Annotated in this window: 205 protein-coding genes, 4 tRNA genes, 1 other RNA gene and 1 pseudogene (2 of these 211 running past the window's edge); 129 read left to right on the top strand and 82 right to left on the bottom strand. The window is 60.3% G+C overall.

The window, feature by feature from the left end; genetic code table 11:
* A protein-coding gene (gene acnB / locus EGY12_RS03800; protein WP_033635927.1) for a bifunctional aconitate hydratase 2/2-methylisocitrate dehydratase crosses the window boundary here: on the top strand, nucleotides 1-2086 show its 3' portion. The gene continues 512 nt to the left of window position 1, outside the view; the window shows 2086 of its 2598 coding nt (coding positions 513-2598); its start codon lies beyond the left edge, outside the window; its stop codon occupies nucleotides 2084-2086.
* A gap of 257 nt (nucleotides 2087-2343) precedes the next feature.
* On the top strand, nucleotides 2344-2706 hold the full coding sequence (gene yacL, locus EGY12_RS03795; RefSeq protein ID WP_123892621.1) for a protein YacL: 363 nt from the start codon (nucleotides 2344-2346) through the stop codon (nucleotides 2704-2706).
* A 32-nt stretch (nucleotides 2707-2738) separates the two neighbouring features.
* Here the strand turns inward: yacL and speD are convergent, their stop codons facing one another.
* The 3 genes from speD to EGY12_RS03780 all read right to left on the bottom strand — a co-directional run bounded on the left by speD (nucleotide 2739) and on the right by EGY12_RS03780 (nucleotide 4896).
* Nucleotides 2739-3533: an adenosylmethionine decarboxylase gene (gene speD / locus EGY12_RS03790; protein ID WP_004937510.1), complete on the bottom strand. Its 795-nt coding sequence runs from the start codon at nucleotides 3531-3533 to the stop codon at nucleotides 2739-2741.
* Between the two features lie 27 nt (nucleotides 3534-3560).
* Nucleotides 3561-4424: a polyamine aminopropyltransferase gene (gene speE / locus EGY12_RS03785; protein WP_123892620.1), complete on the bottom strand. Its 864-nt coding sequence runs from the start codon at nucleotides 4422-4424 to the stop codon at nucleotides 3561-3563.
* Between the two features lie 124 nt (nucleotides 4425-4548).
* Nucleotides 4549-4896 carry a YacC family pilotin-like protein gene (locus EGY12_RS03780; RefSeq protein WP_004937515.1) on the bottom strand — a complete coding sequence of 116 codons (348 nt, stop codon included), beginning with the start codon at nucleotides 4894-4896 and terminating at the stop codon, nucleotides 4549-4551.
* 205 nt (nucleotides 4897-5101) lie between these two features.
* On the opposite strand from EGY12_RS03780, the gene cueO reads away from it, so the two are divergent.
* The 4 genes from cueO (at nucleotide 5102) to hpt (ending at nucleotide 7959) form a co-directional block, all read left to right on the top strand.
* Nucleotides 5102-6754, top strand: a complete 1653-nt coding sequence (cueO, locus tag EGY12_RS03775) for a multicopper oxidase CueO (RefSeq protein ID WP_123892619.1) — start codon at nucleotides 5102-5104, stop codon at nucleotides 6752-6754.
* Between the two features lie 105 nt (nucleotides 6755-6859).
* The gene (locus EGY12_RS03770) at nucleotides 6860-7051 is read left to right on the top strand and encodes a stability determinant (protein ID WP_123892618.1); all 192 of its coding nucleotides are present in this window, start codon (nucleotides 6860-6862) and stop codon (nucleotides 7049-7051) included.
* A gap of 5 nt (nucleotides 7052-7056) precedes the next feature.
* Nucleotides 7057-7332 (top strand): type II toxin-antitoxin system RelE/ParE family toxin, encoded by a 276-nt coding sequence (locus tag EGY12_RS03765; protein WP_049208401.1) that lies wholly within the window; start codon nucleotides 7057-7059, stop codon nucleotides 7330-7332.
* 90 nt (nucleotides 7333-7422) lie between these two features.
* Nucleotides 7423-7959, top strand: a complete 537-nt coding sequence (gene hpt, locus EGY12_RS03760) for a hypoxanthine phosphoribosyltransferase (RefSeq protein ID WP_048234659.1) — start codon at nucleotides 7423-7425, stop codon at nucleotides 7957-7959.
* Nucleotides 7960-7996: 37 nt separating this feature from the next.
* On the opposite strand, the gene can is transcribed toward hpt, so the two are convergent.
* Nucleotides 7997-8653, bottom strand: coding sequence for a carbonate dehydratase (gene can, locus EGY12_RS03755; protein ID WP_123892617.1), 657 nt, complete (start codon nucleotides 8651-8653; stop codon nucleotides 7997-7999).
* Between the two features lie 210 nt (nucleotides 8654-8863).
* Between can and EGY12_RS03750 the strand changes: the two genes are divergently transcribed.
* The 3 genes from EGY12_RS03750 to EGY12_RS03740 all read left to right on the top strand — a co-directional run bounded on the left by EGY12_RS03750 (nucleotide 8864) and on the right by EGY12_RS03740 (nucleotide 12011).
* Nucleotides 8864-9787 carry an ABC transporter ATP-binding protein gene (locus EGY12_RS03750; RefSeq protein WP_015379030.1) on the top strand — a complete coding sequence of 308 codons (924 nt, stop codon included), beginning with the start codon at nucleotides 8864-8866 and terminating at the stop codon, nucleotides 9785-9787.
* Nucleotides 9784-10554: an ABC transporter permease gene (locus EGY12_RS03745; RefSeq protein ID WP_004937535.1), complete on the top strand. Its 771-nt coding sequence runs from the start codon at nucleotides 9784-9786 to the stop codon at nucleotides 10552-10554. Before EGY12_RS03750 ends, EGY12_RS03745 begins: the two co-directional genes overlap by 4 nt.
* A gap of 176 nt (nucleotides 10555-10730) precedes the next feature.
* Nucleotides 10731-12011, top strand: coding sequence for a polysaccharide deacetylase family protein (locus tag EGY12_RS03740; protein ID WP_049272501.1), 1281 nt, complete (start codon nucleotides 10731-10733; stop codon nucleotides 12009-12011).
* Between the two features lie 34 nt (nucleotides 12012-12045).
* On the opposite strand, the gene panD is transcribed toward EGY12_RS03740, so the two are convergent.
* The 3 genes from panD to panB all read right to left on the bottom strand — a co-directional run bounded on the left by panD (nucleotide 12046) and on the right by panB (nucleotide 14243).
* Nucleotides 12046-12426 carry an aspartate 1-decarboxylase gene (gene panD, locus EGY12_RS03735; RefSeq protein ID WP_004937544.1) on the bottom strand — a complete coding sequence of 127 codons (381 nt, stop codon included), beginning with the start codon at nucleotides 12424-12426 and terminating at the stop codon, nucleotides 12046-12048.
* Nucleotides 12427-12570: 144 nt separating this feature from the next.
* Nucleotides 12571-13425, bottom strand: coding sequence for a pantoate--beta-alanine ligase (panC, locus tag EGY12_RS03730; protein WP_123892616.1), 855 nt, complete (start codon nucleotides 13423-13425; stop codon nucleotides 12571-12573).
* Nucleotides 13426-13448: 23 nt separating this feature from the next.
* Nucleotides 13449-14243, bottom strand: coding sequence for a 3-methyl-2-oxobutanoate hydroxymethyltransferase (gene panB, locus EGY12_RS03725; RefSeq protein WP_004937548.1), 795 nt, complete (start codon nucleotides 14241-14243; stop codon nucleotides 13449-13451).
* 167 nt (nucleotides 14244-14410) lie between these two features.
* Between panB and qseB the strand changes: the two genes are divergently transcribed.
* From qseB to EGY12_RS03705, 4 genes are all read left to right on the top strand, one after another.
* Nucleotides 14411-15073 (top strand): quorum sensing response regulator transcription factor QseB, encoded by a 663-nt coding sequence (qseB, locus tag EGY12_RS03720; protein ID WP_123892615.1) that lies wholly within the window; start codon nucleotides 14411-14413, stop codon nucleotides 15071-15073.
* Complete coding sequence (gene qseC / locus EGY12_RS03715) at nucleotides 15070-16428, top strand: quorum sensing histidine kinase QseC (protein ID WP_123892614.1); 1359 nt, start codon at nucleotides 15070-15072, stop codon at nucleotides 16426-16428. Before qseB ends, qseC begins: the two co-directional genes overlap by 4 nt.
* Before the next feature lie 101 nt (nucleotides 16429-16529).
* Nucleotides 16530-16907: a YidH family protein gene (locus EGY12_RS03710; protein ID WP_123892613.1), complete on the top strand. Its 378-nt coding sequence runs from the start codon at nucleotides 16530-16532 to the stop codon at nucleotides 16905-16907.
* 11 nt (nucleotides 16908-16918) lie between these two features.
* Nucleotides 16919-17236, top strand: a complete 318-nt coding sequence (locus tag EGY12_RS03705; RefSeq protein ID WP_123892612.1) for a DUF202 domain-containing protein — start codon at nucleotides 16919-16921, stop codon at nucleotides 17234-17236.
* A 9-nt stretch (nucleotides 17237-17245) separates the two neighbouring features.
* Here EGY12_RS03705 and folK read toward each other — a convergent pair whose 3' ends face one another.
* The 6 genes from folK to thpR all read right to left on the bottom strand — a co-directional run bounded on the left by folK (nucleotide 17246) and on the right by thpR (nucleotide 22341).
* Nucleotides 17246-17740 carry a 2-amino-4-hydroxy-6-hydroxymethyldihydropteridine diphosphokinase gene (folK, locus tag EGY12_RS03700; RefSeq protein ID WP_123892611.1) on the bottom strand — a complete coding sequence of 165 codons (495 nt, stop codon included), beginning with the start codon at nucleotides 17738-17740 and terminating at the stop codon, nucleotides 17246-17248.
* Entirely contained in the window at nucleotides 17740-19287 is a 1548-nt protein-coding gene (pcnB, locus tag EGY12_RS03695) for a polynucleotide adenylyltransferase PcnB (protein WP_123892610.1), read from the bottom strand. The genes folK and pcnB overlap by 1 nt, the downstream gene beginning before the upstream one ends.
* A gap of 61 nt (nucleotides 19288-19348) precedes the next feature.
* Nucleotides 19349-20260, bottom strand: a complete 912-nt coding sequence (gene gluQRS / locus EGY12_RS03690; RefSeq protein ID WP_047729869.1) for a tRNA glutamyl-Q(34) synthetase GluQRS — start codon at nucleotides 20258-20260, stop codon at nucleotides 19349-19351.
* A 195-nt stretch (nucleotides 20261-20455) separates the two neighbouring features.
* Nucleotides 20456-20911 carry an RNA polymerase-binding protein DksA gene (dksA, locus tag EGY12_RS03685; protein WP_004937569.1) on the bottom strand — a complete coding sequence of 152 codons (456 nt, stop codon included), beginning with the start codon at nucleotides 20909-20911 and terminating at the stop codon, nucleotides 20456-20458.
* Nucleotides 20912-21094: 183 nt separating this feature from the next.
* Nucleotides 21095-21802, bottom strand: a complete 708-nt coding sequence (gene sfsA, locus EGY12_RS03675) for a DNA/RNA nuclease SfsA (protein ID WP_123892609.1) — start codon at nucleotides 21800-21802, stop codon at nucleotides 21095-21097.
* Complete coding sequence (gene thpR, locus EGY12_RS03670; RefSeq protein WP_049200089.1) at nucleotides 21799-22341, bottom strand: RNA 2',3'-cyclic phosphodiesterase; 543 nt, start codon at nucleotides 22339-22341, stop codon at nucleotides 21799-21801. The genes sfsA and thpR overlap by 4 nt, the downstream gene beginning before the upstream one ends.
* Nucleotides 22342-22531: 190 nt before the next feature.
* Here thpR and hrpB point away from each other — a divergent pair, with 190 nt between their 5' ends.
* The 7 genes from hrpB (at nucleotide 22532) to EGY12_RS03635 (ending at nucleotide 34216) form a co-directional block, all read left to right on the top strand.
* Nucleotides 22532-24970, top strand: coding sequence for an ATP-dependent helicase HrpB (hrpB, locus tag EGY12_RS03665; RefSeq protein ID WP_172962900.1), 2439 nt, complete (start codon nucleotides 22532-22534; stop codon nucleotides 24968-24970).
* A 119-nt stretch (nucleotides 24971-25089) separates the two neighbouring features.
* Complete coding sequence (gene mrcB, locus EGY12_RS03660) at nucleotides 25090-27582, top strand: bifunctional glycosyl transferase/transpeptidase (RefSeq protein ID WP_038872402.1); 2493 nt, start codon at nucleotides 25090-25092, stop codon at nucleotides 27580-27582.
* A gap of 251 nt (nucleotides 27583-27833) precedes the next feature.
* The gene (gene fhuA, locus EGY12_RS03655; protein ID WP_123892608.1) at nucleotides 27834-30026 is read left to right on the top strand and encodes a ferrichrome porin FhuA; all 2193 of its coding nucleotides are present in this window, start codon (nucleotides 27834-27836) and stop codon (nucleotides 30024-30026) included.
* A gap of 47 nt (nucleotides 30027-30073) precedes the next feature.
* Nucleotides 30074-30871: a Fe3+-hydroxamate ABC transporter ATP-binding protein FhuC gene (fhuC, locus tag EGY12_RS03650; protein ID WP_123892607.1), complete on the top strand. Its 798-nt coding sequence runs from the start codon at nucleotides 30074-30076 to the stop codon at nucleotides 30869-30871.
* The gene (gene fhuD, locus EGY12_RS03645) at nucleotides 30871-31767 is read left to right on the top strand and encodes a Fe(3+)-hydroxamate ABC transporter substrate-binding protein FhuD (protein ID WP_123892606.1); all 897 of its coding nucleotides are present in this window, start codon (nucleotides 30871-30873) and stop codon (nucleotides 31765-31767) included. The genes fhuC and fhuD overlap by 1 nt, the downstream gene beginning before the upstream one ends.
* Nucleotides 31764-33752, top strand: a complete 1989-nt coding sequence (gene fhuB / locus EGY12_RS03640; RefSeq protein ID WP_123892605.1) for a Fe(3+)-hydroxamate ABC transporter permease FhuB — start codon at nucleotides 31764-31766, stop codon at nucleotides 33750-33752. The genes fhuD and fhuB overlap by 4 nt, the downstream gene beginning before the upstream one ends.
* A gap of 311 nt (nucleotides 33753-34063) precedes the next feature.
* Nucleotides 34064-34216 (top strand): Hok/Gef family protein, encoded by a 153-nt coding sequence (locus EGY12_RS03635; RefSeq protein ID WP_033638576.1) that lies wholly within the window; start codon nucleotides 34064-34066, stop codon nucleotides 34214-34216.
* Between the two features lie 124 nt (nucleotides 34217-34340).
* Here EGY12_RS03635 and metK read toward each other — a convergent pair whose 3' ends face one another.
* Nucleotides 34341-35495 carry a methionine adenosyltransferase gene (gene metK, locus EGY12_RS03630; RefSeq protein WP_033654692.1) on the bottom strand — a complete coding sequence of 385 codons (1155 nt, stop codon included), beginning with the start codon at nucleotides 35493-35495 and terminating at the stop codon, nucleotides 34341-34343.
* Between the two features lie 907 nt (nucleotides 35496-36402).
* Here metK and speA point away from each other — a divergent pair.
* The 3 genes from speA to EGY12_RS03605 all read left to right on the top strand — a co-directional run bounded on the left by speA (nucleotide 36403) and on the right by EGY12_RS03605 (nucleotide 39982).
* Nucleotides 36403-38379 (top strand): biosynthetic arginine decarboxylase, encoded by a 1977-nt coding sequence (gene speA / locus EGY12_RS03615; protein WP_123892603.1) that lies wholly within the window; start codon nucleotides 36403-36405, stop codon nucleotides 38377-38379.
* Between the two features lie 194 nt (nucleotides 38380-38573).
* Nucleotides 38574-39494: an agmatinase gene (gene speB / locus EGY12_RS03610; protein WP_004937606.1), complete on the top strand. Its 921-nt coding sequence runs from the start codon at nucleotides 38574-38576 to the stop codon at nucleotides 39492-39494.
* Nucleotides 39495-39829: 335 nt separating this feature from the next.
* Nucleotides 39830-39982 carry a Hok/Gef family protein gene (locus EGY12_RS03605; RefSeq protein ID WP_033638576.1) on the top strand — a complete coding sequence of 51 codons (153 nt, stop codon included), beginning with the start codon at nucleotides 39830-39832 and terminating at the stop codon, nucleotides 39980-39982.
* 109 nt (nucleotides 39983-40091) lie between these two features.
* Here EGY12_RS03605 and EGY12_RS03600 read toward each other — a convergent pair whose 3' ends face one another.
* A complete protein-coding gene (locus tag EGY12_RS03600; RefSeq protein WP_123892602.1) occupies nucleotides 40092-41333 on the bottom strand; it encodes an MFS transporter in 1242 nt (413 codons plus the stop codon).
* A gap of 398 nt (nucleotides 41334-41731) precedes the next feature.
* Here EGY12_RS03600 and EGY12_RS03595 point away from each other — a divergent pair, with 398 nt between their 5' ends.
* The 14 genes from EGY12_RS03595 to EGY12_RS03530 all read left to right on the top strand — a co-directional run bounded on the left by EGY12_RS03595 (nucleotide 41732) and on the right by EGY12_RS03530 (nucleotide 54837).
* Nucleotides 41732-42049 (top strand): non-heme iron oxygenase ferredoxin subunit, encoded by a 318-nt coding sequence (locus EGY12_RS03595; RefSeq protein ID WP_004937614.1) that lies wholly within the window; start codon nucleotides 41732-41734, stop codon nucleotides 42047-42049.
* A gap of 2 nt (nucleotides 42050-42051) precedes the next feature.
* Complete coding sequence (locus EGY12_RS03590) at nucleotides 42052-42360, top strand: recombinase-like helix-turn-helix domain-containing protein (protein ID WP_123892601.1); 309 nt, start codon at nucleotides 42052-42054, stop codon at nucleotides 42358-42360.
* A 20-nt stretch (nucleotides 42361-42380) separates the two neighbouring features.
* A complete protein-coding gene (locus tag EGY12_RS03585; protein WP_123892600.1) occupies nucleotides 42381-43424 on the top strand; it encodes an aromatic ring-hydroxylating dioxygenase subunit alpha in 1044 nt (347 codons plus the stop codon).
* Complete coding sequence (locus EGY12_RS03580) at nucleotides 43421-44176, top strand: SDR family oxidoreductase (RefSeq protein WP_123892599.1); 756 nt, start codon at nucleotides 43421-43423, stop codon at nucleotides 44174-44176. The genes EGY12_RS03585 and EGY12_RS03580 overlap by 4 nt, the downstream gene beginning before the upstream one ends.
* 36 nt (nucleotides 44177-44212) lie before the next feature.
* A complete protein-coding gene (locus EGY12_RS03575; RefSeq protein ID WP_123892598.1) occupies nucleotides 44213-45007 on the top strand; it encodes an IclR family transcriptional regulator in 795 nt (264 codons plus the stop codon).
* Between the two features lie 109 nt (nucleotides 45008-45116).
* Nucleotides 45117-46058 carry a VOC family protein gene (locus tag EGY12_RS03570; protein ID WP_049274197.1) on the top strand — a complete coding sequence of 314 codons (942 nt, stop codon included), beginning with the start codon at nucleotides 45117-45119 and terminating at the stop codon, nucleotides 46056-46058.
* Nucleotides 46055-47266 carry an NAD(P)/FAD-dependent oxidoreductase gene (locus EGY12_RS03565; protein WP_123892597.1) on the top strand — a complete coding sequence of 404 codons (1212 nt, stop codon included), beginning with the start codon at nucleotides 46055-46057 and terminating at the stop codon, nucleotides 47264-47266. The genes EGY12_RS03570 and EGY12_RS03565 overlap by 4 nt, the downstream gene beginning before the upstream one ends.
* A 23-nt stretch (nucleotides 47267-47289) precedes the next feature.
* Entirely contained in the window at nucleotides 47290-48546 is a 1257-nt protein-coding gene (locus EGY12_RS03560; RefSeq protein ID WP_063988744.1) for an MFS transporter, read from the top strand.
* Nucleotides 48547-48714: 168 nt separating this feature from the next.
* On the top strand, nucleotides 48715-49239 hold the full coding sequence (locus tag EGY12_RS03555) for a cupin domain-containing protein (protein ID WP_123892596.1): 525 nt from the start codon (nucleotides 48715-48717) through the stop codon (nucleotides 49237-49239).
* A complete protein-coding gene (locus EGY12_RS03550; RefSeq protein ID WP_123892595.1) occupies nucleotides 49239-50057 on the top strand; it encodes an alpha/beta fold hydrolase in 819 nt (272 codons plus the stop codon). Before EGY12_RS03555 ends, EGY12_RS03550 begins: the two co-directional genes overlap by 1 nt.
* On the top strand, nucleotides 50054-50848 hold the full coding sequence (locus EGY12_RS03545; RefSeq protein ID WP_123892594.1) for an SDR family oxidoreductase: 795 nt from the start codon (nucleotides 50054-50056) through the stop codon (nucleotides 50846-50848). The genes EGY12_RS03550 and EGY12_RS03545 overlap by 4 nt, the downstream gene beginning before the upstream one ends.
* Nucleotides 50849-50863: 15 nt before the next feature.
* Nucleotides 50864-51658: an aspartate dehydrogenase gene (locus tag EGY12_RS03540; RefSeq protein WP_123892593.1), complete on the top strand. Its 795-nt coding sequence runs from the start codon at nucleotides 50864-50866 to the stop codon at nucleotides 51656-51658.
* Nucleotides 51659-51674: 16 nt separating this feature from the next.
* Complete coding sequence (locus tag EGY12_RS03535; protein ID WP_123892592.1) at nucleotides 51675-53144, top strand: aldehyde dehydrogenase; 1470 nt, start codon at nucleotides 51675-51677, stop codon at nucleotides 53142-53144.
* Nucleotides 53145-53196: 52 nt separating this feature from the next.
* Nucleotides 53197-54837: a thiamine pyrophosphate-binding protein gene (locus tag EGY12_RS03530; RefSeq protein WP_123892591.1), complete on the top strand. Its 1641-nt coding sequence runs from the start codon at nucleotides 53197-53199 to the stop codon at nucleotides 54835-54837.
* 41 nt (nucleotides 54838-54878) lie between these two features.
* On the opposite strand, the gene EGY12_RS03525 is transcribed toward EGY12_RS03530, so the two are convergent.
* Nucleotides 54879-55631: a M48 family metallopeptidase gene (locus EGY12_RS03525; protein WP_019456034.1), complete on the bottom strand. Its 753-nt coding sequence runs from the start codon at nucleotides 55629-55631 to the stop codon at nucleotides 54879-54881.
* Between the two features lie 238 nt (nucleotides 55632-55869).
* On the opposite strand from EGY12_RS03525, the gene tkt reads away from it, so the two are divergent.
* Entirely contained in the window at nucleotides 55870-57864 is a 1995-nt protein-coding gene (gene tkt / locus EGY12_RS03520; protein WP_123892590.1) for a transketolase, read from the top strand.
* Nucleotides 57865-57933: 69 nt separating this feature from the next.
* Here tkt and brnQ read toward each other — a convergent pair whose 3' ends face one another.
* From brnQ to EGY12_RS03505, 3 genes are all read right to left on the bottom strand, one after another.
* On the bottom strand, nucleotides 57934-59256 hold the full coding sequence (gene brnQ / locus EGY12_RS03515; protein ID WP_123892589.1) for a branched-chain amino acid transport system II carrier protein: 1323 nt from the start codon (nucleotides 59254-59256) through the stop codon (nucleotides 57934-57936).
* A gap of 212 nt (nucleotides 59257-59468) precedes the next feature.
* On the bottom strand, nucleotides 59469-60350 hold the full coding sequence (locus EGY12_RS03510) for a 2OG-Fe dioxygenase family protein (RefSeq protein WP_123892588.1): 882 nt from the start codon (nucleotides 60348-60350) through the stop codon (nucleotides 59469-59471).
* A gap of 30 nt (nucleotides 60351-60380) precedes the next feature.
* On the bottom strand, nucleotides 60381-60713 hold the full coding sequence (locus EGY12_RS03505) for a tRNA-binding protein (protein WP_004931561.1): 333 nt from the start codon (nucleotides 60711-60713) through the stop codon (nucleotides 60381-60383).
* Nucleotides 60714-61004: 291 nt separating this feature from the next.
* Between EGY12_RS03505 and EGY12_RS03500 the strand changes: the two genes are divergently transcribed.
* From EGY12_RS03500 to EGY12_RS03485, 4 genes are all read left to right on the top strand, one after another.
* Complete coding sequence (locus EGY12_RS03500; protein ID WP_123892587.1) at nucleotides 61005-61922, top strand: DMT family transporter; 918 nt, start codon at nucleotides 61005-61007, stop codon at nucleotides 61920-61922.
* Nucleotides 61923-62088: 166 nt separating this feature from the next.
* The gene (locus EGY12_RS03495; protein WP_049199325.1) at nucleotides 62089-63177 is read left to right on the top strand and encodes an ABC transporter substrate-binding protein; all 1089 of its coding nucleotides are present in this window, start codon (nucleotides 62089-62091) and stop codon (nucleotides 63175-63177) included.
* 78 nt (nucleotides 63178-63255) lie between these two features.
* Entirely contained in the window at nucleotides 63256-65025 is a 1770-nt protein-coding gene (locus EGY12_RS03490) for an iron ABC transporter permease (protein ID WP_004931567.1), read from the top strand.
* Nucleotides 65018-66088 (top strand): ABC transporter ATP-binding protein, encoded by a 1071-nt coding sequence (locus EGY12_RS03485; RefSeq protein ID WP_123892586.1) that lies wholly within the window; start codon nucleotides 65018-65020, stop codon nucleotides 66086-66088. The genes EGY12_RS03490 and EGY12_RS03485 overlap by 8 nt, the downstream gene beginning before the upstream one ends.
* Before the next feature lie 30 nt (nucleotides 66089-66118).
* Here the strand turns inward: EGY12_RS03485 and EGY12_RS03480 are convergent, their stop codons facing one another.
* The 5 genes from EGY12_RS03480 to EGY12_RS03460 form a co-directional block, all read right to left on the bottom strand.
* Nucleotides 66119-67084 carry a PDR/VanB family oxidoreductase gene (locus EGY12_RS03480; protein WP_123892585.1) on the bottom strand — a complete coding sequence of 322 codons (966 nt, stop codon included), beginning with the start codon at nucleotides 67082-67084 and terminating at the stop codon, nucleotides 66119-66121.
* A gap of 41 nt (nucleotides 67085-67125) precedes the next feature.
* Nucleotides 67126-68574, bottom strand: a complete 1449-nt coding sequence (locus tag EGY12_RS03475) for an NAD-dependent succinate-semialdehyde dehydrogenase (RefSeq protein WP_123892584.1) — start codon at nucleotides 68572-68574, stop codon at nucleotides 67126-67128.
* A 46-nt stretch (nucleotides 68575-68620) separates the two neighbouring features.
* Nucleotides 68621-69745 (bottom strand): aromatic ring-hydroxylating dioxygenase subunit alpha, encoded by a 1125-nt coding sequence (locus tag EGY12_RS03470; protein ID WP_123892583.1) that lies wholly within the window; start codon nucleotides 69743-69745, stop codon nucleotides 68621-68623.
* Nucleotides 69746-69771: 26 nt separating this feature from the next.
* Entirely contained in the window at nucleotides 69772-71382 is a 1611-nt protein-coding gene (locus EGY12_RS03465; RefSeq protein ID WP_123892582.1) for a BCCT family transporter, read from the bottom strand.
* Between the two features lie 364 nt (nucleotides 71383-71746).
* The gene (locus EGY12_RS03460; RefSeq protein WP_004931578.1) at nucleotides 71747-72832 is read right to left on the bottom strand and encodes a tartrate dehydrogenase; all 1086 of its coding nucleotides are present in this window, start codon (nucleotides 72830-72832) and stop codon (nucleotides 71747-71749) included.
* 82 nt (nucleotides 72833-72914) lie between these two features.
* Here EGY12_RS03460 and EGY12_RS03455 point away from each other — a divergent pair, with 82 nt between their 5' ends.
* The 4 genes from EGY12_RS03455 (at nucleotide 72915) to fbaA (ending at nucleotide 77634) form a co-directional block, all read left to right on the top strand.
* On the top strand, nucleotides 72915-73874 hold the full coding sequence (locus EGY12_RS03455; protein WP_305792269.1) for a LysR substrate-binding domain-containing protein: 960 nt from the start codon (nucleotides 72915-72917) through the stop codon (nucleotides 73872-73874).
* Between the two features lie 313 nt (nucleotides 73875-74187).
* Nucleotides 74188-75204 (top strand): erythrose-4-phosphate dehydrogenase, encoded by a 1017-nt coding sequence (gene epd / locus EGY12_RS03450; protein WP_004931582.1) that lies wholly within the window; start codon nucleotides 74188-74190, stop codon nucleotides 75202-75204.
* A gap of 70 nt (nucleotides 75205-75274) precedes the next feature.
* Complete coding sequence (pgk, locus tag EGY12_RS03445; protein ID WP_025160206.1) at nucleotides 75275-76438, top strand: phosphoglycerate kinase; 1164 nt, start codon at nucleotides 75275-75277, stop codon at nucleotides 76436-76438.
* Between the two features lie 116 nt (nucleotides 76439-76554).
* Nucleotides 76555-77634 carry a class II fructose-bisphosphate aldolase gene (fbaA, locus tag EGY12_RS03440; RefSeq protein ID WP_025304179.1) on the top strand — a complete coding sequence of 360 codons (1080 nt, stop codon included), beginning with the start codon at nucleotides 76555-76557 and terminating at the stop codon, nucleotides 77632-77634.
* A 219-nt stretch (nucleotides 77635-77853) separates the two neighbouring features.
* On the opposite strand, the gene EGY12_RS03430 is transcribed toward fbaA, so the two are convergent.
* Nucleotides 77854-78522 (bottom strand): DUF1345 domain-containing protein, encoded by a 669-nt coding sequence (locus EGY12_RS03430; protein WP_123892579.1) that lies wholly within the window; start codon nucleotides 78520-78522, stop codon nucleotides 77854-77856.
* A 205-nt stretch (nucleotides 78523-78727) separates the two neighbouring features.
* Here EGY12_RS03430 and mscS point away from each other — a divergent pair, with 205 nt between their 5' ends.
* Nucleotides 78728-79594, top strand: coding sequence for a small-conductance mechanosensitive channel MscS (gene mscS, locus EGY12_RS03425; RefSeq protein ID WP_123892578.1), 867 nt, complete (start codon nucleotides 78728-78730; stop codon nucleotides 79592-79594).
* A gap of 82 nt (nucleotides 79595-79676) precedes the next feature.
* Here mscS and EGY12_RS03420 read toward each other — a convergent pair whose 3' ends face one another.
* The 3 genes from EGY12_RS03420 to EGY12_RS03410 form a co-directional block, all read right to left on the bottom strand.
* Entirely contained in the window at nucleotides 79677-81026 is a 1350-nt protein-coding gene (locus EGY12_RS03420) for an aromatic acid/H+ symport family MFS transporter (protein WP_123892577.1), read from the bottom strand.
* Between the two features lie 171 nt (nucleotides 81027-81197).
* Nucleotides 81198-82229, bottom strand: coding sequence for a methionine synthase (locus tag EGY12_RS03415; protein WP_123892576.1), 1032 nt, complete (start codon nucleotides 82227-82229; stop codon nucleotides 81198-81200).
* Between the two features lie 25 nt (nucleotides 82230-82254).
* Nucleotides 82255-83232, bottom strand: coding sequence for a DUF1852 domain-containing protein (locus EGY12_RS03410; RefSeq protein WP_123892575.1), 978 nt, complete (start codon nucleotides 83230-83232; stop codon nucleotides 82255-82257).
* A gap of 315 nt (nucleotides 83233-83547) precedes the next feature.
* Here EGY12_RS03410 and EGY12_RS03405 point away from each other — a divergent pair, with 315 nt between their 5' ends.
* The gene (locus EGY12_RS03405; protein WP_025160208.1) at nucleotides 83548-84087 is read left to right on the top strand and encodes a DUF2058 domain-containing protein; all 540 of its coding nucleotides are present in this window, start codon (nucleotides 83548-83550) and stop codon (nucleotides 84085-84087) included.
* Nucleotides 84088-84094: 7 nt separating this feature from the next.
* Here the strand turns inward: EGY12_RS03405 and EGY12_RS03400 are convergent, their stop codons facing one another.
* The 12 genes from EGY12_RS03400 to EGY12_RS03345 all read right to left on the bottom strand — a co-directional run bounded on the left by EGY12_RS03400 (nucleotide 84095) and on the right by EGY12_RS03345 (nucleotide 96399).
* Nucleotides 84095-84793: an RluA family pseudouridine synthase gene (locus EGY12_RS03400; RefSeq protein WP_123892574.1), complete on the bottom strand. Its 699-nt coding sequence runs from the start codon at nucleotides 84791-84793 to the stop codon at nucleotides 84095-84097.
* 143 nt (nucleotides 84794-84936) lie between these two features.
* Entirely contained in the window at nucleotides 84937-85632 is a 696-nt protein-coding gene (gene araD / locus EGY12_RS03395; protein WP_123892573.1) for an L-ribulose-5-phosphate 4-epimerase, read from the bottom strand.
* The gene (locus EGY12_RS03390; RefSeq protein ID WP_123892572.1) at nucleotides 85626-86486 is read right to left on the bottom strand and encodes an L-ribulose-5-phosphate 3-epimerase; all 861 of its coding nucleotides are present in this window, start codon (nucleotides 86484-86486) and stop codon (nucleotides 85626-85628) included. The genes araD and EGY12_RS03390 overlap by 7 nt, the downstream gene beginning before the upstream one ends.
* Nucleotide 86487: 1 nt before the next feature.
* The gene (gene ulaD, locus EGY12_RS03385; RefSeq protein ID WP_123892571.1) at nucleotides 86488-87144 is read right to left on the bottom strand and encodes a 3-keto-L-gulonate-6-phosphate decarboxylase UlaD; all 657 of its coding nucleotides are present in this window, start codon (nucleotides 87142-87144) and stop codon (nucleotides 86488-86490) included.
* The gene (locus EGY12_RS03380; RefSeq protein ID WP_123895552.1) at nucleotides 87141-88631 is read right to left on the bottom strand and encodes an FGGY-family carbohydrate kinase; all 1491 of its coding nucleotides are present in this window, start codon (nucleotides 88629-88631) and stop codon (nucleotides 87141-87143) included. The genes ulaD and EGY12_RS03380 overlap by 4 nt, the downstream gene beginning before the upstream one ends.
* Nucleotides 88631-89926: an MFS transporter gene (locus EGY12_RS03375; protein ID WP_123892570.1), complete on the bottom strand. Its 1296-nt coding sequence runs from the start codon at nucleotides 89924-89926 to the stop codon at nucleotides 88631-88633. The genes EGY12_RS03380 and EGY12_RS03375 overlap by 1 nt, the downstream gene beginning before the upstream one ends.
* Nucleotides 89927-90052: 126 nt before the next feature.
* Nucleotides 90053-90523, bottom strand: coding sequence for a YhcH/YjgK/YiaL family protein (locus EGY12_RS03370; RefSeq protein WP_123892569.1), 471 nt, complete (start codon nucleotides 90521-90523; stop codon nucleotides 90053-90055).
* Between the two features lie 14 nt (nucleotides 90524-90537).
* Nucleotides 90538-91536, bottom strand: coding sequence for a 3-dehydro-L-gulonate 2-dehydrogenase (gene yiaK / locus EGY12_RS03365; protein ID WP_123892568.1), 999 nt, complete (start codon nucleotides 91534-91536; stop codon nucleotides 90538-90540).
* 256 nt (nucleotides 91537-91792) lie between these two features.
* Nucleotides 91793-92659 (bottom strand): SMP-30/gluconolactonase/LRE family protein, encoded by an 867-nt coding sequence (locus EGY12_RS03360; protein WP_253722925.1) that lies wholly within the window; start codon nucleotides 92657-92659, stop codon nucleotides 91793-91795.
* Nucleotides 92656-93756 carry a substrate-binding domain-containing protein gene (locus EGY12_RS03355; RefSeq protein ID WP_123892567.1) on the bottom strand — a complete coding sequence of 367 codons (1101 nt, stop codon included), beginning with the start codon at nucleotides 93754-93756 and terminating at the stop codon, nucleotides 92656-92658. Before EGY12_RS03355 ends, EGY12_RS03360 begins: the two co-directional genes overlap by 4 nt.
* 14 nt (nucleotides 93757-93770) lie before the next feature.
* Nucleotides 93771-94853, bottom strand: coding sequence for an ABC transporter permease (locus tag EGY12_RS03350; protein ID WP_123892566.1), 1083 nt, complete (start codon nucleotides 94851-94853; stop codon nucleotides 93771-93773).
* Nucleotides 94846-96399 carry a sugar ABC transporter ATP-binding protein gene (locus EGY12_RS03345; protein WP_123892565.1) on the bottom strand — a complete coding sequence of 518 codons (1554 nt, stop codon included), beginning with the start codon at nucleotides 96397-96399 and terminating at the stop codon, nucleotides 94846-94848. Before EGY12_RS03345 ends, EGY12_RS03350 begins: the two co-directional genes overlap by 8 nt.
* A 374-nt stretch (nucleotides 96400-96773) precedes the next feature.
* Here EGY12_RS03345 and EGY12_RS03340 point away from each other — a divergent pair, with 374 nt between their 5' ends.
* The 3 genes from EGY12_RS03340 (at nucleotide 96774) to EGY12_RS03330 (ending at nucleotide 99187) form a co-directional block, all read left to right on the top strand.
* The gene (locus tag EGY12_RS03340) at nucleotides 96774-97592 is read left to right on the top strand and encodes an IclR family transcriptional regulator (protein WP_123892564.1); all 819 of its coding nucleotides are present in this window, start codon (nucleotides 96774-96776) and stop codon (nucleotides 97590-97592) included.
* Between the two features lie 124 nt (nucleotides 97593-97716).
* On the top strand, nucleotides 97717-98334 hold the full coding sequence (argO, locus tag EGY12_RS03335) for an arginine exporter ArgO (protein ID WP_004931603.1): 618 nt from the start codon (nucleotides 97717-97719) through the stop codon (nucleotides 98332-98334).
* A 121-nt stretch (nucleotides 98335-98455) separates the two neighbouring features.
* A complete protein-coding gene (locus tag EGY12_RS03330; protein ID WP_025160209.1) occupies nucleotides 98456-99187 on the top strand; it encodes an oxidative stress defense protein in 732 nt (243 codons plus the stop codon).
* 48 nt (nucleotides 99188-99235) lie between these two features.
* Here EGY12_RS03330 and EGY12_RS03325 read toward each other — a convergent pair whose 3' ends face one another.
* Complete coding sequence (locus EGY12_RS03325) at nucleotides 99236-100129, bottom strand: LysR family transcriptional regulator ArgP (RefSeq protein ID WP_038871151.1); 894 nt, start codon at nucleotides 100127-100129, stop codon at nucleotides 99236-99238.
* 203 nt (nucleotides 100130-100332) lie between these two features.
* Here EGY12_RS03325 and rpiA point away from each other — a divergent pair, with 203 nt between their 5' ends.
* Entirely contained in the window at nucleotides 100333-100989 is a 657-nt protein-coding gene (gene rpiA, locus EGY12_RS03320; protein ID WP_025304157.1) for a ribose-5-phosphate isomerase RpiA, read from the top strand.
* 292 nt (nucleotides 100990-101281) lie between these two features.
* On the top strand, nucleotides 101282-102520 hold the full coding sequence (gene serA / locus EGY12_RS03315) for a phosphoglycerate dehydrogenase (protein ID WP_025160210.1): 1239 nt from the start codon (nucleotides 101282-101284) through the stop codon (nucleotides 102518-102520).
* A 48-nt stretch (nucleotides 102521-102568) separates the two neighbouring features.
* Here serA and EGY12_RS03310 read toward each other — a convergent pair whose 3' ends face one another.
* The 3 genes from EGY12_RS03310 to zapA form a co-directional block, all read right to left on the bottom strand.
* Complete coding sequence (locus tag EGY12_RS03310; RefSeq protein WP_123892563.1) at nucleotides 102569-103177, bottom strand: 5-formyltetrahydrofolate cyclo-ligase; 609 nt, start codon at nucleotides 103175-103177, stop codon at nucleotides 102569-102571.
* Nucleotides 103178-103229: 52 nt separating this feature from the next.
* Nucleotides 103230-103412, bottom strand: a non-coding RNA gene (gene ssrS / locus EGY12_RS03305) — 6S RNA.
* 41 nt (nucleotides 103413-103453) lie between these two features.
* Nucleotides 103454-103783 carry a cell division protein ZapA gene (gene zapA, locus EGY12_RS03300; RefSeq protein WP_004931621.1) on the bottom strand — a complete coding sequence of 110 codons (330 nt, stop codon included), beginning with the start codon at nucleotides 103781-103783 and terminating at the stop codon, nucleotides 103454-103456.
* 319 nt (nucleotides 103784-104102) lie between these two features.
* On the opposite strand from zapA, the gene EGY12_RS03295 reads away from it, so the two are divergent.
* From EGY12_RS03295 to EGY12_RS03260, 8 genes are all read left to right on the top strand, one after another.
* A complete protein-coding gene (locus EGY12_RS03295) occupies nucleotides 104103-104681 on the top strand; it encodes a YecA family protein (protein WP_038871164.1) in 579 nt (192 codons plus the stop codon).
* Nucleotides 104682-104736: 55 nt separating this feature from the next.
* The gene (pepP, locus tag EGY12_RS03290; protein ID WP_123892562.1) at nucleotides 104737-106050 is read left to right on the top strand and encodes a Xaa-Pro aminopeptidase; all 1314 of its coding nucleotides are present in this window, start codon (nucleotides 104737-104739) and stop codon (nucleotides 106048-106050) included.
* 4 nt (nucleotides 106051-106054) lie between these two features.
* A complete protein-coding gene (ubiH, locus tag EGY12_RS03285) occupies nucleotides 106055-107233 on the top strand; it encodes a 2-octaprenyl-6-methoxyphenyl hydroxylase (protein WP_123892561.1) in 1179 nt (392 codons plus the stop codon).
* A gap of 80 nt (nucleotides 107234-107313) precedes the next feature.
* Nucleotides 107314-108516 carry an FAD-dependent 2-octaprenylphenol hydroxylase gene (ubiI, locus tag EGY12_RS03280; protein ID WP_123892560.1) on the top strand — a complete coding sequence of 401 codons (1203 nt, stop codon included), beginning with the start codon at nucleotides 107314-107316 and terminating at the stop codon, nucleotides 108514-108516.
* Nucleotides 108517-109022: 506 nt separating this feature from the next.
* Nucleotides 109023-110120, top strand: a complete 1098-nt coding sequence (gene gcvT / locus EGY12_RS03275) for a glycine cleavage system aminomethyltransferase GcvT (RefSeq protein WP_004931631.1) — start codon at nucleotides 109023-109025, stop codon at nucleotides 110118-110120.
* Nucleotides 110121-110283: 163 nt separating this feature from the next.
* Entirely contained in the window at nucleotides 110284-110670 is a 387-nt protein-coding gene (gene gcvH / locus EGY12_RS03270; protein WP_049199255.1) for a glycine cleavage system protein GcvH, read from the top strand.
* 92 nt (nucleotides 110671-110762) lie between these two features.
* Complete coding sequence (gene gcvP / locus EGY12_RS03265; RefSeq protein WP_123892559.1) at nucleotides 110763-113642, top strand: aminomethyl-transferring glycine dehydrogenase; 2880 nt, start codon at nucleotides 110763-110765, stop codon at nucleotides 113640-113642.
* 108 nt (nucleotides 113643-113750) lie between these two features.
* The gene (locus tag EGY12_RS03260) at nucleotides 113751-114716 is read left to right on the top strand and encodes a zinc-binding alcohol dehydrogenase family protein (protein WP_123892558.1); all 966 of its coding nucleotides are present in this window, start codon (nucleotides 113751-113753) and stop codon (nucleotides 114714-114716) included.
* 9 nt (nucleotides 114717-114725) lie between these two features.
* Here the strand turns inward: EGY12_RS03260 and EGY12_RS03255 are convergent, their stop codons facing one another.
* From EGY12_RS03255 to EGY12_RS03245, 3 genes are read right to left on the bottom strand one after another with little or no spacing between them, the layout of a single operon-like run.
* The gene (locus tag EGY12_RS03255) at nucleotides 114726-115256 is read right to left on the bottom strand and encodes a GNAT family N-acetyltransferase (RefSeq protein WP_123892557.1); all 531 of its coding nucleotides are present in this window, start codon (nucleotides 115254-115256) and stop codon (nucleotides 114726-114728) included.
* Nucleotides 115253-116671, bottom strand: coding sequence for an ATP-binding protein (locus EGY12_RS03250; protein WP_123892556.1), 1419 nt, complete (start codon nucleotides 116669-116671; stop codon nucleotides 115253-115255). Before EGY12_RS03250 ends, EGY12_RS03255 begins: the two co-directional genes overlap by 4 nt.
* A gap of 4 nt (nucleotides 116672-116675) precedes the next feature.
* Entirely contained in the window at nucleotides 116676-117335 is a 660-nt protein-coding gene (locus EGY12_RS03245; RefSeq protein WP_019455640.1) for a response regulator, read from the bottom strand.
* Nucleotides 117336-117523: 188 nt separating this feature from the next.
* Here EGY12_RS03245 and EGY12_RS03240 point away from each other — a divergent pair, with 188 nt between their 5' ends.
* From EGY12_RS03240 to rbsK, 12 genes and pseudogenes are all read left to right on the top strand, one after another.
* Entirely contained in the window at nucleotides 117524-117757 is a 234-nt protein-coding gene (locus EGY12_RS03240; RefSeq protein ID WP_049199247.1) for a hypothetical protein, read from the top strand.
* Between the two features lie 96 nt (nucleotides 117758-117853).
* Nucleotides 117854-118600, top strand: coding sequence for an SDR family oxidoreductase (locus tag EGY12_RS03235; RefSeq protein ID WP_123892555.1), 747 nt, complete (start codon nucleotides 117854-117856; stop codon nucleotides 118598-118600).
* Between the two features lie 76 nt (nucleotides 118601-118676).
* A pseudogene (locus EGY12_RS03230) lies at nucleotides 118677-118999 on the top strand (BrnT family toxin).
* Nucleotides 118962-119279, top strand: coding sequence for a BrnA antitoxin family protein (locus EGY12_RS03225; RefSeq protein ID WP_123892554.1), 318 nt, complete (start codon nucleotides 118962-118964; stop codon nucleotides 119277-119279). The pseudogene EGY12_RS03230 and the gene EGY12_RS03225 overlap by 38 nt, the downstream one beginning before the upstream one ends.
* A gap of 379 nt (nucleotides 119280-119658) precedes the next feature.
* Nucleotides 119659-120477 carry a DeoR/GlpR family DNA-binding transcription regulator gene (locus tag EGY12_RS03220; protein ID WP_004931653.1) on the top strand — a complete coding sequence of 273 codons (819 nt, stop codon included), beginning with the start codon at nucleotides 119659-119661 and terminating at the stop codon, nucleotides 120475-120477.
* A 48-nt stretch (nucleotides 120478-120525) separates the two neighbouring features.
* On the top strand, nucleotides 120526-121509 hold the full coding sequence (locus EGY12_RS03215) for a substrate-binding domain-containing protein (protein ID WP_123892553.1): 984 nt from the start codon (nucleotides 120526-120528) through the stop codon (nucleotides 121507-121509).
* 2 nt (nucleotides 121510-121511) lie between these two features.
* The gene (locus tag EGY12_RS03210; RefSeq protein ID WP_123892552.1) at nucleotides 121512-123029 is read left to right on the top strand and encodes a sugar ABC transporter ATP-binding protein; all 1518 of its coding nucleotides are present in this window, start codon (nucleotides 121512-121514) and stop codon (nucleotides 123027-123029) included.
* Nucleotides 123022-124008, top strand: a complete 987-nt coding sequence (locus EGY12_RS03205) for an ABC transporter permease (RefSeq protein ID WP_123892551.1) — start codon at nucleotides 123022-123024, stop codon at nucleotides 124006-124008. Before EGY12_RS03210 ends, EGY12_RS03205 begins: the two co-directional genes overlap by 8 nt.
* 10 nt (nucleotides 124009-124018) lie before the next feature.
* Nucleotides 124019-125053 carry an ABC transporter permease gene (locus EGY12_RS03200; RefSeq protein WP_123892550.1) on the top strand — a complete coding sequence of 345 codons (1035 nt, stop codon included), beginning with the start codon at nucleotides 124019-124021 and terminating at the stop codon, nucleotides 125051-125053.
* Between the two features lie 31 nt (nucleotides 125054-125084).
* Nucleotides 125085-125756: a D-allulose 6-phosphate 3-epimerase gene (gene alsE, locus EGY12_RS03195; protein ID WP_123892549.1), complete on the top strand. Its 672-nt coding sequence runs from the start codon at nucleotides 125085-125087 to the stop codon at nucleotides 125754-125756.
* Between the two features lie 10 nt (nucleotides 125757-125766).
* Nucleotides 125767-126675: an allose kinase gene (alsK, locus tag EGY12_RS03190; RefSeq protein WP_123892548.1), complete on the top strand. Its 909-nt coding sequence runs from the start codon at nucleotides 125767-125769 to the stop codon at nucleotides 126673-126675.
* Nucleotides 126672-127598: a ribokinase gene (gene rbsK / locus EGY12_RS03185; protein WP_123892547.1), complete on the top strand. Its 927-nt coding sequence runs from the start codon at nucleotides 126672-126674 to the stop codon at nucleotides 127596-127598. The genes alsK and rbsK overlap by 4 nt, the downstream gene beginning before the upstream one ends.
* Nucleotides 127599-127630: 32 nt before the next feature.
* Here the strand turns inward: rbsK and EGY12_RS03180 are convergent, their stop codons facing one another.
* Nucleotides 127631-128239, bottom strand: a complete 609-nt coding sequence (locus EGY12_RS03180) for an HD family hydrolase (protein WP_123892546.1) — start codon at nucleotides 128237-128239, stop codon at nucleotides 127631-127633.
* Between the two features lie 183 nt (nucleotides 128240-128422).
* On the opposite strand from EGY12_RS03180, the gene EGY12_RS03175 reads away from it, so the two are divergent.
* Entirely contained in the window at nucleotides 128423-129097 is a 675-nt protein-coding gene (locus EGY12_RS03175) for a hemolysin III family protein (protein WP_123892545.1), read from the top strand.
* A 150-nt stretch (nucleotides 129098-129247) separates the two neighbouring features.
* Nucleotides 129248-129745, top strand: a complete 498-nt coding sequence (locus tag EGY12_RS03170) for a DUF2165 family protein (protein WP_123892544.1) — start codon at nucleotides 129248-129250, stop codon at nucleotides 129743-129745.
* Between the two features lie 38 nt (nucleotides 129746-129783).
* On the opposite strand, the gene ygfZ is transcribed toward EGY12_RS03170, so the two are convergent.
* Nucleotides 129784-130776: a tRNA-modifying protein YgfZ gene (gene ygfZ / locus EGY12_RS03165; RefSeq protein ID WP_123892543.1), complete on the bottom strand. Its 993-nt coding sequence runs from the start codon at nucleotides 130774-130776 to the stop codon at nucleotides 129784-129786.
* Between the two features lie 320 nt (nucleotides 130777-131096).
* On the opposite strand from ygfZ, the gene sdhE reads away from it, so the two are divergent.
* Nucleotides 131097-131363 (top strand): FAD assembly factor SdhE, encoded by a 267-nt coding sequence (gene sdhE, locus EGY12_RS03160; protein ID WP_019455657.1) that lies wholly within the window; start codon nucleotides 131097-131099, stop codon nucleotides 131361-131363.
* Nucleotides 131344-131766, top strand: a complete 423-nt coding sequence (locus EGY12_RS03155) for a protein YgfX (RefSeq protein WP_049273462.1) — start codon at nucleotides 131344-131346, stop codon at nucleotides 131764-131766. The genes sdhE and EGY12_RS03155 overlap by 20 nt, the downstream gene beginning before the upstream one ends.
* Before the next feature lie 59 nt (nucleotides 131767-131825).
* Here the strand turns inward: EGY12_RS03155 and fldB are convergent, their stop codons facing one another.
* A complete protein-coding gene (fldB, locus tag EGY12_RS03150) occupies nucleotides 131826-132344 on the bottom strand; it encodes a flavodoxin FldB (protein WP_123892542.1) in 519 nt (172 codons plus the stop codon).
* A gap of 106 nt (nucleotides 132345-132450) precedes the next feature.
* On the opposite strand from fldB, the gene xerD reads away from it, so the two are divergent.
* The 6 genes from xerD to EGY12_RS03120 all read left to right on the top strand — a co-directional run bounded on the left by xerD (nucleotide 132451) and on the right by EGY12_RS03120 (nucleotide 138846).
* On the top strand, nucleotides 132451-133350 hold the full coding sequence (xerD, locus tag EGY12_RS03145; protein WP_123895550.1) for a site-specific tyrosine recombinase XerD: 900 nt from the start codon (nucleotides 132451-132453) through the stop codon (nucleotides 133348-133350).
* 26 nt (nucleotides 133351-133376) lie between these two features.
* Nucleotides 133377-134093, top strand: coding sequence for a bifunctional protein-disulfide isomerase/oxidoreductase DsbC (gene dsbC / locus EGY12_RS03140; RefSeq protein WP_123892541.1), 717 nt, complete (start codon nucleotides 133377-133379; stop codon nucleotides 134091-134093).
* Between the two features lie 6 nt (nucleotides 134094-134099).
* Nucleotides 134100-135833, top strand: coding sequence for a single-stranded-DNA-specific exonuclease RecJ (gene recJ, locus EGY12_RS03135; protein WP_123892540.1), 1734 nt, complete (start codon nucleotides 134100-134102; stop codon nucleotides 135831-135833).
* A gap of 166 nt (nucleotides 135834-135999) precedes the next feature.
* Nucleotides 136000-137098, top strand: a protein-coding gene (prfB, locus tag EGY12_RS03130) for a peptide chain release factor 2 (RefSeq protein WP_096242572.1) whose coding sequence is annotated in 2 segments (ribosomal slippage) — nucleotides 136000-136074 and nucleotides 136076-137098 — 1098 coding nt in all. Because the reading frame shifts where the segments join, the coding sequence is not laid out codon by codon here.
* 9 nt (nucleotides 137099-137107) lie between these two features.
* Nucleotides 137108-138625 (top strand): lysine--tRNA ligase, encoded by a 1518-nt coding sequence (lysS, locus tag EGY12_RS03125; RefSeq protein WP_123892539.1) that lies wholly within the window; start codon nucleotides 137108-137110, stop codon nucleotides 138623-138625.
* Nucleotides 138626-138772: 147 nt separating this feature from the next.
* Nucleotides 138773-138846: transfer RNA gene (locus tag EGY12_RS03120), tRNA-Gly, on the top strand.
* Nucleotides 138847-139024: 178 nt separating this feature from the next.
* Here EGY12_RS03120 and EGY12_RS03115 read toward each other — a convergent pair.
* Together EGY12_RS03115 and EGY12_RS03110 are read right to left on the bottom strand one after the other, a co-directional pair.
* A complete protein-coding gene (locus tag EGY12_RS03115) occupies nucleotides 139025-140335 on the bottom strand; it encodes an MFS transporter (RefSeq protein ID WP_123892538.1) in 1311 nt (436 codons plus the stop codon).
* 86 nt (nucleotides 140336-140421) lie between these two features.
* A complete protein-coding gene (locus tag EGY12_RS03110) occupies nucleotides 140422-141372 on the bottom strand; it encodes a 2-hydroxyacid dehydrogenase (RefSeq protein WP_123892537.1) in 951 nt (316 codons plus the stop codon).
* 597 nt (nucleotides 141373-141969) lie between these two features.
* Between EGY12_RS03110 and EGY12_RS03105 the strand changes: the two genes are divergently transcribed.
* From EGY12_RS03105 to EGY12_RS03090, 4 genes are all read left to right on the top strand, one after another.
* Nucleotides 141970-142440: a YhcH/YjgK/YiaL family protein gene (locus tag EGY12_RS03105; protein ID WP_123892536.1), complete on the top strand. Its 471-nt coding sequence runs from the start codon at nucleotides 141970-141972 to the stop codon at nucleotides 142438-142440.
* Between the two features lie 387 nt (nucleotides 142441-142827).
* Entirely contained in the window at nucleotides 142828-143415 is a 588-nt protein-coding gene (locus EGY12_RS03100) for a sugar dehydrogenase complex small subunit (RefSeq protein ID WP_123892535.1), read from the top strand.
* On the top strand, nucleotides 143412-145064 hold the full coding sequence (locus EGY12_RS03095) for a GMC family oxidoreductase (protein WP_123892534.1): 1653 nt from the start codon (nucleotides 143412-143414) through the stop codon (nucleotides 145062-145064). Before EGY12_RS03100 ends, EGY12_RS03095 begins: the two co-directional genes overlap by 4 nt.
* Nucleotides 145061-146458, top strand: a complete 1398-nt coding sequence (locus tag EGY12_RS03090; protein WP_123892533.1) for a cytochrome c — start codon at nucleotides 145061-145063, stop codon at nucleotides 146456-146458. Before EGY12_RS03095 ends, EGY12_RS03090 begins: the two co-directional genes overlap by 4 nt.
* Nucleotides 146459-146578: 120 nt before the next feature.
* Here EGY12_RS03090 and EGY12_RS03085 read toward each other — a convergent pair whose 3' ends face one another.
* The 4 genes from EGY12_RS03085 to EGY12_RS03070 form a co-directional block, all read right to left on the bottom strand.
* Entirely contained in the window at nucleotides 146579-147571 is a 993-nt protein-coding gene (locus tag EGY12_RS03085; protein ID WP_123895549.1) for a LacI family DNA-binding transcriptional regulator, read from the bottom strand.
* Between the two features lie 193 nt (nucleotides 147572-147764).
* Nucleotides 147765-148997: a cysteine desulfurase-like protein gene (locus tag EGY12_RS03080; protein WP_123892532.1), complete on the bottom strand. Its 1233-nt coding sequence runs from the start codon at nucleotides 148995-148997 to the stop codon at nucleotides 147765-147767.
* On the bottom strand, nucleotides 148994-149608 hold the full coding sequence (locus EGY12_RS03075) for a 2OG-Fe dioxygenase family protein (RefSeq protein WP_253722921.1): 615 nt from the start codon (nucleotides 149606-149608) through the stop codon (nucleotides 148994-148996). The genes EGY12_RS03080 and EGY12_RS03075 overlap by 4 nt, the downstream gene beginning before the upstream one ends.
* Before the next feature lie 546 nt (nucleotides 149609-150154).
* Nucleotides 150155-150724, bottom strand: coding sequence for an HdeD family acid-resistance protein (locus tag EGY12_RS03070; protein WP_033644791.1), 570 nt, complete (start codon nucleotides 150722-150724; stop codon nucleotides 150155-150157).
* Between the two features lie 149 nt (nucleotides 150725-150873).
* On the opposite strand from EGY12_RS03070, the gene actS reads away from it, so the two are divergent.
* Complete coding sequence (gene actS / locus EGY12_RS03065; RefSeq protein WP_123892531.1) at nucleotides 150874-151629, top strand: amidase activator ActS; 756 nt, start codon at nucleotides 150874-150876, stop codon at nucleotides 151627-151629.
* 34 nt (nucleotides 151630-151663) lie between these two features.
* Here actS and EGY12_RS03060 read toward each other — a convergent pair whose 3' ends face one another.
* Nucleotides 151664-152521 carry a GyrI-like domain-containing protein gene (locus EGY12_RS03060; RefSeq protein ID WP_123892530.1) on the bottom strand — a complete coding sequence of 286 codons (858 nt, stop codon included), beginning with the start codon at nucleotides 152519-152521 and terminating at the stop codon, nucleotides 151664-151666.
* A 180-nt stretch (nucleotides 152522-152701) separates the two neighbouring features.
* On the opposite strand from EGY12_RS03060, the gene EGY12_RS03055 reads away from it, so the two are divergent.
* Nucleotides 152702-154471, top strand: coding sequence for an ABC transporter ATP-binding protein/permease (locus tag EGY12_RS03055; RefSeq protein ID WP_123895547.1), 1770 nt, complete (start codon nucleotides 152702-152704; stop codon nucleotides 154469-154471).
* 15 nt (nucleotides 154472-154486) lie between these two features.
* Here EGY12_RS03055 and betI read toward each other — a convergent pair whose 3' ends face one another.
* Nucleotides 154487-155083 (bottom strand): transcriptional regulator BetI, encoded by a 597-nt coding sequence (betI, locus tag EGY12_RS03050; protein WP_123892529.1) that lies wholly within the window; start codon nucleotides 155081-155083, stop codon nucleotides 154487-154489.
* A 158-nt stretch (nucleotides 155084-155241) separates the two neighbouring features.
* Between betI and EGY12_RS03045 the strand changes: the two genes are divergently transcribed.
* Complete coding sequence (locus tag EGY12_RS03045; protein WP_123892528.1) at nucleotides 155242-156786, top strand: BCCT family transporter; 1545 nt, start codon at nucleotides 155242-155244, stop codon at nucleotides 156784-156786.
* A gap of 6 nt (nucleotides 156787-156792) precedes the next feature.
* Here EGY12_RS03045 and EGY12_RS03040 read toward each other — a convergent pair whose 3' ends face one another.
* Nucleotides 156793-157224, bottom strand: coding sequence for a VOC family protein (locus tag EGY12_RS03040; protein ID WP_123892527.1), 432 nt, complete (start codon nucleotides 157222-157224; stop codon nucleotides 156793-156795).
* A gap of 654 nt (nucleotides 157225-157878) precedes the next feature.
* Here EGY12_RS03040 and EGY12_RS03035 point away from each other — a divergent pair.
* Entirely contained in the window at nucleotides 157879-159144 is a 1266-nt protein-coding gene (locus EGY12_RS03035; protein WP_253722918.1) for an MFS transporter, read from the top strand.
* Between the two features lie 36 nt (nucleotides 159145-159180).
* Nucleotides 159181-159990: a MoaF C-terminal domain-containing protein gene (locus EGY12_RS03030; RefSeq protein ID WP_123892526.1), complete on the top strand. Its 810-nt coding sequence runs from the start codon at nucleotides 159181-159183 to the stop codon at nucleotides 159988-159990.
* A gap of 1 nt (nucleotide 159991) precedes the next feature.
* On the opposite strand, the gene lldD is transcribed toward EGY12_RS03030, so the two are convergent.
* The 3 genes from lldD to EGY12_RS03015 form a co-directional block, all read right to left on the bottom strand.
* A complete protein-coding gene (lldD, locus tag EGY12_RS03025; protein ID WP_123892525.1) occupies nucleotides 159992-161131 on the bottom strand; it encodes an FMN-dependent L-lactate dehydrogenase LldD in 1140 nt (379 codons plus the stop codon).
* A gap of 42 nt (nucleotides 161132-161173) precedes the next feature.
* Nucleotides 161174-162757 carry an L-lactate permease gene (locus tag EGY12_RS03020; RefSeq protein ID WP_123892524.1) on the bottom strand — a complete coding sequence of 528 codons (1584 nt, stop codon included), beginning with the start codon at nucleotides 162755-162757 and terminating at the stop codon, nucleotides 161174-161176.
* A gap of 323 nt (nucleotides 162758-163080) precedes the next feature.
* Entirely contained in the window at nucleotides 163081-164001 is a 921-nt protein-coding gene (locus EGY12_RS03015; protein WP_123892523.1) for a LysR family transcriptional regulator, read from the bottom strand.
* Nucleotides 164002-164179: 178 nt separating this feature from the next.
* Here EGY12_RS03015 and EGY12_RS03010 point away from each other — a divergent pair, with 178 nt between their 5' ends.
* From EGY12_RS03010 to EGY12_RS23335, 3 genes are all read left to right on the top strand, one after another.
* Nucleotides 164180-165832, top strand: coding sequence for a multidrug ABC transporter permease/ATP-binding protein (locus tag EGY12_RS03010; protein ID WP_123892522.1), 1653 nt, complete (start codon nucleotides 164180-164182; stop codon nucleotides 165830-165832).
* A 388-nt stretch (nucleotides 165833-166220) separates the two neighbouring features.
* On the top strand, nucleotides 166221-166334 hold the full coding sequence (locus EGY12_RS03005; RefSeq protein WP_049288145.1) for a YmiA family putative membrane protein: 114 nt from the start codon (nucleotides 166221-166223) through the stop codon (nucleotides 166332-166334).
* A 24-nt stretch (nucleotides 166335-166358) separates the two neighbouring features.
* Entirely contained in the window at nucleotides 166359-166520 is a 162-nt protein-coding gene (locus EGY12_RS23335) for a hypothetical protein (protein WP_162838242.1), read from the top strand.
* Here EGY12_RS23335 and EGY12_RS03000 read toward each other — a convergent pair.
* Nucleotides 166517-167737 (bottom strand): MFS transporter, encoded by a 1221-nt coding sequence (locus EGY12_RS03000; RefSeq protein ID WP_123892521.1) that lies wholly within the window; start codon nucleotides 167735-167737, stop codon nucleotides 166517-166519. The two genes, EGY12_RS23335 and EGY12_RS03000, sit on opposite strands and share 4 nt — an antisense overlap.
* A 503-nt stretch (nucleotides 167738-168240) precedes the next feature.
* Here EGY12_RS03000 and agaR point away from each other — a divergent pair.
* Genes agaR through agaF form a run of 6 tightly spaced genes read left to right on the top strand, consistent with a single transcriptional unit; the run spans nucleotide 168241 to nucleotide 172921 of the window.
* Entirely contained in the window at nucleotides 168241-169014 is a 774-nt protein-coding gene (gene agaR / locus EGY12_RS02995) for a transcriptional repressor AgaR (protein WP_049193857.1), read from the top strand.
* Between the two features lie 23 nt (nucleotides 169015-169037).
* Nucleotides 169038-170321 (top strand): D-tagatose-bisphosphate aldolase, class II, non-catalytic subunit, encoded by a 1284-nt coding sequence (locus tag EGY12_RS02990; RefSeq protein WP_123892520.1) that lies wholly within the window; start codon nucleotides 169038-169040, stop codon nucleotides 170319-170321.
* Nucleotide 170322: 1 nt separating this feature from the next.
* On the top strand, nucleotides 170323-170799 hold the full coding sequence (gene agaV / locus EGY12_RS02985; RefSeq protein WP_019455696.1) for a PTS N-acetylgalactosamine transporter subunit IIB: 477 nt from the start codon (nucleotides 170323-170325) through the stop codon (nucleotides 170797-170799).
* 14 nt (nucleotides 170800-170813) lie between these two features.
* Nucleotides 170814-171593, top strand: a complete 780-nt coding sequence (agaW, locus tag EGY12_RS02980; protein ID WP_049202167.1) for a PTS N-acetylgalactosamine transporter subunit IIC — start codon at nucleotides 170814-170816, stop codon at nucleotides 171591-171593.
* Nucleotides 171583-172476 carry a PTS system mannose/fructose/sorbose family transporter subunit IID gene (locus EGY12_RS02975; RefSeq protein ID WP_049202166.1) on the top strand — a complete coding sequence of 298 codons (894 nt, stop codon included), beginning with the start codon at nucleotides 171583-171585 and terminating at the stop codon, nucleotides 172474-172476. The genes agaW and EGY12_RS02975 overlap by 11 nt, the downstream gene beginning before the upstream one ends.
* 10 nt (nucleotides 172477-172486) lie before the next feature.
* Nucleotides 172487-172921: a PTS galactosamine/N-acetylgalactosamine transporter subunit IIA gene (gene agaF, locus EGY12_RS02970; protein WP_123892519.1), complete on the top strand. Its 435-nt coding sequence runs from the start codon at nucleotides 172487-172489 to the stop codon at nucleotides 172919-172921.
* Nucleotides 172922-172957: 36 nt separating this feature from the next.
* Here the strand turns inward: agaF and EGY12_RS02965 are convergent, their stop codons facing one another.
* Nucleotides 172958-174685 carry an ABC transporter ATP-binding protein/permease gene (locus EGY12_RS02965; protein ID WP_123892518.1) on the bottom strand — a complete coding sequence of 576 codons (1728 nt, stop codon included), beginning with the start codon at nucleotides 174683-174685 and terminating at the stop codon, nucleotides 172958-172960.
* Nucleotides 174686-174890: 205 nt separating this feature from the next.
* Here EGY12_RS02965 and EGY12_RS02960 point away from each other — a divergent pair, with 205 nt between their 5' ends.
* Complete coding sequence (locus EGY12_RS02960; protein ID WP_123892517.1) at nucleotides 174891-175598, top strand: tetratricopeptide repeat protein; 708 nt, start codon at nucleotides 174891-174893, stop codon at nucleotides 175596-175598.
* Nucleotides 175599-175630: 32 nt separating this feature from the next.
* Here the strand turns inward: EGY12_RS02960 and EGY12_RS02955 are convergent, their stop codons facing one another.
* The gene (locus EGY12_RS02955) at nucleotides 175631-176278 is read right to left on the bottom strand and encodes a DsbA family protein (RefSeq protein WP_123892516.1); all 648 of its coding nucleotides are present in this window, start codon (nucleotides 176276-176278) and stop codon (nucleotides 175631-175633) included.
* A 68-nt stretch (nucleotides 176279-176346) separates the two neighbouring features.
* Nucleotides 176347-177231, bottom strand: a complete 885-nt coding sequence (locus EGY12_RS02950; RefSeq protein ID WP_123892515.1) for an MBL fold metallo-hydrolase — start codon at nucleotides 177229-177231, stop codon at nucleotides 176347-176349.
* Nucleotides 177232-177339: 108 nt separating this feature from the next.
* Between EGY12_RS02950 and EGY12_RS02945 the strand changes: the two genes are divergently transcribed.
* Nucleotides 177340-178248, top strand: coding sequence for a LysR family transcriptional regulator (locus EGY12_RS02945; RefSeq protein ID WP_015378928.1), 909 nt, complete (start codon nucleotides 177340-177342; stop codon nucleotides 178246-178248).
* Between the two features lie 27 nt (nucleotides 178249-178275).
* On the opposite strand, the gene EGY12_RS02940 is transcribed toward EGY12_RS02945, so the two are convergent.
* Complete coding sequence (locus EGY12_RS02940; protein WP_123892514.1) at nucleotides 178276-179199, bottom strand: LysR family transcriptional regulator; 924 nt, start codon at nucleotides 179197-179199, stop codon at nucleotides 178276-178278.
* 133 nt (nucleotides 179200-179332) lie between these two features.
* On the opposite strand from EGY12_RS02940, the gene lysA reads away from it, so the two are divergent.
* On the top strand, nucleotides 179333-180595 hold the full coding sequence (gene lysA, locus EGY12_RS02935) for a diaminopimelate decarboxylase (RefSeq protein WP_123892513.1): 1263 nt from the start codon (nucleotides 179333-179335) through the stop codon (nucleotides 180593-180595).
* A 52-nt stretch (nucleotides 180596-180647) separates the two neighbouring features.
* Here the strand turns inward: lysA and galR are convergent, their stop codons facing one another.
* On the bottom strand, nucleotides 180648-181667 hold the full coding sequence (gene galR / locus EGY12_RS02930; RefSeq protein ID WP_123892512.1) for an HTH-type transcriptional regulator GalR: 1020 nt from the start codon (nucleotides 181665-181667) through the stop codon (nucleotides 180648-180650).
* 220 nt (nucleotides 181668-181887) lie between these two features.
* Here galR and EGY12_RS02925 point away from each other — a divergent pair, with 220 nt between their 5' ends.
* The 3 genes from EGY12_RS02925 to lplT all read left to right on the top strand — a co-directional run bounded on the left by EGY12_RS02925 (nucleotide 181888) and on the right by lplT (nucleotide 187832).
* Complete coding sequence (locus tag EGY12_RS02925) at nucleotides 181888-184146, top strand: molybdopterin guanine dinucleotide-containing S/N-oxide reductase (protein WP_123892511.1); 2259 nt, start codon at nucleotides 181888-181890, stop codon at nucleotides 184144-184146.
* 348 nt (nucleotides 184147-184494) lie between these two features.
* Entirely contained in the window at nucleotides 184495-186648 is a 2154-nt protein-coding gene (aas, locus tag EGY12_RS02920) for a bifunctional acyl-ACP--phospholipid O-acyltransferase/long-chain-fatty-acid--ACP ligase (protein WP_123892510.1), read from the top strand.
* Nucleotides 186648-187832, top strand: a complete 1185-nt coding sequence (gene lplT / locus EGY12_RS02915) for a lysophospholipid transporter LplT (protein WP_123892509.1) — start codon at nucleotides 186648-186650, stop codon at nucleotides 187830-187832. Before aas ends, lplT begins: the two co-directional genes overlap by 1 nt.
* A 35-nt stretch (nucleotides 187833-187867) precedes the next feature.
* On the opposite strand, the gene EGY12_RS02910 is transcribed toward lplT, so the two are convergent.
* The 4 genes from EGY12_RS02910 to mutH all read right to left on the bottom strand — a co-directional run bounded on the left by EGY12_RS02910 (nucleotide 187868) and on the right by mutH (nucleotide 190992).
* On the bottom strand, nucleotides 187868-188908 hold the full coding sequence (locus EGY12_RS02910; protein WP_123892508.1) for an NADP(H)-dependent aldo-keto reductase: 1041 nt from the start codon (nucleotides 188906-188908) through the stop codon (nucleotides 187868-187870).
* 206 nt (nucleotides 188909-189114) lie between these two features.
* The gene (locus tag EGY12_RS02905) at nucleotides 189115-189333 is read right to left on the bottom strand and encodes a YgdI/YgdR family lipoprotein (protein ID WP_038878690.1); all 219 of its coding nucleotides are present in this window, start codon (nucleotides 189331-189333) and stop codon (nucleotides 189115-189117) included.
* A gap of 155 nt (nucleotides 189334-189488) precedes the next feature.
* Nucleotides 189489-190205: a TerC family protein gene (locus tag EGY12_RS02900; protein ID WP_038878693.1), complete on the bottom strand. Its 717-nt coding sequence runs from the start codon at nucleotides 190203-190205 to the stop codon at nucleotides 189489-189491.
* A gap of 100 nt (nucleotides 190206-190305) precedes the next feature.
* Nucleotides 190306-190992 carry a DNA mismatch repair endonuclease MutH gene (gene mutH / locus EGY12_RS02895; protein ID WP_123892507.1) on the bottom strand — a complete coding sequence of 229 codons (687 nt, stop codon included), beginning with the start codon at nucleotides 190990-190992 and terminating at the stop codon, nucleotides 190306-190308.
* 696 nt (nucleotides 190993-191688) lie between these two features.
* Here mutH and rppH point away from each other — a divergent pair.
* From rppH to recD, 12 genes are all read left to right on the top strand, one after another.
* Nucleotides 191689-192216, top strand: a complete 528-nt coding sequence (gene rppH, locus EGY12_RS02890) for an RNA pyrophosphohydrolase (RefSeq protein WP_123892506.1) — start codon at nucleotides 191689-191691, stop codon at nucleotides 192214-192216.
* 12 nt (nucleotides 192217-192228) lie between these two features.
* On the top strand, nucleotides 192229-194475 hold the full coding sequence (gene ptsP, locus EGY12_RS02885; RefSeq protein ID WP_123892505.1) for a phosphoenolpyruvate--protein phosphotransferase: 2247 nt from the start codon (nucleotides 192229-192231) through the stop codon (nucleotides 194473-194475).
* A gap of 222 nt (nucleotides 194476-194697) precedes the next feature.
* Entirely contained in the window at nucleotides 194698-195570 is an 873-nt protein-coding gene (gene lgt, locus EGY12_RS02880; protein WP_015378920.1) for a prolipoprotein diacylglyceryl transferase, read from the top strand.
* A 7-nt stretch (nucleotides 195571-195577) separates the two neighbouring features.
* The gene (gene thyA / locus EGY12_RS02875; RefSeq protein WP_073533029.1) at nucleotides 195578-196372 is read left to right on the top strand and encodes a thymidylate synthase; all 795 of its coding nucleotides are present in this window, start codon (nucleotides 195578-195580) and stop codon (nucleotides 196370-196372) included.
* Nucleotides 196373-196546: 174 nt separating this feature from the next.
* Nucleotides 196547-197050 (top strand): prepilin peptidase-dependent protein, encoded by a 504-nt coding sequence (locus EGY12_RS02870; protein ID WP_123892504.1) that lies wholly within the window; start codon nucleotides 196547-196549, stop codon nucleotides 197048-197050.
* Nucleotides 197044-197622, top strand: a complete 579-nt coding sequence (locus EGY12_RS02865; protein ID WP_123892503.1) for a prepilin peptidase-dependent protein — start codon at nucleotides 197044-197046, stop codon at nucleotides 197620-197622. The genes EGY12_RS02870 and EGY12_RS02865 overlap by 7 nt, the downstream gene beginning before the upstream one ends.
* Complete coding sequence (locus tag EGY12_RS02860; RefSeq protein ID WP_123892502.1) at nucleotides 197619-198065, top strand: YgdB family protein; 447 nt, start codon at nucleotides 197619-197621, stop codon at nucleotides 198063-198065. The genes EGY12_RS02865 and EGY12_RS02860 overlap by 4 nt, the downstream gene beginning before the upstream one ends.
* A complete protein-coding gene (locus tag EGY12_RS02855; RefSeq protein ID WP_123892501.1) occupies nucleotides 198055-198411 on the top strand; it encodes a prepilin-type N-terminal cleavage/methylation domain-containing protein in 357 nt (118 codons plus the stop codon). Before EGY12_RS02860 ends, EGY12_RS02855 begins: the two co-directional genes overlap by 11 nt.
* A 32-nt stretch (nucleotides 198412-198443) precedes the next feature.
* Nucleotides 198444-201815: an exodeoxyribonuclease V subunit gamma gene (gene recC / locus EGY12_RS02850; RefSeq protein WP_123892500.1), complete on the top strand. Its 3372-nt coding sequence runs from the start codon at nucleotides 198444-198446 to the stop codon at nucleotides 201813-201815.
* Between the two features lie 232 nt (nucleotides 201816-202047).
* The gene (gene ptrA / locus EGY12_RS02845) at nucleotides 202048-204936 is read left to right on the top strand and encodes a pitrilysin (RefSeq protein ID WP_123895545.1); all 2889 of its coding nucleotides are present in this window, start codon (nucleotides 202048-202050) and stop codon (nucleotides 204934-204936) included.
* Nucleotides 204933-208484, top strand: coding sequence for an exodeoxyribonuclease V subunit beta (recB, locus tag EGY12_RS02840; RefSeq protein WP_123892499.1), 3552 nt, complete (start codon nucleotides 204933-204935; stop codon nucleotides 208482-208484). Before ptrA ends, recB begins: the two co-directional genes overlap by 4 nt.
* Nucleotides 208481-210331 (top strand): exodeoxyribonuclease V subunit alpha, encoded by a 1851-nt coding sequence (gene recD / locus EGY12_RS02835; protein WP_123892498.1) that lies wholly within the window; start codon nucleotides 208481-208483, stop codon nucleotides 210329-210331. The genes recB and recD overlap by 4 nt, the downstream gene beginning before the upstream one ends.
* Nucleotides 210332-210368: 37 nt before the next feature.
* Here the strand turns inward: recD and argA are convergent, their stop codons facing one another.
* Nucleotides 210369-211712 carry an amino-acid N-acetyltransferase gene (gene argA, locus EGY12_RS02830; protein ID WP_048234611.1) on the bottom strand — a complete coding sequence of 448 codons (1344 nt, stop codon included), beginning with the start codon at nucleotides 211710-211712 and terminating at the stop codon, nucleotides 210369-210371.
* Between the two features lie 221 nt (nucleotides 211713-211933).
* On the opposite strand from argA, the gene amiC reads away from it, so the two are divergent.
* Nucleotides 211934-213187, top strand: a complete 1254-nt coding sequence (gene amiC, locus EGY12_RS02825; protein WP_019455729.1) for an N-acetylmuramoyl-L-alanine amidase AmiC — start codon at nucleotides 211934-211936, stop codon at nucleotides 213185-213187.
* A gap of 90 nt (nucleotides 213188-213277) precedes the next feature.
* Here the strand turns inward: amiC and EGY12_RS02820 are convergent.
* The 3 genes from EGY12_RS02820 to EGY12_RS02810 form a co-directional block, all read right to left on the bottom strand.
* Nucleotides 213278-213354: transfer RNA gene (locus EGY12_RS02820), tRNA-Met, on the bottom strand.
* A gap of 65 nt (nucleotides 213355-213419) precedes the next feature.
* Nucleotides 213420-213496: transfer RNA gene (locus EGY12_RS02815), tRNA-Met, on the bottom strand.
* A gap of 57 nt (nucleotides 213497-213553) precedes the next feature.
* Nucleotides 213554-213630: transfer RNA gene (locus tag EGY12_RS02810), tRNA-Met, on the bottom strand.
* Between the two features lie 216 nt (nucleotides 213631-213846).
* On the opposite strand from EGY12_RS02810, the gene mltA reads away from it, so the two are divergent.
* Nucleotides 213847-214983, top strand: a complete 1137-nt coding sequence (mltA, locus tag EGY12_RS02805) for a murein transglycosylase A (RefSeq protein ID WP_123892497.1) — start codon at nucleotides 213847-213849, stop codon at nucleotides 214981-214983.
* A gap of 84 nt (nucleotides 214984-215067) precedes the next feature.
* The gene (tcdA, locus tag EGY12_RS02800; protein WP_123892496.1) at nucleotides 215068-215874 is read left to right on the top strand and encodes a tRNA cyclic N6-threonylcarbamoyladenosine(37) synthase TcdA; all 807 of its coding nucleotides are present in this window, start codon (nucleotides 215068-215070) and stop codon (nucleotides 215872-215874) included.
* On the opposite strand, the gene csdE is transcribed toward tcdA, so the two are convergent.
* Nucleotides 215865-216299 carry a cysteine desulfurase sulfur acceptor subunit CsdE gene (csdE, locus tag EGY12_RS02795; RefSeq protein WP_123892495.1) on the bottom strand — a complete coding sequence of 145 codons (435 nt, stop codon included), beginning with the start codon at nucleotides 216297-216299 and terminating at the stop codon, nucleotides 215865-215867. The two genes, tcdA and csdE, sit on opposite strands and share 10 nt — an antisense overlap.
* A gap of 19 nt (nucleotides 216300-216318) precedes the next feature.
* Nucleotides 216319-217524: a cysteine desulfurase CsdA gene (gene csdA, locus EGY12_RS02790; protein WP_123892494.1), complete on the bottom strand. Its 1206-nt coding sequence runs from the start codon at nucleotides 217522-217524 to the stop codon at nucleotides 216319-216321.
* Nucleotides 217525-217719: 195 nt separating this feature from the next.
* Between csdA and EGY12_RS02785 the strand changes: the two genes are divergently transcribed.
* The 4 genes from EGY12_RS02785 to rlmM all read left to right on the top strand — a co-directional run bounded on the left by EGY12_RS02785 (nucleotide 217720) and on the right by rlmM (nucleotide 220791).
* Complete coding sequence (locus tag EGY12_RS02785; protein ID WP_025304050.1) at nucleotides 217720-217944, top strand: YgdI/YgdR family lipoprotein; 225 nt, start codon at nucleotides 217720-217722, stop codon at nucleotides 217942-217944.
* Between the two features lie 386 nt (nucleotides 217945-218330).
* Nucleotides 218331-219248 carry a transcriptional regulator GcvA gene (locus tag EGY12_RS02780; protein ID WP_123892493.1) on the top strand — a complete coding sequence of 306 codons (918 nt, stop codon included), beginning with the start codon at nucleotides 218331-218333 and terminating at the stop codon, nucleotides 219246-219248.
* A gap of 51 nt (nucleotides 219249-219299) precedes the next feature.
* A complete protein-coding gene (locus EGY12_RS02775; RefSeq protein WP_004931896.1) occupies nucleotides 219300-219695 on the top strand; it encodes a DUF423 domain-containing protein in 396 nt (131 codons plus the stop codon).
* Nucleotides 219688-220791, top strand: a complete 1104-nt coding sequence (gene rlmM / locus EGY12_RS02770; RefSeq protein WP_047729979.1) for a 23S rRNA (cytidine(2498)-2'-O)-methyltransferase RlmM — start codon at nucleotides 219688-219690, stop codon at nucleotides 220789-220791. Before EGY12_RS02775 ends, rlmM begins: the two co-directional genes overlap by 8 nt.
* A gap of 39 nt (nucleotides 220792-220830) precedes the next feature.
* Here the strand turns inward: rlmM and xni are convergent, their stop codons facing one another.
* The 3 genes from xni to queF all read right to left on the bottom strand — a co-directional run bounded on the left by xni (nucleotide 220831) and on the right by queF (nucleotide 224046).
* Nucleotides 220831-221589, bottom strand: a complete 759-nt coding sequence (gene xni, locus EGY12_RS02765) for a flap endonuclease Xni (RefSeq protein WP_123892492.1) — start codon at nucleotides 221587-221589, stop codon at nucleotides 220831-220833.
* A gap of 54 nt (nucleotides 221590-221643) precedes the next feature.
* Entirely contained in the window at nucleotides 221644-223008 is a 1365-nt protein-coding gene (gene ppnN, locus EGY12_RS02760; RefSeq protein ID WP_021505658.1) for a nucleotide 5'-monophosphate nucleosidase PpnN, read from the bottom strand.
* A 192-nt stretch (nucleotides 223009-223200) separates the two neighbouring features.
* Entirely contained in the window at nucleotides 223201-224046 is an 846-nt protein-coding gene (gene queF, locus EGY12_RS02755) for an NADPH-dependent 7-cyano-7-deazaguanine reductase QueF (protein ID WP_123892491.1), read from the bottom strand.
* Between the two features lie 63 nt (nucleotides 224047-224109).
* Between queF and syd the strand changes: the two genes are divergently transcribed.
* Complete coding sequence (gene syd, locus EGY12_RS02750) at nucleotides 224110-224658, top strand: SecY-interacting protein (protein ID WP_038878762.1); 549 nt, start codon at nucleotides 224110-224112, stop codon at nucleotides 224656-224658.
* Between the two features lie 610 nt (nucleotides 224659-225268).
* Here syd and EGY12_RS02745 read toward each other — a convergent pair.
* The gene (locus tag EGY12_RS02745; RefSeq protein WP_033644867.1) at nucleotides 225269-226507 is read right to left on the bottom strand and encodes an MFS transporter; all 1239 of its coding nucleotides are present in this window, start codon (nucleotides 226505-226507) and stop codon (nucleotides 225269-225271) included.
* A 178-nt stretch (nucleotides 226508-226685) separates the two neighbouring features.
* On the opposite strand from EGY12_RS02745, the gene EGY12_RS02740 reads away from it, so the two are divergent.
* Complete coding sequence (locus EGY12_RS02740) at nucleotides 226686-227012, top strand: YqcC family protein (protein ID WP_028127529.1); 327 nt, start codon at nucleotides 226686-226688, stop codon at nucleotides 227010-227012.
* 146 nt (nucleotides 227013-227158) lie between these two features.
* Nucleotides 227159-228750 carry the beginning of an alpha-2-macroglobulin gene (locus tag EGY12_RS02735; protein ID WP_123892490.1) on the top strand. The gene runs 4384 nt beyond the window's last position, so 1592 of the gene's 5976 nt are visible here — the first part of the coding sequence; its start codon is at nucleotides 227159-227161; its stop codon lies off the right edge, out of view.

The raw sequence follows: 228750 nt of genomic DNA, 5'->3' as shown, positions 1-228750 counted from the left end.
CAAAGTCACCGGCGAAACCAACACCGATGACCTTTCTCCGGCGCCGGACGCCTGGTCGCGCCCGGACATCCCGCTGCACGCGCTGGCGATGCTGAAAAACGAACGTGAAGGCATCGTGCCGGATCAGCCGGGCAGCGTCGGCCCGATCAAACAGATTGAGCTGCTGAACAAGAAAGGCTTCCCGCTGGCCTACGTCGGCGACGTGGTCGGCACCGGTTCTTCCCGTAAATCCGCCACCAACTCCGTGCTGTGGTTTATGGGCGACGACATCCCGCATGTGCCGAACAAGCGCGGCGGCGGCGTGGTGCTGGGCGGCAAGATTGCGCCTATCTTCTTCAACACCATGGAAGATGCCGGCGCCTTGCCAATCGAAGTGGACGTGTCCGAGCTGAACATGGGCGACGTGATTGACGTTTACCCGTACAAAGGTGAAGTGCGCAACCACGAAACCGGCGCGCTGATCGCCAACTTCGAGCTGAAAACCGACGTGCTGCTGGATGAAGTGCGCGCCGGCGGCCGTATCCCGCTGATCATCGGCCGCGGCCTGACCACCAAGGCGCGCGAAGCGCTGGGTCTGCCGCACAGCGACGTATTCCGTATCGCCAAGCCGGTTGCCGCCAGCAGCAAAGGCTTCTCGCTGGCGCAGAAAATGGTCGGCCGCGCCTGCGGCGTCGCCGGCATTCGCCCTGGCGAGTACTGCGAACCGAAGATGACCTCCGTCGGTTCTCAGGATACCACCGGCCCAATGACCCGCGATGAGCTGAAAGACCTGGCCTGCCTCGGCTTCTCCGCCGATCTGGTCATGCAGTCGTTCTGCCATACCGCCGCGTATCCGAAACCGGTCGACGTGACCACGCACCACACGCTGCCTGACTTCATCATGAACCGCGGCGGCGTCTCGCTGCGTCCGGGCGACGGCGTGATCCACTCCTGGTTGAACCGCATGCTGTTGCCTGACACCGTCGGCACCGGCGGCGATTCCCACACCCGCTTCCCGATCGGCATCTCCTTCCCGGCCGGTTCCGGCCTGGTGGCATTTGCCGCCGCGACCGGTGTGATGCCGCTGGATATGCCTGAGTCGGTGCTGGTGCGCTTCAAGGGCAAAATGCAGCCTGGTATCACCCTGCGCGATCTGGTGCACGCCATCCCTTACTACGCGATCCAGCAAGGCTTGCTGACCGTCGAGAAGAAGGGCAAGAAAAACATCTTCTCCGGCCGTATTCTGGAGATCGAAGGCCTGCCGGATCTGAAGGTCGAGCAGGCGTTTGAGCTGACCGATGCGTCCGCCGAACGTTCCGCCGCCGGTTGTACCATCAAGCTGGATAAAGCGCCGATCGAAGAGTACCTGAACTCCAACATCGTGCTGCTGAAGTGGATGATCTCCGAAGGCTACGGCGATCGCCGTACGCTGGAGCGCCGTATTCAGGGCATGGAAAAATGGCTGGCGGATCCGCAGCTGCTGGAAGGCGATGCGGATGCGGAATACGCGGCGGTGATCGACATCGATCTGAACGAGATCAAAGAGCCGATCCTGTGCGCGCCGAACGATCCTGACGATGCACGCCTGCTGTCCGACGTGGCCAACAGCAAAATCGATGAAGTGTTCATCGGTTCTTGCATGACCAACATCGGCCACTTCCGCGCGGCCGGCAAGCTGCTGGATCAGCACAAGGGCCAGCTGCCGACCCGTCTGTGGGTGGCGCCGCCAACCAAGATGGACGCGGCTCAGCTGACCGAAGAAGGCTACTACAGCGTCTTCGGCAAGAGCGGTGCGCGTATCGAGATCCCGGGCTGCTCGCTGTGCATGGGCAACCAGGCGCGCGTGGCGGACGGTGCGACGGTGGTCTCCACCTCGACCCGTAACTTCCCGAACCGTCTGGGCACCGGTGCCAACGTCTATCTGGCGTCTGCCGAACTGGCTGCGGTTGCGTCCCTGCTGGGCCGCCTGCCGACGCCGGACGAGTACCAGACCTATATGGCGCAGGTCGACAAGACGGCGGCGGATACCTACCGCTACCTGAACTTTGACCAACTGGGGCAGTACACCGAAAAAGCCGACGGCGTGATCTTCCAGACCGCCGTGTAAGCTGCGTTACCCTAAATAATTCGGATTGCGCGGCAACTGAATGAATCCCCGGAAGTTTGGCCGACCAAATGACCGGGGTGAATAAAGGCGGCTAACGCCGTTGCAATTCGAAGAATGCTGGGTAATATTGCGCAACTGTTTAACGGGAGGCCTTGGCCTCCCGTTTTATTTTGCTCAGTTGCCAACTTTGCGAGCGCTCACTGAGTTAGTCCGCCATTTATGTTTACACTAAGAAAAAGGGCTCAGGAGGGCATGCTATGGATTACGAATTTCTGCGTGACGTCACCGGTCAGGTGATCGTCAGATTTTCGATGGGGCATGAAGCGATTGGCCACTGGATCAACGAAGAAGTCAAAGGCGATTTCAACCTGTTGGACCGCATAGAAGCCGGCGCGGCCGGGGTCAAAGGCAGTGAACGTCAATGGCAGCTGGAAGGCCATGAATATACGCTGTTGATGGATGGCGAAGAAGTGATGATCCGCGCCAATCAGTTGGAGTTCGAGGGCGATGAAATGGAAGAGGGGATGAACTACTACGACGAAGAAAGCCTCTCATTCTGCGGCGTTGAGGATTTCCTGCTGGTGTTGAAGGCCTATCGTTCTTTCATGCTGAAGTACTAAGCATCAGGGCGCGGCGTGCCGCGCCCTTTCCATTACAGATGCGGGATATTGCGGCCGTAATAGATTTCCTGCATCTCTTTCCATAACAGATCGGTGATCTGCTTGCGTTCGGCGGCGCTCAGCGCTTCCGGTTCCGCGTTGAACAGGTAGTGCTTCAGATCGAAATCTTTCAGCAACATCTTGGTATGGAAGATATTTTCCTGGTAAACGTTCACGTCCATCATATGGTATAGCGCTTTAATGTCTTCCGACATAAAGTTCTGGATCGAATTGATCTCATGATCGATGTAATGCTTCACACCGTTCACGTCGCGGGTGAAACCGCGCACGCGGTAGTCCATGGTGACGATGTCGGATTCCAGCTGGTGAATTAAGTAGTTCAACGCCTTGAGGGGCGAAATGACGCCGCAGGTCGAAACCTCGATATCGGCGCGAAAGGTGCACAGCCCGCCTTCCGGATGGCTTTCCGGGTAGGTGTGTACGCAGATGTGGCTTTTGTCCAGGTGCGCGACGACCGTGTTCGGCAGCGGGCCGGGGTGTTCCGACGTATCGACGTCTTTCGGATCGATCGGCTCTTCGCTGACCAGGATGGTGACGCTGGCGCCCTGTGGCTCGTAGTCCTGACGTGCGATGTTCAGAATATTGGCGCCGATGATCGAACAGGTTTCGCTCAGGATCTCGGTCAGCCGGTTGGCATTATATTGTTCGTCAATGTAGGCGATATAGCCATCGCGATCGTCCGCGGTCTTGGCGTAACAAATATCGTAAATACAAAAACTCAGGCTCTTGGTCAGGTTGTTGAAGCCGTGCAGTTTTAGCTTATGCAATTTGGGCCACCTCCTTTATCTTCTCGCTTAACGTGTTACGTTCAGGGCATTGAGCAAATATTGCGGCAGGGCAAAACTGCCGACGTGAATTGCCGGGTTGTAATAACGGCAGTGTAAGCCGCTTTGGTTAAAGCGCTGTTGCAAGGTAGGCAGATCGAGCTGGCGCAGCGCCGGGTTCTGGCTCGCCCAGGCAAAGGTCATGATGCCGCCGTAATAGGTCGGGATCGCCGCCTGATAGAAGCTGACGTCGGTAAAATAGCGGCTCAGTTTAGCGTGGCTGTTGATCGCCTCGTCCTGCTGCAGGAAGCAGACGCCGTTTTGCGCGACGAAAATGCCGCCCTCATTCAGGCAACGGGCGCAGCCTTCATAAAACGCTGAAGTGAACAGGCTTTCGCCGGGGCCGATTGGATCGGTGCAGTCGGAGATGATCACATCGAACGTTTCATCGGTTTGGTTCACGAAGTTGACGCCGTCGTCGATCACCAGCTTGAAGCGCGGATCGTCATAGGCGCCGGCGCTGTGGTTAGGCAGATATTGGCGGCAAAACTCGACGACGCCGTCGTCGATCTCGACCATGGTGATCTGCTCCACGCCAGGGTGCCGGCTGACTTCGCGCAGCATGCCGCCGTCGCCGCCGCCGATGATCAGCACTTTCTTCGCCGCGCCGTGCGCCAGCAGCGGTACGTGGGTCAGCATTTCGTGATAGATAAACTCGTCGCGCTCGGTGGTTTGCACTACGCCGTCGAGCGCCATCACGCGCCCCAGCACCGGGTTCTCGAAGATCACCAGATCCTGATGATCGGTCTTCTCGCGGTACAGCACCTTCTCTACCGAGAAGTACTGGCCGAAGCCCGTATGCAGCGTTTCGTACCAAATTTCTTTCTGGGTCATGTGCGGGAAACTCCGTAATAACAGCCATGAAAAATCGGCGCAACATCATAGCTAACTCTGCCTGGCGATGCACGGTTGAATTTCAGACAGAGAGAGCGTTAGGCGGGCAATAGAAGGGGAAAAATTAATTGGCGTAGGCCAACAGGCTCAAAGAGTCGCGCGCCAGCGATTTGCATTTTTTAGGCGTTGGAATGGCGATGCCGCTGAGATCGCGATAGCTGTCTTCACCCAGCGCCTTCATATTGAAGCTGTTGTAGTTGCTCAAATCCCAGCGGTTTTGTTGTGCGAAATAGACGATGGCGCGTTTGATTTGCGCATTTGGCAAATCGTTGTAGCCGCAATCATTTTTCAAATAAATAAATACCGCCGTCAGATCGGCCAGATCTTCCGCCTCGGATTCATTCAGCGCCAGACTGGCGTTGGAGAAGCCCAGCATCGCCAGCAACAGCATCGATAACGTTGTTTTTTTCATCATGAAATAGGCCTGTTTGTCGTTTGCAGACGTTACCACACTTGCCTGTAAAGGCACCAAATTTTATTGCCGCTGGGCCTGGCATCGCGCTCTTTTGATTGTGAGGTATAGCTTAAAATACCGCCAGGAAAGGCTTGACCTTCCGCCAGGGGGAAGGTTTAGGCTGGCGGCATTGAGTTATGTCACTGAGAAAAGGGAGTCAGCGATGTTACGCCGTGATTTTATTAAATTAACCGCCGCGCTGGGCGCCGCGAGCGCATTGCCGTTATGGAGCCGGGCCGCCTGGGCGGCCGATCTGCCGGCCCTGCCGGTACCGCCGCTGTTGACGCCGGACGCGCAGGGAAAGATTGCGCTGGCGCTGCAGGCGGGGGAAACCCGCTGGTTGCCAGGCGTCGCCACCAAAACCTGGGGATTCAATGGCGCGCTGCTCGGGCCGGCGGTGAAGCTGCAGCGTGGTCAGCCGGTGACGGTCGACATCAAAAACAGCCTGGCTGAGGCCAGCACCGTCCACTGGCACGGCCTGGAAATTCCCGGCGACGTCGATGGCGGCCCGCAGGCATTGATCCATCCCGGCGCGACGCGCACGGTGAATTTCACCGTCGAGCAACCGGCGGCTACCTGCTGGTTCCACCCGCATACCCACGGTAAAACCGGCAGCCAGGTCATGATGGGGCTGGCGGGGTTGGTGCTGCTGGAAGATGAAGAGAGCGCCAAACTGCCGCTGCCGAAAACCTGGGGGCAGGATGATATTCCGGTGATCCTGCAGGATAAACGGCTGGGGAAAGACGCGCAGATCGAATACCGCCTGGACGTGATGAGTGCGGCGGTGGGTTGGTTTGGCGATCGCATGTTTACCAACGGCGCGCAGTATCCACAACATTTGGCGCCGCGCGGTTGGCTGCGCCTGCGTTTCCTCAACGGCTGCAACGCCCGCTCGCTGAATCTGGCGGCCAGTGACAACCGCCCGCTGTATGTCATTGCCAGCGACGGCGGTTTCCTGGCGGAGCCGGTGAAACTGACCGAGCTGCCGATGCTGATGGGCGAACGCTTTGAAGTGCTGGTCGATGCCTCGGATGGGAAAGCGTTCGATATCGTGACGCTGCCGGTGAAGCAGATGGGCATGACGTTGGCGCCGTTCGATCAACCGCTGCCGGTGTTGCGCATTCAGCCGTCGCTGGCGCAGGGCATCAAAACCATGCCGGATAGCCTGGTGAAGCTGCCGACGTTGCCTGCCACCACCGGCATCCAGGAGCGTTGGCTGCAGCTGATGATGGATCCGCAACTGGATATGCTCGGTATGCAGGCGCTGATGGATCGCTATGGTCACCAGGCGATGGCCGGCATGAGCATGAATCATGGCGCGATGGGCGGCACAGACATGAAAGGCATGGAGAAGGGCGGCATGCAGGGCATGGACCACGGTAACATGGGCACCATGAAGGGCATGGATCATGGCAATATGGCCGGAATGGATCACGGCGGCGCGCAGGGCAAAGCCAAACCGTTCGATTTCAGCCACGGCAACATGATCAACGGCAAGGCCTTCGATATGACCAAGCCGATGTTCGCCGCCAAGCGGGGCCAGTATGAAAAATGGACCATTTCCGGCGAGGGCGACATGATGTTGCACCCGTTCCACATTCACGGCACTCAGTTCCGCATCTTGTCGGAAAACGGCAAACCGCCGGCGGCACATCGTAGCGGCTGGAAGGATACGGTGCGCGTCGAAGGGTGGCGCAGTGAAGTGCTGGTGCGATTCGACCATCCGGCCAACAGCGAACATGCGTACATGGCCCACTGCCACCTGTTGGAGCATGAAGATACCGGCATGATGATGGGCTTCACCGTCGCCGATTGATGGCGGCCCGGCGCTCCGGTGGTGGCGCGCTCGCGTCGCCACCGCTTGGTTCAATGAAAGGAAGCCGTTATACTGATTAAAATATCAGCTGTTGAGGAGTGCATCATGCCGACAAAATTGGATCCCATCGTTTCTGAGTTTGAGACTCAAGAGCAGGCTGATAGTTACGATCGTTGGTTCAAAAGCACCGTGGAATCTTCCATCAATAGCGACTCCCCCCGTATTCCCCATGACGAAGTCATGGCCGGCGCTCGTCACATTATCGAGCAGGCGAAAGCCAAAAGAAAATCGGCCTGACCCTTATGTTAACCGTCAAATGGACTGACGAAGCAAAAACGGGTTTATATACGCTGTTGGCTTTTATCGCTGAGCGGAATCCACTTGCCGCTGAGGCTTTGTTGCAACGCATTGAAGAGTCGGTTATCCCGTTAGCGGAACATCCTTATCTATTCAGGCCAGGCAGGGTGAACGGGACTCGTGAAATGGTTGTTCATCCTAATTACATTGTGGTTTACCGCGTGCTGGCTGCACATATTGAAATAGTGAGTGTCTTGCACGCTCGTCAGGAATACCCTTAATAAAGAAAACTCCCCTGTCCGGGAGAGAGGCAAGTCGTAACGGCCTATGCTAAACTCTGCGCCTTTCTTCCGGCAACTGACCTGAATACTATGAAACACACTGTAGACGTAATGATTTCCGAGCAGGAAGTTAAGACCCGTATCGCCGAACTTGGCCGCCAGATCACCGAACATTACCGCGACAGCGGCAGTGACATGGTGCTGGTCGGGCTGCTGCGCGGCTCCTTCATGTTCATGGCCGATCTGTGCCGCGCGATCGACGTGCCGCACGAAGTCGATTTTATGACGGCCTCCAGCTACGGCAGCGGCATGTCCACCACCCGCGACGTGAAGATCCTCAAGGATCTGGACGAAGACATTCGCGGCAAAGACGTGCTGATCGTGGAAGACATCATCGATTCCGGCAACACGCTGAACAAAGTGCGCGAGATTTTGGCGCTGCGCGGGCCGAAATCGCTGGCGATTTGCACCTTGCTGGACAAGCCTGAGCGCCGTGAAGTGCAGGTGCCGGTCGAATATGTCGGCTTCTCGATCCCGGATGAGTTCGTGGTGGGGTATGGCATCGACTACGCTCAGCGCTACCGTCACCTGCCGTACGTCGGCAAAGTGGTGCTGCTGGACGAGTAATGGATGTGGGGCGCAGCCGGCCGCGCCCGCGGCGGGATTATACGCCCTTATCCTGCTTCAGCTTGGCTATCGCTTTGCGGTAGCCCATCTCCAGGCTCTCGCGGCTGGTCGCCAGCACTTCCATATCGCGCAGACGGCCGTCCTGAATGCCGTACACCCAACCGTGGATCATCACCTTCTGGCCGCGCTTCCAGGCGGACTGCATGATGGTAGAGTGACCCAGGTTGTACACCTGCTCAATGACGTTGATCTTGCACAGCATGTCGAAACGCTGCTCCGGCGGCAGCTCGCCCAGCAGCGAGCTGTGCTTGTACCACAGATCGCGAATGTGCAGCAGCCAGTTGTCGATCAAACCCAGTTCCGGGTTTTCCACCGCCGCCTGCACGCCGCCGCAGCCCAGGTGGCCGCAGATGATGATGTGTTCGACTTCCAGCACATCTACCGCATACTGCACCACCGACAGGCAGTTAAGATCGGTATGGATAACGAGGTTCGCCACGTTGCGGTGGACGAACAGTTCACCCGGCTCCAGGCCGGTCAGGCGTTCTGCGGGAACGCGGCTGTCAGAGCAACCAATCCATAAGAAACGGGGCTTTTGCGCCTGGGCTAAACGTTCAAAAAATTCCGGGTCTTCCTGACTGATGCTGGCCGACCAGGCTTGGTTGTTGGCGATAAGCTCTTCGATTTCTTTCATGGAGATTATTGACTCGTAACGAACAGATTGCGTTGGGGTAATATAGGGTAAGCGTCACAATTTGGAAATCGGAACAGTGGTGCAGCCTCATTTTCCGCACGGATTCGACTCAGTGGAAACGTCGCCGATGCTAGGATTATCGTTATTGTTTCAAGCCTCGCAGACAGGGGCGCGGCGGCATACTCATCGTCATAAGGTACTATTTTATATATGAATTATGCACTGGAATTAGCGCAGCTGACCAAGACTTACGCCGGTGGCGTCAAGGCGCTGCGCGGCATCGACCTGAGCGTCGAGGCGGGGGACTTTTATGCCCTTTTGGGGCCTAACGGCGCCGGAAAATCCACCACCATCGGCATCATCAGCTCGCTGGTGAACAAAACCGCCGGCAGCGTGCGGGTGTTCGGTTACGACATCGATAAAGACATCGTCAACGCCAAGCGTCAGCTCGGCCTGGTGCCGCAAGAGTTCAACTTCAACCCGTTCGAGACCGTGTTGCAGATCGTGGTTAACCAGGCGGGTTACTACGGCGTCACGCGGCGTGAAGCGATGGCGCGCGCCGAAAAATACCTCAATCAGCTGGATCTGTGGGGCAAGCGCAACGAGCGCGCCCGCATGTTGTCCGGCGGCATGAAGCGTCGCCTGATGATCGCCCGCGCGTTGATGCATCAGCCGAAGCTGCTGATCCTCGATGAACCGACCGCCGGGGTGGATATCGAGCTGCGCCGTTCGATGTGGGGCTTCCTGAAAGAGCTGAATGCCCAAGGCACCACTATCATCCTCACCACCCACTATCTGGAAGAGGCGGAGATGCTGTGCCGCAACATCGGCATCATCCAGAACGGGGAACTGGTGGAAAACACCTCGATGAAGGGGCTGCTGGCCAAGCTGAAGTCGGAAACCTTCATTCTCGATCTGGCGGCGAAGAGTCCGCTGCCGAAGTTGGACGGTTATCACAGCCGCTTGACGGATACCTCTACGCTGGAGGTGGAGGTGATGCGCGAGCAAGGGCTGAACGGCCTGTTCGCCCAGCTGAGCGCGCAGGGCGTGCAGGTGCTGAGCATGCGCAATAAGGCGAACCGCCTGGAAGAACTGTTTGTCACCCTGGTTAACGGCAATGGAGAAAAAGCATGACGCGTTTGTATTGGGTGGCCTTACAGAGCATCTGGGCCAAAGAGGTGAACCGCTTCGCGCGCATCTGGATCCAGACCCTGGTGCCGCCGGTGATCACCATGACGCTGTACTTCATCATCTTCGGCAATCTGATCGGTTCGCGCATCGGCGATATGCACGGCTTCAGCTACATGCAGTTCATCGTGCCCGGCCTTATCATGATGGCGGTGATCACCAACTCCTACGCCAACGTCGCCTCGTCGTTCTTTAGCGCCAAGTTCCAGCGCAACATTGAAGAACTGCTGGTGGCACCGGTGCCGACCCACGTGGTGATCGCCGGCTATGTCGGCGGCGGCGTGGCGCGCGGCATCTGCGTCGGCGTGCTGGTGACCATCATCTCGCTGTTCTTCGTGCCGCTGCAGGTACACGCCTGGTGGGTGATTGCGCTGACGCTGTTGCTGACGGCGATCCTGTTCTCGCTGGCGGGGCTGATCAACGCGGTGTTCGCGACCACCTTCGACGACATCAGCCTGATCCCGACCTTCGTCCTGACGCCGCTGACCTACCTGGGCGGGGTGTTCTATTCGCTGTCGCTGCTGCCGCCATTCTGGCAGGCGGTGTCCAAGCTGAACCCCATCGTCTATATGATCAGCGGTTTCCGTTACGGTTTCCTTGGCATCAACGACGTGCCGCTGGCGTTTACCATGGCGGTGCTGGTGGCGTTTATCGCGGTGTTCTATCTGCTGTCCTGGTATCTGATCGAGCGCGGCCGCGGTCTGCGCAGCTGATCATATCGCGCCCTCGCTTTCCCGGCGGGGGCGCTTTCTTGATTTGGCGCAGGCGGCGCGTAAATCAATAGAATTGCTCAAATAACCGCTAGTTCCCCGTTGTTCAAATCGTGCTATGCTGGCGCTCCACATTTCCTTCACTTTTGTCATTACGTACTCGTAAGCAGAACATCATCATGCGGCCTCAATACAAGTTAGCGGCTGGGTTACTCGGCATTCTGATGTCGTTGGTTTCCCCTGTGAGCCTGGCGAATCTGCTGTCGGAAGACAGCGCGGTTAAATCTGAATACATGGAAGCGCAGCGCGATAGCGAAGTCTATGCGTTGGTAGGCGAGCATGTGATCCCGGTCGGGGAAGTGAAACGCGGGCAACTGATCCAGGTGTTCCCGGCGGATGCGGAATACTACGAATTCAAATTCGGACACGGCACCGGCTTTATCGATAAAGACGATGTGCGTGAGCTGAAGAAGTCGCGCAAAGTGCAAGACGATCTGGGCGAGCTGAACAAACCGCTGACCAACCAGAATCTGATCACCCAAAAAACGATCGACGTTTACACCGCGGCGGACAAGGACAGCGAGGTTTTCGGCACGCTGGAAGGCAACCTGCGCTATCCGATCATCGGCAAGCTGAAGGACCGGCTGAACAACACCTGGTACGAGGTCAACATCGGCGATCGGCTGGGATTCGTCAATGAGTTGGACTGCGAGATCGATAACGGCATCCCGGTGCTGACTTACCACCACCTGCTGAAAAACGAAGAGAACAAGCGCTTCCGTCACACCTCGACCACTACCTCAGACGTAGCGTTCAGCAACCAGATGACCTACCTGAAGCAGGCGGGCTACGACACCATTTCTTTGTACCAGCTGGAAGCCTACCTGAAGAATCAGATCAATCTGCCGGGCAAGGCGATCGTGCTGACTTTCGACGACGGGCTGAAGTCGGTTTATCGCTACGCTTATCCGGTGCTGAAGGATTACGGTTTCCGCGCGACGGCGTTCATCATCTCTTCGCGCATCAAGCGCCACCCGCAGAAATGGAACCCGGACTCGCTGCAGTTTATGAGTGTCTCGGAGCTGAAGCAGATTCAGGACGTGTTTGACGTACAGTCGCACACCCACTTCCTGCATCGCACCGACGGCAATCGCCAACCGATTTTACTGAGCCGCTCGCTGCACAATATCGAGTTCGATTTTGAACGTTCGCGCCGCGCACTGTCGCAGTTCAACCCGCACGTGCTGTATCTGTCCTACCCGTTCGGCGGCTATAACCAGCGGGCAATCCAGGCGGCGCAGGATGCCGGTTTCCATCTGGCGGTGACCACGGTGCAGGGCAAGGTGAAACCGGGGGATAACCCCTATACGCTGAAGCGGCTGTATATTCTGCGGACCGACTCGATCCAGACCATGGCGGATCGGATAGCCAACAAGCCGGGCACGGTGGTGGTGCAGTAAGGGAGAACGGGCGCGCAAGGCGCCCGTTTTATTGTCAGGCGACCTGAACCGGCACGGCTTTCGCCTTGCGCTGCAGGTTGTTGTCACCTTCGAAATAGGCGACTTTCGGGTGGTGTTGGCGGGCGTCGGCGTCGGTCATTTGCACATAGGAGCAGATGATCAGCTTGTCGCCCACGCAGGCGCAGCGCGCGGCGGCGCCGTTGACCGAAATGATGCGCGAACCGCGCTCGGCGGCGATGGCGTAGGTGGAGAAGCGCTGGCCGTTATCCACGTTGTAAATATCGATCGCTTCATATTCCAGAATGCCGGCGGCCTCCAGGAAATCCTGGTCGATGGCGCAGGACCCTTCATAGTGCAAGTCAGCCTGAGTGACTTTGACGCGATGCAGCTTGCCTTGCAGCATAGTACGTATCATAGCTTTACCTAACTGAATATCGGCCTTCACAGGCGCTGGGGTTGAACATCTCTCCTGCATCCCTGCAATGCTATCGTCACCGATTGCTTTGCCATTGTCTACCTATGGTCAAGGCTTCAGGGTGACGACAGTATAAATAATGGCTTACAGCGTCAGATCGACCTGCTGATTGTCGATAAGACGCGCCTTTCCCAGCCAGGCGGCCATCAGCACCACCGCCCGCTGGCTGTCTACCGTCAGCGGCTGCAGGCTGTCGGCGTCGCGAATAAACAGCTCATCCGGCGTAAAGCCAGCGGCGCGCAGCTGCTCGGCGGTCTGCTCCAGCAGCTCTTCGACATGGCGTTCGCCATTGGCCAACTGTTGCGCCAGCGCGTTCATGATCTTGCTCAGCTGCGGAGCGATCTTGCGCTCTTCGGCAGTCAGGTAGCCGTTGCGTGAACTGAGGGCCAGGCCGTCTTTGGCGCGCACGGTCGGCACGCCGACGATGTCGATGTCGTAGCCCATGTCCGCCACCATTTTGCGGATCAGCGCCAGCTGTTGGTAATCCTTCTCACCGAAACAGGCCAAATCAGGCTGTACCAGGTTGAACAGCTTGCTGACGATGGTGGAAACGCCGCGGAAGTGGCCCGGCCGGCTTGCGCCTTCCAGGATGCTGGAGATGCCCGGCACGTCGACGTAGGTCTGCTGCTCCAGCCCCTGCGGATAGACCGCGGCCGGGGCCGGTGCGAACACCAGATCGACGCCGCGGCGGGTCAGCTTTTCGCTGTCTTCCTGCAGCGTGCGCGGGTAGCGCGCCAGATCGTCCGGCCGATCGAACTGCATCGGGTTGACGAAGATGCTCACCACCGCCACGTCGGCGCGGGCGCGCGCTTCATCGACCAGCGTCATATGGCCGTCGTGCAGATTGCCCATGGTCGGCACCAGCGCGATGCGTTTGCCTTCCTGGCGCCAGCGGCGGATCTGCTGACGCAACATCGGCAGGGTTTCGATAATAATCATTGGGTGACTCCTGGAACCATCGCTTAGTTAAAAGAGTGTTCAGCCGCCGGGTAGAGGCCTTGCTCCACTTCCTGAATATAGTGCTGCACCGCCGTGCGGATATCGCCGCTCTGCGCCAGGAAGTTCTTGGCGAACTTCGGCGTATGGCCGCCGGTGATGCCGAAGGCGTCATGCATCACCAGGATCTGGCCGTCGGTGCCGTTGCCGGCGCCGATGCCGATGACCGGAATGGACAACGCTTCGGTGATCTGGCGCGCCAGCTCGGTCGGCACGCATTCCAGCACCAGCAGCTGAATGCCGGCCAGTTCCAGATTCTGCGCGTCCTGCAACAGCTGTTTGGCGGCCAGTTCGTCGCGTCCTTGTACCTTATAGCCGCCGAACACGTTGACCGACTGCGGGGTCAGGCCCAGGTGGCCGCACACCGGCACCGCGCGCTCGGCGAGCATTTTCACCGTGTCGCACAGCCAGCTGCCGCCTTCCAGTTTCACCATGTTGGCGCCGGCGCGCATCAGCTCGGCGGCGTTGGCGAAGGTCTGTTCCGGGGTGGCGTAACTCATGAACGGCAGATCGGCCAACAGCAGGCAGGCCGGCGCGCCGCGGCGCACGGCGCGAGTGTGGTAGGCCACGTCGGCGACGGTGACTGGCAGCGTGGAGTCGTGGCCCTGCAGCGTCATGCCCAGCGAATCGCCCACCAACAGGACTTTGATGCCTTGCTCTTCAAACAGTTTGGCAAAGCTGGCATCGTAGGCGGTAAGGGTAGCAAACTTGCGTTGCTCCTGTTTCCACTGGCGCAAGTGGGTCACGGTGGTGGGTTTCATCACAACGTCTCCTGAAACGGGCCGTGCGGCGTACGCAGGCCCAGGCTGCAAAAAAAGTGCAGTCATTCTACTGTAACCCGATCGGGGTGGGTAGCGCGGATCGCCATGCTTAAGCAGTTCTTAAGAACCTTGTGGTGCAATGGCGTCATGACTGAAAAGGGATACTCATGCGAATTTTGCTGATCGAAGATGACAAACTGATCGGGGACGGCATCAAGGCCGGGCTGACCAAACTCGGCTTCAATCTGGACTGGTTCACCGACGGCGCCGTCGGCAAAAATGCGCTGGACAGTGCGCCGTATGACGCGGTGATCCTCGATCTCAGCCTGCCGGGCCTTGACGGCCTGGAGCTGCTGCGCCAGTGGCGCCAGGCCGGACAGGACGTGCCGGTCCTGATCCTCACCGCCCGCGATGCGCTGGAGCAGCGGGTTAGTGGGCTGCAAAGCGGCGCCGACGATTATCTGTGCAAGCCGTTCGCGCTGGCCGAAGTGGCGGCGCGCCTGCAGGCGCTGATCCGTCGTCGCCACGGGCAACTGATGCCGCAGCTGACGCACGGCAACGTGGTGTTCGACAGTGCCACCCGCAGCGTGAGCTACAACGGCGAGCAGGTGACGCTGACGCCGCGCGAATTGGCGGTGCTGGAGTTGTTCCTGCACAACAAGGGGCGAGTACTGGCGCGGCCGTTGATTCAAGAGAAGCTGTACAACTGGGACGACGAGGTGAGCAGCAACGCGGTAGAGGTGCATATTCACCACCTGCGGCGCAAGCTGGGCAACGGCTTCATCCGTACCATCCACGGCGTGGGCTACACGTTGGGGGATGCGCCGTGAAGCGTCTCAGCCTGCGGCTGCGTCTGATCCTGCTCTTCAGCCTGTTGGCGTTGCTGACCTGGAGCACCGCCAGCGTGGTGGCCTGGGTGATGTCGCGCAACACCATCAACGAAGTGTTCGACACCCAACAGATGCTGTTTGCCAAACGGCTGGCGACCGCAAATCTTGGCGATCTGCTGGCCGATGAAAGCGCGCGCAGCCTGCCGAAAACCAAGAAGCTGGTGCATCACGGCAAGCGCGGCGAGCAGGACGACGACGCGCTGGCGTTCGCCATTTTCGACCGCCAAGGCAAGATGCTGCTCAACGACGGTGAGAACGGCGCCGATTTCCTGTTTGACGGGGAGCGTGAAGGCTTTACCGACGGCGAACGCAAAGGCGATGATGACAGCTGGCGCCTGCTGTGGCTGACCAGCCCGGATGGGCGCTACCGCATCGTGGTCGGCCAGGAATGGGATTACCGGCGCGATATGGCATTGGGCATGGTGACTGGCCAGTTGGTGCCTTGGCTGGCGACGCTGCCGGTGCTGATGCTGCTGATCGCGCTGATGGTCGGGCGTGAGCTGCGGCCGCTGCGTGCGGTGGCGGCTGGTTTGCGCCGGCGCGCACCCGATGACGCGACGCCGCTGGATGCGCGCCAGGTGCCGACCGAGGTGCGCCCTCTGGTGGATGCACTCAATGCGCTATTTGCCCGCATCAACGCTTTGCTGGTGCGGGAGCGGCGCTTTACCTCCGATGCCGCGCACGAGTTGCGCAGCCCGCTGGCGGCGCTGCGGGTGCAGACCGAAGTGGTGCAACTGGCGGGGGACGATGCGCCGATGCGCGAGCACGCGCTGGACAATCTGACGCTCGGCATCGATCGCGCCACCCGGCTGGTGGATCAGCTGCTGACGCTGTCGCGGCTGGATTCGCTGTCGGATCTGGCTGAACTGGCGCCGATCGACTGGAACGATCTGGTGACGATGACCTTGGCGGAGCAGGATCGTCAGGCCCATGCGGCGGGTGTGACGCTACGCTATGAACATCGGGGAACGCCGCCGCCGCGTCAGGGGGAAACCTTGCTGCTGTCGCTGCTATTGCGCAACCTGCTGGATAACGCGGTGCGCTACACCCCGCAGGGCGGCGTCGTCACCGTGACGCTGAGCGAACGTTCGCTGACGGTGGAGGACGACGGTCCGGGAGTCACCACAGAACATCTGGCGCGGCTCGGAGAACGCTTCTATCGCCCGCCGGGGCAGGAGCAAACCGGCAGCGGGCTGGGGCTCTCGATCGTGCAGCGTATCGCCGGCTTGCATGGTCTACAGGTCAGTTTCGCCAATCGCCCGGCGGGCGGGTTCGTTGCGCGGCTGGCGCTGTAAGACAGACTCCACAGAACCCGTGGCGCGAATGGCAAACGGTGGGTGAATTGTTTATTGTGCGAGGGTTTTTTCAGCAAGATTTTACATGTTCAAGGGAAATCATGAACCAGCCATCGTCAAATCGCCCGTTAAAATGGTGGGCCAAGGGTAAAACGCCCGACTACCGCTTTTCTTTAGCCAATGAACGCACCTTTCTGGCTTGGATCCGCACCGCATTGGCTTTTATGGCGGGAGCGGTCGGCATCAATCAGTTTGCCTCCGAATTTGGCACGGCTGCCATCCGTCAGGGGCTGGCGGTTGCGTTGACGCTGGGGGCGGTGGTGCTGGGGCTGATGGCCTATCGTCGCTGGAAGGCCAATGAGAAAGCTATGCGTCATGAGAGCGATATGCCTTATACCCGCATGCTGTGGTTATTGACTCTGTTTGTGGTCGTTATCGCCCTGGCGCTGGTGGCGGTTATTCTGAGTTTCGGCGTGTGATGCGCCCAACGATGAAAACGCCGCCGCGCGATCCTGGCTTGCAACCTGAACGCACCCGCCTGGCCTGGGGGCGTACCGCGCTGACGATGGCGGTAGTCGGGCTGTTGTCGCTGCGTGCCGGCATGGTGTCGGGCAGTTTGCTGTTGGCTGGGAGCGGTTTTTTGATGCTGGTGTTTGCGTTGGTGATGTTTGTCTGGTCACGCGGGAGAGAGGCTACGGGGCCGGAAGCGCAGGAACGAAGGCTGCATTGGGTGAGGCGGATGTTCGGCTGTTTGATGGCCGTGATGGCGCTGGCCGCGGTGGCGCAACTCAAGCTTTATCTGCTCTAAACCCCGCAATCACTTTTTATTTTGATGCCACAGCGCCATGCCGTTTTCCGGCACGCGCTTGAGGCAGCTGGCGAGCGGCTCGCCATCGGGGAAAATCAGGTCGGGGGCGATTTCTGCCAGCGGGTAGAGCATAAATTCGCGCTCTTTCAGGCCGTAATGCGGCACCGTCAGGCGCTCGGAATGGATCACCTCGTCGCCATACAGCATGATGTCCAAATCGAGCGTGCGCGGCCCCCAGCGTTCATCCTTGCGCACGCGCCCCTGATTGCGTTCTATCGCCTGGGTATGGTCGAGCAGCTGTTCGGGCGGCAACAGGGTATCCAGCGCCACCACCGCATTGAGAAAGTCCGGCTGGTTTTGCGGCCCCAGCGGCTTGGTGCGGTAAAACGAAGAACAGGTGACCAGCCGGGTGCGCGGGAGATGCTCCAGCGCCTCCAGTGCGGCTTGAACCTGTTGCAGTGGCTGCGCCAGATTGCTGCCCAGCGCGATATAAACGCGGATCATTATGCCCCTTCTTTACGCGGTGCCCGGCGGCGAGGGCGGCGTTGACGCGCGCGACGCGGCGCCGGATCGTCCCCCAGGGTGCTCAGCATGGCTTTCTGCCGCGCTGGCGTGGCGTCCTGGAACTCGCCCCACCACTCGGCCAGACGCAGCATTTCCTGATTGTCTTCCACTTCTGCACGCAGCGCCAGCAGGTCATAGGCGGCGCGGAATTTCGGGTGCTCCATCAGCTTGTGCGCGCGTTTGCCCTGGCGGCGGGACAAGCGCAGCTGCAGCTGCCAGATATCGCGCACCAGCGTGGTAATGCGTTTCGGGATGGCCAGCGAGCGGCACTGCTCGTCGAGCACGTCGTTCATCGCCAATGCGAAGGCGTCGTAGTAGGCCAGGCCGCTTTCCTGCGCCAGCTTCTGCGCGTGCTCCAACAGCGGGTACCACAGCATGGCGGCAAACAGGAAGGCAGGGTTGACGCGCATGTCGTTCTGCAGACGATGGTCGGTGTTCTTCAACACCTGCACCAGAATGCGCTCCATCGGCGTATCGTGGTTCGGCGTGAAGTTACGGGCGATCAGCGGGAACAGCGGTTGGAACAGCTGGTATTCACACAGCTTCAGGTAGGTCTGGAAACCGTAACCCGCCTGCAGCAGCTTGAGGGATTCTTCGAACAGGCGCGCCGGCGGGATCTCATGCAGCAGCGAGGCCAGACGTGGGATCGGCTCGGCGGTCTCTTCGCTGATGCGCATGTCCAGCTTGGCGGCGAAGCGCACCGCGCGCAGCATGCGCACCGGATCTTCGCGGTAGCGGGTTTCCGGATCGCCGATCAGGCGAATCACGCCCTGTTTCAGGTCGTTCAGGCCGCCGACGTAATCGCGCAGGGTGAAATCCGCCACGCCGTAGTACAGGCTGTTGATGGTGAAATCACGTCGCTGGGCGTCTTCTTCGATCGAACCGAAGATGTTGTCGCGCAGCAGCATGCCGTTTTGCGCCTGCTGGGACGAGTTCTTGTCGGATTCCTGATTCTGTTCGTGGTGGCCGCGGAAGGTGGCCACTTCGATGATTTCCGGCCCGAACATCACGTGCGCCAAGCGGAAGCGGCGGCCGACCAGGCGGCAGTTGCGGAACAGCTTGCGCACCTGCTCCGGCGTGGCGTTGGTGGTGATGTCGAAGTCTTTCGGCTTTTTGCCGAGCAATAGATCGCGCACGCCGCCGCCGACCAGATAGGCTTCGTAGCCGGACTTGTTCAGGCGGTAAAGCACTTTCAGCGCATTCTCGCTGATGTCTTTGCGGGAAATCGAGTGCTGTTCGCGCGGGATCACGGTCATCGAGCCGTTGCTCTCGGCGATAGGAAAAGGCGGACGCTTGCGCGGCGTTGAGCGGCGGGCAGGGGCGTTGCTGCCGTTATCGGCGGCGCGCGGCTGCGGCGCAGGGCGGCTTGGCGCCGCGGCACGCTCTTCGCGGACTACGTTTTTATCGCCGGCCGCCGCGTCGTCGCGGGGCAGCTTGTCATCGCGGGTCAGTACCTTACGACAGAAGTTGGCTACTCGGGTAAAAATGGTACACCTCGATAGTGACTGATAAAAATGGAGCTAACAAAAAATAGCGGCTAATCATAGCTCACCATGGCTCCTTTGAGAATGCCGGCGTGTTTTCATCCAGAGGGATAGCCTCCTGACGCGGCACGTTTTCCAACCGCCAATGTGCGACCGCCCAGCTCAATAATAATGGCAGGTCAAGATCTTGCCAGCTTTCCGGCAGCGGTTGGCGCAGAAATTTCAGCGCGGCGATCAGCACCGGGCGCGGATCGCCTGCAGGCAACGCCGGCGCATGATTTTGCTTCGACAACTTGATGCCGTTGGCGCCCAGCGCCAGCGGCAGATGCACATAGGCGGGCACCGGCGCCTGCAGCTGGCGATAGAGGGCAATTTGACGCACCGTCGGTTCGATCAGGTCGGCGCCGCGCACAATTTCGGTCACGCCCTGAAAATGGTCGTCGATCACCACCGCCAGGTTGTAGGCGAACAGCCCGTCGCGGCGGCGAATGATAAAGTCTTCCCCCGCCAGCGCCGGATCGGCGTGTAACTCCCCCTGCAGGCGATCGTGGAACCCGTAAACGGGCGCGGTCTGGCGCAAGCGGATGGCGGCGCCCTGCGGGCCGAGCTGCAAATCGCGGCAGTGGCCGTCGTACAATCCGCCGATCTGCTGGATGCGGCTGCGGGTGCAGGTGCAGTAATAGCTGAGCCCCTGGCGCTGCAACAGATCCAGCGCGGCGCGATAGGCGTCGTGACGTTGGGATTGATAGATGACCTGGCCGTCCCAGTGGAGACCATAATGTTCCAGCGCGGACAGGATGCGAGCGGCGGCGCCGGGGACTTCGCGCGGCGGGTCGATATCTTCGATGCGAACCAGCCACTGCCCGCGTTGGGCGCGAGCCTGAAGGTAGCTTCCCAGAGCGGCAATCAGCGAACCGAAATGCAGATCCCCGGAAGGCGATGGGGCAAAGCGCCCCACATAATGACTTTCTTGCATATCAGAGGGGAGAGGTTCCCTTTTCTCTGTGCGGCGCACGTGGATGTGCACGCCGCAGCGGTAACATACTCGTTATGCTTGAAACTGCATCTGTGTTAGCTGCGCCTGCTTACCCGAATCACTTACTTGAGTAAGCTCATCGGGATGCGCATTCTTGCCGCCTTGATGCAGCTCCAATCATTTAGAGTAGCGGTATTAGCCGGCCATCTGCTTTTCGCGGATCTCAGCCAGCGTCTTGCAGTCGATGCACAGATCGGCGGTCGGACGCGCTTCGAGGCGACGAATGCCGATCTCCACGCCACAAGATTCGCAGTAGCCGAAATCATCGTCTTCCACTTTCTTCAGCGTTTTCTCGATCTTTTTGATCAGTTTGCGTTCACGGTCACGGTTACGCAGTTCAAGGCTGAACTCTTCTTCCTGGGTAGCACGGTCGGCCGGATCAGGGAAGTTGGCTGCCTCTTCTTGCATATGCGATACAGTACGGTCCACTTCGTCCCTGAGCTGGTTGCGCCACGCTTCAAGAATGCGCTTGAAATGCGACAACTGGGCGTCGTTCATGTACTCTTCGCCCGGCTTCTCTTGGTACGGCTCCACCCCAGCGATGGCGAGAATGCTCAAGGACGAGGTTTTACGGTTTTGCCCTTCTTGCATGTTGCTTCTCCTACATACACACGCACTATCGAATCCCCAATGCGGGGGAAAAACAGGCCGCTATAAATAACAGAAGGAAGGTAGGTTGGCAATTATTCCTGTCGCCCGCTTGACAATCGTGTGAAGGAGGGCGTATTTGGCGATCGTGCTGGCCGGTTGTCTATTTATAGGGACCCGACTGCGCTAATCGATAAAAAACGGCAGCTTATCGCAGAGATAAATACCGTCAGGTGATAACTTTGCCCCGTAGCAAACCACTTCCACTCCCAACTGCCGGACCTGTGCCAACAGCGCCGCATAGCGCTCATCTATATGATGTGCCGGTGCGACCTGCTCAATACCGCTGTGTAACACGGCAAAGAACAACACCGCCCGTTGCCCGCTTTCAACCACGCTGAGCAACTCACGCAGGTGCTTTTGCCCTCTGAGCGTTACCGCATCAGGAAAGTAACCACGTTGTTGTTGCAGTAATGTGACTGACTTAACTTCAATATAGCAGTTAACCCGATTTTCTGCCTGTAATAACAAATCGATACGGCTGTTTTCACTGCCGTATTTCACTTCGCTGCTAATTTTACTGTAACCGGATAATTCATTGATTAAATTGTGTTCTATCGCCTCGCGCACCAGCGCGTTGGCGCGCAGGGTGTTGACGCAGATCCAGTGCCCCTGTTGGGTGTGAGTCAGCTCCCAACTGTGGGCGTATTTGCGCTTGGGATTGTCCGAGGTGGAGTACCAAACGGTGTCGCCGGGCGTAGCGCAGCCGGTCATGGCGCCGGTATTGGCGCAGTGCAGCGTAAAGGTTTCCCCTTCCGGTGTGATCACGTCCGCCAGAAAGCGTTTGTAACGTTTGATCAGCGTGGCGGAACGCAGCGGTGGAGAGAAAATCATGCGGATGCCTGCTTGGCCAGCGGCCACTGTTCGAGGTGTTGATAGCGGGTGCGGCCGTTTTCGAACACCGACTCATATAAGGAAAAGGCGTCGGCGCTGAACGCCCAGCCTGGCGTCGCCGGCGGGATCGCCACCGGCTGGGTAGCGGCGCGCAGCAGCGTGATGTGCGGATGGAACGGCAATGCGCTTTGGTGGCAGCCGTTGCGGGCGGCCTGCGAACGCAGCAGCTCGGCCAGTTGCAGCAGCCCGCGCGGCGCGCGGCGGGTACCGAGCCAGACCACGCCGGGGCGCGGCCAATGGCCGAGATCGTCGAGCCGCATGCTGAAGCCGGGTTGAACGATGCGGCCGGCCAGCTTGCGCAATGCCAGCTCTTTCTGTGCGGTGACCTCGCCGAGAAACGCCAGCGTCAGGTGCAAATTAGCCGCCGCCACCGGCCGGCCGGCTTCCGGCGAAAACGCCTCGGCACGCCAGCGGATCACCTGCTGTTGCAGGGCATCAGGCAAGGACAGGGCGAAAAACAGGCGGCGCGAATTGGACATAAGGGCTCGGCAAATGCATGACAAAACGGTCGGGAACAGCGGTAAACGTTACTGGCAGCGGCCCCGCGAGGGGCGCGGCGCACGAATGAGCTCCGTACTATAGCTAACGCCGCAACAGTTTGAAAGGTTGCGGGGATAAAGCTAATGCTACACTGTACGCCGTTTAACGCTAACCACTACGGAGAATTCAGTGTCTTCATTGCCCGTCAGCGCGGTGCTTGATGAGTTGCTGGCTGCGTTGCAGTCCGCTCCTCAGGTGCTGTTGCACGCCCCGACCGGCGCCGGTAAATCCACCTGGCTGCCGCTGCAGATCCTGGCTAAGGCCGGGTTGCCGGGGCGCATTATCATGCTGGAGCCGCGGCGGCTGGCGGCGAAAAACGTCGCCTATCGTCTGGCGCAGCAACTGGGGGAGGAGCCCGGTCAGACCGTGGGCTACCGCATGCGCGCCGAAAGTAAAAGCGGGCCGCAGACCCGGCTGGAAGTGGTGACGGAAGGCATTCTCACCCGCATGCTGCAGCAGGACGCCGAGCTGCAGGGCGTGTCGCTGGTGATCCTCGATGAGTTCCACGAACGCAGCCTGCAGGCCGATCTGGCGCTGGCGCTGCTGCTCGACGTGCAGCAAGGGCTGCGCGACGATCTGAAACTGCTGATCATGTCGGCCACGCTGGATAACGCCCGCCTGTCGCAGCTGTTGCCGGAAGCGCCGGTGGTGGTGTCCGAGGGGCGCAGCTTCCCGGTTGAACGCCTGTATCAGCCGTTGGCCAGCCATCAGCGGCTGGAGGATGGCGTAGCGGCGGCGGTGAAGCGTCTGTTGGCCGAGCAGCCGGGGTCTTTGCTGCTGTTTCTGCCGGGCGTAGCGGAGATCAATCGGGTGCTGGAGCGATTGACCGGCGAGGTGGCGAGCGATACCGATCTTTGTCCTCTGTATGGCGCGCTGCCTTTGGCGCAGCAGCAAAAAGCGATTCAACCGGCGGCGCCCGGCCGCCGCAAGGTGGTGTTGGCGACCAACATCGCCGAAACCAGCCTGACGATCGAAGGCATTCGGCTGGTGGTGGACAGCGGTCTGGAGCGCGTGGCGCGCTACGACGTGCGCAACGGTCTAACGCGGCTGGCGACGCAGCGCATCAGCCAGGCGTCGATGGTGCAGCGTGCCGGGCGCGCCGGGCGTCTGGAGCCGGGCATTTGCTGGCATCTGTTCGCTAAAGAGCAGGCTGAGCGCGCGGCGGAACACGCTGAACCGGATATTTTACAGAGCGATCTCACCGGATTTTGGCTCGAGTTGCTGCAGTGGGGATGCCATGATCCGGCGCAGCTTACGTGGCTTGATGCGCCTCCGGCGGCGGCATTGGCGGCGGCCAGATCGTTGCTGCACCGGTTGGGGGCCACGGATGACGGCGATAAACTCACCGCGCCGGGGCGCCAGATGGCCGCGCTGGGGTGCGAGCCGCGGCTGGCGGCGATGCTGGTCACCGGCGCGGCGCTGAGTGCCGACGGCCTGGCGACGGCGGCGTTGCTGGCGGCATTGCTGGAAGAGCCGCCGCGCGGCGGGCAGATGGATCTCGGCTACTGGCTGAGCCGCCCGCAACCGAACTGGCGGCAGCGTGCCGCGCAGTTGGCCAAACGCCTGCCGCAACGTGCGGGGCAAATCGACGTCGATTTGGCGCCGCGGTTGTTGGCGCAGGCGTTTACCGATCGTATCGCCCAGCGCCGAGGCCAGGACGGCCGCTACCTGCTGGCCAACGGCCTGGGCGCGGCAATGAACCAGGACGAGGCGCTGTCGCGCGCCCCCTGGTTGATTGTCCCCAGCCTGTTGCAGGGCCACAACAGCCCGGATGCGCGTATCCTGTTGGCGCTGCCGGTGGATATCGAAGCGCTGGCGGCGCAGCTGCCGGCGATCGTCACGCAGCGCACGGCGGTGGAGTGGGATGACGAGAAGGGCACGCTGCGCGCCTGGAAGCGCCAGCAGATCGGCCGTCTGACGCTGCGCGCCCAGCCGCTGGCCAAACCGGCGGATGAAGAGCTGCAGCAGGCGCTGCTCGATTGGGTGCGCGCACAGGGGCTGGCGGTGCTCAACTGGGAGGGCGCCGCTGAACAATTGCGGGTGCGCCTGCAGTGCGCGCAAGCCTGGTTGCCGGAGGCGGAATGGCCGGCGATGGACGAAGAACCGCTGCTGGCGGCGCTGGAGCAGTGGCTGTTGCCGTCGCTGAACGGCGTGCGCGATCTGCGCGGATTGAAGCAGGTCAATATCGCCGAGGCGCTGTCCCGCCTGCTGGATTGGCAGCAAAAGCAGCGGCTGGATAATGCGCTACCCACTCATTACACTGTGCCGACCGGCAGCCGCCTGCCGATCCGTTATGAGGCCGGTAAACCGCCGGCGCTGGCGGTGCGTTTGCAGGAGGTGTTCGGCGAGCAGCGCAGCCCGATGTTGGCGGAGGGTCGCATCCCGGTGGTGCTTGAGTTACTCTCACCGGCGCACCGGCCGTTGCAAATCACCGGCGATCTGGCGGCCTTTTGGCAAGGCGCCTATCGCGAGGTGCAAAAAGAGATGAAGGGCCGTTACCCGAAACACGTTTGGCCGGACGATCCGGCCACGGCGGTACCGACGCGCCGAACGAAGAAATATCAGTAGGTCGCGATCATTTTAAGGTTTGGAATTCAGATGTTTCTTCTGGTCAGCGCTGCGGCGTAGGCACAGATTAAGCGACTAATCATGGCCGGCAGTGTCGGCAAGCTCGGAGAACAACAGCCATGGCTGGGGATGACCGCGAGCCCATCGGGCGCAAAGGAAAACAACCAAAAAGCACCGCGTCGCGCAAGCCGCCGCGCCGTCGCCGAGACGACGATTATGACGATTACGAAGAAGACGAGTATGACGATGATGAGTATGAAGAGGAGGAGGAACGCATGCCGCGTAAGGTAAAAGCGACTCCGCCACGTAAAAAACGCCGTTGGCTTGGCCTGTTTATCAAACTGATCCTGGTGATCGCCGTCCTGTTGGCGATCTATGGCGTCTATCTGGATTCCCAGATCCGCAGCCGCATCGACGGCAAAGTCTGGCAGCTGCCGGCGGCAGTGTACGGCCGCATGGTCAACCTGGAACCGGGCATGCCGTACAGCAAGAAGGAGATGGTCAACCTGCTGGAAGGCATGCAGTATCGCCAGGTTAGCCGCATGACGCGTCCGGGCGAGTTTACCGTACAGGCCAACAGCATCGAGATGCTGCGCCGCCCGTTCGACTTCCCGGATGGTAAAGAAGGGCAGATCCGCGCCCGTCTCGACTTCCAGAACAACCGCCTGGCGAAGATTGAAAACCTGGACAGCGGTCGCAGCTTCGGCTTCTTCCGCCTCGATCCGCGTCTTATCACCATGCTGCAGTCGCCGAACGGTGAACAGCGTCTGTTCGTGCCGCGCTCCGGTTTCCCGGATCTGCTGGTGGATACGCTGATCGCCACGGAAGACCGCCACTTCTATGAGCATGACGGTATTAGCCCGTATTCCATCGGTCGTGCGGTGCTGGCCAACCTGACCGCCGGGCGTGCGGTGCAGGGCGGCAGTACGCTGACGCAGCAGCTGGTGAAGAACCTGTTCCTGAGCAACGAACGTTCGCTGTGGCGTAAGGCTAACGAAGCCTATATGGCGCTGCTGGTGGATTACCGTTACAGCAAGGACCGCATTCTGGAGCTGTATCTGAACGAGGTGTACCTCGGCCAGAGCGGCAGCGACCAGATCCGCGGTTTCCCGCTGGCCAGCCTGTACTACTTCGGCCGTCCGGTGGACGAGCTGAGCCTCGATCAGCAGGCGCTGCTGGTCGGCATGGTCAAGGGCGCGTCGCTGTATAACCCGTGGCGCAACCCGAAACTGGCGCTGGAGCGTCGCAACCTGGTGCTCAAGTTGCTGCAGAACCAGGGCGTGATCGACGGCGAGCTGTATGACATGCTGAGCGCGCGTCCGCTGGGTGTGCAGCCGAAAGGCGGCGTCATTACGCCGCAGCCGGCGTTTATGCAGATGGTGCGTCAGGAACTGCAGACCAAACTGGGCGATAAGGTCAATGACCTGTCCGGCGTGAAGATCTTCACCACGCTGGATCCGGTGTCGCAAGACGCGGCGGAAAAAGCGGTCGAAGACGGTATTCCGGCGCTGCGCGCTGCGCGTCACCTGCAGGATCTGGAAGCGGCGATGGTGATCGTCGATCGCTTCAGCGGTGAAGTGCGCGCCATGGTCGGCGGCGCCAACCCGCAGTTCGCCGGCTTCAACCGCGCCATGCAGGCGCGCCGCCTGGTCGGCTCGCTGGCCAAGCCGCCGACGTACCTGACTGCGCTGTCCGAACCGGACAAATATCGCCTCAACACCTGGCTGGCGGATGCGCCGCTGTCGCTGAAGCAGCCGAATGGCGCCGTCTGGCAGCCGAACAACTATGACCGTAAATTCCGCGGTCAGGTGATGCTGGTGGATGCGTTGGCCAACTCACTGAACGTGCCGACGGTGAACCTCGGCCTGTCGGTTGGGCTGGATCAGATCAGTGCTACGCTGCAACGCCTGGGTATCCCGAAAGCGGAGATCAACCCGGTGCCATCGATGCTGCTGGGGGCGATCGGCCTGACGCCGATGGAAGTCGCGCAGGAGTACCAAACCATCGCCAGCGGCGGTAACCGTGCGCCGCTGTCGGCGGTGCGTTCGGTGATCGCCGAAGACGGCACGGTGCTGTACCAGAGTTTCCCGCAGGCGGAACGCATGGTGCCGGCGCAGGCCGCTTACCTGACGCTGTACGCGATGCAGCAGGGTGTGGCGCGCGGGACCTCCCGCTCGCTGTCGGTGAAGTTCCCGAACTACAACCTGGCGGCGAAAACCGGTACCACCAACGATCTGCGCGACAGCTGGTTCGCCGGCATCGACGGTAAGGAAGTGGCGATCGCCTGGGTGGGGCGCGACAACAACGGCCCGGCCAAGCTGACCGGCGCTAACGGCGCGTTGACCCTGTATCGCCGTTATCTGGAAAACCAGACGCCGCTGCCGCTGATGCTGCAGCCGCCGGAAGGTATTAACCAGATGAGCATCGACTCTGCCGGCAACTTTATCTGCGGCGGCGGCAGCTGGCGCACCATCCCGGTCTGGACCGACAATCCGCAGGGATTGTGCCAGGCCAGCCAGGCGGCGGTGCAGCAACAGCAGCAACCGGCGGCGGGTGAGCAAAAAGATGGCGATGGCGTCGCCGGTTGGATCAAGGATATGTTCGGCCAGTAATCGCTACCGGGGCCCTGGCCCCGGTGAAAATTTTTGCTTTGTTATTAAGCCCGTAACCTTGGTTGCGGGCTTTTTTATTTTTCCGCTCGTTTTATTTCCCTGTTAACCGCAAGGCTAAGCGCCTAATCCTTAACCTATTTGCCTTATGAATTCGGCTTGCAGTTTAATTTGGCTTCTGCATAAAATGCGACGCTTATAATAATTATTATCGTTTACATTCGTCATTTAATAATTCATCAGAGAAATAAATCATGCCGACCAAGCGTCTTTCATCATCCGCGGCCAAGCAGGGCCGTACCCCCATCAGCGCGTTAGCGATCACCGTCGCTGCGGCGTTGGGCACGCTGGCGATGCCGGCTTTTTCCGCCGACGCCAAGCCGGCCGCCAAGGAAGACACGATTACCGTTGTGGGCAGCAGCAACACCGCCCAACAGGAAAGCGCCTGGGGGCCGGTCGGCACCTATGTCGCCAAACGCAGCGCCACCGGCACCAAAACCGATACGCCGATCGAGAAGAACCCGCAGTCCGTTTCCGTGGTGACGCGTGAAGAGATGGACATGCGTCAGCCGGATACGGTGAAGGGGGCGCTGGCCTATGCGCCGGGCGTATTTGCCAGCCGCGGCAGCTCCTCGACCTATGATGCGGTGGCGATCCGCGGCTTCCCGGCCACCAACACCACCCAGTATCTGGATGGTCTGCGCTTGCTGGGCGACAACTACAGCGAAGCGTCCATCGATCCTTATTTCCTCGAGCGCGCCGAGCTGCTGCGCGGCCCGGTTTCGGTGCTGTACGGCAAAAGCAACCCGGGCGGCTTGGTCGCCATGGTCAGCAAGCGGCCAACCACCGAGCCGCTGCGCGAAATTCAGTTCAAAATGGGCACCGATAACCTGTTCCAGACCGGTTTCGATTTCAGCGACGCGCTGGACGATCAGGGTATCTATTCTTACCGCCTGACCGGCCTGGCGAAAGACAGCGATACGCAGCAGACCATGAGCAAAGAGAAGCGCTATGCGATCGCGCCGTCCTTTAGCTGGCGTCCAGATGACAAGACCAACTTCACGTTGTTGGCCAACATTCAAAACGATCCCTATACCGGTTATTACGGCTGGTTGCCGAAGCAGGGCACGCTGATCCCGTTGCCGGACGGTAGCAAACTGCCGACCGATTTCAACGAAGGCGAAGCCAGCAACTATATGGCGCGCAAGCAGCGGATGATCGGCTACAGCTTCGAACATGCCTTCAACGATACCTGGGCGGTGCGACAGAACCTGCGTTATATGCAGGTGGACACCGATATGAAGAGCATCTACGGATTCGGCTTGTCATCACCGACGACGATCAATCGCTTCTATGTTCAATCGAAGGAACACCTGAACAACTTCTCTGTAGATACCCAGGCACAAGCGAAGGTGAAAACGGGGCAGATCGATCACACCTTATTGTTTGGGGTGGATTACTCACGCATGCGTAACGACATTAATGCTATTTATGGCAGCGCCAGCGCTCTGAGCATGACTCATCCGCAGTATGGCAATGATGCTATTGAGGTGGGTTCTTATTACAACTTCCTGAACCGTCAGGAGCAAACCGGCCTGTATGTGCAGGAGCAAGGGGAGTGGAACCAGTGGCTGTTGACGCTGGGCGGGCGCTATGACTGGGCGAAGACTTCCGCCTATAACCGCGATACGAGTTCGACGAGCCAGCAGACCGATCGCCAGTTCACCTGGCGCGGTGGCCTGAATTACCTGTTCGACAACGGCGTGACGCCGTATTTCAGCTACAGCGAATCGTTTGAACCGAATCTGGGTACAACCCGCGGGGGGAGCACCTTCAAACCGTCGATCGGCAAGCAGTATGAGGCCGGCGTGAAATACGTGCCGAAGGATCGCCCAATCGTGCTGACCGGCGCGCTGTATCAGCTGACCAAAAACAATAACCTGACGCCGGATCCGGATAACGCGCAGTTCAGCGTGCAGAGCGGCGAGATCCGTTCGCGCGGCGTGGAGCTGGAAGCCAAGGCGGCGTTGAATGCCAACGTCAACCTGATCGCCTCCTATACCTATACCGATGCGAAGTACACCAAGGACAATACCTATCAGGGTAAACCGACCGTCGAAGTGCCGAAACACATGGCTTCGCTGTGGGCGGATTACACCTTCCACGAAACGGCGGTGAGCGGCCTGACGCTGGGTTCCGGCGTGCGTTACGTCGGCTCCAGCTCGAGCTTCAACAGCGATAACTCCGCCTTTAAGGTGCCGGACTACACGCTGGTGGACGCCACCATTAAATACGATCTGGCGCGCTTTGGCCTGCCGGGCTCGTCCGTGGGCGTTAACATCAACAACCTGTTCGACAAGACCTACGTGTCGAGCTGCTACCGCGACTACGCCTGCTACTGGGGCGCAGAACGCCAGGTGGTCGCCACCGCAACCTTCCGTTTCTAACCGGATAGCCGGGGCGGCGCCGCGTCGCCCCGGACAAAGCAGGATCTATGCAGGACAAACTTCTTAATCCCGGCGCGACCTTCGCGCTGGATAACGCCAGCTTCTCCGTTCCCGGTCGGGTGCTGTTGCAACCGCTGTCGCTCAGTTTTCCCCAGGGCAAAGTCTGCGGCCTGATCGGCCATAACGGTTCCGGTAAATCTACTCTGTTGAAACTGCTTGGGCGGCATCAAGCCCCCAGTGGCGGCCAGGTACTGCTTAATCGGCAGCCATTGGCGCAGTGGGACAGCAAATCCTTCGCCCGCCAGGTGGCTTACCTGCCGCAGCAGTTGCCGGCGGCGGAAGGCATGACGGTGCGCGAACTGGTGGCCGTCGGCCGCTATCCGTGGCACGGCGCGCTGGGGCGTTTTGGCGCCAACGATCGCCAATTGGTGGAAGAGGCCATTTCACTGGTGGGGCTGAAGCCGTTCGCCAACCGCCTGGTGGACAGCCTTTCCGGCGGCGAGCGCCAACGCGCCTGGCTGGCGATGATGGTGGCACAGGACAGCCGCTGCCTGCTGCTTGACGAGCCGACGTCGGCGCTGGACATCGCACATCAGGTTGAGGTGCTGGCGCTCATCCAGCGCTTGAGTCGCGAACGCGATCTCACGGTGATCGCCGTGCTGCACGACATCAACATGGCGGCACGCTACTGCGACCATTTGGTGGCGCTGCGCGGCGGTGAAATGATCGCTCAGGGCGGCCCGCTGGAACTGATGCAGGGGTCGGTGCTGGAGCAAATTTACGGTATTCCTATGGGCACGTTGCCGCACCCGAGCGGCGGCGCGCCGGTGAGTTTTGTCTACTGATGTCTTCTGCATTCACTTCTTCTCACGATCCGCTGCGTCGCCGTTTGTTGATGGCGCTGGCGCTGTCGCCGCTGTTGGGCTCGTTGCCCGGGCGGGCGGCGGATATCGCACGCGTTGCGGCGCTGGAATGGCTGCCGATCGAACTGTTGTTGGCATTGGGCGTGACGCCGCTGGCGGTGGCCGATGTGCATAACTACAACCTGTGGGTGGCGGAGCCGAAGCTGCCGGCGACGGTGGTCGACGTTGGCCAGCGCACCGAACCGAATCTCGAACTGCTGCAGCAGCTCCAGCCTTCGCTGGTGTTGCTGTCGCTGGGCTATGGCCCGACGCCGCGAAAAATCCAACCCATCGCACCAACCATGAGCTTCGGCTTCAACGACGGCAGCGGTAAACCGCTGACCGTCGCCCGCCACTCGCTGCTGGCGCTGGGCCAGCGGCTGGGCATAGAAAGCCGGGCGGTAAACCACCTGGCGCAGTTCGACCGCTTTATGCAGGACGCGCGTCAACGCCTGCAAAGCTACACCCGGCAACCGCTGCTGTTGTTTTCACTGATCGACACGCGTCATGCGTTGATCATCGGCCAGAAAAGCCTGTTCCAGGAAGCGATGGACCAGCTCGGCATCCGCAATGCCTGGCAGGAGCAAACCGACTTTTGGGGTACGACGGTGGTGGGCATTGAACGGTTGGCCACGGTGCGTAACGCCCGGGTTATCTATCTCGATCACGGCAATCAGGCGATGATGGACAAGGTCAGCGCGACGCCACTGTGGCAGTCGTTACCCTTTGTGCGGCAAAACCAGCTGCGGCAGGTGCCGGCGGTGTGGTTCTACGGCGCCACGCTGTCGACGATGCGGTTTTGCCGCCTATTGGCGCAGGCCCAGGAGAGTGCGGCATGAATGCGGGCATCCGGAGATTACCGCTGACGCTGATCCTGCTGTTGCTGGCGGCGGCAGGCGGCCTGACGATATACAACCTGGCGCAGCAGCTGCCGCCGGCGCAATGGGCGCGGGCGCTCAGCGCGCCGGACATCGACGACGTGCGGCAAATGTTGTTCCATTACAGCCTGCTGCCGCGGTTGACGGTGTCGCTGTTGGCCGGCGCCGGTCTAGGGTTGGTCGGCGTGCTGTTTCAGCAGGTGTTGCGCAATCCGTTGGCGGAGCCGTCGACGCTCGGCGTCGCCGCCGGCGCGCAGCTCGGCCTGACTGTCGCCACGCTGTGGGTGCTGCCGGGGGGCGAGCTCACTCGCCAGCTGGCCGCTATGGTGGGCGCGATTGTGGTGGGCGGGCTGGTGTTCGGCGTCGCCTGGGGCAAACGGATGTCGCCGGTCACGCTGATTCTGGCCGGGCTGGTGCTGGGGCTGTACTGCGGCGCGGTCAACAGCCTGTTGGCGCTGTTTCATTACGATCAGCTGCAGGGCATGTTCCTGTGGGGAACCGGCGCGTTGAACCAACAGGACTGGAGCACCGTGCAGTTCATTCTGCCGCGTTTGCTGGTGGCCGGCGCGCTGGCGGCGCTGTTGCTGCGCCCGCTGACGCTGCTGGGGCTGGACGACGGCGTGGCGCGCAACCTGGGGTTGGGGCTGTCGATGGCGCGCTTCTGCACCCTGGGGCTGGCCATTATTTTCAGCGCTATGTTGGTGAGTGCGGTGGGCGTTATCGGCTTTATCGGTCTGTTTGCACCGCTGATGGCGAAGATGCTGGGCGCGCGCCGCCTGGCGCACCGCATGATGTTGGCCCCGTTGCTGGGGGCGCTGTTGCTGTGGTTGACCGATCAGGTGATGCTCGGGGTAACGCAGGTGTGGCGCGAGATCCCGACCGGCGCGGCCACCGCGCTGTTCGGCGCACCGCTGCTGCTGTGGCTGCTGCCGCGTTTGCGCAGCGCCGCCACGCCGCCGCCGATGAACCTTGGTGACAAGGTGCCTGCCGAACGCGGGGATCTGCCTGCCTGGATCCTGGTGGGTGGCCTCGTACTGCTGATCGGCCTGACGCTGGCACTGATGTTGGGCAAAAATGCCGGCGGCTGGCACTGGAGCCTGGGGACGGAACTGGACGCTGTGTTGCCGTGGCGCTGGCCGCGGGTGCTGTCGGCGCTGGCGGCGGGCATGATGCTGGCGGTCGCCGGCACGCTGATTCAGAAGCTGACCGGCAACCCGATGGCCAGCCCGGAAGTGTTGGGCATCAGTTCCGGCGCCGCTTTTGGCGTTGTGATGATGCTGTTTATGGTGCCGGGCGACGCCTTCGTGTGGCTGCTGCCTGCCGGCAGCCTGGGGGCGGCCGTGACGCTGCTGATCATCATGATCTCCGCAGGTCGCGGCGGTTTCTCGACCGAGCGCATGTTGCTCGCCGGTATCGCGCTCAGCACCGCCTTCACCACCGTCATCTTCCTGCTGTTGGCCAGCGGCGATCCGCGTATGGGGGGCTTGCTGACCTGGCTCTCCGGCTCGACCTATTCGGTGGAGCCGGCGCAGGCGCTGCGCACCGCGCTGGTGGCCGCCGGCCTGATGGTATTGGCGCCGCTGTGCCGCCGTTGGTTGACTATCCTGCCGCTCGGCGGCGCCACCGCCCGCTCGGTGGGTATTGCGCTGACGCCGGCGCGGTTGACCATTCTTTTGTTGGCTGCCGTGCTGACCGCCATGGCGACCCTGACCGTCGGGCCGTTGAGCTTTGTCGGGCTGATGGCACCGCATATGGCACGCATGCTGGGCTTCCGCCGCGCGCTGCCGCAGATGGTGATCGCCGCGCTGCTGGGCGGCTTGCTGATGGTGTTTGCCGACTGGTGCGGGCGGATGCTGCTGTTTCCGTATCAGATCCCCGCCGGGTTATTGGCGACCTTTATCGGCGCGCCGTACTTCGTTTATCTGTTGCGTAAGCAGACGTCGTAATCGGCGTCTCGCCGTGCTTTTTCTGCCATCAAAGGCTTAGCGTCGCTGAGCCTTTTTTAATTTTTCAGGGTGTTGCAAGGCGCTGCGAGCGGTTGCGCAAAAACGATATTGCGTGCGAAAAGGAACACGTGGCGTGGCGGTGAGATGAATATACTGCGGGCGGGTGCTCTGGAGCTTTGTCTCTGGAGCCTGCGTGAAAGATACAAAGAGAAAAGCCCCGAGTCGATATCCATCAACCCGAGGCCTACTCTAACGCATCACAACGTTAAGTTAGCCTCTTACCCGCCGCGAGGCAAGGAGAAGAAGGCATGATGCCGAACAAACGGAGCCTGTTAAAATTGGTGGTTATTTGTGCCACGGTAATATCACTGGCATGGATAACCCGCAGCACGCTGTGTGAGCTGCGTATCCGATCGGGCAACACGGAGGTTGCGGCCATTTTGGCTTACGAATCCGAACGGTAAGGCAACCCGGCGGCGGGGGCTTTGCCTCCGCCGGCCGGCAGTCGATGCGTTGATCCATGAGCACCCATCCGTTCAAAAAAAACGGCGAGCCTTGGCTCGCCGTTTTTCATGTTGATGTCGGGGCTTATTTCAGGCCGGCGGCATCGCGCAGCAGCGCGGCTTTATCGGTCGCTTCCCATGGGAAGTGCTCGCGGCCGAAGTGGCCGTAGGCGGCGGTTTCGCGGTAGATCGGCTGCAGCAGATCCATCATCTGGATCAGGCCGTATGGGCGCAGATCGAAGAATTCGCGCACCAGCAGCGTCAGCTGTTCGGTTGGCACTTTCTCGGTACCGAAGGTTTCCACCATGATGGAGGTCGGTTCCGCTACGCCGATAGCGTAAGACACCTGGATCTCGCAGCGATCGGCCAGGCCGGCGGCGACGATGTTTTTCGCCACGTAGCGCGCCGCGTAAGCCGCGGAACGGTCAACCTTGGACGGATCCTTACCGGAGAAGGCGCCGCCGCCGTGGCGCGCCATGCCGCCGTAGGTGTCGACGATGATCTTACGGCCGGTCAGGCCGCAGTCGCCCATCGGGCCGCCGATAACGAAACGGCCGGTCGGGTTGATGTGGTATTTGGTGCCCGCCGTCAGCCATTCCGCCGGCAGGACCGGTTTGATGATTTCTTCCATCACCGCTTCTTGCAGATCTTTCAGCGCGATGTCTTCGGAATGCTGGGTGGACAGCACCACGGCGTCGATGCCGACGATTTTGCCATCGTCGTACTGGAAGGTCACCTGGCTCTTCGCATCCGGACGCAGCCACGGCAGGGTGCCGTTTTTGCGCACTTCGGACTGGCGCTGCACCAGACGGTGCGCGTAGGTCACCGGAGCCGGCATCAGCACGTCGGTTTCGTTGGTGGCGTAGCCAAACATCAAGCCCTGATCGCCGGCGCCCTGCTCGAGAGGATCGGTACGGTCAACGCCCTGATTGATATCCGGGGATTGTTTGCCGATGGCGCTCAATACTGCGCAGGAGTTGGCGTCAAAGCCCATGTCCGAATGAACGTAGCCGATTTCGCGTACGGTTTTGCGGGTGATCTCTTCGATATCGACCCAGGCGCTGGTGGTGATTTCACCGCCGACCAGCACCATGCCGGTTTTCACGTAGGTTTCGCAGGCGACGCGCGCTTTCGGATCCTGTTCCAGGATGGCGTCGAGGACGGCATCGGAGATCTGATCGGCGATTTTATCAGGATGTCCTTCGGAGACGGATTCGGACGTGAAGAGGTGTTTAGCCATTGTGTTCTTTACCTTGCATAAGACGGGTTAGAAATTACTGCACAGCGCTGGAGATCCGGCATCAAAGCGAAGGGTCTTCCGCTGATGGCGCGAGATGCATCCTGCAACGCCCCTCAGGCAAAGCCGTTAAGCAGTTTATCAGTTAACCAGTATAGATGGATTAACATCTGGACGTCTATTTTAGGTCAGGGTTTAGCCAGATTGCCAGTAATTTTTTGCGCTTTCGCTCTTTTGCGCAAACGGATTGGCGCCATTTTCATCGCTTGAAACAGTTTTCGGCGAATTTTCATTTTGCTTTTTCACCTGCTTACCGGTATAAACTGCGCGCGCGGTTCATTTGCTGCACAGTACGGCGATTGGCGGTGGGAAGGTGCGATAAACTTCCGCTTTGCATTCGCCGATGTTGCGTTATTATCCGTCGCAGGCGTTCGCCGTGAGCGCCGCCGCTTCATCGAACGGTCACGTTCTTACACTATTTTAGAGGCTGGGTCGTTCACTCCGAACGGCGCGCGTGGAGGTGGTTGGATTAATGATCCGTTGTCTACCGGTTGTTGGTTCCCAACAGCAGTGCCGTTCTGGCGCACATTCTTCTGCTATTTCCCGTCTTGTCTCTTTGTCACTTACCAGGTGCGATAAACACTTGGCCGCTACTCAGGATTCTCGGGCCGGCTAACGGTCGTCTGAAGAACTGAACAAGGGTAGCCTGCAGCCTTCCTGTGGGATGTTTCTTGGCCCGATTCACGAGGTTTGAACAGGGTGTCTTACAATTATATGAGTGATAAACCGATCGCTGACCGCGAACGGCAGTTCTCTTCGCTGCCGCCAGCGCGGCTTGTTGGGTTGTTCTCGCGGGTTGTAGCTGCGATAGTGGCTGACGGTTTCGTCAGTGCGGAATGTGAGGCGAACCATGTCTGATGATCTGTTGATTCACCGCCCGCCGGTTGCGGGCGAGTCTTTATCTTTGCGCTCCATGCAGGAGGTTGCCATGAATGATCGTAATGCCAGCAAGATGCTGCGCACTTATAACGTCGCCTACTGGGGCAACAATTACTATGACGTCAACGAGCTGGGCCATATCAGCGTGTGCCCGGACCCGGATGTCCCGCAGGCGCGCGTCGATCTGGCAGAACTGGTGAAAACGCGCCAGCAAGATGGCCAGCGTTTGCCTGCGCTGTTCTGCTTCCCGCAGATCCTCCAGCATCGCTTGCGTTCGATCAACGCCGCGTTCAAACGCGCGCGTGAGTCCTTCGGTTACCAAGGCGGCTATTTCCTGGTGTATCCGATCAAGGTGAATCAACATCGCCGCGTGATTGAGTCGCTGGTGAACTCCGGCGAACCGCTGGGGCTGGAAGCCGGCTCCAAGGCCGAGCTGATGGCGGTGCTGGCGCATGCCGGCATGACCCGCTCGGTGATCGTCTGTAACGGCTATAAAGATCGCGAATACATTCGCCTGGCGCTGATCGGGGAAAAACTGGGGCACAAGGTGTACCTGGTGATCGAGAAGATGTCCGAGATCAATCTGGTGCTGGAAGAAGCCGAGCGGCTGAACGTGGTGCCGCGCCTTGGCGTGCGTGCGCGTCTGGCTTCGCAGGGCTCCGGCAAATGGCAGTCGAGCGGCGGCGAAAAATCCAAGTTCGGCCTGGCGGCGGTGCAGGTGCTGAAGCTGGTGGAAACCCTGCGCGAAGCGGGCCGTCTCGACAGCCTGCAATTGCTGCACTTCCACCTGGGTTCGCAGCTGGCCAACATTCGCGACATCGCCACCGGCGTGCGCGAATCGGCGCGCTTCTACGTTGAGCTGCACAAGCTGGGCGTCAACATTCAGTGCTTCGACGTGGGCGGCGGCTTGGGCGTCGACTACGAGGGCACCCGCTCGCAGTCCGACTGCTCGGTGAACTACGGCCTGAACGAATACGCCAACAATGTGATTTGGGGCATCGGCGACGCCTGTAACGAACACGGCCTGCCGCACCCGACGGTGATCACCGAGTCCGGCCGCGCCGTGACCGCGCACCACACGGTGCTGGTCTCCAATGTGATCGGCGTAGAGCGCAACGAGTTCAGCGAACCGCTGCCGCCGGAAGCCGACGCGCCGCGCGCACTGGAAAGCATGTGGGAAACCTGGCTGGAAATGAACGAGCCGGAGAATCGCCGCTCGCTGCGCGAATGGCTGCACGACAGCCAGATGGATCTGCACGACGTGCATACCCAATACGCGCACGGCATGTTGGATCTGACCAAGCGCGCCTGGGCCGAGCAGCTGTATCTGAACATCTGCAACAAGATCCAGCAGCAGCTCGATCCGAGCAACCGCGCGCACCGTCCAATCATCGACGAACTGCAAGAGCGGATGGCGGACAAGTTCTACGTCAACTTCTCGTTGTTCCAGTCGATGCCGGATGCCTGGGGTATCGATCAGCTGTTCCCGGTGCTGCCGCTGGAAGGGCTGGATAAGCCGCCGGAAGGCCGCGCGGTGCTGCTCGACATCACCTGCGACTCCGACGGCACCATCGACCACTATGTCGACGGCGACGGCGTGGCGACCACCATGCCGATGCCGCCGTACGATCCGGAGAACCCGCCTGCGCTGGGCTTCTTCATGGTCGGTGCGTACCAGGAGATCCTCGGCAACATGCACAATCTGTTCGGCGATACCGCCTCGGTTGACGTGTACGTGTTCCCGGACGGCAGCGTCGAGACCGAACTGTCCGACGAGGGCGACACTGTGGCGGATATGCTGGAGTACGTGCAGCTCGATCCGAGTGCGCTGTTGGCCAAGTTCCGCGATCAGGTCAAAGAAACCGACCTGGACAGCGAGCTGCAGGCGCAGTTCCTGGAAGAGTTTGAAGCCGGCCTTTACGGCTACACGTATCTGGAAGACGAGTAACTGCCATCTTTAAGGGGGCGATGTCGGCCCCCTTGAAGCATGGATAAAATGCAGCCATAATCTGCCGTATCGGTAGCACCGAAACACACATCGAATAAATCCCTTTCTCGTCGGGCTAACGACGCGGGAGGGATTTTTTTTTGTAACGGCCCGGCGTCTGCGCCCGGCAACTTGTTGAACTACGAGGGTTTACTATGAGCACCTTAGGCCATCAGTCCGATAATTCATTAGTGTCCAACGCCTTTGGTTTCCTGCGCTTTCCGCTGAACTTCATGCCTTACGACAGCGATGCAGAGTGGGTCATCACCGGCATTCCGTTTGACATGGCGACATCCGGTCGCGCCGGTGGCCGTCACGGCCCGGCGGCTATTCGTCAGGTATCCACCAACCTGGCCTGGGAAGGCAACCGTTGGCCGTGGAGCTTCGATCTGCGCGATCGGCTGAACGTGGTTGACTGCGGCGACATCGTGTTCAACTTCGGCGATGCACAGGACATGAGCGACAAGCTGCAGGCGCACGCGGAGAAACTGCTGAAGGCCGGTAAGCGTATGCTCTCGTTCGGCGGCGACCACTTCGTGACCCTGCCGCTGCTGCGCGCGCACGCCAAGCATTTCGGCAAGCTGGCGCTGGTGCACTTTGACGCCCATACCGATACCTACGCCAATGGCAGCAAGTTCGACCACGGCACCATGTTCTACCATGCCCCGAACGAAGGCCTGATCGATCCGCACCACTCGGTGCAGATCGGCATTCGCACCGAGTTCGATCATGACAACGGCTTTACCGTGCTGGACGCCGCGCAGGTGAACGATCGCAGCGTGGACGACCTGCTGACCCAGATCAAAGGTATCGTCGGCGACATGCCGGTGTACCTGACCTTCGACATCGACTGCCTGGATCCGGCGTTCGCACCGGGCACCGGCACGCCGGTGATCGGCGGCCTGACTTCCGATCGTGCGCTGAAACTGGTGCGCGGCATGCAGTCGCTGAACATCGTCGGCATGGACGTGGTGGAAGTGGCGCCGGCCTATGACCAGTCCGAGATCACCGCGCTGGCCGCGGCGACCCTGGGCCTGGAGATGCTGTACCTGCAGGCGGCGAAGAAACACGCCTAACGCCAGGCCACGCCTCGCTGAAAAAGCGGCTCCCATCGTATGGGGCCGCTTTTTTTTATTTCATTTGTCGCCATCCGCGCTGCGATTTTCAGCCTGTTGCAACGCCTTTGCGCAATCCTGCGCAGAAATGAAACTGAGTCAGAGAAAAGGAACCGGGATTGCGGGGAGGATGAATATACTGCGCGCGGGTGCTCTGGATCTTTGTATCTGGAGCCTGCGTGAAAGGTACAAAGAGAAAAGCCCCGAGTCGATATCCATCAACCCGAGGCCTACTCTAACGCCAGCAACGTTAAGTTAGCCTCTTACCCGCCGCGAGGCAAGGAGAAGAAGGCATGATGCCGAACAAACGGAGCCTGTTAAAATTGGTGGTTATTTGTGCCACAGTAATATCACTGGCATGGATAACTCGCAGCACGCTGTGTGAGCTGCGGATCCGATCGGGCAACACGGAGGTTGCGGCCATTTTGGCTTACGAATCCGAACGGTAAGGCAACCCGGCGACGGGGGATGTCCCCCGTCTGCTGCTTGTTGGCGTCCAGATCCATGAGCACCCTCTCAATGCTTTCGGTTTCCGCCTCACAGGACTGGGAAACGGGTTTATGCCCGCTTCACCTGCCGCGCCAGCAACATGCGGCCAAACAGTGCACCGCCTGCCAGCAGCGTCAGCAACTGCGAGGCGATCAGCACCGCAAAGCCTGAAGACACCTTACCCTGGCTGGCCATCACCATACCCATCGCCATCGGCACAAACGCCGAGAACAGATTGCCGATGCCGTTGATCAGCCCATAGGCGCTGCCGACCGCCTCCGGCCGCGCATAATGTTGCAGTAGGGTAGGGATCGCCGCGCCCTGCGCGCCCCAACAGGCATTGGCCGCCAGCAGGAAGAAGGCGATCCAGCCAAGCTGATGGCTGTTCATCACGCCATAGATACACAGCGCGGTCGCTGCGCCGCCGCAGACGAAGATCAGCGGCGCTTGATAAGGGCGGATACGATCGAGCAACACGCCGCCGAGGTATTTGGAGGCGATGCTAACGATGAAAGGCAGCGCGGCCATCCAGCCCATCTGTTTGATGGAAAACCCCTTTTCATCGGTCAGATAGGCCGGCAGCCAGGAGCTGGAGCCCCACAGATAGCTGAGCGTGGCGATCTCGATCAGCAGGATCCAGCCGAGCATCGGTGTGCGCCAGGCCAGCGCAAAGGTGTGCCAGACGCGGCTTAGCACCGGTTGCGGATCGGCGGGGCGCGTGGCTGAAGATAGGGCGAGGGGATGAACGAACAGCCGCACCAGCGCCAGCCCCAGCAGCAGGTTGAGCAGCGCCACCAGGTGAAACGACATCGCCCAGCCGAAGTGCGCCATCAGGAAACTCACCAGCGGAAAGCCGAGCACCAGTCCCAACGAAACGCCCAGCGCGCTGACCGCGTTGGGCTTGCCACGCTCGTCGGCGGCGAAATGATCGCTGATGTACATGGTCTTCAGCGAGAACAGCGGCCCTTCGCTGACGCCAAGCAGCGCGCGCACCACGCACAGCAGCATCAGCGATCCCGCCAGCGGCGAGGCGGCGGTGAGCAGCGCCCATAGCACCACGCTCAGCGTCAGCGCGCGGCGATAACCCATCAGCGTTTCCAGAAACGGCGTCAGCAACATGGCGGACAGACCGTAGCCGAGCAAAAATACCGTCATCAGCGTGCCCTGGTGGGCGCGGTCGCCGCCGAGTTGGAAGTGTTGCAGGAAGTCGGGGTTGACCAACATCACGGCGATATTGACCCGATCCGCATAGGCGATAACGATCAGAAACAGCAGGGCGATCACCCCAAACCAGCGTTGACGTTGTTGCACGTTGCGTTCCTCAATGCGAGCGGTTGACGAATTCAGGCAGCAGTAAACTCACCCGCGGATGCCATTTCGCGCAAACGCGGGGGATGAGGCTGATTAATGTAAATTTATTGTTATCAAATAGGGTGTGAAAGACAGTGAGAAAACACTTTTACGCGCAATGCGTCGTCGGAATCAACGCATTTTTTGCCATAAATTAGTGGGAGAGCGCACAACTGATATAGGTTTTTCATATCGGTGCATGATTTCGTGATCTTTCCCGCATTTGTCATTTTTAAACAACCTTTCATTAACATTTGCCGTTCCGCTCGCTTGACGAAAGTTTCGCCAGACTTATAGTGGCTGTATTAAATAAGAAACTGAGTTTCATATATGAAACAATCAGATAGAGGACAAAAGCAATGAGCTGGAAGAATGTGTGCGAAGTGTCTCAGGTGAAAGAAGATTTTCCTTTCTCCGGTAAAGTGGAAGGAAAAGAGATCGGGGTGTACCTGCTCGATGGTAACTACTACGCGCTGGAAGACGTCTGCCCGCATGCTTATGCCTTGCTCAGCCAGGGGTTTGTAGACGACGGCAAGGTTGAGTGCCCGCTGCACGAAGCGCTGTTTGACGTGCGCACCGGCCAGTGCCTGCGCGAGCCGGGCGGCCGCGATCTGCAAACCTATCCCACCCGGGTGGTCGACAACCAAATCCAGATCACCTTTATCGCGGAGGAGTAATCATGCAGCACATCACCGATTTCAATCCCTGGCTGCCGGACACCCAACAGGTGACGCCGGCCCGCGAAGGCGGCAACGGTCAAATCCATCAGCCGGGCCAGTTCCGCAATGTCATCTGGCAAAACCGCGCCCGTGTGCCGGACGGTTTCGAAACCGCCCTGGTGGCGGCGCTGGAAACGATCTTCGAGCAGGGGGCGGAAGAGCTGGACCAGATCGTCAGCGCGTTGAATCAGCGCCGTCTGTTCGATCGTAGCGGCCAGCCGTGGAATGAGGCGACGTTCCGCGAATTCCTTCACGTTAACGGTTTCTGAGCCACATCCGGGAGAAGACAATGACAGCAAACACAACATCCTCTGAACAGAGCCTGCAGGACTATCTTGACCAAGGATTGCGTGGCATGTGGTATCCGGTGCTGGCCAGCTGGGAAGTGGGCAACAACCCGGTCGGCATCACCCGTCTGGAACAGCAAATTGTGGTGTGGCGCGACGGTGAAGGCCAGATCCACGCGCTGGAAGACCGCTGCCCGCACCGAGGCGCGCGGCTTTCCATGGGGTGGAACCTCGGCGATCGCATCGCCTGTTGGTATCACGGGGTGGAAGTCGGCGGCGACGGTACGGTGAAAGACGTGCCTGCAGTGGATCGTTGTCCGCTGGTGGGGCAAAAATGCCTGCGTTCTTACCCTGCCAAAGAAGCCTATGGCGCGGTGTTCCTCTATTTCGGCGTGACGGCGGATGAAGCGCCGGCGGAGCTGACTTTCCCGCAAGAGCTGGCGGACGAAGCTTCGTACAGCAACTTCCTGTGCACCGCCAGCTGGAACTGCAACTACCAATACGCATTGGAAAACGTGATGGATCCGATGCACGGCACCTACCTGCATTCTTCCTCACACTCGATGGCGGAGGGGGATCGCAAGGCGGATATGGGGCTGGAGCCGACCGACAACGGGTTTATCTTCAAGAAGAACGGCCAGATCGGCGTCAACTTCGACTGGGTGGAGTTCGGCAGCAGCGGTGCGTATTGGATGCGCCTGTCGATCCCATACAAGAAGCGCTTCGGGCCAGGTGGCCACTTCTGGATCATCGGCATGGTGGTGCCGGAAGACAAGGATCACTGCCGGGTATTCTTCTGGCGCATCCGTAAGGTCAAAGACTGGCAGCGCGACATGTGGCGCTTCATGTACCGTAATCGCCTGGAATCATTGCATTGGGACGTGCTCGAGCAGGATCGCATCGTGCTTGAGAACATGGCGCCTAACGCCCGCGGCCAGGAATATCTGTACCAGCACGACGTTGGTCTTTCGCGCCTGCGCCGCATGATGCAGAAAGAGGCGCAGAAACAGCTGGCGACGTTGCGTGAGCGGGAGGCGGCGCAGTGAACGGCCTGCTGAACGGTAAACGTATCGTGGTCACCGGTGCGGCGCGTGGTCTGGGCTACAGCTTCGCCGCCGCCATCGCCGCTGCCGGCGCGCAGGTAGTGATGTGCGACATTTTGGCGGATGAACTGGCGGCGAGTGGCGCCGCGCTGCGCGAGCAGGGCACCCAGGTGGAAACGCAGACGATCGATCTGGCGTCACCGGATTCGATCCGTTCGGCGTTCGAGAAGATCGCCGCTGGCGGCGGGATCGACGGCCTGGTGAACAACGCGGCGCTGGCGACCGGCGTCGGCGGCAAAACCATGATGGAATACGATATCGATCTGTGGGATCGGGTGATGCAGGTCAACGTGCGCGGCACCTGGCTGGTAAGTCAGGCGGCGGTGCCGCTGCTGGCGCGCAATCCGCACGCCAAGATCGTCAACGTGGCGTCGGACACCGCGCTGTGGGGCGCGCCGCGCCTGATGGCCTATGTCGCCAGCAAAGGCGCGTTGATTGCGATGACCCGATCGATGGCGCGCGAGCTGGGCCCGCAGGGGATCTGCGTCAACGCCATCGCACCAGGCCTGACGCGGGTGGAAGCCACCGAGTATGTGCCTGCCGAGCGCCATCAGCTGTACGAGCAGGGGCGCTCGCTGGCCGGGGCGCAGCATCCTGAGGATGTGAACGGTACGGTGCTTTATCTGCTGTCGTCGCTGGCGGATTTCGTCACCGGCCAACTGCTGCCGGTCAACGGCGGCTTCGTATTCAACTGAGGCCCGCAGGGCTGGCGCACAGCGCAGGAGCGAGAGATGGCGGACGAGCAAGCATGTAAATATCTGATCCCGGGACTGGATCGCGGATTGCAGTTGCTGCTGGCGTTTGGCGAGCAGCATAAGGAAATGACCTTCGCCGAGTTGCATCGCCTGGTCGATATGCCGAAGGCCACCGCTTATCGCGTGGTGCAGACGCTCGAGCACCTGGGCTTCCTGGAGCGCAATCCGCGCACCAACACGTTTGCGCTCGGTATCAAGGTGCTGCGTCTCGGCTTCGAATATATCGCGTCGCTGGACGTGGCGCAGGCCGGCCAGCCGGTGATCGAGCAGCTGCGCGATCGCAGCCAGTGCAGCAGTCATCTGGCGATCCGCGATGGGCGAGACGTGATCTACATCGCTCGCGTCAGTGCCGCCGGTTCACAGATCAATCAGGTCAGCGTCGGCACCCGTTTGCCGGTGCACCAAACCTCTCTGGGGCGCATGCTGTTGACCAGCGCCACCCGCAGCGAGTTCGAACAGCTTTATCCGGACGCGCAGCTGCCGGGCAATGCGCCGGGCACCCCGGCGGATCGCGAAACGCTGTGGCAAATGGTGCAGCAAGACAAGGCGCGCGGCTATGTGATTGGCGAATCGTTCTTCCGCCACGGCATCTCTTCGATCGTCTATCCGATCTTCAACCGCGAGCAACGGGTCGAGGCGGTGGTCAGCATCATGGTGCCGTCCGATGAGATCCCGAAAACGGATCGCGAGCGGCTGCGCATGGAAGTGCGCGACGCGGCGGAGAAAATTTCCGGCTTCCTCGGCGCGCCGCCGCAGGCCAACGTCGGCTAACCCACAGGACCGACTCTTTTACTCAGGCAGGGATAAGGCCCGCAGCAAACAGGGGCCGGGGTTCGATCATGCCTGAAAACCGTATGCAGCGAGAACGTGAGGCTGAACAATGAGCGTAATCGGAATCGAAAAACTGGAATTTGGCGTCGAAGATCTACCAACCTGCGAAAAATTCATGCAAGACTTCGGCCTGCAACCCGCCACGCAACATTGGGGCGAACCGCAGCGCGAATTCACTACCCTGAGCGGGGCGCGGGTTGTCCTGCACCCGTTGCAAAGCGCGGCGTTGCCTGCGGCGTTTGAGGGCGGTTCTACCCTGCGCCGTATGACCTGGGGCGTGGGCTCGCCCGCCGATCTGGCGCGCCTGCAGCCGCGTTTGGCGTTGATGCCCGGCTTTCGTCAGGTGGGAGAAGAGCTGGAATGCCTCGATCCCAACGGCATGACGCTGCGCTTCGTCGTTAGCCGCCAGCAGGCGGTCGAGGTGCCGGTCACGCCGATCAACCAATGGGGCGACGTGCGCCGCATCGATCAACCCAGCCCGGTCTATTCGCAGGCGCAGCCGATCAACATCGGCCACGTGGTGTTCTTCGTCGAAGACCTGGCGGCGACCGAGCGTTTCTATCGCGAGCTGTTGGATTTCCAGGTTTCCGATCGCTATATCGATCGCGCCGTCTTCCTGCGTACCCAGGCGCGCGGCGGCCACCATAATCTGTTCCTGCTGAAGCTGCCGAACCGCCCACGCGGCCTGAACCACGTGGCATTCACCGTGCGCGATATCCACGAAGTGATCGGCGGCGGCATCGCCATGAACAAAGAAAAGTGGAGCACCTTTATCGGCCCCGGCCGCCATCCGATCTCCTCGGCCTATTTCTGGTACGTCAACAGCCCGACCGGCGGCGCGTTCGAGTACTACACCAACGACGACTATCTGACGGAAAACTGGCAGCCGCGCGAGCTGGAGCATTCGTTGGTTTCCTTCACCGAATGGGCGGTAGAGGGCGGCATCGATCACGACACGCGCCGTCAGCATAAAAAGGCGGAGGCGTTATGAACCGGCCGGAACATGCGGGCATCGTCATCGTCGGCGGCGGCCAGGCCGGCGGCTGGGCGGCCAAGACGCTGCGCGATCGGGGTTACAGTGGCCGGCTGACAGTGGTCAGCGATGAGCCCTACGATTTTTACGAGCGGCCGCCGCTGTCGAAAGCGGCTCTTCTGGATGCCGCAGCCCCCCTCAGCCGGCTGTTCAGCGAACAGACGGTGGCGGAGCTGAATATCGACTGGCGTCGCCCGCTGCGCGCCGAGTCCATCGATGCAGAACAGCAAATCGTCACGCTCAGCGACGGGCAACGGTTGCAGTTCGAGCAGTTGCTGATCGCCACCGGCGGGCGGCCGCGTTTGCCGGGCGCCGCCTGGGCGCAGCACCCGCGCGTGATGACGCTGCGTTCCTGGGACGATGCGGCCCGGTTGCGGCAGGGTCTGCAGGGCTGTCGTCGCCTGGCGATCGTCGGCGGTGGTTGGATCGGGCTGGAGATCGCCGCTTCCGCGCGCCGTCTCGGCACCGAGGTGACGGTGTTCGAACGCCAGCCTGCGCTGTGCATGCGCAGCGTTGGCGCCGACGTCTCACAGGCGTTGCTCGAACTGCATCGTCAGCAGGGCGTCACGGTGCTCTGCGGCTGCGGCGAGATCTCGCTGGAAGATCGCGATGGCGTCGCCTGGATCGGCAGCGAAGTCAGCGATCCACAGGCATTCGATCTGGTGGTGGTGGGGATCGGCGTCGAGTTGAATCTCGCACTGGCGCGCAGTGCCGGGCTGGCGATCGAGTCCGGCATTGTGGTCGACGGCCAGGGGCGCACCAGCCATCCGGCGATCTTCGCCGCCGGCGACGTGGCGCGCCACCCGACGCTCGGCCTGTGCCTGCAGTCCTGGGCCTACGCGCAAAATCAGGCCATCAGCACCGCCTGCGCGATGCTCGATGCCTTCGCCGCCCCGTATGACGACGTGGCCTGGCTTTGGTCGGATCAATACGACACCAATATTCAGATCCTCGGCGTGCCGAGCGGCGGCGTGCACCATGTAGTGCGCCATACGCCGCAGTCGCAGGTGTACTTCACGCTGAACGCCGATCGGCAACTGGTGCAGATGGTGGCGTTCAACGATGCGCGCACTATCAAGCTCGGCAAGCGTTGGCTGGCGAGCGGCCGGGTGCTGGATCCGCAGCAGCTGGCGGATGCGGAGTTTTCTTTGATGGCGTTGAAATAACGCCCGAACCTCGGGAGCGTTTTATGACTACGCAAGACATTGACGCCCGCGCTGGACGGGCGGGGGAAGCCGTTGCTGAAAATCCGCAGCAGCGGGTGCGCTGGTCGGTGCCGATCGCGCTGTTTGCCTGCGTGCTGCTGGCGTTTTTCGACAAGATCAGCATCGCGGCGCTGTTTTCCGATAGTGAGTTCCAGCAGGCGTTAGGGATCGGTTTTGACCCGGCGCGATTGGGCTTGCTGATGAGCGCGTTTCTGTTCTCCTACGGCATTTCCTCGATGCTGCTCAGCGGCATCGGCGATCGGCTTAATCCGGTCAAAGTATTGATTGGCATGATGGTGGTGTGGGGCGTGCTGATGGTGTTGATGGGGATGGTGCGTTCTTATCACGCCATGATGACGCTGCGCATTCTGCTCGGCATCGCCGAAGGGCCGCTGTTGCCGATGGCCTACGCCATTATTCGTCAGGCCTTCCCGCCGCAGCTGCAGGCGCGCGCCACCATGCTGTGGTTGCTCGGCACGCCGCTGGGCGCCGCGCTTGGCTTCCCGGTCACTCTGTACATCCTCAATACCTTCGACTGGCAGGCCACCTTCTTCTTTATGGCGTTTCTGACGTTGCCGGTGATGTTGCTGGTGCTGTTCGGCATGCGCCACCTGAATGTCGCACGCCCGGCGGCGGCAACCAAGCCGGCGGTTTCCGAACGCAAACAGCATCGCCGCGAGCTGTTGCGCAGCCCGCACTTTTGGATGATCTGCCTGTTTAACATCGCTTTCCTGACCTACCTGTGGGGCATGAACGGCTGGCTGCCGAGCTACCTGATCAAGGGGAAAGGCATTCATCTGGAGCATGCCGGTTACCTCTCCTCGTTGCCGTTCATCGCCATGCTGCTCGGCGAAGTGTTGGGCGCCTGGCTGTCGGACAAGCTGGATCGGCGCGCGCTGGCCTGTTTCTTGTCGCTGTGCGGCGCCGGCCTGGGTCTGGCGGTGGTGCTGCACCTGCAGGGCACCTACAGCGTGATCGCCGCCATGGCCTTCAGCACCTTTATGTGGGGCGCCGGCGCGCCGAATATTTTCGCGCTGTTGGCGAAGGCGACCAGCAGCAAGGTCAGCGCTACCGCCGGCGGCATCTTCAACGGGTTGGGCAATTTTGCTGGCGCGCTGGCGCCGGTGCTGATGGGGGCGTTGATCGCCGCCACCGGCAATATGGATAACGGCCTGCTGTTCCTGGTGGTAATGGCTTTCGTCGGCTGCCTCATTCTGCTGCCGTTACTGAGAAAGTACTGAATTAACAATTGCTAAGCCCAATGGATTTCATGCTGTGGCTAGGCGGCAAGTTCGTGAGTCTCCAGGAGCTTACTGCGGTAAGTGACTGGTGCGAACGAATGCAGCCAACAGCGCCACAGCGTGAAAGACGAAGGGGATAACCATTTGATTCAACAGAGGAGTGACAACATGTCTCAGGTTGAGAACAAAGCCGGCGTCAAGCCGCAGGATCTGTCGATGGAAAATTGGGTGGAGTCGCGCATCGCCCGTTTCGAAGGCCGTAAATACGACTGGAACGCGCTGAAATTCCAGGCCGACTTCGATCCGAAATATCGCCGCGCGCAGATGCGCTACATCGGCACCGGCGCTACCGGCGTGGCCAGCGACGCCAACACCATTCCGGCGGGCAATTTCACCTTTTCCACCATGGTGCTGCCGTCGAAGTGCGAGGGGCCACTGCACCTGCACGACGACGTCGAAGAAGTGTTCTTCATGCTGAAAGGCAGCATCACGCTGATGATTCAGGACGGGGACGAGTATTACGAGACCAGGCTGAAAGAGCGCGATCTGATCTCGGTGCCGGCGGGGGTGTATCGCGGCCTGTTCAACCACGGCGAGGAAGAGGCGCTGATGTGCGTGATGCTCGGCACGGCCAAGCCGGAGATCCCGACTTATCCGGCGGATCACCCGCTGTCCAAAGTGAAGCGCAACTGATGAACGGCCTGGCGCAACTCCAACGAGCGCGCTGCGGGGCGTACACCCTGAGCTGGCGCGAGGCCGGGCAGGGGCGGCCGGTGGTGTTGCTGCACGGCATCAGCTCCGGATCGGCCTCGTGGATCAAGCAGTTCAACGATAACGGCCTGACGGATGGCCACCGTCTGTTGGCGTGGGACGCACCGGGGTACGGCGGCAGCCTGCCGTTGGCGGATCCGCAGGCCGATGCCGCCGGTTATGCGGCGGCGTTGGCTGCGCTGATTGATGAGCTGCAGCTGGCGCAGCCGCTGATCGTCGGCCATTCGCTGGGGGCGCTGATTGGCAGCGCCTATGCCGCCGGCAATCCTGATGGGCTGTGTGGATTGGTGTTGGCGGATCCGGCGCAGGGCTATGCCACGGCGCCGGAAGAAAAACGTCGGCAGGTGTATAGCCAGCGCCAACAGATGATAGAAACGTTGGGGCCGGTGGGCTACGGCGAGCAGCGGGCGGCGGCATTGCTGCGCGAAGGGGCGGATCCTCAGGATATCGCCTGGGTGCGCAACGGCATGCAGCAGCTCGATCCCGACGGTTTTCTGAGTGCCGCCTGGATGCTGGCCAATGATGATGTCAGCCGTTATCTGGCGCGCTATCGCGGCCCGCTGGAGGTGTGGTGCGGTGAACAGGATCGCATTACGCCGCCGGAGAATGCGGCCGAGCTGGCGCGAGAGCAGGATGCGACATTGCGTCTGATCGCCGCCGCCGGTCATGCCAGCTACCTCGATGCGCCGGCGTGTTTCAACCGCTATTTGCGGGACTTTACGGGAGCAATCCAACGATGAATTTTCAGCTTGAGAATCGGGTGGCGGTGGTGACCGGCGGCTCGTCGGGCATCGGTTTCGAAACCCTGAAGCTGCTGCTGGCCGAAGGGGCGAAGGTGGCGTTCTGCGGCCGCGATCCGGACAAACTGGCCGGCGCAGAGGCCAGCCTGCGCGCGGAGTTTCCGCAGGCGGATATCCTGGCGCTGCGCTGTGACGTACTGGACGCGCAGCAGGTGACGCAGTTCGCCGCTCAGGTGACGGCGCATTTCGGCGGCGTGGATCTGCTGATCAACAACGCCGGTCAGGGCTTCGTCGCCCATTTTGACCAGACGCCGCGCGAAGCCTGGCTGCATGAAGCCGAGCTGAAGCTGTTCGGCGTGATCAATCCGGTGCAGGCGTTCTTACCGGCGCTGGAACGCTCGGAGATCGCGTCGATCACCTGCGTGAACTCGCTGCTGGCGCTGCAGCCGGAAGAACACATGATCGCCACCTCGGCGGCGCGTGCCGCACTGCTCAACATGACGCTGACGTTGTCGAAAGAGCTGGTGGGCAAAGGTATACGCGTTAATTCGATCTTGTTGGGGATGGTGGAATCGGGCCAGTGGCGCCGCCGTTTCGACGATCGCAGCGATAAAGATCAAAGCTGGGAGCAGTGGACGGCGGCGATCGCTGAACGTCGCGGCATCCCGATGAAACGCCTGGGCAAACCGCAGGAGCCGGCGCAGGCGCTGCTGTTCCTCGCTTCGCCGCTGGCTTCCTTTACCACCGGGGCGGCGTTGGACGTTTCCGGCGGCTTTAACCGCCATGTGTAGCAGGGGCCGAGAAAGATGAAGAAGATCATGATGATTGGCTATGGCGCGATGGCGAAGGAAGTGATCGCCCGTTTGCCGGAGGGCGTGGAGGTCGGCTGGATCCTGGCGCGCACAGCTCATCATGCGGCGATCGCCGAGGCCTTTGGCGGGCGAGTGAAGGCGCTGACTCATCCAGATCAGTGTTCGCAGCGGCCGGATCTGGTGCTGGAGTGCGCCAGTCAGCAGGCGGTGGTGGAGTTCAGCGAAGCGGTGCTGCAGCGCGGTTGGCCGCTGGCGGTGATCTCGACCGGCGCGCTGGCGGACGCCGCATTGCAACAGCGGCTGCAGCAGGTTTGTCGCAGTCATCACGGGCAGCTGATCGTGCTGTCCGGTGCGGTGGCGGGGATGGACGGGCTGGCGTCGGCACGCGAAGGCGGGTTGGAGAGCGTGACCTATCAGGCCAGCAAAAGCCCGGCCAGCTGGCGCGGCAGCCCGGCGGAACAGTTGATCGACCTCGATGCGGTGAGTGAAGCGCAGGTGTTTTTTGAAGGTTCGGCGCGCGAAGCGGCGCGTTTGTTCCCGGCCAATGCCAACGTGGCGGCCACCATTGCGCTCAACGGCCTGGGGATGGACGCTACCCGGGTGCGCCTGCAGGTCGATCCTGCCACCCGGCGTAATACTCATCGCCTGCAGGTGTGTGGCGACTTTGGCGAATTTCACATCGAGCTGAGCGGCACCCCGCTGGCGAGCAATCCCAAAACATCAACCCTGGCGGCGCTGAGCGCGGTACAAGCCTGCCGCCGTCTGGTGGACGGCGGTTTTATTGCCTGAACGGCAGGAGCGGAGCATGGAACGATTGAATATTTTTGTCGCCGGGCGCTGGCGTGAAGGGCGTGGCGAGGAGATGGCTTCGGTATTCCCGGCCGACGGCAGCGTCAACGCGCGGCTACGCGCCGCGAACGTCGAGGACGTGAACGAGGCGGTGGAAGCAGCGGAACGCGCCTGGCGCGCGCCGGAATGGCGTGGACTGGTGCCGCACCAACGCGCCTCGATCCTCTACCGCGTCAGCAATCTGATCCTGGCGCAGCAGGAACAGCTGGCTGAGCTGCAAACTCGCGACAACGGTAAGCCGCTGGCGGAGACCCGTGGGCTGGTGGCCAGCGCAGCGGCGACCGCGCGCTACTTTGCGGCCGCCTGCGAGGTGTTGGAAGGTGAGCTGCCGACCCCGCGCAGCGCCGAGGTGATGACCCTCAGCCAGTATCAACCGATGGGGGTGATCGCCGCCATTACGCCGTGGAACTCGCCGATTGCCAGCGAAATGCAGAAGGTGGCACCGGCGCTGGCGGCGGGCAACGCGGTGGTACTCAAACCGGCCGAAGCCACGCCGCTGATGGCGTTGAAGCTGGCCGAGCTGTTCGAACAGGCGGGCCTGCCGGCCGGGCTGCTCAGCGTGTTGCCGGGCAAAGGTTCGGTGATCGGCGAGGCGTTGGCGCGCCATCCGCTGGTGAAAAAGATCTCTTTTACCGGCGGGACCAATACCGGGCGTCATTTGGCGCACATCGCCGCCGACAAGTTGATCCCCACCTCGCTGGAGCTGGGGGGAAAATCGCCGACCATCGTGCTGGAGGACGCCGATCTGGAGCAGGCGGCGCGCGGCATCTGCTACGGCATTTTCAGCTCTGCCGGCCAGGCGTGCATCGCCGGTTCGCGGCTGTTCGTGCATCGTTCGCTGTATCAGCCGCTGCTGGCGCGCTTGACCGAACTGACAGCGGGGCTGCGCATCGGCAACCCGTTGACGCCGGGCGTGCATCTCGGCCCGCTGATCAGCGCCAAACATAGGCAAAGCGTGGCGGACTACGTGGCGCTGGCGCGGCAAGAGGGCGGCCGGGTGGTCATCGGCGGCGAAGCACCGGCCGATCCGCAACTGGCGAGCGGCAGCTATTACCTGCCGACCATCATTGAAGGTTTGAACAATGACGCCCGCGTTTGTCAGGAAGAGATCTTCGGCCCGGTGCTGGTGGCGTTGCCGTTTGACGATGAGCAACAGCTGATCGAACAGGCCAACGACTCGGTGTACGGCCTGGCAGCCGGCATCTGGAGCCGCGACTTCCCTCGCGCGATGGCGCTGGCGGAGCGGCTGGAAACCGGCACCGTCTGGGTCAACACCTACAAAACGTTCTCGATTTCCACGCCGTTCGGCGGTTTCAAGGAAAGCGGGCTGGGCCGCGAAAAGGGCCTGAACGGCATCAAGGCCTACATGCAGCAGAAAAGTGTGTATCTGGCGCTGGGCCATCAGGTGAACCGCTGGAGCGACTAGGCCGACACCTCTACGCATAACCCCAATAACGAATACCCTAAGAAGGCAGATGATGAGCGATAAAATCACGGTTGGCGAGGCGATAGCCCGGACTTTGGAACAGTACGCGGTGTCGGCGATGTACGGCATCATTTCGATTCATAATCTGCCGATCGCCGATGCGGTAGGGCAGCGCGATAAGATCCGCTTTGTGCCGGCGCGCGGTGAAGCAGGCGCGGTCACCATGGCCGACGCGCACGGGCGTTTCTCCGGCCTGGGCGTAGCGTTGACCAGCACCGGCGCCGGCGCCGGCAACGCGGTGGGGGCGATGATTGAGGCGCTCAACGCCAACACGCCGCTGCTGCATATCACCGGCCAGGTGGAAAAAGCGTATCTGGACGCCGACGCCGGTTTTATTCATGAAACCCGCGATCAGCTCGGCTTTCTGCGTGCCTGCTCCAAGCGCGCTTACCGGGTCAATTCGCCGGAGCAGGCGGTGGCAGTGATCCAACGGGCGATCCTGGATGCGCAAACCGTGCCCTGCGGCCCGGTGGCGGTCGAGATCCCCATCGATATTCAAAGCAGTCTGGTTTCCCGTTCAGTACTGACCGAGCCATTGGCGCCGGCACCGCTGCCGAAGGCGGACGCCGCAGCGGTGGAGCGGTTGCATCAGCGGCTGAAACAGGCCAAGCGTCCGCTGCTGTGGTTAGGCGGCGGCGCCTTGGGCTGCGGCGACGCGGTGCGCAAGCTGGCGGATGCCGGCGTGGCGGTGATCTCCAGCACCCACGGGCGCGGCATTCTGCCGGACAGCCATCCGCGCAGCCTGCGGGCGTTCCATAACTCACCGAGCATCGAAGCGATCCTGACGCAGTGTGACCTGACGCTGGTGGCCGGTTCGCGCCTGCGCAGTAATGAAACTCGTACCTGGACGCTGCCGCTGCCGCGCCCGCTGGTGCAGATTGACATCGATCCGGCGGCGGCCAACCGCAACTACCTGGCCGATGAACAGATCAACGGCGACTGTGCGGCGTTGCTCGCGGCGCTGGCGGCGCGGCTGAGCCCCGGCGAGAAGGTCAACGCCGAGTGGGATGCTGAGATAGCGGGAGCGGTGCGGCAGGCGGAGAGTGCGCTGCGCCAGCAGTCCGGTGAATACGCCAAACTCAATGACGCCATCGACGCCGCGCTGCCGCAGGACGGATTGCTGGTGCGCGATATCACCGTTTCCGGCAGCGTCTGGGGCAGCCGTCTGTTCCGGGCGATCTCGCCGCTGTGCAACATTCACTCGCTGGCCGGCGCCATTGGTATGGGGTTGCCGATGGCGATCGGCACCGCAATCGCCAACCCGCAGCGTAAGGTGGTGGGGCTGGTGGGCGACGGTGGTCTGGCGCTGGGCCTGGGCGAGTTGGCAACCATGGCGCAAGAACAGGTGAATATCACCCTGCTGATCATGAACGACGGCGGTTATGGCGTGATGCGCGGCATTCAGGACAAGTACTTCGCCGGGCGCCAATATTACAACGAGCTGCATACGCCGGCGTTCACCCAGATCGCCGAAGCGATGGGGCTGAAAGCCTGGAAGGTGGACGCAGCGGCACAGTTCAACGGTGTGCTGGCCGAAGCGATCAACTACCCAGGGCCGTCGGTGGTCGAGGTGGACATGAAGCAGGTAGGGCCGCTGACTTTCGCCGGGCCGCCACAGAAAACGCTGTATTAATACGATAAAAAACGCCCGGCGATTGCCGGGCGTTCTCGTGGTTATTTCTCTGCTGCGATGCGATCGCGAATGTGCTGCGCGCGCGCTTGAGAAGAAGGGTGATCGTCGAACAGGCTGCTCTGGCGGCCGGCTTCCATCTGGGCCAGCTTCTCGAAGCTGGTGGCCAGGCCGTTCGGATCGATGCCGCGCTTTTTCAGCAGATCGAACGAGTAATCATCCGCTTCACTTTCCTGCTTCTGCGAGAACTGGGCGCTGACCAGCTTCTCGCCGATGTCCGCCAGCTGCGACTGCGACAGCGAGCCGATGACGCCGCCGGCGGAGGACGCCGCGGTGCGCAGCGCCACGGTGCCGTAAGCCACCTGCATCGCCTTGCGGGTGTGGCCCAGCGCCACGTGGCCCATTTCGTGGCCCAGCACGCCTTCCACTTCGTTGTCGTTCATCATGTCCATCAGGCCGCTGTAGACGCGAATGCAGCCGTTGGCCATCGCCCAGGCGTTGACGTCTTTGGTCACATAGACCTTATAGTTGGCCGGGGTGCCGTTGATGTTGTCGCCCAGCGCTGCGGCGATTTTGTTGAGACGTTTGGCGTAGGTGCTGTCGGCCGGCGCGATTTGTGCCTTGCTGTCCATCTCGGCACAGGATTTATCACTCAGGGCCTTAACGTCGTTATTGCTCAGGGTCGCCGCTTGGAACGCCTGCGCGCCGGACTGCATCAAGGTTTCGGTATTCAGGTTTTGACAGCCGGTTGCCAAGGTGGCAATGCCCAACGCAATCAAAGAGGTACGGATCTTCATAACGCCATCTTCCTGTGAAGGTAACAAGGTAAAAGAATCATTTTGCTTGGAGGAAATCTTGTCGCAAGAGCCTAGTGTACGTCAGACGGGGCGAGAATAGTGTTATTCCGAAAAAGCGTCCAATCGTGCTAATAAGTGGTGAACTCGCTCTCATTTGGCATTAGGGATTGCCGTTGTGATGCGGAGTCTGAGAAAATAGGGAACTTGACTGCTTTTTTTATCCGACCTGGAGTAAAACATGTCCTCTCGTAAAGAGCTTGCCAACGCCATCCGCGCACTCAGCATGGACGCCGTACAAAAAGCAAATTCCGGCCACCCGGGTGCCCCTATGGGCATGGCGGACATCGCCGAAGTCCTGTGGCGTGATTACCTCAACCACAACCCGACTAACCCGCACTGGGCTGACCGCGACCGTTTCGTGCTCTCCAACGGCCACGGCTCCATGTTGATTTACAGCCTCCTGCACCTCACCGGCTACGACCTGCCGATGCGCGAGCTGGAAAACTTCCGTCAGCTGCACTCCAAGACCCCAGGCCACCCGGAGTACGGCTACACCCCAGGCGTTGAAACCACCACCGGCCCGCTGGGCCAGGGCATCGCCAACGCCGTCGGCTTCGCCATCGCCGAACGCACCCTGGCGGCGCAGTTCAACCGCCCTGGCCACGACATCGTCGACCACCACACCTACGCCTTCATGGGCGACGGCTGCATGATGGAAGGCATCTCGCACGAAGTCTGCTCTCTGGCCGGTACCCTCAAGCTCGGCAAGCTGACCGCTTTCTACGATGACAACGGCATCTCCATCGACGGCCACGTCGACGGCTGGTTCACCGACGACACCGCCCTGCGTTTCGAAGCCTATGGCTGGCACGTGGTGCGCAACGTCGACGGCCACAACCCGGACGCCATCAAGGCGGCGATTGAAGAAGCCCGCAAGGTGACCGACAAGCCGTCGCTGCTGATGTGCAAAACCGTTATCGGCTTCGGTTCGCCGAACAAGGCCGGCACCCATGACGTGCACGGTGCCGCGCTGGGCGCCGCCGAAGTGGCCGCCACCCGCGAAGCGCTGGGCTGGAAATACGCCGCCTTTGAAATCCCGCAGGACATCTACGCCCAGTGGGACGCCAAGGAAGCCGGTCAAGCCAAGGAAGCGGCCTGGAACGACAAGTTTGCCGCCTACGCCAAGGCCTTCCCTGAACTGGCCGCCGAGTTCAAGCGCCGCATGAATGGCGAGCTGCCGGCCGACTGGAAAGCCGACGCCAAGGCGTTCGTGGAAAAACTGCAGGCCAACCCGGCCAACATCGCCAGCCGCAAGGCATCGCAGAACGCGCTGGAAGCGTTCGGCAAGGTGCTGCCGGAGTTCCTGGGCGGCTCTGCCGACCTGGCGCCGAGCAACCTGACCATGTGGTCCGGCTCGAAAGCGCTGAACGTTGACCCGGCGGGCAACTACATTCATTACGGCGTGCGCGAGTTCGGCATGACCGCCATCACCAACGGCATCGCGCTGCACGGCGGCTTCCTGCCGTACTCGGCGACCTTCCTGATGTTCGTGGAATACGCCCGCAACGCGGTGCGCATGGCGGCGCTGATGAAGCTGCGCAACGTGTTCGTCTACACCCACGACTCCATCGGTCTGGGCGAAGACGGCCCGACCCACCAGCCGGTGGAGCAGCTGGCGAGCCTGCGCGTGACCCCGAACATGAGCACCTGGCGTCCGTGCGACCAGGTGGAGTCGGCGGTGGCGTGGCAGTACGGCATCGAGCGCAACGACGGCCCGACCACGCTGGTGTTCTCGCGCCAGAACCTGACCCAGCAGCCGCGCACCGCGGAGCAGCTGGCGAACGTGTACCGCGGCGGCTACGTGCTGAAAGACTGCGCGGGCACGCCGGAGGTCATCCTGATTGCCACCGGCTCCGAAGTGGGCATCACGGTGGAAGCGGCGGACAAGCTGACCGCGGCGGGCCGCAAGGTGCGCGTGGTGTCGATGCCGTCGACCGACGCGTTCGACAAGCAGGATGCGGCGTACCGCGAGTCGGTGTTGCCGGCGGCGGTAACGGCGCGCGTGGCGGTGGAAGCGGGTATCGCGGACTACTGGTACAAGTACGTGGGCCTGAACGGCGCCATCGTGGGGATGACCACCTTCGGTGAGTCGGCGCCGGCGGAGCAGCTGTTCGCCGAGTTCGGCTTCACCGTGGACAACGTGGTGGCGAAGGCACAGGCGCTGCTGAAGTAAGCCGCCTGGTGCAAGCCGATAAAAAAGCCGGTCATTGCGACCGGCTTTTTTTATGGGCGAAACCCGCGCTTACGACGCGGCGTTGGCGCTTTCGACGCTGCGCAACCGGTCGTAAGCCGCCGCCAGCAACAGCACCAGCAGCGTAGGCTGCAGCCAGACCAGACCCTGTTCGGCCAGCGGCAGCTTATCGAACCAGGCGGGCAGCAGGCCGCTGAAGCTGGAGGCCTTCAGACCGTCGGCGAGGCCAAACACCAGGCTGGTGGCAATCACCGGCGCGAAGACGCGCTTGGCGCTGCGCCAGCGATTCTGGCTGAAGCTGAGCAACACCAGTGCGATGCAGGGTGGATAGATCGCCGTCAGCACCGGCAGCGAGACGCGGATCAGATTGGCCAGCCCCATGTTGGAGACCAGCATGGCGAAGAGGGCGAGGATAACCACCAGCGCACGATAAGAGAGCGGCAGGTAGCGGGAGAAGAAGTCCGCGCAGGCGCAGGTCATGCCGACCGCCGTCACCAGGCAGGCGATGAACATCAGTACCGCCATAAAGACGCTGCCCAGATCGCCGAAGGTGTGTTGTACGTAGGCGTGAAGGATCGCCGCGCCATCCTGAGCGCCACTCTCGACCAGGCTGCCGCTGCCGGCGCCGAGTTTGAACATGCAGATATAGACCAGCGTCAGGCCGACGCCGGCGATCAGGCTGGCCCACAGGGTGTAGCGCAGCAGCAGGCCGCTGTCGCTGACGCCGCGCGAACGGGCTGCGGTGACGATAATCGAGCCGAACATCAGCGCCGACAGTGTGTCCATGGTTTGATAACCCTGCACGAAGCCGGTGGAAAACGCCGATGCCTGATAGCTGCCAACGGCGGAGATCGGTTCACCGGCGGGCCAAACCAGGGCGGCGATGCCGAGCGCTGCCAGCGCCAGAATTTTCAGCGGCGCCAGAATATGGCCGACGTTATCGAGCAACCGGCCGGGATACAGCGAGACAATCATCGCCAGGGTAAAGAACAGCAGGCTGTAGATGAACTGCGGCAGGGCGCCGTCGCCGGTGAAGGGCGCGATGCCGAGGGCGAAAGAGACATTGGCGGTTCGCGGCGTGGCGAACAGCGGGCCGAGCGCCAGATAGCAGACGGTCGCCAACAGCAGGCCGGCAGTGCGGCCGATGGGGCTGGTCAGCAGGCTGATGCTGCCGCCGACGCGCGCCAGCGCGATCACGGCGATCACCGGCAAGGCGACGGCGGTCACCATGAAACCGAGGGCGGCCGGCCACAGATGTTCGCCGGACTGCAGCCCCACCAGCGGTGGGAAAATGATGTTGCCGGCGCCGACAAACAGGGCGAAGGTCATAAAGCCCAGGGCGATAATGTCTTTCGGGGATAAATTCTTGGTCATAACGGTATGGCACTGCCTGTATTCATGAAATAAACGGCCTGCTGCGGAATGGAGAACTGCAGAGGGCAGGCGCAGGGGGCAGCGAGCGCCCGCAAAATTTTCGTCCGGCAGGATATAATAATTCGGCGACAAAAACCTGATTAATACAGCGCTGTTTATCCTGGCGTGAACCGGCCGCACAGAGGGAGCATGGCGGCCGGCCCGACAGTGCGTTAGCTCGCGCGCGCCACCATATCTATCGACAGCGGGATTTCGATATGCGGTTTGAAAGAGTCATACGCGAAGGAGACGTGGCCGTCTTCGACCGGTTTGCGGGTGAAAAAGATCAGCATATCGCGGGTCGAATCCCGGCGTTTGTCCTGCGCTTCCACCGGTGAGAGGCTATGTTTGCGTTCATGGTCGACAATCAGCAGGGTATCGAGGAAATGCCGATGCTGTATTTCGCCCAAAATCCATTCTGGCCGGGCCCGATCGAATTTGATCCCGCTGGTCTCGCGCATGTCGTGAATAAAGGTCTTGGCGCTGTCGTCGGTCATGTTGTCGCAGCCGAGGAAGGTCGTCATGGTGTGGTCGACGCCGTCGCTGTGCACACCTTCCAGCGCCGGTTCACCCAGCATCTGCGGTGTGGTGACGGTGCGCAGGTTGAACACGGTACAGACGAACTTGTTGATCTCCTGATTAAGCCGGGCGCGCGGCGTCACGCTCACGCCATCGATCACGTAGGCTTTGAATTTCATCAGCGCCTGAAATGCCGTATTCAACTGCAGATCGTCGTTGATGCCGCGGAAGTGGCGCACCTTTCCCGAATCGTAGCGGATGAAGTCTTCCTCGACCGAGAGCACAAAAGGCTGGAACTCCAGCCGCTCAATCCGCGCGCGATCGAAGTCGAAACAGAAACGGCCGTTTCTGGACTTGCGGAAAGGCAACGTGGGATCGTCCGCCAGATTGCCGCTGACCTGCTGCAGCTTGGCGAAATCTTCCGGCCGCGCGCCCAGCGCCAGCAGGATCGCTTGCATGGTGGCGCCGGGGATAAAGGTAGAACGGTGTTCCTGGTACGCCTTCTTAACTTCATCAAGCAGGGATAACTGTCGCATTTCTCGGTGGCCTCACGAATGATGTGGCGGTTATAAAATCTTGCTGCCGATCTCCACGTCGAAATCGGGTTTCAGCAAGACGGTGCCTTGATCCCGGGTGACCGCGGCAAGTACCAGAACTTCGGATTTAAATCCGGCAACCCGCCTGGCGGGAAAATTAACGACGGAGATGACTTTTCTGCCGAGCAGATCATCTTCCTGATAGTTTTCGCATAATTGCGCCGAGCTGTTTTTAATACCAATTTCTTCGCCGAAATCAATGCGTAGCTTATAGGCGGGCTTTAACGCCTTATCGTTATATTCCACGGAAATAATTTCGCCAATACGCATATCCAGTTTCATAAAATCAGTGATTTCGGCCATGAGTCAGTCCAGTTAATTAAGTGGCTTCAGGAAGGCTAGCAAAGGGGGATTATCCCGACAATGTCGCCAAGAGGGGAATAGTTATACCTGATGTAGCAATTAATTTACATTATCGTAACGCGGTGGAATTAATTATAAGCTTAGTGAATTATATAAAATTGAAACTTCATCATTTCCCGCCATTGTGTTCACCACGCAGGCATGGGTGCCGGCGTCGATGCTGTTAAGCCAGTGTTAAATTGGTTAGTATGCTCCGCATTAATTCATCAATCGCATTCTTCAGGTAGTGATATGGAAATAACCCAGCGCGAAAAAAGCGATCGGCGAAAAGCATTTATCGCGCCGCTTTTCCTGATATTAATTTGGTCGACCGGTTTTATTGCCGCGCGGGCGGTGGCGGATCATGCCGATCCCAATCTTTTCCTGACCTTTCGCTTTTTGATCGCCGCCGCAGTATTCGCTCTGCTGGCGCTGCATTGCGCCTGGCCCAAGGGACGACAGTTCGTGATGCACCTGCTGACCGGCATGCTGATGAACGGCGTTTACCTCGCCGCAAGCTGGTGGGCGGTGGCGAACGGTCTGGCGGCCGGGGTGATGTCGCTGATCGGCGGATTGCAGCCGCTGTTCACCGCGCTGATTTTCGTGCTGGTGCTGCGTAAGCCGATAGGGTTGCGTTCCTGGGCCGGGCTGGCGGTCGGTTTTATCGGCGTTGCGCTGGTGCTCTCCCCTCGGCTGACCGGTATCGACGTTGGCAATATGGCGCTGTTGCCGATCCTGATGGGCTTTGGCAGCATCGTCGCGTTGACGATTGGCATTATGGTGCAAAAGTCTTCGCTGGCGGCGGCCGATCTGCGGGCCGCGGGGGCGATTCAGCACCTCGGCGCGGCGATCGTGACCGGCGTGCTGGCGGCCGTGATGGGCTCCGGCGCCTGGGATAATTCGCCGACGCTGTGGTTCTCGCTGCTGTGGTCGGCCGGCGTGTTGTCGCTGGGCGGCACTGCGTTGTTCATCTGGATGGTGCGCCACGGCGACTTGACTCGCATTACCGCGCTGATGCTGCTGGTGCCGCCGGCGGCGGCGCTGCAGGCTTACGCGCTGTTTGGCGAGGCGCTGTCGCTGCTGCAGCTGGCAGGATTTGTGCTGACGCTGCTGGGAGTCGCCATCGTACAGCGAATTCGCCTGCTGCGGCGCTCTCGCCTGGCCGAATAGTCTGCAATAGGAAGTGCCGTAAAGCCCGCGCTGCCGGGCTTTTTTATTGGCTGAAAAACGGTCAACCTCACAAAACCGAAAGATAACAAAGCAACGCCGTTGCCTCGTCACACTTATTAACTATATGTTAATTTTTGGTTTATTAAATGTGATCAGGGGATGAATGATGATGAAAAAAATCAGCGCTACCGTAGCTGCAATCACCTTACTGGGCTCCGTTTCCGCCTATGCGGCCTTCCCGGCGGGTTACCCCGCCGACTATCAGAAACTGGTCGACGGCGCGAAGAAAGAAGGCAAGGTGGTGATCTACTCGACCACCGACACCAAGGCGGCGGCGCCGCTGATCCAGGGGTTCGAGGCGTTGTATCCGGGCATCAAGGTGGAATACAACGACATGAACAGTACCGAACTGTATAACCGCTTCATCAGTGAGCAGGCGGCCGGCGGCACCAGCGGCGACGTGGTGTGGAGCTCGTCGATGGACACCATTTTGAAACTGGCGGGCGATTACGCACAGGAATACACTTCCCCCGAGCAGGCCCAACTGCCGAAATGGGCGGTATGGCAAGATAAGGTGTATGGCACCACCTATGAGCCCGTGGTGTTTATCTATAACAAGCGCCTGATCCCACAAGGCGATGTGCCGGATTCGCACGCGGCGCTGGCTAAACTGATCGCCGGCCAGACGGACAAATTCAAGAAGAAAGTCACCACTTACGACATCGAAAAATCCGGCGTCGGCTTCATGCTGTCGGTGCAGGACTTCAAGGCCGATCCTAACTACTTCAAAACGCTGGCCGATGTGGCCAAGGGCGGGCTGGCGGTGCAATCCTCCACCGGCACCATGATGGAGCGCGTCTCCTCCGGTGAAAACCTGATCGGCTTCAATATCCTCGGTTCGTACGCCGAGGCCCGCGCCAAGAGCGATCCATCGCTCGGCATCGTCTATCCGAAAGACTATACCCTGGTGCTGTCGCGCGTGAGCTTCATCAGCAAAGAGGCCGGCAACCCTAATGCCGCCAAGCTGTGGTTCGACTACGTGCTGTCGGAGAAAGGGCAAAATATTCTCGCTAATCAGGCGGATATCCCCTCGATCCGCAACGATATCGAAGGCAAGAACGACATCGACGGCATGACCAAGCTGCTGGGCAACGCGCTTAAGCCGATTCCGGTCGACGACAGCCTGCTGGAATACCTGCAGCCGGCCAAACGCCTCGATTACATCAAACAATGGCGCGCCGCTGCGGCGAAATAACAGGGACTGCATTCGGACGCGCGCTTGTCGCGAAGGCGCGCGCCCTTTGGTCGTCGGTTACAACCATAGGGAGCATTTATGCAAGCATGGCGCAGAAAGTGGCAGAGCCTGCCGCGCGGCTTGGTGGTGTTGATAACCGCGTTGGTTATCTATGTCCCCCTGTCGTTTATCATTATTCAAAGCTTCCTCTCGGCTCCGTTTTTCTCCCCTTCCAAGGTCTTCAGCCTGGAGGCCTTCGAGTTCATCTTTACCGATCCGGATTTTTACAAGGCGCTGAAGAGCGGCTTTATTCTGGCATTCGGGCTGGTGATCATCGCCATTCCGCTCGGCGGCATTTTGGCCTTCCTGATGGTGCGCACCGATTTGCCGGGGCGGCGGATTATCGAGCCGCTGATTCTGGTGCCGATCTTCGTGTCGCCGATGGTGCTGGGGTTCGGCTATGTGGTGGCGGCGGGGCCGGTGGGCTTCTTCTCGCTGTGGGCGGAGGCGCTGCTGGGCTTCGTGCCGTGGAACATCTATTCGATGGCCAGCATCGTGGTGATAGCCGGATTGACGCACGTGCCCCACGCGTATCTGTATATCTCCTCGGCGTTGCGCAGCGTGGGCTCCGACGTTGAAGAAGCGGCGCGCACCGCAGGCGCCACGCCGCTGCAGGTCATGACCGCCGTCAGTCTGCCGATGGTGCGGCCTTCTATCCTGTATGCCGGGGTGTTGCTGTTCTTCCTCGGGCTGGAAGTGTTCGGCCTGATGCTGGTGCTGGGCGATCCGGAGGGCAACCTGGTGCTGGCGACCTATCTGTACCAGTTGACCAACAAGCTGGGCACGCCGTCTTACCACCTGATGGCGGCGGTGGCGGTGGTGCTGATCTGCATCACCATTCCGCTGGTGATGCTGCAGCGCCGTCTGATGCGTACCGCCAACCGTTTCGTCACCGTCAAGGGCAAAGCCTCGCAGGCCCGCGCGTTGCCGCTGGGCAAATGGCGCTGGGTGGCCGGCGCGGTGGTGGTGTTCTGGCTGACCGTCACCATCGGCGTGCCGCTGATCGGCGTGGTGCTGCGCGCCTTTATCTCCAACTGGGGCGTGGGCGTGTCTGTCTGGGACGAGCTGTCGATCAACACCTTCCGCACCATCTGGGCGCAACCCAACCTGCTGCGCGCCATCGTCAACTCAATGGCGATCGGGGTGATCGGCGGGGCGTTGGCGGTGGCGTGCTATCTGTTCATCGGCATCGCCATGCACCGCAAGCCGGATGGCGCCACGCGCTTCCTCGACTACAGCGTGCTGGTGCCGCGTGCGGTGCCGGGGCTGCTGGCCGGGCTGGCGTTCCTGTGGGTGTTTCTGTTCCTGCCGATGTGGTTGGACAAATCGCTCAAGGAGGGCTGGCTGTCGGCGCTGCCAATGGCCGAGTGGCTGCGTGCTAACTGGATCGTCTGGCTGCGTTCGCTGCGCAGCACCATCTTCAGCGTTTGGCTGGCGTATACCGTGGTGTGGATGGCTTACGGCCTGCGGCTGATCTCTTCCACGCTGCTGCAAGTAGGGCCGGAGCTGGAGGAGGCGGCGCGCAGCGCCGGCGCCAGCCGCGGTCAGATCACCCGCCACGTCACCATTCCGCTGTCGCGCTATGGCCTGATCGGTTCCTGGTTGCTGATGTTCCTGATTTTTGAACGCGAATATTCTACCGGGGTGTATCTGCTGTCTCCGGGCACGGAAACCATCGGCTCGATGCTGGTTTCCCTGTGGGCCGCGGGCGCTATCGATATCGTCGCCGCGCTGTCGTTCATCAATATCCTGCTGGTGGTGCTGGGGTTAGGGATCGCCTTGCGCTTTGGAGTGAAACTACATGATTGAACTTTCGGTAGAGAATCTGCATTTGACCTATGGCGACAACCCGGTGCTGAAAGGGGTGTCGATGGAGCTGAAACGGGGCGAAGTAGTTTCGCTGCTGGGCCCGTCAGGCAGCGGCAAAACCACGCTGCTGCGGGCGGTAGCCGGGCTGGAGAAACCGAGCCAGGGGCGGATCGTCATCGGCAACAGCGCGGTGTACAACGGCAGCGCGCGCAGCGAAATTCCCGCTGAAGAGCGCAACCTGGGGCTGGTGTTTCAGTCCTACGCGCTATGGCCGCATAAAACGGTGTTTGAGAACGTCGCTTACCCGCTGAAGCTGCGTAAGACCGCCTCGGCGGAAATCGCTCAGTGGGTGCAGGCGGTGCTGGATCAGCTCGGGTTGGGGCATCTGGCCAAGCGCCATCCGCACCAACTTTCCGGCGGCCAGCAGCAGCGCGTGGCGATCGGACGTGCGCTGGTCTACAACCCGCCGGTGATCCTGCTGGACGAGCCGCTGTCCAACCTCGACGCCAAGCTGCGCGAAGAGGCGCGGGTATTCCTGCGCGAGTTGATCATCAAACTTGGCCTGTCGGCGCTGATGGTGACCCACGATCAGAACGAGGCGATGGCCATCTCCGATCGCATCCTGCTGCTCAATAACGGCAAAATCGAGCAGCAGGGCACGCCGCAGGAGATGTACGGTTCGCCCACCACGTTGTTCACCGCCGAGTTCATGGGCAGCAACAACCGCTTGCCGGGCAAGATCGTGGCGCTGGAAGGCGGCCGGGCGCGCATCGAAGGTAAGGATTGGGCGCTGTGGGGCAAAGCGGGCGAAGGCGTGCAGGTCGGCCAGGAGGGCTCGGCGGTGATCCGCGTGGAGCGCGTGCGGTTGGGTGAAGATCCGCAGGGCAACCAGCTTGAGCTGCCGCTGTTGACCAGCATGTATCTCGGCGATCGCTGGGAATACCTGTTCCGTACCGTGGCCGAGGATTTTGTAGTGCGCGCCTATGGTCACGAGGCGCGCGATCAGGCGCTGTGCCGGCTCTCCCTGCCGGCCGATCATCTGTGGATATTCCCGAAAGCCTAATCAGGACGCCCGTGGGTGCGGGCGCTCCGTTTACAGATCCAACACCAGCCGGTTGCCTTTGGCGCGCGAGCAGCAGATCAACAGGGTTTGCTGCGCCGCGCGCTCTTCGTCACTGAGATACTGATCGCGGTGATCGGCTTCCCCCTCGACGATGCGGGTTTCACAGGTGCCGCAGATGCCTTCGCGGCACAGGCACTCGACCTTGGCCGCCTTGCTGTTTTCCAGCGCCTGCAGGATGGTCATGTCTTCCGCCACTTCAAGCTCAATGCCAGACCGGGCCAGCACCAGCGTAAAGGCACCGCCCGCCGTATCTTCAGCGGCAAAGGCTTCGCTGTGCAAGCGACCGGCATCAATGCCCAACTCGGCGGCAATCCGGTAAACCGCTTCGTTCAGCGCCGCCGGGCCGCAGACATAGATATGGGCTCCAGGCTCCACGTCGGCCAGCGTGCGCGCCAGATCTAACCGGCCGTTAAGACTGGAGACATGGCAACTGACGTTGTCTGTGAACGGCGCTTGCGTCAGCTGCTGCTGGAAGGCGTTATGTTCCTCGCTGTGAAAGCAGTAGTGAAGATGATAGCGTTGCCCGCTGCGCTGCAGCTCGTGCAGATGGGCCATAAACGGCGTGATGCCGATGCCGCCGGCAATCAGCACGTGATGCTGCGCCTCCGGCGCCAGCGCGAACAGGTTATTGGGGGGGCTGATGGTCAACGTATCGCCGATCGCCAGCCGATCATGCATGAAGTCGGAACCGCCTTTGGAAGGGGATTCACGGCGCACGGCGATCTGGTAACGGTCGAGCTCGAACGGTGAGCTCAGCAGAGAATAGGCATTGCTGTAACGCTGCTCGCCGTCCTGCATTTGCACGATGATGTGGCTGCCGCCGCTGAAGGCGGGCAGCGGCCGGCCTTGCGGATCCGCCAGGGTAAAGCGCTTGACCTGCGCGGTGACGGTTTCGATGTCGACGACGCGAACATCAAGCATCTGATAGCTGGTCATTCATTGGCTCCAAAGCGCGGGCGTCCCCGCGCATGAAAAAGTTATACCGCCTGGCACAGATATTTGAGCTCCAGATAGTCTTCGATGCCGTATTCGGAGCCTTCACGCCCCAGACCCGACTGTTTCACCCCGCCGAACGGCGCGACCTCGTTGGAGATAAGGCCGGTATTGATGCCGACCATGCCGTACTCCAGCCGCTCCGAAACGCGCCAGATGCGCGCTGCATCGCGGGTGTAGAAGTAAGCGGCCAAGCCGTAGATGGTGTCGTTAGCTTGGCGGATCGCCTCGGCTTCGTCATCGAACACCACCAGCGGCGCGACCGGGCCAAAGATCTCTTCTTCCAGCAGCAGCGAACCGGGTTGCACGTCGCCCAGCACCGTCGGCGTGAAGAAATTGCCGCCCAGCGCGTGCGGCGTGGCGCCGGTCAGCACCTGAGCGCCTTTGCTCAGCGCGTCGTCGAGCAACTCCAGCACCTTGTCGCGCGCCTTGCGGTTGATCAGCGGGCCAATCTGCACGCCGGGTTCGAAGCCGTTGCCGACCTGTAGCGCGGCAACGCGGGCGACAAATTTCTCGGCAAACTGTGGGTAAACGCCGCGCTGCACGTAGAACCGATTGACGCAAACGCAGGTCTGCCCCGCGTTGCGGTATTTGGCGATCAGCGCGCCTTCTACTGCGGCATCGATGTCCGCATCGTCAAATACGATGAACGGCGCGTTGCCGCCCAGCTCCAGCGATACTTTCTTGATGGTGTCCGAGCTCTGGCGCATCAGCAGCCTGCCCACCGGCGTGGAGCCGGTAAAGCTCAGCTTGCGCACCTGCGGATGACGGGTCAGCTCGGCGCCGATCGCCTGCGAGTTGCCGGTCACCACGTTGAACACCCCGGCGGGAATGCCGGCGCGTTCGGCCAGCTCGGCCATCGCCAGCGCCGAGTAAGGGGTTTCGTTGGCGGGTTTGACCACCAGCGTGCAGCCGGCCGCCAGCGCCGGCGCGGCCTTGCGGGTGATCATCGCCGCCGGGAAGTTCCAGGGCGTGATTGCCGCGCACACGCCGATGCCCTGTTTTAGCACCATCAGGCGTTTATCACTGCTCGGCGAGGGAATGATGTCGCCGTTGGTGCGCTTGGCCTGTTCGGCGAACCATTCGATAAAGGAGGCGGCGTAGCGGATCTCGCCCAGCGACTCCGCCAGCGGCTTGCCTTGCTCCAGCGTCATCAGGCTGGCCAGATCTTGCTGGTGCTCCAGCATCAGCTCGAACCAGCGGCGCAGCAGCTGCGCGCGTTGCTGTGCCGGCAGCGCGCGCCAGCCTTCCAGCGCCTGCTGAGCGGCGTCGATCGCCCGTTGGGTTTCGGCCGTTGCCATGTTGGGCACGCTGCCGATGAGTTGGCCGGTGGCGGGATCGCTCACCGGCAGGGTTTCCTGGTTGTCGGCATCGCGCCATTGGCCGTTGATGTATGCCTGTTGGCGGAATAGCGTCCGATCGGAAATATTCACGAGAACCTCACAAGTCAGGGGGAGGGGGCCCGTGGGCCCCGTCGCATCAGGGTTGATAGACCTGCGCCAGCAGGTTGTGGAAGTGGGCGATGCCGTGTTCGCTGACGCCGCTGCCTGCGCCGTCGGCCATGATGCGCCCCTGGCCGCGATAGCCGCGCGATTTGAGGCCCTTTTGCACGCTCTCCACCAGCCGCAAATCTTCCGGACGGAATACGTCGCGGTACCAGTCGATCAATTTGAGCTGCTCGTCGCTCAAATCGGCGTTGGTGAAGTAGATGTCGTAGTGCTGCAGGGTGGTTTCCGCATCGACCGGGAACTCATAGATCACCGTCATCATGCCTTCCAGCGGCGGCATGTTGAACATGGTGCATGGCCACAGCCAGATGCCGTGGAAGCTGGCTTCCTTGCCTTCTTCAAACTTGAACGACTGCTCGGAAGGGCGGGCGTAGCCGAACTGCAGGGTCCAGTTGCCGTGCAGGGTGTGCCAGTAGCGGTCGACCTGCACCGAGTCGGCGAAGCCGGGGTGCGCCGGGCCGCAGTGGTAGCACTCGAGGTAGTTGTCGACGATGTTCTTCCAGTTGGCCGGGGTGCGGGTGACGAAGCGCGCCGCCAGCTTAAGGTCGTCGACCTGCGGGCAGGCTTCGCGCACTTTGGCGCCGAGGCCCGGCAGCTGGTCTTCCACCGTGCCGGCCTGCGAGTCCAGATTGACGTAAATAAACCCGGCGTACTCTTCGACCCGCACCGGCATCAGGTGCGAGTTTTCCTTATCGAAGTTCTGCACGTTTTCACAGTTGCGCGCGTGCGCCAGTTCGCCGTCCAGCTTGAACGCCCAGGCGTGATAGGGGCAGGTGATGACGTTTTTCGCTCGGCCTTCGCCCGCCAGCAGCTGATGGCCGCGGTGCGGGCAGACGTTGTAAAAGGCGCGCAGCACTTTGTCGCGGCCACGCACCACCAGAATGTTTTCACCGATGATTTCGCGGGTGATGTAGTCGTTCGGTTCGGCGAGCTCGCTGCGGTGCGCCACGCAGATCCAGCTGGTGGCGAACACCTGCTCTTTCTCGTGCTCGAACGCCGCCTGGTGGGTATAGAACCGGGCCGGAATGGTGTAAGCCTCGCGGGCGTCGGCGCAGAAATCTTTCGGTAAGGTAAATTCAGGGATCAGAGTGCTCATAAGTTAACCTTCCTCTTTTCTTATTGTCATTTCGCCATAGGGCGCGGTTGATACGACGATGGAGCGGAGAGTTCGGCGGCCGGTGGCGCCTCGGGCAGCGCCGGCGGGCTGCTTTCGATCAGGTGTGCCGGAATGGCCGCGTAATCCTGCTTCAGCCAGCGGGCGAAACCGTAGGTTTTCACCAGCAGTACCAGCAGGAACGGCAGCGCGGTAAGGATCACCGTGGTTTTCATGGTGTCCAGCGAGGCGCCGGTGAACAGAATCGACAGCGGGATCAGGGTAATCACCACGCACCAGAACAGGCGCAGCATCGGGCTGGGATCTTGCCCCTCCTGCAGGTTACGGGTGCTGGTGGCGGCCATGGTGTAGGCCACCGCGTCCATGTGGGAGGCCAGGAAAATGATCATGATGAACAGATAGGCGGCCAGGAACAGCTTGCCGAGCGGTAACGCCGTCAGCAGCATCTGCACGGCGGTTTCGCCGCCCTGGGTGCTGAGGATCTCCGGCACGTTGAGCTGCCCGCTGATGAACTGGTGCATGGCGTAGCTTTCCAGCGAGCCGAAGAAGAACCAGCAGCCAAGGGTGCTGCCGAGCAACAGCGCCCAGATCACTTCTTTAATCTTGCGGCCGCGCGAGACGCGGGTGACGAACATCGCCACGCCCGGGGTATAGGAGATCCACCACAACCAGTAGAACACCGTCCAGCTGCGGCTGAAGCTGCCGTCGCCCATCGGATCGGTGAACAGGCTCATCTGCAGGAAATTTTGCGCCGTCAGACCGATGGCGTTGATGGTGTTGTTGATCGTGAACTCGGTGGGGCCGACCAGCAGCACCAGCCCGGCGAAGACGAAAGCGCCCCAGCCGACCATTTTACTCAGGCGTTGCATGCCACCGTCGATGCCGATGTAGGAGCTGAGACAGAAAATCACCGCCGCCAACAGGATCACCGTCGCCTGCACCACGAAATTGTCGGGGATGCCGGTCAGCGCCGTCAGCCCGCGAGTAAAGGTGGAGGCGGTCAGCACCAGCGAAATGGTGAGGGCGCCGACGGTGGCGACCAGGAAAATCAGATCCACTATCCGCCCGATCGGGCCGTTGGCGCGCACGCCGGTGATGGCGGAAATAATCCCTGACAGGCTGAGCCCTTTGTTCTTACGCACGTGAAAGTGGTAGGCCATGATCAGCGAGGCGAGGGCGTAGGTCGCCCAGGCGCTCAGGCCCCAGTGGAAGAAGGAGTAGCTGATGCTGTATTCCAGCGCCTTTGGGGTGCGCGGCGCAATGTTCAGCCCCGGCGTCTGATAGTAATACGCCCATTCCATCACCCCCCAGTACAGGGTGGACGAACCCAGGCCGGCGCAGATGAACATGAACAGCCAGGCCAGCGTGGAGTATTGCGGTTTGCCTTCGCCGAGGCGGATGTTGCCGTATTTGCTCAACGCCAGATACAGCACCACCAGCAGGGCGATCAGCACCAGGATTTGAATGGTTGAACCGAACAGCCGGGTGACGCCGTTGAAAATGGTGTTGGCGATAAGCGCGGATTGAGCCGGAAAGAGCATCAGGCAAATGGCGATCAGCGCAATACTGCACAGGCTGATGGCGATGAGCGTGACATCCTTTTTAGGGTTGCTCTGCATGGGAGTGAACTCCTGTTATCGGTGGTGGGCCGGTGCGCGAAGCGTAGGGTGCGTCCGGGCCTTATTGGCTTGAACCGTTTGTTTTGTTACACCGCGAGGAGCAAACGCCCCGGCAGAACGCGGCCGAGAATATTTACTCTTCATTAACATTTTCGAGTGTGCACAAATTACAGGAGGGCCACAATTGGGGCATCTGTAAAAGGATAAAACACAGTATGTAAACAATTTGTTGTGATCTTGACCGGGGTATTGGCGTGCTTTCTGCGGTGGTTTTCAGCGGATTTGCGGCGGCGATCGAAGCGGAAAAACGGACGTGGCAAAGCAGGGCGCGAAAGCGCGCCCTGCGCAGGAAAACCTGTGATGCTTAGCGTTGCAGCAGGGCGGCGATCGCCTGACCGACTTGCTGGGTGGAGGCATCGCCACGCATATCCGGCGTGCGCGGCCCGTCGGCGATGATGCGCTCGATCGCCTGCAGGATGCCGTCGTGCGCCTGGCGGTAGCGGGCATCGCCGTCGCCGAGGAAATCCAGCATCATCGCGCCGCTCCAGATCATGGCGATCGGGTTGGCGATGTTCTTGCCGAAAATGTCCGGCGCCGAACCGTGCACCGGCTCGAACAGCGATGGGAAGTTGCGCTCCGGATTCAGGTTGGCCGACGGCGCAATACCGATGGTGCCGGTGCAGGCCGGGCCGAGATCCGACAAAATATCGCCGAACAGATTGGAGGCCACCACCACGTCGAAGCGTTCGGGGTTCAGCACGAAGCGCGCGCACAGAATATCGATGTGCTGTTTGTCCCAGGCGATATCCGGGTACTGGCGCGCCATTTCCGCCACGCGTTCATCCCAGTACGGCATGCTGATGGCCATGCCGTTGGACTTGGTGGCGGCGGTCAGGCGTTTACGCGGGCGCTGCTGCGCCAGCTCGAAGGCGTATTTCAGAATGCGGTCCACGCCCTGACGGGTGAAGACCGATTCCTGGATCACCATTTCGCGTTCGGTGCCTTCGAACATCCGCCCGCCGAGCGAAGAGTATTCCCCTTCGGTATTTTCGCGCACCACGTAGAAATCGATGTCGCCCGGCTGCTTGTTCGCCAGCGGGCAGGGCACGCCGGGAAACAGCCGCACCGGGCGCAGGTTGACGTACTGCTCGAAGTCGCGGCGGAATTTCAGCAGGGAGCCCCACAGCGAAATGTGATCGGGCACCGTATCCGGCCAGCCGACGGCGCCGAAGTAGATGGCGTCGAACCCCTTGAGCTGCTCAAACCAATCGTCCGGCATCATCTGGCCGTGGTGCTGGTAGTAGTCGCAGCTGGCCCACTCGAAGGTGTCGAATTCCAGCGACAGATCCCAGCGCGCCGCCGCCGCTTGCAATACCCGTATGCCTTCCGGCAACACTTCCCGCCCGATACCGTCCCCGGGGATAGCGGCAATCTTGTAAGTTTTGCTCATACAGAGGTCTCATTTGTAGGTAGGGGAGATTGACAACACTGTTATCCTATAATTGACTAACTGTTAATCAATCTCGAAAACGGTGAAACATAAAACACGAATCATGAACAATATGCCGATCCTGAGTGACCTGCGGGTGTTCGTGCTGGTGGCGCGCCGCGCCGGGTTTGCCGCCGCCGCCGAAGAACTGGGCGTGTCGCCGGCCTTTATCAGCAAACGCATCGCGTTGTTGGAAAAGGCGCTGGACGTGTCGCTGCTGCACCGCACCACGCGGCGGGTGGCGATCACCGAGGACGGCGAGCGCATCTACGAATGGGCGCAGCGCATTCTCAACGATGTCGATCAGATGATGGACGAGCTGTCCGAGGTGCGTCAGGCGCCGCAGGGCATGCTGCGCGTGGTCAGCAGCTTTGGCTTCGGCCGGCGCTTCGTGGCTCCGGCGCTGTCGGCGCTTGCGCGGGAGTATCCGCAGCTGGAGCTGCGGCTCGACGTGTCCGATCGGCTGGTGGATCTGGTTAGCGAAGGCTTCGATCTGGATATTCGCATCGGTGACGATATCGCCCCTAATCTGATTGCGCGCAAGCTGGCGGACAACCAGCGCATCCTGTGTGCTTCGCCGGCGTATCTGCAGCGTCACGGCATGCCGAAAAGCCCGGCTGAGCTGGCGGGCCGCGCCTGCCTGGTGATTAAGGAGCGCGATCATCCGTTCGGGCTGTGGCGGCTGCAGGGGCCGGGCGGCGAAGAGACGGTGAAGGTGACGGGGGCGCTGGCGTCGAACCACGGCGAAATCGTGCACCAGTGGTGCCTGGACGGGCAAGGCGTCGCGCTGCGTTCTGCCTGGGACGTGAAAGAGAACATCGACAGCGGCAGGTTGGTGCACATCCTGCCGGAGTATTATCAGCCGGCCAACATCTGGGCGGTGTACGTTTCCCGGCTGGCAACGTCGGCGAAAGTGCGGGTGACGGTCGAATTTTTGCGCGACTATTTCCGTGAATACTACGGTGAAACGGGGACGGCACGTGAAAATCCACCGCGGCCTTAAGGCCAAAAATGTGCGCCAGATCATCTTATGCTCGTAAAACTCCCCTCCGTTACTTGTGGAACTGTTGCACCTGTTCCTTTTGCCAAAACTTTGGTTTATGCTCAGCTGAAGCGTTTCAGTTGAAGCACTCTTCGACAGAAATGCCGATGTGACGGCGGCGAAAAGCCGCTGAAGCGCGGGAATAATGCAAACGCGGCGATTCACAGCGGGCGGTGCGATCCACTACTCTATGCGGGTTAGTGAGACAACCAGTCAGCGCCGGCCCGGCGCCGGTGAGTCAGCCCGGCGGGGACGGCCCTTTTTCAGGAGCAGCATGACCATCCGCATAGCGATAAACGGCTTTGGCCGCATCGGCCGCAGCGTATTGCGCGCACTGTACGAATCGGGACGACGGGCGGAAATCTCCGTGGTGGCGATCAACGAGCTGGCGAACGCCGAGGGCATGGCCCATCTGCTGAAGTACGATTCCAGCCACGGCCGCTTCGCCTGGGATGTGCGGCAAGAGTGCGACACGCTGAGCGTCGGGGACGACGCGATTCGCCTGTTGCATCAGCCGGCGGTGGAGCAGTTGCCCTGGGGCGAGCTGGGCGTCGACGTGGTGCTGGACTGCAGCGGCGTGTACGGCAGCCGTGCGGATGGCGAAGCCCATCTGGCGGCGGGGGCGAAGAAAGTGCTGTTCGCCCATCCGGGCGGCAACGATCTGGACGCCACCATCGTGTTCGGCGTCAACCATCAGACGCTGCTGGCGGAACATCGCATCGTGTCCAACGCCTCGTGCACTACCAACTGCATTATTCCGGTGATCAAGCTGCTGGACGATGCCTACAGCATCGAATCCGGCACCGTGACCACCATTCACTCGGCGATGAACGATCAGCCGGTGATCGACGCGTATCACGCGGATTTGCGGCGTACCCGCGCGGCGAGCCAGTCGATCATTCCGGTCGATACCAAGCTGGCCGCGGGCATCACCCGCATCTTCCCGCAGTTTTGCGATCGCTTCGAGGCTATCTCGGTGCGCGTGCCGACCATCAACGTGACGGCTATCGATCTCAGCGTCAGCGTCAGCGCCGCGGTGAAGGTGGCGGAGGTCAACCAGCTGTTGCAAAAGGCCGCACGGGAATCATTTCGTGGTATAGTTGACTACACGGAATTACCATTGGTCTCGATCGATTTTAACCATGACCCGCACAGCGCTATCGTCGACGGTACGCAGACCCGGGTCAGCGGGCAGCACCTGATAAAGACCTTGGTCTGGTGCGACAATGAATGGGGCTTTGCCAATCGGATGTTGGATACAACACGGGCAATGGCCGCCAGCGGTTTCTAGTACGGCGGCGCCGGCGTGACGGGCGCGCTGCTCAGGCAATTTTATAGAGATTCAATAAAGAGGGTTCACCATGTCTGTAATTAAGATGACCGATCTGGATCTGGCGGGTAAACGCGTACTGATCCGCTCCGATCTGAACGTGCCGGTAAAAGACGGTAAAGTGACTTCCGACGCGCGTATCCGCGCTTCCCTGCCGACTATCGAAGCTGCGCTGAAGCAAGGCGCCCGCGTGATGGTAACCTCCCACCTGGGTCGTCCTACCGAAGGCGAGTACAACGAAGAATTCTCCCTGCTGCCTGTGGTCAACTACCTGAAAGATCACCTGAAATCTCCAGTGCGTCTGGCGAAGGATTATCTGGATGGCGTCGACGTCGCCGAAGGCGAACTGGTGGTGCTGGAAAACGTCCGTTTCAACAAGGGCGAGAAGAAAGACGACGAAACCCTGTCCAAGAAATACGCGGCGCTGTGCGACGTGTACGTAATGGACGCGTTCGGTACCGCACACCGCGCGCAGGCTTCCACCCACGGCGTGGGCAAGTTCGCGCCTGTCGCCTGTGCCGGTCCGCTGCTGTCCGCCGAGCTGGAAGCGTTGGGCAAGGCCCTGGGCAACCCGGCCCGTCCGATGGTCGCCATCGTGGGCGGTTCTAAAGTGTCCACCAAACTGACCGTGCTGGATTCCCTGTCCAAAATCGCCGATCAGCTGATCGTCGGCGGCGGCATCGCCAACACCTTCGTGGCGGCGCAGGGCAACAACGTGGGCCAGTCCCTGTACGAACCTGACCTGATCCCGAACGCGCAGAAACTGCTGGAAACCTGCGACATCCCGGTTCCGACCGACGTGCGCGTAGCGACCGAGTTCTCCGAAACCGCGACCGCAACCGTGAAGCAGGCCAACGAGATCCAGGACAACGAGCAAATTCTGGATATGGGCGACGTCTCTGCCGAGCGTCTGGCCGTTATCCTGAAGAACGCCAAGACCATTCTGTGGAATGGCCCGGTTGGCGTATTCGAGTTCCCTAACTTCCGTAAGGGCACCGAAATTGTCGCCCGCGCGATCGCCGATAGCGACGCTTTCTCTATCGCTGGCGGCGGCGACACTCTGGCAGCCATCGATCTGTTCGGTATCGCTGACAAAATTTCCTACATCTCCACCGGCGGTGGCGCATTCCTGGAATTCGTTGAAGGGAAACCGCTGCCTGCAGTCGTGATGCTGGAAGAGCGCGCTAAGCAGTAATTCAGACAACGGGAGGCGAAAGCCGCCCGTTTGTTTTATACCGCGCGGCTCACGCTGCGCGGCGTGAAAACATCGATTTACATCCATCTACGGCCGACGAAACAGGACAAAGTAACATGTCTAAAATTTTTGATTTCGTAAAACCGGGTGTCATCACGGGTGATGACGTTCAGAAAGTCTTCGCAGTTGCTAAAGAGAACAACTTTGCGCTGCCAGCGGTAAACTGCGTGGGTACCGACTCCATCAACGCAGTGCTGGAAGCCGCGGCTAAAGTGCGCGCGCCGGTCATCGTTCAGTTCTCCAACGGCGGCGCCGCGTTCATCGCCGGCAAAGGCGTGAAGACCGATGTGCCTCAGGGCGCAGCGATTCTGGGCGCTATCTCTGGCGCACACCACGTTCACCAGATGGCTGAACATTACGGCGTGCCGGTGATCCTGCACACCGACCACTGCGCGAAGAAACTGCTGCCATGGCTGGACGGCCTGCTGGACGCCGGCGAGAAGCACTTCGCCGCTACCGGCAAACCGCTGTTCTCTTCTCACATGATCGATCTGTCTGAAGAATCTCTGGAAGAAAATATCGAGATCTGCAGCGCCTACCTGAAGCGCATGGCCAAAATCGGCATGACGCTGGAAATTGAACTGGGCTGCACCGGCGGTGAAGAAGATGGCGTGGACAACAGCCATATGGACGCTTCCGCTCTGTACACCCAGCCGGAAGACGTGGCTTACGCGTACGAAAAACTGAACGCCATCAGCCCGCGCTTCACCATCGCTGCCTCCTTCGGTAACGTGCACGGCGTGTACAAGCCAGGCAACGTCAAACTGACTCCGACCATCCTGCGTGATTCTCAGGACTACGTGTCCAAGAAATTCAACCTGCCGCACAACAGCCTGAACTTCGTGTTCCACGGCGGTTCCGGTTCTACCGACGCAGAGATTAAAGAGTCTGTGGGCTACGGCGTGATCAAGATGAACATCGACACCGACACCCAATGGGCGACCTGGGACGGCATCCTGCAGTACTACAAAGCGAACGAAGCTTACCTGCAAGGCCAGCTGGGCAACCCGAAAGGCGCCGATCAGCCGAACAAGAAATACTACGATCCACGCGTATGGCTGCGTGCAGCGCAGACCAGCATGGTGACGCGTCTGGAGCAGGCCTTCAAAGATCTGAACGCGGTAGACGTTCTGTAATCTTCGGCACCTGTTGCACGATGTACAAGGCTCCCTGCGGGGAGCCTTTTTGTTTATGACAAGCCTGATGGTGTTGCCTGGCTTGCCGTTGGCAAAATATAAAAAATAAGGAAAATCAATTTATTGATTTTCGGCTGATGACCACCAAGGAGGAAAAACCACGTTTTTTCCTCCTTGGTTTGTGAGTTAAAGGCTCCCTGCGGGGAGCCTTTTTCGTTTTCAGCCCAGCAGGCCGGCACCGACGTTGATAGACAAACCCAGGATCAGCATGTTGAACGCGAAGGAGATCACCGATTGCAGCAGGGTGACCTTACGTACCTCCGCCGCTCCGACCGCCACATCGGCGGTTTGCGACGCTACCGCGATGGTGAAGGAGAAGTAGGCGAAATCCAGATAGGTCGGATCGGTGAGGTTGCCGGGGAACAGCAGCGGCAAAGGATCCTGCTGTGCGCCCTGACGATAAAACTGGTGGGCATAGTGCATGGTGAAGGCGGTCGGCAGCAGCAGCCAGGAGACCACCAGCGTGGCGCCGGTCAGCAGCAAATGCAGCGTCTTCAAAGAGCCGGCCACCTGTTTGGCGCTGCTCAGTTCAAACAGGATCGCCAGTAAACTGACCAGGCAACCAAGGCTGACCAGCGTCAGCACCATGCTGGCGCTTTCGTCCTGCCGCCGGGCGATCTGGCGAATGTGCTGCGGCGTGCTGATCAGCATCAGCCGCCAGAGAAACAGTAGATAGAGCCAGGCCAGCGTATTCCAGCCGATCATCAGGCGCTGCAACAGCGAGAGCTGGGCGGGCAGCAGCAGAAAGCACAGCAGCCCGGCGCCGACGGAAAACAGCAGCCTGGGCCGCACTTGCCAATAGTGTTTGAGTGAAGAGCGAATGTGCATGATTAACGGATCCCTTGTCGTGAAATGGCCAACGCGCTGTTCTCAGCATAGAAGAAGCGGCGGGCGGTTTCGGCTATTTTTAACGCTGACGGTTGGCATGAGCCTTTAATGTTGGTTACCCTTAGGCGGTGGTTTCCTACTGGCCGTCGAGGCCAGTGTATTTTTGCGAGTTTCTCCCGTTAGGGGCTGAGTTAGGACGACACGAATGAAAGATTTGAATGTAGTAGACGGCATTAACGGTGCCGGCGACTGGTTGGTGAAGAATCAGGATCTGTTGATCCAGTACGCGGTGAATATCGTCGCTGCCATCGTTATCCTGATCATCGGTTCGATCGTGGCCCGCGTGGTCGGCAATGCGTTGAACCGCGTGATGAAGCTGCGTGGCATCGACGCCACGGTGGCAGATTTCCTGTCGGCGATCGTGCGCTACGGCGTGCTGGCATTTACCTTTATCGCGGTGCTTGGGCGCGTCGGCGTGCAGACCACCTCGGTGATCGCCGTGCTGGGTGCCGCCGGTTTGGCCGTTGGCCTGGCGCTGCAAGGGTCGCTGTCCAACTTCGCCGCCGGCGTGTTGTTGGTGATCTTCCGCCCGCTGCGCGTGGGGGAATATGTCGATCTGGGCGGCGTGGCCGGTACCGTCGATCAGGTGCAGATTTTCTCCACCACCCTGCGGACTTCCGACAACAAAACCATCGTGGTGCCGAACGGTAAAATCATCGCCGGCAACATCATCAACTACTCCCGTGAGCCGAACCGCCGCGTGGATATCGTGGTAGGCGTGGCCTATAACGCCGATATCGACGTGGTGAAGAAGGTACTGGGCGATGTGATCGCCGCCGACAAGCGCATCATGCACGCCAAAGGCGTGACCGTGCGTCTGAACGAGATGGCGCCGTCCTCCCTGAACTTCGTCACCCGTTCCTGGACCACCAACGCGGAATACTGGAACGTGTACTTCGATCTGATGGAAAACTTCAAGCGCGCGCTGGATGCCCACAACATCGGCATTCCGTTCCCGCAGATGGACGTGCACCTGTATCGCACCGAAGAGGCTTCCGCCAAGGCGGAATAACAGAAAAGGGGGCCTTGGCCCCCTTTTTTATTGCCGGCCGAGACGCCATCGAAGGCGTCTCGGCCTTTTCTTTTCCACGAGATCAGGCGTCGGTGGCCGGCTTGGCGAGCGGTGCGCGGCGGCTCAGGCTGAGGCGATAGAGCAGGAAGATGGCGACCGCGCCCAGCAGCGCCGGCAGCGCCAGCCAGAGGAAGAACACTTCCGCCGAACCGGCAGCGGTCATCATCCAGGCGCCGAGCATCGAGCCGACGATCGAGCCGAAGCGGCCATTGGCCATGGCCCAACTGACGCCGGTCACGCGGGCCGCGGTCGGGTAAAGGGTGGCGGAGACCAGGTTCAGGCCGTTTTGCGCGCCGGCCACGCCGAAGCCAATCAGGAACACAACGGCGGCCAGCATAGAGACGTCGCCCATCAGATACCCGGTCGCGCCAATCACCAGCGCGGCGCCCAGGTAGGAAACGGCCAGCACGCGGTAGGGCCCGACCCGATCCATCAGCAGTGCCATCAGGATGGCGCCCAGGGTGCCGCCGAGCGGCACCATCGCGCCGATGCGCGAGGCGTGGGCGATATCGTAACCGGCGTCTTTGAGGATCGTCGGCAGCCAGCTGGTGAGCAGATAGAACACAAACAGCGAGCAGAAGAACGCCGCCCACAGCAGCAGGGTGCGCATGGCGCGCCCTTCGATAAACAGGTGCGAGATCGGCGACTTGACCTGTGCCGGGCGTTCGTCATCGACAATGGTTACTCCCGTCCAACGCCGGCCGGTGATACGCTCGACCACCCGGCGCAGCCGATCGGCATGTTTGGCGTTGGCGGCCATAAAGCGTACCGACTCGGGCATCTGCCAGGCCAGCAGCGGCAGCAGCGCCAACGGCGCAATGCCGCCAACCAGCAGCACGCCGCGCCAGCCGAACGTCGGAATGATCTGCCCGGCCAGCAGGCCGCCCAGGGCCAACCCGGCGGTAAAGCCGCTCCAGCTCAGGGTGACCATCAGCATGCGGCGGCGCGCCGGTGAGTACTCCGAGCTGAGGGTGATGCAGGTCGGTATCGCGCCCCCGAGGCCAATGCCGGTGATGAAGCGTAGCAAGGTCAGGGATTCGATCGAATGCGTATAGGCTGAAGCCAGAGTACAGCCGCCAAACACCAGCACCGCGACGAGCAGCACGCGTTTGCGGCCGATGGCGTCGGCGAGCGGCCCGAACAGCAGGCTGCCGATCAGCAGGCCGAACAGCCCCGCACCGAAGGCGGGGGAGAGCTGCGCAGGCTGCAGGCTCCACTCTTCGCGCAGCGCCGGGGCGATATAGCCGATGATGGCGGTATCGAAGCCGTCCAGCAGGGCGATCAGGAAACACAGGGTGAGGATGAGGATTTGATAAGGCGAGATCCTGGCGCGATCGATAATTTCGCTGATGCGAGCGGTATCTGGGCTCATGAGGGGTCCACTGTTATTAAGCTGGTGTGGGCTGGCTGAGGGGCTGTTTAGGCCGCTTTGGCTGGCATCGCGTAGAAAACCGAGTATACACCAGAGTGGGGGCGTTGCGGGGAGGGGAAGTCGATGATAATCGCCCGCCACAGGAGGCTCCTGCGGCAGGCGCTGGCGAGTTTATTTGGCCAACAGTTCCCGGCGCACGATCTCTGCGCCAGCACTCAAGGCATTTAGCTTGCCGCTGGCGACCTGACGAGGCAGGGGAGCCATGCCGCAGTTGGTCGATGGATAGAGCTTGTCGGCATCGACAAACTGCAGCGCTTTACGCAGCGTAGCGGCCACTTCTTCCGGCGTCTCAATGGTATGATTCGCCACATCAATGGCGCCAACCATCACTTTCTTACCGCGAATCAGTTCAAGCAGATCCATCGGGACGTGCGAGTTATGGCACTCAAGCGAGATGATATCGATAGTAGACGTTTGCAGTTTAGGAAACGCCTCTTCATATTGCCGCCACTCTGAGCCCAGCGTCTTTTTCCAGTCGGTATTGGCCTTAATGCCGTATCCATAGCAGATATGTACCGCCGTTTCACACTTAAGCCCTTCAACGGCCCTTTCCAGGGCGGCGATGCCCCAGTCATTCACTTCGTCAAAGAACACATTAAATGCGGGTTCGTCAAACTGAATAATGTCGACGCCGGCGGCCTCGAGCTCTTTGGCCTCCTGATTGAGGATCTTGGCGAACTCCCAGGCCAATTTCTCGCGGCTTTTATAGTGGTTGTCATAGAGCGTGTCGATCATGGTCATCGGACCCGGCAGGGCCCATTTAATCGGCTGCTTGGTCAACTGGCGTAAGAATTTGGCGTCTTCAACGAAAACGGGCTTTTGGCGCGCCACCGCACCCACGACGCTCGGCACGCTCGCCTCATAGCGATTGCGGATTTTAACCACCTCGCGTTTCTCGAAATCGACGCCGCTGAGGTGTTCGATAAACGTCGTGACGAAGTGCTGGCGCGTTTGCTCGCCATCGCTGACGATATCGATGCCGGCCTGTTGTTGTTCAGCCAATGACAAACGCAGGGCATCCTGTTTCCCTTCGATTAATTCTTCATTCTGCAATTTCCAGGGCGACCACAGGGTTTCCGGTTGGGCCAGCCAGGAAGGTTTAGGCAAGCTGCCGGCGGTCGACGTAGGGAGCAATATTTTCATAATAGATGACCTGTATTTGAGTTAATCAAAGCGCGTAGTGAGCAGACCATTGTTCAAGAATAGGCTTGTAGGGTTTGATAAATTGCTCTTCCGTAAATTTCCCCTGCTCAATCGCCAACTGGCTACGCTCTTCGCGATCGTAAACAATCTTGGTTAATGAATGATCCTGGTTATTCAGGCTTGGCTGATAGCATTGCCCTGCCGCCGAATTGGCATTGTAAATTTCAGGCCGATAGATTTTTTGGAAGGTCTCCATCGTGCTGATGGTGCCGATCAGTTCCAGATCGGTGTAATCGCTCAGCAAATCCCCTGGGAAATAAAACGCCAGGGGCGCGACGCTATTTTTCGGCATGAAATAGCGCACCTGCAGGCCCATTTTTTTAAAATACCGGTCGGTCAGCGAAGCGCCGTCTTGCCGATACTCGTCGCCCAACACCGGATGTTGATTGCCCGTCCGATAGTAGGTGTCTTTACTGGACACGCTGAGGCAGATCACCGGCGGTTTGCTGAAATTCTCATGGTATTCGTTTGAATTGACGAAGTGCTTAAAGATATTGCCGTGCAAATCGCCGAAATCATCCGGAATGTTGAACTCCGCTTTGTTTTTATTGTGCGCCGGCAGCAAGACGCTAAAGTCATAATCGCGCACGTAAGACGAGAAATTATTCCCGACGATGCCCTCAATACGCTTTTGCGTTTTTTTATCAATAATGTTGGTTTTCAGGATTTCGATCACCGGGAAGCTGGCACCCTGATCTTCAACACGCATCTCAACCGAAATGATTTCAAGCTCGACCGAATAGCGATCGGCCTTGGGATTATCCCAATGCGCCAACGAATTGAAGCGATTGTTAATCATCACCAGCGTGTTGCGCAGGTTCTCCCGGCGATTTTCCCCTCTGGCCAAATTGGCGAAGTTGGTGGTGATACGCGTACTTTCAGAAGGGTTATAGTCTTCATCGAAAGAACTGCTCTTAATCGTAAAGGCAAAGTCTCTATTCATCGTCTTATAGTATCCTGTTATATGATATGAAGGCTGGATTTATCCATTTCTTTCAATGGGTTGTTTTTCTCTTTTTTTATTCAGCCGATTTCATATTGTCTGTCGTTAATGAGGTCTATTTTTGCCAGAGTCCCGGAGGGAGTGAAAGAGACTTAATTTCATTACCACATGAGCGCTATTCATGATCTGGCGTTCGGCCCGGTTTGCCGCCGTTGCCCAGCGGCGCAAACCGCCGGCGGGGTGCGCTGGCACCTGGTGCAGCCTGAAAAATTACGGGTATAATCCCCCCATGACCCCACGGCTTCAGACACGAACATGACAAAACTCACCTTACAAGAGCAGATGCTCAAAGCGGGCTTGGTAACCAGCAAGAAAATGGCCAAAGTCCAAAGAACGGCTAAAAAATCACGCGTTCAGGCCCGTGAGGCCAGAGAGGCGGTGGAAGAGAATAAAAAGGCACAGCTTGAGCGCGATAAGCAGCTGAGCGAACAGCAGAAGCAGGCCGCGCTGTCCAAAGAATACAAGGCGCAGGTGAAGCAGCTGATTGAGATGAACCGCATCGTCCTGGCGAAAGGCGATATCGGTTTCAACTTCACCGACGGTAACCTGATCAAGAAAATCCTGGTAGATAAGGCGACGCAAACCCAGCTGATCAATGGCCGTCTCGCCATTGCCCGCTTGGTGGTCGAGAACCGCGAAGAGTGTGAATACGCGATTATCCCCGCGAGCGTCGCAGATAAAATCGCGCAGCGCGATGCGGCCAGCATTGTGCTGCACAGCGCGCTGAGTCAGGAAGAACAGGATGAAGACGATCCGTACGCCGACTTTAAAGTGCCCGACGATTTGATGTGGTAAGCCGCGTTCAGAACGGCGCGGCGTGACGAGCGGCTATCCGCGCTCCGCTGATGGGGTGCACGAAGTCCAGTTCGCTGGCGTGCAGCATCAGCCTTGGCGTCTGTTCGGTACCCGGCAGCAGACGTCCGCCATAGAGATCGCAACCTAAAATAGGGTGGCCCAACTGCCGGCAGTGAATACGCAGCTGGTGGGTGCGCCCGGTCTCCGGGGTGAGCTGCACCCGCGTCAGCGGCAGCGATGTCCCGTCCTCGGCTTCACGATAGAAACGCTCGATGACCCGATAACGGGAGCGGGCGGGTTTGCCGTGGAGAGCGCAAATCGACATCAGCGGGAACTGCGCCGGATCTTTGGCGATCGCCGCGTCTATTACCCCTTCGTTATCCGCCAGATGGCCACAGAGCAGCGCGCTGTACACTTTGCTGACGGTGCGATCGCTGAACTGCCGGCAGAGCGCGGCGTTGACGGCCTTGTTGCGGGCCACCACCATCAACCCGGACGTGCCGAAATCCAGGCGGTGCACCAGGGTGCAGCCGGGGAAAGTCTGTACCAGCCGGCGGTGTACCGAATCGAGATTCTGCGGGTTTTTGCCCGAGAGGCTGAGCAGCCCGGTCGGCTTATTGATCAGCGCCAGATGGTCGTCCTGATACAGAATCTCTATCTGATCATGGCATGGTGGGGCGATAAAGGTATCGGTAATCGTAGACATCGGGCGGCCGGCTGGAAGGTGGATGCGGATGATAGCGAATTTTTCACCGAGGGGCGAATGCGGTTATCGTTATCACTGCGCCTCATGCCCGTTGGCACCCGATGCGGCAAAACATCAGGTGCCACGGTGAAGGCCCCGGCGCTCTACTGCCCGTAATAGGCGTTTTGGCCGTGTTTGCGCAGGTAGTGTTTGTCCAACAGTTCGCGCTGCATGCTGTGAATGCCCGGCGTCAGCTGGCGCGAGAAAATGCCCATGTAGGCAATTTCTTCCAGCACTACCGCATTATGCACCGCATTGTGGGCATTCTTGCCCCAGGCGAAGGGGCCATGAGCGTTGACCAGCACCGCCGGAATAGCGTTGGGGTTGATATCGCGCTGGCGGAAGGTCTCGATAATCACCTTTCCGGTTTCCAGTTCATAATCGTGCTCAATTTCCTCTTGGGTCATCAGGCGAGTGCAGGGGATCGCGCCATAAAAATAGTCGGCGTGGGTGGTTCCCCAGGCGGGGATATCCAGCCCGGCCTGGGCCCAGATGGTGGCGTGGCGCGAGTGGGTGTGGACGATGCCGCCGATATCGGCGAATTCGCGGTACAGCGCCAGATGGGTGGCGGTGTCCGACGACGGTTTTTTTGCCCCTTCGACGGTGCGGCCGCTGGCCAGATCGACCACCACCATATCCTCCGCCGTCATATGCTCGTACTCAACGCCGGAAGGCTTGATCACCACCAGACCGCGTTCGCGATCCACCGCGCTGACGTTGCCCCAGGTAAAGGTCACCAGCTTATGGCGCGGTAGTTCGAGATTGGCTTCCAGCACCTGTTGTTTTAACTGAGTCAGCATGTCATGCCCCCTTGTTGCATTTTCTGTTCAATCCAGCGGCGGGCCTGAACGATCTCGGCCACCGGCTCCTCGGCTTTTTCTGTCCACATCTCAATCAGGAATGCGCCGCGATAATTGAGGCGCTGCAGCGTGCTGAACACCCCGACGAAGTCGACGCAGCCTTCGCCAAACGGCACGTCACGGAATTGCCCCGGCGAAGCGGCGGTGACCGGGTAGGTATCTTTCAGATGAATGGCGGCGATGCGATCGATGCCCAGCTCCAGTTCGCGCTGCACGTCGTTGCCCCAGGCGCTGAGGTTGCCGACGTCCGGATACACCGTGAACCACGGCGAGGCCAGCAGGGCGTCCCAGGTTTTCCATTTGCCGATCGAATTCATAAAGGCGGTGTCCATAATTTCCACTGCCAGCATCACCTGGGCGGCGGCGGCACGTTCTACCGCCCACTGCATGCCCTCGCTAAAGCGCGCCAGCGTCCCTTCGTCCTGCTCTTCGTAATACACGTCGTAGCCGGCCAGCTGGATCGTGCGGATACCGACGTCTTTGGCCAGCTCAATGGCCTGCTCCATCACGTCGAAGGCGCGCTGTCGCAGCGCCGGATCGTGGCTGCCAAACGGAAAGCGCCGGTGGCCGGAGAGGCACATCGACGGGATGCGGATGCCGGTTTCCAGCATGGCTTCAACCAGCGCCAGGCGCTGCGCTTTGCTCCAGCTCAGGCGTGCCAGGCGCTCATCGCTTTCGTCCACCGACATTTCGACGAAGTCGAAGCCGCAGGCCTTGGCCAGCGCCAGACGTTCGGGCCAGCTCAGGTGTTTCGGCAGCGCTTTCTCGTAAATTCCCAATGGGTGCTGACGCATATCATGATCTCCAGATGTCATCGATGGCGGTGCGGAACTGTCTGGCGGCCGCCGACGGATCCCCGGCTTCGGCCAGCGCGCGGCCGACGATAAAGGCGGTGACGGCGATCTCTTTAAACAGCGGCAGGTCGGCGGGCGTGATGCCGCCGGTTACCGACAGCTCGATACCCAAATCGGACAGCGCCTTCATCCGCTCCAGATCCTGCCGGCCCCAGGTTTGCCCGCTGGCCTGCGCATCGCGGCCGCGGTGATAGATCGCCTGGCGAATGCCGAGACCGCGCCATTGCCGCGCATCCTCCAGCGTCCAGCGGCCGAACAGTTCGATCTGGATTTCACCGCCGTGGCGCTCGGCCACCTCCCGCGCGCTGGCCATGGTGGCCAACGGTGCGGCGCAGATCACCGTCATCCAGTCCGCGCCCTGGCCGAAGGCCTGCTCGGCCAGCGTCGCACCGGCGTCGGCCACCTTGAGATCGGCCACCAGCGTGTGCTGTGGGCAGCGCTCGCGCAGCGCGCTAACTGCCTGAATGCCGGCGCTGATGCACAAAATGGTACCGGCCTCGATGATGTCCACATGGGGGGCGAGAGTCTCGGCGGCGCGCAACGCCGTATCCAGACGGGTTTGATCGAGCGCCAGCTGCAGGCGCGGTTTCGTGCTCATGGAGCCTCCTTGTTGGCGGGCTGCAGATTTTGCAATGCAGCAATCAGCGCCTGATAACGTTGGTGTTTGTTGTCGTAAGCTTCGGCGGCAGCCGCATCTGGCAGCAGCCGCTCGATACGGGGCGCCAGCCGGCGCTGGGCGGCAATGAAATCGTCAAAGACGCCGCTGCCGACCATGGCCGCCATCGCCGCGCCCAGACAGCCGGTTTCCTCCACCTGCGGCAGCTCCACCGGCAGGCCGCTGATGTCGGCGAACATTTGCATCCAGGGGAGAGACTTGGCAGGGCCGCCGGTCACGCGCAGCGCCTGCGTCGCGGGGAAACGCAGGCGCATGCGGTTGAGGTGCGTCATGTGGCAGAACACCACGCCTTCGTAGATCGCCTGCACCAGGTGTTCTCGCTGGTGGAAGGCCTGCAGGCCGTAGAAGCTGGCGCTTAGCCCCAGGCCGGCGTTGGAGCCGTAAAGGAAAGGGGCGAACAGCAGATCGCCGGCGGCCTTCGGCAGCGCGGCGACCCAGTGGTTAAGTTGGCCGTAGTCCTGCAGCCCCCATTGACGGCAGAACCATTCCAGGTTGGCGGCGGAGGTGGGGCTGGCTTCGTGCACGATGTATTGGCCGCTTTCGGCGTGGCGGCCATAGACAAAGGGATGATCAAAACCGTCGACGATGGTGTCGGTGATGCCGCTGGTGACCGACCAGGTTCCCATCACCGCGTTGAGCCGGGTTTCGTCCTGCAAGCCGGCGCACAGCGCGGTGGATACCACGTCGAACAATCCGCCGACCACCGGGGTGCCGGCTTGCAGGCCGGTGATGGCTGCGGCGTTTATATCGACGCGCCCGGCGATATCGGCCGGGCCGATAATTGTTGGCAGGGCGGGCATGATGTCGCCGATATCCAGCAGCTGCGCCAGCGCCGGGTCATAGCGCCCGCTGCGCATCTGATACAGGTTGGATTCGGAGATATTGGTTTCTTCGCAGGCCAGCTCGCCGGTCAGGCAATAGCGCAGGTAGTCGTGCGCCATCAGCACGCTGCCGATGCGGGCGTAACGTTCCGGCTGATGGCGCTTCAGCCAGCGCAGCAGCGAGACCGGGTGCCCGGTCCACAGCGTTTGGCGCGTTTGCGGATACAGCGTCTGCGGCACGCCCTGCCGCTGCCATTCCTGCACCAGCGCCAGCGCGCGCTGATCGGAAGAGAGCATGGCGTTGCCCAGCGGCTGCCCCTGTTTATCCAGCAGAAATGCGCCCTTGCCCTGCGCCGAGATGCCGATGGCCTGGATGGCGCCGGCGGCGACGCCGCTGGCAGACAGTACTTCGCGGATCACGTCGGCGGCGGTGCGCCACAGCGATGCCATATCGCGTTCGGCCCAACCGGGCTGCGGCGCGACGATCGCCAGATTGCGCCGTGCAACGCCGTGTTCATTGCCCCTGCGGTCGTATAATCCCGCCTTGATGAAGGTACCGCCGCAGTCGAGCCCCAGCCAATATTCCATCATGGGTTCCTCGCGCTGTGGTCGCATTTAGTGGGCAGCATTAACGCCAGCACGGAGGCGATCGCCAGCGAAGCCGCCAGGCTGTAGACGCCGACGTCCTTGCTGAACAGGCTGATTAACACGCCGACCATATAGGGGCCGCAAAAGCCGCCGAGGTTGCCCAGTGCATTGATCACGCCACGCGCGCCGCCGGCGACTTCGGCATTGAACAATTTGGGCGGGATGGTCCAGAACACCCCGGCCGCCGCCTGAATAAATACGCCGCAGCCGACCAGCGCGGCGTAAGACCACCAGACGTGATCCTTAAGCAGCACTGACAGCGCCATGCAGGCAGCAAAGCAGGCCAGCGGCAGGGCGACGAAAACTTTGCGCTTGCCGGTGCGATCGGAGAGGGTCGAGATGATCAGCATGCCGAAGATGGCGCCGATATAGGGCAGGATAGCCAGCATGCCCACTTGCTCCATATCACCGTGGGTCAGCCCTTTCAAAATGGTCGGCAGCCACAGGGTGTAACCGTAGATACCTGTCTGGTAGAAGAAATTCACCAGGATCAGCTGCCACATGATCCGGTCGCCCAGCACTCGGCGCAGCGAGGCGTTGCGCACCGTTTTTCCTTTAATCAGCAGCTGTTCGTCGTGCAGGGTTTTCACCAGATACTCTTTTTCCGCCTGCGAGATCCATTTCGCTTCCTGCGGCCGGTTGCTGATGGTGAAGTACCACAACACCATCACCACCAGCGACAGGCCGCCTTCCACCAGAAACAGCATGCGCCAGTCCCAGGCGGTGATGATCCAACCCGACAGCGGGGCGGTGAGGATACCGGCGATCGGCACGAACATGATGACGATGGCGTTGGCGCGGCCGCGTTCCTTATCCGGGAACCAGTTGCTGATCATGGTCAGCACCACCGGCAGCATGCCGCCTTCGGAAACGCCGAGGGCGAAGCGCAGGAACAGCAACTGGTACTGGTTGGTGACCAGGCCGGTCAACACCGAGATCACCGCCCAGGCCAACAGTGACCAGCCGATGAATTTCTTGCCGTTACCGTATACCGCCAGCTTGCCGCCGGGCACCTGCAGAAACAGATAGCCGATAAAGAAGATGCCACCGGCCAGCCCGGCCATTGATGCGGTGATGCCGAGTTCGTCATCCATGCCGCCGGGCATGGCGAAGGCGATGTTGACCCGGTCCATGTAAGAAATGATGCAAGTGATGAGGATCGGCGGCACGATCCTCAGCCAGCGGAGCTTGGGGATCGCCTGGCTTTGGCTGACGGAAACGGAGGCTGTATTCATAAGGACCTCTTTCGATGTTCGCTTTTTTGTAGGGTCGGGCGTTATTGTTTTGGTTGATTTGGGCGCAGGGGCGTCCGCACAGGCCCCATGGACCGGTGTTGCTATCGTTATGGGGATTGCGGCCGATCAGGCGCTAAACGACGCCAGCGGTATCTTCACCACCACCTTGCGTATCGCGCTGGGGCGTTGGTTAATGCAGGCCGGGCGATGCACGTCCTGCGGGAAAAATACCGCGAAGTTGCCTGGCCGCATCGTGAGCCAGGACTCGTCGGCCACGTCCCGATAAAACAGGATGTCGCGCTGCGCCAGCAGCTCCTGATGAACGACGTTGTCGCCGCTGTCCGCCGCTACGCCGATAAGCTCGGTGCCGCTGACCAGAAACTGCACGTCGACGTTTTGCCGATGCACTTCGGGGCGCAGCGCATCTGGTGGTTGGGTATGCAGATCCAGCACTTGCACCACGTAGCCGGTGGCGGGATCTTCATAGCGCCCTGCGGGGAATGTGCTGAAATCAGTGCGCTGCAAATAGGCGACGGCGTTGGCGACCGGTACCGGGTACTGCTCGGGTGCGGTGTTGGCGATGTGACCGAATATCATGATGACTCCTCCCGTTACAGCGCCTGAATGCGCGCCCAAACCCGTTCGTCGACGGGAATGCCGTCGCGCAGGTTTTCTTCCTGAATGCGCGGGAACTTGTGGCCCGGCAGGCGAATGGCGACGTCGGGATTGTCCCGTTCGGCGCTGGTGACGTAATCCATGATGCGCTGCAGTTTTTGATCGCGGCTGTCGCCGTCGATCAATCGATCGATCTCGATTGCGATGAACACCTGCGATACGCCGTATTCGTCGCGATGATCTTCCGTCACTTCCGCCACCGAGGCGCCGCCGGACAGCAGGGTGGCGATCATGTCCAGCACGATCGACAGCGCCGATCCTTTCCAGTACCCCATTGGCAGGATGCGTCGGTTTTCCTCGATGGTCGCCGGATCGCGGGTTAACCGACCGTCGTTGTCGAAGCCGCCGTCCACCGGCAGGGTTTTGCCCGCCAACCGGTTCAGCTCCAGCGCGCCGTAGGAAAACATCGACATCGACATGTCCACCATGGTGATCGGGTTGCCGGGCACGGCGACGATCAGCGGGTTGGTGCCGATACGGCACGTTTTGGCGCCCCACGGCGGCATCACGGCGATCGAGTTGGTCCAGCAAATGCCGACATAGCCTTTTTCCGCCGCCTGCCAGCCATAGCCGCCGCCGCGCATCCAGTGGTTGGCGTTGCGCAGCGCCACCAGACCGATGCCATGATCGTCGGCCAACTGCATGGCGCGATCCATCATGCGGCGGGCGGTAAGGTTGCCGATGCCCTGATGCGCATCCCATTGTTCGATCGCACCCAGAGACAACAGCTTGCTGGGTTCAGCGTCCGGCACGATGTCGCCGGCGTCCAGCTGCTGAATAAAGCGCGGAAAGCGGTTAACGCCGTGGGAGTAAACGCCGCTGGCGGTGGTGTCGGCGAACATGCCGGCACAGTCGTCGGCGGTGTGCTCCGCCACGCCGCGCGCCAATAATGCGCGTTTGAATTGGTGTTTTAACTCGCTGTAACTCACTCTCATGCCGATTCTCCGCTGATGCGCCATTGCTTGTTTTTGGTTCGCTAAATTTCAATATACGAAATTGCATTTCAATAAATGCTATCCCGACGATTCAGGGAAGTCAAAGCAAGGGGGAGTAAAATTATTCATGAAAAACAGGATGTTAAAATTGAGTGGTGATTTTGTGATCGTCGCCACGTTTTGGTGGAGATGGCGTGCTTCAGACGTGACAAAGCAGGGCGGATCGAAACCCACCCTGCGTTTTGCCAGACCCCGGCTAACCGCGGGTGTTCAGCACCATGCGGTAGAGCGAGGTGGTGGCGGTGATATAGAGCTCATCGCCGTTCGGGCCGCCGAAGGTACAATTGGAGACGCGTTCCGGCACGCTGATTTTGTCGATCTGTCGCCCCTCAGGATTAAAGACCAGCACGCCGTCGGCGCAGCTGCAAAACAGATTGCCGGCCCGATCGACGCAGAACCCGTCCGGGAAACCGGGTTCAACCGTCGCGAAACGGCGGCCGGCTTGCAGCTCGCGGCCGTTGACCGCATAGACGCGTAGCTCGCGGCGGCCCAGCGTCGGGAAATCCACGATCGACATGTCCGCGACATACAGCCATTTTTCATCTGGTGAAAACGCCAGGCCGTTGGGGCGCTGCAGGTCGCAGGCGGCGATGGTCAGTGAACCGTCGAGCGGATCGAAGCAGTAGAGGTAACAACCGATCACCTGGCTTTCCGATTTGTAGCCTTCTTCGTCGCCGATGATGCCGTAGGGGGGATCGGTGAACCACAGGGTGCCGTCGGAACGCACCGCCACGTCGTTCGGCGAGTTAAAGCGCTTGCCGTCGACGCGATCGATCAACAGGCGCACCTCACCATCGCTTTCGGTGCGGCTGATGCCACGCCGCCCGTGTTCGCAGCTGACCACGCGCCCCTCACCATCGCGCGCATTGCCGTTGGCGTAGTGCGACGGCGAGCGGTATAGGCTCAGCTCACCCCCGCGCGACCAGCGGAACATGCGATTGCCTTTCACGTCGCTGAACACCACCGCATCCTCCTGCGGCAGCCACACCGGCCCTTCGGCCCAAATCGCCGGCGAACACAGACGCTCGAGCCGGGCGGGCGTGCGCAATGAATCCCCGTTCACTTCACGCCCCAGATCGCTTTGTAATGGCCCTGATAATCGTTTTGCGGGTCATACAGGTTATTGGCGCCGCCGTCGGCGGCGATATTGTCGCGGGTCACCAGATGCGCCGGGGTGACGTAGCCGGAAGGCGGCTGTTTGGCGAAGGCGCGGTTGAATTCGTCCAGTAGTTGCCAACCGTGCAGCTTCAAGGGTTCCGGCACCGTCGCCGACTGGCTGTCGCCCGACCGGATACGCTGGTAAGCGGAGATCGAACCGTCGCCGGCCGATACGTTGTAAGGCGCGTTCTTGCCGCCTTTACCGGCGGTCTTCAGTGCCGGGGCCATAAAGTCGAAGTACAGATCGTTGATCGCCAGCGCATATTGGAATTTGTCGCCATATTTCTGCAGCAGGCTGAAGGTCATCGCCGGCATGCGGTTGGCGGTATCGGCCAGCGGCGTGTCGATGAATTCCAGCAGCGTGCAGCCGCCGCATTTGGCGATCTCTTCTTTCATGACGTTGGCCTTGTCCAGCGCGATTTGGTACAGCGAGTCGGTGAAAATCAGCACGCTCGCTTTGCCGCCGGATTGCACCACCGCGTATTGCGCAGCGATGCGAGCCACTTCGTTGGAATCCGACGTGACGTTATAGAACACGTTGTAGTTGGCGATGGGGCCCGGTTCCGGCACCGCGTGCCAGGCGGTCAGCACGATGCCCTGTTGCACGGCCTTTTTCAGCGGGATCTTGGCGACGTTGGGGTTCCAGCCGCCGATCACGATGCCGTCCGGTTTTTGGGCGATGGCCTGATTGAGCGATGCCAGCTGATCTTTCACCGAACCGCCACCGTCGAGCGTTTCCAGCTTCCAACCGGCGGCCTTCGCCGCTTCGCTCAATCCCTGCTGTACCCCTTGTACGCCGCCGTTCTTCATGTCGGAGGCGATAAAAATGATTTTCTTGTTGGCCTGCAGCTGCGGGCCGCTGGTGGGACCGTCCCACTGGGTGGCGCTGGCAGTGGCCTTCGCGACGGCGGCGGTGGCCTGATCGAGATAGGCGTCGGCCCTGGCCGGCGATGCGGCGAGCAGCAGTGTCGTGAACCCCGATAACAGCCAAATGCGTTTCATGGTGTGCTCCTGGTTTAAGAATGGGTCGCTGTCTGGTTGTTGTTGTCAGCCGGCGTCGCCTGGCTGCGTTGTACCGCTTTTTGATTGAGCAGCCGGCGGCGTTGGGCATAGCCGGCCAGGGTGATCGACAGCAGCAGCGTCGCGCCATTGAACAGCGGCTCGACCCAGAATTCGCCGCCGAACTGCTGAATGCCGGCGATGCCGATAGCCAGAATGGCGATGCCGACCACGGTGCCCCAGACGTTGACGCGCCCTGGGCGAATGGTGGTGCTGCCGAGGAAAGCGCCGACCAGCGCCGGCAGCAGATAGTCCATCCCGACGCTGGCCTGGCCGACGCCCTGTTCGGCGGCGATCAACACGCCGCTGAAACCGGTGAGCACGCTGGAGGCGATGAAGGCACCGATGGTGAAGCGGTTGACCGAGATGCCGTTCAGGCGAGCCGCCGCCGGGTTGCCGCCCACCGCATACATGCAGCGGCCGAGCGGAGTGTGTTCGGTGATAAGCCACAGCACCACCGCGACGATCAGCACGTAAAACGCCACGATCGGAATACCGGCGATCTCGGTGTGGTGCAGCGCGATAAAGGCATCCGGCAAGTCGCCGACGATCTGACGCCCGCCGGAGTGCCACAGGGCGATGGCGTACAGTACGGTGCCGGAACCGAGGGTGGCGACGAAGCTGTCGATATCGGCCAGCGCCACCAGAATGCCGTTCAGCAAGCCGTACAGCGCCGAGATCGCCAGTACTGTCAGCACCGCCATCTGCCAGGAGAAGCCGTATTCTACCTGTAGCGTGATCGCCAGGATGTGCCACAGCACAATGCCGAAACCGACGTTAAGATCGATCTTGCCCACGATCATCGGGATGGTTGCCGCCAGCGCCAACAGGGCGATTTTGGCTTTGCTCGACAGGATCGCCTGCAGCGTCAGCATCGATGCGAAAGAGGGAGTGATCAGTGAGAACAGCACGACCAGCGCGACGCACAGCAGCAGCAGGCCATAGCGGGTGAGTACCTGCATCAGCCACGGGCCGGCGCCGTCCTGCGCCAGGCTGACGCGCTGCTCCAGCGCGGTTGATTTAACGGATGTTTTAGACATGGCCTACCTCGGATTCTGACGTGATTGCGACGCTTTCCCCGGTGCTGGCAGAGGCCAGCTCCAATAAATTGGCGAATGACACCTGCTGATTTTTCAGCTCGCCGACCACTTTCCCGCGGTTGAACACCAGCGCGCGGTTGCAAATATGGGCGATCTCCTCGAAATCGTTGGAGATCACCAGTACCGCCACGCCTTCCGCCAGGGATTTATTCAGCAGATGGTAGATTTCTGCTCGTGCGCCGACGTCCACGCCGGCGGTGGGATCTTCCAGGATTAACAGTGGTGCACCCAGATGCATCCAGCGCGCCATCACTACCTTTTGCTGGTTGCCGCCGGACAGCGCGCTGATATCGATATTGACGTCCTTGGGGCGCACGTCGAACAGCTGCACTTTCCACCAGCTGGCGCCGATCTCCGCCCGCCGCCCATAGCGGGAGAGCAGCCGATGGCCGCTGGCGCAAGGATTGATAAACAGGTTTTCACGCACGCTCATCGACATCACCAGGCTTTCGCCGGTGCGATCGCCTGCCACCAGCGAAACGCCGCAGGCCATCGCCTGCTGCGGGGAGCTTGCCAGATAGGGCCGATCCCGAAACCGAATCGCGCCGCCGTCGGCCTGACGCAAGCCGAACAACAGCCGACCGATCTCTTCTTGCCCGGCCCCGCGCAGGCCGGCCAGCGCCAGCATCTCGCCCGGCTGCAAATCGAAGCTCACCGGGCCGATGTCGCCCACCGTGACACTATCGAGCTGCAGCACTGGTGGGCGATGTTCCGGTAGCGGTTCGCGTTGATCGTCCGCCATCGCTTCGCCGACGATGGTTTGCACCAGATCGCGCAGGGAGTAGTCGGCGGTGCGGCCGCCGGCGACATAGCGCCCGTCGCGCATCACGCAGACCCGATCGGCGATTTCGATCACTTCGTCCAGACGGTGGGTGACGTAAATCATGCCGACCTTTTTGGCGCGCAGCCGGTTGATTACGGCAAACAGATGACGCACGTCGTTGGCTGGCAGGGAGGCGGTCGGTTCATCCAGCACCAGCAGCTCGGCGTTGACCGCCACCGCGCGGGCGATCGCCAGCAACGACTTTTCGGTGCGTGACAGTTCGAAGACGCGCGCGTCGGGATCGAGGGCGATGCCCACGTCTTGCAGCGCCTGTACCGCCCGGCTGCGAATGGCGCGCCAGTCGATCAACCCAAAGCGGCGGGGAAATCCCATGACCAGCGCCATGTTCTCCGACACCGTCATCCATTCGATCAGGCCGAGATCCTGATGAATAAAGGCGATCGGCTGGCGGCTGTCGCTTTTTATCGCGGCGGCAGAGGCGATGCTTGCGCCCTGAAAGCGAATATCGCCGCCGTCGCGCGGGTAGACGCCTGCCAGCACTTTGATCAGCGTCGATTTGCCGGCGCCGTTTTCGCCCAGCAGCGCCAGAACCTCGCCCGGCATCACCTGCAGGCTGACGTCGTTGACCGCCACGTTGCCGCCAAATCGTTTGACGATGTGGCTGAGGGTAAGGATGGGTTGTGCCGCATTATCCATAGTCATGTGATGCGCCCCTGGTGTTGCGCCCGTGCGAAGATGCCGGGCAAAGTAGCCAAACGGTTGGTGAGTATCTGGTCTTTAAATTTCAATATGCGAAATTCAATTTCAAAAATAATATGACGTTCGTTGCGCTAAATCAAAGGTGGTGAGGTTTTAATTGTTTTTATTAAACAATGGGTTATTTTTTACTTTGCGGAAGTGTGACCGATGGCTCACTTCAATTCGGGGGAAATATTGCGGATTTCTGGCCCGCTGCGGACAATGAAACGGCGTTCCGTCTTCACCTGATGCAGGCCTTGGGGTAACATGCCCGCCAAAGAGCCTGCCGACTTCGCCGCAGCGCCGGTTGGCGGTTCGACACTGGAGAGATTTTCGCTATGAGCCTGAAAGCCGTCGACGAGAAAGATGACAAGAAAGACAAACCGCTGGGCAGCCAAAGCCTGTTCCGCGGTTTGCAGTTGATTGAGATCCTGAGCAATTTCCCCAACGGATGCCCACTGGCGCATCTGTCCGAGCTGGCCGGCATGAACAAGAGCACCGTGCACCGCCTGCTGCAGGGCTTGCACACCAGCGGCTATGTGACCCAGGCGCCGTCACCGGGCAGCTACCGCCTGACCACCAAATTCATTTCCATCGGCCAGAAGGCGCTGTCGTCACTCAATATCATCCACGTGGCCGCACCACATTTGGAGCAGCTGAACCTGGAAGTGGGGGAGACGGTCAACTTCTCCAGCCGCGAAGACGACCACGTCATTCTGATCTACAAGCTGGAGCCGACCACCGGCATGATGCGCACCCGCGCCTATATCGGCCAGCATATGCCGCTGTACTGTTCGGCGATGGGGAAAATCTTCATGGCCTACGGCAACGACGATTACCCGGCCCACTACTGGCGGACCCACCAGCAGGAGATTCAGACGCTGACGCGCAATACCATCACCGAGCTGCCGAAGATGTATGAGGAACTGGCCGATATTCGCCAGCGCGGCATGGCGATGGATCGCGAAGAAAATGAGCTGGGGGTCTCCTGCGTGGCGGCGCCGGTGTTCGATATTCAACAGCGCGTGCCTTATGCGGTATCTATTTCGTTGCCAACCGCCAAGCTGCAGCAAATCGGCGTCAAAAGCCTGATTAAACCGGTGCTGGCCACCGCGCAACGCATCTCGCAGGAGCTGGGTTTCGTCACGCCGATTTGAGTATTAGTTCCGCTGATACTGGATTAGAAATATCAATTTCACCTAATGATCGCTTCCTCGTATGATGCGCGTGTTGACCGACACGCGCCCTCGTCCGGCGCCTTTTATCATTCGAGGAATCCCCATGTTAGCCGTCTTCCTGCAGGGTTTTGCCCTGAGCGCCGCCATGATCCTGCCGTTGGGCCCGCAGAACGTATTCGTGATGAATCAGGGCATTCGCCGCCAGTACCATTTGATGATTGCTTCGCTGTGCGCATTGAGCGATATCGTGCTGATCTGTGCCGGAATTTTCGGCGGCAGCGCATTGCTGACCCGCTCGCCGCTGCTGCTAGCGCTGGTCACCTGGGGCGGGGTGGCGTTTCTGCTGTGGTACGGGTGGGGCGCCTTCCGTTCCGCTTTCAGCCCGCAACCGGCGCAGGCCGCGGCGCAGGAGCTGGCGCAGAGCCGTTGGCGCATCGTGGTCACCATGCTGGCGGTCACCTGGCTGAACCCACACGTTTATCTGGATACCTTTGTGGTGCTCGGTAGCCTGGGTGGGCAGCTGACGGCGGACGTGCGCTCCTGGTTCGCCCTCGGCGCAGTCAGCGCGTCGGCGGTGTGGTTCTTCGGGCTGGCGCTGCTGGCCTCCTGGCTGGCGCCGTGGCTGAACACGCAGCGGGCGCAGCGCATCATCAACGCGCTGGTCGGGCTGGTGATGTGGGGCATCGCGCTGCAACTGGCCTGGCAGGGGGCAAATTTATAAGAATTTGTCACTAATCCGAATTCAAAACGCCGCGCGATATGCTACGTTTGATGCCAGGAATCCGGCGGCTCTCACAGGGAAAAGCCGGCGATCAGAGACAGCCTGTCATTAAGGAGACACTGTGAAGCTAAAAGCATTGGCTATGGCCGCAATGGTCGGATTAGGGACGTTACCGATGGCGCTGCAGGCGGCCGAAGTGCCTGAAGGGCCGCACGTCGTCACCTCCGGCACTGCCAGCGTGGACGCCACGCCGGATATCGCCACCCTGGCGATCGAGGTGAGCGTTTCCTCCAAAGACGCCGCCCAGGCGAAGAAGCAGGTGGACGAGCGCGTGGCGCAGTACTTTGATTTCCTGCAGAAAAATAACATCGAGAAGAAAGACATCAGCGCCGCCAACCTGCGCACCCAGCCGGAATATGATTACCTGAAAACCGGCGAGTCGGTGCTGAAGGGCTACCGGGCGGTGCGCCAGGTGCAGGTGACGCTGCGTCAGTTGGACAAGCTGAACGAGCTGCTGGATGGCGCGTTGAAATCCGGCCTGAACGAGATCCGCGCGGTGGAGTTGGGCGTCGCCAAGCCGGACGTGTATCGCGAGCAGGCGCGGCAAAAAGCGATTGAGAACGCGACTCAGCAGGCCGAATCCCTGGCCAAGGGCTTCCACGCCAAGCTGGGGCCGGTGTACAGCATTCGCTACCGGGTCGCCAACTACCAGCCGATGCCGGTGGCGCGGATGTATAAAGCGGCCGGTGCGGCGGCGGAAAGCGACGCGGCGCAAACCTATGAACAGCAAAGCATTCACTTTGACGATCAGGTGGATGTGGTGTTCGAACTGCAGCGCAACGCCGCGCAGTAAGGTTATCGTATTGAAGAAAAGGTTCGCCGTGGCGAACCTTTTTTCGTTTTAATCCTGGCGCAGCACCTGGTGACCGTGCTCCAGCAACGCGTCTGTCACTTTGCGCATCATGCGGCTTTCCGGCGCGAAGCGGTGCCAGTACAGCATGCGGCGCTGGTACAGCCCCGGCGTCAGATCGATCAGTTCACCGGATGCCAGCTCCTTTTCGATCTGCAGGTGCGGGATCATACAGCAGGTGGTGCCTTGGCGCGCCAGCTGCACGAAGGCTTCCGACGAGTTCACGATGTGGCAGGGCACGCTGCCCGGCGACAGATCGAAGTTCTGCTGCAGGAACGCCTGGTGCATGTCGTCGAGATGGTCGAAAGCCACCGCCGGCGCTTTTAGCAGCGCGGAGCGGGTGACGCCGCTCGGGAAGTAGCGCTCGGCGAAGCCGCTGGAGGCCACGAACAGGTAGTCCAGCGCCCCCAGCCGATCCACCAGGCAGCTCGGCAGCGGCTGCGGTTGAATACTCACCGCGCCCACCACCTCACCGCGACGCAGCCGCTCCTGGGTGCGGGTTTCATCTTCCACCTGCAGATTCAGGCGAATGGGGGAGTCCGCCAGCACCGGCTTCAGCGCCGGCAGCAGCCAGGTAGCCAGACTGTCGGCGTTGACCGCCAGCGACAGCAGCAACGGCGTATCGACGCCGGTGTCGTTGCCCAGCCACTCTTCTTCCAGCAATTCCACCTGATGCAGCAGCGCCAGCAGTTTTTGCCCCTGCTCGGTAGGACGCGGCGGCACGGTACGAACCAGCAACGGTTGGCCGAACAGATTTTCCAGCTGTTTAATACGTTGGGATACCGCCGATTGCGTGATACAGAGTTTTTGCGCGGCGCGCTCGAAGCCGCGCTCACGGATCACCGCGTCCAGCGCTTGCAGCGTACGATAGTCTGGGCGTTTCATCGGAAAGATATCCCTTAAATTAGAATGATACCGGCACTATGCCACATTTTGCGCACGGCGCAGGTGGAAAAATCACGCCCCGTCTCGCCGCTAAGCGGGTGAAAATGCGGGTTGCGGTAAATAAGTGTGATCCTGCCAGCGTGAAAAACAGCGTTTTACCCTATAATACGCACACGTTTTCGTACAGAGGCAAGGGACATATTATGACGCAGGATGAACTGAAAAAAGCGGTGGGCTGGGCGGCGCTGGAATACGTGACGCCAGGCACCATCGTCGGGGTCGGCACCGGCTCTACCGCTGCCCACTTTATTGACGCGCTGGGCTCCATCAAGCACCAGATCGAAGGCGCGGTATCCAGCTCCGACGCCTCCACCGCCAAGCTGAAAAGCCTCGGCATCCACGTGTTCGACAGCAACGAAGTGGACTCGCTCGATATCTACGTAGACGGCGCGGACGAAATCAACGGCCATATGCAGATGATCAAGGGCGGCGGTGCTGCGCTGACGCGCGAGAAGATCATCGCCGCCATCGCCAAGAAATTCATCTGCATCGTCGACGCCAGCAAGCAGGTGGACGTGCTGGGCAAGTTCCCGCTGCCGGTGGAAGTGATCCCGATGGCCCGCTCTTACGTGGCGCGCGAGCTGGTGAAACTCGGCGGTCTGCCGGAGTATCGCCAGAACGTGGTGACCGACAACGGCAACGTGATCCTCGATGTGCATAACCTGAGCATCACCGACGCCATCGCGCTGGAGAACAAGATTAACGGCATCGCCGGCGTGGTGACCGTGGGGCTGTTCGCCAACCGCGGCGCGGACGTGGCGCTGGTCGGCACCCCGGAAGGCGTGAAAGTGGTCAAATAAGCCTCCGCCGTTTGTGGCCCGGTAGTGCCGGGCCGCATAATTCTTCGGTTAAAATATCTTTTCTGAAAAACGGCAAATTTGGTGACTTATGTCACATTGTGAAACCTGACTCCCCAAAGCTTCTGCCGAAAACTTTCCCTATGGCATTTTCTGCCGTAAACCGCCATCAACGCTGCGCCTTGTCCTGCCGGGCAGGCAATCGTTTGTATTGCCGCCCGCGTTATTTTTGTTATGTTGGATGGGAGCTGTGTCGTCACAGCCGCTTCTGAAGTCTGAACATAGGGTCGGGTAAATGGCAAAAGTATCATTGGAGAAAGACAGGATTAAATTCCTGTTGGTGGAAGGGGTTCATCAGAGCACGGTCGATAATCTACGTGCCGCCGGTTATACCAACATCGAATACCACAAGGGTGCGTTAGACACCGAATCGCTGAAGGCATCCATCCGCGATGCGCACTTCGTCGGCATCCGATCGCGTACGCATCTGACCGAAGAAGTATTCGCCGCCGCAGAAAAACTCGTGGCGGTGGGCTGCTTCTGCATCGGCACCAACCAGGTAGATCTGAACGCGGCGACCAAACGCGGCATTCCGGTCTTCAACGCCCCCTTCTCCAATACCCGATCCGTAGCCGAAATGGTGCTGGGCGAGCTGCTATTGATGCTGCGCGGCATTCCGGCCGCCAACGCCAAGGCGCACCGCGGCGTGTGGCACAAACTGGCCGTGGGCTCCTATGAGGCGCGCGGCAAAAAACTGGGCATCATCGGCTACGGCCATATCGGCACCCAACTGGGCATTCTGGCCGAAGGGCTGGGCATGAAGGTGTTCTTCTACGACATCGAGAACAAGCTGCCGCTGGGCAACGCGCAGCAGGTGCGCCATCTGTCCGATCTGCTCAATATGAGCGACGTGGTGACGCTGCACGTGCCGGAAACGCTGGCGACCAAGAACATGATGGGGGCTGAAGAGTTGGCGCTGATGAAACCGGGCGCCATTCTGATCAACGCCTCGCGCGGCACCGTGGTGGACATCCCCGCGCTGTGCGACGCATTGGCCAGCAATCACCTGGCGGGCGCGGCGATCGACGTCTTCCCGGAAGAGCCGGCGACCAACAGCGATCCGTTCAACTCGCCGCTGTGCGAGTTCGACAATGTGCTGCTGACGCCGCATATCGGCGGTTCCACTCAGGAAGCGCAGGAGAACATCGGCGACGAAGTGGCCGGCAAGCTGGCGAAATACTCCGACAACGGGTCGACCCTGTCTGCAGTCAACTTCCCGGAAGTGTCGCTGCCGGCGCATGGCCCGAACGCCAGCCGTCTGCTGCACATCCACGAAAACCGTCCGGGCGTGCTGACGCAGATTAACCAGATATTTGCCGAAGAGGGGGTTAACATCGCCGCACAGTATCTGCAAACCGGGCCGGAAATCGGCTACGTGGTGATCGACATTGAAGCGGAAACCGCGCGCGCCGACGCCGCGCTGCAGCGCATGAAGGCCATCGACGGCACTATTCGCGCCCGTCTGCTGTTCTGATTAGGCGGCATGTCGCAACGAAAAAGGCCGGAGCGATCCGGCCTTTTGCTATTTGGGTTCGTGCCACGCCCAGCTGCAGAGTGGGGTGAGGATTTCCGGCAGCGGGATATCCCAGTGCTCGGTCGGCAGATGCTCCACCTGCTGGCAATCATGGGCCAGACCGATGGGATAGGGGCCGTAGCTCTGCCAGTTTTGCAGGGTGCGATCGTAAAAGCCGCCGCCCATGCCCAGACGCTGCCCGGTATGATCGAATGCCACCAGCGGCGTCAGTACGACGTCCAGCTCGCCCAGCGGTAACACCTGGCGCACATCGAGGCGCGGTTCGAGAATATTGAAGCGATTGCGCACCAGCGGCGTTTCCGGCGCATAGCGCAGGAACAGCAGGTGGCCCGGGCTGAACGGGTGCAGCACCGGCAGGTAAACCCGTTTGCCGAGCGTCCACAGTTGCTCGATCAGCGGCCCGGTGTCCAGTTCACCGTCAAACGACAGGAATACCGCGATGCTGTGCGACGCCTGAATGCGTGCATGTGCGGTGAGGCGTTCGGCTATCTTGTCTGCGGCAAAGCGTTGCTGCTCGGGCGTAAGCTCGCGCCGACGTTGGCGAATGAGTTGACGAATGGCTTGGCGCTGCTGCGCGAATTGGGGTTGAAAAGGCATCGTATCAGGCTTGCTCAGTGTAGCGTTCAGCACACATAAACCGCTGAGAAGGGGAATCTCCGAGATGCCGTCGCAGGCTGTAACCCTTGAACCCATGGTTCAAGGTGAACGTGCCGTCGCAATCTTAAGGCTTCTCGGCGCACCGAGCGTGCTCACCGATCGCGGAGCAACACATTCTGTTTGTACTAAATATCGGCTCAGGGGACTGGCCCGCTGGCGAACATCTCAGAGAAATTTTTGTACTCGTTGCCGAAACTGTGATTTCAACAACTTAAGTTATTCGAATTGTGCATCCTGACGTTCAGAGATGCGACCTTGTTCAAGCAGCGCTTGTTCAATGGTCTGCTGCAGCATCCGTATGCGTTGTTCCATATTGGACGCATAGTCACGGGTTTTCAACCGTTCTTGAGCAAGTTCGTGACAGACGTTCAATGCCGCGATGAAAACCAGTTGCTCAGTATTGGAGACTCTAGTGCGAACTTTAAGATCTTGCAACCGTTGGTTAAGATCGTCCGCCGCCATATTCAACGCATCTTGTTGTTCTGGCGGGCAATTGACTCTTAACGAGCGGCCAAAAATTTGAATATCTACCGGTTGTGCAGACATGCCACCTTCCTGCCTAAATTTCGCGCCAGCCTTGTCCGCCCTGGCCGGGCCGTCAAAGCGGGCGCCACTATATATACCTCGGTACCAAGATACAACCCCTTTTTCAGTACCTGGTTGTAATCTACTGTGGCGCACATTGCCAGTCAAAAAAGGGTTTCAAAATGCGTATTTACCGCACTTTCGCCACCCGACGGCGCAGTGTGAAACCTGCCACATCGCGATTATAACTAGCCACTGAGGTGTCGCGCTTATCTGGTATAGCGACGGACCTTGGTGGTAGCATAACACGAACTTATCCTGCCAACGATGACGAATGCGCATGTCTATACAGAATACATTTCCAAGTTACCAATCTTTGACCGTGGCCCTCAACCAGCAGTCGGTGGCGCTGACCGCAGCAGAAATGCACGGTCTGATCAGCGGCCTGCTGTGCGGCGGCAGCCGTGATGCCGGCTGGCAGGCGCTGGTGCACGATCTGACCAACGAAGGTGTTGCCTTCCCGCAGGCGCTCAGCCAGCCATTGCAGCAGCTGTATGAAGTGACGCGCGAAACGCTGGAAGACGACGAATTCCTGTTCCAGCTGATGCTGCCGGAAGGGGAGATCGTCAGCGTGTTCGATCGCGCCGACGCGCTAGCCGGTTGGGTCAACCACTTCCTGCTCGGGCTGGGGATGATGCAGCCGAAGCTGGCCCAGGTGAAAGACGAAGTCGGGGAAGCGATCGACGATCTGCGCAACATCGCGCAGCTGGGCTACGACGAAGACGAAGATCAGGAAGAATTGGAGCAGTCGTTGGAAGAAGTGGCGGAGTATGTGCGGGTTGCCGCCATCATGTGCCACGGCGAATTCACCCGTCACAAGCCAACGGCGCCGGAAAACATCAAACCGACGTTGCACTAAACGTTCTATCGCCCCTCCGCCGGCGGTGCGGATGGCATGATTTCAGGAGAAGGTAATGACTCAGCAGGAATTCAACAACCGCCGTCAGGCGCTGTTGGCGAAAATGGCGCCGGCCAGCGCGGCGGTTATTTTCTCTGCGCCGGAAACGACGCGCAGTGCAGATTCAGACTATCCCTACCGGCAGAACAGCGACTTTTGGTACCTGACCGGCTTCAATGAGCCGGAAGCGGTGCTGGTGCTGATCAAAAGCGACGAAACGCACAACCACAGCGTGTTGTTCAACCGGGTGCGCGATCTGACGGCGGAAATCTGGTTTGGCCGCCGCCTGGGGCAAGACGCCGCGCCGGCGAAGCTGGGCGTGGATCGCGCGCTGCCGTTCGATGAAATCAATGACCAATTGCACCTGCTGCTCAACGGCCTGGATGTGGTCTACCACGCGCAGGGCGAATACGCCTATGCCGATCAGATCCTGTTCGGTGCGCTGGACAAGCTGCGCAAGGGGTTCCGCCAGAATCTGCAGGCGCCGGCCACCGTGACCGACTGGCGGCCGTGGCTGCACGACATGCGGCTGTTCAAGTCGCCGGAAGAGCTGGCGGTGATGCGCCGCGCCGGTGAGATCAGCGCGCTGGCGCATACCCGAGCGATGGAAAAGTGCCGCCCGGGCATGTTCGAATACCAGCTGGAAGCGGAGATTCACCATGAGTTCACCCGCCTCGGCGCCCGCTACCCGTCTTACAACACCATCGTCGGCAGCGGCGAAAACGGCTGCATCCTGCACTACACCGAGAACGAGAGCCAGATGCGCGACGGCGATCTGGTGCTGATCGACGCCGGCTGCGAGTATCAGGGGTACGCCGGCGACATTACCCGCACCTTCCCGGTCAACGGCAAGTTCAGCAAGCCGCAGCGCGCGGTGTACGACATTGTGCTGGCGTCGCTGCTGCGCGCTTTGGAATTGTTCAAACCCGGCACCAGCATCCGCGAAGTCAACGACGAAGTCGCGCGCATCATGGTGGTCGGGCTGGTGGAGCTGGGCGTCTTGAAAGGTGAAGTTGACCAGTTGCTCGCCGAACAGGCGCACCGGCAGTTCTTCATGCACGGGCTGAGCCACTGGCTGGGTCTCGACGTGCACGACGTCGGCCACTACGGCACGCCGAACCGCGATCGGCTGCTGGAGCCGGGCATGGTGCTGACCGTGGAACCGGGGCTGTACATCGCGCCGGATGCGGACGTGCCGGCGGAATACCGCGGCATTGGTATTCGCATCGAGGATGATATTTTGATCACCGCCGACGGCAACGAAAATCTGACCGCCACCGTGGTGAAAGACGCCGACGCCATCGAAGCGTTGATGGCGGCGGCAAGGTAACGGAATGAGCGTAATTATCGTTGGTGGCGGTATGGCGGGCGCGACTTTGGCGCTGGCTATCTCGTCGCTTACTCAGGGAAGAATGGCGGTGGATCTGGTCGAGGCGACTCGGCCGGAAGACCGCAGCCACCCTGGCTTTGACGCCCGCGCCATCGCATTGGCGCAGGGCACCTGCCAACAGCTGGCGCGCATTGGCGTTTGGCCGGCGCTGCGCGACTGCGCCACGCCGATCACTCAGGTGCACGTCAGCGATCGCGGCCACGCCGGTTTCGTGAATCTGCAGGCGCAGGATTATCAGGTCGATGCGCTTGGCCAGGTGATCGAACTGCACGATGCCGGGCAGCGGCTGTTCGCGCTGCTGGCGAAGGCGCCGGGCGTTACGCTGCATTGCCCCGCGCGGGTGGTGGACGTGATTCGCACCGCAGAGCGGGCGGAAGTACAACTGGATACCGGTCTGCGCCTGTGCGGGCAGTTGCTGGTGGCGGCCGACGGTTCGCGTTCGGCGCTGGCGCAGGCCTGCAACGTGCAGTGGCGGCAGGAGGAGTATCCGCAGTTCGCCACCATCGCCAATGTCACCACGGCGGAAGATCCGCAGGGGCGCGCCTTCGAGCGTTTTACCCGCTACGGGCCGCTGGCGCTGTTGCCGATGTCGCAGGGGCGCAGTTCGTTGGTGTGGTGCCATGCGCGCGAAGATCGCGCCCGGGTGGATGCCTGGGACGACGAGCGTTTTATCGCCGAGCTGCAACAGGCCTTCGGCTGGCGGCTGGGGCGTATCCTCAAGGCCGGTAAACGGCACAGTTATCCGCTCAGCCTGCTGACCGCCGATCGCCATGTCAGCCATCGTCTGGCGCTGGTGGGCAACGCGGCGCAGACGCTGCACCCGATCGCCGGGCAGGGGTTCAACCTTGGCCTGCGCGACGTGATGTCGCTGGCGGAAACGCTGGCGGAAGCGGTAGACAGCGGCGAAGACGCCGGCGGTTATGCGCTGCTGAGCCGCTATCAGCAGCGGCGGCAAAACGATCAGCAGGCGACGATCGGCGTGACCGACGGATTGATCCGCCTGTTCGCCAACCGTTATGCCCCGCTGGTGGTCGGCCGCAATCTGGGGCTGATGGCGATGGAGCGTTTGCCGGCGGTGCGCGACGCCTTCGCCAAGCGCACGCTCGGCTGGGTGGAACGTTAGACACAGAATCGGGCGCACTGTGGCGCGCCCAAAACGCGGCGCGGCAAGGCGCCGCGCGTTATTTAAGGAAATCGAGCAGCATGCAATCATTTGACGTGATTATCGCCGGTGGCGGTATGGTGGGGCTGGCGTTGGCCTGCGGCCTGCAGGGCAGCGGGCTGCGCGTGGCGGTGCTGGAGCAGTGCCAGCCGGACATGGCGCCGCCGTCGGAGCAGCCTGCGCTGCGCGTCTCCGCCATCAATGCCGCCAGCGAGCGTTTGCTGCAGCACATCGGCGTGTGGGACGACATTCTCCAGCTGCGCGCCAGCGCTTACAGCGCGATGGAAGTGTGGGACCGCGACAGCTTCGGCAAAATAGCCTTCCGCGGCGACGAGTGCGGCTTCAGCCATCTCGGCCACATCATCGAAAACGCGGTGATCCAGCAGGCGCTGTGGAAACGCGCCGAAAGCCTGTCGGACATCACGCTGATTACCCCGGCCGCGCTCAAGCAGGTGGCGTGGGGCGAGAACGATGCCTTCGTCACGCTGGAGGACGGCCGCATGCTGACCGCTCGCTTGATGATTGGCGCCGACGGCGCCCAGTCGTGGCTGCGCCAGCACGCCGACATTCCGCTTACCTTTTGGGATTACCGCCACCATGCGTTGGTAGCCACCATTCGCACCGAAGAGCCGCATCAGGCGACGGCGCGGCAAATTTTCCACGGCGACGGCATTCTGGCGTTTCTGCCGTTCAGCGATCCGCATTTGAGTTCCATCGTCTGGTCGGTGACGCCGGAAGACGCCGAGCGGCTCAAGCTGCTGGAGCCGGAACAATTCAACCGCGAACTGGCGATGGCCTTCGATATGCGTCTGGGCGCCTGCAGCCTGGAAAGCGAACGGTTGGCGTTCCCACTGACCGGCCGCTATGCGCGCAGCTTCGCCGCGCACCGCCTGGCGCTGGTGGGCGATGCGGCGCATACCGTGCATCCGCTGGCCGGACAGGGCGTGAACCTGGGCTTTATGGACGCCGCCGAGCTGATTGCCGAACTGCGCCGCCTGCAGCGGCAGGGCAAGGATATCGGCCAGCACCTCTATCTGCGCCGCTATGAGCGCCGCCGCAAACATGGCGCGGCGGTGATGCTGGCCAGCATGCAGGGTTTCCGCGAACTGTTCGACGGCAACCACCCGGCCAAAAAGCTGCTGCGCGACGTGGGCCTGCGGCTGGCGGACAGCCTGCCGGGCGTCAAGCCAAAGCTGGTGCGTCAGGCGATGGGCCTGAACGATCTGCCCGAGTGGCTTGCCTGATAACTGCCTTCTGCGAGCCCCCAGCGGGCTCGCGCTTCTCGCCTTATGCCATCGTCTTTCCTTATATAACCCTTCATTTGAAATAATCTAATTTCAGCTGCTTTTTATCATTACTTTTTCTAATTCCATGTTCGGTTATCAAAAGTCGGAATCTCATGTGCGGCCGTCGGTTTGTTATATAACTTCGGAGTTTTGCCGCTTTAATTGTTAATTTTGTGCCTTAAAGCGCATTTTTCCAGTGAAAAACTCTGCACACTAGCCCGGCATTTTACCGCCCCGGAACGGCGATGAGCCTATTTTAACTTATGGTTAATGTGGTCGTTCGGTGATAAGTTCGAGGGAAAGGTATCGTTTGCGTCACGGCGGTTGCACGCAGTTTCCGCCCGTCCCGGCGCAGCATTTGTGTTGAGCAGTCAGTGCGCCATGGCGATCGGGCCGCGAGCCAGGCTCCGCCGCATTGCGTGGCAGCACCCTAACTTCTAGCGACGAGTGGAAAGAGGGAAAAGATGGCAAAGCAAACCCCACTGTACGACCAGCACGTGGCGTGCGGTGCGCGCATGGTAGACTTTCACGGCTGGATGATGCCGCTGCACTACGGCTCGCAGCTCGATGAGCACCACGCGGTACGTCAGGATGCCGGCATGTTCGACGTTTCTCACATGACCATCGTGGATCTGCACGGTGCCCGCACCCGTGAATTTCTGCGTTACCTGCTGGCGAACGACGTCGCCAAACTGACCCAACCCGGCAAAGCGCTGTACACCGGCATGCTGAATGCTTCCGGCGGCGTGATCGACGACCTGATCGTTTATTTCCTCACTGAAGACTATTTCCGCCTGGTGGTGAACTCCGCCACGCGCGACAAAGACCTGGCCTGGATTGAAGAGCACGCCGCGCCGTATGGCGTTGCGCTGACGGTGCGTGACGATCTGGCGCTGATCGCGGTACAGGGCCCACAGGCCAAAGAGCGTGCCGGCACGCTGTTCACCCCGGAACAAAAAAGCGCGGTCGAAGGCATGAAGCCGTTCTTCGGCGTGCAGGCCGGCGAGCTGTTCATCGCCACCACCGGTTACACCGGCGAGGCCGGCTATGAGATCGCGCTGCCGAAAGAGCAGGCGGCGGATTTCTGGCAAAAATTGCTGGCTGCGGGCGTCAAGCCGGCCGGTCTGGGCGCACGCGACACGCTGCGCCTGGAAGCGGGCATGAACCTCTACGGGCAAGAGATGGACGAAGGCGTTTCACCGTTGGCCGCCAACATGGGCTGGACCATCGCCTGGCAGCCGGAAGATCGCCGTTTCATCGGCCGCGAAGCGCTGGAACAACAGCGCGAGCAGGGCACCGAGCAACTGGTCGGCTTGATCATGACGGAAAAAGGCGTATTACGTAATGAGCTGCCGGTGCGTTTCACCGATGCAGCGGGGCAAACTCACGAAGGCGTGATCACCAGCGGCTCGTTCTCTCCGACGCTGGGCTTCAGCATCGCGCTGGCGCGCGTGCCGGCAGGTATCGGCGAGCAGGCCATCGTGCAGATCCGCAACCGTGAAATGCCGGTCAAAGTGACCAAGCCCGGTTTCGTTCGCGCCGGCAAGCCGCTGACAAATTGATTTTTATTGTTTCTTCCCTGGGGATTTCGCGCTGCGGCTAGGCGGCAAGTGCGTGAAACCTCGGGAGCTTACTGCGGTAAGTGACCGAGGTGAACGTACGCAGCCAACAATGCTGCAGTGTGAAAGACGACGGGAAATTATTTCTTCGAAGGAGTAACCGGCTATGAGCAATGTGCCAACAGAATTGAAATACGCATCCTCCCACGAGTGGGTTCGTTCAGAAGGTAACGGCGTTTACACCGTAGGCATCACCGAGCACGCGCAAGAACTGCTGGGCGATATGGTGTTTGTCGACCTGCCGGAAGTGGGCCGCAAAGTCGCCGCCGGTGAAGATTGCGCCGTGGCGGAATCCGTCAAGGCGGCGTCGGACATTTACGCGCCAATCAGCGGCGAAATCGTGGCGGTGAACGGCGAGCTGGAAAGCTCTCCGGAGCTGGTGAACAGCGAGCCCTACGGTGACGGCTTCCTGTTCCAGATTAAAGCCGCCGACGAAGGCGAGCTGGCGAACCTGCTGGACGCCGCGGCTTATCAGGCCTCGATCGACGAGTAATCGTGACCACGCCCCAGGCTTTTCGGCCGGGGCGTTTTAGTTACCGTTCAAGCTATATCCCGTATCACGCAAGCATTCAGGAATTTGTAGCAATGACTCAGACACTCAGCCAACTCGAACACAGCGAAGCGTTCATTGAACGCCACATCGGCTCTTCTGCGGAACAACGCCAGGAGTTGCTGGCAGCGGTGGGCGCTCGCTCGCTCAGCGCGCTGATCCAACAGATCGTGCCGGCGGACATTCAGCTGCCGGGACCGCCGCCGGTCGGCGACGCGGCGACCGAACACCAGGCGTTGGCTGAGCTGAAGGCGATCGCCTCGCAAAATCAGCGCTACAAATCCTATATCGGCATGGGCTACAGCGCCGTGCTGACGCCACCGGTGATCCTGCGCAACATGCTGGAAAACCCAGGCTGGTACACCGCTTATACCCCTTATCAGCCGGAAGTGTCGCAGGGGCGCCTGGAAGCGCTGCTGAACTTCCAGACCGTGACCCTCGATCTGACCGGCCTGGATCTGGCTTCTGCTTCGCTGCTGGATGAAGCCACCGCCGCCGCCGAAGCGATGGCCTTGGCCAAACGCGCCAGCAAGCTGAAAGACGCCAACCGCTTCTTCGTGGCTGACGACGTGCATCCGCAGACGCTGGACGTGGTGCGCACCCGCGCCGAAACCTTCGGCTTCGACGTCATCGTCGATAAAGCGGAAAAAGTGCTGGAGCTGGACGGCGTGTTCGGCGTGCTGCTGCAACAGGTGGGTACCACCGGCGAGCTGCACGACTACAGCGCGCTGCTGGCTGAACTGAAATCGCGCAAAATCATCACCAGCGTGGCCGCCGACATCATGGCCCTGGTGTTGCTGACCGCGCCGGGCAAGCAGGGCGCCGACGTCGTGTTCGGCTCTGCGCAGCGCTTCGGCGTGCCGATGGGCTACGGTGGCCCGCACGCCGCCTTCTTCGCCTGCCGCGACGAGTTCAAGCGCTCAATGCCGGGCCGCATTATCGGCGTTTCCCGCGATGCCGCCGGCAACACCGCGCTGCGCATGGCGATGCAGACCCGCGAGCAGCATATCCGCCGCGAGAAGGCCAACTCGAATATCTGTACCTCGCAGGTACTGCTGGCCAACATCGCCAGCCTGTACGCGGTGTACCACGGCCCGCAGGGGCTGCAGCGCATCGCCGGGCGTATCCATCGCCTGACCGACATTCTGGCCACCGGGCTGCAGAAGGCCGGTCTGACGCTGCGACACAACACCTGGTTCGACACCCTGACCGTTGAAGTGAAAGACAAGGCGGCGGTGTTGGAACGCGCGTTGAGCTTCGGCATCAACCTGCGTACCGATATCCACGGCGCCGTAGGCATCACGCTGGACGAAGCCACCTCACGCGAAGACGTGCAGACGCTGTTCGCACTGCTGGCCGGCGACAATCACGGCCTGGACATCGACGCGCTGGACGCGGCGGTGAGCAAGAACAGCCAATCGATCCCGGCCGCCATGCTGCGTCAGGATCCGATCCTGACCCATCCGGTATTCAACCGCTATCACAGCGAAACCGAGATGATGCGCTACATGCATCGTCTGGAGCGTAAGGATCTGGCGCTGAACCAGGCGATGATCCCGCTGGGCTCTTGCACCATGAAATTGAACGCCGCGGCGGAGATGATCCCGATCACCTGGCCTGAATTCTCCGAACTGCATCCGTTCTGCCCGCCGGAGCAGGCTGCCGGCTACCAGCAGATGATCGGCCAACTGTCTCAGTGGCTGGTGCAGCTGACCGGTTATGACGCGGTGTGCATGCAGCCGAACTCCGGCGCGCAGGGCGAATATGCCGGCCTGTTGGCGATCCGTCGCTATCACGAAAGCCGCAACGAAGCGGGCCGCCACGTTTGCCTGATCCCGAGCTCCGCGCACGGCACCAACCCGGCCTCCGCCCAAATGGCGGGCATGAGCGTGGTGGTGGTCGCCTGCGACAAGAACGGCAACATCGATCTGCACGATCTGCGCGTCAAGGCGGAGCAGGCGGGCGAAGAACTTTCCTGCATCATGGTGACCTACCCGTCGACCCACGGCGTGTATGAAGAAACCATCCGCGAAGTGTGCCAGATCGTGCATCAGTTCGGCGGCCAGGTGTATCTGGACGGCGCCAACATGAACGCCCAGGTGGGCATCACCACGCCAGGCTACATCGGCGCGGACGTTTCGCACCTCAACCTGCATAAAACCTTCTGCATCCCGCACGGCGGCGGCGGCCCGGGCATGGGCCCGATCGGCGTGAAAGCGCACCTGGCGCCGTTCGTGCCGGGCCATAGCGTCGTGCAGATCGACGGCGTAACCACCCAGCAGGGCGCGGTCTCTGCGGCGCCGTTCGGCAGCGCCTCCATCCTGCCTATCAGCTGGATGTACATCCGCATGATGGGCGCGGAAGGCCTGAAGCAGGCCAGCCAGATGGCGATCCTGAACGCCAACTACATCGCTACCCGTTTGAAAGATGCGTACCCGATTCTGTATACCGGCCGCGATCACCGTGTGGCGCACGAATGTATCCTCGATATTCGTCCGCTGAAGGAAGAGACCGGCATCAGCGAAATGGACATCGCCAAGCGCCTGATCGACTTCGGCTTCCATGCGCCGACCATGTCGTTCCCGGTGGCGGGCACGCTGATGGTCGAGCCGACCGAATCGGAAAGCAAAGTGGAGCTGGATCGCTTTATCGATGCGATGCTGGCGATCCGCAGCGAGATAGACCGCGTCGCCAAAGGCGAATGGCCGCTGGAAGACAACCCACTGGTGAATGCGCCGCACGTGCAGGCGGAGCTGGTCAGCGACTGGCAGCACCCGTACAGCCGCGAGCTGGCGGTGTTCCCGGTGGCCGGCGTGCGCGAGAACAAGTACTGGCCAAGCGTTAAGCGTCTGGACGACGTGTACGGCGACCGTAACCTGTTCTGCTCTTGCGTGCCGATGAGCGATTACGAATAACACGTTCGGCAAAGTTTGTGTTCGGGGGACACCGCATCATGCGGTGTCCCTTTTTATTTTATCGCGGCCTATTCTTTCCTGTACGTTCTCACGACTTGAGGAGTCACCATGCAAGCGGCAATCGTAACAGCGCTGGGGCAAGCCCCGGTTTTCGGCGCCTTTGAGGAGCCCCAGGTGCAGGCGAATGAAGTATTGATCGACGTTCTGGCGGCCGGCATCAAACAGCTGGACCGCGCCACCGTCGCCGGCACCCATTACTCCAGCCCGAAGCAGTTGCCAATCGTGCCCGGCACCGACGGCGTGGGCCGTACTGCGGACGGGAAACGCGTCTATTTCGCCTCCTTCCGCCGCCCTTACGGCGCGATGGCTGAGCGCAGCGTTGCGTCATGGACGGTGCCGGTGCCGGAGGCGGTGGACGACGCGACGGCGGCGGCGCTGATCAATCCGGCCTTCGCCGCCTGGCTGCCGTTGCGCTGGCGGGCGGATCTGCAGCCCGGCGAAACGGTGCTGATCATCGGCGCTACCGGCACCTCGGGCAAACTGGCGGTCGCGGCGGCGCGTCAGGCGGGAGCCGGGCGCATCGTTGCCGCCGGCCGTCGGCTGAGCGTGCTGGAGGCGTTGGGTGTGGATGCCACAGTGGATCTGAACCTGCAGGGCGAGGCGCTGACGCAGGCCTTCGCGGCGGCGGCGGGGCCGGGGGGTTATCAGGTGATCGTCGATTACATCTGGGGCCCGGCGACCGAAGCGCTGCTCGCGACGCTCAATAATCACGATCTCTCGTCTTACGCCGGTGGGCGCGGCATTCGCCTGGTCAACGTCGGCTCAATGGCCGCGCCGGACATCCGGCTGCCGGCGGCGGTATTGCGCAGCAATCAGCTGCAGATCCTCGGCAGCGGCACCGGCAACTTCCCGCCGATCCCGGAGATGCAGCGCTACGCGACCGAAATTCTGGCGCTGGCGGCGACGGGTGCGCTCACTATCGAGACGCAGGAGCACGCGCTGGCGGAGATTGCCGAGGTGTGGGATCTGAACAAGAAAAGCGACGTACGTTCGGTGATACGCATCGCCCGCTAGGCCCTGCCGCTAGCGGCAAGGACAGACCAGATGAATATCCTCCGGCTCGCGGGCGAACAGCTCGGTATCCGGGTGCTCGATGAGCCGGCAACCCTGCGCCAGATAGAAGTCTACGGTGCTTTTGTTGGGGATGGAGGAAACGTACAGCCCGGTGGCGCCTTCTTGCGTCGCCTGACGCAGGCAGAGTTGAAACAGCTGCTTGCCCAATCCCTGGCCGCGTTTGTGCGCGCTGACGTAAAAGAACAGCAGCTGACGCAGATCCCCTTGTGGGCCGCGTGGTTCAGTGTCCAGCGCCGCCGCAGCGACGATCTCCTCGCCTTCGAACCGCGCGAAGAACGTGCCGCCGCGATCGAAGCAGGCTTCGTGGATCGGCGTATAGGTGTCCCGATCGTGCGGATCCCAGCCGCGCACGTCGTAGTAGTCCGGATAGGATTGCAGCTTGCCGTCCTGCAAGCGATACAGGGTGTCGATGATTTCACTGCGGTCGATATCCCATAGCCGGTCGAGTTGCTGCCGTTGCAGCAGAACAGGGGCGCTCATGGTCGTTGTTCACTCTCAGTCTGTGGCCGGTAACTTTCCGGCAAATCGATAATAAAACCGATGCCGCGATCGTCGAGGCCTTCGGTGACGCGCAGCTGCGCGCCGATTTTGTCGGCCAGGTTCCGGGCGATGGCCAATCCCAGCCCGCTGCCGGTCTGCTGCGTGCCGGGCACGCGGTAAAAGCGTTCAAACAGGCGCGGAAGGTGCTCTTCGCTCACTCCGGGGCCGTTGTCGCGCAATGTAATATAGCAGCCGAGCGGCGCCAGCGAACGGATATTGGCTTCGATGCGGCTGCCGGGCGGCGCGTACTTGAGCGCGTTGTCCAGCAGGTTGGTGAAGATGGCGATCAGCGCATGGCGATCGGTGTTTATCACCACGTCCTCGCTGCCGTCGAGTGAAAGTTCCACATCCTTTTCCAGCGCATAGGGGACGTGCTGTGCGATGCATTTGCCAATTTCGGCGTAGATGTCCACCACCTCGATTTTCAGCGGGAAATCTTCCGCCTCCAGCTTGGCCAGGTTGATCAGCTGGCGCGACAGTGACGCCGCGCGATCCAGCCCCTGCTGCATGTCGCCGATGATCTCCCGGCGCTCCTGCTGCTCCGAGACCTGGGTCAGCAGATGCAGCTGCGCCAACACGGCGGCGATCGGCGTGCGCAGTTCGTGCGCCGCATCGGCCATAAAGCGTTTTTCGCGCTGATTGGCGGCGTCTATGCGCGCCATCAGCTTGTTGACCTCCACCACCACCGGCCGGATTTCCTGATATTGCTCGCTGACGTTGATCGGCGACAGGTTTCCCGGTTGGCGATCGGAGATGGTGCGGGCGATCTGGCGCAGTGGCCTCAGGCTGAAATAGGCGGTAAACAGCAAGGTGATGATGATCGCCGCCAGAATGCCCAGCAGCGGCACGGCGGTGCTCTCCGCCGGGTTGCCGAACAGCGTGGTGCGATCGTTGAACGACTCGCCGACGATCACCCGATACTGCCGTTTTTCGCTCCAGCTACCGGCGAGATGCCAGTTGGCGCCGGCGTAATTGACGGATCCGGACAGCACCGAAGGCGGCAGGCGCAGCGGTTCTCCCTGCGTCTGCGAACTGTAAAGCACCCGGTTATCCCGATCGTAAACCACGAACAGCGGGTGGTAATCGATTTGATCCTGCATGCCGTTATTGATGGAATCAATGTACATGCCTTCAATGGTCTTGATGATGCCGCGGTAATCGATATTGTCGGTGCCGGTTTCATCGAGAATATTGGCGATACCCACGGCGACGATGCGTTGCTGGTTATCGAAATATTTTTCCATGTCGGGGTAATACCAATATTTCACCCAGGCGACGAGGATCCCCCACAATAATAAAATGGCCAGGACTTGGAAAATAATGGTGCGCATAAAGAAGGATTTGAAACCGATCATCCTGCTACTCTTTCTTCAGCAAATAGCCAATGCCGCGTACGGTAATAATTCTTTCTTTACCGATCTTGCGCCGTAAATTATGCATGTGCACTTCCAGCGAGTTGCTTTCCACGCTATCGCCGTGGCCGAACAGCCGCTGTTCCAACACCGCTTTGCGCACCACGGTGCCGGCACAGCGCATCAGTTCGTGCAGCAGGTGATACTCTTTTTTCGACAGCATCAGCAGTTCGTTATCCAGCGTCACCTGATGGTTGACCGGATCGAGATACAGCGTGCCGAGGCTCCAGGTTTGCGATGCAAAGCCGGCCATGCGCCGGTTGACCGCCTTGACGCGCGAGATGAGTTCGGGCAGCGCAAAGGGTTTGGCCAGAAAGTCGTCCGCGCCGGAGTCCAGGCTGTTCACCAGGCTTTCGATACGGTCGCGGGCGGTCAGGATGATGATGGGGATATTTTGCCCGGCGGCGCGCCAGGCGATCAGTTTTTGCAAACCGTCGCCGTCCGGCAGCGTGAGATCCAACAGCATCAGGTCGAACCCGCCGGGTGAAAGTTTATTTTCCGCATCGGCGAGCAGGCGCACCCAGCACAAATTAAAGCCGGTGAGCTCCAATGCGCGGCACAGCGCCTTGCCTAATTGCAGGTCGTCTTCCACCAACAGTATGTTCACGTTTGTTCCGCCGAGATCTTCGAGTCGCGGTTATATAACTATAACCCTGCCGGGAAGACAACGGGGAAACCCGCTTTGCCTGCGCGTTCTTAAGCAAACCTTAATCTGGCTTTAATCTCGCGTTAAGGGAACGCGGGGGAATTTCGGTTATTTTGCTGCCATTCGATATCACAACAGAAGGAACGAACATGCAAACTGACGGTTCCCCGCTCGCGGGCACCTCGCGGCGGCTGATGTATTCAGGCGTGGCGGCAGTGCTCGTTCTGTTGATGCTGTCTTTTCGTGGCGATGCCCAGAGCCATAGTCATAGCGGCCTGCATGCTGCCGGCTTGCAGCGGGTGCATCAGGCGGTGACGCCGGACGCCTACGGCTGCGTCAAAGCGCGCATTAAAAAGCAGCTGCGTCGCCTGGCTCAGCTTTGAGGCGTTTTTTAGAGTGCGGCTCTATACTCTGACGGGCAAACGGGGCGCCTGCGCGCAGGCCGCTATGTTGACATCGCCAACCAGAGAAAAAACAGTATGACGAAAGTGGCATTGGTTACAGGCGCAAGCCGGGGAATTGGTCGTGCGACCGCTCTGCTGCTGGCCCGACAGGGTTATGCGGTAGGGGTGAATTACCTGCGTGATGAAGGCGCGGCGCGGCAGGCGGTGGCGGAGATTGAGGCGTTGGGCGGCAAAGCGCTGGCGTTGCAGGCCGACGTGGCCGACGAAGCGCAGGTGATGGCGATGTTCGCCGCGCTGGACGCCGGGCTCGGCACGCTCAGTGCGCTGGTCAACAATGCCGGAATTCTGTTCCAGCAGGCGAACATTGAACAGTTGACCGCCGAGCGCATCAATCAGGTGCTGAGCACCAACGTTACCGGTTACTTCCTGTGTTGCCGCGAGGCGGTGAAGCGCATGGCACTGCGCCATGGCGGGCAAGGCGGCGCCATCGTCAACGTTTCTTCCGCCGCTTCGCGTTTAGGCGCTGCGGGGGAATACGTCGATTACGCCGCTTCGAAAGGTGCCGTTGATACCCTGACCATCGGGTTGTCGCGGGAGGTGGCGGCGCAGGGCATTCGCGTCAACGGCGTGCGGCCCGGATTCATCTATACCGAGATGCATGCCAGCGGCGGCGAGCCCGGCCGGGTAGATCGCGTGAAGGACAGTTTGCCGATGCAACGCGGCGGGCAGCCGCAGGAAGTGGCGGAGGCGATCGCTTGGCTGCTGTCTGACGCCGCGTCTTACGTGACCGGCACCTTTATCGAGGCCGCAGGCGGGCGTTGAACGCATGAGGGGGTTTTGACATCCCGCCGTGCGGAGTGTATTTTGATTAAATAATAATCAAAATGTAGTTACAAAAATGTATTTTTATTTTGAATGGAATCAGGATAAAAATCACAGGAACCAGCGCAAATACCGCGTCAGTTTTGAGATTGCGCAACGGGTTTTTCTGGATCCCACCATTTGGCCGTGCTGGAGAGGATCGAGGGCGGAGAAGAGCGCTGGCAAACGCTCGGTATGGTCGACACCTGTTTGTTGCTGCTGGTGGCGCATACGACGATCGAAACGGATGTCGAAGGCGATACAGTAGAGATCGTGCGTATCATTTCAGCACGCAAGGCCGATGCCAAAGAGAGGGGAAGATATGAAGCGCAAAAATTCAGCCAAAAATCTGGCACATAGCGTACTCCCTCCGTTGACGGAGGAGCAGAAAGCGCAAATTGCTTCGTTGAGCGCGCTGCCGGATGAGGATATCGATTATGCCGATGCCCCGGCCCTGGGTGAGGAAAAGTGGCAGACTGCGGTGCAGGGGCGTTTTTATAAACCGATGAAAGTATCGAAAACCATCCGAATCGATGCGGATGTATTGGCCTGGCTTCAGCGGCCAGGCAAGGGTTATCAGAAACGCCTGAACGCCGTGTTGCGTGAGGCGATGTTGAAAGAGCATGAGCACGAGGAATAAGTCGTGTCAGGCGGATAACGATCCGGTGAGGTTCTCACCGGATTTTTTTTGCAGTTTTTCAGGTAAAGCCTACCAGCATTAGCCGCTGCTCGGCAGCGTTCGGTCAAAACCACAAAAACGGTCATTAACGGTCATGTCGTGGAACGTGGAATTGTGACCGTTTACCGTTTCTCTCCTGTCTGTCTAAGACGCACGCATATCATAACTGCCTGTTACTCCACACTTTCGTAATTATTCATTTCATTTCCTTCCCGATTTTTTTGACAACTATCACACCGCCATCGTTGACCGATCGCGGGGCGATGCGCTTTGCGTCTGCGCGCAAAACGCGGCGCAGCAAATCGATATCGTAATCATCGTCCTGGAGGAGAAAAGAAACATGCTGCCTGTAGAACGTCATCGCTTTATCACCGAAGTCTTGAGCCAGCGCGGCCGCGTGATGGTGCAGGAGGTGGCGCAGCTGTGCCACATCTCTATCGAGACGGCGCGGCGTGATCTGGCCTTGCTGGAACGGCGCGGCCTGCTGCTGCGCAGCCACGGCGGCGCGGTGTTCGTCGAGCCGCCGGCGGTGGAAAAAACCTATGTGCCCGCCGAGATAGACCAGGGGGAATCTTTCCGCCAGCGCAGCAACGAGGCGCCGGAGCAGAAAACGCGCATCGCCAAACGCGCGCTGGAATTTATCGCCCCGGGGGACTGCCTGCTGCTGGACAGCAGCTCCACCAGCTGGTTTTTGGCGCGCCAACTGCCGGATATCTCGTTGGTGGTACTGACCAACTCGCTGCACATCATCCAGACGCTGGCCTGCAAGGCCAACGTGCGCACCATCGGACTGGGGGGCGAGTATTCCGCCAAGTACGAGGATTTTATCGGCGTGCTGGCGGAGCAGATGTTGAAGGAGTTTGTGATCAACAAGCTGTTCTTCTCCTGCCACGGCATCTGCCAGGACGGCGGCATCCGCGAGAGCAACGAGCACCATGCGCGGTTGAAGCAGCAGATGCTGCTGGCGTCGGAGCGCAAGTTCCTGCTGGTAGACAGCAACAAGTTCGGCCGCCGCTCGTTCGCGCGCATCTGCCACTACCGGGAGATAGATACCCTAATCACCGATCGGCTCAGCGACGACGAGTTTCGTCAGGAACTGGCCTGGAACAATGTCGACGTGATTGAAGTTTCACCCGCCGCGAAAAGGGCGGCGCGATAACAACAACGAAAACCCTTTATTACAGCCAACACTTGTGGAGAGAGAACAATGAAAAAATCCGTACTGGTCGGTCTGTTTGCCTCGCTGCTGCTTTCGGTCTCCGCGCAGGCGGCGGACAAACTGAAAATGGGCGTGGTGGTGAAGATCGGCGGCATTCCCTGGTTCAACGCCATGGAGGCCGGCATCAAAAGCGAGGGCGCCAAACGCGGCATCGATGCCTGGATGGTCGGGCCGACGGCGGCGGATCCGGCGCTGCAGGTGCGCGCCATCGAAGATCTGATCGCACAGAAGGTGGACATCATCGGCGTGGTGCCGAACGACGCCCGGGTGCTGGAGCCGGTGCTCAAGCGCGCGCAGGAGGCGGGCATCAAGGTGATCGTGCACGAATCCCCCGGCCAAAAGTACGCCGACTGGGACTTTGAGCTGGTGGACGCCTCGCAGCACGGCGTTAACCACATGAAAGCGCTGGCCGCCTGCATGAAAGAGCAGGGCAAGTACGCGGTGTACGTCGGTAGTCTGACGGTGCCGCTGCACATCACCTGGTCGGACTCGGCCATCAACTACCAAAAGCAGCACTATCCGAATATGCAGCTGGTGGGCGACAAGTTCGGCGTGGGCGAGTCGCTGGATGACAGCGTGCGCACCACCAACGATCTGATGGCCAAATATCCCGATCTGAAAGGCGTGCTGGCGTTCGGATCGCAGGGGCCGATCGGCGCCGGGCGTGCGGTGCTCAACCGCGGCAAAAGCAACGATATCTGCGTCATCGGGCCGTTCAGCCCGGGCCAGGGCGCTTCGCTGGTCAACCGCGGCGCTATCAAGGGCGGCTATATCTGGAATCCGATGCTGGCAGGCGAAGTGTTCGTGCGCATCGCCGACATGATGCACAAGGGAGAAAAAATCACCGACGGCATGACCATCGAAGGCATGGGTAAGGTGCAGGTGGATGCGCAGCAGCACACCATTCTCGGCAATGCCACCGAAAGCCTGGATAAGCAAAACCTGCCGAAATTGGTGAAGATGGGGCTGTAATCATGGGGATTTCCGGCAATACGGCAACGCAGGGCGCGCCGCTGATCGCGCTGCAACAGCTGTCGATGACCTTTGGCGGGCAGCGGGCGCTGAACGCTATCTCGCTGGCGCTGATGCCGGGGGAAGTGCACTGCCTGGCAGGCACCAACGGCTGCGGCAAGAGTACGTTGATCAAGGCGATCGCCGGCGTATATCAACCGGATGACGGCAGCCGCATCACCATCGATGGGCAGACCTTCGGCCGGTTGTCGCCGGATCAGGCACGCGCCTTCGGTATTCAGGTGATCTACCAGGATCTGTCGCTGTTTCCCAACCTGACGGTGGCGGAAAACATCGCTTTTGAGCACAACCTGCACGGGTTGCTGGGGTGGTACCGCCCGGCACGGCTGCGGCGCACCGCCGAGCGCCTGCTGCAGGAGCTGAGTTTTCATCTGGATCTCGACAAACGGGTGGCGGAGCTGCCGATCGCTCAGCGCCAGCAGGTGGCGATCTGCCGTGCGCTGGTGGCAGAGGCGCGGCTGGTGATCATGGATGAACCGACTGCCTCGCTGACGCGCACCGAGGTCAATCAGCTGCTGCGCACGGTGGATTACCTGAAAGCGAAAGGTATCTGCGTGGTGTTCGTCAGCCACCGGCTGGACGAGGTGCTGGAGATCTCGGATCGCGTCACGGTGATCCGCGACGGCAACAAGATAGGCACCTGGCCGGCGGCGGAGATCACCGGCGATCGCCTGACTGAGTTGATGACCGGTCTGACGCTGGACTATCGCCTGAAGTCACCCAGCATGAATAAGGATCGGGTAATGCTGGAGGCGGATCGCCTCAGCCGCGCCGGGCAGTATCAGGACGTGAGCTTCCGGTTGCATCAAGGGGAGGTGCTCGGGCTGTGCGGGCTGCTCGGCTCCGGGCGCACCGAGCTGGCGCTGAGCTTGTTCGGCATGACCCGGCCGGACAGCGGCAAGCTCTATCTCGACAGCAAGCCGGTACGCTTTCGCGGCCATGAGGACGCGATCAAGGCCGGCATCGGCTATGTCTCGGAGGATCGTCTGACGCTGGGGCTGGTGCAGCAACAGTCGGTGGCGGACAACGCGGTGCTGACCATTCTCGATAAGCTGCGCGGGCGTTTTCGCCTGATTGACGACTACCGCAAGAATCGCATCGTCGCGGAGTGGATCGCCAAACTCGGCGTGCGGGTGGCGGATCCGGAGCAAGCGGTTTCGACGCTGTCCGGCGGTAATCAGCAAAAGATCGTGTTGGCCAAGTGGGTGCTAACCCAGCCGCGGATCCTGATCCTCGACTCGCCGACCGTCGGCGTCGACGTTGGTGCCAAGGCCAGCATTTACCAACTTATCCATCTGCTGGCGCAGGAGGGGATCGCCATTTTGCTGATCTCCGACGAGGTGCCGGAGGTGTATTACAACTGCGATCGGGTGCTGCACTTCAGCGGCGGCAGCGTGATCGGCGAATACCTGCCGGGGCAGGTGAGCCAGCAACAGCTGGCGGAGGCGATCAATGCGTAGATTCAGCCTGAAATCGCGCGGCAACGAAGGCTACCTGGCCTGGGTGCTGCTGCTGACGGTCATCGTTTTTTCGCTGCTCAGCGATCAGTTTTTAACGGTGCAAAACCTGCTCGATCTCAGCGAAAGCTATGCGGTGAGCGGCATCTTCGCCCTCGGCCTGTTCGTGGTGCTGGTGACCGGCGGCATCGATATCTCCTTCGCTGCGGTGGCCTCGGTGGTGCAGTACCTGATCGCCACGTTGGCGACCCACTACGGGCTGGCCAGCCCGGCGGGCAGCATCCTGCTGGCGTTGGCGATCGGCGCCGCGCTGGGCATGGTCAACGCGCTTTTGATCTACTGCCTGCGCATCGTCTCGATCATCGTCACCATCAGCATGCAGGCGTTCTTGTTCGGCATGCTGATGTGGCTGACCAACGGCCGCAGCCTGTATGCATTGCCGGACTGGTGGACGCTGCCGCGTAGCGTGCTGCCGTTTCAGTTGGGTGAACAGAGCTATCAGCTCGGTTTGCCGACGCTGGTGATGCTGGTGATGGCGTTGCTGACCTGGCTGCTGCTGAACAAGACGCACCTTGGGCGCCAGCTGTTTGCCGTCGGCGGCGATGCGGAGTCGGCGCGGCGCATCGGCATTCGCGTCGGCCTGCTGCACCTGTTCGCCTATGGCTATCTGGGCGTGATGGCGGCGATCGGCGGCCTGGTGCAGGTGTACCGCATGGGGGAAGTGGTGCCCAACGCGCTGGTGGGCGGCGAGCTCGACGTGTTGGCGGCGGCAGTGTTGGGCGGCGCCAGCCTGAACGGCGGCAAGGGGAGCGTGATTGGCACGCTGATGGGCGTGTTTCTGATCGGCGTCTTGAAAAACGGCCTCAACCTGATCGGTGTGTCCAGCTACTTCATGAACGTGGTGATCGGCCTGGTGATCGTCGCGGCGATTACCGTCACCCACTACAAGAAACGCAAAGAAACCGACGTTGGTTTCGCCTGAGGAGCGCTTGATGGGCAACTACCTGAAATTTCGTGCGGACGGCACCGCCGTCGGTCTGTTGGCGCTACTGGTGGCGGTGGTACTGGCCTTTAGCCTGCTGATGCCTGGGCGCTTCTTCAGCGGCGCCACCTTCACCAGCGTGGCGTTCCAGCTGCCGGAGCTGGGCCTGCTGACCCTGGCGATGTTCATTCCGATCCTCAGCGGTGGCCTGAACCTGTGCATTATCGCCAGCGCCAACCTGACCAGTCTGCTGATGGCCTGGCTGTTCATCAGCTATCTGCCGGCGGACGCCGGGCTGGGGTTGCAGGCGCTGTGGCTGGTGTTGGCGCTGGCGGCGGCGATGCTGCTGGCCGTGATGATCGGCGCTGCGACCGGCGCGTTGGTGGCCTACGTCGGCGCGCATCCGATTCTGGTGACGCTGGCGACCATGACCACGGTTAACGGCATTGGCATCTATCTGACGCGCGGCGCAGCCCTGAGCGGCATGCCGGAGATCGTGCGGTTTATCGGCGCCGAGCGCGTGCTGGGCATGCCGGTACCGCTGCTGATCTTCCTGACGGTCGCCGTGCTGCTGGCGCTGTTCTTGCAGAAAACCCGGCTCGGCAAATGTATCTACATGAGCGGCAGCAACATCAACGCCACCCACTTCAGCGGCGTGAATACCCACCGGGTGCTGATCGCCATTTATACCCTCTCCAGCCTGCTGTGCGTGATCGCCGGGCTGGTGATGATGGCGCGCTTCAACTCGGCGCGCATGGGCTACGGCGACTCTTACCTGCTGCTGACGGTGTTGGCGATCATTTTGGGCGGCACCGATCCGTTCGGCGGTTTTGGCCGGGTCAGCGGCGTGGTCCTGGCGCTGGTGGTGCTGCAGGTGATCGCCACCGGTTTGAACCTGATGAATGTCAGCCCGCATTTCAGTCTGGCGATGTGGGGCGCGGTGCTGATCGCGGTGCTGGCGCTGAAATTTTTCCGCCATCGCTATCGGCAGCGGCGGGCGATGCGCCGCAGCGCGGCCCAGGCCAGAGCCGCAGCGGGCCACTGATCCTTTTTCCCTTTTGCGCAGGATAACGCTAATGAAATACCAGATTTCACCTTCACTGATGTGCATGAACCTGATGGATATCCGGCAGCAATTGGCGGTGCTGAACCGCCGCGCCGATATGTTGCATATTGACATCATGGACGGGCACTACGTTAAAAACATCACGCTGTCGCCGTTCTTTATCGAACAGATCCGCCCGCACACCTCGTTGCTGCTGGACGTGCATCTGATGGTGGAGAACCCGACCGATTTTATCGACCCGATCGCCCGCGCCGGCGCAGACTTTATCTGTCCGCATGCCGAAACCATCAACCGTGATGCGTTCCGGGTGATCAACCAGATCCGCGCGCTGGGCAAAAAAGTGGGGGTGGTGCTGAACCCGGCCACGCCGGTGGAGTTTATCCGCCACTACCTTCATTTGCTGGACAAGGTCACCGTGATGACCGTCGATCCGGGCTATGCCGGGCAGCCGTTCATTCCCGAAATGCTGGACAAGATCCGCCAGTTGCGCGATCTGAAACGCCAGCAAAATCTGAGCTATCTGATCGAGATCGACGGATCCTGCAATCAGCGCACCTACCGCGATCTGATGGGCGCCGGCGCGGAAGTTTTGATCGTCGGCAGCTCCGGGCTGTTCAACCTCGATCCGGATCTGGAGACGGCATGGGAAAAAATGCTGGATCAGATGCGGCAGGCGGCCTGAGGCGGGGGACATGATGCGGCATTTTCTTGGCGTTGACGTCGGCGGCACCAATACCCGCCTGCTGTTGATGGATGATGACGGCGAGTTCAGCGGGTACCGCAAAATAGCGACCGCCGATTGGGCACGGCAGGCCGATCCGCTGGTGGCGTTGGGCCGCCTGATCGCCGGGCATTGCAAAGATCGTCAGGTGGCGCAGGTGATGCTCGGGCTGCCGGGGAGCCTCAGCCGCGATCGCTCGCGGGTGCTGTCGCTGCCGTTCATTCCGGCGTTGGACGCCCAGCCGGTGGCGGCGCTGTTGGCCGATGTGTTAGCGCTGCCGGTGCGGATGGATAAAGACGTCAATCACCTGCTGTGGTGGGATTTGCAGCAGTTGCCGGCGTTGCCGCAGGTGGCGGTGGGGCTGTATTTGGGCACCGGCATGGGCAACAGCCTGTGGCTGAACGGCGATTTTTACCACGGGGCGCACGGCGCCGCCGGCGAGCTGGGGCACATTCCCTGGCCGGGTCATCAGGGCGAGTGTCCGTGCGGTAAACGGGGCTGCGTCGAGAGCCTGACCTCCGGCCACTGGCTGACCGGCTGGGCGCGTACCAACGCGGCGCAAACGCCGTTCGAACGGCTGTTCGAACGCCACGGCGATCATCCGGATCTGCGGCGCTTCGTCGAACGATTGGCGCAGACCATCGCCATCGAAATGAACGTGCTCGATCCGCAGCGGCTGATCTTGGGTGGCGGCGTGATCGCCATGAGCGGTTTTCCGCTGGCGCACCTTGAGCAAGAGATCCGCCGCCATTTGCGCGGGCCGCAGCCGGCGCAGGGGCTGGCGATCTCCGTCAGCCGTCTGACCGATGAAACCGGCAGCAAAGGCGCCTGCCTGGCCGCCCGGCGCCACCTCCAATTGAGCAGGGAGTACCCACAATGAAAGGCAAAGTCTGCGTGTTCGGTTCGTTCAACCTGGATATCGTCGCCGGCATGGCGCGTTTTCCGCAGCCCGGCGAATCGCTGATTGCCCGCAACAGTATGATGGGCGCGGGCGGTAAGGGCGCTAACCAGGCCACCGCCGCACTGCGCGCCGGGGCGCGGGTACATTATATCGGCAAGGTGGGGCGCGACGATTTCGGCACCTTCGCCCGGCGGCACCTCGCCGCCGCCGGTTTCGATGCGGTGACGCTGTTCTCGACCGGCGATTGTCCGACCGGCAATGCGCTGATCTACGTTGCCGGCGAGGAGGCAGAGAACATGATCGCCGTCGATCCCGGCGCCAACCTGACGGTCAGCGAAGACGAAGTGCGCCAGTGTCGGCCGGCGATCGCTGCGGCGGATATTCTGTTGACCCAGTTGGAGAACAATCTGCCGGCGATTGAGCAGGTGATCGCCATCGCCCGCGAGGCGCGAACGTTCATCATTCTCAACCCGGCGCCGTTTCAGCCGGTGCCGGACAGCCTGCTGGCGCAGGTCGATATGCTGACGCCCAACGCCACCGAGTGTACCTTGCTGACCGGCGTGCCGGTACGGGATGTGGCGTCGGCGCGCCAGGCGGCGCAGGTGCTGCACGCCAAAGGCATTCGCTTGCTGATTGTGACTTTGGGCACGCAAGGGGCGTTGTTCTCGGATGGAGAAAACAGCGAGCTGATCCCGGCGTATCCGGCGCAGCCGAAAGACACCACCGGCGCGGGCGATGCGTTTAACGGCGCCCTGGCGGCGCAGTTGGCGAGTCAGGTGCCGTTAGCCGATGCGGTGCGCTTCGCCGCCGCCTACGCGGCGGTCTGCGTGGAGCGCGCCGGGGCGGCGGGATCGATGCCGAGCTATGAGGAGGCATTGGAACGCCAGCAGGCGTTCGCTTGACGTTGAAGGGCTGCGCCGGCAGCCCGGTTCACTTACTTCAACCAGCCTTTGCGCTGCGCATCGTACAGATGTTGTTCCATGTAGTGCCACAGTTCGGGGTGCACGTCGGCGATCGATGCATTGCGCGTCAGCACCTGTTCCAGGCTGATGCCGTTTTCTACCCAGCTTTGGCCTTCATTGTGCAGGTTCATCAGCATCGGCATGGTGCGATCCAGCAGCATGGCAAAACGCGCATCGGCGCTTTCGCCATCTTCATACTCCTGCCATAAACCGGTGAAATACTCGCTCTGAGCCTCCGGCAACATGCCGAACAGACGGCGCGCCGCCGCCACTTCCTGATCGTGGATCGCCGCGCGGGCCGCCAGATCGTAGACCAGCACGTCGCCGGCGTCGATTTCCACGATGTCATGCAGCAGCGCCATCTGGATCACGCGATGAATGTCCACGTCATCACCGGCGTAGGGCGCCAGGCTCATGGCGGCGATGGCGAAGTGCCAACTGTGTTCGGCGGAGTTTTCCTGGCGCTGGGTACCCAGCACTTTGGTGCGGCGTTGCACGCCTTTCAACTTATCGATTTCCATCAGGAACTGGATGACCTGGGTCATTGAGCCGAAATCTAACGCGGGTACAGCGGATGACATGGTGTAAACCTCAAGGTGGGTGGGTTGAAGCCTGACGATTGTAGACCACCGGGCGGGGGATTTCGATGGTTACACGCGTTCACATTTTTATTTTAGCGTACACGTGTACACTGGAATTATTCTCAGTTAAGCTGCTTTGCGTTAATTTCGCACAAAGCAGGGCATTTTGAGGGGTTGCGCGTTATGGGGAAAACGGACGTAGTGAAAGCCGGGACCGATAAGAGGACCGCCGCGGCTTATCCGTGGGCGGAAGAGATCGCCAACAGCATCAGCCACGGTATCGGGCTGGTATTCGGCATCGTCGGCCTGGTGTTGCTGTTGGTGCAGGCGGTTAATACCGGCGCCGATGTGACGGCCATCACCAGTTACAGTCTGTACGGCGGCAGTATGATCCTGCTGTTTCTCGCTTCCACGCTGTACCATGCGATTCCGCATCAGAAGGCCAAGCATTGGCTGAAAAAATTTGACCACTGCGCCATTTATCTCCTGATTGCCGGGACTTACACCCCGTTTCTGCTGGTGGGGCTGGATTCGCCGCTGGCGAAGGGCCTGATGGCGGTAATCTGGGGATTGGCGTTGCTGGGCGTGCTGTTCAAGCTGGCCTTCGCGCACCGTTTTGAAGCCCTGTCGTTGGTGACCTACCTGACGATGGGCTGGCTGTCGCTGATCGTGATTTATCAGTTGGTGACGCGGCTGGAAGCCGGCGGCGTCACGCTGCTGGCGATTGGCGGGGTGGTCTACACCCTGGGCGTGATTTTCTACGCCTCCAAGCGCATTCGCTTTGGCCACGCCATCTGGCACGCCTTCGTGCTCGGCGGCAGCGCCTGCCATTTCATGGCGATCTACCTGTACGTCTAAGCGTTGCCGCTACGCCTGAATGCGTATTGAACTGGCGCCTCTTTTATTTTAAAAAAGAGGCGCTTGCTTCTTTCGGGTATCCAGCAAGCCCATTCTTTCATTTCTGAGCCCGCATGCTGTTTCTCTAACCTCTATTCAGGACTCACCAAGATGATCGTTCGCTTATCCAAAGCGCTGCTGGTCTGCGCTATCGCCTTGTTCGCTTCGCTGGTCGCCTTCGGTAACATCACCGACTATGGCTCCAACTTCGCCTTCGTGCGCCACGTCTTTATGATGGACACCATTTTTCCCGACGCCACCATCGGCTATCGTTCGATACAGACGCCGTGGCTGCATCACGCCGGTTATATTTTCATCATTACGCTGGAGAGCCTGACCGCGCTGCTGTGTTGGATTGGCGGCCTGCGTCTGTTGGGTGGCCTGAAGCTGCCCGCTACAGCTTTCAACAGCCGGAAAAAGCTGGCGGTGGCGGGGCTGACGCTCGGCTTCCTCACCTGGCAGGTCGGTTTCATGTCGATTGGGGGAGAGTGGTTCGGCATGTGGATGTCGCAGCAGTGGAACGGCGTACCGAGTGCGTTTCGCTTCTTCGTCACTATCATTCTGGTGCTGATCTATCTGGTGCAGCGCGACGGGGAATTGGACGAGTAACGAAGACGGCCGCAGGCAGGGCGCCTGCGGCCGGCGGATTATTTCTCTTCGGCCAGCGAGTAGGGCAACGGTTTGATCGCCAGCTGGCTGGCGGCATCGTCGCGCACCCGCAGCTTGCTGTCGGCGTCCAAATCGTTGTTCATCACGACTTGTACCCACAGCGTGCCGTCGGCCAGTTGGCTCGACGCCAGTACGGTGCCAGTGCGGCGCCAGTTTTCACCCAGCTGCAGCTCCAGGTCCTCCACCGCCTGCGGGGCGCGGGCCGCTTTACCTTCCAGCCAGTAGAGCGCACGCTTGTTGGCGCCGCGGAATTTGGCGCGCGCCACCATCTCCTGACCGGTATAGCAGCCTTTGCTGAAGCTGATGCCCTCCAGCGCCTGCAGGTTGGTGGCCTGCGGGATCAGCTGTGCGCTGTTGGCGGCGTCGATAACCGGATAACCGGCTTCGATCTCCAGCGCCAGCCACTGGCCGCTGTCATTGAGTTCCGCCTGGTCATGCAGCTTGCCGATCAGCTGTTCGGCCACGGTGGGGCAGGTCACCAGCAGAAAACGTTCCGCCGGCGCATTGAAGTGCAGAATCGTGGTATCGCCTTCCTGTACCACCGGGCGTTCGGCATCCGGCAGCGTAGCAAACAGGCCCGCCAGCGCGGCGCGCGCCTGGAAACCGGCGACGCCCAGCAACACCGCATCGTTATCGGCGGCGATGGTGACTTTGGAGAACACCGCATATTTTTTGATTTCCGCCAGCTGGCTGTCCAGCACGCTGCGGCGTTCCAAATAGGCGAAGCCTTCGCCACGGTGGAACAGACGCAGGTTACTCCACATTTTGCCCTTGGCGTCGCAGTGGGCGCACAGCACGTGTTGGTCGGCCGCCAGCGCGTCGATGTCCGCCGTCACCTGGCCCTGGAGATATTTCACCGTGTCCGGCCCGTTCAACGTCACCAGCACCCAATCTTCCAGCGAGATCAGCGTCAGGGGCAGATGGGTGGAAGCGGAGGGCTGACGGGGTGGGAATGGAATGTTATGCGCCATAGTAAGTTCCTGCTCAACGTTTAGCTTACCTGAAGGGTATTGAACCCATGGTAAAAGAGGCGGCGGGCTTTGCAAACTGTTATTCGCGCCGCAGCGCCGGGGTGCGCTTTTTTTGGCATTTTGCGCTTTATTACGTTTTCCGCAGCAAAGCGCCTTCCCGGCGTGTATGTCAAATTGTTACTCTATAGGCTTGCGGCCAGGGCACCCTTGCAGACAGATCCCCGGCTGATGGAATTATATTGCGACGGCGTTGCCATACAGTGTGTCATTTGAACCCTGCGCTGGCGCTGCCGCGCTGAAAAGAGGTGAGTCATAACAACATGGATATTAACAACAAAGCACGTATTCACTGGGCTTGCCGTCGTGGCATGCGCGAGCTGGACATCTCCATCATGCCGTTCTTCGAATACGAATACGACAGCCTGAATGACGCGGACAAGGCGTTGTTCATCCGCCTGCTGGAGTGCGACGATCCCGATTTGTTCAACTGGCTGATGAATCATGGCGCGCCGCAGGACAGCGAGCTGCAGAGAATGGTGACCCTGATCCAAACGCGAAATAAAGACCGTGGCCCAGTGGCGATGTGATATCCGCATTTCCTGGCGCACTCAGCTGTTTTCACTGTTGACCCACGGCGTTCTGATCCTGCTGATCCTGATTTCGCCTTGGCCGGAAGGCTTGGGCCCGCTTTGGCTGGTGCTGTTGACGCTGGTGGTGTTTCAGTGCATTCGCAGCCAGAAGCGCATCGCCGCAGTGCAGGGCGAGCTGCGGTTGCTGGCGGACCGGCGCTTCAGCTGGCACGGCCGCGAGTGGCGGCTGGCGAAAAAACCGTGGATGCCGGGCTATGGCATGCTGCTGACGCTGCAGCCGACGGAGGGCAAAAAGCGCCGCCGGCTGTGGCTGGCTTCCGACTGCATGAGCAAAGAGGAGTGGCGCCATCTGCGGCAGCTGTTGCTTTATCCGCCGGCGGGTGACGGCGAACCAGAGTGAGACGGCCGGGCCGGCGGGGAAACGCTTCGCCGCCGGCAGAGGGCTGAACGCCGGCGGCGTTACAGCAGCGGCTCCATTTCCAACAGGATCTGCTCGCACCATTGCTGCAGACGCTCTTCGCTCAGATCGTATTGGTTAACCTCATCGAGCGCCAGGCCGACGAAATGTTTGCCGTCGGCGCTCAGCGGTTTGGGGCTGGTGAATTCGAAACCGTCGGTCGGCCAGAAGCCGACGAACTGCACGCCCAGCGGTGCGAGCTGATCGTGCAGCATGCCGAGTGCGTCAAGGAACCACTCACCGTAACCGAGCTGATCGCCCATGCCGTACATGGCGACGATCTTGCCTTGCAGATCCAGCGCCGGCAGCTGCGGCCAGATCGCTTCCCAGTCTTCCTGCAGTTCGCCGAAATCCCAGGTCGGGATACCGAGGATCAGAATGGAATAGTCCTCCATCAGCTTGGGAGAGACGTCTTTCAGGTTGTGCAGGTCGACCAGGTCTTCACCCAGAATCTCACGGATTTTTTCTGCCGCCATCTCGGTGTAGCAGGTGCTGGAGCCGTAAAACAGACCAATCTTCATGTGTAAACCGTTACGTTGCTGTTTAGAGAATTGCAGCGAGTATACCTGATTTGCGCCGGCTTAAGGCATAATGGCGCGGGTGGAAATGCAACAAAGAGAGGACCGCGTGCAACAGCAAGACAATGCGCTGATTGAACAATTCCTGGATGCGCTGTGGCTTGAGCGTAATCTGGCGGAAAATACGCTGGCCTCCTACCGGCTGGATTTGCAGGCCCTGGGCACCTGGCTTGGCCAGCAAAACACCGCCTTGCTGCAGGCGCAGGCGTTGGATCTGCAGGCTTTTCTCGCCGAACGAGTGGAGGGCGGTTACAAGGCCACCAGCTCCGCGCGTTTGCTGAGCGCCATGCGCCGCCTGTTTCAGTACCTGTACCGCGAAAAGCTGCGCGCCGACGATCCCACCGCGCAACTGGCGTCCCCCAAACTGCCGCAGCGTTTGCCGAAGGATCTGAGCGAGGCGCAGGTCGATGCGCTGTTGCAGGCGCCTTGCGTCGATCAGCCGCTGGAGCTGCGTGACAAGGCGATGCTTGAAGTGTTGTACGCCACCGGGCTGCGGGTTTCCGAGCTGGTGGGGCTGAGCATCAGCGACGTCAGCCTGCGCCAGGGCGTGGTGCGGGTGATCGGCAAGGGCAACAAGGAGCGGCTGGTGCCGCTGGGCGAAGAAGCGGTCTACTGGATTGAAAATTATCTGGAACATGGCCGCCCATGGCTGGTCAACGGCCAGACGCTGGACGTGCTGTTCCCCAGCTCCCGCTGCCAGCAAATGACCCGACAGACGTTCTGGCATCGCATCAAACACTATGCCATCCTTGCGGGCATCGACAGCGAACGTCTGTCGCCGCACGTGTTGCGGCACGCGTTTGCCACCCATTTGCTGAACCATGGGGCCGATCTCCGTGTCGTACAGATGTTGTTAGGGCACAGCGATCTCTCGACCACGCAAATTTATACTCATGTAGCGACCGAACGACTGAAACAGCTACATCAACAGCATCACCCGCGCGCCTGAGCGGCGGGTTCGAAAGGATTGGAACAATGAAAAAAGGTTTAATGCTGCTCTCTCTGCTGGTGGCTTCGGTGACCGGTGCAGCCCATGCCGATGACGCGGCGATCAAAAAAGCGCTGGCCAGCCTGGGCATCCAACAGGCGGATGTGCAGCCTTCGCCGGTCAACGGCCTGAAAACGGTGCTGACCGACAGCGGCGTGCTGTACGCCTCCGAAGACGGCAAGCACATTCTGCAGGGCCCGCTGTTTGACGTTAGCGGTAAAGAGCCGGTCAACGTGACCAACCAACTGCTGAGCAGCAAGATGGAAGCGCTGAAAGATCAGATGATCGTCTACAAGGCGCCGAAAGAGAAACACGTGATCACCGTGTTCACCGATATCACCTGCGGTTACTGCCATAAGCTGCACCAGCAGATGAAAGAGTACAACGATCTGGGCATCACCGTGCGTTACCTGGCGTTCCCGCGTCAGGGGCTGGCTTCCCAGGCTGAGAAAGACATGAAGTCCATCTGGTGCACCGCCGACAAAGCCAAGGCGTTCGACGCTGCCATGAAGGGCGACGCTATCTCCCCGGCAACCTGCAAAACTGACATCAGCAAGCATTACGAGCTGGGCGTGCAGTTCGGCATTCAGGGCACGCCGGCGATCATTCTGGAAAACGGCATGATGATCCCAGGCTATCAGGGGCCGAAAGAGATGGCCGCCATGCTGGACGCGCACCAGGCCGCCACCAAAGCCGGTGGTTAATCGCCGGTGAGTATCAAAACGCAACTACGTCGCCGCCCGGCGGCGGACGACACGCATCTGCCCGCCAGTTTGCCGCCGCTGCTGCGCCGGCTGTACGCCCTGCGCGGCGTGCAGGGTGAGCATGAGCTGGAGCGCGGCGTCAAGGGCATGCTGCCCTGGCAACAGCTGGACGGCATCGACGACGCCGTCAGCCTGCTGCAACAGGCGCTGGCCGACGGTCGCCGCATCATGGTGGTGGGCGATTTCGACGCTGACGGTGCCACCAGTACCGCGCTGACGGTGCTGGCGCTGCGCAGCATGGGCGGCGCAGCTGTTGACTACCTGGTGCCTAACCGCTTTGAAGACGGCTACGGCCTGAGCCCCGAAGTGGTGGACCAGGCGGCGGCGCGCGGCGCGGAGCTGATCGTCACCGTCGATAACGGCATCTCCTCCCACGCCGGCGTCGATGTGGCGCACGCCAAGGGCATGCAGGTGCTGGTGACCGATCACCACCTGCCGGGGGAGACCCTGCCGGCGGCCGAAGCGATCGTCAATCCTAATCTGCGCGGCTGCGCCTTCCCGTCCAAATCGCTGGCTGGGGTGGGCGTCGCGTTCTACCTGATGCTGGCGCTGCGCGCTCGCCTGCGTGACAGCGGCTGGTTCGAGCAGCGCGCTCTGGCGATGCCCAATCTGGCGGAACTGCTGGATTTGGTGGCGCTCGGCACCGTGGCCGACGTGGTGCCGCTGGACGCCAACAACCGCATTCTGGTGTATCAGGGGTTAAACCGCATCCGCGCCGGCAAATGCCGTCCGGGCATCCGCGCGCTACTTGAAGTGGCCAACCGCGACGCTCGCCAACTGGCGGCCAACGATCTCGGTTTCGCCCTCGGCCCGCGTCTCAACGCCGCCGGTAGGCTGGACGATATGTCGATCGGCGTGGCGCTGCTGCTGAGCGACGACATCGCGCAGGCGCGCATGTTGGCCAACGATCTCGACGCGTTGAACCAGACGCGACGCGAGATAGAGCAGGGCATGCAGGTGGAAGCCCTGCAGCTGTGCGACCAGTTGGAGCGCACCAGTACCGAGCTGCCTTACGGGCTGGCGATGTATCACCCGGAATGGCACCAGGGCGTGGTGGGTATCCTCGCTTCACGTATCAAAGAGCGTTTCCACCGTCCGGTGATCGCGTTTGCGCCGGCGGGCGACGGCATCCTGAAAGGCTCCGGCCGCTCGGTGCCCGGCCTGCACATGCGCGACGCGCTGGAGCGGCTGGATATGCTTAACCCCGGCCTGATGATGAAGTTCGGTGGTCACGCGATGGCGGCCGGGCTGTCGCTGGAAGAGGACAAGTTTGACGAGTTCCGTCAACGCTTCGGCGATCTGGTAGGGGAATGGCTCGATCCGGCGATGTTGGAAGGCGTGATCTGGTCCGACGGTGAACTGGCGATGCAGGAGCTGTCGCTGACGACGGCGGAGCTGCTGCGCGAGGGCGGCCCGTGGGGGCAGGCGTTCCCGGAACCGACTTTCGACGGCAAGTTCCGCATTCTGCAGCAGCGGCTGGTGGGCGAGAAACACCTGAAGCTGATGGTGGAACCGCTCGGTGGCGGCCCGCTGCTCGACGGCATCGCGTTCAACGTGGACACCACGCTGTGGCCGGACAGCAGCGTGCGCGAGGTCGAACTGGCCTACAAGCTCGACGTCAACGAGTTTCGCGGCAACCGCAACGTGCAGCTGCTGATTCAGCATCTTTGGCCGCGCTAAGGCGAAATTGAACACAATTCGGGGATTGGGCTCTCCAATCCCCTGCATCCTTCCCGATCGCCACAAAAACTGACCAACTCGCTATAAACTGCCGCCCGGATCCGTTAGAATTAGCGGTTCCAATGGCATTCCGCCATCGACGACATCAACGTAAAAGAACGAAACCATGTTTGAAATTAACCCGGTAAAAAACCGAATTCAGGACCTGTCCGAGCGGACTGCGGTTCTTAGGGGGTATCTTTGACTATGATGCCAAGAAGGAACGCCTAGAAGAGGTCAACGCCGAGCTGGAGCAGCCGGACGTTTGGAACGAGCCGGAACGCGCGCAGGCGCTCGGCAAAGAGCGCGCCGCGCTGGAAGCCATCGTTGAAACCATCGATCAGTTGGAGCAGGGCGGCGAAGACGTCGGCGGGCTGCTGGAACTGGCGGTGGAAGCCGACGATGAAGAGACCTTCAACGAAGCGGTCGCCGAACTGGATCAACTGATGAGCAAGCTGGATCAGTTGGAATTCCGCCGCATGTTCTCCGGTGAATACGACAGCGCGGACTGCTACCTGGATATCCAGGCCGGTTCCGGCGGCACCGAAGCGCAGGACTGGGCCAGCATGCTGCTGCGCATGTACCTGCGTTGGGCCGAAGCCAAGGGCTTCAAGACTGAAGTGATCGAAGAGTCCGACGGCGACGTCGCGGGCCTGAAATCGGCCACCATCAAGATCATCGGCGACTACGCGTTCGGCTGGTTGCGCACTGAAACCGGCGTTCACCGCCTGGTGCGCAAGAGCCCGTTCGACTCCGGCGGCCGTCGTCACACCTCGTTCAGTTCGGTGTTCATCTACCCGGAAGTCGACGACGATATCGATATCGAAATCAACCCGGCGGATCTGCGTATCGACGTGTATCGCGCCTCCGGTGCGGGTGGTCAGCACGTCAACAAAACCGAATCCGCCGTACGTATTACTCACCTGCCAACCAACATCGTGGTGCAGTGCCAGAACGATCGTTCTCAGCATAAGAACAAGGATCAAGCGTTTAAACAGCTGCGAGCCAAGCTGTACGAGTTTGAGATGCAAAAGAAAAATGCTGATAAGCAGACGATGGAAGACAACAAGTCCGACATCGGCTGGGGCAGCCAAATCCGTTCTTACGTGCTGGATGACTCCCGCATCAAGGATTTGCGCACCAACGTCGAAACGCGTAACACGCAGGCCGTACTGGATGGCGACCTGGATAAATTCATTGAGGCAAGTTTGAAAGCCGGGTTATGAGGAATAGAAATGTCTGAACAACAAGTACAGGGCGCCGATCAGGCGCTGGATCTCAATAACGAACTGCAGTCCCGCCGCGAGAAACTGGCCGGCCTGCGCGAGAACGGCATTGCGTTCCCGAACGACTTCCGTCGCGACTCCATCTCCGACAAACTGCACGCCGAGTACGGCGATAAAGACAACGAAGAGCTGGAAGCGCTGGGCGTAGAAGTGACCGTCGCCGGCCGCATGATGACCCGCCGTATTATGGGCAAGGCATCCTTCGTCACGCTGCAAGACGTGGGCGGCCGCATTCAGCTGTACGTCGCGCGCGACGATCTGGCTGAAGGCGTGTACAACGACCAGTTCAAGAAGTGGGACCTGGGCGATATCCTCGGCGCACGCGGCAAGCTGTTCAAAACCAAGACCGGCGAACTGTCGATCCACTGCACCGAGCTGCGTCTGCTGACCAAAGCGCTGCGTCCGCTGCCGGACAAATTCCACGGCCTGGCGGATCAGGAAACCCGTTACCGCCAGCGTTACCTGGATCTGATCGCCAACGAAGAATCGCGCAATACCTTCAAGGTGCGTTCTCAGGTGATGTCGGCTATCCGCAACTTCATGGTGGAACGCGGCTTCATGGAAGTCGAAACCCCGATGATGCAGGTGATCCCGGGCGGCGCGTCCGCGCGTCCGTTCATCACGCACCACAATGCGCTGGATATCGACATGTACCTGCGCATCGCGCCGGAACTGTATCTGAAGCGTCTGGTGGTCGGCGGCTTTGAGCGCGTGTTCGAAATCAACCGTAACTTCCGCAACGAAGGCGTTTCTCCGCGTCACAACCCAGAGTTCACCATGATGGAACTCTACATGGCTTACGCGGATTACAAAGACCTGATCGAGCTGACCGAGACGCTGTTCCGCACCCTGACCGAGAAAGTGCTGGGCACCTCCCAGGTGCAGTACGGTGACGAAGTGTTCGACTTCGGCAAGCCGTTCGAGAAGCTGACCATGACCGAGGCGATCAAGAAATACCGCCCGGAAACCGATCTGGCTGACCTGGCCGACATGGGCAAAGCGGTGGCCATCGCCGAATCCATCGGCATCAAGGTTGAGAAGAGCTGGGGTTTGGGCCGCGTTGTGACCGAGATCTTTGAAGAAGTGGCGGAAAGCCATCTGATTCAGCCGACCTTCATCACCGAGTACCCGGCTGAAGTGTCGCCGCTGGCGCGCCGCAACGACGTTAACCCGGAAATCACCGACCGCTTCGAGTTCTTCATCGGCGGCCGCGAAATCGGCAACGGCTTCTCCGAGCTGAACGACGCCGAAGATCAGGCACAGCGCTTTGCCGATCAGGTGAACGCCAAAGACGCCGGCGACGACGAAGCGATGTTCTACGACGAAGACTACGTCACCGCGCTGGAGCACGGCCTGCCGCCGACCGCCGGTCTGGGCATCGGCATCGACCGTATGGTAATGCTGTTTACCAACAGCCACACCATCCGCGACGTGATTCTGTTCCCGGCGATGCGCCCACAGAAATAATCCCGTTTAGCGTGCAACAACCGGTGCAGGCGACTGCGCCGGTTTTTTTTCGCCCACTGGACTTAACCGCTTAAAACATCGACAGTTACGCGCCATCTCCGCTTGCCCGCCGCCGATAACCGGTTATAATGCCTGTCGCACACCGATGCGGGTGTAGTTCAATGGTAGAACGGCAGCTTCCCAAGCTGCATACGAGGGTTCGATTCCCTTCACCCGCTCCAAAATCTCCCTATGCCTCACGCACCGTTTTCAGAAAAGCTGATTCTCAACAATTGCATCATCGTTTGGTGTGGGTTAGTTGTGAGTCAATCAAGCCATTGGCCTGGCATCTTAAGGCGATAAACAACGCGCAGCCCAATCCTGACGCGGGTGTGAGCCGCCGTCGCTGCCCACTCCGCGTTAACTCCATTTCTGTTTGGCCCCGGATGGGAGGAGGCTGTCTGTTTCTTCGCAGGAGCGATCGCATTCTTTCGGCAGCAGGAAGGTGATACTTCCTGCCAGCAACAGCGATGCTGCCAGCGCGCAAACCGCGACGCTTTGTCCGTACACATAAATCATGACGCCTACCAAATAGGGGCCACAGAACCCACCGAGGTTGCCCAGCCCATTGATCACCCCGCGTGCGCTGCCCGCCACTTCTGCCGTCGCAATGCGTCCGGGAATTGACCAGAAGGGGCTGGTCGCCGCTTTAAGGAAGAAGCCGCACACCACCAGCGCGATATAGGCGGCCACTACGTGCTCATGCAGGATCACTGAGGCTATCAGCGCCGCCGCAAAACAGTACAGGGAGATCCTGACCCACAAACGGCGTTTACCGCTGCGATCGCTGAACATCGAAATCACATAAATACCCGCCAGAGTGGCGACAAACGGCAGGATCGCCAATACCCCAACATTAGCCATACTGCCGCCTGTCAGGTTTTTCAAGATGGTGGGCAGCCACAACGTATACCCATAGTCCCCGGTCTGGTAAAAGAAATTCAGCACGACCAGGCGCATCAATCCCTTGTTGCGGAACACCGCTTTTAACGGCGCCTTGGCTGCCGGCACCATTCCTTCTCGCGCTTTGCGTTCCCGTGCCAGCTCGGTCAATAAATAGTCGCGTTCTTTCGCCGGCAGCCAACGCGCCTCTTCCGGACGGTCACTGATCACCAGCCACCAAATGGTCAGCACTACGACCGACAACAAGCCTTCGATAATGAACAGCCAGCGCCAGTCGAGAGTGGCAATAATCGCGCCGGAAACCGGGGCTGTCAGCATCCCTCCTAGTGGGGCAAACATCATGACAAAGGCATTGGCGCGGCCCAGTTCTTTTTCCGGGAACCAATTGCTTACCATGGTCAGCACGACGGGCAACATTCCCCCTTCGGAGATCCCGAGAATAAAACGCAGCACGAGCAGCTGATATTCATGGGTGACGAACCCGGTGGCGATAGAGACAACCGCCCAGGCCACGAGGGACCAGGCGATAAAACGTTTCCCGCTTCCGTAAACCGCAAGTCGTCCACCAGGGATTTGCAGAAATAAATAACCAATAAAAAAGATACCGCTGGCCACGCCAGCCATCTGGCTGGTAATGCCTAAATCCTGTTCCATGCCGCCCGGCAGAGCAAAGCTGATATTAACGCGATCCATAAATGAAATAATGCAGGTGACAAGGATCGGCGCGATAACCCGCAGCCAGCGAGTTCCTGGTATTTTATCGGTCATAATAGCGTCTCGATGATATCCGCCATCCACCGAGGATTATTGTGTTGGCGGATAAAAATGATTATTCGTAACTCAGGTGATCATTTTTATTTAATTAATCCAGGAATATCCTGATGGGAAAAATAACCTGCCAGATTATCCAAAACGGATTGGCTCATTCCCTGACGAGTTTCTACGGTAGCACTGGCCACGTGGGGCTGAAGCAGAACGTTCTCGAGAGCAAAGAACGCTGTCGGGACATGGGGCTCGTTTTCAAATACATCCAGAGCGGCCCCGGCGATAACATGATTTTGTAACGCCTTTATCAGCGCCGCCTCATCGACCAGGCTGCCGCGGGCGATATTGATAAGCCAGGCACTATTGGGCATGGCGTTAAATACGCTGGCATCAATAATCCCGCGGTTTTCCGCACTGCCAGATGCCGCGATCACCAGGAAATCACTCTTCGCGGCGAGCGTGTGCAGATCGGCGCACCACTGGTAATCCAGGTCGTCTTTGCGCTGGCGGTCAGTATACAGGATGGCCATATCGAAGCCTTTCGCCCGCCGGGCGATGGCTTGGCCAATATTCCCCATGCCAAAAATACCGATGCGTTTACCGCTCACTTTGTTCGCCAGCGGCGGCGGCGTCGTTTCCCAGCGGCCTTCGCGTACAAAACGGTCCCCTTGGCATAGACGGCGGCTGGCGGACAGCATCAACCCCATCGCCAGATCGGCCACATCATCGGTCAGCACACCGGCGGTGATCCCGACGCTGATATGGCGCTCCCGGGTGTAGTCGAGGTCGATAGCGTCGGTCCCCACGCCAAAGACAGCAATCATGCCCACCTGCGGCAACTGCTCCAGCGTCTGCCGGGTTACCCCCACGTCGCCACGGGTGACCACCGCCTGAACGTCTGCGCCATGGCGAACCAGGAAGGCTGGAATATCTGATTGTTCATAGAGACGGAATACCCGGTAACTGGCATCCAGCGCGGCCTGCAAAGCATCCATCACCGGCGCGATAAGTAAAATGGTGGGGTGAGTATCAGTATGCATAGTTGCGTTCCTGTCTGAAAAAAATAGGGGATATCCTGTATCAGACGTTTTTTTACCGCTTATTTTTGCGATCTACATCACGCCAAAGAGTGTTAAAAAAGCATGTTACTCCCGGCGTGATCTCGTGTGCAATTTCGGGGTTTCTGTCAGTTATTATCGGGCCAGATAACCCACTATGCCCGTAGGAGGAGAATGCGAAATCGATCGATTCTGGTGAGAAGGGTGAATACCCAGTGATTTTCTGCCGTGGATCACAGGATAAGTAACGTCGTTTCGTAACACTTAATTAAGTGACTTTTGTCACAGTTTTAAACGGTTAAAAACCGTGAGATAGGCCATGACTTATTTCACCATGCCGAATAGCTTTTTAGATGGAGTTTACTCACAGTGGTAATGGGTTGTAAATATTAGAAAACGAGAGGGTTGCATTGCTGCTTATTCATATTAATCGTGGTGGCCATAGAGCGGCCTCTTGAGAACAGAAGGTTAATAAATAAGTCTACTGCAATTATGTCTGGATTGCGTATTGCTATAAAACCACTCAGCCATTGTTCTTGTCGGTGAAGTACCGCACCGATCTCTACCAGAGAAAATATCATGATTATTGATGCCTTAACCACTGCCGTAAATAATAGTTTCTATCCGGCGGCTATCCGCAAAATGCTGGCCAGCATTATTGAGTGTGAGCCGTCTAATTTACCTGTCGGCCACTATCAGGTACAGGGTAAACAGATGTTCTTTAACGTCGTTGAAGGGGAAACCAAACTATTGGCCGACCAGAAGCCGGAGTTTCATCGCCAGTATCTGGATATCCATCTTGTTCTGGAAGGGAAAGAAGTGATTGGTGCCGGGGTCTTGGGGCTACCTCTGCCCCTGAGTGAGCCGTTTAACGAGGCGCACGATCTTGGGTTTAGCCCGGCGATCCCCGGTGAGACGCTTATCCATCTGCAACCCGGTGAATTGGCCGTTATCTTCCCGGGGGAGCTGCACCGCCCGATGAGTACCTGCACAGCACCGGCAGCTCTACGTAAAATTGTGGCGAAAATCGACGCTGCCCTGCTGACGTAGCAAGACGTTCAGCGGCGGGCCAGGGGGATGGTATCGCTACTTCAGGCAGCCCGGCGGAAAGCTTTGCTCATCCGCTGTCTGCACCCATTCCGAAGAATACGCCTTTCCTGTTAAAGCCAATTGCCCCTGACTGTTAAAGATTGCGTCGGATTGAATAAATCTACGGCAGAAATCACGCCGAATTATTTACAGGCTTATTCGCTTCAGGTTCACAGTGCATCATTAATAACCATGAGTTTACCTCTGTAGCTGATGTAGACAATCTCATAACGCCTTGATCTTTTAATGCGATTCCTCCCCATTGGCGCCATTTTTTATTTTTGTTTGCATGCGTTCTGATACATATTAAAAAAACTATATAAAAACAAAATTATTTCGGAGCTAACAATGTCGTTGCAAATCGTGCTTACCCGCAGGGAGGCGCTGGTAAAAATGGTGGGCGTAATCGTCGCCGCCAGCCTGTTGCCTTATTCAAATATAACCTATGCCGAACGGGCGCAAATTGCCTCTTCGCCCGTCGAATACGCGCAATTTCTGCAAATTTCGAGGAAAATTACCGAGTTTGAAGATTTGGACGTCACACTCTCCGCCCGCTATTTTTCTGCACTGCGCGAACATTTTCCGCAGTTGAACCCGCAGCTCAACGCCTTGTTCACCCTGAGCCAGCGAGCCTCCGATGCGGAAACCTTGAACCGATATGCGATTGAACACGGGCAGAGGGAGCTTATCCAAGCGATCGTGACCGCGTGGTATACCGGAACCGTAGATCCTTCAAACGCCGAGCATGGTCAGTTGATTGCTTATAAAGAAGCGCTGATGTATCGCACGGTCCAGGATGCCCTGATTGTTCCGACCTGGTGCAATTTTGGCCCGCTGTGGTGGACCGGCTTGCCGCCGGGCGTTAGCCGCCAACCTTCCATTCCCGCAACAGATTTGCCTGCCGTAGCCGATAAAAAATATGAGGACCGCGTGTGAAAAGCCCAATAATTAATGCTTCCGGCGATGCAGAGGCCGATGTCGTCATTGTCGGTTCCGGTATTGTGGGCGGTCTGATGGCGGATGCTTTGGTGAGCCAAGGCTACTCGGTGCTGGTACTTGAGGCTGGCCCGCGCATTGAGCGCGCTCAGGCGGTGGAAAACTGGCGCAATATGCCACTGCACAATCGTGCGGGGTCGGATTTTCAGGGGCTTTACCCGCAATCGGAGTATGCCACCGCGCCGCTCTATTTCCCGGAAAACGACTATATCAAACTGACTGGCCCCAATGGATCTGGCTTTAAACAGGGCTATTTGCGTGTGGTAGGGGGAACCACCTGGCACTGGGCCGCTTCTTGCTGGCGCAACCACCCCAATGATTTTCGCATGAAATCTCTCTATGGCGTGGGGAGAGACTGGCCTATTTCCTACGAAGACATCGAACCGTGGTACGCGAAAGCCGAAGAGGAGATAGGCGTTGCCGGCCCGAATAATCCGGAGTGGCAGTCCCCTGCGGAACGCAGCGGACCTTACCCGATGGACATGGTGCCCTGGGCCTACGGCGACAGACGCATTGCTGAAATTGTTAATCCTCACGGTTTTAAATCGGTGCCCATTCCGCAAGGCCGCAGCACACGGCCCTGGAACGGACGGCCCACCTGCTGCGGCAATAACAATTGCCAGCCGATTTGCCCGATCGGGGCAATGTACAACGGCATTCACCACGTTGAACGGGCCGAACACAAGGGGGCGAAGGTGATCCCCGAGGCGGTGGTGTACAAAATTGATACCGACGACAATAACCGCGTCACCGCCGTTCACTGGTACGACACGGCGCACAACTCCCATCGGGCGATCGGTAAAACGTTCGTTCTGGCCTGCAACGGGATTGAGAACCCGCGCTTGCTGCTGCTGGCGGCCAACGAAAAGAACCCGAACGGCATCGCGAACAGTTCGGATCAGGTGGGGCGCAACATGATGGATCACTCTGGCCTGCACTGCTCCTTCCTGGCGCGAGAGGCCCTGTGGATCGGCCGCGGCCCGGCGCAGAGCAGCTGCATGGTGGGGTATCGTGACGGTGCGTTCCGCAGCGACCACTCCGCCAACAAGATCATCGTCAACAACATCAACCGGGTGATCCCCTCCGCCCTTGAAGTACTGAAAACGGGTAAGGTCGGCAAGGCGCTGCAGGATGAAGTGCGCGATCGCGCCAGCCGTTCGGTGGATCTTTCCATCAGCCTGGAACCGCTGCCGGATCCGAACAACCGTCTTACCCTGAGCCCCACCCGTAAAGACAAGCATGGCCTGGCCTGCCCGGACATCCACTACGACGTCGGCGATTACGTGCGCAAAGGGCTGGACGTGGTCAAAACCCAGCTACGGCAGATTGGCGACTTGTTTGATGCGCAAGAGTTTGTGATTAACGACAAGCTGAATGCCAACAACCACATTATGGGCGGCACGATCATGGGTAGCGACCCCGCGAACTCGGTGGTGAACGGTAATTGCCGCGCCCACGATCACGACAACCTTTGGATCCCGGGGGGAGGCGCCATGGTTTCAGCCAGCGTTGTCAACACCACGTTGACGATGGCGGCTCTTGGACTCAAGGCGGCCAATGACGTACTTCGAGCCCTGGAGAGCAAATGAATAAAATCACCCACTCGCTGGCAGTGACGCTGTTGCTGGGAAGCGGTTTTGCGGCGCATGCCCAGGACGGCGATCTGATCGCTAAAGGGCAAGCGCTGGCGATCGCCTCTGACTGCATGGCTTGCCATACGAATACGCAGCAGCAGGGCAAGCCTTTTGCCGGAGGGTACGGCATTGCTTCCCCCATGGGCACTATCTACGCCACCAATATTACTCCATCGGTAAAATACGGCATCGGCGGCTATTCCGAAGCGGCGTTTGCCGACGTTCTGCGCTCCGGGATCCGCAAAGATGGGTCGTATCTCTATCCGGCAATGCCCTACACCGCCTACACCCGTCTGAGTGATGACGAGATCCACGCGCTGTATACCTATTTCATGCATGGCGTTGCTCCGGTCGATGAGCCCGCCAAACACCAAACCGATCTGCCGTTTCCGTTTAACATCCGCCTCTCCATGGCGGTATGGAACATGCTTTATTTGGACAATCGGCGCTTTACCCCCGATCTGACGAAAGGTGAGGCGTGGAACGAAGGGGCTGCGTTGGTGCAGGGGCCGGCTCACTGCGGAACCTGTCATACGCCGCGTAATATGCTGATGGCGGAGGACAATTCGCGCTTCCTGATGGGGGCATCGTTGGGCTCTTGGTTCGCACCGAATATCACCGCCGATCGCCAGGAAGGGATCGGCAACTGGAGCGAGAAGGAGCTGGTGGACTACCTGAAAACCGGTCGGGCGGAAGGGCGCGCGCAAGCTGCGGGGCCAATGGCGGAAGCCGTTGAGCACAGCTTCCAATACCTGACCGACCGGCAGCTGCAGGCGATTGCAACTTACCTGAAGACCGTGCCGTCACAGGGCGACGAGCGTCAGGGCAATAGCCTAAGTCAGGCGCACTACAACGTTGAGCACCATCTCCGCGGCATGAACTCGCCCAATGCCAACCACACGCTCAATAGCGGCGAGGCGCTATACAGCGGCTACTGCGCCAGTTGCCATCAGCCGGACGGCAGCGGCAGTTTGAACCAGGCCTACCCTTCGCTATTCAACAACTCCACCACGGCCGCGAGCAATCCTGCAAACCTGATTGCCGCCATTTTGCAAGGGGTTGATCGCCGGGTCGACGGCAAGCACGTACTGATGCCGAGCTTTGGCACCGGGTCCTATGTCGGGGAGTTGACGGATAAGCAGGTTGCCGATATCGCTAATTTCGTGCTGCAGAAATACGGCAACAGCACGCTGAGCGTGACTGAGGCCGACGTGAGTGAAGTTCGCGCCGGGGGCCCGAAACCGCTGTTGGCGCGTGCGCAGCCGATGATTCTGCCTGGCATGGCGACCGCGGCGGTCATCATTATTCTGCTGATCTTATTCTGGCTCCGGCGCCGCAAGGCACGTTAAGGAGGCGTTCGGTCAGGTGGGTGACGCCATCTGGCCGAATCTTGGTCGGGATAGCGAGTGATGTTCTTTTGACGAGGCGGGCAGTTATGGCCAGTGATGAAGTCACTGGCATAGGGCAAGCTATATGGTCTCCCCCATTGACAGGCGGAAGTGGAGATCGACACGTTCAATGGTCGGTAGCCCTTTAATTTTTTTGATTATGATTTCTGTCGCCACTTTCCCCATCTCATATCGTGGCGTCAGTACGCTGGCTAACCGGGGGGTAATGATCTGCCCGATCTCAAGGCCGTGAAATCCGGCAATGGCAATTTGCGCTGGAACGCTGATACCGGTTGCCAGGCATTCCTGCAGCACTCCCACGGCCAGATCGTCGTTGGTACAGAGAATACCGTCCATATCCGGATACATCTGGCTTGCAAGCGTCATCATGCCTGTCCCAATCGAAATGGAAGAGACCTTATTGGGGGAAATACGACCGGTAGGTAAATCATGGTTAGCCATTGCCTGACAGTATCCCGTGTAACGCTGTTCATCGCGGATATCAGACATTGAACCAAAATAGATAATGCGTTTTTTACCGCTGGCCAGCAACATGGTGGTCATATCGTAGCCGGCTTTCACATTATCAAAACCCACGTTAATTCGATCTGTATTGCCTGACAGCCCCATGATTTCAGCCACGGGTATTTTGGCCGCCTGCAGGAATTTTTCCGCCCGCAGGCTATGGACCGACTCGGTCAGCAGCAGCCCTTTGATCTTAAAAGCCAGGATCGCGGCAATTTGCTCCTCCTCGCGTTTGCTGTTGTAGTCATAATTCACGACCAGCGTTTGATAGCCATGTACAGACGTCACGGATTCAATGCCGGCGAGGACATCAGCAAATATCAGATTGTTAAAAGAAGGAACCAGAACGCCGATGAGGGGAGGGCTATTGGAATAGAGGGCTGGATTGTCAGGATCGGCCCGATAGCCGACCTCCTCGATCACGGCGGCGATGCGCTCAGCGGTTTCTGGTTTAACCCTGTCCGGCGTGCGCAGATAGCGACTGACCGTCATTTTGGTTACACCAGCCAGTACAGCAATGTCATTTAACGTAATTCGCTGCGACTTCACCATTCATACTCATCTGACCCAGACCGTATTTGTCATTATGCCCACTGCCGAGTCAAAAGAGAATGCGTGCAATGCGCTGCCTCAGCCGTATCCGGTGACAACCGCACGATGCGCCGTGGACTCTCCTGAAAGAAAAGGCCGGCAGCTTGCCTTTTTGGCCCGCCCAATAACATGAACGGGCCGATATGGCGGGCTAGCTGAGGATATCTTCGGCGATCACCTCGAACAGCGTATCGATCTCGTCCAGGGTGTTGTAGTGCATCATGCCGATGCGCAGTACGCCGCCGTCCTGCAACCCCAGCTGTTTCACCAAGCCCAATGCATAGAAATGCCCGCTGCCCGCGCAGATGTTGTGCTGCCCCAGACGGCGGGCGATAGCGTCTGGCGTATGGCCGCTGAAGGTTAGGGCGAAAGTCGGCGTGCGGCGTGCACTGTCCGCCAAAGGGTTGCCATATAACCGGACGCCGTCGAGTTGCTGCAGCCGTTGCAAAAAGTGGCGGCACAGCGCCTCTTCATGCCGGTGGTAGGCGGCGAAGCTCTCCTGCAAACGCTCCCTCAGCGGCGCGCCCGGCGCCCCCCACTGCGCCAGATAGTCGATCGCCGCCGCGACGCCGGCCAGCGCTTCGAAGTTCTGCGTGCCAGTCTCGAAACGGCCGGGGCCGATATCGGTGGCCGGCTCGACTTTGTACGGCCGCAGGCGTTGCAGCCACTGCGGCGCGATGTAGGCCATACCGACGTGCGGGCCAAAGAACTTGTAGGCGGAGCACACCAGGAAATCACAGCCTAACGCCTGCACGTCGATCAGGTTGTGCGGCGCGTAGTGCACGGCGTCGACATACACCTGCGCGCCGACTCGATGCGCGGCTTCGACGATGGTTTTGATATCGACGATGCTGCCGGTGACGTTGGAGGCGTAGCTGACCGCCACCAGGCGGGTATTGGCGTTGATGCGTTCACACACCTTAACTGCATCCAATGCGCAGTCGGCGCTTTCCAGCGGTATCTGGTGCACCACGGCCCCTTTATCGGCGGCGGCCTGCTGCCAACTGGAGACGTTGGCGTAGTGATCCAATGCGGTGACGATGACCTCATCGCCGGCCTGCCAGTCGCGGCTGATGATGCGGCTGAGATGGAAAGTCAGCGTGGTCATGTTCATGCCGAAGACGATATTGTCGGGCGACGGCGCATTTAATAGGGCGCGCACCGATTCCCGCGCCTGGCCCATCACCTCGCCGGTGACTCGGCTGGAGAAGTAGTGGCCGCCCAGGTTGGCGTTGTATTTCCCCAGGTAGTCCGTCATTTTTTCCAGCACGCCGCGTGAAACCTGTGCGCCGCCGGGGCCGTCGAAAAAGATCGCCGGTTTGCCGTCGATTTGCTGAGACAGAGCGCTGAATTGGCGTCGGGCGAGTTCGGGCGTAAAGATCATGCTTTCCCTCCCCGCGCGGTGAGGACGAAGAGATCTAAGTGGCCTTCTTCTGCGGGGCTCACGGCGTTGATCGGCGTGGCGTTGTGCCACAGTTTGCTGTCCGCCAGTAACACGGCTTCACCGTCCGCCAGCGCTTTTTTAAAGAAAGGATCGTGGCGGTTGTCGTCGTACAGCATGATTTCACCGCCGACGATATTGTGCCGGTGAATAGCGATCATCGCGATATGGTCGAAACCGTCCTGGTGAATGCCTTCCGGCGCCACCTGGGTATCTTTCTCGATGGCGACCACGCGCATCTGGTGGATCTCTATCTCGGTGCCTTCCGGCAGTTCGTTGCTTTCGGCAAACAGGTTGCACATTTCTGCCATGCCTGCGCTCTGCAGTACGCTGCTGTCGATGGGTTCGAAGCGGCGCACCACGTTGCCCTGGAAGTGGTTGATCTGCTCGGACTGCATGAAAGTGCGCGGCCCCACTTCAACGATGTTGGGGTTGAGATATTTAACGACCGAATAACGGCGCAGGCGATATTTTCCGTCGGCGTGTTGCGTATGAGGCAAGGAGGAAAATGAAGGCATCAGTTGTCGGGTGGCTTGCGGGCTTAGCACAGTCATACTTATTACGTTTTCGTGTTTCTGTAACATAATCACCTCTAATAATAATAATTTCTGATGTTGTAGGGGGTAATTCGATTGAATTGTAGACGACTCTATAACCAACGCAATTTGGCGGTGGCAAGGTGTGACGGCGGTCGTAAAGCCGGGTGAACGCCCACGTTCGCGGGCGACCTAATGAGCAATGTCGAGATGAGGGGAAAGCGGCTCTGTCACCTATTTGGTACGGGTATCGTCTGCCAACTTGCTGAAGAACGAAGTGAACGCCGAAAGTTGCTCTCTATCGCTGCCCGATCCCCCTGCTTTGCGTGCCTGTTGGCGGTGAGCGCGAACAGGTGGGGCACCAGGCGTCGATGAATCGGTATGCGATTGTCTCGGACATCGCTCAGGAAGGGGTGACAGAGAAAATCGGCTTGCGGCTGGCGATCGAGCCGGTGAGGTAGGCTGTTTTTCCACCTGTTGCATAACATTTTCTTCTCAGTGCGGGAGGAAACGGCGTACACAGGGTGAAAACCGCCGCCGTTGTCGGGCGGCGGAAGCGGAGAGTCAGGCGCGTTTAAACAGATTCGCCGCCTGGAACAGCGCAAAGGAACTGACCAGCATCTCGATGCCGACGATCGCCGTCACCAGCGTGACCGACGCCGCCGGGCCTGAGCCGATCAGCATCCAGGCGATGATCAAATCGAGCACGCCGATGACGAACTGCAGCCAGTTGCCCGGCAGCCCGCGGCGCATGTAGCCCGCCGCCAGGCGCGCAATGCCGCCGAGCGCGAACAGCACGGCGAGGTACACCGCCAGCGCCAGAATGCCCGCCAGCGGGCTGGTGATGAATACATAGCCGATAATCAGGTAGGCCACGCCCAGCAGAATGCCGCCGATCATCGGCCAGGTATTCTGCGCCCGATTGGCGATCATGGCGATAATCAGCCCGGCGCCGCTCAACAGCAACAGGATGCCGACCACGATGCTCAGCGCTGCGCCGGAGGCGAAAGGATTGACCAGGCACAGTATGCCGCCCGCCAGCAGCAGGAAGGCGATGATCAAAAGGGTGGTACGTTGCTTTTTGAGCAGTTCTTCGCTCAGGAGGGGCAGATTATTGCGATCGAGGTTCAACATGACAGTACTCCATTTCGTCGTTGGGTAATTAATCAGTCATCCTTACCTGTTTAGCATAGACCGTCTGGGGGTTTTTGACTGACCCGGCGCAAATGTTACACTGTGCGGCTGACGCGTATCAGAACCGAAACGACGACTGAGGACTGGATTTGAGCACAGGAAGCAAATGGGCTGGGTGGCGCCGCATCGCGGTGTGTCTGACATTGGGGCTGTTGTTGGCCGGGTGTTCGGGTAAAAACACCTACAACCGTGACTACGATAAACTGCCGAAGGGCAGCTACACCGGCAAGTCCTACACCGTCAAACGGGGCGATACGCTGTACTACATTGCCTGGATCACCGACAGCGAAGTCAGCGATCTGGCCAGAATCAACAAGATACGTCCGCCTTATAATCTGGAAGTGGGGCAGAAACTGCGGCTGAGCGGCAGCGCACCGACCAAAACCGCCGCCACGCGCCGTAAAACCTCCTCTTCTTCCGCCGCGATCGCCAAGCAGACGCCGCCGCCGGGCGCCGCCCGCTGTTGGCGCTGGCCGACCAGCGGGCGGATCGTGCAGGCCTACTCCAATTCAGATGGCGGCAACAAGGGCATCGACATCGCCGGCAAACGCGGCCAGCCGATCTACGCTTCCGCCAAGGGCAAAGTGGTGTACGTCGGCAACCAGCTGCGCGGCTACGGCAACCTGATCATGATTAAGCATGGCGAGGACTTCATTACCGCTTATGCGCACAACGACACCACGCTGGTGCGCAACGGGCAGGATGTGAAAGCGGGGCAGAAGATCGGCACCATGGGCAGCACCGGCACCGATTCGGTGTTCCTGCACTTCCAGATCCGCTACCGCGCGACCGCGCTCGATCCGCAGCGTTATTTGCCGCCGCAAGGTTCGTCGCCGTCCTGTTAACGTCATTCAGGCTCCTGGCGGAGCCTGATGTTTGCTACTTCAACGGCAGGTAAAGATCGGTCACCAGCTCATATTCTGCCACCTCGTGCACGAAGTTGTGGTAATGGAAATAGAGCGGAAAATCGCGCAGTTCCTCGCCGCTGGCCGGCAACCACTCGCGGTACAGATAATGGGCACTTTCCGAGAGCCCATCCAGCGAGCCGTGATGGCGCAGCACCGCACAGCGCCCGGCCGGCAGCGTACTGTTCACCACGCCGAAGGCGTTGTCTTCCGGGATCGGCGCAGTGACCTCGCCGCAAATGAAGAAGCGGAAGTCCTGCGCTTCGGTGGTGGCCGGATCGTGCGGTGCGATGCCGAAAGTGCGGCTGCTGCTGACCGGCGACAGGCCGCTGGTTTTGCGCCAGCCGATAAAGCGCGCGGCGGTTTCGTTGACCAGCGCGGACGGGCCGCGATGTTCGATCATCGCCACCGGCGTGGCCGGGAAGTCGACAATATCTACCTTCATGGGGTGTTTCCTTTTGTGTTTCGGCTCGGGAAAGCGCTGCTGCCAATCGATCCAGGCCGGCCGTTTGCGAAACTGGCTTGGCGTTTGGCTGAACGCCTGTTTGAAGGCGCGGCTGAAGGACTCCGGATTTTGAAAACCGGCGTCCAGCGCGATGTCAATCACCGGCTCCAGCGGGTTATATGCCAGGCGGTACGAGGCGCGTTTGAGCCTCATCCACTGGACATAACGCCACACCGAGATGCCGCAATACGCGCTAAACTGGCGTTGAAAGTGAAAGCGCGAAAAGTGGGCCACTTCGCTCAGTTTTTCGACGGTGAGCGCCTCGTCCAGATGGCGGTCGATATAGTCAAAGACCTGCGCAAAGCGCTTTGCATATGTCTGGGGCATGTGATTGTCTCCTCCATGCCTGAACTTTGCCCGAGCCGCCGCCGCTTCTCCTGACGGATGATGCTGAATTGCTGCCGCAGGAAAACGGGATGGCTGCGGCGTTCGCCGCCGGCCAGGCCAAACTCATAACCCCGAGCGGCCATGCGCCGCGATCCCGACCAAGAAGATGAATATTACATGATGGATCGTTCCCGTTTGCTGAAATTCCTGCTGCCCTACCTGTGGCCGAAAGACAATCCGCGGCTGCGGGGGTATCTGGTGGTGGCCTTCGTGTTCATGGTGGCGGCCAAGGTCAGCACCACGCTGGTGCCGCTGGCCTACAAAGCGATGGTCGATGCGCTGAGCGGCGAGACGGCGAAAATGCTGGCGGTACCGCTGGGGCTGATCGTCGCCTATGGCGTGGCGCGGGTGGGCGGCGCGCTGTTCGAGGAACTGCGCAACGTGATGTTTATCCACGTCAGCCAGAATGCCACGCGCCTGCTGGGCGTGCGGGTATTTCGCCAGCTGCATGCGCTGAGCCTGCGCTTCCATCTGGAGCGCCAGACCGGCGGGCTGTCGTTGTCCATCGAGCGCGGCACCCAGGCGGTGGCCACGGTGCTGTCGCGCTTGCTGTTCTCCATCGTGCCGATCCTGTTCGAACTCTCGCTGGTCACGGCGATCATGTGGCATATGCTGAACGGCTGGTTCGCGTTGGCAATCCTGACGACGGTCGGTTGCTACATCCTGTTTACCGTGCTGGCGGTGAGCTGGCGCACCCGCTTTCGCCGCGAGCTCAACAAGGCCAACGCCGACGCCAACAGCAAATCCATCGACAGCCTGCTGAACTATGAGACCGTGAAATACTTCGGCAATGAAGAGTTCGAGGCTGAACGTTTCGACCTGTCGCGCCGGCTGTACGAATACGCCGCCATCAAGAACCAATTCAGTTTTACGGCGATCAACCTGGGGCAAACCGCCATTATCTCGATCGGGCTGATCGTGATGATGGCCATGGCGGCACAGGGCATTACACGGGGGACGATGACGGTCGGCGACTTCGTGCTGGTCAACGCCTATCTGCTGCAGCTGTATCAGCCGCTGAACTTCTTCGGCTTTATTTATTCCGAGGTGCGACAGGCGCTGATCGACATGGAGAACATGTTCGATCTGCTGCAGGAAAAGCGTGAAATCGTCGATAGCCCAGGCGCGCAACCGCTGCGCCTCGATCGCGGCGAAGTGCGGTTCGACGCGGTCAGCTTCGGTTACGACACGCGCCGGCCGATCCTCAAGCAGGTGAGTTTTACTATTCCGGCGGGCCACACGGTGGCGGTGGTCGGTGCTTCCGGCGCGGGCAAGTCCACGCTGTCGCGCTTGCTGTTCCGCTTCTACGACGTGCAGGGCGGCGCCATTACCCTCGACGGACAGGACATTCGCCAACTGACCCAGGCCAGCCTGCGGCAGGCGATCGGCATCGTGCCGCAGGATACGGTGCTGTTCAACGATACGCTGCGCTACAACATCGGCTACGGCAAGACCGGTTCCAGCGATGAAGAAATCGAGCGGGCGGCGCGGCTGGCGCATATCCATGATTTTATCGTCGGTTTGCCTGATGGTTACGACACCCGGGTGGGCGAGCGCGGGCTGAAGCTGTCGGGCGGTGAAAAGCAGCGGGTGGCGATCGCGCGCACCATTCTGAAAAATCCGGCCATCCTGGTGTTCGACGAGGCGACCAGCGCGCTGGACACCCAGACCGAACGCGAGATCCAGGGGCACCTGCGCGAAGTGAGCCGCAACCATACCACGCTGGTGATCGCCCATCGTCTCTCCACCGTGGTGGATGCCGATGAAATCATCGTGCTGGAGGCGGGAGAGATCGTCGAACGCGGGGGCCACGAAGCGCTGCTGGCCGCGAACGGCCGCTACGCCGCGATGTGGCAAACCCAGTACAGCGAAGAGCAGGAGTCACACTGACGGCGCCGTTCACGTTCATCCCTGAGGTTGAGCGGCATTGAGCCGCTGTGCCACGTAGTCGCAGGCGATGCGGGAGTCCTGTGTCAGGTCGGTTTCATCGCCGGCCAGGCTGCCGCGCAGCCAAAGTCCATCGATCATCGCCGCCAGCCCGCGTGCGGCATCACGCGCCTGGTGTAACGGCAGCTCGCGGCGAAACTGATAGCAAATATTGGAATAGAGCCGCCTGTCGTTGGCGCGCTGCAGGCGGCGCAGCACCGGCTGGTGCATGCTGGCGGCCCAGAAGTCGAGCCAGGCGCGCATGGATATGGCGTTGGTTTGGCTGGGGTGGAAGTTGCCCTGGATAATGGCGAACAGCTGTGACTGGCTGTCGCTCGCCGCCTGCGCGCGGCTCTCGGCCACCGCATCGCGCAGATCGCGCAGGATTTTGCGCATGGTGGCGCTCAGCAACCCCTCTTTATCGCCAAAATAGTGGCTGACGATGCCGGTCGACAGCCCGGCTTCTTTCGCCACCTGAGACAGGGTGACGCCGGCCAGCCCGACGACGTTAATGGTCTCGAAAGCGGCGTTAATCAGCTGCTCCTTACGCTGCTCCGGAATGTCTCTGCGGTACATATTTCCCTCAACTGATAGGCCAGTCACACTTTGAATTTGATTGATTGAACGGTCAATCAATACTCTATATGCTGCAAAAATGTCAAATAAATGACGATAAGATGTTAACAATAAGTTGCATTGAAATCGTCTGTCTTTCGCACCATGGAAGCCTGCCAATGACAGTGAAAAATTCCCCATCGCTTGATGAAGAACCTATCAGATTGAATGTTCCGGTGTTTTTCGGTTCGGCGGCGGTGATCCTGCTGCTGGGATCGCTGGTCGTTCTGTTTCCTTCCGCCAGCAAGCTGTGGCTGAATGCCGCACAAAGCTGGGTCGCCGACGTGTTCGGGTGGTACTACATGCTGTTGATGGTCGCCTGCATGGCGTTTGTCTTCTGGCTGGCGCTGTCGCGCTTCGGCCATATTCGCCTCAGCCAGGATGACGAACCGCCGCAGTTCAGCTATCCCTCGTGGGTGGCGATGCTGTTCTCATCGGGCATCGGCATTGCGCTGGTGTACTACGGTGCCTATGAACCGCTGGATCACTTTCTGTCGCCACCGGAAGGCAGCGGCGGCAGCGTGCAGGCAGCGCGACAGGCGATGGCGCTGACCTTTTTGCACTGGGGGCTGCACGGCTGGGCGCTGTATGCGCTGATCGCTACCGCGCTGGCCTATTTCGCCTATTGCCGCGGCCTGCCACTGGCGCTGCGCTCTGCGTTATACCCGATCTTCGGCGAGCGCACTCACGGCGGCGTTGGCCATCTGGTGGACAGCTTCGGCATTCTGGTGACGGTGATCTCGATGGTCACCAACCTGGGGATCGGTGCGCTGCTGGTGAACTCGGGGCTGTTTTATCTGTTCGATATTCCGCAAAGCACCGGCGTGCTGCTGGCGCTGATCGTGGTGATGATGGTGGTGGCCACGCTGGCGGCGGTCACCGGCGTCGAAAAGGGCATCGCCATGCTGTCGAACATCAACGTCGGCTTTCTGTGCCTGCTGCTGCTGTTCGTGTTTCTGGCCGGGCCGACGCTCAATCTGCTGAACGGCATGTTGCAAAACCTCGGCGATTATCTCACCTCGCTGGTCAGCCGCAGCTTCGATATGTATCTGTACGGCAAGGCGCGCCAGTGGCAGGGCGCCTGGACGCTGTTCTACTGGGCCTGGTGGGTGGCGTGGGCGCCGTTCGTCGGGCTGTTCATCGCGCGCATTTCCAAAGGGCGCACCATTCGCGAACTGATTTTCGGCGTGCTGCTGATCCCGCTGGGCTTCACGCTGGCGTGGTTGTCGATCTTCGGCAATACCGCCATCAGCCTGGTGCTGGAAGGCGGGCAGGCGATCCTGGGGCAGGTGGCGCAAAGCGATCCGCCGATGGCGGTGTTCAAGTTGTTCGAATACTTGCCCTATACCCAGCTGACCGCCGGCTTTGTGGTGGTGATCAGCTTCGTGCTGTTCCTGACGCCGGTCGATTCCGGCACGCTGATGATAGCGAATCTCTCCTGCCAGGGCGGTTCCGCCCATGATGACGCGCCGGCCTGGCTGCGGGTATTCTGGGCGGCGGTGACCACGCTGGTATGCGCCGGCCTGCTGTACGCCGGCAGTTTCAGTGCGATGCAGACTGCAGTGGTGTTGTGCGGCCTGCCATTCTCGGCGGTGATCGTGCTTTACATGGTCAGCCTGCGCAAGGATCTGTGCCGTTATGCCATGAAGCCGGTGCTGCCCTGAAGCGGTTTATTCGCCTGCGCGCGGCCGGTGGTGCACGTACTCGACAGTCGTGCCGTCCGGCAGGCGCGCATTGAAACAGGCGCCGGTGGGAACCTCCACCGGACCGAAGAAAATCTCGGCCCCGGCGGCCAGCAGCCGCTGGTGGTAGGGATAAATATCATCGACCAGCAGCGTGCCGACGGTGCTGCGGAAGGGGCGCAGCTGCTCTTCCGCCCCTTCCAGGATCAGAAACGGTCCCACCGCCGCCAATACCAGCCGATGCTCGGGAAAATCGAAGCGCATATCCGCTTTTACGCCGTGCAGCTGCTCGTAAAACGCGATGGCGCGGTCGATTTCCCCTTCACCAACGTAGACCCGAATCAACACGCGCGGCTCGCGCAGCGATGAGGAATCGGCGGTTTTGCGCCAGAAACCGGCTTTTGTCAGTGCTACCGTCATGTTTATCTCCTTGCTTGTTGCCTGCCGCTTATCATGCCGCTGTTTTTCATCCGGGGTTGGATCGAGTTGGCATAAGCTAGCCGCGCCGGTAATAACCCGCTCACGGGCCGCTAATGGGCGTTCTGTTTGTGATTTCCGTCACGGCCTGGGCTTTTATTATTATTCAGCATTGATAATGTCATGGCGTGATTATTAATTAACACAATGGAGTTAATCGTTCGCGCCATGCCGCTATAAAGCTAAGCAGATTCAAATAATAAAGAGAGTGAGGCAATGAGACCGATGAAAGGGTAAATGCCGTCTATTTATAAGTAATGGTTAAGATTTATTTGTTAACCTGTTTATCAGTCACGATGTTTTGGCTTTTTCGATAAAAGGGAAAAGTGCCAAACAGATTTATTTTAAATATTAAAAACAAAAAGTTGATTTATTTTCATGTCATTAGTGCACGATGAAAAATGCCTGATTCTTTCCCCTTGTCGCCGTTTTCAATGGCGGTTTGACATGCCTGCAGCTTGAGATAAGTTTATATCGTTAATATGTTAATGAGTTGTTGCCGTGACCGATGGCCAATGTTTCTCTTGGCCGAGCGCTTAACCGACTTATGCCATGGCGAATAGCCATTCATAAGTTAACTTATGGACAAATGACGCTATGAATAACTCGCCAGGGCAGCGCTCGCGATTGAGCGAAGAGAACCGATTGCTGATTATTTTATTTTTCGTTTTCGGCTGCGTGTTCGTCGATCGCCTGACTATCTCTTTCTTGTTTCCGATGATCGCCGCCGATTTGAAGCTGAGCAACGTGCATCTCGGCACGCTGTCGGCGGTGCTGGCATTGACCTGGGCACTGTCCGGCGCGGGGTTGGGGGCGATTGCCGATCGCTTTAATATCCGCAAACCGATGCTGATTCTGTCGATCCTGGTATTTTCGTTGTTCTCCGCGTTGTCGGGGTTGGTCAGCGGCTTTGCCATGCTATTGATCTTCCGCGCGCTGATGGGGATCGCCGAAGGGCCGGTGCTGCCGATCGCGCAATCGCTGATGGTGGAAAAATCGCAGCCGCAGCGCCGTGGCTTCAACATGGGGCTGATCCAGGGGGCGGCACCGGGGCTGCTGGGCGGTATTATCGCACCACCGCTGATCATCTATCTGGCACAGAAATGGGGCTGGAGCATGGCGTTTCATCTGACGGCGGTGCCGGGCATCATTCTGGCGTGGCTGATCTATCGCTATGTAAACGGCAAGAAGGATCCCGCTTTCAGCGCCGCGCCGGCGACCGACAAGGCGATGAACAAAGCTGCATACGGCGAGCTGTTTAAAATCAAGAATGTGGCGCTGTGCATTCTGATCTCCTGCGTGTTCGTCACCTGGTTCATGATCATCATTACTTTCACCCCCAACTTTTTGGTGACCGACCGCGGCTTCGGCGAAGGCACGATGGGCGGCATCATGAGCGCCATCGGCGCCGCCTGGGTTTTTTGGGGCGTGGCGGTACCGGCTATCTCCGATCGCCTCGGCCGCAAGCCGACGCTGATCTTCTTTTCGCTGTTGGCGGTGTGTTGCCCGCTGTTCCTGAGCTACGTCGATAATCCGTGGCTGCTGGGCGTGCTGGTGTTTCTGTCTTATACCGGCCTTGGCTGCTTCACGCTGTTTATGGCCACCATTCCGTCGGAAACGGTGTCGCCGGCCCGCATCGCGACCGCGTTGGGGCTGGTGATGGGGATTGGCGAGGTGATTGGCGGCTGTCTGGCGCCGTTTATCGCCGGGCTGATCGCCGATCGCTACGGGCTGGTCAGCGTGATGTGGCTGGCGGCCGCCGGCGCGGTGTGCGCCGGCGTACTGAGTTGTTTTCTCGATGAAACTGCACCTGCGGTGGTGAATCGCAGAGCGGTGAAACCGGCGGGCGTCGCCGACGTTTGAGGCGGTTTTCATCCTATTCAATCAAGGAGAGCGAAGATGTCAGCAGAACAATCCGTACTGAATCAAAATGCCGAACCGGACTGGAAGAATTACGACGATTTCGCGCGCGGTATCGACACTAACCGGCTGCCGGGCACTCAGGAGTGGCGTGGGAAAACGCTGCAGATCGCCTTTGAAAAAGACGGGGAAATCACGCTGCGCTTCAGTGCCGATCGGCAACGGGTGCTGTGGGCTTGGGGCGGAGAGAGCGGCGAGGATGCTTACGAAGAGGTGCAAACCTCCGCCGCGCGCTATTTCTTCAATATTCCGCTGCAGTCGCCGGGCAACGAGTGCCTGACGCTGGTACTCAATCGTGACAGCGGCCGGGCGCTGCTGGTGCGCAGCACGCTGTTGCCGGAACAGACCGTGGAAAAGGGCTCGCGCCTTAAGCAAAGCTTCCACGTCGGCCGGATTGTCGGCGTCACGCCGGGTGGCGTCGCGCCGCATCTGACCCGCGAGCTGATCGGCTATCGTACGCTGAACGTCTACAGCCCCAACCACTATTACGAACACTTCTACGTCAACACCGAGCGCTATGCCTGGCAAAACCTGCGCGGCGAGCAATTCGGCCACGGCGATATGGACTACGCCACCTACTACAAGTTTGAGGACGAGATGTTCCTGTTCACCTTCCGGGAAAAGATTATCCCGGTGTGCTCGGTGTTCTTCTTCGACTTTATTTCCGGTCGCTGCACCGGCACCTTCCTCGGACTGGACGCTGCCGGCCGGGTGTTGGTGTCACCGGCCGGGGCGTTCATCAGCAAGATGAGCTATAACGCCTACCCGGAAGGGGTACAACCGCTTTGATTCAGGCGTTTCTGACCAGCGATCCGGCGTTGATCTCCGCAATGGTTTTCGCGCCGGTGAGCGTCATGGCGACGCGCATTTCCTTGTCGATCAGATCCAATAAATTAGCCACCCCGGCTTCGCCGGCTGCCGCCAGCGCATAGACGAAGGCGCGCCCCAGCAGCACGCTGTCGGCCCCCAGGGCGATCATGCGCACTACGTCCAGGCCGCTGCGGATGCCGGAGTCGGCCAGCAGAGTGATGTCGCCTTTCACTGCGTCGGCGATCGCCGGCATGGCGCGCGCGGTCGACAGCACGCCGTCCAACTGGCGGCCGCCGTGGTTGGAGACGATGATGCCGTCGGCGCCGAAGCGCACCGCGTCTTTGGCGTCCTCCGGATCCAGAATGCCTTTGATGATCATCGGGCCGTCCCAGAATTCGCGGATCCACTCCAGATCTTTCCAGGAAATCGACGGATCGAAGTTGGCGCCCAGCCAGCCGATGTAGTCTTCCAGGCTGGTGGGTTTGCCGCGGTAGGCCGAGACGTTGCCCAGATCGTGCGGCTTGCCGAGCAGGCCGACATCCCAGGCCCACTGCGGATGGGTAAACGCCTGCAGCACGCGGCGCAGCGCGGCGTTAGGGCCGCTCATCCCTGAGTGGGCGTCGCGGTAACGGGCGCCCGGCACCGGCATGTCGACGGTAAACACCAGCGTTTTCACGCCGGCGGCCTTGGCGCGCTCCAGCGCATTGCGCATAAAGCCGCGATCTTTCAGCACGTAGAGCTGGAACCACATTGGCCGATCGATCGCCGGCGCCACCTCTTCGATCGGGCAGACCGACACGGTGGACAGCGTGAACGGAATGCCTTTTTTGGCCGCGGCGCGCGCAGCCTGCACTTCGCCGCGGCGGGCGTACATGCCGGTCAACCCCACCGGCCCCAGCGCGACTGGCATCGCCAGCTGCTCGCCGAACAGCGTAGTCTGCAGGCTGAGTTCGGACATGTTGCGCAGCACGCGCTGGCGCAAGGCAATATCGGCCAGATCGTCGGTATTGCGCTTCAGCGTATGCTCCGCGTAGGCCCCGCCATCGATATAGTGAAACAGAAACGGCGGCAGTTTGGCCTGGGCGGCGGCCCGGTAGTCGGTTGACGCGGAGATGATCATAGTGTTTACCTTCTTGTCTTGCTTGCGATAACGAGTGTTCAGTCAGAGCGTGAGGAGCGCCGCCATGCCGGCCGCGATCCCGCCGTACGCCAGCATCGGCAGTACGGTCTTTCTGATGATTTTGCCTTCGGCGTTGCCGATCCCGAGGATCGAACAGACCGCGATAATGTTGTTCAGGCACACCATGTTGCCCATGGCGCCGCCGACGGACTGCAAGGCCAGCGTCAGGTTAACGTCAAGGCCACCGCTCTGGGCGATCGACTGCTGAATGCCGCCGAACGTCAGGTTCGAAACGGTATTGGAACCGGAGAAGAACGAGCCCAGCGCGCCGAGGAATGAAGAGAACAGCAGCCAGCTCTCGCCGGTCAGCGCCGCCAGCGCTTTACCGATCAGGATCACCGGTGCGTTGTCGCCACCCTGCATCATCAGGTTGACCATCACCAGCGCGCCGAACAGGGCGATAAAGGGGCGCGCGATGCGTCCGCCGGTTTCGCTGAACATTTGCCGCACCTGGCCACCATTCAGACGGAACAGCGGAATACACAGCAGCACCACCAGCAGGAACGGGATCAGCGCCGGTACATACAGCGTTTTGTAACCGGCGCCGGCGGAGGTGCCCAGCACCTGCTGCAGTTCGACGATCAGCGCCTGGCTGATGCGCAGCTCCCCGAGCCAGCCGAGCTTTTCTTGCCACAGCAGCGCGGTGTTGTTGAGCAGCGCCTTAAGGCCCAGCTGGTGGACGCGCGTCACTATCAGAATAGCAATCAGCAGCAGGGTCGGGGTCATGGCCTTGACCACCTGCAAGAACGGCACCGCTTGCCCGGCGCTCTGCGGCTTGTCGCTGCGGACGAGGCCGATGCCGCCGCGCGCCAGCAGCACCGACAGCGCCAGGCCGATCGCGCCGCCAACCAGCGCCGGGAACTCATAGTTCACCTGAGCCAGCAGCAGATAGGGCACGGTGCAGCTCAGCACGCTGAGCAGGATAAACGGCAGGTTGCGGCGGATATCCTGCCAGGAAACGATAAAGCGCAGCGCCAGCAGAGGAATGACGAAGCCGGCGACAAAGTGAATCAGCGCGGTTTGCCGGCCGATCTCCAGCAGGCTGGCGTCCGACAGGCCGAGATTGGCGAAGCCGAACCAGGTGGGGGTGCCCACGGCGCCGAAGGAGACCGGTACCGAGTTCATCACCAGCGTCAGCAGGGCGACGCGCAGCGGGTTGAAGCCCAGCCCGACCAGAATCGGCGCGGCGATGGCGGCCGGTGTGCCGAAGCCGCTGGCGCCCTCAATCATAAAGGCGAACGCCCAGCCGATAATCATCAGCTGGGCCACGGGATTGGGGCTGACGGTTTCCAGCCAGCGGCGCACCACATTTTCCGCGCCGCTTACCTGCATCAGTTTGTTGAGCAGGATGGCGCCGGCGATGATGGTGATCGGCGTCAGCGTCGACACCAGCGCGGTGATGATATTGGCATGCAGCAGCCGCAGCGAGGCATCGAACCATAAGAGCTGTACGGCATAGACCACGGCGGCCGTCAGCGGCAGGGCGAGGTAAGAGGGCACGCCATTCCTTTTGGTCATCATCCAAATCAGCAGGACGATGGGCGCAATACTGAAAAGCAGGGGCATAAGATCCTCAGGGTTATTATTTTTATGGGCAGAGATATGTAGCTGAAAGGTTAATTACCGCAACATTTTCATTCTAATCACAACGTTGACGACGATGCTATGCGGTAATTTTTTAACATCGGCGAACGGCGCCGGCGGCGGGAAAATAGCCGACAGGAGGGGCTGAATTTAATGCTTTAAAATCAGTTTGATAGAAGCGTTTATTGTGTGATGAATGCGCGAGTTCACATTAATTAGGCGGTAATGTTCAATAGATTATGTCCAAAAATGCGGTAATCCCCGCGGCTTTTTGCGGCCGCAGGGAAATAATCAGAGCAGGGAACTCAAAAATAATGGCTGATATTTTGGTAGGAACCGATGATATGTTCGATCAGCAGACGGGTTTTTAACGGCAGATTGCGGGTGTAAGGATAAACGGCGTAAATGCCCAATACTTTGCCGCAGTGGCCGGCCAGGATCTCCGTCAGTTTGCCGTCCTGCAAATCTTCATACACCATGCAGCGCGGCACCATGGCGATGCCGTGGCCGCCGATCACCGCTTTGCGGATCGCCCGCGCGTTGTTGGCCGACAGGTTGCCGTTAACCTGCAGCTCATAGATTTCGTTGCGCCCCGGCCGTTTCATCAGCCAATTGGCGGTGCCGCTCTCCTGATAGGTGTAGGTCAGGCAGTTGTGGTCGAGCAGGTCTTCGGCGCTGCGTGGTTCCGGGTGGCTTTCCAGGTAACCCGGCGAGCAGACGATCACCCAGCGGGAATCGAAGATCGGCCGGGCTATCAGGCTCGAATCCGGCATGGTGCCGGTACGGATCGCCAGATCGATACCTTCTTCCACCAGATCGACAAAGCGGTTTTCCAGTCGCATCTCGACCTTCAGGCTGGGATGCAGGGCGCAAAATTCCGCCACGCTTTCGCTCAGCAGCAATTCGCCCGAAATGGTTGGTACCGACATGCGAATGGTGCCGGTCAACTCTTCGCTCTTTTCGCTGACGGCGTACAGCGCCTCCTGTACTTTTGCGCCGATCTCTTTGGCCTGCTGGTAGAGCGCCTGGCCGCTCTCGGTCAGCGTCAGGCTGCGGGTGGTGCGGTACAGCAGCCGGGCGCCCAGCGATTTTTCCAGCCGCCCGATGCGTTTACTGACCACCGAGCTGGTGATGCCGGCGCTCTCCGCGGCTTTGCTGAACGAGCCGCAGTCGACAATCAGGGCGAACAGAATCAGGTCATTGGCGTATTCGTGAGTGGCGAGCATAATCGGCTGTTCCCTTCAGCAGAAAGAGGCGTCAGTGTAAGTCTCTCGTTTCAATAAGCAATCATCAAAGTGCCATTGGCGCCGCAATCGGAGGCCGCGTGAACAATGAGAATTCGTCTTGATCTCATTCTCGTGCCGCTTACAATGCCTGCCAGATCGCGATTTCAGAGGTTTTTTCATGGAACTGCTACGGGTGGTTTATCACCAGTATCGTTGGCCATTTCTGGCGGTTATGGCGCTGACCATGGCCAGCGCCGGCTTAGGCATCGGTATCATTGCTTTTATCAATCAATACCTGATGGACGCCGGCGGCGATGCATTGGCCGTGCTGCCGATGTTTCTCGCCCTGCTGGCATTGTTGATAGCGGTCACGCTGGGCTCGCAATTGGCGCTGACGACATTGGGCCATTACTTCGTCTATCGCCTGCGCGGGCAACTGGTGAAGCGCATTTTGGATACCGATATTGAACGCCTCGAACAGTTGGGCAGTGCCTCGTTGCTGGCCAGCCTGTCGAGCGATATTCGCAATATCACCGTTGCCTTCGTACGCTTGCCTGAACTGGTGCAGGGGGTGATTTTAACCTTGGGGGCGGCGGCCTATCTGGGGTGGCTATCGCCGAAAATGCTGGCGATCACGGCAGTCTGGGTGGCGGTGACCGTCGTGGGCAGCGGTTGCCTGGTGTCGCGGGTCTATCGCCATATGGCCAGTTTGCGCGAGTCAGAGGAGCGTCTCTATCATCATTATGAGTCGGTGATTGACGGTCGCAAGGAACTGACGTTGAACCGCAAGCGTGCGCAGGCGCTGTACGAACAGGCCTATCAACCCGATGCGCAAGCCTATCGCTACCATATCATTCGCGCCGATACCTTCCATTTGAGTGCGCTCAACTGGTCAAACATCATGATGTTGGGGGCGATCGGGCTGGTGTTCTTTATGGCCAACAGTCTGGGATGGGCGGACTCGACGGTGGCCGCCACCTATTCACTGACGCTGTTGTTCTTGCGAACGCCATTACTGCAGGCGGTCGGGGCGTTTCCGACGCTGGTCAGTGCCGAAGTGGCCTTTAACAAGCTCAAGACGCTGCGTCTGGCTGAGTATCAAGCGGCGTTTCCTGACGCCGTTGGCCGTTCCTGGCAGACGCTGGAGCTGCGCGACGTGGTTTTTCACTATGCGGGTACGGAACAGCAGCCCGGGTTTGCCGTCGGGCCGCTCAATCTGACGTTGCGGCGGGGTGAGCTGGTCTTTCTGATCGGCGGCAACGGCAGTGGCAAGTCAACGCTGGCGATGCTGCTGACCGGGTTGTACCCGCCGGTGAGCGGGCACATTGTTCTGGATGGCGTCGTACAGACTGCGGCGGACATGCCGGACTACCGTCGGTTGTTTTCGGCGATTTTCACCGATTTTCACCAGTTCGACCGTTTGCAAGGGCCGGAAGGCGGTAAACCCGATGAGGAACTGGTCGCCGGTTGGCTCGAGCGGTTGAATATGAAAAGCAAATTGCAGTTCGACGGCACCAGGGTGACCAACCCGCAGCTGTCGCAGGGGCAGCGCAAACGTCTGGCCCTGTTGCTGGCGGTGGCGGAACAGCGCGATATCTTGCTGTTGGATGAATGGGCCGCGGATCAGGATCCGCAGTTCCGGCGCATTTTCTACCGCGAGCTGTTGCCGGAATTGCGCGCGCTGGGCAAAACGGTGTTTGCCATCAGCCATGACGATCATTATTTCGAACATGCCGATCGGCTGCTGGAAATGCGCTCCGGCCATTTGCGCGAGCTGACCGGCATCGAGCGTGAACACGCCAGCCGGGATTCCGTCAGCAGAATCGGCTAACTCACGCCGGCCCGGGCGAGAGCAAAACGGGCCGGCGCTTCTCCCCGCAGAATTTCAGTACGTCGCTTCATTTTCTCTTCCCCCTTCAGTTCGGTCTGTTGCCGATTTGGCTTATGACCAGTCAAATGATTGATGGTTAAATTATTTACCAGTGGTTTAATTTTGACCTTTCAAGGTGTGGCACACTGCGCATTCGTTCGCCTATCAATACAAGTTATCGGCTGCCGATAACAGTGGTATCCACGGTGCCGTTCTTACTGAGGCCGCAGTACAGGTCTATGCATAGCAGCAGTTTTTTAAAATGCCATAGGAAAAAACGACTTTATCGATCGTTAAAATAGATCGATAATCTAAATTTAAATGGTTTAATCTATTGGTTGAGGGCGCTGTGGTGAGCAAGGATGGATCAAATATCAAACGTAAAGCATGGCTGTGCGTATTTATCGGTAGTGGGCTGTTCTGGCTACTCATCGCCGCCGTGATTTATTGGTTACTGAATTAAGCAGGTTAAGCAGGAAGGCGATTTGTGAACAAAAAGCAGGCTAAAAACCGTGAGGGCGCTCAGCGTCGTGCGCAGTCCAAAATTCCGCCTTCGTGGGTGTTGAGCGATGAGCAACGCGCCTTTATTGAAGACTTGTGGCTGGATAACGCGCCTGAGCCAGTGCGTCCCATCGCCCAACGGCGCTAGCTGATCACGCGGCTGCGGCCGGCCAATGCGCCGAACAGCATTTGCAAAACGGTCAGGCACAGCAGGGCGATCAGCGGCAAACGCCAGCCTTCCGTCAGATCGTGTAGCAGGCCGAACAACGTGGGCCCCAGCGCCGCCAACAAATAGCCGACCGATTGCGCCATACCCGACAGCAGCGTGGCCTGATGATGATGCTGGCTGCGTAACCCAAAGAACGACAGCGCCAGCACCAGCGAACTCCCTGCCCCCAACCCGGCAAACGTCAGCCACACCAGTGAACTGGCAGGTTGCACCAATAATCCTCCGACGCCGATGAATATCAGCAGGGAACTGCCCAGCGCTATTGCCCGCTGGTCGCGCGCCCGCGGCAAAATCACCACCATGACAAAGTTGGCGACGATCGCCACCACCTGGTAAACGAACAGCTCGAATCCGGCCTGTTGGGCGGAAGTGCCGTGGCTGGCGGCAAAGGCGCTGAACCAGCCGATGATGGTGTAGAAAGCGATCGATTGCAGCCCCATGAACATCGCCACTTGCCAACCCAGCGCGCTGCCCCAGGGAGAACGATAGCGCTGTGGCTCCGTCGGTTGCGGTTCTTTGGCGGCGGGGGTGGCTGAGCGCCGCAGCTGCGGCAACCACACCAGCAGCGCCAGCAACGCGGGCAAAGCCCAGCACAGCAAGGAGAACCGCCAGCCGAGGTCGGCCAGGGTAGCCAGCGGCACCGCCAGACCGGAGGCGATGGCGGCAACCAGTGACATCACCGCCGCATAGGCGGCGATCATCGCGGCGGCGCGATGCGGGAAATCTCTTTTCACCAGCGTCGGCAGCACCACGTTGGCAAAGGCAATGGCGGCGCCGATCAGGATGCTGCCCAGCCAGAGCATGGCGTCTTGCGGCAGGGAACGTAGCGCGATGCCGCAGACCAGCAGCGCGAGGGCGAGGCCCAGGGTGCGCTCGATGCCGATGCGTTTCGCCAGCGTTGGCGTCAGCGGTGAGAGAACGGCGAACAGGATCAGCGGCAGCGAGTTGATCAGGCCGGCGGCGGTGGCGGACAGCGCCAGCTGTTGCTGGATTTGTTCCAACAGCGGACCGACGCTGGTCAGGGCGGCGCGCAAGTTGGCCGCGATCAGCATAATGCCGACGATCAGCAGGACAGGACGGTGTAAACGGCGACGCGGGGTCGCGGTGGACGCTGGGGATGAAGCGGGTTGCGGCATGAGTTCCTCGCACCAGGGCATGCAGTCAATCAGTGCTGCATGGCGTGATGCGTTGATTGACGTTAACGCTTACGTACCGACAAATTGGCGGTATTCGATCGCAAGTGTAGGGAAGATGGCTCACGCTGACAAGGGGACGGGCCGGTGGGATGATGGTGGTTAACCCCTGATGGCCGCAGGATAATTGCCATTATGTGATCCTGGTCACTGAGCGAACTAAAAGTCATGGCGCGGGGCGCGCTATGTGCCGCTTTCGCTTTCCTCGCCGTCGGCGCCGTGGCCCTCCGGCGCTTGCGCCCGTCATGGCATTTCACTTTCCCTCCCACCTGCTTTTTGTCTTTTCGATTCGTTTCGATTCGAAAGGTTTTTTGGCGATTTTTTTGCTAAAACGGGGCTGTAAGCCCGATCACAATTTCATTGCTTTCGCTTTGCTGTAATGCCAGCGCAGTAGAGCGAAAGCCATCTTCTCCCCGGCGATGCCGGAAACCTGAGGACCGCAGCTCATGCCAGTGAATACCGCAAAGCGACGTGAACACATCATCGATCTGTTATGCGAGCACGGCAGCGTGCGCGTGGAGCAGCTCAGCAAACAGTTTGCGGTATCCACGGTGACGATCCGCAACGATCTGCGCTTTCTGGAACGAAAAGGGTGTGCGCTGCGCGCTTACGGTGGCGCGATGCTCAATCAGCAATTCGCTTTCGATCGGCCGCTGCGGGACAAAGGGCGGTTGAATCGCGACGTTAAAACGCTGATCGCCAACGCGGCGGCCGGCTATGTGCGCGACGGCGATGCGTTGATCCTCGATTCTGGTTCCACCACCGCGCAGATCGTGCCGTTCCTGAAGGGGCGGCGTGATCTGGTGGTGATGACCAATGCGCTGAACATTGCCTACGAGCTTTCGGGAAACGACGGGGTGGAGGTCATGGTGCTGGGGGGCAGCGTGCGCCGCAACTCTTACTCGCTCTACGGTCCGGCTGCCGAGCAGCAATTGCGTCAGTACCGCTTCGACAAACTGTTTTTGGGCGTCGACGGGTTCGACCTGAGCGCCGGCATCACCACGCCTCACCCCGGTGAGGCGCACCTCAATCGCGTGATGTGCGAGGTGGCGCGCGAGATTATCGCGGTGGCGGATGCCAGCAAATTCGGTCGCAAGAGCTTTTGCATGATTCGCGAAGCCGGACAAATCCATCGGCTGATCACCGACAGCCGTCTTCCGGACGAATACGAGCGGGCGTTAACCGAGCTGGGCGTGGAGGTCATCATCGCCGATCGGTAGCAGGGCGCCTGCATGGGGGCTTCATGCAGCAGTTGTTACAGCTTGTCGAGCAGCACAAGGCCGGTATGCCGGTCGGGATCTTTTCCGTCTGTTCCGCCCATCCCTGGGTTCTGAAGGCCGCGCTGCGGCAGGCCAAAGCGCGCGGCACGCCGGTGTTGGTGGAGGCGACGTCGAACCAGGTCAATCAGTTCGGCGGCTATACCGGCCAAACGGCGGCTCAGTTCCGCGATGCGCTATGGCGCCTGGCAGATGAGGTTGGCCTGGCGCGCGAGCACGTGTGGCTGGGCGGCGATCATTTGGGGCCCAACGCCTGGCAAGACCGCCCGGCTCAGGAGGCGATGGCGCTGGCGGAAACCTTGATCGACGATTACGTTCGCGCCGGATTTCGCAAGATTCATCTCGATTGTTCCATGTCGTGCGCCGGCGATCCTACGCCTCTGGGGGATGCCACGGTCGCCGAACGCGCGGCGCGCTTGTGCGAGGTGGCGGAGCGCGCCTGGGCGCAGAGCGGTGGCGAAGCGCCGGTCTATGTGATCGGCACTGAAGTGCCGGTGCCGGGCGGCGCACAGGAGGCGCTGGCGGGGCTGCAGGTCACTACGCCACAGGCGGTAGCGCAAACGCTGGAAACACACCGCATCGCCTGGCAAAAGGCCGAGCTGAACGATGCCTGGCAGCGAACCATCGCGCTGGTGGTACAGCCGGGCGTCGAGTTCGATCACCACAGCGTTGAACATTACCAACCGCAGCGCGCCGACGCATTGAGCCACTTCATCGAACGGCAGCCGGGCATGATCTACGAAGCGCACTCTACGGATTACCAACCGCCGCAGGCCTACCGCCAGCTGGTGCGCGATCACTTCGCCATCCTGAAAGTAGGGCCGGCGCTGACCTTCGCGCTGCGCGAAGCGTTGTTCGCCCTCGATCGCATAGAACGCGAATGGTTGGGAGAACGCCAGTCGGCGCAGCTGTGCGCCACGCTGGAGCAGGTGATGCGCGAGCAGCCGCAGCAGTGGAGCCGCTATTACCACGGCACGCCGCACCAGCAGTATCTCGATCGCCACTACAGCCTGAGCGATCGGGTGCGTTACTACTGGCCGCAGCCGCAGGTGCAGCAGGCGGTCGACGGTTTGCTGGACAACCTGCGCCGCAGCCCGGCGCCGCTGGCGCTGCTCAGCCAGTACCTGCCGGATCAGGCGCGGGCGCTGAACGCCGGCGAATTGAGTGCCGATCCGCAGGAGTGGGTGCTGCATAAAGTGACGCAGGTGCTCGACGATTACCATGCCGCCTGCTACCCGGAGGGCCGCTGATATGCCGAACATTTTAATGACCCGCATCGACAACCGCCTGGTGCACGGCCAGGTGGGCGTGACCTGGACCAACACCCTCGGCGCCAACCTGGTGGTGGTGGCCAACGACGAGGCCGCCGCCGATCCGGTGCAGCAGAACCTGATGGATATGGTGGTGGCGGAAGGGGTGCAGACCCGCTACTTCACGCTGCAGAAAACCATCGACGTGATCCACAAGGCGGCGGATCGGCAGAAGATTTTTCTGGTGTGCAAAACGCCGCAGGACGTGTTGACGCTGGTACGCGGCGGGGTGCCGATCCGTTTCGTCAACGTCGGCAACATGCATTTCGCCGAGGGGAAGCGGCAGGTGCACAAAACGGTGTCGCTGGACGACGGCGATGTGGCCGCTTTCCGCGCGCTGGCGGCGCTGGGCGTGGAGTGCGAAGTGCGCCGGGTGCCGGATGAGGCGGGCGAGGCGATCGGCAAACTGCTCTTTTGAGCCAGGGGGAAAGCATGTTGACGGATGCGTTATTGATTGCGCTGTTGGCTGGGCTGGCGGGGGTTGACCTGTTCGACGGCCTGACCCACTTCCACCGGCCGGTGGTGATGGGGCCGCTGGTGGGGCTGATTTTGGGCGATGTCTACACCGGCTTGCTGGTGGGCGGCACGCTGGAGCTGGTGTGGATGGGGATGGTGCCGCTGGCGGGCGCCCAACCGCCTAACGTGGTGATCGGCGGGGTGATCGGCACCGCGTTCGCCATTCTGACCAAGGCCGATCCTAAAGTGGCGATCGGCGTGGCGGTACCCTTCTCGATTGCGGTGCAAGGCTGCATCACGCTGCTGTTTACGCTGTTCTCACCGATGATGCACCGCTGCGATCGCATGGTGAAAGAGCTGAACTGGCGCGGCATCGAACGGGTGAATTACCTCGGCATCAGCATCCTGTTCATCTTCTATTTCGTGGTGGCGTTCCTGCCGATTTACTTTGGCGCCGATGCGGCCAGCGCCATGGTGCAAAAGGCGCCGGGCTGGCTGCTGGACGGGCTGGCGGTGGCGGGCGGCATGATGCCGGCGATCGGCTTCTCGCTGCTGATGAAGGTGATGATGAAAAAAACCTACGTGGCCTATTTTATCCTCGGCTTCATCTCGGTCACGTTCCTCAAGCTGCCGATCCTGGCGGTGGCGCTGGGCGCCCTGGCGATCGCCCTGATCGACTTTTTCAACACGCAACGCGGCGCGGCAGAGACGACGGCTCGGCCCGCTCCGCAGGAGGACGCCGAAGATGGCATTTAACGATTCCGACGATCTGCTGGCGCAAAAGGCCGATCAACGCATGGCGCAGGCGCTGGCCACCAGCCAGGTGGAGCAGGACGACTATCTGGACAGCCAGCCCGCCGAAGCGCTGACGCGCGGCGACATCAACCGCATGGCCTGGCGTTCGCTGCTGTTGCAGGCGTCGTTCAACTATGAACGCATGCAGGCCGGCGGCTGGTTGTATCAGCTGATCCCCGGGCTGCGCAAGATCCACCGCAACCCGCAGGATCTGGCCAACTCGATGAAGATGCACATGGAATTTATCAACGTGCATCCGTTCGACGTCACCTTCCTGTCCGGCCTGGTGCTGGCGATGGAGCAGAACAAGGAGAAGATCTCCACCATTCGCGCGGTGAAAGTGGCGCTGATGGGGCCGCTCGGCGGCATCGGTGATGCGCTGTTTTGGCTGACGCTGTTGCCGATTTGCGCCGGGATAGGCGCTTCGCTGGCGCTGGAGGGCAGCCTGTTCGGGCCGATCGTTTTCCTGCTGCTGTTCAACCTGTTCCACTTCGGCCTGCGCTTCGGGCTGGCGCACTACGGCTATCAGGCCGGCACCAGCGCGCTGGCGTTGTTGAAGACCCACACCCGGCGCATTTCTCACGCCGCGTCGATCGTCGGCATGACGGTGATCGGCGCGCTGGTGGCCTCGTATGTGCACCTGTCCACCCCGCTGGTGATGCATGCCGGCAAGGCCAGCGTGGCGCTGCAGACCGACGTGCTGGACAAGTTGATGCCCAACTTGTTGCCGCTGTGCTTCACGCTGCTCATTTTCTTCCTGATGAAGCGCGGTTTCTCGCCGGTGAAACTGATTGGCGTCACCGTTGTGATCGGTGTGGTGGGCAAATTTATCGGCATTTTGTGAGGAGTGGGCTATGCCAGGCATTGTGATTACCGGCCACGGCGGCTTCGCCACCGGGCTGTTGCAGGCGGTGGAACAGGTGGTGGGGCCGCAGCCGCACTGCGTGGCGGTCGATTTCCCCGAACAGATGAGCACCGTGCAGCTCAACGACGCCTTGCGCTCGGCGTTGGCGGCGGTGGCGCAGCCGGACGGCGTGGTATTTCTCACCGACATGCTCGGCGGCTCGCCGTTTCGCAGCGCCTGCGAACTGGCGGATGCGCATGGCGATTGCGAAGTGCTCACCGGCGTCAATATGCAGTTGGCGGCGGAAATGATGCTGGAGCGCGATGGGCTGAATCTGGAGGAATTTCGCGAGATGGCTTTGGCGTGCGGCAAACGCGGCCTGACAAGCCTGTGGCATGAACGCCGCCGGGTGAAGTGCGAAGACGCGCAGGCCGATGGCATTTGAACGAAAACCGGGCGCGGACGCGCCCGGCTTCGTGAGTTATGCCGGCAACGGGCTCAGCGCCAGGCGCGCCGGTTGGTCTTCGCCGCGGCTGAAGCGCCAGCAGGTTTGGTGGTACTTCGCCACGCTGTTGCGGTGCGCTACGCTGATCAGCGTCACGTCCGGCAGTTCATCCACCAGCAGGCAGTACATCAACTGCTCGGTTTCGTCGTCCAGTGCGCTGGTGGCTTCGTCGAGGAACAGGATGCTCGGGCGAATCAACAGGGCGCGGGCGAACGCCAGCCGCTGTTGCTCGCCCGGCGACAGGCGATGGCTCCAGTTGGCGGAGGTGTCCAGCCAACGCTGCAGGTGCTTCAGGCGGCAGTTTTCCAGCACCCGCATCAGCTGCGGATCGCTGTATTCCGACGCCAGGCTCGGGTAGCTCAATGCTTCGCGCAGCGTGCCGATCGGAATGTAGCTGCGCTGTGGCAGGAATAGCGTGTTGGCGTTGGCCGCTACCCCGATAGCGCCCGCGCCATAAGGCCAGATACCGGCGATGGCCCGCAGCAGCGTCGACTTGCCGCAGCCGGAAGGGCCGACGATCAACAGGCGATCGCCGCGTTGCAGCGTCATCTCGGCGCCGACCAGCAGCGGCTGGCCGTCGGGCAAGTTCAGGCTGAGGTTGTTCAGCGTTAACGGATGGGCGGTCTCTTGCCGTAGCTGAATGCCGCGCGGCTGATGATGCACCTGATCGACGGCAGCGTTGAAGCCGGCCAGACGGTTGACGCAGGCTTTCCAGGTCGCCAAATCGTTAAACGCGTCGATAAACCACGACAGCGCACCCTGTACCTGACCGAAGGCCGAGGCGATCTGCATCAGGCCGCCCATCTGAATGGCGCCGGAGAAGTAGCGCGGCGCCGCCACCAGCAGGGGAAACACGATGGCGAACTGGCCGTAGAAGTTGGTGGCGATATTCAGCCGCCGAGTGATGCGCATAATTGCCCACCAGTTGCTGCGAATGGTGTCGAAACGATCGCCCAGCTGCTGCGCCTCGCGCGGTTCGCCGTGATACAGCGCGATGGCATCGTTATTTTCGCGGATGCGGATCAGGCCGAAACGGAAGTTCGCCTCGTACCTTTCCTGATTGAAGCCCAGCATGACCAGCGGTTTGCCAACCCACCAGATCAGCAGCGATCCCAGCACCGCATACAGCAGCGCGAACCACACCATATAACCGGGCAGCGTAATGGCGTGCTGACCGAGCGCGAAGGTCATCGGCCCGCTGACGTGCCATAAGATATCGATAAAGGAAAACAGCGTCACCAGGCTGGAGAGCAGCCCGAGCGACAGCGACAGGGTGTATTGGGTCAATACGTTGAGATCTTCGGCGATACGCTGATCGGGGTTATCGACGATCTGCTGTTGCTCGGTGTGGTAATACGCCTGGTGCGCCAGCCATTTCCCCATGAACTTTTCCGTCATCCAGCGCCGCCAGCGCATCTGCAGCCCCTGGGTGAGGTAGATCTTGTAGACCGCCAGCACGATGAAGATCAGCGCCAGATAGGTAAAGCGCCACAGCTGCGCCTTGAAGACAGGATAATTCTTGTTCTGCAGCGCATCGTAGAACACTTGGTTCCACTGGTTGATCTGCACGCTGATATAGACCAGGCCAAGCGACAGGACGACGATGGCGATCAGCATCGTCCAGGCGCGCCATCGCTCCTCCGACACCCAAAAGGGTTTGATCAGCTGCCAAACGGCGTGTTTCTGCAAGGGGGTTGCGTTCATAGCGACTCGATGATTGCGGCATTTTGTTCAGCATGGGCCGCGGGCCGGTAACAAACAAACCGCGACTGTAAGCAGTTTTGATCTCGCTAACCGTTTGAAATAAGGCGGTTGAATCGTCAGCGGTGCGCAGGTGGGCGCAATTACGGCATACACTCCGGCGCCGGGCGGTTATACTGGCGCCGAATTTTTGCAGAAAGGATAAACGATGAAGGCTTGGTTTCCCCTGTTGCTGACTTGCGGCGTCTTCGCCAGCGCCCGAGCCTGGGCGCACATTGACGAGCCGGACATCGCCGCCGATTGCCAAAAGGTGGCGAGCTACGCCGAACTGGGAAAAAAGGCCTATCAACGGCAGGATTACGCCAAAGCTGCCGACATTTTTCGCGATCAGGCGGCCTGGAGCGAGTTTTGCGGCCTGAGCGAGCAGGCCGTCGCCACGGCCTACAACAACGTGGCGCTGTCGCTGATGCACGCCGGCGAATTGCTCAAGGCGCAGGCCTATCTGGCGCTGGCGCCGCACGACGACAAATCGCAGCACAACATGAGCCTGTTGCGCCAACGGCTGGCGCAGCGGCCGCAGCCGCAGGGGCCGGCCGGCGTGTATTGGCAATACGCCGGGCGCGGCGTGTGGAGCGAAGTGGTAGTGAAGCCGCAGGGCGAGCGCTGGCTGATCGATTTCTCCGGCTACGCCATGCCGCAGATGGGGTTGTATTACGGCCCGAACATGGGCGACTTCACCGCTGAGCTGCCGATCGAGCATGGCAAAGCTGTTTATCATCAGCATGACTCGGAAAGCGCGCAGGTCTGCGACGTCACGCTGGAGTTTGGTGAGCAAGCGCTGGAGATGCACACGCGCGGAGATTGCGGGTTCGGTCACAACGTGCGAGCAGAAGGGCGGTTTGTGCGGGTCGAATGACCCGCCCCGGCAGTCGGGGCGAGAGAGGTTGGTTACGCCAGCGCGGCGGCGCCCAGCAGGTTTTTCCAGGCTTCCACCTTACCCAGATAGTTGCCGGCCGGCAGCAGATGCAGGCGGCCTTCGCTGTCCTGCAGCGCAAAGGTCGGGAAGCCCTGGCCTTGCACTTTGGCCAGCAGCGCCCGGCTTTCCGCGATGTGTTGCGCGGTCGGCGCGCCGCTGTTGAAACGCATTTCGGCGATAAACGCCGCCGAAGGCAACCCCAGCTCTTTCGCCAACGCTTCCAGCACCGGCGTGTCGGCGATGCGCCGGCCTTCCTGATAGTGCGCCTGCTGAATGCGGTGCAGCATGTCCAGCCCGCGCCCCGCCAGCTTTTCCGCCGCCAGGATAGCGGTGATCGGCGGCTCGGAATCCATCACTGCCGTGGTATCGCGCAGCAGGCCGTTGAAATAGGCTTCGCCAAAAGGCTGGCCCGTCATCTCGGCGATGCGTTTGTCGTGCGGAATGACGTAGTTGCGCCATTCGTCGGTGATTTGGCGGCGATTGTTGCCGGTCATCATACCGCCGGCGTGCGGCACGATCTTCAGCCCGGGGAGGCTCTGAGCCGCTTTCACCAGCGGCGCGGCGCCGTAGCACCAGCCGCACAGCGGATCGAAAATGTAATGCAGAGTGGTTTCAGTCATCTTTACTCCTCGCCTGGCGCGCGGCAGCTCACTGCGGCGCCAGGGCTGGTTCAATCACGCACGGGCGCTTATTGCGGCCACTTCATCTCGCCTTTCAGCACTTTCGCGCTCAGTTCCAGGCTCGACTCGTCTTTCAGCGTCGGATAATGCTTTTTCATCGATTCAATCAGCGCGGCGGAATCCTTGGCCTTCGGCAGCTCGGCTTCCAGCGTAGTCAGGTACTTCTGGGTAAAGTGCACCGATGCCAGCGTTTGCGCAGCGCCCGGCAGGAAGTGGCCCGGCACGACGACCTGCGGCTTCAGCGCTTCGATGTTTTTCAGCGTCTGCTGCCAGTGCTGGCGCGATTCCACGCTCTGGTTGTCTGCGATCCACGGGTGGATGTTGTCACCGGCGACGGCCACACCGCCCACAACCGCTTTCAGCGCCGGGATCCACACGAAGGTGCGATCGGGGGTCGGGCCGTTCAGGCCTTTCACTTCCACTTTCTGCCCGTCGATGGTGAAGCTGTCGCCCTGCAGCGGCTGCGGCACAATCACGGTTTTTGGGGCGTTCTCTTTCAGGATCGGGCCCCAATAGGCGACTTTGCCGTCTTTGGTCGCGTTGATGTCTTTGATGGTGCCTGGCGAAGCGATGATTTTCGCCTCCGGGAAGGCCGCCTTAATCACGTCCAGACCGAAATAGAAATCCGGATCTGAGTGGCTGATATAAACGGTGGTCAGTTTCTTGCCGGTCGCCTTGATCTTTTTCACCAGCTCTTCGGCATCGTTACGCTGGAACTGCGCGTCGATCAGCGCCACTTCGTGTTTGCCGCTGACGATTTCGGAAGACACCGGGAACACGCTTTTCTCGCCCGGGTTATACACTTCCATGGTCAGAGTGTCGGCAGCGGTGGCATAGGTGCTAAGGGTGGCGACGCCAGTGAAGGCCAGAGTTAACAGTGATTTCTTAAACATGGGCAGAGGTCCTTAGGTATCGGTTAATGTTGTAATGATGTTAGGTTGCATAAAGCGATAGAAAAACCGGATAATAAGCAATTATTCATTGCATAAATCGGACTAATCATGGATCGCATTACCGCCGCTGAGGTTTTTGTCACCATCGTCGATCGCGGCAGCATGATCGCCGCCGCGGAAACGCTGGAGATGTCGCGCGCGATGGTGACGCGCTACCTGGCGCAGATGGAGCAATGGGCCGGGGCGCGTTTATTGCACCGCACTACCCGTAAGCTTAGTCTGACCGACGCCGGGGAGCGTACTCTGGAACGCTGTCGGCAAATGCTGGCGCTGGCAGGGGAGATAGACCTGGTGGAGGAAGGGCAGAGCGATGAGCTGCGCGGCCTGCTGCGCATCACCTGTTCGCAGTCGCTCGGGCAAACGGCGCTGGTGGGGGCCGTCGCCCAGTACCTGAAGCGTCACCCGCAGGTGGCGGTCGATCTGCAGATGAACAACCGGGCGGTGAACCTGGTGGAAGAGCGCATCGATCTGGCGCTGCGCATCACCAACGAGCTGGATCCCAACCTGATCGCCCGGCCGCTGTCCACCTGCGCGTCGGTGGTGTGCGCTGCGCCGGCGTATCTGGCGGCGCACGGCACCCCGCGCCAGCCGCAGGATCTGGCGTTGCACAATTGCCTGACCTACTCCTATTTCGGCAAAAGCCTGTGGCACTTCGACGCTCAGGGGGTGAAATCGGCGGTGGCGGTCAGCGGCAACCTGAGCGCCAACGAGTCGGTGGTGCTGATGGCCGGCACGGTGCAGGGGGCGGGCATTTCCATGCAGCCCTATTATTCGGCGGCGCCGCTGCTGGCCAGCGGCGAACTGGTCGAGCTGTTGCCGGATTATCGGCCGCAGTCGATGGGCATCTACGGCATCTATACCTCACGCCGCCAGATGCCCGCTACCTTGCGCACCATGCTGGACTTTCTGGTGGAGTGGTTCGCCACCGATCCGCAATGGCAGGCGACGCTGCGCTAAGACCGCGGCAACATTCCCACGCCGTTTTCACCGTTTGACTGCGGCGGCCAGGCGAGCGGCAAAGGTGGTGGCCTGCTGATGAAGGTGGTCGATAAAGGCCGTCACCAGCGCCGATGAAGGGCGGTGCAGCGGCCGGATCAGGCTGACGGTGAACGGCACGTCGATGCTGAACGGGCGCACGTGCACACCGTTGCCGGCATAGTCGAGCGCCGTCAGCGGGTTAACGATGGACACCCCCACGCCGGCCCTCACCATGGCGCACACCGACGCCGCGCTGTGCGTTTCCATCACCATGCGGCGCTCGACGCCCTGTTCGCCAAACAGCGCATCCAGCAAGTGACGATAGCTGTCGGTGCTCGACAGACTGATAAAGTTCTGCCCGGCGAAGTCCTGCGGCGTCAGCCGATCTTTCATCAGCAGCGGGTGGCCCATCGGCAGCACGCACACCTCGTTCAACGTCATCAGCGTCACCCGCTCGGTGCCCGCCGGCGTCAGGGTGGTTTCCGTCAGCCCGAGATCGTGACGCTGGGCAGACAGCCACTCTTCCAGCAGCGGCGACTCTTGCGGGATGACGCTGAAGCTGACTTCCGGGTAACGTTCGATAAAGGGCCGACACACCGCCGGCAGCAGCGATTGAGAAAATACCGGCAGGCACACGATCGACAGCTGTGCCTGCTGAAACTGGCGAATGCCGGCGGCGGCGTTGACGATGCGATCGAGGCCGTAATAGGAGCGCTGCACCTCTTCGAACAGCCGTAACCCCTGCACGGTAGGGGACAAACGTCCGCGCACCCGGTCGAACAGCTGCAGCCGGATCAGCTTTTCAAAGCGCGCCAGCTCGCGGCTGACGGTCGGTTGCGAGGTTTGCAACAGGGCCGCCGCCTCGGTCAGGTTGCCGGTGGTCATCACCGCCCGAAAGATTTCGATCTGCCGCAAAGAGATGCTGTGCATGGTCAGGCCGCTCGATTAAGGGGAAACCCATATCATAAATGAATAGACTACGGCTAAATAGATATTTTCCACCCGATTCAGCGTGCGGCACTATGGGGTTATCTGCCGTCATTTTCGAATTGGGAATATCGCCATGCCACGCCCGTTGCACGACACCTCCACCGCGTTGAATGCCGCTAATCTGCTGGCCTTGCCGCAGCGTTTCGGTTGCCCGGTCTGGGCCTATGATGCGGAGATCATCAGCCAGCGCATCGCTCAGCTGCGCCATTTCGACACTATCCGTTTCGCACAGAAGGCCTGTTCGAACATTCATATTTTGCGCTTGATGCGCGAGCAGGGCGTGAAGGTGGACTCGGTGTCGCTGGGCGAGATCGAGCGGGCGCTGCAGGCCGGTTTTCAGCCGGGGGGTGAACCGAGCGAGATTGTGTTTACTGCGGACGTGTTGGATCACGCCACGCTGGCGCGCGTCAGCGAATTGAAGATCCCGGTCAACGCCGGTTCCATCGACATGCTGGATCAGCTCGGCCAGGTTTCCGCAGGGCACCCGGTGTGGCTGCGCATTAACCCGGGATTTGGCCACGGCCATAGCCAGAAAACCAACACCGGCGGCGAGAACAGCAAACACGGCATCTGGTATGCCGACCTGCCACAGGCGGTGGAGAAAATCCGCCGCTACGGCCTGAAGCTGATCGGCGTACACATGCACATCGGTTCCGGCGTCGATTACCAGCACCTGGAGCGTGTCTGCGATGCGATGGTGCAGCAGGTGATCGATCTCGGTCATGACATCAGTGCCATTTCCGCCGGCGGCGGCCTGTCTATCCCGTATCAGTACGGCGAAGAGGCGATCGATACCGAACACTATTTCGGGTTGTGGAACCGGGCACGCGAACGTATCGCCGCCCATCTGGGGCATCCGGTGCAGCTGGAGATCGAACCCGGGCGTTTCCTGATGGCGGAAGCCGGCGTCTTGGTGGCCGAAGTGCGGGCGGTAAAAGACATGGGCAGCCGCCACTTTGTGCTGGTGGACGCTGGTTTCAACGATCTGATGCGCCCGGCGATGTACGGCAGCTATCACCACATTTCGCTGTTGCCGGCCGATGGGCGCGATACTTCGGGGCAAGCGCTGCGCGAAACGGTGATCGCCGGGCCGCTGTGCGAATCCGGCGACGTGTTCACCCAGCAGGCGGGCGGCGGCGTGGAAACCCGCGAACTGCCGCCGGTCCAGATCGGCGATTATCTGGTGTTCCACGACACCGGCGCCTACGGTGCATCGATGTCCTCCAACTACAACAGCCGTCCGCTGTTGCCGGAGGTGTTGTTCGAAAACGGCGAGCCGCGCCTGATCCGCCGTCGCCAGACCATCGAAGAGCTGATCGCGCTGGAGCTTATCTGATAAAAGGGCGGGCGTGCTGCGCCCGCTTTACAGCGTCATGCGGCGGTACGAATTAAGGCTGTTCGTGCGCGTTGTTGAGGGTGGCGACCGAGTGGCGGCGCACCAGCGTCGGGCTGAACATGTTGGTGATTTCCGGCAGCGGTTGGCGATTGGCCAAGGCCAGAGCCAGTTCCGCCGCCTGGGTTGCCATTGCAACGATCGGGTAGCGAATGGTGGTCAGGCGCGGCCGCAAATAGCGTGAAATCAGCACGTCGTCGAAACCGATCAGCGAAATTTGCCCCGGCACGTCGACGCTGTTGTCGCTCAGCACCGAAAGCGCGCCGGCGGCCATCGGATCGTTGTAGCAGGTAACGGCGGAGAACGAACGGCCGCGGCCGAGCAATTCGGTCATCGCCTGTTCGCCGCCGATCTCGTCCGGTTCGCCGTAGGCGATCAGCTTTTCATCCACCGCAATACCGTGCTCCTGCAGCGCGTCGAGATAGCCCTGCAGGCGATCGGTGGCGTCGGAAATCTGGTGGGTGGAGCAGATGATGGCGATGCGCTGATGCCCTTGCTGGATCAGATGACGGGTCGCCAGCCAGGCGCCGTAGCGATCGTCGAGCGCCACGCAGCGCGTTTCAAAACCCGGCAGCGTGCGGTTGATCAGCACCATGCCCGGGATCTGTTGCATCCAGCCGCAAAGTTCCTGATCGCTCAGCCTTTTGGCGTGCACTACCAGCGCCTCGCAGCGATGCCGCACCAGCTGTTCAATCGCCTGGCGCTCTTTTTCGGCGTCGTGGTAACCGTTGCCAATCAGCAGAAAATTGTGGGTAGCGTAGGCCACCTGCTCGACCGCTTTGACCATCGCGCCGAAGAAGGGGTCGGAAACGTCGGAGACGATCAGGCCCAGCGTCTCGGTGGATTGCTGCGCCAGCGCCCGCGCGTTGGCGTTAGGGTGATACTGCAGTTGTTCCATGGCGGCCAGCACCGCGGTGCGCGACCCTTCGCTGGCCTTGGGGGAGTGGTTTATCACGCGGGATACCGTGGCCACGGAAACACCCGCCAGCCTGGCAACATCCTTTATCGTAGCCATATCAGTCAACACATCCTGGGTAATCGCTTACATCCCCCAGTTTTGCGGAAAACAACCGGGGCTGCAAGCGGTGTTGTGCGCAACTTGTGGCAGCCGTTGCAGAATCTTTTCGCGGCTGCGCGCATAACCGCCGGCCGCCGAACGACAGCGCAATTTGTACGTTGGCACTGGCGGCGGGCTGAGGTAACGTCTGTGCATTCTGATTTGCGCCGAGAACGCCATGTCCATTAAACGCTATCCGCAGCTCGCCCATTGGGGCGCTTATACCGCCGTGGTTGAAGACGGTCGGCTTATCCGCTGTGAACCCTTCGCCGACGATCCCGATCCTTCGCCGTTGCTCGATTCCATCGTACCGATGGTTTACTCCGATAAACGTATCCGCAAGCCGGCGGTGCGCCGCTCGTGGCTGCAAAGGCGCGAGGGCAGCGACCGTACGCTGCGCGGCAAGGAAGACTTCGTCGAGGTGGACTGGGAACTGGCGCTCGATTTGGTGGCGCAGGAGAATCGCCGGGTGCGCGATCGCTACGGCGCCTCCGGGCTGTTTACCGGCTCTTATGGCTGGTCGTCGGCCGGGCGTTTGCATCATGCGCGCTCGCTGGTGCGGCGGTTTTATTTCAGCGGCGGCGGCGGGGTCGATCAGCAGGGCAACTACAGCTGGGGCGCGGCGCAGTTTTTCCTGCCGTATGTGATCGGCACCTTCTCGCCGTTGACCGGGCGCGTCACCAGTTGGCCGAGCGTGGTGGAACATTGCGAGCTGTTCGTGGCGTTTGGCGGGCTGGCGCTGAAAAATGCCCAGGTCTCTTCCGGCGGTGCGGCGGAGCATGCGCTCAAACCCTGGCTGCAAAAGCTGGCACAGAAGGGCACGCCGATAATCAACATCAGCCCGATGCGCGATGATTGCCCCGCGTTCGTCAATGCGGAATGGATCCCCATTAGGCCGAACACCGACGTGGCGCTGATGCTGGCGCTGGCTTACGAAATTCAGCAGTTGGGTGCGCAGGACGAAGCCTTCCTGCACAGCCACTGCGTAGGCTATCAACAGTTGGCGGATTACCTGAACGGCGTGAGCGACGGCGTGGCGAAAACGCCGGCCTGGGCCAGCGCCATTACCGGCATTCCAGCGGCGCGCATCGCGCGACTGGCGCGGCAGCTGATCGGGGTGCGCAGTTTCATCACCTGCTCTTACTCGGTGCAGCGTGCGCATCGCGGCGAGCAGCCTTACTGGATGATGATCGCGTTATCGTCGATGTTGGGTCAGGTGGGATTGCCGGGAGGCGGTTTTTCCTTCGGCCACGGCTCGATGAACGGCGTTGGTAATCCGCGTGTGGACACGCCAGCGCCGACCATGCCGGTGGGAGAAAACCCGGCCGGACTGGCGATCCCGGTGGCGCGTATCTGCGACATGCTGCTGCACCCAGGGGAAGCCTACCAATTTTGTGGCGAGACGCGGCATTACCCGGATATCCACCTGGTGCACTGGGCCGGTGGCAACCCGTTCCACCACCATCAGCAATTGAACCGGCTGGTGGAAGGCTGGCAGAAGCCGGATACGGTGATCGTACAAGATATCTGGTGGACGGCGGCGGCTAAAATGGCAGACATCGTGCTGCCGGTCACCAGTTCGCTGGAGCGTAACGACATCGGCGGCTCCTCGCGCGATCGCTACGTGCTGGCGATGCATCAGGCGATTGCATCGCAGCATCAGGCGCGCAACGATTTCGATATCTTCGCCGATCTGGCTGAGCGGCTCGGTTATCGCGAACGCTTTACTGAAAATCGCGACGAGCGGGCCTGGATCGAAGATATCTACCGGCAATGCGGCGTAGCGCAGCAGCGCGCCGGCGTCGCCTGGCCCGAGTTTGAGGATTTCTGGCACCGGGGCTATGTAGAACTGCCCGCACCCGCCAAGGAGTTCGTGTTTTTCGACGCGTTTCGCGCCGATCCGCAGGCGCACCCGCTGCACACGCCCAGCGGCAAGATCGAGCTGTTCAGCGAACGAATCGCCGGTTATCGCTATGAGGAGTTCGCGCCGCATCCGCAGTGGCGGCCGCCGGTGGAGTGGCTGGGGGCGCCGCAGGCCAAAACCTGGCCGCTGCATCTGATCTCCATTCAACCGAGCGATCGTCTACACAGCCAGATGGATCCGGCGCCGCTGGCGCAGAGCAATAAGACCGCCGGGCGCGAAACCTTGTATATGCATCCGGACGACGCGGCGCAGCGCGGCGTCGTGGACGGCGCGGAGGTGCTGGTCAGCAACGCGCGCGGCAGCTGCTTGGCGGGAGCATCGCTCACCGATGGCGTGACGCGCGGGGTGGTGTTGATGGCGACCGGCGCCTGGTTCGATCCGGGTTTTGGCGCACAGCGTCAGCCGATTGAGCAGGCGGGCAACCCGAACGTACTGACGCTGGATATCGGCACTTCGCCGTTGACGCAGGGGCCGAATGCCATGAGTTGCCTGGTGGAAGTCAGCGCGCGATGAATGAATATTTCACGTCGGGATAACCGGCTCTACGTCGTTGCTATATTTGTTTTTTCGCCGCTGCGGGAAGGTTTAAGTTTCATTGAGTTATTACAGCAGATCGCGGGAAATTTACAGCTGGTTGCATTTGGAGCAGAACTCTTGCGATTCGCCGGTAGTTTCCTGCACGCCATCTCTCTAGAGTAGGTGATCCCAGAGGTATTGATTGGTGAGAAATCAGCATACTCTGTATGTTGAAGCCATTTTCAATTGCACCAACCTACGCGGATGCGTAGGTTTTTTTTTGCCTGCCATATAGTATCCTTTTCCCTACAACGATTTACGCCTCCATGGCCAAGGGAGAAGGGCATGATCTTTTCACTGCTGCGCGCGCTGTTTCGCCTGCTGTTTCGGGTTCGGGTCGAAGGAGACGTCCAGCACTTCGAGCGGCAAAAATTGCTGATTACGCCGAATCACGTCTCTTTCCTCGACGGTGTGCTGTTGGCGCTGTTCCTGCCGATTAAACCGGTGTTTGCGGTTTACGCCAGCATCGGCGAGAGTTGGTTTATGCGCTGGCTGCGGCCCTACATCGATTTCGTCTCGCTCGATCCCACCAAGCCGATGGCCATCAAACAGCTGGTACGCATGGTCGAGCAGGGGCGACCGATCGTGGTGTTCCCTGAAGGGCGCATCACCGTGACCGGCGCACTGATGAAAATCTACGACGGCGCGGCGTTTATCGCCGCCAAGTCGGGCGCCACCGTGGTGCCGGTGCGGATCGATGGCCCCGAATTCAGCCCGTTCGGCCGCATGGCCGGGGTGTTCAAGATCCGCTGGTTCCCACAAATCAGCATCCGCATCTTGCCGCCAACCACGCTGCCAATGCCGGAAGCGCCGCGCGCGCGTGAACGCCGGGCGCTGGCGGGCGATCGGCTGATGCAGATCATGATGCGGGCGCGGATGGACACGCGCGAGCCGCAAACGCTGTTCCATGCTTTGCTGGCGGCGCAGCACCGCTACGGGCGCCGCAAGGCCTGCATCGAAGATATCGCTTTCAAGGAAGACAGCTACCAGACGCTGATCAAGAAATCGCTGGGCGTCAGCCGCATTCTGCAGCGCTTTACCGCAGAAGGGGAACACGTCGGGCTGCTGTTGCCGAACGCCACCATCACCGCAGCGGCGATCTTCGGCGCTTCGCTGCGCAACCGCATCCCGGCGATGCTCAACTACACCGCCGGCGCCAACGGCCTGAACAGCGCGATGCTCGCCGCCGGTATCAAGACCATCGTCACTTCGCGCCAGTTTCTGGAGAAGGGCAAGCTGACCCACCTGCCGGAGCAGGTGACGCAGGCTAACTGGGTGTATCTGGAAGATTTGAAGGATACCGTCACGCTGGCTGACAAGTTGTGGATTTTGCGGCATTTGCTGCAGCCGCAGCGCGCGGCGTTGCCGCAACGCCCGGAGGACGCGGCGCTGATCCTGTTCACTTCCGGTTCCGAAGGCCATCCCAAGGGCGTGGTGCATTCACACGCCAGCCTGCTGGCCAACGTAGAACAAATTCGCACCATCGCCGACTTCACGCCGCGCGACCGCTTCATGTCGTCGCTGCCGCTGTTCCACTCATTCGGCCTGACGGTGGGGTTGCTCACGCCGCTAATCACCGGCAGCCGCATTTTTCTCTACCCCAGCCCGCTGCACTATCGCGTGGTGCCGGAGCTGGTGTATGACCGCAACTGCACGGTACTGTTCGGTACGGCGACCTTCCTCAACAACTATGCGCGCTTTGCGCATCCGTATGATTTCGCCCGCCTGCGCTACGTGGTAGCCGGCGCGGAGAAACTGGCGGACAGCACCAAACAGATCTACCAGGACAAATACGGCATCCGCATTCTGGAAGGCTATGGCGTGACCGAGTGCGCGCCGGTGGTCTCCATTAACGTGCCGCTGGCGACCAAGGTGGGTACCGTCGGCCGCATCATGCCGCAGATGGAGGCGCGTCTGATCGCGGTGCCGGGTATTGATAACGGCGGCCGCCTGCAGCTGAAGGGGCCGAATATCATGAAAGGTTATCTGCGGGTTGAACGCCCCGGCGAGCTGGAACCGCCGGCGGCGGAGGATGCGAACGGCGTGCTGCAGCCGGGCTGGTATGACACCGGCGATATCGTCAGCCTGGATGAGCAGGGTTACTGCACCATTCGCGGGCGCGTGAAGCGCTTCGCCAAGCTGGCGGGCGAGATGGTGTCGCTGGAGAGCGTCGAATTGCTGGCGCAGCGGCTGTCGCCGGAAAAACTGCATGCTGCCACGGCCAAAAGCGACAGCAGCAAAGGCGAGGCGCTGGTGCTGTTCACCACCGATCCCGCCATCACCCGCGAAGCCTTGCTGCGGGTGGCGCGTGAGCTGGGCAGCCCGGAATTGGCGGTACCACGCGATATTCGCCTGCTGAAAACGCTGCCGGTGCTCGGCAGCGGCAAACCCGATTTCGTCACCCTGCGTCATATGGCCGAACAGCCGGAGAGTGCCTGATGAATCCTTCGACCGAATCCCCTTTGCTGTCACGCGGCATGATCGCCGTGATCAGCGCGCAGTTCCTTTCGGCGTTCGGCGACAATGCGTTGCTGTTCGCCACGCTGGCGTTGATCAAGCAGCAGCTGTATCCGGACTGGAGCCAACCGATTTTGCAGATGGCCTTTGTCGCCACCTACATCATCCTGGCGCCGTTTGTCGGCCAGGTGGCCGATAGCTTCGCCAAAGGGCGGGTGATGATGTTCGCCAACGCCCTCAAGCTGGCGGGGGCCTTGGTGATCTGCTTTGGGTTCAACCCGTTTCTCGGTTACAGTCTGGTCGGCGTGGGGGCCGCCGCGTATTCGCCGGCCAAATACGGCATTCTGGGCGAGATCACCAGCGGTGAGAAGTTGGTCAAGGCTAACGGCCTAATGGAGGCCTCGACCATCGCCGCCATTCTGACCGGTTCGGTGGCAGGCGGCATTCTGGCGGACTGGCATGTGGTGGCGGCGCTGGCGGCCTGCGCCTTGGTTTATGCGGGAGCGGTGGTCGCCAACCTGTATATTCCACGTCTGGCGGCGGCGCGGCCGGGAGCCTCCTGGCGCCCGCGGACCATGACGAACAGTTTCTTTACCGCCTGCGTCACGTTATGGCGCGATGGACAGACGCGTTTCTCCTTGATCGGCACCAGCCTGTTCTGGGGGGCCGGCGTAACGCTGCGTTTTCTGTTGGTGCTGTGGGTGCCGGTGGCGCTCGGCATCGCCGATAACGCCACGCCGACGCTGCTGAACGCCATGGTGGCCGTCGGTATTGTGGTGGGTGCCGGCGCCGCCGCGCGCTTCGTCACGCTGAAGACGGTAAAACGCTGCATGCCGGCCGGGATCCTGATCGGCGTCGCGGTCGCGGTGTTCGCGCTGCAAACCACCATGCTCAATGCCTATATCTTGTTGGCGATCATCGGCATGTTGGGGGGCTTTTTCGTGGTACCGCTCAATGCGTTGCTGCAGGAGCGGGGCAAGCACTCGGTCGGCGCAGGCAATGCGATCGCGGTGCAAAACCTGGGTGAAAATGCCGCGATGTTGCTGATGCTGGCGCTGTATTCGCTGGTGGTGAAGCTGGGCGTGCCGGTGGTGGGCGTCGGCGTAGGGTTTGGCGTGGTGTTTGCGTTGGCGATTAGCGCGCTGTGGTGGTCGCAGCGGCGGTAAAAAATGGGGCGCAGCCTGGCTGCGCCCTTGCTTTATTAAGGCGCCGGAATGGTAAACCGGGTATGGATTTCTTCAAGCGCCTGCAGCACGTCCTCATCCAATACCACATCGAGGCTGTCGATGTTGATTTTCAACTGCTCCACCGTGGTGGCGCCCAGTAGGGTGCTGGCGACGAACGGCTGTTGACGCACAAAGGCCAACGCCATCTGCGAAGGATCCAGCCCGTGTTTTTTGGCCAGCGCCACGTACTCGGCGATCGCCAGCTGGGTTTGCTGCCCTGAATAACGGTTGAAACGGGTGAACAGCGTATTGCGCGCACCGGCCGGTTTAGCGCCGTTGAGATATTTACCGCTCAGGGTGCCGAACGCCAGGCTGGAATAGGCCAGCAGTTCCACCCCTTCGTGCTGGCTGATCTCGGCCAGGCCAATTTCAAAGCTGCGGTTCAGCAGGCTGTACGGGTTTTGAATCGACACGATGCGCGGCAGCTCGTGTTTCTCCGCCAGCTGCAGGTAGCGCATCACGCCCCAGGGCGTTTCGTTGGAAACCCCGATATAGCGAATCTTGCCGGCGCGCACCTGCTCGGTCAGCGCCTCCAGCGTTTCCAACAGCGTGACCGTAGCTTTGTCGTCGGTGTATTGATAGTTGAGTTTGCCAAAGCAGTTGGTGGTGCGCTGCGGCCAGTGCAATTGGTAGAGATCGAGATAATCGGTGTTCAACCGCTTGAGGCTGGCATCCAGAGCGGCGCGGATGTTTTTGCGATCGAGCGCCTGCTGTGGGCGGATGCTGCTGTCGGTGCCGCGCACCGGGCCCGAGACTTTGCTGGCCAGGACGATTTTTTCACGATTGCCGCGCGCCTTGAGCCAGCTGCCGATATAGCTCTCGGTTAGGCCCTGGGTTTCCGGGCGGGGCGGCACCGGGTACAGTTCGGCAGTGTCTATCAGGTTCACGCCTGCGGCCAATGCATAGTCCAGTTGCGCATGGGCGTCGGCTTCGCTGTTCTGTTCGCCAAAGGTCATGGTGCCCAGTCCCAGCACGCTCACTTCTAAAGAACTGTGGGGAATACGGTGGTATTGCATTAACGGCCTTCCTTTCTTGTTAGCGCTGACGGGCCGCGTGGCCCGGTGAAACAGGAGCCCAATGTCAGAAGACGGCGCAAAGTCCGTCGGGCGGCGATATCGCCTTTCCTGACTATAACCAAGCGGTGAAGATGGGGGAAGCGGATTCCGTGCGGACACGAATGAGGGCTACCGCGCTCGAACGGGCGATAGCCGGCGGGTGGTGATTAGCGTTCGATAACCTGAGAAACCTGATCGCCGTTGATCTGGCGGTGATTGCCTTTCTCGTCTTTATAGCTGATGAGGCCGGTGTCTTTGTCGATCTCCGGCTTGCCTTGCGTCAGGATCATGTTGCCGTCTTTGGTCGCCATCACGTAGTCGCTGGAACATCCCGCCAGGCCGGCAACCATTACCAGCGCAGACACCGCCATTACCCACTTTTTCATCCTGCGGATCCTCGATTATGCAGAAAACGTTGTTATTTCAAGATTAGCAAACTCTCGGCGAAGGGCGTCTCAGATAAGTCTTTATCTGATAAGAAAAAGTGAAATGGGAGGTCAACGAAGCGATGGAAGCCGCCGCTGGCGGCTTCCAGGTAGGGTTATTCCGGCGAGCGGTTTTTCTTGCTGCGCATCAGATTGAGCGCTTCTACCGACATAGAGAAGAACATGGCGAAGTAGATGTAGCCTTTCGGCACGTGCACCTGGAAACTTTCCAGCATCAGCGTGAAGCCCACCAGGATCAGGAACGCCAGCGCCAGCATTTTCACCGAAGGGTGGCGGTTGACGAACTCGCCGATCGGTCGGGCGGCAAACATCATCACGCCGACGGCGATCACCACTGCCGCCATCATGATGAACAGATGGTCGGAAAGGCCCACGGCGGTAATCACCGAGTCCAGACTGAAGATAATGTCGAGCAGCATGATCTGCACGATCGCGCCGAAGAAACTGTGCACCTTGGTGTGGTGCTCTTCCTCCGTGCCTTCAATGGTTTCGTGGATCTCTTTGCTGGCTTTCCAGATCAGGAACAGCCCCCCCAGCAACAGGATCAGATCGCGGGCGGAAACGGCGTGATCCAGCACGGTAAACAGCGGGTGCGTCAAGCGGATCACCCAGGCGATAGAGGCCAACAGCGCCAGGCGCATAATCATGGCGGCGGCCAGACCGAGCCGGCGAGCTTTGTTCTGTTGCGCTTTGGGCAGCTTGGCCACCACCAGCGACAGAAAAATGATGTTATCAATACCCAGTACGATCTCAAGAATGGTTAGCGTACCTAACGCTAACCAGGCATTGGGATCCATAATCCATTCGAACATTGCCCGGCACACCTTAATACTTAATAAATGCAAAGCGTGAATTATACGCGTTTATCGCGGCGCTGACAGGACTAGCTAAACCAGAGTTAAACGAAATCGCTTAGATTGAGAAATGTCTTGCCAGCAGCGCGCCGGTAAAACTCTTTTTCAGATAGAAACCGCGCGGCAGCGTCATGATAGGTTGCCCCTGCTCGCCGATGGCTTCGGTGAGCGCCTTGCTGTTGGCCGCTTTGGGGCGTAGCTGCAGCACTTCGCCGTGGCGTGCGGTGATGCGCTCTACGTGGCCGAGCACGATCAGATCCATCAACTCTTCCCAATCGCGGCGTAGCATCTCTTCTTCTGCGGCGCTCGGGCTCCACAGCAGCGGCGAGCCGACGCGGCGTTCGGCCAGCGGGATCTGCCGTTCGCCTTCTACCGGTATCCACAAGACGCGTGCCAGCTTGTGGCGAACGTGGCTGCTGGCCCAGGTGACGCCGCTGTTGCCGGTGAGCGGGGCGACGCAGACAAAAGTGGTTTCCAGCGGTTTGCCGGCGGCGTCAACAGGAATGGTTTTCAGCTCGATGCCCAGTTCGGGAAAGTCCTGCTCTGGTTTACTGCCGGCCATAGCGCCGAGGTACAGCTCCAGCAGCATACCCACCCAGCCCTTATCGCGCTTTAGATCCTTGGGGATCGGCAACTGCGCGCGGGCGGCCAGCTCACCAAAACTGGCGCCGGCCAGCGCCTGAGCACGCTCGAACAGCTGCCGTTCATTTTCCGGCGGGGGCGGCAAAGGGGATAAAAACGCCATAAATCAAGCCTGTCGAATTTGGTTGAAAAACGTACTGCGATTATACACGGTGAACGATAACTGCCATCACCTGGGGAAAAGAAGAATAGTAGCATGATTTTACATGACTTTTTTTCTTTCCTTGCATGACCGCCAATGCACTGGCGAGGCTTGTTCACCTGAAGCCACCGACAATAAACAGGATCTTACACCTATTTATCCACAGATTTATGGGATAACCCAAATTTTTGCCGATCACTGGTTCAATTTACAGCCTTGACTCAAGCGGTTTTTTACGAATTTGTCCGTTTTGTGCGTAACTAGCTCGGATAATCTGTGGATAAAAACGGCGTTGATGGATCTTTCGCCAGGGTAAGATCTTTACCGTGCATAGATCACATTTTTGCCCTGTATATAACGACGTAGCATTGGTTAATTGTATGTTTTTAAAATAAATATGTGATTTATGGGGTGAGGGTGAATTTTGGAGTTTAAGAGTTTTACCGGCTTATCCCTCGAGTTCTACACACACCTATCCACAGAAAAAGTGAATAAAACCGGCTTGAAAGGCTGGGGTATGTTTATAACTTTGCCAATATCTGTGAGTTATCCCAATGTTATCCGGCCCGCAGCGCCGTAAAGCAGTGGTTTACCGCCTGTAGCTTGTGTGAAACAATCAGGACATCTATGCGAATTTAAGCTTATCGAGGTAGTCCGGTGATCGATGATGATGGCTACCGCCCGAATGTTGGTATCGTAATCTGTAATCGTCAGGGGCAGGTCTTATGGGCCCGCCGTTACGGTCAGCACTCCTGGCAGTTTCCCCAAGGTGGGATTAACCCTGGCGAAACTGCGGAGCAGGCGATGTACCGTGAGCTGTTCGAAGAAGTGGGGCTGAGTAAAAAGGATGTGCGCATCCTGGCTTCGACCCGCAACTGGTTGCGCTATAAATTGCCGAAACGTTTGGTGCGTTGGGACACAAAGCCGGTTTGTATCGGCCAAAAGCAAAAATGGTTTTTGTTGCAGTTACTGTGCAATGACGCTGATATCAATATGCAACGCAGCAGCACGCCGGAGTTCGACGGTTGGCGCTGGGTGAGTTTTTGGTATCCGGTGCGCCAGGTGGTGTCGTTCAAACGCGACGTCTATCGCCGGGTGATGAAAGAATTCGCCGTGACCGTGATGCCGATGCAAGAGCCGGCGGCGCCGCGGCAAGCTCCCGCTTATCGCCGAAAGAGAGGTTAAGTTAAGCAGACTATGCTCACGCGCTTGCGAGAAATTGTAGAGAAGGTGGCCGCGGCGGCCAGTCTGACGGATGCGCTGGATCTGCTGGTCAATGAAACCTGTCTGGCGATGGACACCGAAGTGTGCTCCATCTACCTGGCGGACAACGATCGCCGCTGCTACTACCTGATGGCCACGCGCGGGCTGAAAAAGCCGCGTGGGCGCACTATCGCATTGGCGTTTGACGAGGGCGTCGTCGGGTTGGTCGGCCGCCGGGCCGAGCCTATTAACCTGGCCGATGCCCAAAGCCACCCCAGTTTCAAATACGTTCCGCAGGTGAAAGAGGATCGTTTCCGATCCTTCCTCGGGGTGCCGATCATTCATCGGCGCCAGCTGCTGGGCGTGCTGGTGGTGCAGCAGCGCGAACTGCGCCAGTTCGACGAAAGCGAAGAGTCTTTCATGGTAACCCTGGCCACGCAGATGGCCGGGATCCTTTCGCAGTCGCAGCTTAACGCCATTTTCGGCCAGTATCGCCAAACGCGCGTGCGTGCGCTGGCGGCCTCGCCCGGCGTGGCGGTGGCGGAAGGGTGGCAGGACAGCAGCCAACCTTCGCTCGATCAGGTTTACCGCGCGTCGACGCTGGACACCGCCAGCGAGCGCGAGCGTCTGACATTGGCGCTGGAAGAGGCCGGCGCGGAATTTCGCCGTTTCAGCAAGCGTTTTGCCGCCAGCTCGCAAAAAGAGAGTGCGGCGATCTTCGATCTTTATTCTCACCTGTTAAACGACGCCCGCCTCAAGCGTGAACTGTTCGCCGAAATCGACAACGGTTCGGTGGCGGAGTGGGCGGTGAAACAGGTGATAGAAACCTTTGCCGAGCAGTTCGCCAAACTGCAGGACACCTACATGCGCGAGCGCGGCAGCGACCTGCGCGCGCTGGGCCAGCGCCTGCTGTTCCACCTCGACGACACCACCCAGGGCGCCACCCAGTGGCCGGCGCGTTTTGTGCTGGTGGCGGATGAACTGACCGCGACGTTGCTGGCCGAAGTGCCGCAGGATCGCCTGGTCGGCGTGGTGGTGCGCGACGGTGCCGCCAACTCGCATGCGGCGATTTTGGTGCGTGCGATGGGGGTGCCGACGGTGATGGGCGCCGACATCCAACCTTCTTTGCTCAGCCAGCGGCTGCTGATCGTCGATGGCTATCGCGGTGAACTGCTGGTCGATCCTGAGCCGGTGCTGGTGCAGGAATATCAACGGCTGATCAGCGAAGAACTTGAGCTGAGCAAGCTGGCGGAAGATGACGTCGAGCAGCCGGCGCAATTGAAAAGCGGCGAGCGCATTCAGGTGATGCTGAATGCCGGCCTCAGCCCGGAACATGAACAGCTGTTGGGCGGCCGGGTGGATGGCGTGGGGCTATACCGCACCGAAATCCCGTTCATGCTGCAAAGCGGCTTCCCTTCCGAAGAGGAGCAGGTCGCCCAGTACCAGGGCATGCTGCAGCTTTACCCGAGCAAGCCGGTCACGCTGCGCACTCTGGATATCGGCGCCGACAAGCAGCTGCCCTATATGCCGATCAGTGAAGAGAACCCCTGCCTGGGTTGGCGCGGCATCCGCATCACCCTGGATCAGCCGGAGATCTTTTTGATTCAGGTGCGCGCGATGCTGCGCGCCAACGCCGGCACCGGCAACCTGGGCATTCTGTTGCCGATGGTCACCAGCCTGGAAGAGGTCGACGAGGCCAAACGCTTGATTGACCGCGCCGGGCGCGAGGTGGAAGAGGTACTCGGCTACGCGATCCCGAAACCGAAAATCGGCGTGATGCTGGAAGTGCCGTCGATGATTTTCCTGATCCCGCATTTGGCAGGGCGCGTTGATTTCATCTCGGTCGGCACCAACGACTTGACCCAGTATCTGCTGGCGGTGGATCGCAACAACACCCGCGTCGCCTCGCTGTATGACAGTTTGCACCCCGCAATGTTGCAAGTGCTGAAATTGATCGCCGAGCAGGGGAAAGCGGCCGGGTTGCAGCTTAGCCTCTGCGGAGAGTTGGCCGGCGACCCCATGGGCGCGCTGTTGCTGGTGGGCATGGGCTATCGTAATCTGAGCATGAACGGCCGCAGCGTGGCGCGCATCAAATACCTGCTGCGGCATATCGAGCTTTCCGACGCCGAAGTGTTGGCGCAGCGGGTGTTGAACACCCAGATGACCACCGAGGTGCGCCATCTGGTGGCGGCATTTATGGAGCGGCGCGGCATGGGCGGGCTAATCCGCGGGGGCCGATAGCCGCCGCGCGGTGTGATTTTTTTACAGAACTTTTCCCGCCCTGCCGGACCGGACCGCGCTAAGCCTATGTTATGATGCGCAACCTCAGCGCGGCGTATGCTCGTTGCCTTGCACACCACAGCGGCCAATGCCGCCGTTTGCAAGGCGCGGGATAATCTCCGTCGCCGCTTGGCACCTGCCGCCCCCGCATGGGGAAAAATAACAGACATGTTGTGGTGATAGATGAGCAATAGCTATCTGGCGTTTCCTAAATTCGATCCGGTCATTTTCTCCATTGGCCCGGTTTCTCTGCATTGGTACGGTCTGATGTACCTGGTCGGCTTCGTTTTTGCCATGTGGCTGGCAGTGCGCCGCGCCAACAAACCGGGCAGCGGCTGGACCAAAGACGAAGTGGAAAACCTGCTCTACGCCGGTTTCCTGGGCGTATTCGTTGGCGGCCGCGTAGGCTATGTGCTGTTCTACAACCTGCCCCTGTTCCTGGATAACCCGCTCTATTTGTTCAAGGTCTGGGATGGCGGCATGTCGTTCCACGGTGGCTTGATGGGGGTGATTCTGGTGATGTTCTGGTTCGCTCGTCGCACCAAACGCACCTTCTTCCAGGTTTCCGATTTCATCGCGCCATTGATCCCGTTCGGCCTGGGCGCCGGCCGCCTCGGCAACTTCATCAACGGTGAACTGTGGGGCCGTGTGACCACCGATACCCCTTGGGCGATGCTGTTCCCAAGCTCGCGCAGCGAAGACGTGGCTCTCGCCGCCGCCGATCCTTCTCTGCTGCCGCTGCTGAATCAGTACGGCGTGCTGCCGCGCCACCCGTCGCAGCTGTATGAGCTGCTGCTGGAAGGCGTGGTGCTGTTTATCATTCTGAACCTGTTCATCCGCAAGCCGCGGCCGATGGGCGCAGTATCAGGCCTGTTCCTGATCGGTTATGGTGCATTCCGCATCATCGTTGAAGCGTTCCGCCAGCCGGATGCCCAGCTCGGCCTGTTCGACGGCGTGATCAGCATGGGGCAGATCCTGTCCATCCCGATGGTGGTGGCCGGTGTTATTATGATGATTTGGGCGTACCGTCGTCGCCCGCAGCAACAACTGTCGTGAGGGACAAATGAAACAGTATCTGGATTTGATGAACAAGGTGCTCGCCGAGGGCACCCCTAAAGCCGACCGTACCGGCACTGGCACGTTGTCGATTTTCGGCCACCAGATGCGTTTCAACTTGCAGGAAGGCTTCCCGTTGGTGACCACCAAGAAATGTCACCTGCGTTCGATCATTCATGAGCTGTTATGGTTCCTGAACGGCGATACCAACATCGCCTACCTGCGTGACAACAAGGTCACCATTTGGGACGAGTGGGCCGATGAAAACGGCGATCTTGGCCCGGTGTACGGCAAACAGTGGCGCTCTTGGGGCGCAGCGGATGGCCGTCAGATCGATCAACTGAGCAACGTGCTCCAACAGCTGAAGCAAGATCCGGATTCGCGCCGCATCATCGTTTCCGCCTGGAACGTCGGCGAGCTGGATCAGATGGCGTTGGCGCCGTGCCACGCGTTCTTCCAGTTCTACGTAGCGGACGGCAAGCTCTCTTGCCAGCTGTATCAGCGTTCCTGCGACGTCTTCCTCGGCCTGCCGTTCAACATCGCCAGTTACGCGCTGTTGGTGCACATGATGGCGCAGCAGTGCGATCTGGAAGTGGGCGATTTCGTCTGGACCGGCGGCGATACCCACCTGTACAGCAACCACATGGAACAGACTCAGCTGCAGCTGACGCGTGAACCGCGTCCGTTGCCGAAACTGGTGATCAAACGCAAACCGGCTTCGCTGTTCGATTACCGTTTCGAAGACTTCGAGATCGAAGGTTACGATCCGCATCCGGCCATCAAGGCGCCGGTTGCGATCTGACCTTAACCGCATCACACCAGGGGCGCAGCGATTGCGCCCCTTTTTTTATCCGCATTGCGTACCGCGCCGCATTTTTTTGTCGCCGCCTGCCGTCGTGGAGGAAACATTGCGCAGCTTGCCGCAGCGCTTGCGCATGTGGCTTTACCGCGTTGCTACGGCCCTTACACTGGCGGCATGAACGACAATACTCTCTCGAACATCGATGATCGCCAGCGCGGCATGACGCTGATTGAGCTGTTGGTGGCGATTCTGATCGCCGGCATGCTCACCGGCTGGGGCGTCGGGCAATGGCGCCATCATCAGCAAGCGTTGCGGCTGGAACACACGGCTCAACAGCTGCTGGCGTTTCTACTGCGCTTGCAGGCGGACGCCAACTGGCGTAACCGCACGACGTTACTGTGGTTCAAGAACAGCACGCCCTGGTGTCTGGGCGGTGGCGTGCCGCCGCCGGATTGCGGTTCTGCCGAGGGCTCTGTTTTCTCGCCGTCTTATCGCGACGTCGCGTTGAGCGGCTACACCGGCAAAGAGATTGGGTTTTACGGTTTGCGCAATACCGCGCAGGCGGGGCACATCCTTCTCAGCAACGAGGCAGGCAGCCTGCGGTTGGTGCTGTCCGCCCGAGGCCGGCTGCGTTTGTGCAGCGAAGGGCAACGGGTCAGGGGCATCGCGCTATGTTGACTTGCGAACGCGGGTTTACCTTGCCGGAAGTGATGTTGGCGTTGGTATTCGGTAGCGTGATCGCGCTCGGTGCGGCAAAAACCTACCCACTGTTGCGCCAGCAAAACGTGGCTGTAAGCCAGCATTTCCGGCTGGAATCAACGCTGCGGCAGTTGGCGTTCGGCATTGAGAAAGATCTGCGCCGCGCCGGCTTTTGCGCCGGGCAGTGCGCCGGCCGGCCGCTGCTGATCGGCCAGGCTGCGGGAGAATCGGTGGGCAGCTGCGTTATCGTCGCCTACGACATCGCTCGCAGCGGGCAATGGCTCACTTCGGGCGAGGATGCGGGCTATTTCGGTTACCGGCTGCGCAATGGCGGCTTGGAAGGGCAGCGCGGCGTGAGCCAATGCGATGGCGGCGGCTGGGAGCGGCTGCTCGATCATGACGAAGTGCGCATTGAGCGGTTTCACGTGGCGATAGAGCGGGGCGAGCACGGTTCGACCTTGGCTCGCCTGACGCTGGCGGGGCGCTCCGCCAGCGATGCGCGTATCGGGCGTAGCCTGAACGGGAGCGTCGAAATGGCGGCACTGCCATGAACCGTCGCACTCAGCGAGGCGGTAGCACCCTGGCGGCGGTGGTGTTGCTGTTGGCGTTGGGGCTGATGTTGCTCAATGCTCAACATCGGCAATTGGATAACGCTCTGCTACTGGCCTCCGATCAGCAGCGCTACCTTCAGGCTTACAATCAGGCCGCTTCGGCGCTGAGCTGGGGCATGAGCCAGCAATGGCCGCGCGCCGAGCTGAGTGCGGCGGCCTGGTCATGCAGGCAGCGCGCGGAACTGACGGCCTGCGCTCGGCTGTCTGCCAGAGCGGGCGTCGTGACGGTACGTGGCCTTGGTGAGATGCGTGGCGGTGAACCGCTGTGGCTGTATCAATGGGGCGCCTTTAACGGCGCGGAGGCCACTGGCAAGGTGCAAGCGCAGCCGGGCGGTCGGCTGGATTTTTGCCCCGAGAAAAGGTTGGCCGACTGTGGCGGTTAACGCTCGGGCAGCGCGGATATCCCGCAACGGCTTCAGTCTGCCGGAAGTGTTGGTGGCGGCCTTGTTGTTCTCGGTGTCGCTGCTTGGCTTGTTACAGTATCATCAGGTGCTGTTGCAGTCGTTCCAGCGCCAGTGGCACTACCGGCAAGCATGGGTGCTGGCACATCAGCAGCTAGAGGCGTTCGCCGTCACCGGGCGGCTCGAGGAAGAACCGCTGCTGGAAGGTTGGCGACGCGAGACGGCGCTTGGCGATGTGGATAGTGATTGCCGTCGATTGATGGTCAGAGTACAAACGCCGCAGCGGCAGTGGGCAACGCTGAGCCGCTGGTATTGCACCCGCTTTTAAGCCGGTATGTCTTTTGTTTTAAAGGAGCCTTGATGTTCACGGTTTATCATTCCAATCAGCTGGATTTGTTGAAAACGCTGACCAGCGCGCTGATAGCCAGAGATCCGTTGGCCGATCCTTTTCAACAGGAAGTGGTGCTGGTGCAAAGCCCCGGAATGGCGCAATGGCTGCAGATGCAGCTGGCGGAACAGTTTGGCATCGCCGCCAATGTCGCGTTTCCGCTGCCGGCGACCTTTATTTGGGACATGTTCACCCGGGTGTTGCCGGATATCCCGAAAGAGAGCGCCTTCAGCAAGGACGCCATGACCTGGAAGCTGATGTGGTTGCTGCCGGAGATGCTGACCCAGCCGGCGTTTGCGCCACTGCAGCACTATCTGACCGATGACGGCGACAAGCGCAAGATTCACCAGTTGGCCGGCCGGGTTGCCGACCTGTTCGACCAGTATTTGGTCTATCGCCCGCAGTGGCTGGAGAGCTGGCAGCGCGGCGAGCGCATTGACGGGCTGGCGGAGGCTCAGCAATGGCAGGCGCCGCTTTGGGCGCGGCTGGTGGAGTACACGCGCGAGCTGGGGCAGCCGGAATGGCACCGCGCCAATCTGTACAGCCGCTTTATCCACGCGCTGGAGCAGGCAAAAACGTGCCCGCCCGGTTTACCGCCGCGGGTGTTTATCTGCGGCATCTCGGCGTTGCCGCCGGTCTATCTGGAGGCGCTGCAGGCGCTGGGGCGGCATATCGATATCCACCTGATGTTCACCAACCCCTGTCGCTATTACTGGGGCGACATTCAGGATTACGCCTTTCTGGCTCGTTTGCAGAGCCGCAAGCGCCGTCACTACCACCAGGCTCGTGAGCAGGGGCTGTTCCGCGAGCCGGATGACGCGGCGCGCCTGTTTGACGCCGCAGGCCAGCAGCAGCTCAGCAACCCACTACTGGCCTCCTGGGGCAAGCTGGGGCGCGATCACCTCTATCTGTTGTCGCAGATGGAGGGAGCGCAAGAGGTCGACGCCTTTGTCGATATCCCGGCCGATACCATGCTGCACGCCGTTCAGCGCGATATGCTGGAGCTGGAAGACCATGCGGTGATCGGTATTACCGCGGAAACGCTGGAAAGCAGCTTCAGCAAGCGGCTGCTCGATGAGAACGACCGCTCCCTCAGCCTGCACGCTTGTCACAGCCCGCAGCGGGAAGTGGAAGTTTTACACGATCAACTACTGAGCATGCTGGCACAGGATCCGTCGTTGACGCCGCGTGACATCATCGTGATGGTGGCGGATATCGACAGCTACACGCCTTATATTCAGGCGGTGTTCGGCAATGCCCCCGCCGAGCGCTACCTGCCGTTTGCCATTTCCGACCGTAAAGCGCGCCAGGCGCATCCGGCGCTGCAGGCGTTCATTTCACTGCTCGATCTGCCGCAAAGCCGCTTTACTTCGGAACAGGTGTTGGCGCTGCTGGAGGTGCCGGCATTGGCCGCCCGTTTCGCCATTGGCGAAGAGGGGCTGCGCCTGTTGCGTCATTGGGTCGGTGAATCCGGCGTGCGCTGGGGCCTGGACGACGATAACGTGCGTGAACTGGATCTGCCCGCCACCGGCCAACATACCTGGCGCTTCGGCATTACGCGCATGCTGCTCGGCTACGCGATGGACAGCAATGCCGGCGATTGGCAGGGCATTTTACCTTACGATGAATCGAGCGGGTTGGTCGCCGAGTTGGCGGGGCAGTTGGCGGATCTGCTGGCGCAGCTCAGCCACTGGCGGCAAGTCTTGAGCGAAGCCCGCCCGCTCGAGGCGTGGCTGCCGCTGTGCCGGCAACTGCTCGATGCCTTCTTCGCTGCGGACAGCGACACCGAAGTCGTGCTGGCGCTGATCGAACAGCAGTGGCAGCAGGCCATCAATTTTGGCCTGGCGGCGCGCTATCCCGATGCGGTGCCATTGACCATTCTGCGCGACGATCTGGCGGCACGTCTCGATCAGGAGCGTATTAGCCAGCGCTTCCTCGCCGGGCAAATCAACTTCTGTACATTGATGCCGATGCGTTCCATTCCGTTCAAGGTAGTGTGCCTGCTGGGTATGAACGACGGCGTGTATCCACGCACGCTGCCGCCGCTGGGCTTCGATCTGATGGCGCAGCAGGTAAAACGCGGCGACCGTAGCCGTCGCGATGACGACCGTTATCTATTCCTGGAAGCGATTCTGTCCGCTCAGCAGAAGCTGTATATCAGCTTCATCGGCCGTTCCATCCAGGACAACAGCCCGCGCTACCCTTCGGTGCTGGTCACCGAGCTGCTGGAGTACCTGGAGCAAAGCTATTGCCTGCCGGGAGATGAGGAACTTAGCGCAGACGACAGCGCCCGGCGGGTTGGTGAGCACTTGCTGAAGTGGCACGCGCGCATGCCGTTCGCCGCCGAGAATTTCTTGCCGGGCTCGGAGGAGCAAAGCTATGCCGCCGAGTGGTTGCCCGCCGCTGATGGCCGCGGTGCGGCGCATCCGGCGTTCAACCAGCCGCTGCCGGCCGAAGCGCTGCAGCAAATATCGTTGGATGAGCTGCTGCGGTTTTACCGCCATCCGATTCGCGCGTTTTTCCAACTGCGGTTGGGCGTCAGTTTTATCCTGGAAGAGACCGAGCTGCCGGACGAAGAGCCTTTCACGCTGGATAACCTCAGCCGCTATCAGTTCAACAGCCAACTGCTGAATACGCTGATAGACGGCGACGATCCCGAACGATTGTTCCAGCGGGTGCGCGCCGCCGGCGGCTTGCCCTATGGCGCTTTCGGCGAAATCTATTGGCAAAAGCAGCAGGAAGAGATGAGCGAACTGGCCGAGCAGGTGAGCGCGGAACGCACAGAGAGCCATAGCCTGGAGCTGGATATCGATATCGCCGGCGTGCGCCTCAGCGGCTGGCTGCATCAGGTACAGGATGACGGCCTGTTGCGCTGGCGGCCCGCTACGCTGTCGGCGGTGGACGGCATATTGCTGTGGTTGGAGCATTTGGTGTATTGCTGTGCCGGCGGCACCGGCGAGAGCCGCATGTATGGCCGCAAGAACTCTGCCTGGCGCTTTGCCGCATTGGCGCCTGATGAGGCGCAGGCGCAACTGGCAGAACTGTTGGCTGGCTATCAGCGCGGCCTGTGTGAGCCGCTGCTGTTGCTGAATAAGAGTGGCTGGGCATGGCTGAGCCAGTGCTATCTGCCGGAAACGCAGGAAATAGACTGGGCGGAAGAAGCACAAACCAAGGCTCGAGCCAAACTGCTGCAGGCCTGGCAGGGCGATCAGCGGATTCCCGGAGAAGGGGAAGATCCCTACGTGCAGCGAGTGTTCCGTCAGTTAGACAATGAGTACCTGGCGCAAATACTGGCTGAAACAGAGCGTTATCTGCTACCGGTGGCGCGGCATAACCAGGGGTAACAATCCCCCGGTGGTGCTGTGTGGCGGGAGGTGGTAAAAATAACGAAGGTTATATTCAACCATTGGGGTAATTCCCGGTCTTACATAACGTACAGGTATATGCTCGCCGTTTTTCGAGCCGCTATATTGGCGGAGAACCCGGCGAGTAAAGATTTGGTTATGTGGTTTTGATGCACGTCGCCAACGTCAGGGAGTGGGCGTAGCGACGTCAGAATAGGGGTTCATTTTGGATATGCGCAGACAGTTGGCCCGTATCACCGGGCTGGTATTATTGGCTATGTGTTGGGCACCGTTGAGTTGGGCCGCGCAAGGATGGCAACCGCTGGCGGAGAAGATCAACAAGAGCGAACACGATCCGCGTCAGTATGAAGCGATCAAGTTGGCTAACGGCATGACGGTGTTGCTGGTGTCTGATACCCAGGCACCGAAATCGCTGGCGGCGCTGGCATTGCCGGTCGGGTCGCTCGAAGATCCGAACAGCCAACTGGGCTTGGCGCACTATCTGGAGCATATGGTGCTGATGGGCTCCAAACGTTATCCAGAGCCGGAGAACCTGTCCGAATTCCTGAAAAAGCACGGTGGCAGCCACAACGCCAGCACGGCTTCTTATCGCACCGCCTTCTATCTGGAAGTGGAAAATGACGCGCTGGAGCCGGCGGTCGATCGCATGGCCGACGCCATTGCCGAGCCGCTGCTGGATCCGGGCAATGCCGATCGTGAGCGCAATGCGGTGAACGCCGAATTGACGATGGCGCGTTCGCGCGACGGCATGCGTATGGCGCAGGTCGGCGCGGAAACCCTTAACCCGGCGCATCCGAGCGCGCGCTTTTCCGGCGGCAATCTCGATACGCTGAAAGACAAGCCGGCCAGCAAGCTGCACGATGAGCTGACCGCCTTCTATAAACGCTACTACTCCGCCAACCTGATGATGGGCGTTTTGTACGGCAATCAGCCGTTGCCGCAGCTGGCTGATATTGCGGCGAAAACCTTTGGCCGCGTGCCGAATCACGACGCCAGCGTGCCGCCGATCACCGTGCCGGCCGTGACGCCGGAACAGCAGGGCATCATCATTCACTATGTGCCGGCGCAGCCGCGCAAGCAGCTGAAGGTCGAGTTCCGCATCGATAACAACAGCGCCGCGTTTCGCAGTAAAACCGATACCTACATCAGCTACCTGATCGGCAACCGCAGCAAGAACACCCTGTCTGACTGGCTGCAGAAGCAGGGGCTGGCGGACGCCATCAATGCCGGCGCCGATCCGATGGTCGATCGCAACGGCGGCGTCTTCGCCATCAGCGTCTCCCTGACCGACAAAGGCCTGGCCCAGCGCGACGAAGTCGTCGCCGCCATTTTCAACTACCTGAAAATGCTGCGCAGCGAAGGCATCAAACAGAGCTATTTCGATGAGATCTCGCATGTTCTGAATCTGGATTTCCGTTATCCGTCGATCACGCGTGACATGGACTACATCGAATGGCTGGTGGACACCATGCTGCGCGTGCCGGTTGAGCATGCGCTGGACGCGCCTTACCTGGCCGACCGCTATGATCCTAAGGCGATCGCCGAACGCCTGGATGCCATGACGCCGCAAAACGCGCGCATCTGGTTCGTCAGCCCGGATGAACCGCACAACAAGACGGCCTATTTCGTTAACGCGCCTTACCAGGTCGACAAAATCACGCCGCAGCGCTTTACGCAGTGGCAGCAGTTGGCGAGCGGTATTTCCCTGTCGTTGCCGGCGCTCAACCCGTATATCCCGGATGACTTTACTCTGACCAAGCCGTCGCACGAGTTCAAAAAGCCGGAAATGGTGGTGGATAAACCTGGCCTGCGCGTGCTGTACATGCCGAGCCGTTACTTCGCCGACGAGCCGAAGGCCGACGTCACCGTTGCTTTCCGCAACGCCAAGACCATGGATTCCGCGCGTAACCAGGTGCTGTTCTCGCTGACGGATTATCTGGCCGGCCTTGCGCTGGATCAGCTGAGCTATCAAGCATCGGTCGGCGGGCTGAGCTTCTCGACCTCGCCGAACAACGGCCTGATGTTTAACGCCAACGGTTTTACCCAGCGTTTGCCGCAGTTGCTGACGGCGCTGATCGAGGGCTATTCCAGCTTCACGCCGACGGAAGATCAGCTTGCGCAGGCCAAATCCTGGTATCTGGAGCAGTTGGACGCTGCCGAGAAGGGCAAGGCGTTCGAGCTGGCCATTCAGCCGGTGCAAATGGTTTCTCGCGTGCCGTATTCCGAACGCAGCGAGCGCCGCGAAGTGCTGAAAACGTTGACGCTGAAAGACGTGCTGGCCTATCGCGACAGCCTGCTGGCCGAGGCCACGCCGGAGCTGCTGGTGGTGGGCAACATGAGCAAGCAGCAGGTCGACACGTTGGCATCGACGCTGAAACATCGCCTGGGCTGTACCGGCATCGAATGGTGGCACGGCGAAGATGTGGTGGTAGACAAGAATCAGCTGGCCAACCTGCAACAGGTGGGTAGCAGCACCGACTCGGCGCTGGCGGCGGTCTATGTGCCGACCGGCTATGACGAAGTGACCGGCATGGCCTACAGCTCGCTGCTGGGGCAGATTATTCAGCCGTGGTTCTACAGCCAGCTGCGTACTCAGGAACAATTGGGGTATGCGGTCTTCGCCTTCCCGATATCGGTGGGGCGCCAGTGGGGCGTGGGCTTCCTGTTGCAGAGCAACAGCAAGCAGCCGGCCTATCTGTACCAGCGCTATCAGGATTTCTACCCGAAAACCGAGAAGCGTCTGCGCGACATGAGCGAGGCGGACTTTGAGCAGTACAAACAGGCACTCATCAATGAGTTGAAGCAGCGGCCGCAAACCCTGAGCGAAGAGGCCAGCCGGTTCGCCAACGATTTCGATCGCGGCAATTTCGCCTTCGATACTCGTCAAAAGCTGATTGCGCAGGTGCAACAGCTGACGCCGGCCAAACTGGCGGATTATTTCCACCAGGCGGTGATCCAGCCACAGGGGCTGGCGGTGCTGTCGCAGGTTAGCGGCAGCGGGCAAGACAAAGCGGATTACGCGGCGCCTAAGGACTGGGTCACTTATCCGAACGCGTCTGCATTGCAGCAGATCCTGCCGCGCAAAGTGGCGACGCCATGACGGAAACTGCCCCGCAGAGGCTGGAGCCGCTGACGCTGCCGCTGTTCGGCGAACGCCTGATAGAAGCGTCGGCGGGCACCGGCAAAACCTTTACCATCGGCGCGCTGTACCTGCGTTTGCTGCTGGGATTGGGCGGTGAAGCGGCGTTTCCCCGCCCGTTGACGGTTGAAGAAATCCTGGTGGTGACCTTTACCGAGGCCGCCACCGAGGAGCTGCGCGGGCGTATCCGCGACAATATCCACGGACTGCGCATCGCTTGCGTGCGCGGTGTCAGCGTCAACCCGCTGTTTTCGGCGCTGATGGCTGAAATTGACGATTTGACCGACGCCGCCTCGCAGCTGCTGGCGGCAGAGCGGCAGATGGACGAAGCGGCGATTTACACTATCCACGGCTTTTGCCAACGAATGCTGACGCACAACGCCTTCGAGTCCGGCATGCTGTTTGAACAAACGCTGGTGCAGGATGAGCTGCCGCTGCGGCGGCAGGCCTGTGCGGATTTCTGGCGTCGCCACTGCTATCCGTTGCCGCTGGGCGTCGCGCGCGCGGTCAGCCAAGAGTGGAGCGGCCCGGAAGCGTTGCTGGCCGATCTCTCCGGCTATCTGCACGGTGAAGCGCCGGCGCTGCGCCGGCCGCCGAAAGAGGAAGAAACCGTTCTGATGCGCCACGAGCAGATTGTCGCGCGCATCGATGCCATCAAGGCGCAATGGCGGGCGGCGGCGGGTGAGCTGGAGGCGTTGATCGCCCAGTCCGGCGTCGATAAACGCAGTTACAGCAGCAAACACCTGCCGAACTGGCTGAACAAGGTCGGCGAATGGAGCGGGTTGGAGACTCAGGACTACCAGCTGCCGAAGGAGCTGGATAAATTTCGCCAGTCGGTGCTGCTGGAGAAGACCAAGAAAGGCGAACCGCCGCGGCATGCGCTGTTCACGGCGATCGACGAGTTGTTCGATGAACCGTTGACGCTGCGCGACCTGATCATGGCGCGCGCGCTCAGTGAGATTCGCACCTCCATTCAACAAGAAAAGCGCCAACGCGCCGAGCTGGGGTTTGACGACCTGCTCAGCCGGCTGGACGGCGCCCTGCAAAGCGGCGGTGGTGAACAGCTGGCGCAGGCGATCCGCCAGCGCTACCCGGTGGCGATGATCGATGAGTTCCAGGATACCGATCCGCAACAATATCGCATCTTTCAAAAACTTTACGTCGGCCGGCCCGATTGCGGCCTGCTGCTGATCGGCGATCCCAAGCAGGCGATTTACGCCTTCCGCGGCGCTGATATCTTTACCTATATGCGGGCGCGTTCAGAGGTGAGCGCCCACTATACGCTGGAGACCAACTGGCGCTCGTCGCCGTCGATGGTCGCCAGCGTCAATCACCTGTTTTCTCAGGTAGAAAAGCCTTTCCTGTTCGGCCAAATCCCCTTTATTGAGGTTAACGCGGCGGAAAAGAACCAAGGGCTGGCGTTTGATCTGCACGGCAAGCCGCAACCGGCGATGCAGTTCTGGCTGCAGCAGGGGGAAGGCGCCGGTGTAAGTGATTACCAACAGGTGATGGCGCGCCTGTGCGCCACGCAAATTCGCGACTGGCTCAGCGCTGGGCAGCAGGGCCAGGCGTGGCTGCATGTTGGCAAGGAGCCACGGCCGGTACAAGCTTCCGATATCACGGTGCTGGTGCGCAGCCGCAATGAGGCGGCGTTGGTGCGCGATGCGCTGAGCGCGCTTTCTATTCCGTCGGTCTACCTGTCCAACCGCGACAGCGTGTTCGACACCCCGGAGGCCAAAGATCTGCTGTGGTTACTGCAGGCAGTGTTGGCGCCGGAACAGGAGCGCACGCTGCGCAGCGCCATGGCCACCGGGCTGATGGGGTTGGACGCGCCGACGCTGGACGGCCTGAGCCGCGATGAGCGCGCCTGGGACGCGCTGGTTAACGAGTTCGACTACTACCGCACGCTCTGGCTGCGCCGCGGCGTGTTGCCGATGCTGAGCGAGGTGATGAAAGCGCGCCAGCTGGCGGAGAACCTGCTGGCCAGCGCCGGCGGCGAGCGTCGATTGACCGACGTGCTGCACCTGGGGGAGCTGTTGCAGGAGGCGGCGGCGCAGCTCGACAGCGAACATGCGCTGGTGCGCTGGCTGGCGCAGCAGATTGCCCAGCCTAATCGCCAGTCCGATAATCAGCAGCTGCGACTGGAGAGTGACCGGCATCTGGTGCAGGTGATCACCATCCACAAGTCCAAGGGGCTGGAATTCGATCTGGTGTGGCTGCCGTTCGTCGGCAATTTCCGCCAGCAGCAACAGGCGCTGTATCACGATCGCCACAGCTTCCAGGCATTGCTGGATCTCGACGCCAATGAAGAGAGCCAGGCTTGGGCAGAGGAGGAGCGGTTGGCGGAAGACTTGCGCCTGCTGTACGTGGCGCTGACCCGTTCGGTGTACCACTGCAGCATCGGCATCGCACCGTTGTTCCAGGGTACGCGCAAGAAACAGGGCGATACCGATCTGCACCGCAGCGCATTGGGTTATCTGGTGCAGGGCGGGCGGGCCGGCGACGCCGTGTATCTGCAGGAGCGGTTGCAGCAATTGGCGGGCGGCGGCATCGCGCTGTCTCTGGTGGAACCGCCGGACGAGTCGCCCTGGCAGCCCCAGGCGGCACTGGCTGAAGCGCTGGCGGCGAAAAGTTTTACCCGGCGGATCCAGGATTTTTGGCGAGTGACCAGCTATACCGGTTTGCAGCAGCACGGCGCGAGCCTGATGCAGGATCTGCTGCCGCGTTTGGATGTCGACGCTGCGGGCGAGCGCGGGGAAGAAAGTGAGCCAGCGCTTACACCACATACCTTCCCGCGCGGCGCAACGCCCGGCACCTTCCTGCACAGCCTGTTTGAAACGCTGGACTTCACCCAGCCGCTCGACGAACAGTGGCTGCTGGAACAGCTGCAGCAGCAAGGGTTCGCCGAACATTGGCAGCCGATTTTGCTGGCGTGGATGCAGGTATTGCTCAATACGTCGCTCGATGACAGCGGCGTGACGCTGGCGGCGCTGGCACCGCAGCACAAGCAGGCCGAGCTGCAGTTCTATTTGCCGATCAACCGGCTGTTGCAGGCGAAGGAGCTCGATGCCCTGGTGAAGCGTTACGATCCGCTTTCCGCCCGCTGTCCGGCGCTGGATTTTCATCAGGTGCAGGGCATGCTGAAAGGCTTTATCGACCTGGTGTTCTGTTGGCAGGGCAAATACTACCTGCTGGACTACAAGTCCAACTGGCTGGGGGAAGACAGCAGCGCCTATACCCAGCCGGCGATGGAGCAGGCGATGGCGGAGCATCGTTACGATCTGCAATACCAGCTGTATACGCTGGCGCTGCATCGTTATCTGCGTCATCGGTTGCCGGATTACGATTATCGGCGCCATTTTGGCGGGGTGATTTATCTGTTCCTGCGCGGTGTGGATGCAGCGCACCCGGGCAACGGCATTTTCACCTGTCTCCCCGAGTTTGAGTTGGTGGAAGGGATGGATCGCTTGTTCAGCGGCGAAGCTGCGGTGACGGAGGAAGGATCATGATCGCACTGCTGGAGCAGGCTGTGGCGCTTGGCGCGCTGCGCCCGCTGGACGTGCAGTTCGCCCGCGTGGTGGCGAACGACGACGAGCCCGATATTTTGTTGGCCGCCGCCTGCCTGAGCGCAGAGGCGGGGGCCGGTCACGTTTGCCTGATGCTGGAACAACTGCAGGCTGACACGCTGTTTGAAGGGCGCCAGCCGGCGTTGGCGCTGGCGGCGTGGGAGGCGGCCGGGCGGCCGGATAGCGCGCATTGGCAACGGCGCCTGGCGGCCAGCGCGGCGGTCGGGGACGGCAGCGGCGCTACGCCGCTGGTGCTGCGCGGGCCGCGCCTGTATCTGCAACGCATGTGGCAAAACGAAGGTGAAGTGGCGGCGTTTATCGGCGGCGAAGGCGAGTCACTGGCGGTGCCGGAGGCTGAGCTGCGTACTATTCTCGACCGTTTGTTCGGCGCGGCAAGCGGCGAACCCGATTGGCAGAAAATCGCCGCCGCGGTGGCCGCCACGCGGCGCATCGCGGTGATTTCCGGTGGGCCTGGTACCGGTAAAACTACCACCGTCGCCAAACTGTTGGCGGCGCTGGTGCAGCTGGATGAAAGCGCGCGTTTGCGTATCCAACTGGCGGCACCGACCGGCAAGGCGGCGGCGCGCCTGACGGAGTCGCTTGGCAGCGCCAGCCGTCAGTTGTCGCTGACCCCGGCTCAGCAAGCGCTGTTCCCGACAGAGGCGGCGACGTTGCACCGTCTGTTGGGGGCGCAACCGAACAGTCAGCGCATGCGCTATCACCGTGGCAACCGGCTGCATTTGGATGTGCTGGTGGTGGATGAGGCCTCGATGGTCGACCTGCCGATGATGGCACGCCTGATTGCCGCGCTGCCCGATCGGGCGCGGGTGATTTTCCTCGGCGACCGCGATCAGTTGGCCTCGGTGGAGGCCGGCGCGGTGCTGGGCGATATTTGCCGTTTTGCCGAGCAGGGATACAGCGATGCGCGTGCCGCAGAGCTGAGCCGCCTGACCGGCTGTTCGCTCGCTGGGCAGCAGGCCGACGCGGAAGCAACGGTGCGTGACAGCCTGTGTCTGCTGCGCAAGAGCTATCGCTTTGACGCCCGCTCCGGCATCGGTCAGTTGGCGTTGGCGGTCAACGCCGGTGCGGGGGATCGTGCGCTAATGGCCTTGAACGGCAGTTTCGGCGATGTCGCGGGCTATGCGCTGGCGACGAGCGAAGAGTATCAGGCGCTGTTGGATGTCTGCGTGGCGGGCTATCGCGACTATCTGCGGCTCACCGCCGAAGGCGCGGACGCGGTGGCGGTGCTGGCGGCCTTTGGCCGTTTTCAGGTGCTGTGTGCGCTGCGTGAAGGGCCGTTCGGCGTTGCCGGCCTGAATGAACGTATTGAGCTCGGGCTACAGCGCGCCGGTTTGATTGAGCGTAAGCCGGGTGTACTGGGCCGCTGGTACCAAGGGCGGCCGGTGATGATCGGCCGCAATGACAGCGCGCTGGGGCTGTTCAATGGGGATATAGGCATTACGCTGCCGGATGAGCACGGCGATCTGCGCGTGCATTTCCAACTGCCGGACGGCAGCATCAAGTCGGTGCAGCCAAGCCGTTTGCCGGCGCATGAAACCGCGTATGCCATGACGGTGCACAAGTCCCAGGGCTCGGAGTTTGACCATACGGTTCTGGTGTTGCCGAACCATTTCCTGCCGGTGCTGACGCGTGAATTGGTCTATACCGCGATTACTCGCGCACGTAAGCAGCTTTCGCTGTATGCCACAGAGGCGGTGCTGCTGCGGGCCATTCGCACGCCGACCCAGCGCCGCAGCGGATTGGCTGAGCGGTTGCAGGTGACGGAATAAACGGGAAGGAGCGCGGCAACGGCCGCGCCCGCGTGAATTACAGGTCTGCCAGCAGGATTTTGGAGCGGCGCTGGTAGTTGTACAGCGCCTGCTTTTGCATCGGCAGCACGTCGACTTCCGCCGGGGTGAAGCCACGCTCCTGGAACCAGTGGATGCTGCGGGTGGTCAGCACGAACAGCTTCTTCAGCCCCATCTGCCGCGCCTGATTTTCCACCCGCTGCAGCAGCATCTCGCCGCGCGAAGAACTGCGGTAATCGGGATGCACCGCCACGCAGGCCATCTCACCGATTTTTTCCTCTAAGAACGGGTACAGCGCCGCGCAGGCGATGGTCAGGTTGTCGCGTTCGATAATGGTGAACTTGTCGATCTCCATCTCCAGCTGTTCACGCGAACGGCGCACCAGAATACCCTGCTGCTCGAGCGGCCGAATCAGTTCCAGGATGCCGCCGATATCGTTGATCGTCGCACGGCGCACCTGTTCGGCGCTCTCCATCACGATTTGGGTGCCGATGCCGTCGCGCGAGAACAGTTCCTGCACCAGCGCACCGTCCTCTTGGTAGCTGATCAGGTGGCTGCGGCGCACGCCGCTGCGGCAGCCTTTCACCGCGCCGCGCAGGAAGCGCACGGTGCCGGAATGGTAGTCGCCGCCTTCCTCGAGCTCTTCAAGGCGCTTTTGTGCGTCGTTGGGGAACAGCTCGGAAAGGATGTTGCCTTCCGCGTCGGTCACGCCCTGCGAGGAGCAGAAACCGATCATTTTTTCCGCTTTCAGCTTGATCGCCAGCTGGGTAGCCACCTCTTCCGAGGTCAGGTTGAAGCTCTCGCCGGTGACTGAAACCGCGACCGGACCGATCAGCACGATGGCGTTGCTGTCGAGCTGGCGGTGGATCGCGTCTTCATCGATGCGGCGAATGCGGCCACTGTGGCAGTAGTCGATGCCGTCATCGACGCCCAGAGGCTGCGCGATGATGAAGTTGCCGCTGACCACGTTGATATGCGCACCTTGTAGCGGCGTGTTGTTGAGGCTCATCGACAGCCGGGCGGTGATATCGAGCTGCAACAAACCGGCGGCCTGCTTGACCAGCTCAAGCGTATGGGCGTCGGTTACGCGGGTGTGCTTGTGGTAAATCGGCTCATAGTTATGCTGCGCCAGATTGGCGTCGATCTGCGGCCGCGCGCCGTAAACCACCACCAGGCGAATGCCCAGGCTATGCAGCAGCCCGATGTCGTTGACGATGTTGGAGAAATTCTCGTGTTCGATGGCTTCCCCGCCGAGCATGATGACAAACGTCTTGCCGCGGTGGGCATTGATATAGGGGACTGAGTGACGGAATCCTTGCACCAGCTCTGTACTACGTTCCTTCACGACAAACCTCTTTTGCATATTTATACGGTATTTTTGTATTTTTATTCTTTTATTGCGCCAATGGCAAGCGAGAAATCGTCATGAAGAGTGTGCTAAGGGTGCTAAATCGTTAATAAATTGAAAAACCATAAAAAGATTTTCTGATGACAGGGCTGGAATGATTGGTTAAAGTTTTCGGCATCCCCATTTTATTGGTGTTTTTTTCATCTGTTGTAAACAGCTATTACTGCCGGAGCCGCATGCCAAACTCTAATCACAATCTGGGCCGCCGTCGTTTATTACAGGGCGTTGCCGCCAGCTGGTTGCTGAGTGTGAGTCGTACGGGCTTCGCCGCATCATCGCACGTGATCGCCGTGCGCGTCTGGCCATCTTCTACCTATACCCGCGTCACGCTGGAATCCAATGTCGAGCTGAAATACAAGCAGTTTGCGCTGACCAATCCCGATCGCGTGGTGGTGGACATCGAAGGCGTTCACCTCAACAGCGTGCTGAAAGGCATCGCCGGGCAGGTGCGCGCCGACGACCCTTATCTCAAGCAGGCGCGCGTCGGCCAGTTCGATCAGAATACCGTGCGGTTGGTGCTGGAGCTCAAGCAGAGCGTCAGCCCGCATATTTTCACGTTGGCGCCGGTGCCGGAGTATCGCAACCGTCTGGTGATGGATCTCTACCCGACCAAGGTCGGCAGCGGCGGCGAGGAGTATGATCCGCTACTGGCGTTACTGGAAGATTACAACAAGGGCGATCTGGAGCGTACGCTGCCGCCGGAAGCGCCGCAGGCCGGCAAAGCGGGGCGCGATCGGCCGATCGTCATCATGCTGGATCCCGGCCACGGTGGTGAAGATCCCGGCGCTATCGGCAAGTACAAGACGCGTGAGAAAGACATCGTATTGCAGATTGCCCGCAAGCTGAGCGCCATGATCAAGCGCGAGCCGAACATGAAGGTGTTCATGACGCGCAACGAAGACGTGTTTATCCCGCTCAAGGTGCGCGTCGCCAAGGCGCGCAAGCAGCGCGCGGATCTGTTCGTTTCGATTCACGCCGACGCTTTTACCAGCCGCGCAGCGCGCGGTTCATCGGTGTTCGCGTTGTCTACCAAGGGCGCCACCAGCTCGGCGGCCAAGTTCCTGGCTCAGACGCAGAATGCTTCGGACCAAATCGGGGGCGTCAGCAAGAGCGGCGACCGTTATCTCGACCACACCATGTTCGATCTGATCCAAACCGCGACCATCAACGACAGCCTGAAGTTCGGTAAGGAAGTGTTGAATCGGATGGGGAAAATCAACCGGTTGCACAAGAATCGCGTCGATCAGGCCGGTTTTGCGGTGTTGAAAGCGCCCGATATCCCGTCGATCCTGGTGGAAACGGCATTTATCAGCAACATCGAAGAGGAGCGCAAGCTGCGTACCAGCCATTTCCAGCAGCAGGTGGCGGAGTCGATTCTGGCGGGCATCAAGGCTTATTTCGCCAACGGCGGTGCGCTGGCGAGCCGATAACGGCAGGGCCGGGCGCGAGCCCGGCTATTTTCGCGGATTACAGATACAAAAAAACACCCGTCAGGGTGCTTATCTGTTTTCATCAAGAGTTGGTTGCGGAGGCCGGATTTGAACCGACGACCTTCGGGTTATGAGCCCGACGAGCTACCAGGCTGCTCCACCCCGCGTCCGTCTTGATGCTGTATTACTACGAAACCACCGTTCATATTATGCCGCTGGTACGACATTCGGTTGGTTGCGGGGGCCGGATTTGAACCGACGACCTTCGGGTTATGAGCCCGACGAGCTACCAGGCTGCTCCACCCCGCGTCCGTATAATACTTTGTTATCGAAGCCAAACGCAAATACCGCTAATGCGGCATCGGTTGGTTGCGGGGGCCGGATTTGAACCGACGACCTTCGGGTTATGAGCCCGACGAGCTACCAGGCTGCTCCACCCCGCGTCCGATGGATGCGCACTATACTCTCCATGCGTTTTGTTGCAAACCCTTTTTGCATTTTATTGGCCTAAACCCGTTTTTCTGCTGGATTTGCCCGCAATTTGCCTTCTTTTTCATCACCATCCTCCGTGCGGCTTTTTTTATTTGCAGCGATTCCTTTATCAATGAGCGTTTGTTATCGTTCAGCCGGTAGATCATATCAGTTTGAGAGTGTGTGCGATGAAAGGACGTTGGGGCAAATACCTGCTGGGCGGGTTGGTAGTGGCGGTGTTGGCGGGCTGTTCGTCCAAGCCGACCGATCGGGGTCAGCAATATAAAGACGGCCGTCTGGATCAATCGCTTGAGCTGGTCAATCAGCCCAACGCCAAAGGTTCGCCGGTCAACGCCAAGGACTACTCGGATCAGCTGATGGAGATCAAGTACGCGTCGCCTTCGCTGTTTAACCGCAACAACAGCACCTATCAGGCGGTGCAAAGCTGGATGGCGTCCGGCGCCGACACGCGCATGCTGAGCCAGTACGGCCTCAGTGCTTACCAGATGGAAGGCGTCGACAATTACGGCAACGTGCAGTTTACCGGCTATTACACGCCGGTGGTGCAGGCGCGCTATACCCAACAGGGCGAGTTCCGTTATCCGCTGTACCGCATGCCGCCGAAGGGCAGGGGCCGCTTGCCGGATCGCGCGGGCATCTATTCCGGCGCGCTCGACGATCGCTATATCATCGCTTACACCAACTCGCTGATGGACAACTTCATGATGGAAGTCCAGGGCAGTGGCTATGTCGACTACGGCAACGGCCAGCCGCTGGTGTTCTTCGGCTACGGCGGCAAGAACGGCCACGCCTACCGCAGCATCGGCAAGGTGCTTATCGATCGCGGCGAAGTGGCCAAGGCGGACATGTCGATGCAGGCGATCCGTCAGTGGGCGGATACCCACAGCGCCGCAGAGGTGCGCGAGCTGCTGGAGCAGAACCCGTCGTTCGTGTTCTTCCGCCCGGAAGCTTTTGCGCCGGTGAAAGGCGCCAGCGCGGTGCCGCTGATCGCCAAAGCCTCGGTGGCCTCCGACCGTTCGCTGATCCCGGCGGGCACCACGCTGCTGGCCGAAGTGCCGCTGCTGGACAACAAGGGTAAATTCACGGGAAAATACGAGATGCGCCTGATGGTCGCGCTCGATGTGGGCGGCGCCATCAAGGGCCAGCATTTTGACATGTATCAGGGCATCGGGCCGGAAGCCGGCCACTCGGCGGGGTACTACAACCACTACGGCCGCGTCTGGGTGCTGAAGAACAACGGCGGTGGCCAGCTGTTCAGCGCCAATCAGCCAAACGGCGGCGGTTCGTTGCTGGTCACCCGGTAAACGCATACGGCGTGAAAAGATTGACCCGCAAGGGCCGGATTTTCCGGCCCTTATCATTTGCATTACGAAGGTAATTAAAGCGTTATGAGCACAGCTTATTCGGAAGCCTATCTGCAGCGTTTCGGCGGCACGGCGCGGTTGTATGGCCAGCAGGCGCTGGCGGTGTTCGCGCAGGCGCACATCTGCGTGATCGGCATCGGCGGCGTGGGTTCCTGGGCGGCTGAGGCACTGGCGCGCACCGGCATCGGCGCCATCACCCTGATCGACATGGATGATGTTTGCGTCACCAATACCAATCGCCAGATCCACGCATTGCGCCAACACGTTGGGCAATCGAAAACCGAGGTGATGGCGGAGCGTATCCTGGCGATCAACCCGGAATGCCGGGTGACCTGCATCGATGATTTTATCACCCCGGATAACGTCGCCGAGCTGCTGGACCATAACTTCAGCTACGTCATCGACGCGATCGACAGCGTGCGGCCGAAGGCGGCGTTGCTGTCATACTGCCGCCGCTTCAAGATCCCGGTGGTGACCACCGGCGGCGCCGGCGGGCAGATTGACCCGACCAAGATCGAAGTGGCCGACCTGGCGAAAACGATTCAGGATCCGCTGGCTGCCAAACTGCGTGAACGGTTGAAGCACGATTTCAACGTGGTGAAAAACGGTAAGGGCAAGTTGGGCATCGACTGCGTCTTCTCCAGCGAACCGCTGGTTTACCCGCAGCCGGACGGTTCGGTGTGCGCTTCGCGCAGCACGGCGGAAGGGCCGAAAAGAATGGATTGCAATGCGGGATTCGGCGCGGCGACCATGGTCACCGCGACCTTCGGCTTCGTCGCCGTGTCGCACGCGCTGAAAAAGATGGTGGCGAAGGCGGCGCGTCAGGCGTAACGGGCGGCGATCGCCTTTACGGCGGCGGCCAACGCCGCCAGGCCGCTGGCGCGGGTGGCGCTCAGTTGCGCGCGCAATGCCAGGCGGTCGAACAGCGCCAGCGGCTCCAATGCAGCGATCTGTTGCGGCGTTTTCCCTTCCACTTCGGTCAGCAGCACCGCCAGCAGGCCGCGCACGATGCGGCCTTCGCTGTCGCCATAGAAGTGCAGCGTGCCGTCTTCCAGCAACTGGTGCCCCAACCAGACGCGGTTCTCACACCCGCTCAACGCCATTTCTTCACTGCGCAAGGCCTCCGGCAGCGGCGGCAGCCGTTTCGCGAGCATGATCAGCTGGCGGTAGCGATCTTCCCACTGTTTCAGCGCGCTGAAGGTGGCGATCAACGTTTCGGCGGTGACCTCTCGGCCAAAAGGATGGGGGGCGAGCATAGCGTCTCCGGGAATCAAGTCAATCGGCCAGCAGATCGAGGGCGTGAGTCAACGCGCTGACCAGCGTATCGACGTCTTGTTGCGTATTGTAGGGGGCGAACGATGCGCGTAGCGTGCCGCTGACGCCTAACGCCGCCATCAGCGGCTGTGCGCAGTGTTGGCCGGCGCGCAGCGCAATGCCTTGCTCCGCCAGCAGCGTGACGATGTCGCTGTGGTGTACGCCGGCGATGTCGAACGCCAGCAGGCTGGAGCCGGAGCTGCGGAAGCTGCGAAAGCCCGGCAACTGCGCCAGCCGCTGTTCCGCCTGGTCCGTCAGGTCGCGGCTGTAGCGCTCAGCTGCCGCCATGTCCTGTTCGCTCAGCCAGGAGAGCGCTGCAGCCAGCCCCAGCACGCCGGCGATGTTTGGCGTGCCGGCTTCGAAGCAGTGCGGCGGTTTTTGCGGGGTAAAGCCATCGAACGACGCCTGGGTCAGCATTTTGCCGCCGCCTTGCCACGGCGCCATCTGCGCCAGCAGCTCGGTTTTGCCGTACAACGCGCCGATGCCGGTCGGGCCATACAGCTTGTGGCCGGAGAAGGCGTAGAAATCGATGTCGAGTTGCTGTACGTCGGCCGGGCCATGAACCACGCCCTGAGCGCCGTCTATCATCACGCGTGCTCCGGCGGCATGCGCCAGTGCGACCGCCGACGCCAGATCCGGGCAGCCGCCGGTGACGTTGGACATTTGCCCCAGCGCCAATAGGCGGGTTTTGTCGTTGAGCAGGGTGGGAAGCTGCGTCAAATCCGGCAACCGATCGGTGCCTATCGGCAGTTTCACCACCCGCGCGCCAGTTTGCTCCGCCACCATCAGCCAGGGGATAAGGTTGGCGTGGTGTTCCGCTTCGCTCACCAGGATTTCATCGCCCGGCTGCAGACGCGGACGCAGGTAACTCTGCGCCACCAGGTTAATCGCCTCGGTGGTGCCGCGCGTCCAAACGATGTCGTCGGCCGACGGCGCATTGATCAGCTGCGCCACCTGGCCACGCGCCCGTTCGAAACGGGCGGTCAGATTCTGCGCCGCCCGATGCTGGCTGCGGTGCACGGTGGCAGCGTCATCGCGATAAAATTGCTGCGTGGCGTCGATCACCGCCTGCGGTTTCAACGCGGTGGCGGCGCTGTCCAGATAGATACCGTCCTGCGCGAGCGCGGGAAACTGTCGGCGAAAAAGGCTGGGGTTAAAAGGCGTCATACCCTGATTGTCACTGGCTTGAGTCGATGAGTGATCCTGTCCTATTTTGCCGCCGGAGACAAGCGCTCCGCCTAATAGGACTTATCGCCTGGCAAAATTTGGAAAGTTTGTTATGCTATTAAATGTGCGCTAAATAATCGCATCTATACACATAAAAGGTATTTATCAGCATTTAAAACTACAAAGGAGTCCTCAATGAAGAAAACAGCCGCAGTTCTCTCTGCCCTGATGCTTACGTTCACCCTGGCCGCCTGTTCCAGCAACTACGTGATGCATACCAATGACGGACGCACCATTGTCGCTGACGGCAAGCCTAAAGTGGACAACGATACCGGCATGATCAGCTATAAAGACGCCAACGGCGTCGAGCAGCAGATCAACCGTGCCGATGTGAAAGAGATGGTTGAAAGCAACCAGTAATCGTCAGGCAAAAAAAAAGCACCGCAAGTTTTGCGGTGCTGCATAAAATCACTATGGACAGACAGGGTAAATGTACAGGAAGTGAAAAAACAGTAGCCTAGCTACCATGTCCGGAATCGCCGGACAATTTGCAAACACAACATCACAACCACAAGCCAAAAGTTCATCGGCGTCCTCGACACCCACTCCCTTTTCGTTCCGGCCCGGGAAGTGCCGCCACTATAGGTATTTGCTGGCGCATCCTCAACGGACAAATTATAATGGCTCGGATTAAAAAAACTAATGGCAATACGCCGTTAGCGTTTACCGATGGCTTGCCACACAAAGCCGCCCGATTTTCGGCGCCGAATCATTCGGATTAATGTTACACAAAAGTAGCTAATTTAATGTCTAAACGCTTACCTCCCCTCAATGCGCTGCGCGTGTTCGATGCGGCCGCTCGCCACCTGAGTTTCACCAAGGCGGCGGAAGAGCTGTTCGTGACTCAGGCCGCGGTGAGCCACCAGATCAAGTCGCTGGAGGACTTCCTCGGGCTGAAGCTGTTTCGTCGGCGCAACCGCTCGCTGCTGCTGACCGAAGAGGGGCAAAGTTACTACCTTGATATCAAGGAGATCTTCTCTTCGATCAACGAGGCGACGCGCAAGCTGCAGGCGCGCAGCGCCAAGGGGGCATTGACCGTCAGTCTGCCGCCGAGCTTCGCCATTCAGTGGCTGGTGCCGCGCCTGTCCGGCTTTAACTCAGCTTATCCGGGGATCGACGTGCGCATCCAGGCGGTGGATCGCGAAGAGGACAAGCTGGCGGACGACGTCGATGTGGCGATTTTCTACGGCCGCGGCAACTGGCCGGGGCTGCGCGCCGAGCGCCTGTATGCGGAATATTTGCTGCCGGTCTGTTCGCCGAGCTTGCTGACCGGCGATCATCCGCTGAAAACCGCAGACGATCTGGCTTATCATACCTTGCTGCACGATACGTCTCGCCGCGACTGGTTGGCCTATACCCGCCAACTGGGGCTGCAGCACATCAACGTGCAGCAGGGGCCGATCTTCAGCCACAGCGCCATGGTGGTGCAGGCGGCGGTGCATGGCCAGGGCGTGGCGCTGGTGAACAACGTGATGGCGCAAACCGAGATCGAAGCCGGTCGCCTGGTGTGCCCGTTCAACGATGTGCTGGTCAGCAAAAATGCTTTTTATCTGGTATGTCATGACAGCCAGGCAGAACTGGGTAAAATAGCCGCCTTCCGGCAGTGGATCCTGGCGCGCGCCGCCAGCGAACAAGAGAAGTTCCGCTTCCGCTACGAACAATAAGGCCGGCCGCCGCCTTGCCGCGGCCGGTGATTTTTAATGGGATAGATCACGATGAGCAGCCGTTCCATGCTGGTTTTCGCCGCTATCAGCGGCTTTGTGTTTGTCGCGTTGGGCGCATTCGGCGCGCATGTGTTAAGCGGTACGCTCGGCGCCAACGAAATGGCCTGGATCCGCACCGGGCTGGAGTACCAGGGGTTTCACACCCTGGCCATTCTGGCGCTGGCGGTCGCGATGCAGCGCCGCGTGAGCCTGTGGTTTTACTGGAGCGGAGCGCTGTTGGCGTTCGGCACCGTGTTGTTCAGCGGCAGCCTCTATTGCCTGGCGCTGTCGCACCTGAAGGTCTGGGTATATATCACGCCGGTTGGCGGCGTGTGCTTCCTGATCGGCTGGATATTGATGTTGATTGGCGCTTTGCGTCTGAGGAAAAAGGCCGAGCGCCATGAATAAGATTGCGTTGTACTGCCGCCCTGGCTTTGAAAAAGAGTGTGCGGCGGAGATCACCGACAAAGCCGCCCAGCTGGAGATTTACGGCTTTGCACGGGTAAAAGAGCACAGCGGTTACGTGCTGTTCGAATGCTATCAGCCGGACGATGCCGATCGCCTGGCGCGGGAGATTCCGTTCCGCGAACTGATTTTCGCCCGCCAGATGATCGTGGTGGGTGAGCTGCTGCGCGATCTGCCGCCGGAAGATCGGGTATCGCCGATCGTCGGCATGCTGATCGGCGTGGTTGATCGCGGCGGCGAGCTGCGGGTGGAAGTGCCGGACACCAACGAAAGCAAAGAGCTGATGAAGTTCTGCCGCAAGTTGACGGTGCCGCTGCGCGGCGCGATGCGCGAGCAAAAGGTGCTGATGGCGCGCGAGAACCCGACTCGCCCGGTGGTACACGTGTTCTTCATCGCGCCGGGCTGTTGCTACGTCGGTTACTCCTACAGCAACAACAACTCACCGTTCTACATGGGCATTCCGCGCCTGCGCTTCCCGGCCGATGCGCCGAGCCGTTCGACGCTGAAGCTGGAAGAAGCGTTCCACGTGTTCATCCCCGCCGACGAGTGGGACGAACGCCTGGCCAGCGGCATGCACGCGGTCGATCTGGGCGCTTGCCCGGGCGGCTGGACCTATCAGCTGGTGAAACGCAGCATGATGGTGCATTCGGTGGATAACGGCCCCATGGCGCCGAGCCTGATGGAAACCGGCCAGGTGACGCACCACCGCGCCGACGGCTTCAAGTTCGAGCCGAACAGCAGCAAGATCTACTGGTTGGTGTGCGACATGGTGGAGAAACCGGCGAAGGTGACCAGCCTGATGATTCAGTGGCTGGTGAAAGGCTGGTGCCGCGAAGCGATCTTTAACCTCAAGCTGCCGATGAAAAAGCGCTATGAGGAAGTGTCGCAAAACCTGACGAGCATCCGCGAAGCGCTGGGCGCTGCCGGCATCAGCGTCGAAGTGCACGCCAAGCAGCTGTATCACGACCGCGAAGAGATCACCGTACACGTGCGCCGCATGTGGTCGGCGGTGCCGGGCCGGCGCGACGAGCGCGATTAATCGCGTTAAGCCTGATGAAGGGCGCTGCTTGCAGCGCCCTTATTGTATCGGCAGGCGCAGCTGCTGCAGGTTACCGTCCAGCGACAGATCGGTGCGCAGCGTGGCGACCTGTTTGCTGACGTAGGCCAGCTCGCGGTGTTGCTCCAGCTTGCCGCGCCATTTCTCCGGCACCTGCTCCAGGTGCTGATAGAGCCCATCCAGGCTGCCCGACTGCTGCAACAGCAGCACGGCGGTTTTCGGCCCGATGCCGGCCACGCCGGGGATCTTGCTGCTGCCGATCCCCGCCAGCCCCCAATAGTCCGGCAGCTGCTGCGGCTGTACGCCGAATTCTTGCTGCACGAAGGGCATGTCCAGCCAGCGCTTCTGGAAGTAATCGCGGATCTGCACGTTCGGCGCCAACAGCTGGCAGTAGCCTTTGTCGGTGGAGACGATGGTCACCTGGTGGCCGCCGCCGGCGACCTTCGCCGCCAGCGTGGCCGCCAGATCGTCCGCCTCGTTGCCGGGAGAATGCCAGCTGGCGACGCCCAATTCGGCGAAGGCCTCGCGCAGCTGCGGCATTTCCTGCTGCAAGTTTTCCGGCATCGGCGAACGTCCGGCTTTGTAGTCCGGCAGAATTTGATGGCGCCAGCTGTCGCTGCGGTCATCCTCGTCGAAGACCGCCACCGCGTGGGTCGGACGGCTGTGTTGGATCAGCTGCTGCAGCGCGTGGCGGCAGGCGCTGACGCAAGGGGAGCCCTGCACGGCGTGAATGCGGCGGATGAGGTTCAGGGCGTCGACAATCAGTAGGTGTATCATCATGGGCGGTAAGGTCAGAAAAAACAGGGCGGCTGTTACGCCGCCCGGGATTGAGGGTCAGGCTACGATTTCGTAGCAGGGCACATAGGCGCTGCCCGGTAGCTTCATGCGGTGCTGGGCGACAAAGCCCTGCAGCAGGCTGTCCATCTGCTTCATCATTTGCGGCTCGCCGTGCAGTTTGTACGGGCCGAACTGCTCGATGGCATGGATGCCGTTTTCCTTCACGTTGCCGGCCACGATGCCGGAGAACGCGCGGCGCAGCGCGGCGGCCAATTGCTCCGGCGGCTGGTTCGGATACAAATTGAGGTTCGCCATGTTCTCGTGGGTCGGCTCGAACGGCAGCTGCAGATCCGGTGCGATGCGGATCGACCAGTTGAAGCTGTAGGCGTCGCCGGTGTTGCGGCGGTTTTCCTTCACCAGCGGCATGGCTTTCTTCATCTGCCGCGCCACTTCCGCCGGATCGTCGATGATGATGGTGTAATGGCGGCGCGCTTCGTCGCCCAGCGTGTTCATGATGAACTCGTCCAGTACGCGGAAGTAGTCGGCGCTCTCTTTTGGCCCGGTCAGGATCAGCGGCAACACCTGTTCGCTGTTCTCCGGGTTCATCAGGATACCCAGCAGGTACAGCAGCTCTTCGGCGGTGCCGACGCCGCCCGGGAAGATGATGATGCCGTGCGCGATGCGCACGAAGGCTTCCAGGCGTTTTTCGATGTCCGGCATGATCACCAGCTCGTTCACCAGCGGGTTAGGCGGTTCGGCGGCGATGATCGACGGCTCGGTCATGCCGATGAAACGGCTGTTGCGGTAACGCTGTTGCGCGTGACCGACCGCCGCGCCTTTCATCGGCGCTTCCATGGCGCCCGGCCCGCAGCCGGTGCAGATGTTCAGCTCGCGCAGGCCCAGCTGGCTGCCGACCTTGCGCGCGTACAGGTATTCGTTCTCGTTGATCGAGTGGCCGCCCCAGCACACCACCATGTTGGGATCTTCATCCAGATGCAGCGTGCGTGCATTGCGCAGGATCGAGAACACCAGGTTGGTGATGTGGGCCGAGTTTTCCAGGTTCAGGTGCTGGAAGCGCCCGGCGCTGGCGATTTGGCCGTGTACGAACAGGATGTCGCGCAGCACGGCGAACAGGTTGGCCTGCAGCGAGCGGATGATGCGGCCGTCGACGAACGCCTCTTCCGGCGGGTTGACCAGCTCCAGTTTCACCCCGCGCTCGCGGCGCAGCACGTTGATGTCGAAGGTTTCATAGCGCGACAGCAGCTGCTTGCTGTTGTCGGTTTGGCTGCCGGAGTTCAACACGGCCAGCGAACAGTTGCGGAACAGGCGGTACAGGTCGCTGCTGGCGGTGCGCTTCAGCATGTCTACTTCCAGCTGCGACAATAAATCCATAGAGCCAAGCGGGCTGATGTGTGTAATCAAGGTAACTCCTTTGCACCCGGTGCGGGGCGGTAGTAATCCATACGCAGCAAAACAGCATCTCGTTATGGTTGGCGTGCTGCGGCGAAGCGGGCGTTTTGCCCGGCCGCAGCCTCGTTTTAACCTTACCGCCGTCCCTGTGCTTTTACCAACACAAACCGCTCGTTAGCTCAGTTGTTGAGCAATGTTTCGCACTTATTGGCGCGCCAGGCGGCCGTGCTCGGGAGCGAACGCGACGTTGCTGCGCCACGGGTTGATATCCAGCCCGCCGCGGCGGGTATAACGAGCGTAGACCGTCAGGCTTTGCGGCCGGCAATAGCGCATCAGATCGTTGAAGATGCGCTCGACGCACTGTTCGTGGAATTCGTTGTGGTGGCGGAAGGAAACCAGGTAGCGCAGCAACGCTTCGCGATCGATCTTGCCGCCGCGGTAGCTTATCTGCACCGAGCCCCAGTCCGGTTGATGGGTGATCAGGCAATTGGACTTCAGCAGGTGGCTGACCAAGCGCTCTTCCACCACCTCTTTTCCGGCGGCGTTCAGCAGGTAGTCGGCATTGAACTCATAATTGTCGATGCGGATATCCTGCTGGTCGATGCAGTCGCCGGCCAGGCGGGCGATCGGCGTGCCTTCCAACTGCTCGACGCTGAACAGGGTGACGCTGACCTCGCCCTGGGCGCAGGCGGACAGATCGCGCTGCAGGGTGCTGCGCACCGTTTCCCAATCGGCGAACGGGGTTTGGTTGAAGCTGTTGAGATACAGCTTGAAACTTTTCGATTCGATCAGGTTCAGGCTGTCGGCGTTGAGGCTGATTTCGCCGACCGCCACCTGCGGCAACCCGTTGGCGTTCAGCCAGGAGAGCTCATACAGCGTCCAGATATCCGCGCCATGGAAGGGCAGGTTATTCGGGTATAGCCCCAGCGGCTCGCGGTTCATGCTGCGCGGCACCGCCTGCAGCAGCGAAGCGTCGTAGCGATCGCGGTAAGCAGTGGGTTTGCCCAGCGTCAGCCCTGACAGGGCTTGGTGGTCTTGATATGAGGACATCTGCTGTCACCTCGGTCAGAGATAGGTACAATGGCCGTCAGTTTAACGTATGCGAGAAAGAATATGGACCATGATGTATCGCACGCTCTGCGTGAATTCACTCAACGCTATGTCGAGTTGTGGCAGCAAGAGCGCGGCCACGCGCCGGCCAGTCAGGCGCTGTACGGCGTGCCGTCGCCCTGCATCGTGGAGAACCGCGAGGACGAAGTGCTGTGGTTGCCGCGGCCTTTCGAACCGGCGGCGACGCTGGAGAAGGTAGAAACTGCGTTGGAGCTGCGTTTGCAGCCGGATGCGCACCGCTTCTACACGCAGCAATACGCCGGCGATATGAGCGCGCAGTTCGGCGAGCATCGCCTGAGCCTGCTGCAGGTCTGGAGCGAAGAGGATTTTATCCGCCTGCAGGAGAACCTGATCGGCCATCTGGTGACGCAAAAACGTCTCAAGCTGTCGCCAACGCTGTTCCTGGCGACCACCGAATCCGAGATGACGATGGTGTCGTTGTGCAACGTCAGCGGCAACGTGGTGCTGGAACAGTTCGGCAGCGATAAGCGCACCTTGCTGGCGGCGACGCTGGGGAATTTCCTCGATGCGCTGCGCCCGGTACTGGACTGAATCGCGACGGATTCGCCGTCGCCCGTGTGAGAGATCTCTCACACGGGCTGTGAGATATCGCTCTTAATTTTCCCCACCTTTCCCCATGCTATGAGATTATTGTTATCCAGATCAATTGGTTAGAATTTCTTTAGGATAACTCTTAGGCTTAATTTAGTGTGAGACACCTCCCAAACCCTTGTGATTCCGGGGAATTTAAGCGATCTTATCGTTACCGGAACGGAACCGGCGGAGCAGGAAAGCATCAGGATGATGCAGCTTCAGGAAGAAGAAAGGGATGCGCTCAGGAAAGAGCGAAGGATGGCGTCAGGAGATGCCCAGGATGTTTCAGGATAGAAATCAGGGACACCTCCAGGACGGAGATTGAGAGCCGGCACAGGATTGTCGGCGGGCCCGGAAGGCTGAGGAACCGCGTCAGGACGATGTTGCAGGATGATGCAAGGAGCACTTGGTCAGGATGGCCGCAGGAAAAGTTTTCAAGGATTGAGCAGGGAGCACGCTGTGTAGCGGGATGGCTATAAAACGAACCGGGGGCACTGTTAACGCAGTGCCCCCAACTTTTTGTTTCATTTCGCCGCGCGTGCGACCCTGTCTTAATCCATCGCCAGCGTTAACCAATCGCACCCAGCGTATCGCCTGCGCCCTGTTTCTTCGGCAGCAGGAATAGCGTGGCGTAGATATCCAGCAGGTAAATCGCCGCCAGCAGACTGATGGCGGCGGTAAACGACACCTGCGTCACCAGCGCACCGATCACCAATGGCCCCAGACCGCCGACGCCGCGCCCCAGATTGAACAGGATGTTCTGCGCGGTGGCGCGCGCCTGCACCGGATAGGTATCGGAAATCAGCGCGCCGTAGCCGCCGATCATGCCGTTGACGAACATGCCCATCACGGCGCCGGCGAACAGCATCAGCATCGGATCGCTCAATTGGGCGTAGCCGATCACCATCACCACCGCGCCGACCTGATAAAGCACGAAGATCTTCCAGCGGGCGAAGCGGTCGGCCAGCACGCCAAACAGCCAGATGCCGAACGTCATGCCCACGACCGTCACCGCCGTCCACAGGCCGGACTTGGTGAGCGAGAAACCGAAGTTTTTCGCCAGGTAAGTCGGCATCCAGATCATCAGCCCGTAGTAACCGAAGTTCTGCACCGAACAGAGAATGAAGATGCCGATGCTGGCCTTGCTGGTGGCGCGATCCTTAAACAGCAGGCGCAAACGCTGCAGGAAGGAGAGCGGCTGCCCGGCGTCTTTCTGCCGCACGAACTCCTCCGGCTCGCCCAGGGTACGGCGGATAAGGAACGACGCCAGCGCCGGCAGCAGGCCGACCAAAAACATGCCGCGCCAGCCGATGTGTTCCAGCAGCAGCGGCGTCAGGAAGGCGGCCGCCAGCACGCCCAATTGCCAGCCCATGCCGACGTAAGCCGAAGCGCGGTTGCGCTTCTCCGCCGGCCAGGCTTCGGCGATCAGCGCCATGCCGATGCCGAATTCGCCGCCCAGTCCGATGCCCGCCAGGGTACGGTAGGCCAGCAGATCCCAATATCCTTGCGCCACGGCGCACAGGCCGGTGAACAGTGAAAACATCAGGATGGTGATCGTGAGCACCCGGATACGGCCGAAGCGATCGCTGAGGTGGCCGAAGATCACGCCGCCCAGCACCGCGCCGATCAGCGTCCAGGTGACCAGCGAGCCGGCGGCCGATGAGGTTAATCCTAATTCAATGCTGATGGCCGGCAGCATAAAGCCGAGAATCAGCAGGTCAAACCCGTCCATGGCATAACCGGTGACCGAGGCCAGCATGGCCTTACCGGGCGTCGCGTGGTTTTTTTTCTCTGTTATTACGGACATGAATCTTTATCTGTGTGGTGAATTCGGTGGGCCTATTGTGCCGCGCGGCGGCGAACGCCACCAGATAAAAACGGTGAGCTGTCTCAGGCGCGCCGAATTTGGGCTATAAAAATGCTATGCTTTGCCGCCTTTCAGCCAGCGCGCTGAATACCATGATGAAAAGAGATCGGGAATGCAGATGAGTATACATAACCAGGTGCGCCGCAGTTTGCAGGCGATTGAACAATCCATGCGCGATCTGGCGCTGTGGCAGGCCGCGCCGCCTGAGCATGAGGCTTTCTCCAGCACCGAGCCGTTCTGTATCGACAGCATGTCGGCCGAAGCCTGGCTGCAGTGGGTGTTCTTGCCGCGCATGTATGCGTTGCTGGACGCCGAAGCGCCGCTGCCGACGCGCTTCGCCATCACGCCTTATTTCGAAGAGGCGTTGAAAGATCGTGAACCGAGCAGCCTGCCGCTGCTGGTGCTGCTGCAACAGCTGGATTTGATGTTGAATAAAGAGCCGTAATTCGCCGGCGGCGCGCAGATTTTTGCCGCCCGGCAGTGTAGAGTACTCGCGCGGATGCCGGGCAGGAGAACCGACGGCGTCTTTCGGCTCGGTTGAACCGCAGCGGTTGACCGGGGGCTGCATTAGGATGATGAGGTGCTGCAGTAATGGATTTATTAAGGTTTATCCTGCGTTTGCCTTTTACCCTGGTTAAAGGCGTTTGCCGCCTGCTGGGGGGGGCGTTGTCGCTGTTGGGGCGGTTGCTGAGACCGCTGGTCGGCAACCTCAGCTGGCGCGCGCCGGCCTGGTGGGCTGCGCTGCCGCGCGGTTTTTTGCGGCTCGAAAACGGCGTGGATAAACACCCGAAAGCGATCGGTCTGGGTTTGCTGCTGCTGGCAGGCGCTGCGGGCGGCGCGTTTTACGGTTGGCACTGGTGGCAAAATCGGCCCCAGCCTATCGAGCCTGCGCCGATGGTGATCCAGGAGGTCAGTGCCGAGCTGGCTAACCCCGCGCCGATAGATTACACCGCCGCCCGGCAGGTGCCGCAAACGGTCAGTCTGACCTTCAGCGGATCGGTCGCGCCGATAACCGCAGTGGGTAAAACCGTGAGCGCCGGCATCACTCTGAAGCCGACGGCGGAAGGGCAGTGGACGTGGAACAATGAGTCGACGCTGGTGTTCACGCCGAAGAAACCGCTGCCGATGGGCGCGAAATATGACGTGACCCTTGAGCCCGCCACCTTGCTGGCGCCGCAGGTCAAGCTCGCCAAAACCCGTTATGCCTTCACCGTGCCCGCGTTCGATTACCGCCTGGGGCAGGCCGAGTATTATCGCGATCCGCAAGATGCGCAGAAACGCAGCGCGATTTTCAATTTGCAGTTCAACGCGCCGGTCGATGTCGCCAGCTTTGAAAAACAGATTTCGTTGGGGTTGAAGGAAGGCAGTACTTCCTCCGAGAAAAAACTGAACTTCTCTCTGGTCTATGACGAGAAAAAGCTGAACGCCTGGGTGCATTCCGAGCCGCTGCAGGCGCTGGACCAGGGCGGCGCGGTGCATCTGACCGTCGGCAAGGGCGTTAAATCGACGGCGGTCGGCAATGCGGTCGAAGAGGCGAAAAGCAACTGGGTCAAAGTACCGACGCTGTACAGCCTGGCGCTGAGCGACGCCAGCGCCCAGGTCGTGGATACCGATGGCGGCCAAGGGCAGCGTGCGTTGGTGGTCGGTTTCAGCGATGCGGTGAAGGATAAAGAGCTGGCACGGGCTACCAAAGCCTGGCTGCTGCCGCAGCACGATCCGAGCGATGCCGAGACCGCCAACGATGCCGAAGATTTCTATCAATGGACGGTCGACAGCGTCGGTAAAAACATGCTGACGATGGCGACTCCACTGCCGTTGACGCTTAACGAGGCGGAAGAGGCCTACCAACCGCAGTTCAGCTTCCGTTTTGAAGCCCCGGCGCACCGCTTCGTGCTGCTCGAGATAGACAATCAGCTGGTCTCCGTCGGCGGTTACAAAATGCCGAAGAAGGTTTACCGCGTGGTCGAAGTGCCGGAGTTCCCGAAATCGCTGCAGTTCATGTCCCAGGGTTCGCTGCTGTCGGTCAACGGCGACAAACAGATCAGCGTGGCGGCGCGTAACGTAGCGGGCCTGCGGCTGGACATCAAACGGGTGATCCCAAGCCAGCTGCAGCACATCGTCTCCTTCAAAAGCCGAGAATATTCGTCCACGGAATTCAACCGGCTCAACGACGAATACTTCAC

Origin of the sequence: Serratia sp. FDAARGOS_506 (assembly GCF_003812745.1) — a bacterium.
Lineage (GTDB): Bacteria > Pseudomonadota > Gammaproteobacteria > Enterobacterales > Enterobacteriaceae > Serratia.
Note: the sequence above shows the minus strand (reverse complement) of the source record. Positions and strands in the feature narration are given on the sequence as shown.

What these genes read in the sequence shown, in the direction of transcription:
- pgk (WP_025160206.1), top strand. Translation starts at nt 75,275, where the DNA reads ATGTCTGTAATTAAGATGACCGATCTGGATCTGGCGGGTAAACGCGTA.
- agaF (WP_123892519.1), top strand. Translation starts at nt 172,487, where the DNA reads ATGCCAGGCATTGTGATTACCGGCCACGGCGGCTTCGCCACCGGGCTG.
- lgt (WP_015378920.1), top strand. Translation starts at nt 194,698, where the DNA reads ATGAGCAATAGCTATCTGGCGTTTCCTAAATTCGATCCGGTCATTTTC.
- EGY12_RS03525 (WP_019456034.1), bottom strand. Translation starts at nt 55,631, where the DNA reads ATGAAGATCCGTACCTCTTTGATTGCGTTGGGCATTGCCACCTTGGCA.
- panB (WP_004937548.1), bottom strand. Translation starts at nt 14,243, where the DNA reads ATGAAACCCACCACCGTGACCCACTTGCGCCAGTGGAAACAGGAGCAA.
- syd (WP_038878762.1), top strand. Translation starts at nt 224,110, where the DNA reads ATGGACCATGATGTATCGCACGCTCTGCGTGAATTCACTCAACGCTAT.
- EGY12_RS03500 (WP_123892587.1), top strand. Translation starts at nt 61,005, where the DNA reads ATGGAAATAACCCAGCGCGAAAAAAGCGATCGGCGAAAAGCATTTATC.
- EGY12_RS03460 (WP_004931578.1), bottom strand. Translation starts at nt 72,832, where the DNA reads ATGAGCAAAACTTACAAGATTGCCGCTATCCCCGGGGACGGTATCGGG.
- EGY12_RS03565 (WP_123892597.1), top strand. Translation starts at nt 46,055, where the DNA reads ATGAACCGGCCGGAACATGCGGGCATCGTCATCGTCGGCGGCGGCCAG.
- speA (WP_123892603.1), top strand. Translation starts at nt 36,403, where the DNA reads ATGTCTGATGATCTGTTGATTCACCGCCCGCCGGTTGCGGGCGAGTCT.
- EGY12_RS03175 (WP_123892545.1), top strand. Translation starts at nt 128,423, where the DNA reads ATGGGGAAAACGGACGTAGTGAAAGCCGGGACCGATAAGAGGACCGCC.
- EGY12_RS03465 (WP_123892582.1), bottom strand. Translation starts at nt 71,382, where the DNA reads ATGCAGAGCAACCCTAAAAAGGATGTCACGCTCATCGCCATCAGCCTG.
- EGY12_RS03020 (WP_123892524.1), bottom strand. Translation starts at nt 162,757, where the DNA reads ATGCCCCTGCTTTTCAGTATTGCGCCCATCGTCCTGCTGATTTGGATG.
- EGY12_RS02990 (WP_123892520.1), top strand. Translation starts at nt 169,038, where the DNA reads ATGCAGCAGTTGTTACAGCTTGTCGAGCAGCACAAGGCCGGTATGCCG.
- betI (WP_123892529.1), bottom strand. Translation starts at nt 155,083, where the DNA reads ATGTACCGCAGAGACATTCCGGAGCAGCGTAAGGAGCAGCTGATTAAC.
- gcvT (WP_004931631.1), top strand. Translation starts at nt 109,023, where the DNA reads ATGGCAAAGCAAACCCCACTGTACGACCAGCACGTGGCGTGCGGTGCG.
- mltA (WP_123892497.1), top strand. Translation starts at nt 213,847, where the DNA reads ATGAAAGGACGTTGGGGCAAATACCTGCTGGGCGGGTTGGTAGTGGCG.
- EGY12_RS03745 (WP_004937535.1), top strand. Translation starts at nt 9,784, where the DNA reads ATGACGCGTTTGTATTGGGTGGCCTTACAGAGCATCTGGGCCAAAGAG.
- csdA (WP_123892494.1), bottom strand. Translation starts at nt 217,524, where the DNA reads ATGACGCCTTTTAACCCCAGCCTTTTTCGCCGACAGTTTCCCGCGCTC.
- EGY12_RS03400 (WP_123892574.1), bottom strand. Translation starts at nt 84,793, where the DNA reads ATGTCTACGATTACCGATACCTTTATCGCCCCACCATGCCATGATCAG.
- sfsA (WP_123892609.1), bottom strand. Translation starts at nt 21,802, where the DNA reads ATGATTTTCTCTCCACCGCTGCGTTCCGCCACGCTGATCAAACGTTAC.
- sdhE (WP_019455657.1), top strand. Translation starts at nt 131,097, where the DNA reads ATGGATATTAACAACAAAGCACGTATTCACTGGGCTTGCCGTCGTGGC.
- rlmM (WP_047729979.1), top strand. Translation starts at nt 219,688, where the DNA reads ATGAATAAGATTGCGTTGTACTGCCGCCCTGGCTTTGAAAAAGAGTGT.
- EGY12_RS03235 (WP_123892555.1), top strand. Translation starts at nt 117,854, where the DNA reads ATGACGAAAGTGGCATTGGTTACAGGCGCAAGCCGGGGAATTGGTCGT.
- EGY12_RS02960 (WP_123892517.1), top strand. Translation starts at nt 174,891, where the DNA reads ATGAAGGCTTGGTTTCCCCTGTTGCTGACTTGCGGCGTCTTCGCCAGC.
- EGY12_RS02745 (WP_033644867.1), bottom strand. Translation starts at nt 226,507, where the DNA reads ATGTCCGTAATAACAGAGAAAAAAAACCACGCGACGCCCGGTAAGGCC.
- EGY12_RS03575 (WP_123892598.1), top strand. Translation starts at nt 44,213, where the DNA reads ATGGCGGACGAGCAAGCATGTAAATATCTGATCCCGGGACTGGATCGC.
- csdE (WP_123892495.1), bottom strand. Translation starts at nt 216,299, where the DNA reads ATGCTCGCCCCCCATCCTTTTGGCCGAGAGGTCACCGCCGAAACGTTG.
- EGY12_RS03545 (WP_123892594.1), top strand. Translation starts at nt 50,054, where the DNA reads ATGAATTTTCAGCTTGAGAATCGGGTGGCGGTGGTGACCGGCGGCTCG.
- EGY12_RS03345 (WP_123892565.1), bottom strand. Translation starts at nt 96,399, where the DNA reads ATGACTATGGATAATGCGGCACAACCCATCCTTACCCTCAGCCACATC.
- gcvH (WP_049199255.1), top strand. Translation starts at nt 110,284, where the DNA reads ATGAGCAATGTGCCAACAGAATTGAAATACGCATCCTCCCACGAGTGG.
- EGY12_RS03350 (WP_123892566.1), bottom strand. Translation starts at nt 94,853, where the DNA reads ATGTCTAAAACATCCGTTAAATCAACCGCGCTGGAGCAGCGCGTCAGC.
- EGY12_RS03430 (WP_123892579.1), bottom strand. Translation starts at nt 78,522, where the DNA reads ATGCACATTCGCTCTTCACTCAAACACTATTGGCAAGTGCGGCCCAGG.
- amiC (WP_019455729.1), top strand. Translation starts at nt 211,934, where the DNA reads ATGCCAAACTCTAATCACAATCTGGGCCGCCGTCGTTTATTACAGGGC.
- EGY12_RS03040 (WP_123892527.1), bottom strand. Translation starts at nt 157,224, where the DNA reads ATGACGGTAGCACTGACAAAAGCCGGTTTCTGGCGCAAAACCGCCGAT.
- EGY12_RS03100 (WP_123892535.1), top strand. Translation starts at nt 142,828, where the DNA reads ATGTCGTTGCAAATCGTGCTTACCCGCAGGGAGGCGCTGGTAAAAATG.
- EGY12_RS03075 (WP_253722921.1), bottom strand. Translation starts at nt 149,608, where the DNA reads ATGACTGTGCTAAGCCCGCAAGCCACCCGACAACTGATGCCTTCATTT.
- thpR (WP_049200089.1), bottom strand. Translation starts at nt 22,341, where the DNA reads ATGTCCAATTCGCGCCGCCTGTTTTTCGCCCTGTCCTTGCCTGATGCC.
- EGY12_RS03250 (WP_123892556.1), bottom strand. Translation starts at nt 116,671, where the DNA reads ATGATCGGTTTCAAATCCTTCTTTATGCGCACCATTATTTTCCAAGTC.
- EGY12_RS03030 (WP_123892526.1), top strand. Translation starts at nt 159,181, where the DNA reads ATGTCAGCAGAACAATCCGTACTGAATCAAAATGCCGAACCGGACTGG.
- fbaA (WP_025304179.1), top strand. Translation starts at nt 76,555, where the DNA reads ATGTCTAAAATTTTTGATTTCGTAAAACCGGGTGTCATCACGGGTGAT.
- EGY12_RS03200 (WP_123892550.1), top strand. Translation starts at nt 124,019, where the DNA reads ATGGGCAACTACCTGAAATTTCGTGCGGACGGCACCGCCGTCGGTCTG.
- mrcB (WP_038872402.1), top strand. Translation starts at nt 25,090, where the DNA reads ATGGCTGGGGATGACCGCGAGCCCATCGGGCGCAAAGGAAAACAACCA.
- rpiA (WP_025304157.1), top strand. Translation starts at nt 100,333, where the DNA reads ATGACGCAGGATGAACTGAAAAAAGCGGTGGGCTGGGCGGCGCTGGAA.
- EGY12_RS03355 (WP_123892567.1), bottom strand. Translation starts at nt 93,756, where the DNA reads ATGAAACGCATTTGGCTGTTATCGGGGTTCACGACACTGCTGCTCGCC.
- EGY12_RS03595 (WP_004937614.1), top strand. Translation starts at nt 41,732, where the DNA reads ATGAGCTGGAAGAATGTGTGCGAAGTGTCTCAGGTGAAAGAAGATTTT.
- panD (WP_004937544.1), bottom strand. Translation starts at nt 12,426, where the DNA reads ATGATACGTACTATGCTGCAAGGCAAGCTGCATCGCGTCAAAGTCACT.
- agaR (WP_049193857.1), top strand. Translation starts at nt 168,241, where the DNA reads ATGCCAGTGAATACCGCAAAGCGACGTGAACACATCATCGATCTGTTA.
- agaW (WP_049202167.1), top strand. Translation starts at nt 170,814, where the DNA reads ATGTTGACGGATGCGTTATTGATTGCGCTGTTGGCTGGGCTGGCGGGG.
- EGY12_RS03390 (WP_123892572.1), bottom strand. Translation starts at nt 86,486, where the DNA reads ATGCGTCAGCACCCATTGGGAATTTACGAGAAAGCGCTGCCGAAACAC.
- EGY12_RS02965 (WP_123892518.1), bottom strand. Translation starts at nt 174,685, where the DNA reads ATGAACGCAACCCCCTTGCAGAAACACGCCGTTTGGCAGCTGATCAAA.
- EGY12_RS02955 (WP_123892516.1), bottom strand. Translation starts at nt 176,278, where the DNA reads ATGACTGAAACCACTCTGCATTACATTTTCGATCCGCTGTGCGGCTGG.
- EGY12_RS03490 (WP_004931567.1), top strand. Translation starts at nt 63,256, where the DNA reads ATGCAAGCATGGCGCAGAAAGTGGCAGAGCCTGCCGCGCGGCTTGGTG.
- cueO (WP_123892619.1), top strand. Translation starts at nt 5,102, where the DNA reads ATGTTACGCCGTGATTTTATTAAATTAACCGCCGCGCTGGGCGCCGCG.
- EGY12_RS03115 (WP_123892538.1), bottom strand. Translation starts at nt 140,335, where the DNA reads ATGACCGATAAAATACCAGGAACTCGCTGGCTGCGGGTTATCGCGCCG.
- mscS (WP_123892578.1), top strand. Translation starts at nt 78,728, where the DNA reads ATGAAAGATTTGAATGTAGTAGACGGCATTAACGGTGCCGGCGACTGG.
- EGY12_RS03255 (WP_123892557.1), bottom strand. Translation starts at nt 115,256, where the DNA reads ATGAGCGCCCCTGTTCTGCTGCAACGGCAGCAACTCGACCGGCTATGG.
- EGY12_RS02740 (WP_028127529.1), top strand. Translation starts at nt 226,686, where the DNA reads ATGAGTATACATAACCAGGTGCGCCGCAGTTTGCAGGCGATTGAACAA.
- EGY12_RS03215 (WP_123892553.1), top strand. Translation starts at nt 120,526, where the DNA reads ATGAAAAAATCCGTACTGGTCGGTCTGTTTGCCTCGCTGCTGCTTTCG.
- EGY12_RS03380 (WP_123895552.1), bottom strand. Translation starts at nt 88,631, where the DNA reads ATGGAATATTGGCTGGGGCTCGACTGCGGCGGTACCTTCATCAAGGCG.
- EGY12_RS03780 (WP_004937515.1), bottom strand. Translation starts at nt 4,896, where the DNA reads ATGAAAAAAACAACGTTATCGATGCTGTTGCTGGCGATGCTGGGCTTC.
- panC (WP_123892616.1), bottom strand. Translation starts at nt 13,425, where the DNA reads ATGATTATTATCGAAACCCTGCCGATGTTGCGTCAGCAGATCCGCCGC.
- EGY12_RS03080 (WP_123892532.1), bottom strand. Translation starts at nt 148,997, where the DNA reads ATGATCTTTACGCCCGAACTCGCCCGACGCCAATTCAGCGCTCTGTCT.
- EGY12_RS03530 (WP_123892591.1), top strand. Translation starts at nt 53,197, where the DNA reads ATGAGCGATAAAATCACGGTTGGCGAGGCGATAGCCCGGACTTTGGAA.
- mutH (WP_123892507.1), bottom strand. Translation starts at nt 190,992, where the DNA reads ATGGCGTTTTTATCCCCTTTGCCGCCCCCGCCGGAAAATGAACGGCAG.
- EGY12_RS03635 (WP_033638576.1), top strand. Translation starts at nt 34,064, where the DNA reads ATGCCGAACAAACGGAGCCTGTTAAAATTGGTGGTTATTTGTGCCACG.
- EGY12_RS03415 (WP_123892576.1), bottom strand. Translation starts at nt 82,229, where the DNA reads ATGAAAATATTGCTCCCTACGTCGACCGCCGGCAGCTTGCCTAAACCT.
- lysS (WP_123892539.1), top strand. Translation starts at nt 137,108, where the DNA reads ATGTCTGAACAACAAGTACAGGGCGCCGATCAGGCGCTGGATCTCAAT.
- EGY12_RS03110 (WP_123892537.1), bottom strand. Translation starts at nt 141,372, where the DNA reads ATGCATACTGATACTCACCCCACCATTTTACTTATCGCGCCGGTGATG.
- EGY12_RS03555 (WP_123892596.1), top strand. Translation starts at nt 48,715, where the DNA reads ATGTCTCAGGTTGAGAACAAAGCCGGCGTCAAGCCGCAGGATCTGTCG.
- EGY12_RS03295 (WP_038871164.1), top strand. Translation starts at nt 104,103, where the DNA reads ATGTCTATACAGAATACATTTCCAAGTTACCAATCTTTGACCGTGGCC.
- EGY12_RS03710 (WP_123892613.1), top strand. Translation starts at nt 16,530, where the DNA reads ATGAACCAGCCATCGTCAAATCGCCCGTTAAAATGGTGGGCCAAGGGT.
- thyA (WP_073533029.1), top strand. Translation starts at nt 195,578, where the DNA reads ATGAAACAGTATCTGGATTTGATGAACAAGGTGCTCGCCGAGGGCACC.
- dksA (WP_004937569.1), bottom strand. Translation starts at nt 20,911, where the DNA reads ATGCAAGAAGGGCAAAACCGTAAAACCTCGTCCTTGAGCATTCTCGCC.
- argA (WP_048234611.1), bottom strand. Translation starts at nt 211,712, where the DNA reads ATGCAAAAGAGGTTTGTCGTGAAGGAACGTAGTACAGAGCTGGTGCAA.
- fhuB (WP_123892605.1), top strand. Translation starts at nt 31,764, where the DNA reads ATGAATGCGGGCATCCGGAGATTACCGCTGACGCTGATCCTGCTGTTG.
- EGY12_RS02900 (WP_038878693.1), bottom strand. Translation starts at nt 190,205, where the DNA reads ATGTTCGAATGGATTATGGATCCCAATGCCTGGTTAGCGTTAGGTACG.
- recB (WP_123892499.1), top strand. Translation starts at nt 204,933, where the DNA reads ATGACGGAAACTGCCCCGCAGAGGCTGGAGCCGCTGACGCTGCCGCTG.
- EGY12_RS03765 (WP_049208401.1), top strand. Translation starts at nt 7,057, where the DNA reads ATGTTAACCGTCAAATGGACTGACGAAGCAAAAACGGGTTTATATACG.
- recC (WP_123892500.1), top strand. Translation starts at nt 198,444, where the DNA reads ATGTTCACGGTTTATCATTCCAATCAGCTGGATTTGTTGAAAACGCTG.
- EGY12_RS03470 (WP_123892583.1), bottom strand. Translation starts at nt 69,745, where the DNA reads ATGAGCACTCTGATCCCTGAATTTACCTTACCGAAAGATTTCTGCGCC.
- EGY12_RS03540 (WP_123892593.1), top strand. Translation starts at nt 50,864, where the DNA reads ATGAAGAAGATCATGATGATTGGCTATGGCGCGATGGCGAAGGAAGTG.
- EGY12_RS03015 (WP_123892523.1), bottom strand. Translation starts at nt 164,001, where the DNA reads ATGCTCGCCACTCACGAATACGCCAATGACCTGATTCTGTTCGCCCTG.
- gluQRS (WP_047729869.1), bottom strand. Translation starts at nt 20,260, where the DNA reads ATGCAAGAAAGTCATTATGTGGGGCGCTTTGCCCCATCGCCTTCCGGG.
- pepP (WP_123892562.1), top strand. Translation starts at nt 104,737, where the DNA reads ATGACTCAGCAGGAATTCAACAACCGCCGTCAGGCGCTGTTGGCGAAA.
- EGY12_RS02945 (WP_015378928.1), top strand. Translation starts at nt 177,340, where the DNA reads ATGGATCGCATTACCGCCGCTGAGGTTTTTGTCACCATCGTCGATCGC.
- EGY12_RS03170 (WP_123892544.1), top strand. Translation starts at nt 129,248, where the DNA reads ATGATCGTTCGCTTATCCAAAGCGCTGCTGGTCTGCGCTATCGCCTTG.
- EGY12_RS03570 (WP_049274197.1), top strand. Translation starts at nt 45,117, where the DNA reads ATGAGCGTAATCGGAATCGAAAAACTGGAATTTGGCGTCGAAGATCTA.
- EGY12_RS03510 (WP_123892588.1), bottom strand. Translation starts at nt 60,350, where the DNA reads ATGCGACAGTTATCCCTGCTTGATGAAGTTAAGAAGGCGTACCAGGAA.
- ygfZ (WP_123892543.1), bottom strand. Translation starts at nt 130,776, where the DNA reads ATGGCGCATAACATTCCATTCCCACCCCGTCAGCCCTCCGCTTCCACC.
- EGY12_RS03495 (WP_049199325.1), top strand. Translation starts at nt 62,089, where the DNA reads ATGATGAAAAAAATCAGCGCTACCGTAGCTGCAATCACCTTACTGGGC.
- yiaK (WP_123892568.1), bottom strand. Translation starts at nt 91,536, where the DNA reads ATGAGAGTGAGTTACAGCGAGTTAAAACACCAATTCAAACGCGCATTA.
- EGY12_RS03505 (WP_004931561.1), bottom strand. Translation starts at nt 60,713, where the DNA reads ATGGCCGAAATCACTGATTTTATGAAACTGGATATGCGTATTGGCGAA.
- gcvP (WP_123892559.1), top strand. Translation starts at nt 110,763, where the DNA reads ATGACTCAGACACTCAGCCAACTCGAACACAGCGAAGCGTTCATTGAA.
- EGY12_RS03560 (WP_063988744.1), top strand. Translation starts at nt 47,290, where the DNA reads ATGACTACGCAAGACATTGACGCCCGCGCTGGACGGGCGGGGGAAGCC.
- EGY12_RS02910 (WP_123892508.1), bottom strand. Translation starts at nt 188,908, where the DNA reads ATGCAATACCACCGTATTCCCCACAGTTCTTTAGAAGTGAGCGTGCTG.
- rbsK (WP_123892547.1), top strand. Translation starts at nt 126,672, where the DNA reads ATGAAAGGCAAAGTCTGCGTGTTCGGTTCGTTCAACCTGGATATCGTC.
- xni (WP_123892492.1), bottom strand. Translation starts at nt 221,589, where the DNA reads ATGATGATACACCTACTGATTGTCGACGCCCTGAACCTCATCCGCCGC.
- EGY12_RS03590 (WP_123892601.1), top strand. Translation starts at nt 42,052, where the DNA reads ATGCAGCACATCACCGATTTCAATCCCTGGCTGCCGGACACCCAACAG.
- EGY12_RS03090 (WP_123892533.1), top strand. Translation starts at nt 145,061, where the DNA reads ATGAATAAAATCACCCACTCGCTGGCAGTGACGCTGTTGCTGGGAAGC.
- EGY12_RS03420 (WP_123892577.1), bottom strand. Translation starts at nt 81,026, where the DNA reads ATGAGCCCAGATACCGCTCGCATCAGCGAAATTATCGATCGCGCCAGG.
- EGY12_RS03605 (WP_033638576.1), top strand. Translation starts at nt 39,830, where the DNA reads ATGCCGAACAAACGGAGCCTGTTAAAATTGGTGGTTATTTGTGCCACA.
- metK (WP_033654692.1), bottom strand. Translation starts at nt 35,495, where the DNA reads ATGGCTAAACACCTCTTCACGTCCGAATCCGTCTCCGAAGGACATCCT.
- EGY12_RS03485 (WP_123892586.1), top strand. Translation starts at nt 65,018, where the DNA reads ATGATTGAACTTTCGGTAGAGAATCTGCATTTGACCTATGGCGACAAC.
- EGY12_RS03740 (WP_049272501.1), top strand. Translation starts at nt 10,731, where the DNA reads ATGCGGCCTCAATACAAGTTAGCGGCTGGGTTACTCGGCATTCTGATG.
- speB (WP_004937606.1), top strand. Translation starts at nt 38,574, where the DNA reads ATGAGCACCTTAGGCCATCAGTCCGATAATTCATTAGTGTCCAACGCC.
- EGY12_RS03325 (WP_038871151.1), bottom strand. Translation starts at nt 100,129, where the DNA reads ATGAAACGCCCAGACTATCGTACGCTGCAAGCGCTGGACGCGGTGATC.
- EGY12_RS02950 (WP_123892515.1), bottom strand. Translation starts at nt 177,231, where the DNA reads ATGTTTAAGAAATCACTGTTAACTCTGGCCTTCACTGGCGTCGCCACC.
- dsbC (WP_123892541.1), top strand. Translation starts at nt 133,377, where the DNA reads ATGAAAAAAGGTTTAATGCTGCTCTCTCTGCTGGTGGCTTCGGTGACC.
- speE (WP_123892620.1), bottom strand. Translation starts at nt 4,424, where the DNA reads ATGACCCAGAAAGAAATTTGGTACGAAACGCTGCATACGGGCTTCGGC.
- EGY12_RS03705 (WP_123892612.1), top strand. Translation starts at nt 16,919, where the DNA reads ATGAAAACGCCGCCGCGCGATCCTGGCTTGCAACCTGAACGCACCCGC.
- galR (WP_123892512.1), bottom strand. Translation starts at nt 181,667, where the DNA reads ATGGCTACGATAAAGGATGTTGCCAGGCTGGCGGGTGTTTCCGTGGCC.
- EGY12_RS02785 (WP_025304050.1), top strand. Translation starts at nt 217,720, where the DNA reads ATGAAGAAAACAGCCGCAGTTCTCTCTGCCCTGATGCTTACGTTCACC.
- fldB (WP_123892542.1), bottom strand. Translation starts at nt 132,344, where the DNA reads ATGAAGATTGGTCTGTTTTACGGCTCCAGCACCTGCTACACCGAGATG.
- fhuA (WP_123892608.1), top strand. Translation starts at nt 27,834, where the DNA reads ATGCCGACCAAGCGTCTTTCATCATCCGCGGCCAAGCAGGGCCGTACC.
- serA (WP_025160210.1), top strand. Translation starts at nt 101,282, where the DNA reads ATGGCAAAAGTATCATTGGAGAAAGACAGGATTAAATTCCTGTTGGTG.
- EGY12_RS03045 (WP_123892528.1), top strand. Translation starts at nt 155,242, where the DNA reads ATGACAGTGAAAAATTCCCCATCGCTTGATGAAGAACCTATCAGATTG.
- EGY12_RS02775 (WP_004931896.1), top strand. Translation starts at nt 219,300, where the DNA reads ATGAGCAGCCGTTCCATGCTGGTTTTCGCCGCTATCAGCGGCTTTGTG.
- EGY12_RS03310 (WP_123892563.1), bottom strand. Translation starts at nt 103,177, where the DNA reads ATGCCTTTTCAACCCCAATTCGCGCAGCAGCGCCAAGCCATTCGTCAA.
- EGY12_RS03405 (WP_025160208.1), top strand. Translation starts at nt 83,548, where the DNA reads ATGACAAAACTCACCTTACAAGAGCAGATGCTCAAAGCGGGCTTGGTA.
- EGY12_RS02870 (WP_123892504.1), top strand. Translation starts at nt 196,547, where the DNA reads ATGAACGACAATACTCTCTCGAACATCGATGATCGCCAGCGCGGCATG.
- can (WP_123892617.1), bottom strand. Translation starts at nt 8,653, where the DNA reads ATGAAAGAAATCGAAGAGCTTATCGCCAACAACCAAGCCTGGTCGGCC.
- EGY12_RS02975 (WP_049202166.1), top strand. Translation starts at nt 171,583, where the DNA reads ATGGCATTTAACGATTCCGACGATCTGCTGGCGCAAAAGGCCGATCAA.
- lldD (WP_123892525.1), bottom strand. Translation starts at nt 161,131, where the DNA reads ATGATCATCTCCGCGTCAACCGACTACCGGGCCGCCGCCCAGGCCAAA.
- EGY12_RS03240 (WP_049199247.1), top strand. Translation starts at nt 117,524, where the DNA reads ATGCAAACTGACGGTTCCCCGCTCGCGGGCACCTCGCGGCGGCTGATG.
- zapA (WP_004931621.1), bottom strand. Translation starts at nt 103,783, where the DNA reads ATGTCTGCACAACCGGTAGATATTCAAATTTTTGGCCGCTCGTTAAGA.
- ptsP (WP_123892505.1), top strand. Translation starts at nt 192,229, where the DNA reads ATGCTCACGCGCTTGCGAGAAATTGTAGAGAAGGTGGCCGCGGCGGCC.
- EGY12_RS03105 (WP_123892536.1), top strand. Translation starts at nt 141,970, where the DNA reads ATGATTATTGATGCCTTAACCACTGCCGTAAATAATAGTTTCTATCCG.
- EGY12_RS03535 (WP_123892592.1), top strand. Translation starts at nt 51,675, where the DNA reads ATGGAACGATTGAATATTTTTGTCGCCGGGCGCTGGCGTGAAGGGCGT.
- EGY12_RS03035 (WP_253722918.1), top strand. Translation starts at nt 157,879, where the DNA reads ATGAATAACTCGCCAGGGCAGCGCTCGCGATTGAGCGAAGAGAACCGA.
- EGY12_RS03585 (WP_123892600.1), top strand. Translation starts at nt 42,381, where the DNA reads ATGACAGCAAACACAACATCCTCTGAACAGAGCCTGCAGGACTATCTT.
- EGY12_RS03410 (WP_123892575.1), bottom strand. Translation starts at nt 83,232, where the DNA reads ATGAATAGAGACTTTGCCTTTACGATTAAGAGCAGTTCTTTCGATGAA.
- alsK (WP_123892548.1), top strand. Translation starts at nt 125,767, where the DNA reads ATGATGCGGCATTTTCTTGGCGTTGACGTCGGCGGCACCAATACCCGC.
- EGY12_RS03205 (WP_123892551.1), top strand. Translation starts at nt 123,022, where the DNA reads ATGCGTAGATTCAGCCTGAAATCGCGCGGCAACGAAGGCTACCTGGCC.
- EGY12_RS02925 (WP_123892511.1), top strand. Translation starts at nt 181,888, where the DNA reads ATGTCCATTAAACGCTATCCGCAGCTCGCCCATTGGGGCGCTTATACC.
- EGY12_RS02940 (WP_123892514.1), bottom strand. Translation starts at nt 179,199, where the DNA reads ATGCACAGCATCTCTTTGCGGCAGATCGAAATCTTTCGGGCGGTGATG.
- hpt (WP_048234659.1), top strand. Translation starts at nt 7,423, where the DNA reads ATGAAACACACTGTAGACGTAATGATTTCCGAGCAGGAAGTTAAGACC.
- agaV (WP_019455696.1), top strand. Translation starts at nt 170,323, where the DNA reads ATGCCGAACATTTTAATGACCCGCATCGACAACCGCCTGGTGCACGGC.
- ulaD (WP_123892571.1), bottom strand. Translation starts at nt 87,144, where the DNA reads ATGAGCACGAAACCGCGCCTGCAGCTGGCGCTCGATCAAACCCGTCTG.
- EGY12_RS03375 (WP_123892570.1), bottom strand. Translation starts at nt 89,926, where the DNA reads ATGAATACAGCCTCCGTTTCCGTCAGCCAAAGCCAGGCGATCCCCAAG.
- EGY12_RS03180 (WP_123892546.1), bottom strand. Translation starts at nt 128,239, where the DNA reads ATGTCATCCGCTGTACCCGCGTTAGATTTCGGCTCAATGACCCAGGTC.
- EGY12_RS03070 (WP_033644791.1), bottom strand. Translation starts at nt 150,724, where the DNA reads ATGTTGAACCTCGATCGCAATAATCTGCCCCTCCTGAGCGAAGAACTG.
- EGY12_RS02865 (WP_123892503.1), top strand. Translation starts at nt 197,044, where the DNA reads ATGTTGACTTGCGAACGCGGGTTTACCTTGCCGGAAGTGATGTTGGCG.
- EGY12_RS03370 (WP_123892569.1), bottom strand. Translation starts at nt 90,523, where the DNA reads ATGATATTCGGTCACATCGCCAACACCGCACCCGAGCAGTACCCGGTA.
- EGY12_RS03060 (WP_123892530.1), bottom strand. Translation starts at nt 152,521, where the DNA reads ATGCCCCAGACATATGCAAAGCGCTTTGCGCAGGTCTTTGACTATATC.
- qseB (WP_123892615.1), top strand. Translation starts at nt 14,411, where the DNA reads ATGCGAATTTTGCTGATCGAAGATGACAAACTGATCGGGGACGGCATC.
- aas (WP_123892510.1), top strand. Translation starts at nt 184,495, where the DNA reads ATGATCTTTTCACTGCTGCGCGCGCTGTTTCGCCTGCTGTTTCGGGTT.
- epd (WP_004931582.1), top strand. Translation starts at nt 74,188, where the DNA reads ATGACCATCCGCATAGCGATAAACGGCTTTGGCCGCATCGGCCGCAGC.
- EGY12_RS03260 (WP_123892558.1), top strand. Translation starts at nt 113,751, where the DNA reads ATGCAAGCGGCAATCGTAACAGCGCTGGGGCAAGCCCCGGTTTTCGGC.
- argO (WP_004931603.1), top strand. Translation starts at nt 97,717, where the DNA reads ATGTTAGCCGTCTTCCTGCAGGGTTTTGCCCTGAGCGCCGCCATGATC.
- EGY12_RS03010 (WP_123892522.1), top strand. Translation starts at nt 164,180, where the DNA reads ATGGAACTGCTACGGGTGGTTTATCACCAGTATCGTTGGCCATTTCTG.
- ubiH (WP_123892561.1), top strand. Translation starts at nt 106,055, where the DNA reads ATGAGCGTAATTATCGTTGGTGGCGGTATGGCGGGCGCGACTTTGGCG.
- EGY12_RS02780 (WP_123892493.1), top strand. Translation starts at nt 218,331, where the DNA reads ATGTCTAAACGCTTACCTCCCCTCAATGCGCTGCGCGTGTTCGATGCG.
- lplT (WP_123892509.1), top strand. Translation starts at nt 186,648, where the DNA reads ATGAATCCTTCGACCGAATCCCCTTTGCTGTCACGCGGCATGATCGCC.
- EGY12_RS03770 (WP_123892618.1), top strand. Translation starts at nt 6,860, where the DNA reads ATGCCGACAAAATTGGATCCCATCGTTTCTGAGTTTGAGACTCAAGAG.
- tkt (WP_123892590.1), top strand. Translation starts at nt 55,870, where the DNA reads ATGTCCTCTCGTAAAGAGCTTGCCAACGCCATCCGCGCACTCAGCATG.
- folK (WP_123892611.1), bottom strand. Translation starts at nt 17,740, where the DNA reads ATGATCCGCGTTTATATCGCGCTGGGCAGCAATCTGGCGCAGCCACTG.
- brnQ (WP_123892589.1), bottom strand. Translation starts at nt 59,256, where the DNA reads ATGACCAAGAATTTATCCCCGAAAGACATTATCGCCCTGGGCTTTATG.
- EGY12_RS03220 (WP_004931653.1), top strand. Translation starts at nt 119,659, where the DNA reads ATGCTGCCTGTAGAACGTCATCGCTTTATCACCGAAGTCTTGAGCCAG.
- araD (WP_123892573.1), bottom strand. Translation starts at nt 85,632, where the DNA reads ATGCTGACTCAGTTAAAACAACAGGTGCTGGAAGCCAATCTCGAACTA.
- EGY12_RS03480 (WP_123892585.1), bottom strand. Translation starts at nt 67,084, where the DNA reads ATGACCAGCTATCAGATGCTTGATGTTCGCGTCGTCGACATCGAAACC.
- EGY12_RS03550 (WP_123892595.1), top strand. Translation starts at nt 49,239, where the DNA reads ATGAACGGCCTGGCGCAACTCCAACGAGCGCGCTGCGGGGCGTACACC.
- fhuD (WP_123892606.1), top strand. Translation starts at nt 30,871, where the DNA reads ATGTCTTCTGCATTCACTTCTTCTCACGATCCGCTGCGTCGCCGTTTG.
- alsE (WP_123892549.1), top strand. Translation starts at nt 125,085, where the DNA reads ATGAAATACCAGATTTCACCTTCACTGATGTGCATGAACCTGATGGAT.
- yacL (WP_123892621.1), top strand. Translation starts at nt 2,344, where the DNA reads ATGGATTACGAATTTCTGCGTGACGTCACCGGTCAGGTGATCGTCAGA.
- fhuC (WP_123892607.1), top strand. Translation starts at nt 30,074, where the DNA reads ATGCAGGACAAACTTCTTAATCCCGGCGCGACCTTCGCGCTGGATAAC.
- EGY12_RS03750 (WP_015379030.1), top strand. Translation starts at nt 8,864, where the DNA reads ATGAATTATGCACTGGAATTAGCGCAGCTGACCAAGACTTACGCCGGT.
- EGY12_RS03055 (WP_123895547.1), top strand. Translation starts at nt 152,702, where the DNA reads ATGGATCGTTCCCGTTTGCTGAAATTCCTGCTGCCCTACCTGTGGCCG.
- ubiI (WP_123892560.1), top strand. Translation starts at nt 107,314, where the DNA reads ATGCAATCATTTGACGTGATTATCGCCGGTGGCGGTATGGTGGGGCTG.
- EGY12_RS03000 (WP_123892521.1), bottom strand. Translation starts at nt 167,737, where the DNA reads ATGCCGCAACCCGCTTCATCCCCAGCGTCCACCGCGACCCCGCGTCGC.
- recD (WP_123892498.1), top strand. Translation starts at nt 208,481, where the DNA reads ATGATCGCACTGCTGGAGCAGGCTGTGGCGCTTGGCGCGCTGCGCCCG.
- EGY12_RS03210 (WP_123892552.1), top strand. Translation starts at nt 121,512, where the DNA reads ATGGGGATTTCCGGCAATACGGCAACGCAGGGCGCGCCGCTGATCGCG.
- EGY12_RS03340 (WP_123892564.1), top strand. Translation starts at nt 96,774, where the DNA reads ATGAGCCTGAAAGCCGTCGACGAGAAAGATGACAAGAAAGACAAACCG.
- lysA (WP_123892513.1), top strand. Translation starts at nt 179,333, where the DNA reads ATGCCACGCCCGTTGCACGACACCTCCACCGCGTTGAATGCCGCTAAT.
- EGY12_RS03225 (WP_123892554.1), top strand. Translation starts at nt 118,962, where the DNA reads ATGAAGCGCAAAAATTCAGCCAAAAATCTGGCACATAGCGTACTCCCT.
- tcdA (WP_123892496.1), top strand. Translation starts at nt 215,068, where the DNA reads ATGAGCACAGCTTATTCGGAAGCCTATCTGCAGCGTTTCGGCGGCACG.
- EGY12_RS02905 (WP_038878690.1), bottom strand. Translation starts at nt 189,333, where the DNA reads ATGAAAAAGTGGGTAATGGCGGTGTCTGCGCTGGTAATGGTTGCCGGC.
- queF (WP_123892491.1), bottom strand. Translation starts at nt 224,046, where the DNA reads ATGTCCTCATATCAAGACCACCAAGCCCTGTCAGGGCTGACGCTGGGC.
- EGY12_RS02860 (WP_123892502.1), top strand. Translation starts at nt 197,619, where the DNA reads ATGAACCGTCGCACTCAGCGAGGCGGTAGCACCCTGGCGGCGGTGGTG.
- ptrA (WP_123895545.1), top strand. Translation starts at nt 202,048, where the DNA reads ATGCGCAGACAGTTGGCCCGTATCACCGGGCTGGTATTATTGGCTATG.